The sequence below is a fragment of the Streptomyces sp. NBC_01635 genome (assembly GCF_045209715.1).
Lineage (GTDB): Bacteria > Actinomycetota > Actinomycetes > Streptomycetales > Streptomycetaceae > Streptomyces > Streptomyces hirsutus.
On sequence record NZ_CP109277.1, the window covers coordinates 401,990 to 628,963 of the forward strand.

A 226,974-nucleotide genomic window follows, 5' to 3' on the forward strand; every position below is an offset into this window, starting at 1 on the left:
ATTACACCAGCAGTTCGCCTGCCATATCGCGTCCTGTTTATGGGGATAAGCCCCGAACGGCAGGAGTGAACCGCTCGCGCGGCGCATACCTTCGCCCAGAAACGCACCGTCTCATTTATCAATGCCCCGGCTTGCCCCGAAGCCTCCAGCGGCGGCCCGCACGCCCTCCCACCCCTGGCGAAGGTTTCGTACTCCAAAAATATGCAGCCCAGGCGACGCTACCCCAGCGACCTGTCCGACGCCCGATGGGAACTCATCCGCCCCACCCTCCAATCCTGGCGGAACGCCCGAGCCGGCATCCGCCGCCCCACCCACGACCTGCGCGACCTCATGGAGGCCATCCTCTACGTCGACCGCACCGGCATCCCCTGGCGCTACCTCCCCCACGACTTCCCACCCCACCAGACCGTCTACGGCTACTTCGCCAAATGGGAAGCCGACGGCATCTTCGACCAGCTCACCGGCCTCCTGTGCCGACTCGTCCGGGAACACGAAGGACGCAATGCCCACCCCAGCGCCTGCCTCCTCGACTCACAGTCCGTCAAGACCTCCGCCAACATCCACCTCACCAACCAGGGCTTCGACCCCGCCAAAAAGATCGCCGGCCGCAAACGCCACGTCGTCACCGACACCCTCGGCCTCCTCCTCGCCGTCCTGGTCACCTCCGCCGCCGTCCACGACTCCACCGCCGGCACCCACCTCCTGGACCACATCGCCACCCACCACCCCCGCGTCTCCAAAGCCTGGGCCGACTCCGGCTACAAGAACGCCGTCATCGAACACGCCGCCACCCGCGGCATCGACCTCGAAGTCGTCCACCGCACCCCAGGAAGCCGCACCTTCACCGTCCAGCCCCGCCGCTGGGTCATCGAACGCACCCTCGGCTGGCTCATGCACCACCGCCGCCTCGCCCGCGACTACGAAACCCACCCACACCGATCAGCCGCCATGATCCACATCGCAGCCATCGACCTCATGAGCCGCCGACTCACCCACGAAGCAACCCCCAACTGGCGCGACACCTGACCCGCACCAAACGGACGCCAACGAATCAAACGCTCACTTAGAACTCCTAACACAATGAGCTGTCGGGAATGACTGCCCGTCAGGGAGGCGTGAGGGTGGGGGTGGGGTGTGTGACGGTTCGCGGCCAACCCGACCTGCGACGGTTACTGCGCAGGAGACCTACACGCATGCTGTTCGGTGCCGTTCTCTGATCCCGTTGAGCAGTTCGGGACGGGGACCGGGGAGGTGGACGGGTGCCAAGTGAGAATCCAGCCGGCGGTAAGCACCGCCGCGCCGCCTGCCAGGGCGATTGCACCGCCTGTTCCGATGCCTGCGGCCACAGCGCCCAAGCAAACCGGCCCGATGCCCTGTAGCGTCATGCTGCCGGAGCCGAGCAGACCGAAGGCCTGGCCCTGGCCATCTGGCGGTAGGGCGTCCAGGAACGGCCGTTGCAGGCCGAGACCGTAGGCGAATCCGAAGCCGCAGAGCAGCAGCAGACAGGACGAGACGCCCACTCCGGGCTCGGCAGCGAAGCCGACCAGCGGCAGTCCCATCAGCGCTATCAACGGGACTACCAGTCGCTCCCGGGTGGGTGGTCGTAGGAGTCGGCCCACCAGCAGGTCACCGACAAGCATGCCGACCGGCAGACAGCCCATCAGCACCGCGTACCAGCCGGGCGCGAAGTGGCGTCCTCCGGCGTAGGCGACGATCAGGCCTTCCGCGCCCGCTATGAACGCTGGCGGGAGCCACTGGGCCAGCATCAGTCGTCGCACCATCTGTCCGCGCAGCAGCAGGCCGGCACCGTGCAGGCTTGCCAGGACGGCCCCGCCATCGCCCCCAGCGCTGCCGGGTGTGCCGCCGAACTCTCCCGGCTGCAGTCGGGGTAGCCGGATGCGGATAGCAAGCGCGCAGCCGAGGTAGAGGGCGGCACTGACCGCGAGCGCCCGGCGCGGGCCGAGTGCCGCGACGACCGCACCTCCCAGTGCCAGACCGAACAATTGCGCGCCGGCGCCAGCGATGTTGTTCAGTGACCGGCCCAGTACATAGGCGTCGCCTTCCAGCGACTGCGCGACCAGCCGACTCGACGCGCCGTGAAACACCGGTGTGGCGAGCGCGACCAGCGCCACGACCCCGAGGCTTGCCGCGATCGGCATCCGCACCAGGGCGAGCAGCAGGGCGGCGGCGCACGTCAAGGCGTAGCCGCCGGTGATGAGCGCGCGGGGCGGCAGTCGGTCGGCCAGTGAGCCCAGCAGCAGCGAGCCGAACAGCTGCGGGATGAAGCCGATGCCGAAGGCCAGTGCGCTCAGCAGCGGGGAGCCGGTGGCCGAGAAGACCAGCACCGAGAACGTGGTGATCCGCAGCGCGTCCGCAGTGATCGCGACGGTGCGGGTTGAGAAGAGCAGCCGGAATCGCGGCTCGGCCAGCACCTCCCGGTAGGTGGCACGGTGGTTGCCCTGCGCGGGCTCGGCGGTTGGGGTCATGACGCGCAGCCTCGCCGTGCGCCCACACCACTCACCAATGATTCGTCGCTGGACGAATCGGAACAACGTCCCGCGGTAGCCTCCCAGGGTGCTGCGCTTCGAAGTCTCCGTCGAGGACCTGCTGCGCAGCCGCTTCGCGCTGTCGCCCGCGCTGGACCTCTGCTTGCTGCTGCGCTCGCTCATCGGCCAGGGCCAGCCGCTGCCGCGAGCTTGGGCCGCCCGGCTCCTGCCGGCCTTTGAACGGCTTCGCCGCGAGAGCGAACTGGACGCCGCCCTCGCTCTGCAGGCCCCGCACGGCGGACCGAACTTTGTCGCTCCGCCCCCGCGCGGCCTCAGCCAGACCTGGGCAGACGACCTGGCCATGATCCGGGCCACGCCGCTGGAAGTGGCCCGCCGCGAATTCGCCACCACCGCGATCGGCCCGTCCGCCCGTGATCCCCGCGTATGCGCGGTCCTGGACTCGACGGACGCCGTCTCCAGGATCGCCGAGGCGATGGACCAGGCCTGGCACGAGCTGCTCGCCCCGGACTGGCCGCAACTGCGCGCGATCTGTGAGCGCGACGTCGTGCACCGGGTGGGTGTGATCGGCGAACACGGATGGGCCACGACCATCGAGAGCCTGCACCCGGGCATCGCCTGGCACGCAGGCGGTATCGAGATCGGCTTCTTCCGAGGCGGAACAGTCCGCCTCGCCGGCGACGGGCTCCTGCTGATCCCTTCGGTCTTCGTCGGGCATATCGCAGCCCACCTGGAAGACCCCTGGCCCAGGACCTTGGTCTATCGTGCCCGCGGCACCGCCGCCCTGTGGGGCGAACAGGAGACCGTCCCCCAACCGGACGCCCTGACCGCCCTGGTCGGCCGGTCCCGAGCCCGGCTGCTGTTGGCACTGGACGCCCCGGCCAGTACCAGCCAGCTCGCCCGAAGCCTCGCCATGGCACCCGGCGCGGTAGGAGACCACCTCGCCATCCTGCGAAGCGCGGGACTGCTCGTCCGCGCCCGGTCCGGACGGTCCGTGCTCTACCGCCGCACCCCGCTCGGCGAGGCACTGATCGCCGGTACGGACTGACGGCTCAGATCAGCACTGCCTTCTTGAGGCGCCGCCAGCAGATGATTGCGCAGCCGAGGGTGAGGAAAGCCTCGTGGATGTCGTCCCGTATCTCCCAGCGGATCCGCAGGCGGCGAAACCAGTGCAGGTGGGCGAACGCGCGCTCCACGACCCAGCGCTGGGTTCCGAGGCCAGAGCCGTGCTCGGTGCCGCGGCGGGCAATGACCGGCTTCACGCCGAGGTCCCAGAGGAGCCGGCGGTACTTGTCGTGGTCGTAACCGCGGTCTGCGAGTACGACGTCCGGGCGGCGGCGCGGTCGACCGCGCTTGCCGCGCACGGGTGGTACCGCTTGAAGCAGCGGGATGAGCTGGGTGACGTCGTTGCGGTTGCCGCCGGTCAGGGTGACCGCGAGCGGGATGCCGGTGGCGTCGGTAACCAGGTGGTGCTTGCTGCCGCTTCTGCCCCGGTCAACAGGGCTTCGTCCCGTCTTGGAGCCCCTTTTAACGCGCGGATGTGGGAGCCGTCGACTGCGGCCCGTGAGAAGTCCAGGGCGTCCGCGCTGCGAAGCTTGGCGAGGAGAACCTCGTGGAGTCGTGGCCACACACCGGCCTCGGTCCACTGGGCCAGGCGCCTCCAGCACGTCATCCCCGAACCGAATCCGAGCTCCTGCGGCAGGTGTTCCCAGGCGATCCCGGTATGCAGCACGAACAGGATGCCCTGGAACACCAGCCGGTCCGGATGCCGCTTCCGCCCGGGATGGCGCGCTCGGCGCTCCACCTTCGGCAGCAGCGGCTCGATCACCGTCCACAGCTCGTCGTCGACTTCCCACCGCTTCGGCCGCGCCACTCCGCACCCCCGGATTACTGACTTCGGCGTATTAGGGTCAGTTCGGTCTCTCGAGAGCGAGGCCGGTCCCCGTGAGGAATCCGCCGAGGATGTGGTGCCGGTACTGCAGCGCCTTGAGCCGCCTGTGGAGCAGGATCTCCAGCTCGCTGAGGGCGCGGGCGGCCAGGTTGGCCAGGCTCCGCTTGACATGCGCCCACAGGCCCTCGACCGGGTTGAGGTCGGGCGCATACCCGGGCAGCAGGACCACCGTCAGCCAGCCCCGCTCGGCCACGAGCGCCTGCATCGCCCTGGAGATGTGGGTGCTCAGCCGGTCCCACACCACGATCAGCGGGGCCTTGAGCAGCTGGTGGGCGCCGTCGAGCAGGCGAATGCAGTCCATCTCGCCGAGCGAGCGGCGCTCGCCCGTGCGGCCGGTATGCCGACGCAGCCGGTAGCACAGGCGGGCGGGCAGGCCGGGCCGGTAGCACAGCAGCCCGGCCACCGAGAGCCGTCCCCGGCCCCGGCCGGACACCTTGACCCTGGGGGTGATGCCGCGCCGGCCCTTGGGCGGCCGGCCGGTCACGCCCGCTTCGTCCTCGAAGCAGACGAACGCCCCGGTCGCCGCCCGGAGGGTTTTACCTCCTGCCAGGTCACCTCCCGCCACGTGGCGACGGCCTCCTCGTCGCGCTCGGCGGCGGGTCTGTCCGGCACCTGCACGCTGTAGCCCATCCGGTGCAGCAGCCGGTCACCCCGGAGATGCTGGAGGAGAGGTGGAACTTCCGCCCGATCAGCGTGCGCACCCTCGCAGCGGTCCACACCTGGTCATCCGTCCAGCCGTGCGCGGCCGGCCCCTCCTCCAGCCACGTCGCGAGCCGAGGCGGCAGTCGTAGCCGGAGGGGCCCTTGGAACGCAGCGCCTCGCGTCCGCCCGTCCTCCAGGCGCGGCGCCACTGGTAGACCGACTTCTCACTCACCCGTAACTCCCGGGCGATGCTCGGGACTTCCCCGTCCTCCTCAAAGAGGTCAACGGCCCGCATCCGCACCTCTTCCCGGCGCCTGCGCTGCTCGGCGGTCAGCCCGCCCCCGTCCGGATACCGCATGCCTCCGGCGTACCAGCCCGGACGGACTGCGTCACCGGTCCCGGCACAGATCCAGACCCCAAGACGCCGAAATCAGTAACGAGCGGCGAACCAAGTGCCATGTAGCTCAGCGTGATACTCAGGTCGGATACGGGCGTCGCACGCTGCCATCGGTCCCGCTGTGCTGGACCGGACGCTGAGCGAGGTCGCGGGCCGTTGCGGTGTCCTCCTCCACGACGCTGCAACGGCCCGCACCGCATGAGTTCTCGTACGCGGCCACAGTTGGGAGCCTGGCTGTCGGAAAAAGCTCTCCGGCACACCGAACCTCCCCCAGGCATTGCACATCTTCAGGTGTGTAGGCGCGCACTGACCTCGCGCGCCGATTCGCATTCGAGGGGAACCCGAAACTTCATGAAGAGCAAGCTGACCGCCGTAGCCCTTGCAGCCGTCGTCGTCGCCGGCACTGCCGCTACCGCCATCCCGGCCTCGGCCGCCCCCGCCAAGGCCGAGCCGACCCGCTGCCACACCGCCGACCTGAAGGCCGGCTTCGCCATGGGGGATGACGCGAAGCCGGAGATGGAGCAGACCAAGAAGCAGACCCAGGCGTACATCTGGTTCACCAACCAGAGCAAGCGCACCTGCACCCTGTCCGGCTTCGCCGGTGTCGACATGACCGGTACTCAGAAGACCGACGGCACCTGGTCGCTGGCGCGCTCCTCCAAGAAGCCCGAAAAGATGATCCTGAAGCAGGGGGACACGGTGGACTTCAGCATCAACCTGCTCCCGGTGGCCAAGTCCACCCCGCAGAAGGAGAAGTTCGTTCCGGCAAAGTTCCTGGTCACCCCGCCGAACGAGACGGAGCACTTCACCCTGAAGTGGCCGTTCGGCGGCCAGATCCTCAAGCAGGACGGCGCCACCCGCCCGGCCACCTACCTCAACCCGGTCGGGTTGTAACCAACTGGACAGCCTCTGAGCTTCCCTTCAGCGTCGCTGGTGGCCACCGCAGGACTCCGAAATGAGTTGAAGCCTCCGGGTGGTGCGGTGGCCACGTCTGACACGCGGCACGCCCGGCCCAGCGCAAGGCCCGCCGCGAGTACGAGAACCACGTCAACGCACTCCCGGCTGCCAGCCTGCGTTGAGCTGACCGACCACCACACCCGCCAAGATCAAGAACTGGCGGCTTTTGGGCTTACCTCGGCGCTACCCCGGGTTGGCCTTGTAGTCCTAGCTCGGACACCAGGGAACAAGTAACCCGCTGGTAGCTTTCAGGGCTTCGCGGCGGCGGTCTTCTGTGCAACATCCCGCGAGTTCGCCGTGCCCCTCGGTTCCTCGGCATGGGGCCTGACCAGGCACCTCGTCTCCCTCACCCTGGGCGCCTGCGTAGGGATCATGATGAACCTTCAGGAATCCTGAAGGTTCATCATGATCTATGCTGATCTATCGCTCCCGTCTGCCGGGCTGACCTGCGGCAACGGGAGATGAAAGCCAGGACGAACCCGCGGGATGCTGCATAGACGCCGCCGAGGACGTCGCCGAGGTGCCCGCGCCGCGCTCCGGGCGGGTGCGCCGGCGCGGACCCGGCTGGAAGGGCGTACGCACCACCGGCTGACCCCTGTATGAAGGTCCACCGGCGGAGGGTGGAGGACTCTCGGGGCTCCATGAGTGGCGAGTCCACCACGTCCCGAGCGTCTCCGTGCCGAGTAAGTGCCTGTGCCTGCACCTCCCCTTGGATCTCCGGGTGGGTCTGGGCTGTTGTCTGTTCGGGGTCAACGGGGCTGGTCTCCACCGGCGTCAGACGTCAGTGACCGGTGTCTCGAGCTGAAGCGGCAGTGTCATAGGCGGATGACGACCAGGGCGATGTCGTCGTCGGTGCCGCCGCTGACGCCGAGACGGGCGAGCAGCGTATCGGCGAGCTGGTCGGGGGCGAGGGTGCTGTGCTGGGTGAGGGCGGAGGTCAGGCGGGCCAGGCCGGTGTCGATGTCCTCGTCGTGGCGTTCGATGAGCCCGTCGGTGTAGAGCACCAGGGTGTCGTTGGGTGTGTAGGTGAGGGATGCCTGGGGACGAGGGACGTGGTACGGGCGGGCGCCGAGCGGTGGGTCGGTGGCCTGGTCCAGCAGCTCGCAGGTCCCGTGGACATGGAGCAGGACGGGCGGTGGGTGCCCGGCATTGCTGTAGATGATCAGTCTGGTGCGGGGGTCGATGAGTACCTTGACCGCAGTTGCGGCCGTGGCGCCTTCCAGGGAGCGGGCGTACAGGCCGAGGACTTCCAGCGCCTGGGCGGGATTGGGGGTGGCCCGGATGGCTGCGCTCAGTGCGCTTCGGAGCATGCCCATGACGGCCGCGGCCTGTAGGCCGTGGCCGACGACGTCTCCGACCGCCACGGCGTAACGGTCGGGTGGCAGGTCGGCTATGTCGTACCAGTCGCCGCACACATTGAGTGACTTGGTTGCGGGCAGGTACCGCACCGCTATGCGGTCCGCGAAGCGGCACAGGTCGGGAGTGGCGAGCATGGCCTCCTGAAGGGTGACGACGATCTGCCGTTCGCGGGCGTGGGCCTGACGCAGCTCCTGGTTCAACTGATGCAGCTCGCGGGCCCGCACATAGAGTTCGGCTGCCATGCCTTTTTCCCGCTCGGTGAACTCCTCGGTGAGTTGGCGTGCCCGGCCGGAGTGGACGAAGGCAGTGATGTCCTCGAACCGCTGGACGATCCACCGCACCCTGCCGTCCGGCCCCGGAATCGGGGTGTGGATCGTGGACCACCACCGCTCACCGAACCCACCCGGCTGGTGGGAATCGGGGATGTCGTATCGCTGCAGTACCAGGGTGTCCGGTGTGCCGGTATCCAGGACCTGGCGCAGTGAGGCATTCAGATTCAGCTCTGCGTCGGCGGCCGGGGCGCCAAGGTTTTCCGGCAGGGCATCGAAGAAGTACTTCCCGATCAGGTCTTCGCTGGTCAGACCGGTGGCCTGCTGGTATGCCCGGTTGACGTACTGGACCACCAGGTCCGTGTCCATCACCAGGTATGGGCTCGGGGTGGCGGCGAAGAAGGCCGTGAAATCCATGTCTCTCATCGCGTGCTCTCCGATGTCCGTGAGAGCAATCGCCTGCACTACCAATGTACGAGCATTCCGAGATCCGGGCCCGCCGGCACCTACCGTGCCCGCGCTGGAATCAGTGCCCTGGGGATCAGTGGGCGAGTTCCCATCGACATTGCGGGTTGACTAGTCACGTTCCGTGACCAGTCATGAGTTCGAGCTGATGTAGGGAGCTGTTGCTCTCGTGGGCAGGGGACTTTTGGCTGCCAACGTCCGGGGGCAGCTGACCGGTCCCAGGCGATGTCCTACGCCTACCGGTCGTGGCCCAGCAGTGTTATCACGTGCAGGGTGATCGGAGCTGTTTTCGCCCTTGCGGGGGCGGGGGCCCTTGTCGCCGGGCTCTGAAGGGTTCGAAGGGCACTGTCACGTTGGCTGACCGGGTGGGATGATCTTCGGGTTGATCATGGCGGAGGGGGTTGTCCGTGGGCAGTACGCCGCCGTTGTACAAGGGCCACCGGTACCCGGTCGAGATCATCTCCCACTGCGTGTGGCTGTACTTCCGGTTCCCGCTCAGCTTCCGCGAGGTCGAGGAACTGATGCTCGGGCGCGGTGTCGTCGTGTCCTATGAGACGGTCCGCCGCTGGTGCCTGAAGTTCGGGCAGTCCTACGCCCACGGCCTGCGCCGCCGACGGCCCCGGCCCGGCGACAAGTGGCACCTGGACGAGGTCTTCATCGAGATCAACGGCGAGCAGAAGTACCTGTGGCGGGCCGTCGACGCCGACGGCACCGTGCTCGACATCCTCGTACAGAACCGGCGGGACACCGCTGCGGCCCGGCGGTTCTTCCGCAGACTGCTCAAGAGAACCTGCTCGGTGCCGCGGGTGATCGTCACGGACAAGCTCCGCTCCTACGGCACGGCCCACCGCGAGGTGATGCCCTCGGTCGAGCACCGCTCGCACAAGGGCCTGAACAACCGGGCGGAGAACAGCCATCAGCCGACGAGGCAGCGCGAACGCGCCATGAAAGGCTTCCGCAGTGTGGGCGCCGCGCAGCGGTTCCTGGCCGCGTTCAGCGGCATCTCACCCCACTTCCGGCCCCGCCGCCACCTGATGACCGCCGCCGAATACCGCACCGAGATGACTGTCCGCTTCACCGTCTGGGACCAGATCACGGGCGCCATCGCCCTGCCCACCGCAGCGTGACCCAGGCCCCCGCCCGACCCCTACACGCCCTCAATCGATCAACACCCCACCAACGTGACAATGCCCCGTTGGGCCGACGACCGGTTCCGGGTTGGCGGCCCAGCGAACTGGCCGGAACGCTGGGAAGAGAGCTTCGGCCGGGACGAGTCCGACGATCGATACGAGGAGATCAACCCGTACGACCTACGCGAGCGGTAGATCCCCGCTGGGCCCTGATCGGGCCCCAGCGAAAGGTCACCAGCCGTGAGCCAGCTGCACAGCGGTGACCACGAGGCCGAGCACGGCGACGACCACCCCGGCGATCGTCCACCGGTGCGTCGACCTCTGAGGGCTCGTCGGCGTCACCGCCGGGGCGAGAGCCTGCGGTTCGGCATACCCACCAGCCGGCTCCGCGAGGACCGCCTCCTCCACGAGGCCGAGGCCACCGGCGGCGACCCCCGCCGCATCTGAGACCTGTTCGGCCTGTCCGTCGGCGCGGCCCTGCGCTACACCAGCACCATCGATCAACCCGGCCTCATCGAACACAGCCTCCGCAACACGAGACCCGCACCGAGACCAGAGCCTGGGTAGTCGCCCCCGACGGCAGCAAGTCCTCCGGGATGGGGTCAGAAGAAGGTCGTCAACTCGACGCGCTTGTCCTCCAGCTTGAACCGGAGTCCGATCGTGAAGGTCCGGTACCGCCCCTCCACCTCGATGTCGACCAGTGCCATGTACAGCAGGTCCCCGTACTCGTTGAGGCGCAGGTTGTACAGGTACCCCTGCGCCACCAGCTTGCTGACCGCGACCTCCAATGCGGGCTGACTCAGGTGGAGCAGGCCGGCCTGCTCCATGGAGTCCCGGTGCTTGCCGTCCTGGAGGTACCCGTACCGGCCGGGGGTCATCCAGATGTCGGGTGACTCCAGGTACGCGGCGTCAGGGCTGAGCGTGGTGAGCGCCAAACCGTTGTCCTCGCGGTTCATGCCGGTGAGGTGGCTGTTGATGTGGTAGCCGAGGAACGGCAGGAACTGCGTGTCGATCACTGCCGTGGGCGTGAAGCCGAGTGCTTCAAACGGCAGCCCCGCGCCGTTTGGCTCGGCGCCATTTTCGCTTACACCTTCCAGGATCATGTCGCCCACGCGAAGGCCAGAGTTCATCAGGGATAGACCCAAGTGCTCCTTGAGGGCGCTGCGGTCGGTGCAGTCGGCGTGCCCGATGTAGGCAGGGTGCTCAGCAGCGCTGGCGGTGAGCGTGTTGCCCTGCTCCTCGGACAGGTTCGTGACATATACGACGTACACCTGAGAGGGGTGGATGACTGTGAACGGCCGGTCATAGACGACGCTCACGTCCATGGCCGCCTGCACCTGGTCGGCGGAGTCGTGGAGGATGTCGCCGCGCAGGATCGAGTTGACCGGGACTCCCTTCCGCGGCCGCGGTAGACCGGCTATCCACGCCTCCGCCACGTCTATGCCGTAGAAGCCGCGAGAGCTCAGGGAGGCCACCGCGGAGTCGAAGAGGAGAGCGATCTCCCTGCGGCGGTGATCCGGTACCAGCGCCTTGGCGAGGCTGCTGTAGGCGATGCCCAACTCGCCGAGGTTCCGGGTGAGCCGGAAGTGATCGGCGCGCATCATCCGGTGGAACGCCTCGTCGGTCAGATCCAACGTGTCCCGCATCGCAGCGAGGACGACGCTGTTGTGGGTCGTGACCACGTGGATGTTGAACGGTCCGGCCAGCAGCTCATCCCACGTCGTCGGGCTGTTGGCGGCCATGCCTGCCTCCCTGTATCGAGGTCGCCGCATGATCGGCGGACCACGAGGCTATACGGCCCAGTACGCTCACAGCCCCTGATTTCAGCGGTCCACGGCCAGCCACGCCCCGGCCTGATACCGCCAGCTCGGTCGCGGTTCCGGCAGCGCCGACACCGGTGCCTCAGTTCGGCAAGCTCGGACGAACCCGAGCCCGCTTCGGTACCGTTCTGGACGCACCACCCGTGAGTTCGGCTACGAGCCCCCTTCGGAAAACTCGAACCCACGGCCTTTGGACATCTCGATCAGTACCTGCCGGGCGGCCTCGCAGTCCCCGGCGGCACGGTGGCCGCCACCGAGCCGGAGCCAGCGCCGGACGCCGAGCCAGTCCGCGTACGCCTGCATGAGGCAGTACCAGTTGCCCTTCGGCTCCAGGTGCATCGGCTTCTTCCCGGCCCGCTCCACGTCCTTGAGCACAACGGTGCGGTCGTACTCGGCGCTGTAGGCGCAGATGATCCGGCCCCTGGTCACCTGGCGCAGGCGGGGGAGGATCTTCTCGAACGGGCGGGCGTCGGCGACCATCTCGTCCGTGATGCCGTGCACCCAGCGGGCGCCGTCGCTGATCTTGGCATCGCCGGGGTTGACCAGGGTGTCCAGCAGCTTCTTGCCGGTGGCCGCGTCGAGCACGGCGATCTCGACCGTCCGGCCGAACAGGTCGGTGGTCTCGGTGTCCACGACGGCCGCCCGGCCCGGCTGGAGCAGCTCCCTGGCCTCGCGGGTGATCTCCCCCCACGCGGGGCCCAGCACGATCTCGGCGGCGTAGGAGGCGGCCTGCGGATCGGCGGCCAGCTCCCGGCGCACGGTCTCCTCGGTGGGCACCTCCTCCACACGCTCCCAGTCCAGCTCCCAGCGACCGGAGTACGGGCTGTTCCACGCCCACACCCTCACGCCGTGCCGGTCGGCGAGGCCCTGGGCGAAGGCGCGGACGACGGCGGCCCGGGGCGGGGCGAGCTTGGCGTACTCGCGCAGCGGACTCGGGGCCCCCTTGGGCAGACCGCGGGCGGCCTTCCAGTCGACGCCGGGCATGTCCCGCAGCGCGCGGACGTCGCCGAGCCGGTACAGCGCGACGGTGACCGTGCGGGAGCGGCCGACCCGGCGCTCGTAGGTGTCCGCCGGCGTGACCCATCCGGCCGCCTCCACGTACTTCCAGTCGCTCGGCCGGCAAGCCGACGGGTTCGTGGATTCCTGGAGGGGAAATCCAGGGAACCGGAGGGTGGCTGGGCTCCTGGAGGCAGAGTAGCCCGTGGGTTCCGGGCTTCCGACTGGCCTGGACAACGTGAGCTGGTCCCAGCTATCAGTGGGTTTCGGCCCCACTTAACGATCATTCGGGCATGATCTGTAAGTGTGATTCGGCCCCATCCTCGCGGTTCGGTGTGCGGTGCTGGGGTCTGTCATGCCAAATGGGGGAGACGTCGGCGATGGGGAGATGCGTGTGATCGTCTGGGTGAACGGCGCGTTCGGCAGCGGGAAGAGCACGCTGGTCGATGAACTTCGTTCGCGGTGGCCCGCAGCGCTGGTCTATGACCCGGAGATGGTCGGTTATGTGCTGCGCGAGATCGTGGCTGTCCCGACCGGCGACTTCCAGGATCTGCGGTTGTGGCGGCGGCAGGTTGCGCATCTGGCTGTGGGGCTCGTCGAGGAGTATCAGCGGCCCGTTCTCGTCCCCATGACGTTGGTCAACCCGGAGTATCTCGAGGAGATCTTCGGTGCGCTGAAGGCCGCGGGGATCGTCGTGCATCACTTCTTCCTCAAGGTCTCCGAGGATGTCTTGGTGAAGCGGATCGACGGACGAAGCTTTACTCCAGACGATCCCGAGCAGGATGAGCGGGTCCGACAGTGGTGCAAGGCCAAGATCGAGGCGTGCACGGCCGCAATGGACACGCTGCCCAGCGACACCGTGTTCCTGGACGGCGAGCTGCCCCCCAAGGAGTTGGCCGACAACGTGCTGGCCCACGTCGGCGGGCCCATTGCTGACTGATAAGCGGGGCCGCGAACCAGCCAGCTCGTCATGCCTGGGTGGGGTCCTTGATGAAGCGGTGCGGGTGGGCGGCCTTGACGTACTTCATCGCGGTCTCGGGTGCGATCCCGAAGACGCGCATCAGGTGGACGGGGTCGGCGGTCTCGTGTGCTTCGTCGAAGATCCGGTCGATCCGCAGCTTCTGAGGCTGGAGTCCGAGCTGGGTGAAGATCGGTTGGAGACCGTATTTGGCGACGGGCGGGCCTTCTGGGCCGAGGGCGGTGACCTGCGTGACGAACAGGTGCGGGTTGGTGCTGCGGGGCCAGCGCTCGGCTCGTTCGCGTAGCCACGCGGTGAGGAGGGTCAGAGTCAGCTCGTCGAGGTAGACGGTGTGCCTGTCGCTTCTGCGGTGGGTGATGAGACGGCCGACGGAGCGGTTGAGGTCGGTCAACTGCAGGCGTCGGATCTCCGTCGAGCCCAGCGCGTGAATCGCGACCAGGACGACAGCGGCCTTAGCCATCGCGGTCGGCGCCCTGTCCAGAAGTCCGGCAAGGCGGTCGGACGGGATCCGTCGGGGTGCGTTCTTGACGTAGGTGGCGGAGACGTTGCGGGCCGGGTCCCGGAAGACGACCCGCTCTCGTTTCAGGGCTCGGAACAGCGATCTCAGGGCGCCGTGGACGCCATGGGCCGAGTTGCCGGTGTGTGCGGCGACGGCGTCTTCGACGTCCTTCGGCGTGATCTCGCGCAGGCTCTCGACCCGCTTGCCCCACTTCCGCAGGACGGGGACGTGATAGTGGGCATAGCGGCGGATGGTGGCCCAGTCCATCGCCGGAGAGGGGGCGTTGTCACGTTGTTTGGGTGTGCGGGTGTCTGACGGTGTGTCGAGGTGTGGTGGGGCCGGGTGCCGGCCCTGGGCTCAGGCCGTGGCAGGTCGGCCGGTGACGCCGGTGACCTGCTCCCAGAGGGCGAAGCGGACGGTCATCTCGGCGCGGTAGCCGGGGGCGGTCATCGGGTGGCGGCGGGGCCGGAAGTGGGGTGAGATGCCGCTGAACGCGGCCAGGAACCGCTGCGCGGCGCCCACACTGCGAAAGCCTTTCATCGCCCGTTCGCGCTGCCGGGTGGGCTGGTGGCTGTTCTCGGCCCGGTTGTTCAAGCCCTTGTGGGAACGGTGCTCGACGGAGGGCATGACCTCGCGGTGGGCCGCGCCGTAGGAGCAGAGCTTGTCCGTGACGATCACCCACGGCACCTCGCCCGTCTTCGTCAACAGGCGGCGGAAGAAGCGCTTGGCCGCAGCCGTGTCCCGGCGGCTCTGCATCAGGATGTCCAGCACCATCCCGTCCTGGTCGACGGCCCGCCACAGGTATTTCCGCTCACCGTTGATCCTGATGAAGACCTCGCCCAGATGCCACTTGTCGCCGGGCCGGGGCTGTCGGCGGCGCAGTGCGTTGGCGTACTGCTGACCGAACTTCGCGCACCAGCGGCGGACCGTCTCGTACGAGACGATCATGCCGCGCTCCAGCATCAGCTCCTCGACCTCCCGGAACGACAGCGGGAAGCGGAAGTACAGCCACACGCAGTGGGAGATGATCTCGACCGGATACCGGTGCCCCTTGTACGACGGCGACATGCCCTCCACGGATGACCCCCTCCACCGTGATCAGCCCGAGGATCCTCCCATCCTGTCAGCCAACGTGACAGCGCCGTCCCATCCGCTGGTACTGCCCGCGTTGATGGACATGGCTGAGGGCGACGACGCCGACACGGCGGCCGCGGCCCTCCACCTGGCCGGTGCCCTCCTTGTTCAGGCCGACCAGCGATACGAGACCCGGAAACTACGTGACCAGCACGCCCCCGAAGTCGCACGCTTACTGACCGCTGCGAACCGGTGGCGGCAGGCCACCGCTGACCGGAACGACTACTGCCACCTGCTTGAGACGGTCCTGAACCTGGAGGGCGACATCCACTGGGCAGAGGACCTGACCTGGGGCATCGTCAGCGAGGAGTACGAGCTTGATTGCCCCGATCCAGACGGCTGCACGGCGGTATGGGTGATCGTTGGTGAGCGGGGCTTCTTCAGCACGTCGGAGGACTACGCTCTCTCCGACGACGCCGAAACCCTCCCTCTCCATCCGGCCGCCCCCCGCACCCTCGACGGCCTCGGCCGCCGCCTCTACGAGCTAGCCCTGGCGGACGGTCACGAGGATGTGGCGCACGCCCTGACTTATGCCTTCGGCGAGGCAACCTGCCCACAGTGCGAAAGGCGCTTCTCCGTCGTCGGACAGGTCGTTGCCCGTTCGAGCTGAAGGGTCATTTTGCCGGTTTATATGTCTTTGCTGCGTGATCGTAGAACCGGCTCACCGTGTCCCGTGCGGCTTCGGGCCCGGTGGCCACCAGCAGGTGGATACGGCCGTCGATGTTCAGAGCGCGGTTGAGGACGAATCGTTCTTTACCCTCGGCTTCCCAGGTGAACTGGCCTCGTACGCCCCGGTATCCGCTGACTTTGATCGTGGTCAAGCCGCTGCTTGTGGCCCACGTCGAGTCCCGGTACGGCTGCAGTTCCGGCTCGTAGTCTCGCTGATAAATCATGAGGTCCTTGGCGTAGTTTGCGACGGCGTCACGGCCTGGGACCACGATCAATTCGTACTCTCCCCTGGTGTAGCGGTACTGGGCACTGGCGTTCTTGTCGTGGTGCCGCCATCCTGCGGAGACCTCCAGCTCAAACCCGGGCTGTGAGACGTGTTCGTAGCCCTTGGCGCCAGTCTGCGAGGAGCTCCGTGAGTTCGTGGGCGTGGGGGGTGCTGAGGCTAAGGGGGAGGACGGAGAGTCGTCGAATCGGTCCAGGAGCGGCAGCGTGAGGACCGCCACCGCAGCCGTGCTCAGCAGCGCGGCTGCCCACCGCATCCGCTGTTGGGACCTTGTCACGGCGGGCTTCCTAACCGGTTCGGCGGACCCGGCTGTGGCGCGCAGCGCTTCGATGACCGCCTGAGCCGCCGGGCGGGCGGCGGGATCTGTGACCAGCAGAGCCTTGATCAGAGGCGCCAGCGCGACGGCGCGGTGGAGCGGCGGCGTCTTGCCAGCGAGGACCGCGCCGACCGTGGCTTCCATCGACGCTCGCCGAAATGGGGATGTGGCCTCCACCATTTCGTAAAGGAGGACGCCGAGGGACCACATGTCCGAGGCGGGTCCGGGCCGCTGTCCGCCCATCCGTTCGGGGGCGGTGTAGGCGAGCGAGCCAACAAACTCCCCGGCTTGGGTCAGCGACTCCTCGCCCACGATGTAGGCGATGCCGAAGTCGGTCAGTACGACTCTGCCGCCACTGCCGAGTAGGACGTTGCCGGGCTTCACGTCCCGGTGCAGCACTCCCCGCGCGTGTGCGGCGGCAAGCGCCTCCGTGACCGCCATACCAATCCGGGCAGCTTCGCGTTCGGGCAGGGCTCCGTTGTGGTCAAGGCGGTCTGCGAGCGACTCTCCGTGCACCCGCTCCATGACAATCCACGGGTAACCGTCCTCCACCACTACGTCGTGCACGGTGACCACGGCCGGATGTTCTACGCGCGCCGCCGCCCGAGCTTCCCGCAGGATCCGCGCGGCCAGGGGCCCGGCAGACGCCGTGAGCGCCTGTTTTACGGCAACCTCTCGGTCCACGAGCGTGTCCCAGCCCGCCCAGACCGTGCCCATGCCGCCAGCGCCCAACCGCTCGGTCAGCCGGTAACGCCCGCCGATCAGCCGCTGCTCGGTCGTCGCCGAGCTCTCCGGTTCTTCCCCCGTCGCCATGACGGAATCATCCTGCAGCCCGGCCCTCCCACGGGACTGAAGTGAGATCCTGGTAGCCCGCGCACATCGGGCGCGTCACCGTCCCGGGCAGTTGACGGCCTGGCCGTCAGCCACCCGAACGGGTTATGCGGCCGGCTCATAGGTCAAGGTCTGGTCGAGGCAGTCGGCCGCCACCTCACCCAGGGTTGTCACTTCGGCTTCGTCGGCCGTAAGGCTCCAGTGGGCGCTGTCACGTTGGCTGACAGGGTGGGAGGATCCTCGGGCTGATCACGGTGGAGGGGGTCATCCGTGGAGGGCATGTCGCCGTCGTACAAGGGGCACCGGTATCCGGTCGAGATCATCTCCCACTGCGTGTGGCTGTACTTCCGCTTCCCGCTGTCGTTCCGGGAGGTCGAGGAGCTGATGCTGGAGCGCGGCATGATCGTCTCGTACGAGACGGTCCGCCGCTGGTGCGCGAAGTTCGGTCAGCAGTACGCCAACGGCCTGCGCCGCCGACAGCCCCGGCCCGGCGACAAGTGGCATCTGGGCGAGGTCTTCATCAGGATCAACGGTGAGCGGAAATACCTGTGGCGGGCTGTCGACCAGGACGGGATGGTGCTGGACATCCTGGTGCAGAGCCGCCGGGAAACGGCTGCGGCCGGGCGCTTCTTCCGCCGCCTGTTGAAGAAGACGGGCGAGGTGCCGTGGGTGATCGTCACGGACAATCTCTGCTCCTACGGCGCGGCCCACCGCGAGGTCATGCCCTCCGTCGAGCACCGTTCCCACAAGGGCTTGAACAACCGGGCCGAGAACAGCCACCAGCCCACCCGGCAGCGCGAACGGGCGATGAAAGGCTTTCGCAGTGTGGGCGCCGCGCAGCGGTTCCTGGCCGCGTTCAGCGGCATCTCACCCCACTTCCGGCCCCGCCGCCACCCGAGACCGCCCCCGGCTACCGCGCCGAGATGACCGTCCGCTTCGCCCTCTGGGAGCAGGTCACCGGCGTCACCGGCCGGCCTGCCGCGGCCTGAGCCCAGGGCCGGCACCCGGCCCCACCACACCTCGACACGCCGTCAGACACCCACACACCCAAACAACGTGACAACGCCCACCCGCGCGGTGGCCTTCTAGTCAATCCTGCGCTGCCTGGGCCACGGGCCGGCGCGACGGGCACGCGGCGGGTCGGCCGGCTCGCCGCGTGCGGCGGCGGACCGGCGGTCGGCGTGACCCGCTACTCGTCCTCGGACAGCGTGATGGCGCCCACGGGGCAGGCGCGGGCGGCCTCCCGGACCAGCGGGTCGCCGGCACCGTCCTCTCGGCCGGGCAGCAGGGCGCTGAAGCCGTCGTCGTCCTGGGTGAACACTCCCGGCGCGGTCAGGGCGCACTGTCCGGCGCCGATGCAGCGGTCCTTGTCGATCTCGATGTGCATGACGGCAGCCTCTTACCAGCTGACGGGGAGTTCCAGCATTCCCTGGATGGTGTTGCCGGGTTTGAAGGGGATCTCCTCAGGCGGGGCGGCGAGCCGGAGCCCGGGCAGCCGTTCGAGGAGCGTGCGCAGGGCGATCTCCAGCTCGGTGCGGGCGAGGTTCTGGCCGAGGCACTGGTGGATGCCGAAGCCGAAGGCGACGTGGTGACGGGTCGAGCGGTGGAAGTCGAGCGTGTCGGGCGCCGGATAGACGTCCTCGTCGCGGTTGATGACGGAGGTGGAGAAGACCACGCCGTCCCCGGCCCTGATCGTGGTCCCGGCGATCTCGATGTCCTCGGTGGCCAGCCGCAGCAGCCCGTCCGCGATGGACAGCATCCGCATGAGTTCCTCGATCGCGTCCGGCAGCAGCGAGGGGGCGGCGCGCAGTTCGGCCAGCCGGTCGGGGTGCAGCAAGAGCGTGTAGGTGCCGAGGGAGATCATGTTGGCCGTGGTCTCGTGACCCGCGACCAGGAGGATTATCGCCAGCGCGGTCAGCTCCTCGCGGTCCAGCTCGCCCTCGCGCAGCCGCTGCTGGACGAGTTCGTCCAGCAGGCCCTCGCCGGGCTGCCGCTGCTTGTGGTCGATCAGTTCCTCCAGGTACGCCGCCAGCCGGTCCCGGGCGTCCTGCGTCTCCTCGGCCGTCGGTCCCCGCAGCAGCCGCCTCGACTGCTCCTCGAAGAACTCGTGGTCGGCGTAGGGCACGCCGAGCAGGGCGCAGATCACCATGGACGGAACCGGCAGCGCGAAGGCGCGCACCAGGTCGACGGGCGGCCCCTGCGCGATCATCGCGTCCAGCAGTTCGTCGACGATCTCCTGGATGCGCGGCCTCAGCTCGGTGGCGCGCTTGAGGGTGAAGCTCGGGATCATCATCCGCCGCTGGGTGCGGTGCTTGGGGTCGTCGACGCCCAGGAGTGCCGTCTTGCGGTCGCGGACCGCGGCGAAGCGGGGCGTGGTGGCGGGGAAGCCCGAGCGGGTGCGGTCCGTGGACAGCCGGGGGTCCGCCAGCAGGTCACGGGCGACGGCGTGACCGGTCACGAGCCAGGCCGGGCGGCCGTCGTAGAGCTGGATGCGGGCCAGTGGCCGGGCGGTGCGCAGCGGGTCGTACCCGGTGGGCGGGTGATAGGGGCAGGTCCGGTCCTGGGGGAAGGAGACGGGCTCGGACAGTTCGGTCAGGTCTGTCATGGAAGACCTCGCAGACGAAGGATGCGTCGTGCCGATCTTCATTAGATGCCCGGGGCACCTAGGGCACGACATGAAGTTCGGCCAGATCGGGGACCTGCGGGATCTGGCTGGGAACCACCCATTCCGCATCGTAATTCGGTTGCCGCCCGAACGGCGCGGGATACAGGATCCGGCCATGTCCACGACCGATGTGTTCTCGCCGCTGCCGTCCGCCGCCGACCTCTCCGCGCGGTCCCGGCAGCAGCCCGGCCGTCCCCGGAGGCCCGGTCCGCCGCGGTCGTGAGCGCCGCGTTCGTCGCGGGCCTGCTCGCGGGCTACGGCATCGCCGTGCCCGTCGGCGCCGTCGCGACCTGCCTCTCCGGGAGGTGGCACGTGAGCGTGCACCAACCCGCATCAGCCGTACTGCGACCGGCGCCACCCGGCCCGGGGCGGCGGCGACCTGTGCGGCGGTGACCTGCCGCTGGGCCGGGCCCGTCTACAGGCGCAGCAGTCGCTCCGTGATCTCCCGGTACTGCCGCAGCGCGTGCCGGAACTCCTCCGCCTGCGCCTGGGCGTCCTGGTCCTGCCAGCCCGCACGCAGGACGCGTCGCCGTTCCGCGAGGGCGCTCGCGAGCTCTGCCGTGACCTCGTCGAAGGCGCTCTCGGCCGCCTCCAGCGCCTCATGCGGGGTGTCGGCGAAGTCGAGGAGGGCCTGCCGCAGGAGCTGGGAGACCCGGTCCCGCTCCTGGGCGGGCAGCAGCGGCTCAGGCCCCGGGGCCCGGCGTGCGGCGGCTCCGACACCCTTGTCCGGAGGCTGCTGGGCGCGTGCCTGGTCGTACATCATCGTGTGCCACTTCCCTGTGCGTCGCGCCAGCCGAGTGCCACCCGGCCCTCGTCTGGATCAAGCCGGGCTCGCGGGGCCTGAGCCGAACGAAAGCCCTTGACGCTCATGGCCCGCCTGGTCGGCCTACACCGTCCCGCCAGTCAACGCCCGGCGACGCACCCTGTCAACGAACCTCTAGGACGGGCGAGTTGCGGAGCGGCCACCCGTCCGGGAGACGGACGGAATCCCGACGGCACGACCCGGCCCCCTCCTCGTGGTGACGGACGCCCGGGACGACGGGGAGGGGGCCGGTCCGGGGCGGGGTGCGCCGGTGCCCCGGCCATCGTCGAATGGCAAGGGTTCGTCGGGGCAGAGGGTGGCACTTGTCCCCGAGTGGTGGACACCTCTAAGCCCGGCCATGCGAACCGACAAGCTGGCCATCGCCTACCAGGCCGCGCTCCACCTTGCAGCCATCCTCATCCGGGCCCGGCGATAGCTCGCTGTCTCAGCGATCGACCGCCCAGCACGCGTTGGTGGGCCAGGATCCCGTGCTGACAACGTGCTCCACGATCTTGAAGCCTCACCGATCGGCACGGTGTCTTCGTCCGGGCACTCGTCGTGCTGCCCGTTGGAAAGGGCGAACCCATCGCTCGACCCGTCGGCTCCCGGTTCCACGGCATGCTCGCCAGGGTCACCCTCTCCGGCAAGCAGCATCACCCTTCTACACCGCCCCCGCCGCACCGGAGCCCACGACCACCCCCCAGACCGAGAAGTGCCCCGAAGACACTGGCCGCTGAAGCGCGGAGAGGTCTCCCCGTCCTTGCCTCCCTCTGCCGGCGGCAGGGCCGCTTGGGCCGCCCAGCGGGTCCTCTGCCGCCATCCGAGCACCGACCTCGCCTTGCGCGCCGCACTGTTGTTGGGGCTCCTTGAAAATGGCTCTGCCCGAAGTTCCGTGAACGATCTTGAGCTTGGTGTAATGCCGGGGTGATGCTGAGTGCCGGGAATCGGTGCGGCTCGGTGTGTGGACGGGGACGAGCGGAGAGATGGCGGCAGCAGAGCTTCGGGGTGCCGTGAAGGGACCGGCGCGGTTGGTCTGGGAGCTGATGCCCTGGAAGGCGTCGGACCGTTGTGTTTCGGCATGCGGATCACTGAGGTCGCCGCAGTGCTGCCGGGCATGACCGAGCTGCGTCGGTTCCAGGCCGACCCCTCGTTTCCGGAGACCCTCGGTGTGGAGTTCGGTACGGGGCGTGCGGAGCCTGCGGTGTACGCCTACTTCGTCGACGGCCGGTTGTTCTGCGTCGCGGTCGACGCGGCCCATGGGCCCCAGGTAGCGCTCTGGGGATGGGAGTTGACCGCCTGCGTCCCAGCCGACCTGGAACGGTTCCTCCTGCACGCTCACGGGTGCGGGGTGCTCGATGTGTCCTACGGCCCGCGGGGGAATCCGGGAGTCAACGGGCTCGGTCTGGTGGTGCGGGTGCAGGAGGTCGCCGGCGGCGTGGTGACCCGGCCGGTCATGGTGGGCCGGACCTGGGCCGACCGGTGCACCGACGACTGGGAAGGCGCGATCCCGGAGTGCGAATGGGTGGGCCGCCTGTGGCCCCATCCAGGTTAAACGGGATCCTGGCCCCCGCCCGGCCACAAGACGCACTGGGACGGCTGGCAACCTCCTTTCTGGTAGGACTCCGTTAGATCTGTCTCGGTCTTGGTGTCGTGCGTGTCCTGCTGGGCAAGGGCTGGCGGCAGGTGGTGCAGATGCCGGTCCAGCGCCTCAGGACGTCCTGGAGAGCGTCGAGGATCTGGTGGAGGGTGAGTTGGGTGTGTCGGCTTTTGGGGCCAGCCGCTGTCCGGTGAGGAACGCGTGGGCGACGGTGACCAGGGTGGCGTGGTGGTGCCAGCCGTTCCAGGAGCGGCCTTCGAAACGGTCCAGGCCCAGGCCGTGCTTGAGTTCGCGGTAGTTGTGCTCGATTGTCCGCGCTGGGGATGTCCGAGTCGGTCGACGCAGGCGCAGGCGCGGGCGTGCCGGGCCGGGCCTCCAGGACTGCCCCGGGACGCGGTCGGCCTGGGTCGGCACGCGCAGGAGCTTGGCGAGCTGGAGCACCTTCGTGAAGCGGCCGGTGTGGTAGGTGCCGGTGACGGCGCCGGAGTGTGAGCGGCACGGTGATTCGGGCTGGGCCACGCATCGCGGGCATGGGTGGCGCTCGACATCGTCCGCGTCGTTCGGTTGTGGTCGGGGAGCCGGGGCACGACAACGTGGCCCGGCTCCCCGACCTTGGCGCCCGCGGTGGCGATCGCATGGGGACGAGGCTGGAAGACATGCCTCAAGAGTCAGCCGAGCAGCGCAGTTGCTTCGACTTCTACGAGTACATCCTGCTCGAAGAGGTACTCGACACCGATCAGGGAGGCCGGCGGCATGGGGAGCTGGAGCCCGATCTCGTCGGCGACGGCTTCCACACCGGCCATAAAGTCGCCGATTTTCTCCGGGCTCCAGCGGGTCACGTAGAACGTCAGGCGCAGCACGTCTGCGAACGACGCGCCCGCGCCCGCCAGCCCGACGGAGGTGTTGCGCAGTGCCTGGGCGACCTGCCCGGCCAGGTCGCCGGGTGCGACCGGAGTCCCATCGGCCCGGCGTGCGACCTGCCCGCTGACGTGGATGTGTGTCGCGCCGGTGCCGACGGCCACGTGGTGATATGGAGCCGGTTGCAGCATGCCCTCCGGCGTGAAGTGCTGGACAGTCATCAGTGTTCTCCCTCTGAGCTAGGTATCCGTAAGCTACTTAGTGGAAGAAGGACACTTCAACGAGACCAGGTTTCTCCATGGATACCGAGGAAAAATTCCTCATCGGCCCTCCGCATCGCGAACTGCTCGACCAGGTCCTCGACAAGTGGTCGCTCAGCGTTCTCAGCGAACTGTGCGAACGTCCGTGCCGCTTTAACGAGTTGCGCCGAGCCATCCCGCAGGTCACGCAGAAGTCGCTGACCGCGACACTTCGGCGACTCGAGCGAAACGGCGTGATCGAGCGCGAGGTCGTCTCCACCCGCCCGGTGGCGATCAGGTATCAGATCACGCCACTCGGCAAGACCCTGCGGCCTCCCGTCGACGTGTTGCTGGCGTGGGCCTCGGAGAACATGCCCACTATCACACGCGCCCGTGAAGCCTTCGACATGCGGGAAGAAGCAAGCGGCTGAGTCTTCCCCCGCCCCGGCTGGCTGCGGAGGAACAGAACCCTGCGGCCGCTTCAGTTCGCACGAAGAATTGAGACCTTGCCCGGGCGGTCCCGTCACCTTGCGGCGCCCCGGCCAGGGCGTGTCAGACCGGGTTCCCTGTTCGGACCCAACAGCGGCGGACTCAGCGAAGAGCAGCTCGGGGCGCGTGGGCACCTCACCGAAGGCACTGTAGGTAGCGGCTTGCTCGTCAGTCAGAAATCCCACCGGCACAGCCGGACCGTCTACCGCGAACGCTACGCGGTCGAATGCGGGATCAATCGCCTCAAGCGCCACCGTGCGGTGGCCACCCGCTATGACAAGTTGGCCGTCCGCTACGAGGCCACCGTGCTGGTCGCGGTCCTGAACGAATGGCTATGACCAGCAGCGGAATCGTCCTCGTCGGTCACCTTGTAGCCGGGGACAGAGGGCCAGCGGACCGTCAGAACCACGGACTCTTCCTCCGCGAACCAGGAGTGATCGACGCCCTGGCCCCACACGACGTAGTCCCCCTGCTCGGCCAGGAGAACACTGCGCCCGGGCAGTTCCACTCGGAAGCGCCCGCTGATGAGGACCAGCAGGGCGGTGCGCTCTTCGCCGGTCACCCACCGAGCCCGCTCATCGCCCTGCGGGTGGACGCCCCATTTGATCTCTACGCCCTCGCTATGCCGAGGATCGGAGGCGTCCTTGAAATGTCCCAGCAGCCACCCCCGGTCCAGTGCCGCGTCCCTGCCGGCATTGCCCACATACACGCTGTCGGTCATGGCTCCGGAAGGTAGCAGCCAGCCAGATCAGCACTCGCAGCGGCAACTGCCGTCACTTTCGCAACAGGCTCTAGCTTGATCTTTAACCTCGGAGGTCGAACGACTCCTCGTACTTGATCACTCGGGCTGGTAACTGCCGTATGTGAAGGCGGCCTTCGGCTGAGCATGTGATCCGACCAAGGAACACACAAGCTCAGCGCGAAGGCCGTGGGGATGAGTCTGCTGCATCACGTCGTCCGGCAGGATCCGTTTGCGGAACTGTCATGCTTCCGGGGTGAGTTCTACTCCTGTCTGACCAGGCGAGCGGATGCGTTGTTCGAGCTGGCCGATGCCGTGCTGTGTGCGGATGGCCCGGTCCGGTCGCTGGTGGAACTGTCGCTGGTGGGCGAACACCGGCGCGGGCACGGCGGGCTCTACGACGCCCTGTCCGCAGGCCGGGTCGACGTCGCCCGGCTGCGACGGGCCCTGGCGACGGTGCCGCTGCCGCGGGCGGCGGACGGCCGGCTGGTGCTGGCCGCCGACCTCACCTGCTGGCTGCGGCCCAGCGCGCACACCTCACCGCAGCGGATCCTGTGCCACACCTACGGCCGGGGCAAGGACCAGCACATTCCCGTGCCCGGCTGGCCCTACTCGGTGATCTGCGCGCTGGAGACGGGACGCAGTTCGTGGACCGCGCCGCTGGACGCATTGCGTCTGGCCCCGGGCGACGACGCCGCCACCGTCACGGCCGGACAGATGCGTGAACTGGTCGAGCGGCTGGTCTCGGCCGGGCAGTGGACGGACGGCGACCCGGAGATCCTGATCGTGGTGGACGCCGGATACGACGTGCCCCGCCTGGCCTTCCTGCTCAAAGATCTGCCGGTGCAGGTACTGGGCCGGATGCGCTCGGACCGTGTCCTGCGCCGTGCGGTCCCGCCTCGCGAGCCCGGCGTGCGGGGCCGGCCGCCCCGCCATGGAGGGGAGTTCGTCTTCGGTGACCCGGCCACCTGGGGCACACCCGAAGCGCAGACGGTGACCGCAACCCGTCTCTACGGCACCGCCACCGCCCGGGCATGGGACCGGCTCCACCCGAGACTGACCCACCGCTCTGCCTGGACTTCCCAGCTCGGTGCCCTGCCGGTCATCGAGGGCACCGTGATCCGTCTGCAGGTCGAGCATCTGCCCAGCGGCGCGACACCCAAGCCGGTCTGGCTGTGGTGGTCGGGCACCGACGCCACCACCGCCGACGTCGACCGTCTGTGGCAGGCGTTTTTGCGGCGCTTCGACATCGAGCACACCTTCCGCCTGTTCAAGCAGACCCTGGGCTGGACCTGTCCGAAGATCCGCACCCCCGAAGCCGCCGACCGCTGGACCTGGCTGATCGTCGTCGCCTTCACCCAGCTCCGGCTCGCCCGCCCGCTGGCGGCAGACCTCCGGCGGCCGTGGGAAAAGCCGACCCCGCCCGACAGGCTCACCCCGGCCCGCGTCCGTCGCGACTTTCGGCACCTCCGGCCAAGGCCGCCTGCCCGGCCGGAGCACCGAAATCCTCTCGGCCCGGCCCGGGACGGCCACCCGGCCGCAGGAACAACCAGCCCACCGCACGCTACGACGTGCACACCGTCCGCAAACCCGGCCCCACAAAACGACGCACGAAGAAGTCCACGACTCCACGCCCCCGCCGCACAGGTTAAAGATCAAGCTAAGGGCTGTCCCTCAAAAGGCTGGCTGGCGCCCGCGCCAGGTGCTGAGCGGGATACTCGCGGGACTCCGGCGTGGGGCTGTGACAGCCTGCGGACATGCCAGAGCTGCGTGTTCATGCGGGTCGTCACTACGCCATCCAGTTCCACTACGCCTTGCCGGACGACGCATGGTGTGTGGAGCTGAGCGAGGCCGTCCCGGCGCCGGCCGCGTGGGCTGAGATCCCCAGTGCCGAAACGCATTTGCCTGGAGTGGCCTTCCTGGTGGCGGTGATACCCGACGAGGATCCAGACCTGGAGCCGACCGTCCACATCCACAGCCACGACGAGCACGCCATCCCCTACAAGATCATGCGCTGGTTCATGGAGCACGTGGCCGGGCAGGTTGAACGCTGCCGCATCGGCTTCGAGCAGAGAGAATCCGAAGCAGTGGAATGATCACGCAGTGACTGGTGTGATCACGGCGTCGGAGCCCTCCTGGATAGCCCCGTTCAGCGGGCTCAGCCCGCGGCAGTTCGGCAAGCTGATCACCGCGCTCCGGCGCGAGGGCGCCGCCCCGGTGCGCAGGGGCCGGCCGTGGAGCCTGCCGCTGGAGGACCGGGTCCTGCTGGTCACGGCGTACTGGCGCACCAACCTGACCCTGCGCCAACTGGCGCCGCTGTTTGGGATCTCGAAGTCAGCGGCCGATCGCATCATCGACCGCGCCGGTCCGCTGTTGGCGCTGCAATCCAGGAAGCGGTTCCGCAGGGATACGGTTCTCATCGTCGACGGCACGTTGGTGCCCACCCGCGACCACAAGATCGCGGAGCAGTCGAAGAACTATCGCTACTCCACCAACCACCAAGTGGTCATCGACGCCGACACCCGCCTGGTCGTCGTGGTCGGCCGGCCCTTGCCCGGCAACCGCAACGACTGCCGGGCCTGGAGCGAGTCCGGCGCCAAGACCGCCGTTGGCACCACGACTACCGTCGCCGACGGCGGCTACCGGGGAACAGGGCTGGTCATTCCACATCGCCGCCACGCGAAGGACGAGAAACTGCCCGCCTGGAAGCAGGCGCACAACAAGTCCCACAAGCAGGTCCGGGCCCGTGTTGAGCACGTCTTCGCCCGCATGAAGACGTGGAAGATCCTTCGCGACTGCCGACTGAAAGGCGACGGTGTCCACCACGCGGTGCTCGGCATCGCCCGCCTGCACAACCTCGCACTCACCGGGTGACGGCGACGGTGTTCATCTCACGGACCAGTCTGCGCCGTTAGTCCGGCGGCGTGTGGCGGGGCCATGGTCTGCCCGTGCGGTCGATTGCAGTGGCCCGCAGCAGCTCCAACAGATGGCAGCCCGGGTACGTGCCTAACACGGGGAACTTCCACCGGTAGTAGCAGGACCAGTAGCTCACCACCCGGCGCTCGGTCCGCGCGAAGAACCCCGGATTCCGCGCGATGAAGTCTCCGTATGCCAGCCGCTGAGCAGACCGCTTGGAGGACAGGTCGGAAAGGCCGTGTTGGATGGACTCCAGGATCTCCAAGACGTACTCGCCGGCCAACTGCACCACGAACGGCACCACCCACGGCTCGTCGGAACTGGCGATTTGCTCCAGGTGACGCTGGCGGACCAGTCCGTCGCTGTGCCGTGAGTACAGGCAGTGCAGAATCGCCTGCTGCACCCCCGTCAGCGCGCACCACGTCAACGGGCAGCTCATCCTGATAGATCCGATACGGAATATCGCGGCGAGGCCGGCCGCGCGGAGTCGGCCGACCAGGTCGTCGTGGCGGCAGGCGGTGATCTCCGAGCCGCGCGCGGGTCAGGCGGGGGAGGTCCACAGCAGCCGCCCCTTGACATCGGTCAGGGCGATAACCAGCAGCTCGTGCCGTTTGTGCTTGGCCGACCAGCGGCGTCTCGTCGGGTGGCCGGTGCGGCCGCGGTGAAGCGCGTCAATTCTCGCGGTGAAGCGCGCTATTTCTCAGCTGGGGTAGGGGCTCGGGGAAGGCGTAGCTGGAAGCATGCTCCGAGGGGCCGGGGGGTGAGGATGAGGGTGCCTCGGTGGCGGTGAGCCAGGTCGCGGGCGATGGCGAGGCCCAGGCCGGTGCCGCCGTGGTCGCGGGAGCGGGCGTCGTCGAGCCGGACGAAGCGTTCGAAGATGCGCTCGGCGTCCTCGGTGGGCACGCCCGGTCCGTCGTCGTGCACCGTGAGGACGACCCAGGCGTCCTGGTTTTGGATGGTGATCTGGATGCGGTGTGCGGCGTGGCGGGCGGCGTTGTCGATGAGATTACGCAGCAGCCGCTCGTAATCGTCCCGGTTGCCGTGTACGGGGGCGGGGCCGGTGCTGTCGCAGGTGAGCGCCAACGGCCGCTCGGTGAGCGTGTATTGCCCGGTCAGCCGGGAGGCGAAGGCCGCCAGGTCGATGGTGTCGGGCCGAACCACGGGGGTGCGGGCGTCGAGGCGGGCGAGCAGCAGCAGGTCCTCGGCGAGAGCGTGGAGGCGGCGGGTCTGCCGTGCGGCGGTGGTGGCTGCGGCAGGCCAGTCGGTGCGTTCCGGATAGGCGAGCGCGACTTCCAGGCTGGCCAGCAGTGTGGTGAGGGGGCTGCGCAGTTCGTGGGCGGCGTCCGCGACGAAGCGGCGCTGCTGGGCGGCGGCGTTGTCGAGGCGCTGGAGGGTGGTGTTGATGGTGGTGGCCAGGGCGGTGATCTCGTGTCCCGTGGCGGGGACGGTGACGCGTTCGCGGGGGTCTCTCGCGGTGACCGAGGCGGTGAGGACGCGGATGGCTTCGACCGGCCGCAGCGCGATTCGGACGGCGAAGTAGGCGGCGGTGGCGAGCAGTACGAGGCTGACGAGGCCGGCGCGCAGCAGCAGGCGGTCGGTGGTCTCGGTGATTTCCTCGGCTGTGTGCGGGAGCACCACCACATAGACCCGCAGCTTGGCGTCGGCGGCGATGCCCAGATCGGCGACCTCGTCGCTGCTCAGTTCATCGGCCTCGATGTCGACCGCCAGGACCCGATACATCCCGCCGGCCATGTCGCTTCTGATCCCGGGGTTGTAGTCACGGTTGACAGGCAGGCGGACGTAGTGGGGCGACCCTTCCCCGGTCGGGGCGGGCATCACGTGGTGGGTGCCGGGATCGAAGTCCTCCATGCCTCCGCCGTAGGCGACGGCGGTGCGTCGGCCGGTCGCGACGACTTCGTACGGCACGGTGCTCGCGCGAGCGGGGACCACTCCCTCTCTCAGCTGGTCGCTGAGGGCAAAGAGCTGTGCCACGGCCTGTTCGGTGGCGATCTGCGTGCTCTGGCGGTAGACGTCGCGGTGTACCCACCAGCCTATGGCGGTCAGGATGACGGCGGCGGTCGAGGCAACGGCCAGGGCCGTGCGGGCTCGCACCGACCGTGGCCACCAGCGGCGTCGCGGCTCAGTCGCGTTCACGGTCGTCCACCAGCCGGTATCCGGTACCCCGTACGGTCTGCAGGGACTGCCGGTGGAACGCGGCGTCCACCTTCTTGCGCAGTGCGCTGACGCGCGCCTCCACCAGGTTGGGATCCTCGGCCTCGTCGGGCCACGCGTGATAGAGCAGATCCGCTTTGGAGACTGCCTGGCCCGCCCGGCGGGCCAGCAGCTCCAGCACGGCGAACTCCCGGGGTGTGAGTTCCACCCGGGTCCCGGCCCGGCGGCAGACCCGGCCGGCGACGTCCAACGAGAGGTCGCCCACGGCGAGGACGGGTGGGGCGACCGTGGCGGCTCGTCTGACAAGGGCCCGCAGCCGTGCGACGAGCACCATGTAGGAGAAGGGTTTGGCCAGGTAGTCGTCGGCCCCCGTGTCCAGTGCCTCTGCCTGGTCCCAGTCCCCGTCCTTGGCGGTGAGTACCAGGATGGGGGTCGCGTTGCCCTCCCGGCGCAGCTGGGCGCAGACCTTGTAGCCGTTGAGTCCGGGCAGCATCAAGTCCAGTACGACAAGGGCGTATTCGCCGGTCCGGGCCATCCACAGTCCCTGTCGGCCGTCATGGGCGAGGTCGACGCTGTAGCCCTCGGCGGTCAGACCGGTGTGCAGGGTGTGGGCAAGGTCCACCTCGTCTTCGACCACCAGGATGCGCATGTGGTGCAGCCTTGCACAGCGCCGGCCCGCCTTCCTGATCGGCCGGTCAGGTTGGGTCAGCAACCGGTCAATGAGGGCCGGGCACGCTGGCGGAGTGTCTTCGCCACTGCTGAAAGGCCTTGTCGCCGATGTCCGTTGATGAACGTGGCCCCGCCGTGGCCAGAATGGTTTCCCCTCCCGTACCCGCCCGTCGACCATCACCGAGCCCGGCCAAAGCAGTTGTTTTCATCGCGCCCTTGTCACTGACCATCGCTCTAGGGCTCTGGGGCATCCGCAGGAAGAACAGTATGTGGGGGGACGAGTCCGTCACCTATCAGCTCGCACACCGCGACCTTTCGCAGATATGGCTCACCGCCCAGCATGTTGATCTGGTCCATGCCCTCCACTACACCGTGATGCATGAGATCTTCGGTCTCTTCGGCGGAGGGCTGCTGACGTTGCGGCTGCCGTCTGTGCTGGCGATGTCCGTGGCGGCGAGCGGAGTCGGGCTTCTGGGGCTACGCCTGGCGGGACCCCGTGCCGGGCTGCTGGCCGGGCTGGTGTTTCCGCTCCTTCCCCAGGTCCAGAAGTACGCGCAGGAAGGCCGCTCGTATGCCATGGTCTGTGCCCTGGTCACCTGGGCCACCTATGCGCTCGTGGTCAGCGTCCCGCATCGCGCCCGGTGGCGGTGGGCGGTCTATGGCTCCACCATGCTGCTGGCCTGTCTGCTCCATGAGTTCGCGGTCCTCGCCCTGGTTGCACACGGCGTCACGCTGGCCGTCTCCCGTGTTCCACGACCGGTGCTGAAGGCGTGGAGTGTGACTGCCGCGGGCGTTGTGGCCGGGCTGTTGCCGCTGGCGATCTGTAGTGCGGGGCAGTCGGGGCAGGTGTCCTGGATCGACGGACCGGTGCGGCTTCCTGGTTTCCTGACCGTGGCGGTCGTGGGCGTGGCGTGTGCCCTCGCGCCCCTGGGGGCGAGGGGACCCGTGCGGCTTTCCGTGCTGGCTGTGCCGATTGTCGTGCTTCCGGGCCTTCTGCTGCTGATCGCCTCACTGGTCAAGCCCCTTTTCGTCGACCGGTATGTGCTCTACAGCAGTATCGGAATTGCGTTGCTGCTGGGCGCATGGATGGATTACTTCCACCGGCTGCAGCAGTCTTCCCGCAACGCGTGGATCGCAGCGGTTGCCGTACTGGCCGCGCTCGTCCCGCCGAGCCTCTCGCTGAGGACGCCCCAGAGCCGGAGTAATGACGTCACCGCCATCGGCGCCGCCGTACGCAAGGAAGGCCGTCCCGGCGACGGGCTGCTCTATCTCTCCGGCCAACACCGGATCTTGACCGCGGCCAACCCCGAGGACACCCGTTTTCTGACAGATCTCGCCCTGGCACAGGATCCCGTTTCGTCGAACACACTTGCAGGTGTCGAGCTTCCCGCCCAGGATATTGCGGCACGCATGCTGGAATTCGACCGGATCGTCGCGGTCCGCGCGGCGGGTGCGCACTCGCCGACCAACCCGCAGGAGGAAGCGAAAAAAAGCACCCTGCGGCGCCACTTCCGCAAGTACGGAACAACCCATGTCAACGGGGCGCGAGTCACCGTCTATGTCCGAGACTACGACCCGTCTCCGAAGGCCGGTCCTGGATCCAACAGCCCGGGAGCGAGCGGTGGGGTGATGAGGTGACGGCGGTGGTGCCGGCCCGGCCGGCACCACCGCCGTCACGCTGTCTCGACCCGGAAGCCTTGGACCTTGACTTGCCGGTCGCTGCTGCCGTGGGAGGCTGCGGCTGTTCTGCGCCGCTGCCCAACTCATCGCGACGGCACGCCGGCGGCACCTGCGATTCGCCCGCCACTGGCCATGGACGGAAGAGATCACCGACACGATCAGTCGGCTTGGCGCCTTCCCGGACCCAGGCTGACCGACAACAGCCTGGGGAAGATCAGGGACGTCCGGGATGTCGGCGATGTCGATCTCCTCGAACCCCGAAAAGCAGCAGAGCCACCGACCGGACCGTGGCAACCGGCGCCCACCCGATGCGACGAGCGGGCCGCCTGCGTGCCCGCACACGCACCGCGACGACGAATGGGGTGGCGACCGAAGCTGACGACCGAACACGAAAGGCCGAGGGCAGAGCTGGACGTCATCGCCCATGAACTCAACCATTGTCCGCGCAAGATCCATGACTATCGCACTCCGGCAGAGGTCTACGCTGACCTCCTGAACAGCGGTGATGCGCTGACCGCTTGAGCTCGCCGTCGTTTGGCGACAGACGGTCCGTGCGCCTGGGCAGCCGGGACGGGTCTCAAGGGGTCCGCTTCGGTGCTGCAGCGTTGTCGGGTCGGTCTTCTGGACCGCGGTGAACTGGGCCGTTCTCGGCCGGGCTCGGCTTGGACAGCTTGAGTCCGGCGATGCAGCCGATGATGCCGGCCAGGAACAGCACTTTGAGCGCGCTCGCCGCCTCGCCGCCGGTGGCCATGGCCCAGGCCACGGTGAGCGCGGCGCCGGTGCCGGTCCACACGGCGTAGGCGACGCCGATGGGGATGTGCTTCGCGGCGCGCGACAAACCGATCATGCTCAGGATCATCGCGATGAAGAACACCATGCTCGCGACGGGCTCGGAGAGTCCGTCGCTGGCGCCGAGGGCGGTGGCCCAGACGGCCTCCAGCACGGCACTGATGAAGAGAATCAACCAGGGCATTCAGCTCACCGCTTTCAGTCCGACGACGCAGCCGATCAGGCCGGCCAGCAGGGCCGCGCGGAGGGGCGTCAGCTTCTCCTGGCCCCGCACAGCAGCGATCACGACGGTCAGCACGGCACCGATGCCGACCCACACCGCGTAAGCGGTGCCGGTGGGCAGCGAGGTCATCGCGTAGGCCAGGCCCGCCATGCTCAGCGTCATGGCGACGGCGAAGACGGCGGTCGGCGCGAGCCGCCGGAATCCCTGGGACATCCCCAGGGCGGTGGCCCAGACGGCCTCCAGCACAGCGGAGGCGATCAAGACGATCCACGCCATGCGCACGTTCCTCTCCACGTTTCCGTACGGCTGTACCAAAACGAAGCTAGCACGTAGTCGTACAGTCGTGCGACAATGGTGTCATGCCTCGCGTGATCGACACTGATGAACGCAACCGCCGGGTTGCGGAAGCGGCGTGGAGAGTTCTGGTGCGCGACGGCATCCCGGCGCTGTCGGTGCGCAAGGTTGCTGCCGAGGCAGGACTGCCACCAAGCTCGCTGCGCTACACCTTTCCGACACAGGCCAGCCTGCGGATCAGGGCGTACGACATGGTGGTCGAGCGCCTGGCCGACCGGGTCGCCGCCATTGCGCCGGGTGACGACTGGGCGCGGGCGGTACTGCTGGAACTGCTGCCGCTGGATGAGCCGCGGCGCTTGGAGATGGAGATCACCGTGGTCCTTGGCACGGCCGCGATGACGGACGGCGACCTGCGCGCGACGCACCACAGGGCGCACCGGGCCGTAAGGGGCCTTTGCGAACGGGTGGTACGCGTACTGGGCGTGGCCCCGGAGGAGATCCGGATCGAGACGCAGCGCCTGCACGCGATGGTGGACGGGCTTGCTCTGCACATGATCCGACAGGGTGAGGACGAGGACACCGACTGGGCCGTACGGGTGGTGGACACCCACCTGACGAATCTGAAACAGGCCCCGTCACCTCAGGTGCTGCGACCGGAGCCCAGGTCGCCATCCTCCGCTCGGTCGGCGCCAGGTCGAGAACGATGAGGCCAAAGAGGCAGCAAGTCCGACGTTGTGCGGCTTGTGGCCCCACCGGACAGCGTTGTGCGCTGCCTGGCAGTGGACCGCGACGTCCGCGAAGCGGCTGACGAAAGCAGCGGCGGCGAACTGATCAGTGCCCTGGTTGGCTACTGACACTCACTCCTGCCCGCCGTCGTCGTCCGCGTCCAGCTCCGGCGCGTCCGAGTCGCGCAGCGGGCGCAGGGCGCCGGCGGCCGGGGTCGAGGCGGTGAAGCTGTACCGGCCAAGCACGTTCAGATTGCGGTGCTTGAGCGGGGACAGGCGGGTCACGTCCGCATCGCGGACCTCGTGTCCCTCGGCGCGGAGCTGGGGGACGGCGGCGTCGATGTAGCGGGTCGTCCAGAGCACCACGGCGTTCAGGACCAGGCCGAGCGAGCCGAGTTGGTCTTATCCGAACTAGCCCAGCATGGCCTTGAGCTAGCGGACTCACTCTTCTCCACCACGGAAAGTAGTGGTGGAGAAGTTGGAGAACTGGGTGTCGTCGGGCGTGTCGGCACTACCCTCCCGAAGCAGCCACGACCTACGGATAGCGATGTACCTGAAACACCATCACTGGCACGGTTCGGCTCTTAACCTGACTTGATGGACACAGCTGTCGAGATTGTGGGCGCCCGGACGCGCCAGCTCTTCTGGGCGCTCAGCTCCGGCATCGAAGTAAATCCCCTGCAAGCGTGCCGGGCGGGAGCGGGATTCTCCCCAGTGGAGGTCTCGCAGGTTCGCTCGGGTGGGGCCCGCAAACAGGTCTTCAGCTCCTTCGTCGAGGGTGTCGACTGGACCGACGAGGGGCAGGTGCAGCGGGCTCTGCGCGCGTTCGAGGGCATGCTGGAAGAGTGCACCGGCTCCTACGGCTGGGGCGAGACACTGGCGAAGATCACAGCCGCGCTGGCCCGGGACGGCTACCAGGTCAGCCCGTCCCTTCAGATCCTCCCGGTCTGCGAGTGGCGGCCCGAGGTGGCGCGGCACGACGCCAAGGCGTACGCGGAATCCCTCCGGCTTCTGCGGGGTGCCCGCAACGCGATGGAGCGGTCGAATCTCCTGACCACCAGCATGTCTGAGGAACGGCTGCGAGACGTGCTCCTCGTCGCCCTCAATGCCTACTTTGAAGGGCAGTCCACCGGCGAGACCCTTAACGGCAAGGGCAAGACCGACATCCTGATCCGAATCGGAGACCGCAACGTCTCGATCTCCGAGTGCAAGTTCCACGACGGGCCGAAGTCGGTCACCGAAGCGCTGGACCAGCTGCTCGGGTACACGGACAACGGCGGTCGCCGGACGTCTCTGCTGATCTTCTACCGGGAGAAGGACCCGGACGCCCGGATCGCCGACACCATCGCTGCGATCCGGGCCCACCCGCACTGCGAGTCCTTCGACTCCAGTCGCGCCGACGAAGACCGGCAGTGGGGGTTCGTTGTCCGGGGCAGTGGAGACCCGGGCAGGGCTCCCCGCGCCGAGGTGGCGTTCATCCCCTTCGTCATCGCCTGAACACGCCGGTGGGAGGCGCACAGCGTGTTGCGCGCCTCCCACCGGCCGACCGATTCACGGACAGCTGTCACTCCTCCTTGGCCGGTTCGGGGGTGACTCGGTCGCCGGTCTCCACCAGCCGACCCCACCGAGGAACGGCCAACCTCGACAGATCCCGCCTGGGCGCACGTTCGTCCATCACGACCGCAGACCGTACTGGGCGACAACCTCACCTGTGCCCTGAATTGCACAATTAACCTGCTTCGTTCAGTCAACGGGGCGTGCGCTGCCCGATGCTCTGGCCCGACCCCACCCAACGCGACCGGATGGTCGAGATCCGCGACAACCTCCTCGCCCGCATCGCCGAGGCCGAGCGTGAAGGCTGACTCGGCGAGGTCGAAGGGCTGCGGGTCAGCCTCGCCGGCGCCGAAGACAAACTCGCCCAGATCGACCGGAGAGGCGGCGACCGGACCGTCGTCGACCTCGGGATTCCCACTCCGCCGCGAGCTTCCAGTGCCTCAAGCAGCACCTTGTGAAGGCGAAATGATCGGAGAATATCCCTGGGCGCCGCGAAGCTACACCGCCTACTCTCCACCCCATGCGCAGTGTGTTCGTGTTCCCCACAGGTGAGCGAGCTGACACCGTCGCCTCCCTTGATCGGCACCTCCCCCAGCAGCGCGATCCCTGGACGCTGGACGGCAACCTCTACATCGAGATCGACGATGAGCAGACCGGCGGCCTCTTCTCCGACTGGGATCCCGATGACGTGACGGTCCTCGAAGCGGCCGTCGGACACCACCCCACCTGGGCAGTGCAGATCGACATCTCCGGGCGGATCGACGGCACCGCAGAGGTTCACCAACTGGTCGCGCTGCTGCTTGAGCACGGAGGCGTGGCGACCGACGACTACTCCGCCCACCCCTGGACCTTGCAGGAAATCGAGGCTGGAGCAGTGAACGACGGTTTGTGCTTCTTCGACTTTCGCGCCCACCGCGAACTCAACCGCGAGTAAGAACGTCCTGGCTCAATCACCACTCGAGGGAAAGTTCAGAGAATTCGGCATCGAGAGCTTCTACTGCCGTCCGGGCATCGACGGCGCCCACGAGAAGGACGGCGTCGAGGGACAGGACGGCTACTTCCGCCGCAACCACTTCGTTCCCGTCCCCGAGGTCGCCTCGCTCGCCGAGCTGAACGAGATGGTCGAACAGTGGGACCTGCAGGACGACACACGCCGCATCGGTGCCCGGCCCAAGACCGTCGCCGAGTACTTCGCACTCGAACAGCCGCTACTGATGCCACTGCCCGAGGAGCCGTTCGAGACGGGCCGGCTGTTCACCCCGCGGTTCGACCGCTACGGCCAGATCCCGGTCCGCACCAACCGCTACTCGGTGCCAATCCGGCTGATCGGCAAGCGGGTGCGGGTCGTCCTGCACGCTTCTCACCTAGTGGTTTATGACCAGAACGTGGAAGTGGCCCGGCACGAGAGGCTGATCGCCAAGGGCGCCGTCCGCCTGGAGCTGGATCACTACCTGAAGGTCCTGGTCCGCAAGCCCGGCGCATTTCCCGGCGCTGTCACGTTGTTGGGTATGTGAGTGTCCGATGGCGCGTCGGGGCGTGGTGAGGGCCGGTGTTCAGGCCTCGGCAGGCCGGCCGACGGCGCCGGTGATCTGGTCCCAGAGGGCGAAGCGGATGGTCATCTCGGTGCGGTATTCGGTGGCGGTCATCCGGTGGCGGCGTGGTCGGAAGTGGGGGGGAGATGCCGCTGAACGCGGCCAGGAACCGCTGAGCTCCGCCGACGCTGCGGAAGCCCTTCATGGCGCGTTCGCGCTGCCGGGTGGGCTGGTGGGGGTTCTCGGCCCGGTTGTTCAGGCCCTTGTGGGAGCGGTGCTCGACAGAGGGTATGACCTCGCGGTGGGCCGCGCCGTAGGAGCAGAGCTTGTCGGTGACCACCACCCGCGGCACCGTGCGGGTCTTCTTGAGCAGTTTGCGGAAGAAGCGCCTGCCCGCGGCCTTGTCCCCCTTCGGCCCCGGACCAGGAGGTCGAGCACGGTGCCGTCGGCGTCGACGGTCCGCCACAGGTAGTGCGGCTCTCCGTTGATCTTGATGAAGACCTCGTCCAGGTGTCACGTGCCCCCGGGCCAGAGCCGGCGGTGACGCAGGCCGTTGGCGTAGGTCTGGCCGAACTTGGCGCACCAGCGGCGGATGGTCTCGTGGGAGACGAGCACGCCGCGCTGGAGCATCAGCTCCTCGACCTCTCGGGACGACAGGGGGAAGCGGTGGTACAGCCACACGCAGTGGGAGATGCTCTCGACCGGGTACCGGTGCCCCTGGTACGACGACGGCGGCGCGCTGTCCACGGACGGCTCCTCCCAGCATGACCAACCAGAAGATCATCCCACCCAATCGGCCAACGTGACAGTGCCGCGCGGGCGTCCCCGGCAAGCTCTGATCGAAGCGAGCGGCCGGGCTCAACTGATCGTGGCCGGGACGACTTCGCCGGACTGCTGCTGGGCTCGATCAGCCAGGCCGTTTTCCACCACGTGCACTGCCCGGTCACCGTGGTGCGTTCTGGCCTGTGAAGCGCGCTGACCGTGCCACACGCCCTGCTTCCCAGGCACCGAAATTGCCCTGATCAGCATGGTCGCCGTCTGCTCGTGCCTCCCAAAGGGAAGTGTCCCCGTCGGCGAGGAAGCCGCAGGCGGAGGCCATGGCCGGGAGGTGGAGCACCGTAGGCCATCCCTGTCGTGTGCCGCCGGGAGAGCCAGTCGATATCGTGCGCGGTGACGATCCCGCAGAGGCGTCCGCCGTCCCCGCAAACCGTCTGTGTCAGGCAGCGAACAGGCAGGCGGCTTTCCGATGCAGGCCGAACGGCCTCGGCGGCCTGGGCCTGTGGTCGACAAACCGGTGGCTCGCGGCTCGGAGGGCGACTGATCGGCAGCACGGGTGGCGGTCACGCCGCGTCGCGCTTTCCCGGCGGGTCTCGCGGCAGCGGACAGGCGCGCATCGTGGCCGCGACCTGGGCATCCGGCTCTGCTGCGGCGCAGCGCCATCTCGACCTACACGGGACACGCCGACCGGGCTCCTTCGACGGCGGCGGCCGCATCCGCCCCATACCCTCGGCGCTGTGACGCTGACAGACGGAACGTACCGGCTCGGGCCATCGACCGGCCGCCTCCTGATCAGGACCGGCCGCACCGGGCTGGGCCGCAGGGCGGGGCACGACCTCACGATCGAGGCCACCCGGTGGTCCGGGGAAGCCGTGATGTCCGTCGGTCACCCCGACAGGTCGTCGGTGGCTGTGGCGGTCGAGACGGGCTCACTGGAGGTCCAGGAGGGAACGGGCGGGCTGAAAGCACTCACCGATGCCGACCGGGCCGAAATCAAACGGACTCTCGAGGGCAAGGCTCTGCTGCACACCGCAGAGCACCCCACGATCACCTTCCGTTCCACCGGCATCACGGGCACGCTGCAGTCCTTCGAGATCACCGGGGAGCTCACCATCAGGGGCCGGACCCACCCGGTGACGGTGCACGGGAAAAGCAATGGCGACGGGCTGTTGCGCGGCTGGGCGACCGTCACGCAATCCACCTGGGGAATCAAGCCCTACACCGCGTTCCTGGGTGCGTTGCGGCTGGCCGACGAGGTCCGGGTGGAGTTCGAGGTGGCCAGGCCCGAACTGGTGGACGGGGCTGGATGACCACCCGGCTCAAGGCTTCGGGCGCGGCGACCGCGCGGCCGCCTACTGTAGAGGAATGAGCGAGTTCGGAGGAATGAGCGGGATCGTCGTCGTGTACGAGCTCGACAAGCCGATGGCCCCGCGCATTCCCCCGGGGATACCGGCTTGTGCGGAACGGCCTGTCCGCAGGGTGCACGCAGCGCCCTCCGCCCCGGGAACACCCGCCACCACGGGACCGCGGACCCTCTGCGGCAAGGACACCTTCGCCATGGAGAAGGCCAGCTGGAAGCCCTCCGAGCACCCCGGGGCGCCCTGGTACCCCGCGGGGTACGCATCCGTGGTCTGCCCCGACTGCGATGCCGTGATCGAGACCTGACCGGCATACCGCCAGCCCGATGTCGCTGCTCTGCGGGGAGCATTCCGCCAGGGTCCCCCACCCCCGTCCACACGCTCGTGCGAAAGCGGTCCCGACCCACCGTCGACACGCCACCGCGAGCACGAGTTGCAGCACCCAGCTCGCCGCGCGGCGGCCGCTCCGAGTAGAGGCTGCCGTTCTCCACAGCCTTGCAGCGCCCGCGTTTTGCTACCCTCACCGCCTTTGTTCCACGCACTCCTTGAAATGCTCCAGATCGCTCCGGACGAGCCGCTCGATCGCGTTCGCCTGGGCGAATCCCTTCGGCCCGCCGAGGGCCTCCCTGATCGCGCCCGGGTCGTACTCGAGCCTGGCCTGGACCCGGGTGTGGTTCTCGTCGATCGGCTTCAGCGAGACGGAACCCACCAGCTCGGGGGCGCCCGTGGTGTGCCACTCCATCACGCCTTCCCCCCTGCGGTCCGAGACCTCGGCCTCCAACTCCCGGACCCGGCCGTCGGCCTCGACCTCCAAACGCGCCCGACCCCCCGCCTCCGTACGGACCTCGCGCACTCCTTCCACGAAGCGCGGATAGTCCTCCACCCGGTGGAGGCTGTCCCAGACCGTGTCGATCGGAACTCCGACGTCGATGTGTTCTTCGAGAGTGCTCATGGCCTACCTCCATGTTCGGCCAACGACATGGCCATCTACATCCAGTGTGCGCCCGGTAATAGATCATCGACCGAAATACGAGAGGACTGACCACCATGTGACTCACTCAATGGCCTGGCCTGGCCTGGCCCGGTCGGCTTCCGGGCCCCTTCCGGGCCGAGGCCGCCCGCGATGCCGCACCCCGGGACTGGACTCGCCCGGCGACCCCCTGCGGATCTCGGGCTGGGAACCCCGGAAGGACCGGAAGCTGCGGGCCGACCGGTCCCGGCGCATGCTGGTGCCATGGACGTGTGCCCACCTGTGGTCGTGCATCCGCCGGAGTCGGTCGGCGGTCGGCGGCTGACCATCCACGGCGCGCGCGTGGGCATCGCGTACAGCCTGTTCGACGTGCTGGACTTCCTGCATTGTACGGGCCTGCCCGCCCAGGATCGGGCAGTCGACGACCCCGAGCTGATCGAGTGGCGCGTCGGCGGACCATATGGCTGGAACAGCACGGCGTAGCCACCGTCGCTCCGTCTTTCCCCGACATCGCGTATCGTCCCGTGCCCACTCCGCAGCCCGCTCGTTCATGCGCCGCCGGTCCCGGCGCACCTTGCACGCAGGAACCGGTCACCTCCCATCGGTCCGGGGGCAGCGGGATCCGGCGCTCGAGCCTGGCCGTCCCCTACTCGTCTCCGACGCGTACGACCGCCAGCGTGATGTTCTCGGGCCTGCCCGCCGCGATGGCGGCCTTCCACAGCTCAAAAGCCGCCCGGCCGTCCTCGTACTCCCCTCCCCCATCACCTCGTCGAGCACGTCGGTCGTCAGCAGGTCGGTCAGGCCGTCTGTGAAGATGAGGTAGCGGTCACCGGACGCCACTGGGGTGGCCGTCACGTGAGGACGGATGGGACGGTAGACGGGGGTGCCGCCCAAGCACAGGGTGATGAGGGGCGTGGTGCGCTCCCCGGGATCGAGCAGGGGGGCTGTCGTCGACGCTCATCTGGCGCAGCCCGCCGCGGGAGGCCGCGAAGACCCGGCTGTCACCCACGTTGAGCACCGGCAGCGAGCCGGGCTGGACGACGACGCCGGCGACCGTCGTCCCCGTGGTTGACAGCTCGCTGCCGAGGCCGCCGGCGGCCTCGCACACGGCGCGGTTGCAGGCGTTCAAGGCGTCACGGACAGCGTCCTAGCTGCTCAGGGCGGGACCGATCGATGCGATCCGGCGGACGGCCATGGCGCTGGCCATGTCGCCGCCCGGATGTCCGCCGAGCCCGTCGGTGACGGCGACGACGAGGGGCATCCCGAGCGGGAAGACCTGGGTCTGCGGATTCTCGGTCACGGTGGTGCACAAGGTCCACGGTCCGACGACGAGGCTGTCCTCGTTCCCCTCGCGGAGCAGCCCGGAGTGGCTCAGCACACTCACAGCGACATACGGCATGGAGCCCACCGCCTTCCCGCACCGGGCACATCGACGCAGGCCAGGCTCCCGATCCAAGTCTAGGAGCCGCCCGGTGCGACGGCTCCGGCTCCCACGCCACTAAAAGCGCCGAAGCCGGCGCGGTCGCCAACTCCCATGAGGTCAGCGAATCGTGGGCACTTTCCGTGCGCGAGAGGCCGGTGCCTTCCAGACCTACGTTGTGATTCCTCGGCTCGGCCCGGGGACGGTGTTCGCACCGCTTACGGTTCCGGACGACTCGACAGGAGAGCCGGCTGCCGAAGCTCGCACCGCCAGGCCGCACACTGATCCGGGCGAGCCTCGGCCGGGTGTGGCTTCTGGAGTGGGGCTAGTACGTTGTCCGGGACGTCGTGGACCATCGTGGACGATTCCGGTCGCCACACCTCTTGGCGGGTAGGCAGCGAGACGCGCTCCCTTCAGAGTTCTCCTCGGGTACCGGGAGCGGCTGCCGGCATGGCGTGGACGTGTCGATCTTTGGTGCGGTTCGACTGAGCCATTGAGCCGTGGCCCTGGCCTCCCCGTGGGTCGGTACGGATACGGCAAGGAGGCGGAAGGGAGCGCCGGGCCGGAGTTCGACGCACACGACGGGTCTGCCGGGCCGGATGACCACGAAGTCCATCCCGGCGTGATGGCTGCGCGTGCCGATGCACCGGGCCCCGGGGATCCAGAGGCCGCGCTGCCGGACTCCGCGCAGAGCGCGCCACCAGTTGGCTTCGACCGTCACCCGGCACACCGCCGTCAGCGGCACGCGCACGTTGCCGCGGCGGGCGGCTGCCATTTCCCGCCACGACAGGTGTACGACCAAGTCTTCACCCTCGACGAACATCCGTGCCATCGCTCGCTCCTCCCTGCCATCCCCCGGGCTGCGAGCCAGATGATGACTCGCGCTCTGGCCCGTGGGCACTGGCTGCACTCACACGGCCGGGAGCCAGCGACAGCATCGCCGCTGTCTGCGAGCGAAGAGAGGGATCGTCTCGGCCAGCTGGTCACGCAGGCACACACCCGCATCGACCCCGGCTGCCCGCGGACCATCTGGCCTGCCCTGACCAGTCATCTCTGAGTCTCTCAAGCGAGCCGGTCCGCAACGGCAAGCAGCACAGCAGCGGCAACAATCACCGTTGAGCAGATGACCATCACGGCCCGGCTTCTCCCGCCGTCACGCTGGACGCCGGCGCCCAGGTCATCCCGCTCGGGCCGGGAGCCGGTAAGGCCGAGCGGTGCCGCATACGGCACTGCGTCGTCGAAGCGAGGATTCACGCCTGGGCCAAAGTGTGATGAGGGTTTCCGACACAGCACAATCGCCGTCATCACCCGTTCAGCCCACACGCTGGCCCCACAACGGCGCCGCGCCCGCCCGGGTCCGCGTGCGAGGGTCAGCCGCTTGGGAAAGGGGAATACATTCTCTTTCCCGCCTGTCGCCTTGGCACAACAGGGCAACAGGCGTCCGGGAGTGGTGCGCCCCAGCCGGTCGCGGTCCAGCCTCCGGGCGATCTTGCTCGGTGTCCCTCAGGATGGTTCCCGGTTGCCCGGCCGCCCGAATGGCCCGGCGGCAGCCGTGTCCACCTGCGCGGCCCTCTGGCCGACCGCCTGACCCCCAGGGAGCACACCTCATGGCAGTGATGACGGATGCGGTCGTACCGGCGTTGGAGGATGCCCGCGAGGCGCATGAGGCGGTCGTCGACCGGTTCAGGGCCGATGCGACGGTCACGCCGGCCGGCCCGTACCGGCAGATGCTCGAGCGCGAGGTGGACGACGTCCAAGACAGCCTCCAGCGCATCGAGGACCACGTGCGCGATCTGCGGCCCCCCAGCGGGCTTGTCGGGGACAGCGTCGATATCGTGCGGCTCATCTCACGCAGCGCCGTGCGCACCGCCATGCTGCCGCTGACCATCGGATCCACGCTCGTGACGGACATGCTGCGCGGCCGGCGGCCGAACGACGAGCGGCGGCTGCTGAGGAACGCCGAAGACGAGTACGCGGTCACAGCCCGGGCGCTGGCGGCCTGCCGGGCCGGGGAGAGCATCGCCGAAGAGGTCCGTGACCAGGCCACCGCCGATCTGCTCGCCGCACTGCGCCGCCAGGACGAGGAACTGCTCCAGAGGCTGGAGGACAGCGTCGCCCAGAACGCCCGGGCCGTGGCGGCCGCGGCCAACGGCTTCGTCCAGGAGAACGGCGGCGGCTGGGCCGACGCGGCCGCCCGCGCCGTGCGGACCGCCGCCGACCGGGTGCAAGACGTTGCGCAGACCGGCGGCCGGCGGGCCCGGGGTGCGGCCGGGGGCGCTGTGCGGGAGATGCCCGAGCCGACCCGCATGGCCGAAGAAGAGATCCAGGGTGCGGTGACCCGGGAGGAGGAGTTGCCGATCCTCCGCTTCAGCCAGCTCAGCGTCGACGAAATTCAGCAGCGACTGCGCACACTCTCCCAGTCGGACCTGACGGTCATCGAGGGATACGAACGCACCCACGCCAAGCGGCCCGGAGTCCTGGACTCCATCGAGCAGCTGCGCGGCAGCGAACCCTGGCCCGGCTACGACACCATGAGCCCGGACGAGATCACCGCCCGGTTACAGAACGTCCCCGCCAGCGTCGCCCGCCAGGTCCAGGAGTACGAACGGCGCCACCAGGAGCGCCAGGAGGTCGCCTCCGCCGCCGAAGCGCGCACCGCCCGGTGAACCAAGCGGGTGAGCGTGCTGTCGGCGGCGGGTGAATGCGGACAGCCCCTCACCCTGCAGTCCGCGCACGGGGGCACGATGAGCGGGCTGCGAGCAGCCCCTGGAGCGTGAACCCTTACCCGGGCTCCAGGGTTGCTCGCCAGCCGGGTGTCACTCTCCGGCTTGGATCTCGATACGGCGCGGCTTTACCGCTTCCGCCTTGGGCACCTTGACGCACAGCACGCCCTCGCTCAGCGTCGCCTCGACACCTTCGGCGTCGAACTCACTGGTCGTCGGAGCTGCGCGGTGCTGTCATGGGTAGGAGATACGGCGTGGACGAGCGGGCAGCGCCGCGGAGGCCGGCGCGCCGCGCGTTGTCCGCCCAGGCGGCCCGACCACGGCCGCCCCGTCGCACAGCGGAGGAGGCCGATGCCCATGCTGTACCGCCGCACGGTCGGTGACGTGATGACCGAGGAGGTCGTCACCCTCCGCCCCACCACACCACTCCAGGAGGTCGCCGCCCTGCTGGACGCGAACGACATCGTCGCGGCCCCGGTCGTCGACGAGGACGGCGCTCCCGTCGGCGTCGTGTCCGCGTCCGACGTGCTGCGGCACGAGACCGGCATGCCCGATCCGCAGGGGCAGGACGGGAACGACGAGCGCTCCTGGGGCAAGGCCCGGGCCCGGACCGCGGGCGCGCTCATGAGCAGCCCCGTCTTCACCGCCCGCGCCGACTGGACGATCCCCCGGGCCGCGCGGGAACTCCGCGGGCGGCACGTCAAGCAGCTGCCAGTGGTCGGCGACGACGGGCTCCTCACCGGCATCGTCACCCGCAGCGACCTGCTCGACGCCTTCATCCGCTCCGACGTCGAGATCCGCGGCGAGGTCGAGCAGGACGTCCTGGGGCGCCTCCTCGGCCTGGACGAGGGCTCCGTCGCGGTCGAGGTCCGGGACGGGGTCGTCACCCTGCGGGGTCACGTCCCGGAACCACGGCTCGTTCCGGTGGTCGTGGGCCTCTGCCAGGGCGTCGACGGTGTCGTCGCCGTGGATGCCCACCTCGCCGTCGCCCGGGCGGGCTAAGCGTTCTGCCCCTGGGAGTCCGGCCGCAGCACAGGACGTGAAGGATCCCATGCTGGCGTACTTCCGCCGCCGACTGGTCCGAGGCGTCGCGGGCGACGCCGACTTCGACCACCAGCTCGGCCGGACCAGGGTGACTCCTGAGGTGTTGTTCGTGCCGCACCCGGCGGAGAACGACCAGCCGTTCCATGGACGGTCGGCGCCCGGCCGGAGCGAGTAGGCCGGCGAACCTGCTGCTGGTTGTCCGGGTGAACCACGATCGCCTCCCGCGATCGGCGGCCGCGTCGTTAGCAGCTGCCGACCGCGCGGTGTAGCGTCGTTATCCAGCAGTCGTGGTTCCGAAGTCCCGTTCGCCCGTGATCACGATCATGGGCGTTTTTGCTGTTCAGCACCTCTTCGGACCAGGGCGATCACCTCCCGGGCCCGCAGGGTGCGAGCCCGGTCTTCCTCAAAGGAGCAGCAGGCCATGGCCAAGGGCATCGTGAAGTGGTTCAACGCAGAAAAGGGCTTCGGCTTCATTGAGCAGGAGGGCGGCGGACCTGACGTCTTCGCCCACTACTCCAACATTGCCGCTCAGGGCTTCCGCGAGCTGCAGGAGGGGCAGAAGGTCGAGTTCGACGTCACGCAGGGCCAGAAGGGACCGCAGGCGGAGAACATCCGACCGGCGTGACCACAGCGCCCCGCAGGGCCGGACGGCAGGCCCCCGCTGGGACATGTACCAGGTGATCACCATCTCAACTCGACGCGAAGCGGCTGCCGGGGAGCGAGCAACCTCCACGACGCCAGCATGCTGCGCCTGACGATCCCGGTCGCCGAGCAGGCCAAGCCCCGCAATCGCTGTCAGCGCCGGCGAGCTCAGCCGCGGCGGCCGCGCCGCGGGCAGGTCGGCCCGTCATGCGCACATGCCGCACACCCGATGAGGGAGGCCACCATGGCGATCGCATGGGAACCGTTCATGGCCCACGTCCAAGAACGCGGCGAGTACACCACCACGGGAGAGGCCGAGCGGGTCACCCGGGCGGTGCTGTCCGCCCTGGACGCCCACCTGCTGGGTTCCGAACGCACGGGACTCGCCGACCGGCTTCCGGCGCAATGTCAACCGCTGCTCCTCGAACCCCTGCCGGCGACCAAACCGCTCAGCCCGCACGAGTTCGTCGAAGCCGTCGCCCTGCTGATCAAGAGCGCAACCCCGAGGGATCGGTACGTACATTGTGTTCCCGGCGCTGTCACGTTGTTGGGTGTGTGAGTGTCTGATGGCGCGTCGGGGCGTGGTGGGCGAGGTGGCAGGCGGGTGGCCGGGACGCGCTGCTGTCCCGTCCGCGGGGCCGGCGTGCGGGTGATCATCAGGTCCTGTCCGAGGCCGAGCAGGCGCGCGAGGGAACACCCCTCCGGCTGCGACTCAGGCCAGCTCCCGCACTGCGCCGTCACGGGCGACCGCGTACAGCGTGACCCGCAGCAGCGTCCACACCCGCTCCGATATCCGCAGCGGCTGTTCGACAGCGAACTGCTCACCGACGGTCCGTGGACGTGACCCGATCCGTCGCTGGTCGTCGTCGATGTCCCACCGCTCGACCAGCGCGTTCAGCGCCTCGTCTCGTACCTGGTCAGGACCACACCGCCGGGAAACGTCCGTGTCTCCACCAGGTTCAGGTTCGCCCAGCTGTCCAGCGCGGTGAAGAACGGTGTGCCGCTACCCACCAGGACCGGATGGGTGACGATCGCGTACTCGTCGATCAGCCCGGCCCGCATCGCCGCCCCGGCGAGCGCTGCGCCACCGACCCTCATCGGCCCACCGTCCTCGGCCTTGAGCCGAGTGATCTCCGCGACCGCGTCGCCGGTGACCAGGCGAGTGTTCCAGTCGACCTTGTCGACCGTCGAGGAGAACACCACCTTCGGCGTGTCCCGCCAGTTCCGCGCGAACTCGATCTGCGCCGGGGTGGCGCCCGGCTGCTGGTCGCCGGTCGGCCAGTAGGCGCTCATGGTCTCCCACAGCTTGCGCCCATACAGCAACAGGCTGATCGCCCGCTCCTGGTCGAGCCACCACTGGAACAGCTCCTCGCTCGGCCCGCTCCAGCTGAGGTCGTCGCCGGGCGCGGCGACATAGCCGTCCAGGGACAGGTTCATGCCGTAGAGCAGTCTCCGCATAGCGCCAGCCTTCCGTCAGTCGGTCTCGGAAGTCTAGACGGGCCTTGACCCCGAATCCTGGACACGGGTTATGCGGCTGATGTGAGCGTAGTTGGTCAGAAACTGCTGGGGTTCCCTCGTCGATGACGTAGTCGACGTGCCGACCGCAGAAGTATCCGCGCACGATGTGAGGTTGGTGTTGTCGGCGGTGAAGGAACCGGCGGGTTTCGGAGGCGAGTTCGGTCTGGTTCCTGGCCCGGTGGGTGTGGGGCAGGCTGCGCTTGAGGTCGGCGTTGACGAGCTCGTCCGGGTTCAGCTCGAGTGAGTACGAGGGCAGGAAGTGCAGTTCGACCTGGTCCTTGTGGTTGGCGAGCCAGGCCCGGACGGCCTTCGAACGGTGGGCCGAGTGCCGGTCCACGACCAGATGAACCTTGCGGTCGAAGTGGCCGACGAGCCGGGTGAGGAAGCGGCACATGACCTTCGCGTCGAACGACTCGGTGAAGACCATGAAGTGCATCCGCCCCTTGGTGCTGATCGCGGACATCGCGTTCACCGAGAACCGGTTCCGGCGTTGTCAACTTGGCTGATACGCCGAGTGCCTGGGACGATTCTCAAGTCCTTGGCCGTCGGGAGGGGCGTCGTGTCGCCGTCGTACAAGGGGTACCGGTTCTCGGCGGAGGTCATCGCCCACTGCGTGTGGCTCTACCACCGTTTCCCGCTGAGCTACCGCGAGATCGAGGAGTTGATGCTCGCCCGGGGCGTGACCGTCTCGTACGAGACGATCCGGCAGTGGTGCGTGAAGTTCGGCCCGGTCTATGCACGCGAGCTGCGGCGGCGCCGACCCCGGGCCGGTGACACGTGGCATCCGGACGAGGTCTTCATCGAGGCCAACGGTGAGCGGCAGTACCTGTGGCGGGCGGTCGACCGGGACGGCAACGTCCTGGACATCCTCGTCCAGGGCACCCGGGACGCCAAGGCCGCCAAGCGATTCCTCGCCAAGCTGATGAAGAAGCAGGGCCGGGTACCGCGGGTACTGATCACCGACAAGCTCCGCAGCTACGGCGTCGCCCACCGCGAGCTCATGCGGTCGGTCGAGCACCGAAGGTCGAAGTGCCTGAACAATCGGGCCGAGAACTCCCACCAGCCCACCCGGCAGCGTGAAAGGGCGATGAAGGGCTTCCGCTCCGTCGGCGCCGCACAAAGATTCCTGGCCGCCTTCAGCCGCATCTCACCCCGCTTCCGGCCCCGCCGCCACCTGACGACCGCCACCGAATACCGCACCGAGATGACCATCCGCTTCACCGTCTGGGACCAGATCACCGGCATTGCCGGCCTGCCTGCTGCGGCCTGAGCACGGAGCCGGACCCCGGCCCCATCACACCGTCAGGCACTCACACACTCAACAACGTGACAACGCCCACGTTCCAGATCCGGGCTCCGGGACGGGTCCTGCCGAGACTCCCAGCGGTCACGATCCGTTTCGGCAAGCCGCTGGACTTCTCGCGCTTTGCGGGGATGGCGCACCAGAAGACAGTGCTGCGGGCCGTCACCGACGAGATCACGTACGCAATCTTGCGGCTGTCGGGCCAGGAGAGTACGTGGACCGGTATGCGGCCGACGTGAAGGCCGCACAGGCGAGGGGGCGGCGGGGCTAAGGTCCCGCCGCCCTTGGGTGTGATCCGGTCCGGACGGCCGTCCGTCCCAAGCGAGAGTCATGCGACCTGCCCTTGCCAAAAACTCGTCCGTCCTGGTGGGAGCCGTGTGCGGGGTCTGGGGCATGCCAGCTGTGGCTGATGGCACCGGGGCCCTCGCACGGTTAGCGATCACCGCGGCATGATGATCCGCCATGCTGCTGCCACTGGCCTACCTCAGTGTGACGAACAAGTTCGCGATGTCGCGCTTGCTGTCGATGAGCGACCGGGACAAGGGCGTCGAGATCCTGGCGCTGCGCCACCAGATCACCGTACTGGAGCGCCAACTGGGAAGGGAACGGGCGTGGTTCACGCCGACCGACCGGGCGTTCCTCGCCGCGCTGCTGCACCGGCTGCTGCGAGATGTGCCGCGCAGGCTGCGGCTGCCGGTGCAGCCGGACACGGTGCTTCACCGGCATCGCGACACTGGCCGCGCGTCGGCACGCCGACCAGTCCAGGCCGAAGCGCCCGGGCCGGCCACGGACCGTGCGCTCCATCCGCGCCCTCGTCCTGCGCCTGGCAAGGGAAAATCCCGGCTGGGGATATAGGCGCGTCCATGGGGAGCTGCTGGTCCTCGGCGTGACGGTGGCCGCCTCCACCGTCTGGAAGATCCTCAAGGAGGCCGGGAGCGACCCGGCACCCGAACGGAGCTCGAGTACCTGGGCGGACTTCCTGCGCTCGCAGGCCGAGGCCCTGCTCGCGTGCGACTTCTTCGAAACGGTCACGTTGACCGGGACGCGGCTGTACGTCTTCGCGGTGATCGAGCACGCCAGCCGGTGGATCCGGGTGCTGGGCGCACCCGCGCACCCGCGCACCCGCGCACCCGCGCACCCGCGCACCCGCGGGCCGCCTGGGTGGCACAGGCGGCGAAGAACCTCGGCATGGACCTCGAGGACACCGGCTGCTGGGCGCGGTTCCTGATCCGGGACCGGGACGGCAAGTTCCCCGCCCTGTTCGACGCCGTCCTGGCCGACGCGGGGATCGAGGTCATGCTGACGGGAGTCCGGATGCCGAGAATGAACTCGATCATGGAGAGGTGGGTGCAGACCTGTCGGGGCGAGCTGCTGGACCGCATCTTGATCTGGAACCAGCGGCACCTGCTCCATGCCCTGCGCGCGTTCGAGAAGTTCTACAACTCCCACCCGCCCCACCAGGGCATCGCGAACGCCCGCCCGCTGAACCCCTTGCCGGCGCCGATCGCCGATCCGGACGAGACAGTCCGCCTCGACATACGACGATCCGATCGCCTCGGCGGCGTTCTTCACAAGTACGAGCATGCCGCATGACCTGCGCAGATGGGGTTATCGGCAAGGGCAACGATGAAGCCGGGGCGTCCCGGCGGGCGGGCGACGACGTTGATCGTCAGCTTCAGTGTCTTCTTCGCCCACTCGACCAGCTGGCCGGCGTAGGCGGAGTCGGCCCAGACCACGGTGATCTCGGGGTACATGAGCCTCAGGCGGAAGAGTACCTCCTTGGCCGCGTCGCGGTCGGTCAGGTCAGCGGGGGTGACCATGGCCAGCAGGGGTAAGCCGCGCGTGTCGACCACGAGGTGGCGCTTGCGCCCGTTGATTTTCTTGGCCGCGTCATAGCCGCGGGAGTCCTTCCCGATGGTCTCGGCAGCCTTCACCGACTGGGAGTCGATGATCACCGCCACCGCCTGGGCGTCTTGCCCGCGCTGGTGCGTACCTTGCGGCGAAGCTGGTCGCACAGGACGGCGACAACGCCGGCCGCCGCCCAGCGCGCGAAGAACTTGTAGCCCGTCGACCAGGGCGGAAAGTCCCGAGGGAGTGCCCGCCACTTGCAGCCGGTGTCCCAATGCCGTTGCTTGAAAGAGGCAAGTAGTTCCTCTCCAGCCACGGTGACCGCCGAGGTGCTGGTTCGTTGACCGGACATCCATCCATGGATCGGGTTATCCGATGAGGTCCGATACATCCGCACCGCACGCTCACGCAACTCCAACGGGTACTTTCCTGGGGCAGCCATGGTCGATGTTCCTCTCATGAGACCCATCTGGCCCTCTGCCAGCATCCTCCGCTCACGGGGGAACCTCACTCCGGTGCGCGGCTCATCTCCAGGAGCCGCAGCCAATCGCGCACCGCGACAGTGCAGCTTGCCCTGTGCACCCGGTTCATCGAGGACCCAGGCAATGCAACTACGACGCTTCGGACGCCTTCAGTGGATCAACTCCGGGATGGCGGCGCAAAGAATTCCAGCTGGATGTTGTCAGGGTCACGCAGGGCGAGTCCGGATCCGTAGTGGGCGTCGACGATTTCGCTGTGCTCGATGCCTAGGTCATTCAGGCGCTTCCGCCAGTTCTCCAGTTCGGCTCGGTCGGCGCAGGCGAAGGCGACATGGTCGAGGCCGACTCGGCGCTCATCGAATCGAGCCCAACCCTGATCAGTGCTCGCGGTGTCGGGAGGAAAGGCGTGGAGACCGAGCATCGTGCCGTTCCCGAGGGCGAAGATGATGTGGTGAAAGGGGCCGGTGTCCTCGTCCAGGATCGGCTCGGCGCCGATCAGCCGCTGGTACCAGGCCGCGCTCGTACGCAAGTCGGACACGGTCAGTGCAACATGTGCCAGTGCAGGAAAATTCACCATCGTCACTGCTTCCTTGAGAGTCAGTTCTTGTTCGCCACGTCCGTTCACCGGGTCGGCATGCCCCGTTCGCACCACGGCTGGCAGATCGACTCTCTGGACAACAAGGCCAGTCCCAGACGGGTAGTCGCAAGGAGACGCCGTCAATCTCACAGTCCCAGACCAGCACGAGCGCGTCCAACGCAGAACAGACCCATGCCTGGCCACGGTAGCCCCGCCTGAGTCGGGTGAAACGGCGACTCCACCGAGAAAAAGCCACAGTGACTCCCAAACTCATCGACATTGATCATGAGAGAGGGCCCCGGCGTGACTACCGAATTCTGTCCCCTGTCATCCAATCGAGGCGTTTGACGCACACTGCCAGGGGCGTCCGGGCAGACAAGGGGGTCAGGTGGTGGCCGCGGCGGGGCGAGGTCGATTCGGGGCGGGGGGAGTCGCTGCCGCCGTGCTTGTCGTCGAACTGGCGCTTGGGCGGCTGAATGGCCGGGTCAGGTCTTGCGGTGGGCCGGGACCGTGGTGGTGCGGAGCATCGGGTCGTTGCGCAGGCGTAGGAAGGTGACGAGCAGGGTGAGTGCCTGTATGAGGGCGCAGGCCCTGATGAGGCTGTTCAGGTAGGGCGGCGGGGTGAGGGCGAGCAGGAGGCCCGCGACGGGGAAGGGCAGCAGCAGGAGCAGGATGGTCAGGGAGAGGGTCGTGCCGAAGGCGGCGGGTGGGATGACCTGTGAGCGGAGGGTGCGCAGGACGACGGTGAGTCCTCCGTCGGCGGCCATGAAGAGGGCCACGAGGGCGACGTAGCCGGTGTAGGAGGGGGCCTGGGGCACGGCGAGGCAGGCGGCGGCCGCGACGGTTGCGCTGATGACGCCGACTCCCCACAGGCCGAGCCGGTCCAGGCCGGCCCGGCAGCAGGCGACCGCGATCAGTGTGGCGGCCGCGGCGATGGACCAGAGCGCGCCGGCGGCGGCCGGGGACCGGCCGAAGTGGTCCTCCACGAGGATGGGGGTGGCCGCTTGCAGCAGCCCGAGCATGAGGTTGGAGCAGGCCAGTCCGGTCACCAGCCGGCGCAGGGACGGCAGGGAGCGCAGGGTCTTCCATCCTTCCCGCAGGCCGCCGCCCGGCGCCGGCCCGCCGTGGCGCGTGGCGCGCAGGGGGGTGGGTGGGGTCTGCAGGGCGAGTGCGGCGGACAGGAAGGACAGCACGCTCAGGCACGCCAGCATGCCGGTCGGCCCGTTGAGCAGGAGAACGCCGCCCAGGGCCGGGCCGACGAGGGTGGCCGTCTGGTCGATGCCGATCAGCACCGACTGCACCTTGTGGGCCTGCCCGTCGGTACGGCGGCTGACGGTGGCGCCGACCGCCTCGTTGGCGATGAAGCTGAACTGTGTCAGCGCCCCGGTCACCGCCGCCAGTGCCATGACGGTGACGGTCTCGCCCGTACCCGGCGGCAGCAGGACGAGCGCGACACCACCGCCGGCGACCAGCAGGGCGCGGGCCAGGGAGGCAAGGAAGCACACGATCGCCGCGCCGCTGCGGTCCACCAGAGTGCCGGCGAAGCCGAACACGGCCACCCGGGGTATCCACTCCAGTGCGAAGGCCAGGCCGGTCAGGGAGACGGAGCCGGTGGTGGCCAGCACGAGGAGCGGCATGGCGTAGGTAGCCATGGAGTAGGCGAGGGCGTCGCAGGCGCGTGGTACGTAGACCCGCCGGAACAGGCTGCCGACGGGGACGGCCGCGTGCCGGCCGGCCGGTTGGGCCTTGGAGGGGGAGACGGTCACGAAGTGGGGGCTTTCACTGGGCGGGACACGAACGGACGGCCAAGGCGTTGCCGGCCGCTCACGCGGAGGAGAACGCCACAGCTGTTCAAGTCATGGACATGACATAACGCTACACGTGAACTCCGCTCGAAACACTGCGGGGTGAACAGGGGGGCGGGCCCGTCACGGGGGTAAACGGGCTCGCCCCTGTCTTGGTGCCGCCTGCGTACCTCCCCCAGGAGAGCAGGCGGCGTGACCCCGCCCGGGGTTACTTTGTTCAGCGCGCTCCAGGTCCTGCGTGTCACAGGTGGCGGCCTATCCTCACAAGATCACCAAGCTTGTGAATTTAGATCGGGCGCTGCTTCACAACCGGCATGGACGGCCGGTTACCCGCCCGCGGCCCGGTACCTCCTGCTTCTGGTGCAGAGCTGTCGCCGGTGGCCGTGCGAGACGCAGGCGGCGGGCCGTTGCCGGGAGCGGGGAAGCCGGCCGGCGCGTGGCGGTTGATGCGCTGCTGGGGCGCTGTCACGTTGTTGAGTGTGCGAGTACCTGACGGTGTGCCGGGTGTGGTGGGGCCGGGCGGCAGTTTCGGGTCAGGCCGCGGCAGGCGGGCCGGCGAAGCCGGTGATCTGGTTCCAGACGGCGAAGCACGTGATCATCTCGGCGCGGTAGTGGGCGGCGGTCATCAGGTGGCGGCGTGGCCGGAAGTGGGGTGAGGTGCCGCTGAACGCGGCCAGGAAGCGCTGGGCTCCGCCGATGCTGCGGAAGCCTTTCATGGCGCGTTCGCGCTGCCGGGTGGGCTGGTGGCTGTTCTCCGCCCGGCTGTCGAGGCCCTTGTGGGAGCGGTGCTCGACGGAGGGCATGACCTCGCGGTGAGCCGCCTGGTAGGAGCGGAGCTTGTCGGTGACGATCACCCGTGGCATCGAGCAGGTCTTCTTGAGCAGTGTGCGGAAGAAGCGGCGGGCCGCGGCCTTGTCCCGCCGGTTCTGTACGAGGATGTCGAGCACGTTGCCGTCGGCGTCGACGGCCCGCCACAGGTACTTCAGCCCGCCGTTGATCCTGATGAAGATCTCGTTCAGGTGCCACGTGTCGCCGGGCCGGCGGCGCAGGCCGTTGGCGTAGACCTGCCCGAACTTCGCGCACCAACGCCGGACGGTCTCGTGGGAGACGAGCACGCCGCGCTGCAGCATCAGCTCCTCCACCTCACGGAACGACAGCGGGAAACGGAAGTACAGCCACACGCAGTGCACTATCACCTCGACCGGGTACCGGTGCCCCTTGTACGACGGCGGCGCGGACGACACGAGCGAACCCCTCCCCGGCACGACCAACTCCAAGATCATCTCAGGCCGGTCCGCTAACGTGACAACGCCCGACCAGACCCTCTCCCCCCGATATCTCTCAGGACCTGGCCGACCTGGAGGCCGCAGCCGAAAGCTACGGATACGGTTACCACAGCCAGCAACCCACCCGCGTTCTTACCGACCTGGTGTCGGACTTCGCCGGTCTGTACACGCTGCTGACCGTCCCGCAACCCGCCCCGGTTCGGGCGCGGCTGTGCCGGACGGCTGGGCAGATGGCCGGGATGGCGGCGATTGTCTTACGACCTTGGGGAAAATTGAGGTCGGGTCGTGTTGGACTGGCGGTTCGGCTGGTGGGTGATTCAGCAGGCCGTCGCGCGAACGGGCACGAGTTCGGTGCTCGTGAGGCGACGGGTCGTGCGTCGGGCCGCGCGGTCGGAGACCAGGCCGGCGATGGCGAGGTGGGTCTGCTCATAGTCCTCGCGGCGTCCGGTGTAGCGCTGAAGCGGATGCCACTGCTTGCACTCGGCGTTGGTGTGTTCGACCACGATGCGGGCCGATGACTGCCGCCTGCGTGCCTCGCGCCAGGCACGCTTGTCGCCGTCGGAAGAGTCCTGGGCCGGCTTCTTCGGCGGGGCGCTGACCTGGGACGGGAACTCCTTGGCCAGACCCTGGTAGCCGGAGTCGACCTCGGCGTGCACACCGGGGTGGAGGCGGAACTGTTCGGCGATGCCCTCGGTACGCACAGCGGTCTGGTCGTGCATGCGGCCCGGGCGGACGACGCCGGAGAACAGGGCGCGGCCCTGGTGGTCGCTGAATGTGGTGCTCTTGATCGTGTTCTGCTTCTTCTTGCCCGAGACGAAGGCTTTGCGTCCGGGGCGGCCCGCGCGCGGGCGTCGGACCTGGACTTCCGTGCCGTCGAGCCGGATGTCGACGCCTTCGGCATCTGCGTAGGCGAACAGGTCGTGCAGGGTGCGGATGCGCAGACCGGGGCGGTTGGGGATGGCGAAGCCCCGCGCGGCGAGCAAGGGTCTGACCTCGCGGATCGCGGCGGAGACGGTGGAGCGGTCCACCCCGTACAACTCGGCCAGGGCGGCATGTGGCAGTCCGAGCTGCAGGTGGACCAGGGTGACCGCGAGCCGGTCGGTGAACACCAGGCGCGGCTTGCGCGTCCGGCACCCTCGGCCCGCTTGCGGGGCCCGCCCCTCATCACGTGCAGGGCCGATGCGCGGGCCGCCGCCCAGGGCGGGGCGAGTTCTTCGAGCAACTCCCCGAAATGTGCGCGGGAGACCCCGGACAGGGCAGGATGGGTACAGGCCGTACGGGCCCAGGTCAGCTTCACAACTCGCCCAACCCGTAAAGCCCTTTGCGTGTCACGGCCGACTCACTCCCGTCCTTCCCCCAAGGTCGTTAGGGTCGGGCCCATGGCTTCCATGGATGTCTCCCTGCGTCCCGTGCACCCCAGCGATCTGCCTGTGTTCTTCCGGCACATGAGCGACCCCGAGTCGAATCTGATGGCCGCCTTCACCGCCGAGGACCCGACGGACCGGGCCCACTTCGACGCGCATTGGAAGCGCATCCTCGCCTCGCCCGACGTCGTCACCCGCACCGTGCTCGCGGACGGCGATGTGGTCGGGCACGCGGCCGTGTACGGCGAGCCGGGCGAGCGGGAGGTCACGTATTTCATCGATCGCTACTACTGGGGGCGGGGCATCGCGACCGCGGCGCTGAGGGGGCTGCTCGCCGAGGTCTCCGAACGCCCGCTGCTCGCCCGGGCGGCGGCGGACAACACCGGATCGGTGCGGGTCCTGGAGAAGTGCGGCTTCAAGGTCGTCGGCGAGGACCGGGGTTTCGCGAACGCGCGGGGAGCGGAGATCGACGAGCTGGTGCTGCGGTTGGATGGATAATTTTCCCCACCCCGTTACACGACCTGGGCAGCCGCCGGAAGTCCCGCGCCTGGTTCGCCACTGCCGCCCGGGCAGCTACTGAGTCCGGCGACGACCAGCTACATGCCTGGATTCTCGCCCGCGAGGCCATGGCCCCGCTTGACTACGGCGCCCCGAAGGCGGCGGCCGACCTCGCCGACCAGGCTCGCCACGCCGCTGGCTCCGGGCCCACCGCTGCGGCAGCCTTGGCGGCCGCCGTCGCCGCCCGCGCCTACTCCCTCAATCACCAGCCCGTCAGGCTCTCGCGGCTGCCGACGCCCTCATGGAGAGGCTCCCCGAGGGTGAGCGGTCGGACACCTGGTTGACGTACGGCGAGCAGAAGCACCACGTCCACCTCAGCCACGCCTTCACCCCCTCGGAGACACCGAAGCGCCCGGGAGAACCAGCAGCGTGCCCTGGAGCTGTCCGCGCTGACCAGCACCATGACGCGCACCCTGCTGCACATCGACGCCGCGGCCTGCGCCCATCATGACGGCGACAGCGAACAGGCCTGCCGCCGGACGATCGCCGCCCTGACCGCGCTCCCGGACGGCTACCGCATCGGCCTGGTCCACCAGCGCACCCAGGACCTGTACGAAGCGATACCTGCCCGGCACCACCACGAGCCCGCCGTCCGCGAGTTGCGAGACGTCCTGGCCGTCTGAATCCCCGGCTTCAGCCGCCTGCCGGTGCAGCTCTGCCCGCGGCCGCCGCGGGCCGCGGCAGCCGCGGGGCGGGCCAGGCCGGGTTCCATCGCCAGGCCGTCCACGCGGCGGCGTCGGTGAACGGGCCGGAGCGCTCGGTGAGCATCGCGAGGACCTGGCCGCGGGCGGCATCCACGGCCTGGTGCTCGGTGTCGGTGACGATGCCGAGCCGCCGTACGTGTGCGTACTCGTCTTCGTCCTTCCACTGCCAATCGGTCAGGTCGGGGTCGATGACCAGGTCCACGGTGAGGTCGAAGGTGTCGAACCCGTCGCTGGTCCGGGCGATGGGGCGCTCGAAGTTCACGTACCAGTTCCGCAGGCCGGCGCTCGTGTAGAAGGCGTTGACGCTGAACCAGGCTGCCGGCGGCTTCCACAGCAGCAGCTCGGTCTCCTGCCACACCGCGTCCGCGAGCTCCCATGTGCCGGTCGCCATGGCGTCGAACGCCTCCGTGCGCACCGACCGGTCGCCGTCGGCGCGGGCCTTGGCGTAGAGGGCGGGCCAGCGGGTCTCAGCTCCCGGCAAGCAGGCGGTCACCAGGGCCTCGCTCGTGTCGGCGACGACGCGCAGCGCGTGCTCGCTCCACACGCGGCCCGAGCCGTGTACGTCGCGCCTGACGACCGTCTGCCCGGTCTCGAAGGTGCGCACCCGTTCCTCCTTCGCCGCGGCCGGGTCTCGGCGCGCGGTCTCCAGCCCAGCGCCGAGCAGGCGGCCTGGGCAAGCCCCCGTTGGAGGGAGGCTTGCCCAGGGTTGCCTTCGGCTTGCCCGGGTCAGGCCCGCCGACGGAACAGGTCGCGGCGGGGCTTGCCTGCCTCCTGGCCGTCGTCCTTCGGTTCCGGCGGAGCGGCAGCCTGGCGCCGGGCGGCTTCGGCGGCGGCTTCCTGTCGGGCGATGTCGTCGGCGTGGCAGTTGCCGCACACGGACCGGCCGCCAGCCGTCTTCCAGGGGTCCCGGGTGGTGGTCTCCTCCCACCGTTCGTCGGTGAACTTCGTCCCGCACCTCGAGCACACCGGCCACTGCGCCTCCCGCTCAGCGGCACGGCGCCGCTTGTCCTCCGCGTCGGCACGGGCCGCCTGGCCGCGGTAGAGGGCGTCGGCGTCGGGGCTGTTCAGTACGGCCGTCAGCGTCTGCTCGCCCGCCCGTCCCAGCCGCCGCCACACCGCTGCGCCGGCGCCGTGCTCCGTCAGCTGCTCCAGGGTGGTGACGACGACGGGCACCGCCTGGCCGTAGTCCCGGGCCGTGATCCCCTGGTGGATGGTCCGGTACCGGCGCGGCGCCCAGTAGCGGCGGCCGGCCTCCTCCAGCACGGCGACCGTGTCGGTGACCTTCACGGCCGTGGTGTCCGCGAAAACGAACGCCAGCGGCACCAGGCCCTCCCGGCCGGTCGGCGGGTAGACCCGGCGCCACAACCGCTTCTCGTGGTCGACGTGCTCGATCGGTCCGACCGGGAGCGGGCCAGGTCCACGGCGTGCTTGTCCGCGTCCCGTGGCAGCAGCCGGCCTCACTCCCAGTACCGGCGCAGCTTGTGCACCAGGTCGTGCGCGTCCTCGGTGCGGCGGTCGATCTCCAGCAACAGCACCGGCACCCCGGCCGCAGGCGCCCGCACCACCAGGTCCGCCCGCTGCACGTAGCTGTTGCCAAGCCGGTGACCGATCCCGGTCTGGAATCCGAGCCGGTGCCCGATCCCTGCGCGGTGGAGTTCGGCGGCCGTCGAGGTGACCGCCGCGGCGTGGTCGTCGTAGCCGGTGGCGAGCAGCTCCCCGGTGATCGGGTGGTACTTCGCCTCCCGCAGGACGGAGACCCGTATGCCCTTCGACTCCAGCAACTTCTTCGCCTCGTCGTGTCCTCGCTTGGTGAGCACCCACACCTGCCGCTGGTCGTCCTGGACCGATTTGGTCCTCGGCGATCCACATGCGGCAGGCCGAGACAGACGGCGCCCCGCCCGGCCATCTGCGTCTGGCCTCTCCATACGACCCGGACGCGCGCTGGGCAGCGGAAGGCGAGGACCTGTTCTAGTGCGGGTTCAAGGCCCATCTGACCGAGAGCTGTGCCACTCCCTACGCAACCCCCTGCAGCGCGCGGCGCGGATAGACCTCTACGACAGCCTCGCCGAACCTCTCGGCTTGTGCTGCGCCTCCGGACGGGCGGGCAGAAGGGCTGAAACTCGGCCAACCTGACCTGGACGGCGGGATACTTGTGTCGACTCGGTGTCGGGGCGACCAGGGAGTGGGCCGGTGAACTCTGCCGTAGGGGCGGGCCGTTGGGGTGGGCGGCATGTGGTGGTCGTGGGTGGGAGTCTCGCGGGGCTGCTCGCGGCGCATGTGCTGGCCGGGCGTGCCGACCGGGTGACCGTCGTCGAGCGGGACCGGTTCCCGGGCGGTGCCGAGCCGCGGCCCGGGGTGCCGCAGGGGCGCCATCCCCATGTGCTGCTGCAGGGTGGGCAGGTGGCTATGGAAGCGCTACTGCCGGGCTTCCTCACGGAGTTGCGGGAGGCAGGCGCGCCGTGGGTGGGCATGCCGTCGGACATGGTGCTCTGGCAGGCCGGGCGCTGGTTCCGCCGGGTGTCCGCCTCCACGCACATCTACACCGGGTCCCGCGCGCAACTGGAGGAGCTGGTACGGCGGCGGGTTCTCGCCAACCCACTGATCGACACCGTGGAGGGCACCGATGTCATGGGGCTCCTCGGTGACGCCTCGCGGGTGCGGGGCGTGCTGCTGCGGGAGCGATCCGGGGACACGCGCGCAGAACTCCGGGCGTTGGAAGCCGACCTGGTCATCGATGCCTCCGGCGCCGGTACGAAGGCCCCGCAGTGGCTCGCCGCGATCGGCGCCGCGGCCCCACACGAGGAGACCCTTGACACGGGCCTCGCCTACGCCTCTCGCGTCTACCGCGGTCCGAAGGGGGTTCTCGACGGTGCGACCGTCGGGTACTACGTCTATCCCGGCCCCTCCCATCTGCACGGCGGCGGTGCGCTGCCCCTGGAGGACGGCACCCACCTAGTGATCGTCTCCGGGCTGCGCGGCGACGAACCGCCCACGGACGACGACGAGTTCGTAACGTACGCCAAGCGGCTGGGCCATCCGCTCCTGGACCGCTGGATGGACGAGGCCGAACCGCTCTCCCCGCCATTCGGCTACCGGCGCACCGCCAACGTCCGCCGCCGCTACGACCTGCCCGGCCCGCCGGCGGGGTTCCTCGCCACCGGCGACGCGCTGTGCACCTTCAACCCGATCTACGGCCAGGGCATGGCCGTCGCCGCGATGAGCGCGGTCGCCCTGCGTGACGCGCTCGCTGATCCGCACCGTACGCCTACGACCCGGCGCGCGCAGCGGGCGTTGCTCGCGGCGTCCCGGCAGGCGTGGGACATCTCCGCCGGGGCGGACCGCAAGATGCCGGGTGCCCTTGGCAGCGCCCTCGACGGCGGTCCCGCGGACCGGGTCGCGGACTGGTACCTGCGCCGGGTCCAGGAGAGGGCACCCGGCGACCCGGTCGTGGGCGGCGCCTTCCGTGCCGTACTAACGCTCGCCCAACCCGTCTCCGCGCTGTTCGCTCCGCCGGTGGCCCGCGCCGTCCTCTTCGCTCGGCCAGCGCCGACGCCGACGGAGCCTCCCGCGGCACCGGAGGGCCCCGGGGTCTGAGCGGGCGGGATCCGGACAGGCGAGTGGCACCGGTCTAGGGCCCGTCTTCAAAGGGATCTTGCCCAGAGCAGGAACGATGCCAGGCTGACCACCGCTTCGTAGGAGGCGGTGGTCTTGTCATACCTGGTGGCGATGCCGCGGAAGTGCTTCAGTCGGTTGAAGCACCGCTCCACGGTGTTGCGTCGACTGTAGGTTCCACGGTCGAAGGCGGGTGGCCGACCTCCTTGGCGGCCGCGGTTGTGTCGGTGTCGCTGTTGATCGGACTTCTCAGGGATGGTGTGACCGATCCCGCGTCTGCGCAGGTAGGCGCGGAATCCGCGGGAGCTGTAGGCCTTGTCCGCGATCACGTGATCGGGGCGGCAACGTGGACGGCCAGGACCAAGTCGTGGGACGCGGATGCCGTTCAGCAGCGGTTGCGCGCAGACACCGTCATGGCGTTGGCCGGGGGTGATCAGGAGAGCCAGGGGCCTGCCGCGGCCGTCGCAGGCGAGGTGAATTTTCGTGGTCAGACCTCCGCGGGATCGACCAAGGGCCTGATCGTCCGGTTCGTCCGGCGGACGCATCCCCCTTTTCGGCCGGTGGCGGCGGCATGCTGGTGAGCTCGCACGATGGTGGAGTCGATCTGGACGAGCCAGTCGATGGCGCCGGCTGCATCGGCTTGGGCCTGAATCTGCTGGAGGGCCTGGGTGAAGACACCGCTCAACGCATAGCGGCGGGAGCGGGTGTAGACCGTTTGCCACGACCCGTAGCGGTGTGGCAGGTCACGCCACGGCACGCCCGTGCGGATCTTGTAAAGCATCCCGTTGATGACCCGTCGGTCGTCCACCCTGGGTCGGCCAGTCGCGGCCGAGGGTATGAGCGGAGCGAGTGAACCCCACTCCTGATCGGTGAGTTCATGCCTCTGCATCCAACCATGATCCACTGGTAGGTGATCTTTGATGACAGGGCCGCAGGGGGGACTCCGCACAATGCGGTATGACCAACATCGTCGACGCAGCCTGGCACAAGGTCCTGACCACTTACGGCGAACCTTCCCGGCCGGAACAATCACCGCTTCTGAAGCCGTTTGCCGAGCTGGTACGGGTAGCGCATGCCAAACCGGTGCTCCGTCAACTCTTCCCTTGGACCGGTATGTGGGAGCTGCACTTCAGCAGGTGCACAGAAATGAACTACACCTGGGACATCCCGTACATCGGCACGCTGGGAGACAGCCGGTACTACGTCGAAGGACCAAGCCGGAGCAACCCGCGGATCGCCGAGACTGACAGCGCGCAGGCTGCAGTGGCGATGGTCATCGATCGCCTGCCGCCAGGCTGCGGCCCGGCGTTTGCCGGCAATGCAGGGGAACTGGCTGCTTATGAGAAGGCACGAGACAGCAGGTAGGGCGGGCGCACCGGCTTGGCGGAAGCAGAAATCGGAACCTTAGAAACTTTGAAGACGGGCCCTAAACCTCTTTTGGGTTCTCCGGCCTGATCAAAGTGTGGAGAAAGCGCCTCTGCCGACCGCTGAGGCCGCTGTCCAGGCGATTCGTGAGATCGCGATGGAGTTCGGGGTGAGCATGTCCGTCACGGACGACATCGGCGACGACATCGGCGCGGACCAGACCTCACGACGCACGTCGGCCGAGCTGTTCACCGTGTTGGATCCCGACGGCTCGCTGCCGCACGAGGCGTTCGTGGAGCTGGCGAGGTCGCCCGCCGTGAGCGCCCCGCTGTTCCCCGAGGACGATGCCAGGATCACCGTCGAGGGGGTGGAGTTCCACGACGTGCTACGGGACTCCGTCCCCAGGTTCCTCAGGTCCGTCTACGGCAGGCTCGCCACCACCAAGGGGCGGCTGTTCCCGCCCGGCCAGTGACTCATCGTGCCGCTGCCCGGGGACGAGACGTACAAGGAGCTGATCCTGGACTCCAACCTCACGCCCTGGCTGGCCCGTAGCGCGCGGCGCTAGGTTCCCGGACGTTGCCCTTGCCGAATGCCTCATCCATACCGGTGGGAGCGGGTTTCGGGGTGCTGTCCGTGGCCGATCGAGTCGCCGCTATCGCGCGGCGGTGGGCGCGGCATGACGATCGGTCGTGCTGCTGAGACCGGCGTACCCGGGCGTGACGAACGCGTTCGCGATGCTGCGGCTGCTGTCAACGAGCGACCGTGAGAAGGACATCGAGATCTTGACTCTGCGCCATCAGATCACCCTCATGGACCGGCAGTTGGACGGGCAGCGAGTCCGGATACACGTGAGCGACCGGGCTTTCCCAGCGTCGCTGCTCCACGGTCTGCCAAGGAAAGCGCTGCGCCGGATGCGGCTGCCGGTGCAGCCGGACACGGTACTGCGCCGGCACCGCGATCTCCTCGCCCACCGGCACGCTGCCCGGTCCAGGCCGAAGCGCGCAGGCCGGCCCCGCACCGTGCACTCGATCCGAGCACTCGTACCGCGCCTGGCCAGGGAAAATCCAAGTTGGGGCTACCGGCGCCTGCACGGTGAACTGCTCGTACTCGGAGTGAAGGTGGCAGCATCCACGGTCTGGGAAATCTTGAAGGAGGACGGCATCGAGCGAGCCTCGAGCACCCGGGCGGGCTTCCTGCGCTCCCCGGCCGACGTGCTCCTGGCGTGCGACTTCTTCGAGACGGTCACCCTGTCCGGGGCCTGCTTGTACGTGTTCGCCGCGATCGAGCACGCGAACCGCCGGATCCGGATCCTGGGCGCGATGGATCTCGAGGGCACCGGCTGTCGGGCGCGCTATCTGATCAGGGATCGGGACGGGAAGTTCCCGCGGCTGTTCGACGCCGTCCTCAAGGACGCGGGTATCGAGGTGATGCTCAGCGGCGTCCGGATACCGAGAATGAACTCGTCATGGAGTGATGGGTGCAGACCTGCCGGCGCGAACTGCTGGAACGCACATTGATCTGGAACCAGCGCCATCTCCTGTACGCCCTAAGCGAGTTCGAGACGTTTTACAACGAGCACAGGCCGCACCAGGGCCTCGCGAACGCCCGCCCCTTCCACCCACTGCCCGCTCCGATCGAGGACCCGGACAGGATCGTCCGTCTGGACATACGACGGCGAGCGCGGCTTGGCGGCACCCTCCACGAGTACCAACATGCGGCCTGACCAGCATGGATGGAGTATTCGGCAAGCGCAGCGCGGCAGCAGTTCGTCCGGCCCATGTACTGTATGCCCGGGCCGGACGGTAAGGGCCCGGCTCCTACGCTTTGGCGACCACAGGGGCGCCCGACAGGTCCACGCCGGCCTGCCGGAGTTCTTCGCAGGCCTGCCTGATGGTGCTGGGGCTGACGCCGGCGGTCAGGTCCAGCAGCACCCGAGTGGCGAAGCCAGCCGTGGCCGCGTCCAGGGCAGTGGCCTTCACGCAGTGATCGGTGGCGATACCGACCACGTCCACCACGGTGACCCCGTGCTCCCGCAGCCACGCCGTCATCCCCAACCCGTCCTCGTCGGCGCCTTCGAAACCGCTGTAGGCGGCCTCTTAGGCGCCCTTGTAGAAGACGGCGTCGACCGCTCCGGCTTCCACCGCGGGGGTGAAGTTCGGGTGGAAGCCGGAGCCGGGCGTACCGGCCACGCAGTGCACCGGCCAGGAGGTCTTGAAATCAGGGGTGTCGGAGAAGTGGTCTCCCGGGTCGATGTGACGGTCCCGCGTCGCCACCACATGCGCGTACCTGGCCTCGGCTGCCCGGGAAACCAGGTCGCACACTCATGTGGCGATCTCGGCTCCGCCGGCCACGGCGACGCTGCCGCCCTCACAGAAATCCTTCTGCACGTCCACCACGATCAGCGCACGCTCCATGCTGCTGCCCTCCATTTTCGTTCTCAAGTGCTCGGTCTTTCCGCTCCCGCATGCGGGAGCGCTTCCCTCAGCAGCCCCTTCCTCATTGCGGCCGGCCTCGGTCATCCGGCAGCCCGCGCCCGGCAGGACGGCCCCGGGCAACGGTCAGCGTGCCAGGAGTGCCTCGCCCCCGTGGAGCCGGATCAACCCAGGGGCAGTGTCAGGCATGCGGCCTTGCCGTCGGGGGAGCTGATCGTTGTGGTGCTGCCATCGACGCTGGCGTCCGAGTAGAGCGGGTCCTTGCTGGTGACGACCAGCATCAGCCGATGGTCCCGGGGCAGGTCGTAGCCAGCGGCCTGCAGCTTCCAGGCGGCGCTGTGGTCCTGGCCGGGGGCCAGGTCGATGAGGGTGAGGGGCTCGTGGGTGATGATGCGGGCCATGCTGTCGGGGCCGAGGTCGAAGAGATAGGCCACCAGGGACGTGGAGGGGGCCGTGCTGCGCACGGTCAGCGTGAGTTCGCAGATGCCCCGGATCCGGCGTGCCACGCCCTCGTGGCTGTCCGCCGCGACCGGATCGCTCGTCCAGACCGCGAGGTTCTGCCGGTCGAACTTCTCCGTGATGTAGGTCTTCGGGTTGCCGTTCCACTCGGCCTGGCCGCTCGTGATGACGGCGTCCGCCGCGACGGCCTCGGTCGGCTGCCCGGCGGTGAACTCCCGCTCCCAGCCCATTTCCGGTTCGGTTGCCAGGCCGCCGTCACGGTCGTCCGATGCGGTGGCCGTCAGGTACCACCGTTCGGTGGATGTGGTGACGTCCTCCCAGGACGGGCTGGACTCGCGGAAAGCCGGTGTGACGATCTCGGTGCTTCCGGTCTGCGGATCGGTCCGGGTCTCGTACGTGAACATGATCTGGCTGTTGACCGCGGGCCAGGTGGGTACGGCGTTGTCGATCCCGCGCACGTGGTGGTCCAGCCAGGCGAACGCCTCCTCGACCGGCTCGTTCGGCCCGCTGAACGGGATGGTCAGACCGGCGCCCTCGGGCGCGGCGTGGTCGCCGATCCACAGGTTCAGGCGCTTGGGCACGGTCAGGCCGTCGAAGTGCTCGATGACCTGGTTGACTGCGAACAGCGTCTCGTGCCAGGTGTTGGAGAAGAACGTGGGAACACCGCAGGCGTTGGTCTTGTCGGCGTACGAGGAGGGCGCCCGCTTCTTGCCCCACTCCACTACCGTGTCGAGGTTCCGGCCGGCCTGGAAGTCCGCCAGGAGCTGCTGGGTGGCCGCGTCGAATTTCCGCTCGACCGGACCGCCGGTGAAGTTGATCAGGGCGGTCACCGCCGCCAGGTGCCGGGTGTCGTGCTGGTAGAGACTCGCGGCCAGGTCGCCCCAGGTGCTCAGAGCCACGACCGCGGCCACGCGCCCTTTCGGATCGTGCGCCGCGACCAGTTGGCTGATACCCGAACCGTAGGACTCGCCCATGAAGGCGATCCGGCTGGGACTGAAGTGCTTCTCCGCGTAGTCGATGACGGTCAAGCCATCGGCCCAGTCGAGAGGTCCGGCCACGTCGATCGTGCCCCCGGAGGTGAACGGCCCGTCCACATAGCCCTTGCCAGGCACGGCCATCGTGAGGCCGATCCCACGGGGGGTGTAGGCCAGTACGTGGTAGCCGCGCACCGCCAGCTGAAGGTACGTGTACTCGAACAGGCTCCAGCCCAGGGGCGTCCAACCGGCGGGCATGATCACCACGGGACGGGGCTCGTCGGTCTTGAGCTTGATCGTGTGCGCCGACAGCCGTACGCCACCCTCGGCAGCGATGCGAGGAAAGCCGATGATCGCCTGCTGCTGCACCTGCTCCGTCAGCCTCTGCAGGTCAGGGGGCAGCACCGGCTGCTCAGCCGTGCCGTCCAGGGTGGCGATCAGCGCCTCGGCGACGTGGGCGGCGGCCGGGTCCAGCGACGTGGGCGAGGTGTAGATGCCGTGCCGGGCGATCCGGTTCAACTGTGCTGCGGTACCCACGCCGTCGCTGTTGTGCGGGTGGCTCACGATGCCCATCCTCTCGCTGTCGCCGACCGAGCCTTGCGGCACCGCCGGCACATGCCGTCTGCCGGAGGACCGGCATGTCCCCGATCCTTTCGGTCCACTCCTTCACCGAAGGCAAAAGGCGCAGGGTGTGCAGAAGCGCGGCCACCACTCAGCGCGATCCGAGCACCCCCCTGAGCGCTCCCTGAGCGCCCCTTGAGCACCACGCGCACCCCGCGGGAAGTGGTTACCGCCCACGACACCCTCGCCGGCCCGTGACCGCAGGCCGGGGCGCAGCGGGAGAGCGTTGCGACAGCCCTCATGTGATCTTGGCGGGCACGATGGAGCGCGCCGTACGTCGTTGGGTGCCGTGATGGGGGGCGCCGTCGCTTGTGACCACGCTGGACAGTGGCGCCGTTGCCGTGTCCGCACCGACCTCGACATCCAGCACATCCCGCTGCTCGGCAAAGAACGACCGCGGCTCCCCGCGATGAGCTCGGTCAGGGCGTGGTCGGCTCTGTGGTCTGGCCATGCCGGCAGCGGGCAGTTCCTGGCACGGACCGAGGTAGCAGCGCAGCCTCACCCCAGGCTCCCCCAGGGAACCCTGACCGTGCGGACGGCGGTCGCGGTCGTCCAGCTCACGGCGAGCGCTGCCTGGAAGGCGAGGGCGCTGTCGTCGTCCGCGGCCGCGACGTCGAGCACGACCAGTCCCGGCTCTACGACGTGCGCATCCTGGATCGACGCATCGCAGCCGGTGCGGGTTCACCACCAGATGTGTCTTCACCCGGTCGTGTGCAGGTCACCGGTGTGCCTCTGTTCTGCCGCCCGCACTGCGCACACAGCGCGAACGTACCCGGCCCGCTCCTGGTCCTCTGCGCAGTGCGCAGCCGGTGGCCGTGCCGAGGTATGGCAGCCCCGGATTGCCGGCACGAAAGTGCGGTAAGCCCTCGCAGTCCCGTTGCTGCAGTACGGGGTCCGCAGAGACCCCCCTGGTGAACCCTTTCACTCCGTCTAAGGAGTGATCTTCTCTTTGTCCGAATTCCAGGCGGACACTCAGCGTGCCAAGGTGAATCGTCCGGCTATGCCCGACCCCTCAGAGGAGAACTGATGGCTGTCGACGTGCAGAAGTGGTTCGACGAAGACTTCGGTGCCGGTCTTGTGCGCCACGCGGACGAAGCGCGCAAGGTTGAGACCAAGTTCCAGGTCAGCATCACCGGCGAGGGCGGCGGGGAGTGGTGGATCGACCCGTCGGCCGGGAAGGTCGAGCGAGGAAACCCGGGTGGTGCCGGCCTCACGATGGTGATGGATGCCTCGACCTTCGCCAAGGTCTATGACGCCCCGAAGTCAGGCCTCACGCAGGGCTTCTTCGCCGGTCACGTCAAGATGACCGGCAATACCGCAGCAGCGGAGAAGTTCGCTGACCTGCTCCAGCTCGCCAAACAATAGAGGCAGCACAGAGTTGAGCGACGTCCGGGACGGCAACGGGTCCGCGAGGACTCAGCGCACGCTTCACCACGCATGTTCCTCAACCAGTGGACGGGTGGCCTGGACAACCGGTGCCAGGACTATTCCGGTACCGATGCCTCGCCGGAAACCGCGACGCCGGCCCGGCGGAAGTCGTCCAGAGCGGCAGCCGTCGTGTGCGGGGCCACCCCGACCGAGTAATCCAGGCGTACCCGTGTGCGAAAGCCTGCCGCGACGGCGTCCAGGGCGGTCGCACGCACACAGTGGTCCGTCGCGATGCCCACCACGTCGACGTCCTCGACCCCGCGGGCACGCAGCCAGTCCGCCAGGGACGTTCCCTCCACGTCCGCGCCTTCGAAGCCGCTCTTGGAGGCGCTGTGGGCGCCCTTGAAGAAAACGGCGTGCACCTTGCCGCCCGTGACGACAGGCGCGAAGTGGGGATGGAACTCGCTTCCTTCGCCTCCTGCCACGCAGTGGACGGGGAAGCTGTCCTGGAAGTCCGGGTGTTCGGAGAAATGGCTGCCCGAATCGATGTGATGATCCCGGGTGGCCACCACGTACTGGTAGTCACGCCCCGCACTCCGCTCGACCAGGTCCGCGATCGTCGAGGCGATCCGCGCCCCTCCCGTGACGGGAACGCTGCCCCCTTCGCAGAAGTCGTTCTGCACATCCACCACGATCAAGCCCTGGCTCATCACGACCACCTCATCAGCACGGTGGAACACAGGAAAGAACCACTGCGGAAATCCCTTCCGATGCTGGACGATCACAGCAAGAAGCGCCCGACCGGCTACGCCGAACGGGTGGCCTCATGCCGGGCACCACTGGGCACTGGTCCGGCAACCGGAACGGGGCAACCTGCACCCCATCTCAACGGCGCCCTGTCCCCTGCTCGGTACAGGGATCCCGCGGAGTCCACATCTGCACGACGTGCGGTTCGGAAGGGGCACCGGGCCGCGATGAGTGGGAGGAGCACAGGACGTCCAGGGCTTCTCCGGGGGTACGGCTTCGGTGCTCTGGGCGCGGGCGGTCAGCACCTCGCGCAGGATGCTGTCGGGCGTGCGTGCCATGTGCAGCAGCGCTCACAGGTGCGCCGGCCCGCAGCCCTGCGGGGGCAGGTCTTCCACCGATCGGCCTCAATTCTCCTTCCCTCCTTCCGGATTACTGCCTGGCCGACATGCGCTTTGGGCTGCTTTCCGCTGAGATGGGGAGCGGCACCGCCTACCACCAGGCCGGCGGGCCGGAAGAAGGGAACGGGTTATGACGACTCAAGGAACGAGGCTGCCTGCCGGCGTGGTCATGATCGAGGACAGCGAGTGCCCTCCGGCGACGTTGGGGCTATGGAAGCACTACGGGCGCAAGGGCCCCGCCTACGGCATCGGCGCCGGGTACACGGTGTCCCTCAGTGAACTGCCCGCGGATGGCGGCAGCATGACGAAGAACGTGTCCTCATGGGTCAATAAGACCCAAAGTGACGCGAAGCTGGTCAGCAGCAAGGGCACCCGGATCCTCAAGGCCGGCGAGTCCATGGAAGAGCCCGCCGACCACAACGACACCGTCGAACGGGTCGAGTGGGTCTAAAGGCACCGACCATAACCTCGACCACCGCAGGCCACGCCACCACGCAGACCAGTCCGCAGATGGCGCACCCGTAGACGCAACCCTTGTCGCGTCCCGGCCCCTGAGCGGCGTGCGGCGCCCTGGTAGTGCCTCATGCCGCCCAGGGAGCCACCGAGTGGAGCCCATCGGGTGGCGCGCCCTGGATGTTCTGCATTCGGTGTCGTGCATCGTGCACCGAGTGCAGAACATTGAGCCTCTGCCCACCTGAAGGATCAGGTCAAAGGGCTGGTGTGATCGGTTCTCGGGGCGCTCGCGCTGGTCGTGGGCGGGAGTCCGCGGAGAGGATCATCCGTCAGCGGTTGACTTCGAGATTCGTCAGGACGAGCAGAGCGCGCAGGAGCTGGGTGGCGCGGGCGGGATCGGTGCGGAGCTTGGTGAGGGTCCGCCAGTTCTTGAGGTGGGCGAAGCCGTGCTCGACCGGTGCGCGTCCGACGGCGAGGACGCGGTTGGCGTCCTTCTGGCCCGGAGTGAGCTTGTGGGTGCTGCCGGCGGTGTAGCCGGTGACTATCACGGGGTCGAGGATGTCGTTGTCCAGCCCTCGAAAGCCGAGGTCCGCCAACGCCCCGAGGCCGGCGGCGCGCAGGTGGGCCAGGACGTGGTCGTGGCGGGCGGCGGTGTTGTCGTGGGTGCGGCCGGGCCAGGCGGCGGATATCCAGATCAGGCGGCCGTTTTCGTCGGTGAGGGCGAGGAAGTGCAGGCCATGGCAGCGGTGCTTGCCGGAATAGTTTCGCCGGTCTGCCTTCCCGGTGCGGCGCTGGGTGCGGATGAGGGTGCCGTCGATCAGGACCACCTCCCCGCCCCGCTTGGCGACCTTCCGCAGAGCGCGGTCCAGGCGCGGTGCCTGGGCGGCGAGCAGGGTGATCAGCTCGTCGCGCCAGCGGCGGACGGTGGACTCGGACACGCTGTTTCCATCGGCCATGTCGGCCAGGCGCTGGTCGTGCCGCAGCACGGCAAGGACGATTACCGCGATCCGCCCGGGTGGCGGGATCTGCCACCTGGACCGTATCGCTTTCAGGTGGCGTCGCAGTAGGTCGGCGAGGTGGTTGACGGTGTGCGTGGACAGTGGCAGACGGCACCGGTAGACAAGCGAGCTTGTGTCCGCGGTGCGTTCTTTGGGGCTCGTCACACTGTTCCAACGGCCCCCGAGGACGGTTCGGTTACGCCTGCTTCGCCACCGACCTCGTTGGTCACATACGGGTGGTGAACCGGCCGTCGGGCAGTTTCCGGAGCCAGCCGCGGTCGACGAGTCCGACCAGTCTCCCGCGCAGTGGTTCCAGCTTGGCCCGCATGCTGACGTCCACTCCCAGCGTCTCACCGACCTGCCGGGCCATGACCGGCCCGGCGGCCTGCCGCACGGCGGCGAGGATGCGCTGGTAGTCCGGCGGGAGCATGGTCTCCTCCACATCCGTCGTGCGGTGCGGAATCAGCATCACCGCCCGGCCGCCCACCTGCCCGGGCACCGGTGAGGCCGAAGCGCGTTCTTCGGCAAGCTGCTCACTCACCCGCTCAAGGACCCTTTCGGCGACGGCAAGTTCGTCCCGCTCGGCCCGCACCTGTGCCAGCTGCTGGGCCAGCTGTTCTTCGAGTTCGTCCAGTTCCGCGCGGCGCGCGGTGATCCATTCCAGCAGCTCGGGATCCATCATGCGCAGGATCGTAGAGGTGGGGGCGGTGGCAGAGTCTGCCACCGCCCCCATGGGTTCGTCAGCCGGGCTTGGACGGCTGGATGCTGTTCAAGCCCCTCTGAAACTGGCCCTGGCCCACGCTGATGGTCCGAGGGAGAGTGGGCTGCCTTGCCCCTCTAGTACGACAGGTCCTTCTGCTCCGTGATCAGGCGGCCGGCGATGTGCAGGTTGCCGTCGGAGTCGAGTACCGCGATGACCTTCTTCGTGGAGCCGTGGTGGGTCGTGAAGTAGATCTTGTCCGCCTCCTGCGAGGTGGAGTAGTTCGTGTTCACCGACAGCTCGATGCTCACCGGCGAGCTGATGAGCACGTCCTTCTTGGGTGAGGTCGGGTAGACCTGGTTCTGCCGCAGCTTGACGCGGCCGTGGGTGTCGCCCTCGTCCCAGTCTGTCGCCAGTCCAAGATCGATATCGGGCATGTGGCTTCCCCTCCAGTTCAGGCGGACCGCTACTCCTCTCGCAGGTCTCCAGCCACGTCGCTCCGTGTCAGCAGCCCGGCAAGGACGCGCCCCGCTCCCCCAGTGAAAGAACCTTCCAGCCCGGGCGCGTCGCAACGCCTCCCGAACCAGATCGAGAACCTACACGATCCGTTCACCCGATGGGAGCAAATATCACAGCTAGCCACAAAAAGATCAAAAATATCTTCAGATGTCTGAATAATTGCGTACCGTGTGCCGCTCGAAAAATCATCGGCGCAGGTGGGAGTGGTGCGGTTCGGCCCTGGGATCATGCGCGTGATCGTGTCCCTGCTGTACAGGGCGGCCCGGAGGCTGCTGTCCGTCCCGTCGGTGCTGCTGCGCCGTGACACCGCGAAGGACGCCGAGCTGCTCGTGCTGCGGCATGAGAACGCCGTCCTGCGCCGGCAGCTGGCCGCCCCGGTCCGCTACGAGCCGGCCGACCGGTTCTGGTTCGCCGCCCTGTCCGTGCTGATACCCCGGCGACGCTGGCGCGAGGTCTTCCCGGTCACCCCAGGCACCTTGCTCGCCTGGCATCGCAGGTTCATCGCTGCCAAGTGGGATTACACCACACGCCGACGCACCGGACGCCCGCCCTGAACCGCTCCGGGATCGGTGGAGGCTCTATGCGTTGACTCCAGCCGCCGGTTGAGGCTGGAGTTGAGCGTAGTAGTTGGTCTCGTGCTCGTGGGGCGGGATGTCTCCGATGGCGGTGTGGAGGCGCTGGTTGTTGAACCAGTCGACCCACTCCGCGGTACCGATTTCGACGTCGGCCAGGCCGTGCCAGGGCCTGCGGGGCTTGATCAGCTCCGTTTTGTAGAGGCCGATCTGGGACTCCATGAGGGCGTTGTCCAGGGTGTCGCCGACGGTGCCGATCGAGGCGTCGATGCCGGCCTCGAGCAGGTGGGCGGTGAACGCGAAAGACGTGTACTGCCCGCGTCCGAATGATGAACCAGCCCGGGACCGGCGGGCATGCCGGCCCGGTCGCGATGCCACAGGGCCATGTCAAGGGCGTCGAGGACGAGCTTGGCCCGCTTGCTGGTGGCGGCCGACCAGCCCACGATCGCCCGGGAGAACACGTCCACGACGAAGGCGACGTAGACGATGCCCGACCAGGTCGCGACATAGGTGAAGTCGGCGACCCACCGCTCGTTCGGACAGGACGCGGTGAAGTCGCGTCCGAGCAGGTCAGCAGCCCGCTCATGGCCGTCGTCCCGGATGGTGGTACGGATCTTCCTCCCGCGTCGGGCGCCCTCAAGGCCAAGGTCGCGCATCAGCCGGGCGACCGTGCAGCGGGCCACGGGTATGCCCTCGCGGTGCAGCTGCCGCCAGACCTTCCGAACCCCGTAGACACCGAAGTTGTCGGCGTGGACGCGGCTGATCTGGGCCTTCAGCTCCGCGTCGCGGACCGCCCTGGCACTGGGGGCACGGTTCTTGGCAGCGTAGTAGGTGCTCGTCGCGATCTTCAGTCCGTGGCGGGTCAGGACTTTGCAGATCGGCTCGACTCCGAACACCTGCCGGTGGGCGTCGATGAACGCTACGAGCGCTTCGATGGCCGGTCGAGCTCGGCCGCGAAGAAAGCCGAGGCCGCCTTGAGGATCTCGTTGGCCCGGCGCAGCTCGGCGTTCTCGGCCTTCAGCCGCTTGATCTCCGCGGACTCCTGCGAAGTCACCCCGGGGCGCCGGCCGGTGTCGACCTCGGCCTTGCGGACCCAGGTCCGCACCGTCTCGGCGGAACCGATGCCCAGCTTTGCGGCGACCGCCTTCATCGCGGCCCATTCAGTTGGGTAGTTGGGGCGGACCTCCGCGACCATGCGCACCGCACGCTCACGAAGCTCGACAGGGTAGGGGGACGGACGGGCCATGACTCGATCCTCTCAGGGAATCGAGCCTCCATCAGACCCGGAGCGGTTCAGAGGGCGAACCCCCTGGCCACGGGGTTGAGGACTCAAGGAGGTTCAGGAGAACTCACGGGATGTCGCACATGAATGGACATGCAATGTCTGCCGCCGCACCCCAAGCCTTGCTGATCGGGTCGGCACCCCTGGCCTGATAAACGCGCTGCAGTTCAAGCTATGAGCAGGCGGAGGCCGAGATCTGCCGCGTCGAGGCCAGCGAGGTCGCTGTTGCGCTCGGCCCATTGGCCGGAGTTGAGGTCGTCGCTGAGGCTTCGTACCGCCCGCTGCTCGGCCTCCGGCCCGACCCTCGTCCACACCGACATCGCACGGCGCACGTGATCCTCCAGATACGCCCCCGGGCGGCGCCAGTACGCCTCGAACAGGCCGTCAGCGCAATCCCATGGGATGGGCACCGGCTCAGCGTGAGCGCCGATCGCGTCGACCATCCCAGCAAGCGAGGGAAATTCTGCGAGGACGGCGGCGAACTCGGGCATGTAGTCGCGGGTAAGCCAGAACCGGTCCTGCCATCCAGGCTCGTCGGTGTCGAACGTGAGCACCACCACGCGGCGGGCCACACGCCGCATCTCGCGCAACCCCGCTATCGGGTCACCCCAGTGGTGAACGGTGGAGACGGCCATCGCGACGTCGAAGGAGTGATCCTCGAACGGCAGGCTCTCCGCGGCGGCGGCCACGCACGGCGCCGAGCCGACAGGTCGCTGCCCCCGCATGACTGCCGATGGCTCCACCGCGGTCACGTCGCGATCAGCAGGCTCGTAGGAGCCGGTGCCGGCCCCGACGTTCAGCACCGTCTGCGCGTCCCCGAGCGCGTCCCATATCTGCGCGGCGATCCGCGGCTCGGTACGCCGTGTCGCGGTGTAGGCGCCGCCGATCGCGTCGTACAGCCGTGCACCGAGCATCTCCAGTTGCTCCTCCGGTGTCACCCTGAGTCCCTTCGCCCGCGCCTCAAGTTCCCTGTCGATGGCCGTCACCATGGCGTCAGCGCGATCACGCCGCTCCAGCAGCAGGCCGCGCAGTCGGCGCAGGTGCGCGACCGCGTCGGTGGACGGGTCGCCGACCAGTTCGCCAACCTCCCGCAGCCCGAAGCCCAACCGCCGATAGGCCAGCACCTTCCGCAGCCGCTCCACGTCGCCCTCCGAATAGGCCCGGTACCCGGCCACGGTCCGCGTCGACGGCCGAACGAGCCCGATCTCGTCATAGTGATGCAGCGTGCGGACGCTCACGTCGGCCAGCTCGGCCACGCGTCCCACGGTCCAGTGATCTTCCACGTCACCGACTATGGAGCCTGACGCCACGTGAGGGTCAAGAGCTGGCGTTGACTCCGGGCGGCGGGACACCCTGCGCGTCACCACCACCCCTGTCCACTGCGGGCTCCTCGCCCGCTGCCAGCCCCTCGACGGCACCCCGGGGACTTCGGCGGTCCCGGCACAGCGCAAGGCCCGCCGCGAGTACGAGAACCGCGTCAACGCCCTTGCGCTCCCAACCGGACCATGATCCGGTTCAGCGCCTACCGCTAATTCTCGTTCGGATACTCCCCGAGGGCCGGGTCCAGCCGCACCCCACGCTCGGAGCGAATGCCGTCCACGCCAGGGCGAACCGTGAAAGGCCGGTGCGAACGTCGACCTGCTGTCAGCCGGAGAACAGCCCGACGATTCTCTCAGCCAAAGCCAGCACTGCCGCTGCGCCTACCAGGGTCGCGCCCTGAACGACAGCAATCTTGATCCGCCGACCCGGTGTGGGTTGCGTGTCATCGGTCCGCTCCGGGTCCGCTAGTGCCGCATCAGGCAACGTTCGCCCTGGGCGGTCTGCGACGATGACTCCATGGACGAAGAAGTCATTCCCATTCTTCGCGTCGAGGACGCTGCGGCGGCGGTCGCCTGGTACGAGCGGCTGGGCTTCGCCAAGCAGTGGGAACACCGCTTCGAACCGGGACTTCCCGCGTTTGTCGAGGTCGCCCGGGGCGGGGTGCGGTTGTTCTTGTCGGAGCACAAAGGCGATGCCCGTCCCGACACGTTGGTCTACCTCCGCGTTCGTGATGTCGAGGCCATCGCCTCCGAGTTCGGTGTGCAGGCGAAGGATGCTCAGTGGGCGCGTGAGATTGAGCTGCGCGACCCTGCCGGCAACCGGCTACGGATTGGCACGCCGACGGAATGACCATCGCCGGCAGCGCGCGGCAGGGAAGCTGTGCTGGTGGCTGAGCGAGTACGCGTCCGCGAGATCGATGACGACGAGGGGCAGCGCCTGCTGCGGATCATTCGCCGGGGCAGCGGGTCGGTGGTGACCTGGCGGCGGGCGCAGATGGTGCTGCTGTCCGCGCAGGGCATGCCCGTGGCGAAGATCGCCGAGGTGACGTTCACCAGCGCGGACCGGGTCCGGGATGTGATCCACAACTTCAACGCCGACGGCTTCGACTCCCTCTACCCGAAGTACAAAGGCGGTCGGCCCAGGACGTTCACCCTGCCCGAGCGGCGCGAGATCAAGAAGATCGCCAAGTCCGGGCCGGCCGAGCACGGTCTGCCGTTCTCGACCTGGAGCCTGGCCAAGCTGGCCGACTTCCTGGTCGTCGAGGGGGTGGTCGACGACATCAGCCACGAGGGCCTTCGGGGCCTGTTCCGCGAGGAGGGCGTGTCGTTTCAACGCATAAAGACCTGGAAGACCTCCCGCGACCCTGACTATGCCGCCAAGAAGGCCCGCGTCGAGCACCTCTACGCGATCGCCGACGGCGAGGTCATACCCGAGGACGGCGAGCCCGAAGTCGTCTTATGCCTGGACAAGTTCGGACCGCTCAACCTCCAGCCCCACCCCGGCCGGCAGTGGGCCGAGCGCGGCGGACGGCACAAGGACCCCGACCGGGAGCCCAGGCCCCGACGGCGGGCGACCTACACCCGCCCGCACGGGGTCCGGCACCTGTTCGCCGCCTATGACCTGGCCAAGGACAAGCTCTACGGCCACATCAAGCCGAAGAAGAACCGGACGAGGTTCCTGGAGTTCTGCCGCTACCTGCGCAGCCTCTACCCGTCCAAGATCCGCATCGCGATCGTGCTCGACAACTACTCCCCACACCTGACCACGAAGAAGGACACCCGAGTCGGCGACTGGGCCGCGGCCAACAACGTCGAGCTCGCCTACACGCCCACGAACAGCTCCTGGCTGAACCGCATCGAGGCCCAGTTCACCGCCCTGCGCTACTTCGCTCTGGACGGCACCGACCACGCCGGCCACAGGGAGCAGGGCAGCATGATCCGCCGCTACATCATCTGGCGAAACCGTCACGCCGCCGATCAACGGCTACGAGCCGTGGTCGACAGGGCGAACGTTGCCTGATGCGGCACTAGCTCATCGGCATCCTGCCTTGTCGCGCTCTGTGGTTCGTCTTCGTCTCCAGCCGGAGCAACCGGGTCGGTGCCACCCCGCCGGGTGGCCTCGTACGCACGAAGGACCGCCTCAACATCGCCGCGCAGCTCGGTGATCCTCCCGGCCGAATCGATCACCATCCCGCACTCCGGGCAGGAGGACCATCGACGCCTGACAACATAGCGACGCCCGCACCCGGGACAGCAGGGAGCTTCAGGATTCACCAGCGGTACGGAACAAGCAGGGCAATGTACCTCCTGGTCACCACACGACCAACAGCCCACGCGCACAGTCGCGTCACCGCGGCGCCGGACGGGCCGACCACGTCGGTTTGATTCCTCCACTCACTCAGAGTCCCACAAAGAGCACAGACGAACGCAGAGAAGAAAAACACCTACTCAGCGAGGATCTGCGCGGCGAAGGCAATGACGACGCGGGCGATCTGCTCCGTGAGCGCTACCCCGAACCGGCCGGCCGTTGACGGCTGGGCAAGCCGCCTCAAGCGCAGCTTGCCCAGCCCGCGCCAGCCCCTTCTGTCGCCGCTGTCGGCGGCATCTTGCTGCTGCACCGGATAACGCCCCGCCCACAGCGAGAATCGACGCACATAGCTCTTGTCACAGATGTCAACGGCATCCCCTCCAAGGTGCGGATAACACTTCGTGCCGCTCGCTGAGGTCTACGACTCCGAGCAGACCCCCTGGAGTCCGGCCCGGCGCGAGGCGTACGCGGACGACCAGGACAGCCCCGATACCCTGATCGCCGTCACCGCGGCGTCCAACCGGTCCAAGAGCGACAAGGACCCGGCCGAGTGGCTGCCCTCGGACGCCTCCTACCACTGCGCTTATGCCGCGACCTGGGTCGGCACGAAGCTGCGCTGGGATCTCGCCGTCGATGAGGCCGAGCGCCAGGCCCTCCTCGGACTTGCCGAGGACTGCCCCACGACGATCGTCAGCTACGAGCCCGTTCTGCAGCCGATCGACATAGTCAGCGATTGGTCCCGGGCATGGCGGGCCGCCTTGGGCGGGGCCGAGACCGGTCCCGCCCCGGCCGTGGTCCGTCCTTACGGACGCTGAAAGCGGCTTGGCCGGGCGGCCAGGCTCGCCAAGAATGGCGACGGCTAGCCAGACGGCCCGCGACGCCCATCACGCTTGTTCAGAACGGCGGTGTGTCGTGCCAGGGGCCAGTTGATGGTGCGGGTGGCTGGGGTCGGTGCTGGTGGAGGACGGCTACGGCTTGCTCCACACGACCGAGGTCGATGAGGTACCCAGCAAGGTCATGGCTGTTGGCCGGCGAGTGGAGTTTGAGAGCGGCGACGGCTTCCTCGAGACGTCCGTCGCCAGCCAACAGCCTGGCAACGTGTGATACCGCGTACCGGGTGTCGCCTTCGGGATGAGTCCTGGCCTGCTCAACCGCTTCGTCAACCCGGTCACAGGCGGCCATCAGCGGAAGCCGGATCCAGAAGAGCTCCCACTCCTCCTCGCCACGACGTGTCTTGAGGGCGTCGAGGTAGGCCAGGCCGTCCTGGGGGCGGCCCTGGTCGGTATAGAGGGTGCAGAGCATGTGGACGATCCAGTCCTCGGCACCGCCAGGAGCGTCGGCCAGCGCGCATATCACCTCAATCGCCTCCTCGACCCGGCCGTGGCGCGCCAGGAGTTGTGCGAGATCCACTGCCATGTGTCCCGGGCGGAAGGACCTATCGTCGGCCTGCCGGTACATGGTGATCGCGCCCTCCACGTCGTCACGCTCCTCTAGGAGCTCCGCCAGACGCCGGGCGGCGATTCCGAACGGCTCGGTCGCCGCGTACGCATGCAGTTCTTCGATCCGGTCCTGCCGGGCCAGCAGGTCGGCCAGCTGGTCCCGGTTGTTGAGCGAGGTCTTGTCCCGGGTACGCAGCAGGGCGATGGCGTCGTCGACGCGGCCTTGGCGTTCACGGATCGTGGCGAGCAGTCCGATCGCCATGTCGGGGTCGAGGCCACGGCAGCACCACGGATCGTCGCACCGGTGCTCGTCCGGGATCTGGGCAGCGAGCAGCGCAGCCGCTTCGTCGTCCCGGCCGGCGCTGTCCGCAACGTCGGTCAGGGCAGCGGCGATGGGCCAGTCCTGAACGTGGGGCCGCAGCAGGCTGAATGCCTCGTCGCCCCGGCCGTGGCGGGCGAGCAGTCGCGCGTGGAATTCCAGGGCCTGCGGGTGCCCGGCCTCCATGCGTGATCGGGACAGCGCAATCGCCTTGTCGGCTCGCCCCCAGCTCTCCAGCAATTCCGCCGTGGTCCTGACAGCCGTCCACCAGCCCGTGGCGGCATACGGGGCGAGCACCTCCAGCGCCTGCTCCTCGCGGCCCTGACCGGCCAGCAGCCGCGCCCATTCCTGCGCGCAGAACCACTCCCCACGGCCCGCCCACAACTCCACCTCCTCGGCATGGCCGAGTTCGAGAAGCCGGGAGACCAGATGCGGCGGGATGCAGCCGGACTGCGTCCGGATCCGATAGTCAAGATCACCAATGTCCACGACGACGTACCGTAGCCCCACCCCCTGACAGCGCCGGCAGCTCTCTTGCTGTCCCCTTGGAAAGCGGGCGACCGGACCACACACCGCACACTGCCCGCATCTCCGGCGAGTGTGGCACTGATGCGCTCCCGAGCTCCGACCCCGGGCCTTGTCAGTGGCGGGGGTGATGCTTTCCGTGTGACAACCCAGGATGAGTACCCGTTTTCCGGTGGGACCGGGCGTGGCCCTGTGCCTGACCCGCGCTCCGTGCTCGAGCACACCGACTGGGCCGCGCTGGAGCACGCCTACGGCCCAGCGCGGGACACGCCCTTCCGCCTGGTCCAGCTCCTGGACGAGGACCCGGAGGTGCAAGCGGGAGCGCTGGGCATGCTGGACATGTCCGTACTGCACCAGGAGTCCTTGTACAGTGCGACGGCACCGGCCGCGCTGTACGTGGCAGCGGTGTTGAACGATCCCCGCACCATGACCATCCACGACAACTACTCCGCCTGGGATGAGCGGCCTCGGCCCCTGCGCGCGGCGTTGCTGGAATGGCTCGGCATGATCGCGGATTCGGCCGCCTACGGCGAGACGACCGGCGAGGACGACGGCAACAATCCGCAAGACACCGATGCGGTCCGCGCTGTCCGCGGCCTGATCTGCGACGCCGTCCTCCCACACCTCCGGGCCACCGACCCCACGGTCCGGGAGGCCGCCCTCGGCGCCACCATCGCGCTCCTCCAGTCTCCCGGCCTGGCTGGCCGGATCCCGGGAACCACCCCAATACTGCGGGGGCTGATCCTCGAGAGTTCCGATCGGCGGGAACGCGCTGCCACGGTCTTGACCATCGGCGCCTGGGGAGAGGACAGCACCAGTTGGCTCGCCGACCCAGACCCCGCCATCCGTTCCTGCGCGGCACTGTCACCAGGCTGCAACGGCAATGCCAAGGCGATGCGGATAGTCCTCCAGGCTCTGCTCGACCCGGCGACCGTCGATTCCTGGTTTCTCGAACCCACCCCGGCCGACCCCTGGGCCGGACATCCACTCCCGCACATCGAAGGCCGTCTGCGACACGCCCTTCTGGCCACGGCCATCGATCGCACCAGCGACTTCGAGGAACTCCTGCCGGCCGCCCTGGCCTCCGTACCGTTCTGCAGCAACCTCACTATTGCCGAGGACTGGGGACCGCTGCTCGCCGCGGCATTCCCTTTCGGTCACGATCAGAAGACCCCTCTCACACCTGCCCAGCACCGCTACCTGAACGCTCTCGTCGACCACGACGTGTGCTGGCGCCACACCCACCTCATCACCTCATGGTTCGACGACGTCGGCCTCCCTCCGGCCCGCAACGCCATCAGAGCCCTCCTGACCGAGCCGCGGCCGCGCCGATAGACAGGCCCCGGCCCGAACCTCTCAGCCACCAGGGCAGAGCAGAAATACCGCACGGTTCGAATGACGCTCCCTGCCAGCTGGCGCCTTCGCCTGGACAGCCGAACGGCGCGAGGCCTACGCCAACGACCTCGGACAGGACTCCAGCCTGGTCACCGTCACCGCACGCTCCAACCGCTCCAAGAGCGACCAGGACCCAGCCCAATGGCTCCCGCCCGCCACGAGCGCACTGTGCCGGTACGCCTCCGAGTGGACCGCCACCAAACTCCGCTGGAACCTCGCCACCGACCAGAGCGAACACGACCGGCTCACCCAACTCACGGCCGACTGCGGCGAGACCACCGTCACCTACACCCCGGCCCCATAGCAACAGGCGCGGTTGCGGTTGCTGCCTACCCGGCGCGGGCGGCAACGGCTCCGGTCAGGCCGAGTTCTGGTTGCTGAACGGTGTGCCGTCATCACGGTGCCTCCTTCGTGTCGGGTGGGCCCGGACCGATCGCAGTTGACTGCGAAGCGGAGCCGATAGCGGCCAACTCGAAGTGAGGTCTCGAACACGAGGTCGAGGCGGGACACACTCGCCCAGAAGCAGCTGGACGCCCCGTGGGAGTTGAGCATGGAGTGGGCGTGCGCTGACCGCTGCCAGGGGTTGGCACCCCAGTGCGCACGAAGGCCCCGGGACGGCGCTGTCACGTTGTTGGGTGTGTGAGTGTCCGAGGGCGCGTCGGGGCGTGGTGGGCTTGCGCTTCGGGCCTGAGGTCAGGCCGTGGTGGACCGGCCGGCAGCGCCGGTGGCCTGGTCCCAGAGGGCGAAGCCTGAGTACCGGCCCGAAACCCGACCCCCGCCACGCCCCGGCGCGCCGTCAGAGACCCACGCACCCAACAACGTGACAGCGCCGGCTGGAGGCCGCGGCCCTCCGGGGCGGGGGCGGTGGTGTCCGTGGATGCGCGCATGGGGCCCCGCCTTCTCCGGCTGGTAGTCCGTCGGTACCGTGACCGGTCTCACCGAAGTTTGACGACCGTTCTGTTCGTCTCGTCGGAGTCTGATCACCGCAGGGGCTTATGGATCAAGCCACGTATCCTCGGCTCCGTGCCCCGCCATCCGAAGAAACCTCGTCGGCTGATTGCCGACGGGCGCGCGTATCTGTGGACGCTGCGTCACAGCCACAGCGTGGCGGACAGCGGCAGGTCATGCTGCGAGACTCTCACGCTGTACCCGCAGCCAGCCGGCGCCGGCGGCCCACTGCGCATCGTCTTCACCGAAGGCCCGGGCCGGTATGTCCCGGGCGGAGCTCCCCTGGGCTCTGGAGACGTAGGGTACATCCGTGGTGCCTCCCTGAACCTGCATGAACCCGGCGCCGTCCGAGCCCTGCTCGACGCGGCATCGACCTGCGGGTGGCAGCCGGAGGGGCGGCGGGTGGTGGAGATCGACGGCTGGTCCCTGCTGGAGGCGGCAGCCGCCGCTCGGGCCGGGGCCACCGGCCCCGCGGGCCCGAAAGAGTGACTTCGTTGGTCCTCGGGCCGGCCCCCTCGGGCACCGATCAAACTTCGTTGAGACCGGTCAAATCCGTTGAGACGAGACACGGAAAGGAGACTCCCCCGTCGGCGGACTCTGTCCACAGAGCAGCTCCCCGATCATCAGCTCCGAGGCTGCCGCGGTCAGCGGGGCGGCCCGTACGTGAGGAGTCGACATGCCCGACACCACCGTGCTGCTCACCCCCGATGACGCCCACGCGGCCATCAGCGTCTTCAGCTACCTCCGGGACGTCTAGGCCGACGATGTGGACTTCGCCCGCGAGTTCGCCGGCGCTGAACCTCGGATGCCCGAGCTGCTCGTCGACGTCGCCGAGCGGATCGTCGTTCCCGTCACCGCGCTGCCCGGCTCCAAGGCGGACGAGCCGTGCGAGGCCACCGAGACGGCCCGGGCCCGGTTCGTGCGGATCATCACCGAGCTGGGCAACGGCGAGGCCCTGACGGCACGCGGGCGGGCCGGACTGCTGGTGGAGACCACCGGAGACCGCCTGAAGACCCTGGTGACGAAAGGGGCGCTCATAGAGGATCCGGCGGGCGTTCAGGGCGAGGAAACGCGCGTTGTTCGGCAACTGCTCACAGAACCGGTCCGGAATCGAGCCCATCCGCCACAACACACACCGACGCCGCCCTGGCCCCAGCACACCGACCGACAACCTCCGCGTGCCTACACGCGTCGCCCACGCTGCGCAAAAGCCGCCGCCTCACTCAGCTCATTGCGCAGCACCAATAGCCAGCTCAGCCCACAGCCACCGCTCGCCCACGCCTCCGCACCGCGTGACCCTCCCTCGGGAACAGAAACACCGCCCAGTACAGCTGAGCAACAGCAGGTCACAACCAAGATCAATACGCAAGCGCACCAGCTACGCCACAGCAGCGGCAGGCGCCCTGCCGGTAAATCCGGTTGCGTTCCAGGAGGACCTCCACCCGCGCCCGCACGTCCTCCCGCGAGCTGCCGAGCAGGTCCCGCAGGAGGCAGGGGGTACCGCGGAGCGCGCTGAGGGCGGTGTTGCGGACGCCGGGGTCTGGGTCATCGGCGAACGGCGGGAGCGCGTCGTCGGGCAGGGCGTCGAGCATGCGCAGCGCGGACAGGGCGCGGGCGCGGACCCCGGCGTGCGGGTGACGGAGGAGGGGGTGCAGCAGGGTTGCGTCCTCGGGGTGCCCCTGCTCGGCGAGGCCGAGGACCGCGGTCGGGACGACGGTGGCCGGGTCGGCGCACAGTGCCTGGTAGTGCGCGCGGAGGTCGTACCCCTCCACCCGAAGTTCCCGGCACGCCGTCGCGCGCACGCCTCCGGAGAGGTCCGTCAGGTGCCGGGGCAGTTCGTCGCCGCGGCCGGCGTGGCGCAGTCGTCCCACAGCGGCGGAGCGCACGAAGGTGTCTCGGGCGGAGAGCAAGTGGTCGAGGACCACGTCCCCTTCCGGGTGAGCGAGGACGGCTGCGCAGGCGTGGCGCCGGATCTTCCGGTACCGGTGGGTGGCGGCGAGAGTGGAGAGGTCGTTGACGTGGAGGAAGCCGGTCTCCACGGCGGTGGTGAAGGTGTTGAGGCGGAGACTGTAGGCGCAGTCGTTGTCGAGGTGGGCGAAGAACCGGGCCCTGGCGTCGTCCAGGACCGCCTGCTGCCCGGAAGCGAGCGCGAGACGTATCGCGGTGCGCACGCCCAGCGCACGCACGCCCTCGTCGCGGTCCTGCTCGGCCAGCGCCCAGGCCTGCTCCACGGCCAACACCCCGTACACGGTGGCCACCTCCAGGCCGGCGAGCCGGGACTCCCGGTCGTTCGTCAGGAGGTAGGTGAGCGCCTCGTCGGGCAGTGCGCCGAGGCGCCCCAGGACGGCCTCCCGCGCCCAGGTCCCGTACCGCCTCCGCGTACCCACCAGGACGGCCAGGGAGGCCAGTTGATCCAGCAGTGCCTTGTCGGAGTCGCCGAGCACACGGTCGAGGATGGCGCGGGCGAGGGTCCGCACACGGTCGTCGGTGTCCGCACTCCGGATCAGGACGAGCGGCAGGACGGAGGCGGGCAGTTCCGCCGACTCATCGAGGGCCAGCGCCGCCGCGCGGACGCGGGGATCCCCGTGACAGAGGCACAGAGCGATCTCGGACTCGGTGGGCGGCAGGCTCCAGGACGGGACTCCGGTCCCGCCAAGGCCCTCCTGCCAGTACGGGGCCTGGCGCCAGTCCGCGATCTCCCGTGTGTTCACCGACCGGAAGCCGACACGTATCCAGGAGGTCGACTTCCAGCCGCGGAACACGTTGCTGCAGGTGGCCCAATGGACGCGGCTGTCGAGCCGGATCCAGTCCTCGGCCTCTCCGGCCCCGATCGCGGACCCCACGCCCTTGCCGTGGAGCAGTCGCTCGGAGGGGGCGTAGAGCTTGGTGGGGTCGAGGCCGTACGTTGTCATGCGCGACTGTAGTCCGGTCGCCAGCCCCTCCCGCCAGCGGATTTCCGGCACGGCCAACGGCGCCCTGCTGCTGCCGCTCACCACCCTTTGGCGCATCACCCGCCGCGAGGGCCGCGGCACCGACGGCGGAAGGCGTCACACCGGGCGGCCGTCCGGTGTCGGCGCGGTGGGTGCGGCCAGCAGGCGGTCCATGCGGTCCTGGTAGCGGTGGAGGTCTTCGGCCCAGCCGGGGACGAGGAGGTACTGGACAATCCACCCCTCAGTGGTGCGAATGGAACGCCCTAGAACATACCGGGGGTGATCATTATATGGAAAGGTAGGGGAGAAACTGTGACCACGAGGCTGTTTGGCGCTGCCGTGTGGCCCTTCGGCGCGGGGTGTCCCGCCGCGAGGGGCTCATCAGAGCCTCCGTCAGACCCGGAGCGGTTCATAGCGACGGGGCGAAGCAACTGGGCCCGAATTAACCAGCAGCATCCCCGACGGGGGTGCCGGGTCCGGCCCGCGGTGGTGATCCCTGCCTTCTGTCGGACATGAGGGTGCTACCGAGACTTGGTGGCGCACAGTTGCTCGTCGATCAGGGTGTTGGTGACCTCCATGGTGGTGAGGTCGGGGGCGGAGCCGTCGCCGGTCGCCCCCACGACGATCACGTGGCGGCCGTCCTCGCTGAACCCGTTGCGGGTCATGTAGCCGGGGATGTCCCCGGCATGGCTGTAGTAGCTCCCGCCGCAGGTGAGGTCGACCCGCATCAGACCGAGTCCGTAGCGTGCGCCGGGCCAGACCACGTCCAGTTCCTCGGCCCGTACCGTCGTCTTCATCTCGGTCAGTTCGGCGGGCGCGAGCAGCCTGCCCCGCATCAGTGCCGAGTAGAACCTGGTCAGGTCGGCGGTGGTGCTGATCATGCCGCCGGCGGCACCGGCACCGCTCGGATTGAGGAGCGTGACGTCGATCGGCCGGTCCCCGCCGAAGGCGGAGTATCCCCTCAAGTGGCGGCCCGGGATGGCCGGGTGGGTGACGGGGGCGGAGGTGTCGCGCAGGCCCAGGGGGCGGATGATGCGCCGTGTCACCTCGTGCTGCCAACTGTGCCCGGTCGTCCTCTCGATGATCATTCCGGCGAGGGTGTAGTTGGTGTTGGAGTACTCCCACCGGGTGCCGGGTTCGAAGTTCGGCGCGTGCCGCATGGCGATGGCCACGAGCCGGGAGTCCGTCCAGGTGTCGAAGCGCCCTGCCCGGAAGGCCGCGGCATCGGTGAGCGTGGGGAAGTCGGCGGTGTAGTTGAACAGGCCGCTGGTGTGGTTCAGCAACTGCCGGACGGTGATCCTGCTGCCGTCGTTGCCATTGCCGGTTACCACTCCCGGCAACAGGGCCTCGACGGTGTCGTCGAGGAAGAGGCGCCCCTCCCCGACCAGTTGCAGCACGACCGTGGACACGAAGGTCTTGGTGGCACTGGCGATGCGGAACTTGTCGTGGGGGTGTACGGCGCGCCCCGCCCGCTGGTCGGCGACGCCGGCGGTGACGTAACGGGAACCGTGCGGGTCGGTGGACCGGGCGATCACGCCCACGGTGCCCGTCCGCTGTATCGCGTCCGCCTGCTGCCGCAGGGGGTTCCGGGCCGTCTCGGTGGCGTCGGCCGCCGGTGTCATCAGGCCGAGGCCGGCGAGCACGGTGACCAGGGTGGTGGTCACGACGCGGCGGCCGAGTGGGTTTCGGGGTCGGGTCCTGGTCGTTGCTGCCATGGTTGTCCGGCTCCTCGGAATGGGGCGCACAGGGGCGAATCCCCTGTGCCTGCCAACTTAGGAAGAAGCCCGGGGCGGCACGATGGGGCCAGCACGCCGACTGGCGGTACACCCAGCACCACCATGCCCCGGAGCGGTCCGTCAGTGAGGGAAGCTGCGGGGCGGGCGGATCACCGTCGTTTCGCGGAACTCTGCGATGCGGGAGTGCACTTGGCGCATCAGGTAGGTGTCCTCGATGCGGTCGAGGTACAGGCAGCGGGACGCCAGGCCCGGCAACTCGAACGCGAAGTACAGCGCCATCAGCGGGTTGACGAACAGCTCGCTGCCCCGGGTGCGGTCGGTGAACCGGACGTCGCCAAAGGAACCTTGCACGGCTGCCGCGATGGAACCGTTCACGATGCTGGGGTGGTCGGGGGTGTGCTGCTGGGCGTGCGCCACCGCGTCCAGGTACAGCGCGCCCTCACGGGTCGCGCGCGGCAGGGAGAACGCCCCGAGGTAGGCGCCGTCGCGCTCCAGGGCGGCGATGTTCTCCAGTACCTGCACGTGGTTGACGCCGTGGTAGGCGTCCACGCCGAACCCGACCGACACCACGAGCCGATTCGGTACGTCGTCCAACGCAGCGAGCGCGGCCACGCTGGTGAGGTCCTCCTCCGGTGTGCCGAGGCCGGCTTCGTCACCGCGCAGCAGGATGTCCGTGCCGCCGTCGACCAGCACCACGGCGTCGATGGCGTGCCGTTCGATCAGCGCTCGGTAAGCAGCGCGCAGGGGGCGCACACCGGTCTGAGGAAAGGCGTACACGGTGGGCGGGTAGCCGTGCCGGTGCAGCCACTGGGCAAGGGTCCGTTCGGGGAAGTAGCTCTGGTGCGGAGCGGTGTCGGGAGTGACGACGGCCAGATCGTCCGCGGCCCAATTGTCGGCGGGGAGACCGGCGAGTGCGCTGAAGGACAGGTTCGCGAAGTACACGTCCCTACCCTGGTGCAGGAGGCAGAGAGCCAGCGGCAGTCCGGAGTAGATGTCGAAGCCGCCGCCGGCTCCCGCGACCAGGATCCGGTCGGAGTCGGCGAGCCGGGTGAAGAGCGGGTTGGTGTGGAGACACGGCACGGCGACCATTGTCGTCTGTGAGCGCCGGCCCGGGTGGGGCGGGTTCGGCAGGCGGCCGTCACCGCCGTCGGGCACAGCGGCAGCGGGCACACCCGGGCGTCAGAACGGCAGCTTCCCCCGCGGCCGACGTCCCTTCACATTCCCTGGCACGCGGACCGGATCTCTTAGTACTCCAGCCGGACTTCTGTATTTACCCTGGTCAACGGCCTGGCAGCGGGGAGTGTAGCGGGTGCGCTGTGGTCGTGGGACGGTCTTGCCGGGGCCGTCCCACCAACGTGTGCCCGCGCCGCATGTAATGACAGCGCGACGAGCAGTCCGTTGTCGTGATCCACGACGTACCGACGAACGCCTGGGACCTGGAACTCGAAGAACTCTTCCTGCGGATCGGTGGACGCTTCTCCCGTGTGGAACCACGCCGGCGGATGCGGGACTACGTCCGCGGGCTGCTCGGCCCGGTCGGCCGCAAGAACAGCTGGCAGCTCGCCGAGTACGCCGGCCACGCCACCCCACACGGCCTGCAGCACCTGCTCTCCCACAGCCGGTGGGACGCCGACGGCCTGCGCGACGACCTGCAAACCTACGTCGCCGAACAACTCGGCACGCCAGACGGTGTGTTGATTGTCGACGACACCGGATTCGTGAAGAAGGGCACCACCTCTGCCGGAGTGCAGCGCCAATATTCCGGCACAGCCGGCCGCACCGAAAACTGCCAGATCGGGGTGTTTGCCGCCTATGCCACCACCCGCGGCCACGCCCTGGTCGACCGCGAGCTCTACCTGCCCAAGTCCTGGACCGGTGACCGCGAGCGCTGCCGAGCGGCCCGCGTCCCCGACGACCGCACCTTCGCCACCAAGGGCGACCTCGCCCGCGACATGATCGAGCGCGCCCTGGCCTCTCCGCTCCCTTTCACCTGGGTCACCGCCGATTCCGCCTACGGCCAGGACTCCCACTTCCGTCGTTTCCTGGAAGACCGCGGCCTCTTCTACGTCGTGGCCGTTCCCAAGTCCCAGCAGGTGAACGGCCCGCGCATCGACCATCTCATCGAGCAGGCCCCGCTCGAGGCGTGGCAGCGTCTGTCGGCGGGGCAGGGAGCCAAGGGCGAGCGCTCCTACGACTGGGCCGCCGCCCGTCTGCCCGCCGTGGCCGAGCCCGACGGCGGCGAGCCGACCCGGCAGCGATGGATGCTGGCCCGCCGCAGCATCAGCAAACCCGACGAGATCGCCTACTACCTCGCCTGCGCCCCGCTCGAGGCCACCGCCGCCGACCTGGTCCGCGTCGCCGGTTGCCGCTGGAAGATAGAGGAGTGTTTCCAGAGCGCGAAGAACGAGTGCGGCCTGGACCAGTACGAGGTCCGCCGCTACGTGGGCTGGTACCGGCACATCACGCTCGCCATGCTCGCCCACGCGTTCCTCGCGGCGATGGCCGCCCAGGAACGCGAAAAAGGGGTGCCACGGCCGACACGCCCGACCTCGTGGACCTCACACCGGCTGAAATCCGCCGTCTGCTGGCAACTGAACCCCGCCGCTATCCTGCAGGCCGCGACCACGCGGTGAACTGGTCCCGCTGGAGACGCCGCCACCAAGCACGAGCCCGACGCTGTCATTACATGCGGCGCGGGCACCCGTTGGTGGGACGGCCCCGGCAAGACCGTCCCGCGACCACAGCGCACCCGCTACACTCCCCGCTGCCAGGCCGTTGACCAGGGTAAATACAGAAGTCCGGCTGGAGTATTAGTACTCCAGTTACAGTTCGCTATCCCTGCTGGTCAGAGGCAGATTTTCGAGTCTATTCGGCTGTCGTGCCATCGGGTGCCGGAAGTTCGTTACTTCCCTCGTCGCGGCGACGGCAGTGGCAGCGTCGTGCGGTGGCCTGGTGACGGCGGCGCCACCAGGACCAGCTCAGCGCTTGATCGGCTTTCCAGCGGGGTGTCGGTGGGGGACGGTGAACTGCCAGGAGCCGCCGGACTTCTGCCACAGTGAGGGGCGCGAGGGCACCGGAACCGTTTCTGCGGCCCCCCTTGCCACTGTTGCGGTGGCGGACATGGCTGCGAGGAACGCGTGGGCCAGCATGACGAGGGTGATGTGCCGGTACCAACCCGGACAGCGTCGGACCTCGTACTCGTCCAGGCCGCATTCGTTCTTCGCGGCCTGGAAGCACTCCTCGATCGCCCACCGGCTGCCAGCGATCCGGGCGAGCTCGGGGACCTCGGTGCCAACGGGCGCGTAGGCAAGGTAGTAGGCGATCTCGCCGGGGTCGGACAGGCTGCGCCGGGCCAGCACCCAGCGGTGATGGGTCGGCGGGTCCGGGTCGAAGACGATGTTGGCGGGCAGTTTCGCCGCGGCCCAGTCGTAGACGCGCGGCCCCTTCGCGCCGTCGCCGCAGGAGTGACGTTCCCAGGCTTCGTCCGGCGCTTGGGCAATGACGAGGTCGATGCGGCCCAGCGCGGGGACGGACTGGGATTTCGGGACGGCCAGGACGTAGCCGACACCGGCTTCCTCCAGCATCCGCCGCAGCCGCCATTCCTGGCCGTAGGCCGAGTCCGCGGTCACCCAGGCGATGGGCAGTGGTGAGGCCAGGGCCCTTTGGATCATGGTCTTGGCGAGGTCGCCCTTGGTCGCGAACTCGCGGTTGTCGGGTATCTTCGCCGCCCGGCACCGTTCGCGGTCGGAGGTCCAGGCCTTGGGCAGGTAGAGCTCCCGGTCGACCAGGGCCCGTCCGCGCTGGGAGGAGTAGGCGGCGAAGACCCCGATCTGACAGTTCTCGGTGCGGCCGGCAGTCCCCGAGTACTGCCGCTGGACCCCGGCGGAGACCGTGCCCTTCTTCAGGAAACCGGTGTCGTCGACGATCAGTACACCGTCTGGGACTCCGAGCTTCTCGGAGACGTACTCCTGCAGGTCGTCACGTACTTCGTCGGCGTTCCAGCGTGCACGGTTCAGCAGGTTCTGCAGGGCTGCAGGGCTGCAGGGCTGCAGGGCTGCAGGGCTACGGTGGCCCACGTACTCAGCCAGCTGCCAGCTGTTCTTCCGGCCCACCGGGCCGAGCAGTCCATGGACATAGGCCCGCACCTGCCGCCTCAGGTCCACCCGCCCGAACCGGTGACCGATCCGCACGAGTGCCTCTTCCAGTTCCGCCGACCAGACGTCGGGCCGCACATCCTGCATGACAATCACAACAGATGGTCCCGGGGAAGGTTACGAACTTCCGGCACTCGATGGCACGACAGCCGAATAGACTCGAAAAGCCGCCTTTGACCAGCAGGGATAGCGAACTGCAACTGGAGTACTAGTGTCCTGCGCCAGAGATCCGTCGGCAGAAACGGGCGAGGGATTCGAGGATCTCTTCAGCGGTCTTGGTCCAGACGAACGGCCTGGGGTCCTCGTTCCAGTCCTTGACCCACGCGCGGATGTCGGCCTCGAGGGTCTGCACGTTTTTATGGGCGCCGCGGCGGATCATCTGGTCGGCCAGGAAGCCGAACCACCGCTCGACCTGGTTGATCCATGAGGAGCCGGTCGGGGTGAAGTGCATGTGAAAGCGTGGGTGTTTGGCCAGCCATGCCCTGATCGCGGGCGTCTTGTGGGTGCCGTAGTTGTCCACGATCAGGTGGACCTGGAGGTGTGTGGGTACCTCCTTGTCGATCTTGATGAGGAACTTCTTGAACTCCGCCGCCCGGTGCCGGCGGTGCAGGGCGCTGATGACCTCGCCGGTGGCGACGTCGAAGGCGGCGAACAAGGTGGTCAGGCCGTTGCGGACGTAGTCGTGGGTGCGCCGCTCCGGCATGCCCGGCATCAGCGGCAGCACCGGCTGGGACCGGTCCAGGGCCTGGATCTGCGATTCCTCGTCCACCGACAGCACCACCGCACCCTCGGGCGGGTCGAAGTACAGCCCGACGACGTCGTAGACCTTCTCCACGAACAACGGGTCCGTCGACAGCTTGAAGGTGTCTGTCAGATGCGGCTTGAGCTGGAACTTCCGCCAGATGCGGCCGACGGTGGACTTCGACAGCCCGCTGTGCTCCGCCATCGACTTCCGCGACCAGTGGGTGGCGTTCCTCGGGATCTCCTCCAGCGTCGTGACCACCACCGCCTCCACTTGGTCCACGCTGATGGTGGGTGGCCGGCCCGGCCGGGGCTCGTCCACCAGGCCGTCGAGCCGCTCCGCCAGGAACCGGCGCCGCCACTTGCGGACGGTGTCGGCGGCCACCCGCAACTCGCGGGCGACCGCGACGATCGGCGGTACCTCCGGACCCGCGCACGCCAGCACGATCCGCGCGCGCAGGGCCAGCGCCTGGGCCGAGGACGCCCGCCGCATCCACCGCTCCAACACCGCCCGCTCGTCATCGGACAGCAGCAACGGTTCCAGCTTCGGGCCCCGACGAGGAACTGACGCACCAGCAGCAGAAGTCACGCAACTACTAACGATCAACTACTGGCGCAGGACACTAGTGATCAACGCAGGCCCGCTGTTCGGCGCCCGCCGCATCACCTTCCCCAGCTCCGCCCCCGCCGGTTCCGTCGTCCGCGCCGACGTCGGCGGCCGTCTCATCCACGTGCTGCTCACCGACACTGCGGGTGCCGATAAAGCATCCGTGCTGGTCATGTCGCATATCGGTACTCATGGAGGACTCCGCCGAGTCGATCGTGTCGACGGACGTCGAGGCGAGTGATCAGGCCCTGATCATTGATCGGTGCGGGTAGTGCGCGCGGCGGCGCGGCGTGAGCGAGCGTCCGGTGCGGTCGATGCTCGTTGCAGAAGTCCTCGAACTCGCGCAGAGCGTGGAGGATGGGGACTCTGGTTTCAGATCAAGGTGCGGTCCAACAGCTCGCGTCGGCAGGTTGGTAGCCAGCGCCCCAGGAGGGAGTTCGTCCGGGGCATCCGGAGGCCTGGGGTGATCGCCTTCGGGCCGGCGTCGGCCACCAGGGCGTCGAAGGCGGTCGTGCACTTCGCGTCGCGGTCGCGGATCGGGATGCTGGCCTTGCTGCCGGCGTCCTGAAGGTCCATGAGGAGGTTGCGCCCGGGCTGCACGATCCACTGCGCGGTGGCGCCCGGGACCCGGATGCGCCTGGTGGCGTGCGCGAGGACGGCGAAGACGTACAGCCGCGCCCCGGCCGGGGTGCGGACCTCGAAGAGAGCGCGGGCGGGCGGGGCGTCGGCCCGGCTGCGCGGAAAGTCCGCCCGGGTCGTGCTCTGCCGTTCGGGCCCGGGCGGGATGCCGTGCTTCTTAAGGATCTTTCCGACGGGGCAGGCGGCGGCCTTGATGTCCGGCGCCGCGGGCTCACCGTGGATCCGGCGGTATTCCCGCGGGCTGTCCTCCCGGGCCGGGCGCGGCACCGGGGCGCGCATCGGGCGGACGGCCGGCGGGCGCCCGCGGCGCTTCGGCGCGCAGGGCGCGGCATGGCTCCGGGTGAGCAGGTCGCGGTGTTGGCGCGAGATCGTCTCCGGGCGGGCCGGCGGCGGGAGATGGCGCGGCTTCTTCCTCGGCCGGTGGTGGAGCGGACAGGCCGGGATCACCCGGTCGGTGTCGGTGCACGTCGGCTTGCCAGCCTGGCGTGGCAGGACCGGCAGCGGGTGGTGCAGGGCGGGGTCTCGATGTCCTTGTCCCGGTCGCTGATCGGCGGCAGGCGTGGCAGGGCGAGGGCGCGGGTGGCGGCGAGGTGGGCCGGGCGCAGCGGCACGGGAGATCATGATGCCGTCCGCATGGCCCTTGGGCTCAGCCGACCAGGCGGGAACGGTCGGCTGTGATGTGGGGTGGGCCGAGGTGTTCGAGCAATAGCCCTTCCCGGGTGGACCACGGGCAGATCTCGACGTTCTTGGCCCCGCAGGCTTCCATGAGGGCCTGTGCGATCAGGGCTCCGGCCAGGGACTGTTCGGCGCGGTGCCGGGAGATGCCCGGCAGCTTGGCACGGCGGGACGGTCCCGCGTCGGCCAGCAGGGAGACTGACGTGCGCAGCTGGGGTAGCGCCAGCCGCTGTCCGGCTCGCGGTGTCTTGTCCAGGGCGGCGGCGAGCCGGGCGAGCTGTTCGAAGGTCTTGGAACAGGCCAGCACCCGCCCATCCGGTTCGGCCTGCGGCAGACCGGGGACGGCTTCCAGGGACCGATGAAGGTGCTGCCGGATCTCGGCCAGGCGGCGTTGGGATGGCGCGGTGCCGCCGGGAAGCCAGTCCCGGGTGATCCTGCGAGCACCTAGTGGCAGCGAGTGGACGGCGCGGGGCTGGTCTCCGGTGCCGGAGGCGATCTCTACGGTGCCGCCGCCGATGTCCAGGACCAGCAGCTGCCCGGCCGTCGGGCCTGCCCACTGGCGGGCGGCTACGTAGGCCAGCCGCGCCTCCTCAACGCCGGTCAGCACGCGCAGGCGGGTGCCAGTGGTGCGTGCCACCCGCGCGATGATCTCGTCGCGGTTGGGCGCGTCCCGGATGACGGAGGTCGCGAACGCGAACACTTCCGGTCCGCGCAGACGCGGGTCGGCGGCGACGGCCTCGGCCACTGCCCGCTCGACGCTCTTCATGCCGGCCTTGTCCAGCCGCCCCTTGCGGTCGAGGGTCTCGTGCAGTCTCAACCGCACCTTGCGGGAGAACACCGGCTCCAGCACCGTCCCCGGGCGCCGACGCACCACCGTCAGCAAAGCACTATGGCACCCGACATCGAGTACACCGGCCTGCCGCATCCCATCCCCCCCTGGCCCCACGCTCAAGCGGACCGGCTCCTTCTCCGATCTTCCGGCAGCCCAGACGACGACGCGACGGGGATTCCGGCCCACCGCGTGAGCATATCGTCACCACCCGTGCGCCCTCCGCCCCGGCCCGCAGCGGTAGAGCCGTGGACGATCTCACGCCGAATGCGCACGGAGATCCCGGATCCTCGAACCGTACGGTTTCGCCCACCGTGGTCCTTTCCCACGATGGCCCTGTCAGCGCCGGTTGGGCAGCACCGTCACCCCGGACACTCCGGCGAGTTCAGCCTTGGTCTGTTCCAGTTCGAGGGAGAGCTCAGCAATGATCATGCGCATGGTCTTGTTCTTCGCCTGCTTCTGACGGAGCTCGACCGTCAAATCGTCGCCCTCGGAGCTGAGTTGCCGGTTCTCATCGGCGAATTCCTGCATCGCAGTCGGGGTGGAGTCCTGGGCCTTGGCTCGGGCTTGAAACTCCTGGATGAGATCGGTGCGCCGGTACACGACATCCCGCCGCAGCTCACTCTCGGCGATCAACTCCGACGCGGTCAGCTTTCCGGACTGCGAGTGCAGCGGCGTGCCGACCAGGAGCCGGTCGGCGGCAGCCCGGATCGCGGCCCGGTCGGCTTCCTCGTCACGCGGTCGGCGTCCCATCACGACTCCTTCGTCGTTGGGTTGGGATCGGACGGGCTCGCGTGATGAGCCTCGATGACGGCCCGGCTGCTCTCCTCCAGCGCGGCCGCCCGGTCCCGCAGGGGACGCAGGCTCAGCCGGTCGGCTGCCGCATCCTCCCACCACCGCCGGAGGCGCCGCTGCTCGACGACGCTCCTGTCCGTGTAGGCGAGATTGGTGCAGCTCGACCGGCACTCCCCCTCGTTGGGGCCGTCTTCGGCCGGCAGGCCGGCTTCCAGTCGCGCCTTGCGGCAGGCGGCGGTCTCAAGCCGCCACACACAGGTGGTGGCCTCGCCGTGGTGGATGTTCGGATTCACCTGATCGAGCAGCCGCTCGACGCTCCTGCCGGCGGTGCCGACTCGTCCGGCGAACCGGGCGCGCCTGCGTACGCAGTGGCGGTACTCATCGGCGGCGGGCCCGGAGACGTGTTCGCCGGCGTCCAGCAGGCGCGCGGGCGTTGTCACGTTGGTGAGTGCGTGGGTGTCTGACGGTGCGTTGGGGTGTGATGGGACCGGATTCCGGGTCGGTGCTCAGCCCTGGGTGGGCAGGCCGACGTTCTTGGTGATGTGGTCTCAGAGAGTGAACCGGATGGTCATCTCGAGGCGGTGTTCGGCGGCGGTCATCAGGTGTCGGCGGGGCCGGAAATGGGGTGAGATGCCGCTGAATGCGGCCAGGAACCACTGGGCTGCGCCGACGCTGCGGAAGCCCGTCATGGCCCGTTCGCGCCGCCGGGTGGGCTGGTGGCTGTTCTCGGCCTGGTTGTTCAGGCCTTTGTGGGAGCGGTGCTCGACCGAGGGCATCAGCTCCCAGTGGGCGGTGCCGTAGGAGCGGAGCTTGTCGGTGACCATGACCCTGGACACCCGCTGTTGCTTCTTCATGATCTTGGCCAGGAACCGCTTGGCGGCCTTGGCGTCCCGCCTCGACCGGGCCAGGATGTCCAGGACATTGCCGTCCTGGTCGACGGCCCGCCACAGATACTGCCGCACACCGCTGATCTTGATGAACACTTCGTCGAGATGCCACTTGTCGCCGGGCCGGGGCCGGCGGCGGCGCAGTCCGTCGGCGTAGGCCTGGCCGAACAGGGCTATGTGGGCGGTGAGCTGGTCGTGGCGCAACGGACTGCCGTCGATGAGGTCGTCATGGACGATCGCCGCCGCATGAACCAGGTGCATGGGGGCTGCCGCCCGCATCAAGGCGTCGCTGTCAGGCTGGCCGACCGCGCGCCATCCCCAGTAGCAGAACGCCGCCCGCAACCGCTTGCCGTGTGCGGCTGCCGACTGCAGTTGCTCGGCCACCGGATGCAGAGCGTCGTCGATTACGAGAAGCTGCTCGGCCTCCGCTGCCAAGAAGTCGGCCAGCAAGGTGTCGATGCGATCCTTGAAGTCGGCCGGGCCCCAGCGCTCAGACATCACCACCGGATACTGTCCGCCGGGCAAGAGCATGCTGGGCCAGGACCTCCAGGTCAAAGGGGGAACTTCAGCTGTCGCAACTTCCGCAAGTCACGCGCTGCCCAGACTGCGGATATACCCTCCATGGGCGTCGCACCGGCCCGCAAACCTGCTCGCCCTGCCGGGCACACAGGGAGGGCCGCACGACTGCCCGGTGCCGCGACTGCGGCCAAGACCGCGAGCCCACCGCCACCTGGCAGCACATCAAAGCCATCACCGCCCGGTCACGGCGACCGCGACGCCCACGAAGCCGACCTCCCTGCCCCGCCTCGACCAGCTCATGCCTTCGCTCGACACCATCCCGCCCGTCCGAGGCAGACCCCGGCCGGCCCCGCCGCACCGTCCCATCTCACGTCGGGTGAGTGGTGATGCCGGTGATGTGCAGGCGCCCGGTGTCGTGCTCGCCGAACGCCGGCGCGTATGGCCGCCTGCCGAGCACGGTGTCGGGATGGAAGAAGTCGGTCGCGATGATGTCCTCGGCTCGGGCGGTGAGGAACTCGCGCCAGGTCGGGCCGGAGCGGCGCGGTGCCGGCTCTACGCCTGCGGCGTGGAAGATCTTCCAGACCGTCGAGGCGGCGATGCTGTGCCCGAGCCGGCCGGCTCCCCCTGGATGCATCGATGCCCCACCTGGGGTTCCCCTTGGCCACTCGCAGGACGAGCGTCCTGATCGCCGCTCGGGTGGGCGGCCGTCCGGTGTGTCGGCGTGCGGTGCAGTGCCACGCGGCGGCGATGAACCTGCGGTGTCGACGGGGCGAGGTGGCGGGGTGGCCGGGAAGACCTCGCGCCGGCACCGTCGGGGTATCCGCCCGGAGAGGGCGGCGAACCAGAGCCGGTCGGCCGGCTCGTAGCGGATCGAGCCGTCCAGTTGGCGGCGCAGGGCGGCGTTCTCGTGCCGCAGCACAAGCAGCCCGGCGTCCTTGGAGGTGTCGCGGCGCAGCAGCACCGCCGGGATGGACGGCGGCTTTCGGGTCCCCTGGTACACCAGCGAAACGATCACGCAGAGATGGTGCCGTCCGACGCCGCGTTGCCGCCCTCGCCCGCAGCGATGACTTTCCGATCCCCACAGACGGCGTGTTCCAGGAGGCCGCGCAACTGCGCTGGCTGCCAAGGCGGCTGACGACCTGACACAGGGCGGCGCACGCACGGGCTCTTGACCGTCTCGCCGGGAGGGCCTAGCTTCCAGGCGGAAAGCGCTTGCCGTCCTGTTGCGCCGTCGCCTCCCGGCCTGCGCCCCGGCCGACCGAAGGAGTTCCCCATGGCGAGCAGGGCCGACACGTCCGTCGCGTACGACGGCCTGCCCGGCGGGATCGGCGTCTCCCGGCTGCGGGTGTACGACTGGTTGGCCGCCGACGGCCTGCGCGGCGGCACGCCCCATGTCCATCTGAGCTGTTCGGAGGGGTACGCCGTGACCGGCGGCCGGGGCACGGTGCAGACCCTGACGGCATCCGGGTTCGAGCAGACCGAGCTGACACCGGGCGCGCTGGTGTGGTTCACACCGGGCACGATCCACCGGCTGGTCAACGAGGGAGGCCTGACCATCGTCGTGCTGATGCAGAACTGCGGTCTGCCGGAGGCGGGCGACGCGGTGCTGACGCTGCCGCCGCATCTGCTCGCCGACCTCGTCGCCTACCGTGTGGCCGTCACCTTGCCGGAGGCGGGCTCCGAGGAGGAGGTGGAAGCCGCGGCCCGCCACCGCCGTGATCTGGCCCTTGAGGGTTTCGCGGCACTGCGCAAGGCGACCGAGGCCGGGGATCCGGAGCCGCTGGCGGCGTTCCACCGGGCCGCCGCGGCGCTGGTGCGGCCACTGGTCGGCCGGTGGCGCGGACGCTGGCGGGACGGGGCGGTCGCCGCGGCCGCGGCGACCGGCGCACAGCTCGACCGCCTCGAGCGCGGCGACGCGGAGCATCTTGCGCAGGCGAGACTGCGGACCGAACAGCCGACCGCCCGGGGCCGGTTCGGTATGTGCGGCCGCCTCGACGTGTACGACATCGGCTGAGCGACGGCGCCCCGGTCCCGGCCCGGCCGCCTCACTCCCCCGAGGGCGTCAGGAGCTTCCTGGACTCCAGGGGGTCGCGCGCCACGTCCTCCGGCAGCCGCCGCCAGCTGTCGACCTGCTCGTTGAGCCGTGCCAGGTCGACTGTGGTGAGGACGGTGTTGAGCGCGGCCAGTGCACGGGGGCGCCCTGTCCGCCCGCCTCCAGACGGAACGTGGGCATGCCCCATGCGAGCTTCTCGATCGCTCCGGGCAGACCGGGCGCGGTCCTTCGTGCATCGTCGGCAGTGGCCATGGCGCAACCGTACGACCCGCCACCGACAGGGCCCCAACTGCCGTGCCACACTGCGCGCTTCCGACCCATTGACCCCCCGCAACGCCGGAATCTACGCTGTGCGGCGTACCCGGAAAGCGCTTTCTCAGCCTGCGGCAGGACCTACCAGCACCGGGAGCGCCATGACTGATCATCACCCCAGACGGCATGAACGGTCGAGAGCCCTTCGCACCGCGATCTCCCCCGTCTCCGTCATCACCGCACTGCTGGCGCTGCTCCTCGGCCTCGGAGTGACCCTGTCACCCCGTGCCGAAGCAGCGCCCTACCGCGTACTCGTCTTCTCCAAGGTCACCAACTTCACCCACGACTCGATCCCCGCCGGTATCGAGGCCGTCAAGAAGCTCGGCAGCGAGAACGGCTTCGAGGTCGAGGCCACCGACGACGCCTCGGCGTTCACCGACGTGAACCTCGCCCGCTTCCAGGCGATAGTCTTCAACAACACCAACTCCACCCCGGAGAGCGGCGACCTCCTCGACGCCGCACAGCGGGCCGCACTGCAGAAGTACGTCCGGGGCGGTGGCGGATGGGTCGGCCTGCACGCTGCTTCCGCGAGCGAGCGCGACTGGGACTGGTACGAGGGCCTGGTCGGAGCGATCTTCGACAAGCATCCGGCGGTGCAGACCGGCCGGGTGAAGGTGCTCGACCGCTCGCACCCCTCCACCGAGGGCCTTCCCGAGCTCTGGGAGCGCACGGAGGAGTGGTACAACTGGCGCACCAACCCGACCGGCAAGGTGCACACGCTCGCGCAGGTCAAGGTGCGTGACGGGGTCACCGGCCTCGACGAGGGCGACGACCAGCCGTATTCCTGGTGCCAGAACTACGACGGCGGACGCTCCTGGTTCACCGCCGGCGGCCACGCAGATTCCGCCTTCCAGGAGCCGGACTTCCTGAAGCACCTGCTGGGCGGCATCCAGTGGGCGGCGGGCAACAAGCCCGGTGACTGCACGGCCGGCAAGACCGGCGCCTTCCAGCGCACCCCGCTGGCCACCAGCGACCTCGCCGACCCGTTCGAGCTGGCCGTGGCGCCCGACCGCCGGGTCTTCTTCATCGAGCGCACCGGCAAGGTGAAGGTCATCGACCAGTCGACGCTCAAGGTCGCGACCGCGCTGGACTTCGAGTACACGCCCGAGATGACGAGTCAGTCGGACGGCCTGCTGGGACTCGCCCTCGACCCGGACTTCGGCGAGAACAACTGGCTGTACCTGCTGAACTCCGACAAGACCGAGAAACAGCTCAACGTCTCCCGCTTCACCGTCTCCGGCAGCACCATCGACCCTGCGTCCGAGAAGCGGCTGCTCACCATCCCCACCTTCCGCGGCGAGGGCCGGGCCAACTCCCACATGGCGGGCTCGCTCGCCTTCGACAAGGACGGCAGCCTGTATGTCGCCACCGGCGACAACACCGACCCGTTCGCGTCCGACGGCTTCACACCCATCGACGAGGGTGACGGCCGCCGTGCCTGGGACGCCCAGGCCACCTCGGGCAACACCAACGACCTACGGGGCAAGATCCTTCGCATCACACCCCAGGACGACGGCACGTACGCCGTGCCCGAGGGCAACCTCTTCGCGCCCGGCACCGAGAAGACCCGTGCCGAGATCTACGCCATGGGCATGCGCAACCCGTTCCGGATCACCACCGACCCCGTCAGCGGTGCGCTGCTGGTCGGCGACTACGGCCCCGACGCCCGTGCAGCCCGGCCCGACCGCGGGCCGGAGGGCACCGTCGAGTACATGCGGATCACGAAGGCCGGCAACTTCGGCTGGCCGTACTGCGTCGGCAACAACACCCCGTTCAACGACTACGACTTCCAGACGCAGACGTCGGGACCGAAGTTCGACTGCGCGAACCTCGTCAACGAATCGCCGAACAACACAGGTCTGACGAATCTCCCGCCGGCCCAGCCGGCCACGGTCTGGTACGCCTACTCGGCCTCCGCCGAGTTCCCCGAACTCGGCACCGGTGGCGGCGGCCCCATGGGCGGCCCGGTCTACGACCACGACCCCGCCAACACCTACCAGGGCAAGTTCCCGGCGGCGTTCGAGGGCAAGTGGTTCACCTACGAACTGACCCGCAAGTGGTTCAAGACCTTCTCCATCCAGCAGCAGGACCAGACGTTCACCGACCCACGTTTCGAGCCGGTGAAGGCCGGGGACCTGCACTCCATCAACACCGTCTTCGGTGACATGACGTGGAACCAGCCCTTCGACGCCGAGTTCGGACCGGACGGCGCGATGTACGTCATCGACTTCGGGCTCGGCAGCGGCACCGGCCGGGGCGGCAGCAACGAGGGCTCCGGCATCTACCGCATCGACTACGTGGCCGACAACCGGCTGCCCACGGCCCGGGCGACGGCCACCCCCGACAGCGGTTCCGTCCCGCTGACTGTCCAGTTCTCCAGCGAGGGCTCCGGACTGCCCGACGACAAGCCCGTGACATACGCCTGGGACTTCGACGGAAACGGGACGACCGACTCGACCGAGGCGAACCCGACCCATGTGTACAAGGAGAAGGGCCGCTTCACCGCCCGGCTCACCGCCACCGGACCCGGCGACCTGCCGGGCCTCGCCGTCCAGGACATCACCGTCGGCAACACCCGGCCCGAGGTCACCGTCCAGCAGCCGCCGAACGGCGGGATGTTCAGCTTCGGCGACACCATCCCCTTCACCGTGAAGGTCAAGGACAAGGAGGACGGCAAACGGATCGACTGCTCCCGTGTCGTCGTGCAGTCGCAGCTCGGACACGACTCCCATCTCCATCCGCTGGACAACTACACCGGCTGTACGGGCGAGATCGTGACCGACGCCGGTGACAGCCACGGCCCCGGCCAGAACCTCTACTACGGCATCACCGCCCAGTACGAGGACAAGGCCGCACCTGGCGTACCCGCCCTGACCGGGTCGGCCTCGCTGACGCTGCGCACCAACTTCCGTGAGGCGGAGCACATGACATCGACCGGCGGAGCGCACGCCGGCGCGGTCGTGAGCAGCCGCACCGACGCCTCCGGCGGCAGTCGGCTCAGTGAGATCGAGCACGGCGACTGGATCAGCTTCGACCCGGTCAACCTCAAGGGCATCGACTCCGTGACCGTGGGGGCCGGTTCGGACGGCATCGGCGGGACCGTGGAGTTCCGTGCCGGATCGCCGACCGGCAAGCTGCTCGGCAAGGTGACCGTGCCGGCCACCGGCGGCTGGGGCAACGTCGTCTCCCCGACGACCGCACTGGCCGACCTCGGCGGCACGACCAAGCTGTACGCGGTCTTCACCAACCCGAAGTGGACCGCGGACAAGGCCGACCTGTTCGCCGTGGACTGGTTGCACTTCAACGGGCCCGGCGTGGAGAAGCACCAAGGCGCCAAGGTGACCGTCAAGGCCAGGCCGGCTACCGGGAAGGCACCGCTCGCCGTCCAGCTGTCCGGCGGTGTCCGTCTGCCCGACGGCCGTACCGCCGCCTCGTACCACTGGGACTTCGGCGACAACGCCCGGCCCGCAGGCGAGGAGACCGCGAAGGCCGCCCACACCTATGCCCGCCCGGGCACGTACACCGCCCGGCTCACGGTCACCGACGACAAGGGTGACACAACCACCGACTCCGTCCGAATCAACGTCGGCTGATATGAAGGAGATCCGGATGAACGGCACCAGACGCGCATTCCTCGGCGTCGCCGCCGCGGGCGTGGCACTCACCGTGGCCGGTCCCGTCGCCCACGCCGCCGAGGCGAACGGCACGGCCGCACAGCGCCGCCGCCGCATCCCGCGCTCCGGGATCGGCATGCACCTCTACACCATGCGCTCCGCGCTGGCGGCGGACTTCAAGGGGACCCTCGCGCGGCTCGAGGAGATCGGCTACGCGACGGTCGGCGTGAGCGGCCGGCACGGCAACAGCGCGGCCGCGATCCGCTCCATGCTCGACGAGACACATCTGCGGGCGGTCCTGGAGCACGTCGGTTACGACACCGTACGGAGCAGCGGACTGCCGCAGGCCCTCGACGACATCCGGACCCTGGGCGCCCGGTGGATCGTCGTACCCAGCCTGCCGGCGGCGATGCACACACCGACCGGATTCCGGGAGGCGGCCAGGGAGTTCAACAAGGCGGGGCTCGCGGCCCGCAAGGCGGGGCTCGGTCCGCTGCTGTTCCACAACCACGGCGCCGACCACCAGGTGGTCGACGGCGAGAACCTGTACGACATCCTGCTGCGCGAGACGGACCCCCACCTGGTCGGCTTCGAGCTGGACGTCTACTGGGCGGCCAAGGGCGGCGGCAGCGACCCGCAGGACCTGTTCGTGGAGCACCGCCGCCGCTTCCCGGTACTGCACGTCAAGGACATGGCCGCGGACGGCTCGATCGCCGACGTCGGGTCCGGGGTGCTGGACTTCGCGGCGATGTTCGACACGGCGCACAGCGGTGGTGTGAAGCAGTGGCTGGTGGAGCACGACGCACCGGCCGACCCGTTCGCCACCGCACGGAACAGCTACACGTACCTGGCGAACCTGAGGTACTGACCGGCCCGTACGAAGGAGCCCCGCACCATCCCTGGGATGGTGCGGGGCTCCTTCGCTCCCCGGAAAGCTCAGTCCGCCGCGGAGACCGCGCCGAGCAGGCCGCGGATGTGGGTGGTGGCCTCCCGGAACTCGGGCCGTCCCATCGTCTCCGTGTAGTCGCGTTCCGGGGGCAGGCCCACGTCGATGATCTCGGTGATGGTGCCGGGCCTGGGACTCATCACCACCACCCGGTCGGCGAGGTAGCAGGCCTCGGAGATGGAGTGGGTGACCAGGAGCACGGTGGTGCCGGTCTCCCGCCAGATGCGGTGGAGTTCGGTGTTCATCTGCTCGCGGGTGAGCGCGTCGAGCGCGCCGAACGGCTCGTCCATCAGCAGGACGGGCGGCTCGTGCAGCAGGGCGCGGCACAGGGCGACGCGCTGCTGCATACCGCCGGACAGCTCGTGCGGCAGCGCGTCCTCGAAGCCGCTCAGGCCGGTCATCGCGATGAGTTCGTCGGCGCGCCGGCGCCCCAGCTCCGCCGGCATCTTCCGCATCTCCGCCTGCAGCAGGATGTTGCGGCGCGCCGAACGCCACTCCAGCAGGGCCGCGCGCTGGAAGACGTAGCCGATGTCGTGGCGCGCCCCCTGCACCCGCTCGCCGTTCAGCAGCACATCGCCCGCGGACGGCTTCAGAAGCCCGGCGACCAGCTTGAGCAGCGTCGACTTGCCGCATCCGGACGGGCCGACGATCGCGACGAACTGCCCCATGGGCACCTCGAGATCGATGTCGGTCAACGCGGTCACGTCACGGTTCTTGGTGCGGAAACGGACGGCGACGTCCTTGATGCCGACCGCCGCTGTGCTGCCGGGCCCGCTGCTCTGACCGTCCTTCGTCACTTCCGGCTCCCGCACGGTGGTGTTTCTGGGCATCGTCATCCCTTCATCGCGGTGGCGCTGTCCCAGTACTCGGCCACGGCCTTGGGGCTGCTCACCAGTCCGGCCTCGGCGAAGACGTCGATGGTCCGCTGCCAGTCGGCCTCGATGTTGACGCCCGGCGCCTTGCCCTGCGTCGACTCGGTGTGCAGGAGCGTGAGCGTCGTGGCGAACTGCTCGGACAGGACCTCCTTCGGCGGGAGCTGCTCACTCGCGCCCTCCATCGAGGCGACGGCCGGCTCCGGTGCCTTCTCCGCGGCAGCGAAGGATTCGCTGACCGCCTTCGCCATGCGCTGGGCGAGATCCTTCTTGCCGGCGAGGACCTTCTGGCCGGCGATGAGGCCGTTGGAGTAGAAGTTCAGCCCGTTCTCGGAGAAGCGCAGGTACGAGACCGGCTTCTTGGCCTTGTTCTGCATGGTGGGTCCCTGGTCGCTGGCGTAACCGAGCAGTCCGTCGGTCTTGCCGGAGATCACGGCGGCGATCTTGCCGGCCGGGTCCGTGTTCTGAACCTTCACGTCGGACTCGGCGAGGCCGTTCTTCTTCAGGAAGATGGGGAACGTCTTGGAGAGCGCGTCGCCGGCGGTGCCCGCGATGGTCCTGCCCTTGAGGTCGGCGGGGCTGTTGATGCCCTGCGACTCGAAGAACTGCACCGACGCCGGAGTGGTCTGCAGGAAGACGCCGAGGCTCTTGACCTTGACGCCCGCGTCGACACCGGACAGGACGGCGGGCGTGTCGGCCCAGCCGAAGTCGGTCTGTCCGGCACCGGTGGCCTGCACCGTCTTCTGGGAGCCCTGGCCGGCGCGGATCTCGAGGTCGATGCCGTGATTCTCGAAGATCTTCTGCTGCTTGCCGTGGTAGAACGGCGCGTGTTCGCCGTACGGGTACCAGTTGAGCGTCAGCGTCACCTTGTCCAGTTCCTCACCGGAGGAGCTGGACGATGTGTCCGAGCCTTCCTCCCCGCAGGCCGTGGCGACCAGAAGCAGCGGTACGAGGCCGGTCAGAAGCAGTCTGCGCGCAGTCATGGCTGATCCTTCTCGTGAGCTTGGGGCAGGTGGCCGGTCATCAGGTCAGTACGTGGTGGTGACACCGGTCTCGCGGCGGCTGGCGTGCCACGGGAGCAGCAACTTCTCGGCGATCTCGACGAGGACGAAGAGGGCGACGCCGATCAGGGACATCACCAGCAGGCCGGCGAAGAGCATCGGGGTGTCGAGGTTGCCGTTGGCCTGGAGGATCACATAGCCGAGCCCTTCGTTGGCGCCGACGAACTCGCCGACGACCGCGCCCGTCACGGCGAGTGTCACCGCGACCTTGAGGCCGGAGAACAGGTGTGGCAACGAGGCGGGCATGCGGATCTTGACAAAGGTCTGCCAGGGACTCGCGCCCATGGTCGAGGAGAGCTGGAGCATCTCCGGGTCGACCGCCTTGAGTCCCGTCACCATGGAGATGACGACGGGGAAGAAGGCGATCAGCACCGCGATGAGGATCTTCGGTGCGATGCCGAAGCCCAGCCACACGACGAACAGCGGGGCGATGGCGATCTTCGGCACGACCTGGGCGAACAGCAAAATCGGGTAGAGGGTCTTCTCGACGGTGGCCGAGTAGACCATCACCACGGCGGCGAACACCCCGACGACGACGGCGATCAGGAAGCCGAGGAGCGTCTCGTAGGTGGTCACCCACGTGTGCTGCCAGATGTAGTCGGCCTTCCCGGTCAGCACGTCGAGCGTCGCGCCGGGCGAGGGGACGAGGTAGGGCTCGACCAGTTCGGCGGCGGCGATCACCCACCAGACGGCGAAGCACGCGAGCAGCAGGGCGGCGGGGCGCCAGCTCTGCTCGAGCAGCCGCGACGTCCGCTCCCCCGCGCTCGGGCTGTTCCGCCTGTCGACTCCCGCCACCTGCGCGGGTGGTGCTTTGATGGCACTCTGACTCACGGTCAACTCCTGGGTCTCCGGAGCGGGCGGGAAGAGCCGTCCGGACCGGCCGGGTCCATCGTTCTCTCTGCCTCTGTGAGAAAACGCTTTCAGAAAGCGCTTTCTGATACAGTGCAGCCACGCTAATGAGTGCCAGTCCGCACGGTCAATAGGTCGTCCCGAAGTTTCGGGGGGTCAAGTGAGTGAACGGGAAGCACAGGCTCATGTGACGCTGGACGCCGTCGCCCGCAGAGCGGGCGTGTCCCTCGCAACGGCGTCACGAGCCCTGAACGGCACCACCCGGGTCCGTGAGGACCTGCGCAGCCGGGTACGCGCGGCCGCCGACCAACTGGGCTACATCCCCAACGCCCATGCCCAGGCACTCGCCAGCGCGTCGAACAACACCGTGGGCCTGATCTGCCACGACGTGGGCGACCCCTACTTCGCCGCGATCGCCGCCGGCGTGATGCGCGCAGCCGCGGAGAAGGACCTGCTGGTGATGCTGGCCAGCACCTTCCGCGAACCGGCCCGCGAGATCGCATACGTGTCCACACTGCGCGCCCAGCGGGCCCGCGCCATCCTGCTGATCGGCTCCGGTTTCCAGGACCGGGCCTGGGAGCGGGCGCTCACCGCGGAACTCGAGCCGTACGTGCGCGCGGGCGGACGCGTCGCGGTCGTCAGCCGGCACCGCAGCCTGCGGGTCGACGCCGTGCTGCCGGAGAACCGGGGCGGTGCCTCGGCCCTGGCCCGGGCGCTGCTCGACCTGGGGCACCGGGAGTTCGCGGTACTCACCGGACCGCCCTCGCTGACCACGGTCTCCGACCGGCTCGCCGGCTTCCGGGACGAACTGGCGCGGGCCGGTGTCACCCTGGCGCCCGAGCGGATCGTGCGCGGACCCTTCACCCGCGAAGGCGGGTACACGGCGGCACGAGCGCTGCTCGCCCGCGACGAACGGCCCACCTGCGTCTTCGCGGTGACCGACGTGATGGCCGTGGGCGCGCTCGCCGCCCTCCGGGAACGGGGCGTACGTGTGCCGGAGGACATCTCGCTGGCCGGCTTCGACGACATCCCCCTCGTGAGGGAACTCTCACCGCCGCTCACGACGGTCGCCCTCCCGCTCACCGCCATGGGGCAGGAGGTGATGGCACTCGCCCTGCGCGAGCCGCGCGGGCCCCGGTCACGGGTGCTGAGGATGGGCGGTGAGGTCGTCCTGCGCGCCAGCGTCGCTCCCCCACCGCCACGGCCGGCCAGGGCCGACGGGGGCGCGCACTGACACTGCGGGTGCCGAATCATCATCCGGCCCGTTCAGCGGCATGGTCAGTGAGGAAGCCCCATCGTGATGCGTGCAGGTCACCGGCCCTGGCGTGACGAGTCGTCGGGGTGCTCGCGCAGTGCATCGGCCGACAGCGTGAAGGGTGGCTGCGCGCCACGCACAAGAAGATCGCCGACCAGCTGGGCGTGGAGCGGTCGAACGTGACCCGGGCGCTCGGGCGGCTGGAGGGGTGGCACATGCTTCAGCGCGTCGACACCGGCCTGATCTTCGGGAGCCCTGCGAGGTTCCAAAAGTCCCGCATATGCGCTGACCTGGGCATTCGCCAGCTCTCGTGATCTTCTTCAGGCAGCGTTGCCGTACTCGTGGATGAGCCCGCTGAGGACGTCGTGGCGCTGGATCCGCTGCGCGGGAAAGGCGATGACATCCGCTTCGTCGGCTGGGACGCACAGGTCCAGGGCTCGGTGCGGCCAGCTGGGGTTGCAGTGCTCGGCGTATTCGGCGAGGACGTGTCGCAGGTGCTGCTCCTTGCAGATCAGCAGACGATCCGTGCACTCGGCTCGTGCGGTGCGCCAGAACCGGTCCGCCGACTCGTAGCGGACCGGGCCGTCCAGTCGGCGGGGCAGCACGGCGTTCTCGTGCCGCAGCACCAGCACCTCCGCGTCCCTCGCAGTGTCACGGCGCAGTAGACACACCGGGGACGGACAGCAGCCTGCGGGCCACCTTGTACAGCAGCGAGACAATCACCGGGTGATCCTGCCAGCCGCAGCTGATCACGGCTCCGACGTGCAGCGACGACTTCACGAACCCCCACAGGATCAGGTGCGGGGCCATGATCCGCTGGAGCTGGTCGCCGGTCGCGACCGTCAGCTTCTTTCCTGTGTTCTACGCCGCTTCGGCGTTGTCCCGCTCCAGTGCCTCGCGCAGCCAGTCGTCCGCGGAGCCCGGGGTCGGCTCCGGCGGGCCGCCCGGCGGTGTGAGCACGACAGCCGTCAGTTCCCAGTACCGGTCCAGACGCGGCCCAGTCGCGAGCCGCGCGGCCAGCAGGCGGCGGAACTCCGAGTGCCCCTGCTGGCGTACGCGCTCGCGTACGCCGCCACGTAGGCGTCCAGTGCCTCACGGTGTCAGCGGGCGGCGGCGGATCGGGTTCGAGCAACGGCGGGAGCTGCTCGCGCAGCGGCATCCTCTGCAGGGCCTCGGCGGCAGCGCGCTCCTCCTCCTCCTTGCGCCACCGGTCCTCCTCCATGAGCCTGTCCCGCCCCTCCACACACTAAGACAAATCGGGACGATCGAACATACGATGGGCGGAAGCCGGCGTGGTGCCGCAAAGGCGCACCGGGCCGCCTATCCGACCACCCGGGGTGGCAGACACATGGCACAGGCCGTGGAGCCGACGCGGACCGTCATCATGACCGTGGACGACGACCCGGGGGTTTCCCGCGCCGTCGCCCGGGACCTACGGCGGCGCTACGGCGCCTCGTACCGGATCGTGCGCGCGGAGTCCGGCGAGTCCGCGCTGGACGCGCTGCGCGAGCTGAAACTGCGCGGCGACCTCGTCGCCGTCATCCTGGCCGACTACCGCATGCCGCGGATGAACGGCATCGAGTTCCTCGAACAGGCCCTGGACGTGTACCCGGGCGCGCGGCGGGTCCTGCTGACCGCGTACGCGGACACCAACGCGGCGATCGACGCGATCAACGTCGTCGACCTGGACCACTACCTCCTCAAGCCCTGGGACCCGCCCGAGGAGAAGCTCTATCCGGTCCTGGACGACCTGCTGCAGGCCTGGCGACGCAGTGACTACCGGCCGGTGCCCAGCACCAAGGTGGTCGGGCACCGCTGGTCGGCGCGGTCGTCCCAGGTGCGGGAGTTCCTGGCCCGCAACCAGGTGCCCTACCGCTGGTACTCCTCCGACGAGCCCGAGGGCAGGCGGCTGCTGGCCGCCGCCGGGCAGGACGGGCAGCGGCTGCCGCTGGTGGTCACCCCGGACGGCACGCCCCTGCTGGAGCCGGAGGCACCGGAGCTCGCGGCCCGCGTGGGGCTGGCGACGACACCGGCGGCCGACTTCTACGACCTCGTCGTGGTGGGCGGCGGCCCGGCCGGGCTCGGCGCTGCCGTGTACGGGGCCTCGGAAGGGCTGCGGACGGTGCTCGTGGAGCGCTCGGCGACCGGCGGGCAGGCCGGGCAGAGCTCCCGGATCGAGAACTACCTGGGTTTCCCGGACGGCGTCTCCGGCGCCCAGCTGACCGACCGGGCCCGCCGGCAGGCGGCGAGGTTCGGCGCCGAGATCCTCACCACGCGCGAGGTGACGGGCCTGGAGGTGGGCGGCGCGGCCCGGACCGTACGGTTCTCGGACGGCTCGGCGGTCGCCGCACACAGCGTGATCCTGGCGACCGGGGTGTCCTATCGGCAGCTGTCCGCGGCCGGCGCGCGGGACCTGACCGGCTGCGGAGTGTTCTACGGTTCGGCTCTGACCGAGGCGCCGTCCTGCCAGGGCCAGGACGTCTACATCGTGGGCGGCGCCAACTCGGCGGGGCAGGCGGCGATGTACCTGGCACGGGGCGCCAAGTCGGTGACCCTGCTGGTGCGGGGCTCCTCCCTGTCGGCGTCGATGTCGTACTACCTGGTCCAGCAGATCGAGGAGGCCCCCAACATCTCGGTGCGCACGGGCACCGTGGTGGAGGCCGCGCACGGCTCCGGCCACCTGGAGAAGCTGACCCTGCGCGACACGGCGAGCGGGCAGAGCGAGCTGGTCGACACCCAGTGGATGTTCGTGTTCATCGGCGCGGCCCCGCTGACCGACTGGCTGGACGGCATGGTGCTGCGGGACGGGCGCGGGTTCATCCTGGCCGGGCCCGACCTCACGCCCGACGGACGTCCGCCCCCCGGGTGGGAGCTGGACCGGCCGCCGTACCACCTGGAGACCAATGTGCCCGGCGTGTTCGTCGCGGGTGACGCGCGCGCGGAGTCCGCCAAGCGGGTCGCGTCCGCCGTAGGAGAGGGAGCCATGGCCGTGATGCTCGTCCACCGGTATCTGGAGCAGTCATGAGCGGCCGGCTGATGCCGTGCAGCCCGAAGGAGATCGGCTCACTGTTCCTGTTCGAGAAGCTGTCGGGCGAACAGCTGGGCCGGTTGTGCCGCGAGGGGCGGATGGAGCGGTTCGACCCCGGCCCGGTCTACACCGAGGGCGAGCCGGCCGCCTGCTTCTACGTGATGCTGGAGGGCACGGTGGTGCTCTCCCGCCGGGTCGGTGGCGACGACGTGGAGGTCATCCGGTCCTCGCAGCGCGGGGTGTATTCGGGCGCCATGCAGGCGTACCTCGGGGACCGGCTGCGGCAGGTCTACAACAACTCGATGCGTGTCACGGAGCCGACGCGGTTCTTCGTGCTGCCCGCCGAGACGTTCGCGGACATCATGCGCGAGTGGTTCCCGATGGCGGTGCATCTGCTGGAGGGGCTGTTCTTCGGGGCGAAGAGCACCCAGGCGGCCGTAGGGCAGCGGGAGCGGCTGCTGGCGCTCGGGTCGTTGTCCGCCGGGCTCACCCATGAGCTCAATAACCCGGCGGCGGCCGCCGTCCGGGCCACCGCGACGCTGCGGGAGCGGGTGGCCAGGATGCGGCACAAGCTCGCCCTCATCGCCGAAAGCTCTTTCTCCAGGGAGCAGTTGGCGAATCTCATCGACATCCAGCAACGGACCGCCGAGCGGGTCGCCAAAGCACCGGTGCTCACCCCGCTGGAGGCGGCCGACCGCGAGGACGCCCTCACCGACTGGCTGGAGGACCATGGCATCGAGCAGGGCTGGCAGATCGCGCCGACCTTCGTGCAGGCGGGGCTCGACGTGGACTGGCTGGAGCAGGTCGCGGCGGCCGTCGGGCAGGAGATCCTGCCGGGTGCCGTGGGCTGGCTCAACTACACGGTGGAGACCGAGCTGCTCATGGACGAGATCGCGGACTCCACCACCCGGGTCTCCGCTCTGGTGGACGCCGCCAAGCAGTACTCCCAGCTGGACCGCGCCCCCTACCAGGTCGCCGACGTGCACGAACTCCTCGACAGCACACTGCTGATGCTGTCCGGCAAGATCGGGCCGCGGATCAGGATCCTCAAGGAGTACGACCGTACGCTGCCGCGGATCCCCGCCTACCCGGCGGAACTGAACCAGGTGTGGACCAACTTGATCGACAACGCGGTCTGCGCGATGGACGGCTCGGGCGGCGACGGCACGCTGATCGTGCGCACCGCACTCCATGACGACCAGCTTCTCGTCGAGTTCCGGGACACCGGGCCCGGCGTGCCGCCGGAGATCCGCGACCGCATCTTCGACCCGTTCTTCACCACCAAGCCGGTCGGCCGGGGCACCGGTCTGGGGCTGGACATCTCCCGGCGGATCGTCGTCAACAAGCACCACGGCAGCATCGACGTGGAGTCGGTGCCCGGCGACACCCGTTTCCGGGTACTGCTGCCCCTGGCCGCCGTCGAACCCGACGGAACGGCACTCTCCTCCGCCTCGTCCGACGGGCCGCCGCTCACGTCCGAGGACCGTACGACATCCCAGGAGCCGGCATGACCAGCGACACCGGAATCGACCCCCGCGTCCAGCCCAGCGGCCCCGGCTGCGTCGAGTGCGACGCCGCAGGCGGCTGGTGGTTCCATCTGCGGCGCTGCGCGCAGTGCGGCCACATCGGCTGCTGCGACGACTCTCCCGGCAAGCACGCCACCGCCCACCACCGGGCCACTGGGCACCCGGTGATCCGCAGCTACGAGCCGGGCGAGGGCTGGTTCTGGAACTACGACACGAACGAGCTGTACGAAACCGGCCCCGAACTCGCGCCGCCGGTGAGCCACCCGGCGGACCAGCCGGCGCCCGGCCCGGCGGGCCGCGTCCCCACGAACTGGGCGGACGTGCTGCGCTGAGCCGTCCCGAGCTGCCCGCCGTCGCGCATGCGCGGCATATGGCCATGCTCAGGACGTATAGCATCCACCCCACTCAGCGATCGGCGAGTGACCAACTGTGTGTCATCCGCGGAGATCTGACGCCATGGGAGGTGCTTTCCCTTACCCACGACGTAGGAGGCGTAGGCGAGATAGGCGTCGGGGACGGGGTGGCCGGTGACCGAGGAGGTCCAGTGATCGACGGTAGTCGGGCCGGTACAGCCGCCCACCGCGTCGTTCCCATCCGTCGCCTGCCCGTACCAAGAGATGCCCCGGTGTACCCCGCCTCCCCTCCTGCAGATCACCTCGCGCTGAAGCCGCGCCCCTCGGCAATACGGGGATCCGGCCCAGCCAGCACCGGTCGGATCACCGGGCGGACCAGAGGAAGATGCCCACGATGTGGCGCCCTGCCAGGTGGACCCTCGTGATCTTCTCGTAGCGGGTGGCGACGTGGAGTTCCGGGGTCGTCGAAGGCAACGTAGGTGGGGTGAAAACGTTCAGGCGAGCCATGTGCGGCCCGGGCCTCGTTGGAACTGCTTCGGGCACGGATCCTGCTCGTCGTCGGTGGCGTTCTTGTCGCGCAGGGGCCGCAGCACGCCGGGCAGCTCGGGGAGCTGGAAGGAGTACCGCCCGAGCACGTTGATGTGGTGGCGCACGAACGGCCACAGTCGGGCGACATCCTCGTCGCGGACCTCGAATCCGTCCGCGCGGAGTCGCCCACCTCATGGACCTGGGCGAGGACGCACTCACGGTCAACCTGGCCAAGAAGATCCTCCTCGACGACGCCGAGGGCTCCGTCCCCCACGCCCAGGCAGCCTGAACGGCCGAGGGGCTGCCGGAGACGGGGAGCGTGACGGTGGAACAGCTCGGCGCGGGAGCGACTCGCGGACTGAGCTCACCCGAAGGCGCTGCGGACCGGGAGATCCTGGATCGCGTCGTCGGCCAGGCCGAGGTAACCATCCCCGACGCGCAGGATGTCGATTTTCCCGCTGCGCGGCGTGGCCGCCGAAGATGTGTCCGGCTGCGCGGCGGAGTCGAACACCCCAGGCGCCTGCACGGCAGCTGTCACCGGGGCTGAACGTCGGCGTTCGGCAAGACGCATCGGTGGTACCGCGGAGGCAGGCGAAGCTGCGCCCGCGCAGGCCGGCGACGCTTTTGAACCGGGCTCACGATGGACGGCGCCGTGTTGCGGTGCGGTGCGGACGGTGTGACGGTGATCGAAAGGCCTGCCACGCACCCCGGCAGACCGGGCCGGGCCAGGCCGACGGTCACGGGCGAGCAGTCACTCCCCGGCGGGTCTCCGGCACCGACGCGGTGCCGGAGACCCGCTGGGGAGAGGATCGATGAGGTCGGCCTGACGGCGCAGGTGCGGGGCGAAGGCCTCAAAACGCCGGCCGTTCCCAGTTACGCCACCGCGGAACAAAACACCTCAGCGGGAGCCCACGTGACTCACGAAGACGAACCCAACGCCGAGGCCGAAGGCGGCCCGGAAAACGACCGGACTCTCCCCGACGCCGCAGACGCTCCTGTCCACGCCACGGCCGAGGAGTCCGATGCCCCGCCATGGCCCCAGGACGAGGAGAAGAGACCGACCGCACGGATCCTCGTGGTGCAGATGGGCCATTGTTTCCGTACATCGGGTGCCACCGGCACACCAGGGGAACAGGCATTTGTGAAAGCGGTGGCCGATGCCTGTGCCGAGGAACTCGGAAAGCCCGGCCCGCCGGGCCGGGAGCTTTGGCACCTGCGGGTCATCAAAGCCGACGAGCCCTTGGAGAAGTACGCCGGCGACGCGTTCGTCGCCTTCCACTGCGACGGCTCGACCCATCAGAACGCGCGGGGGGCGAGCGTCGGCTACCGCAACGCCGCAGGGCAGTCTCTCGCTCAGGCATGGAAACATGCCTACGAACAGCGCGGCTGGTCGGGCGGGTTTCGGGACGACAATTACACCGAGAACCTGAAGAAGTACTACGGCACCCGAAAAGCCGTCGAGGCCGGTAACCAGCGAGCGTTCATCGCCGAGTGCGGGTTCCTCACCAACCGGGACGACAAGGCTCTGCTGACCGGCCCGGGCGGCGTCAACCGCGTGGTACACGCCCTGTTCGATGCGCTCGGTATCTGAATCCTGGTGAGCCTCAGCTGGACCGAGGGCGGCCGGTACGACACCAGGGGCGCCGGCACACCGAGTTCGGGCCGCGGTGCTGGCGCCGGCCGCCGGGGTGTTCGGCGCTGCCTTCCGTCTCTGCGCTGGTGGTGGCCACGGCCCGGCGGGCCACCACCAGCGACGGCCCGCGTTCTCCGTGACCGGAGCGCAGCCCTTGGTCGGAGCTCGCATTCAAAATCGATGACAGCAAGAGCGCGCGGAGGCCGGTTGCCTCTGGCGGGCGGCGGGTCCCGCATGGGGACCGTGTCGGTTCGAAGGGCGCCGTCACGTTGGCTGAGCGGGTGGGAGGATCTTCTGGTCGGTCATGCACGGACGACACCAGCAACCCCCGACACGGCACGATCAACCCGAAGACCATCCCACACCGTCAGCCAACGTGACAGTGCCCACGCAGGTGCTCTTCGGGGAACGCCTGTGTGGCGGAGGCGGAGGCGGAGACTGCACCGGCCTGCCCGACGGGTCTCAAGGAGCCTTACGTCCTTCGGGCTTCGCCGGCACGCACAGCCATGCGAGGCCCGCGGCGGTGAGGTAGGCGAGCGCGCCGATGGCCATGCTGGTGCGCAGCCCGATGTCGTAGTTGGCGGCTGTGGCGAGCAGGCTGCCGCCGAGCGCTACGCCGGTGGCGCTGCCGATCTGGCGGGTGGTGTTGAACAGTGCGGAGGCGGCCCCCGAGTACGCCGGGGGTGCGGCACCCATCACGGTGGCGGTCGAACCGGTGAGGGCGAAGGAGGTGCCGAACCCCGCGGCCATCATCGGGGCCACCAACAACGGGTAGGCGGGGTCCGCTCCCGCCAAGGCCCAGCCGGCCAGCCCCGTACCGGCCAGGAGCATGCCGAAGACCACCAGTGGACGATCGCCGGTGCGGCGGGCCAGCCGCCCGGACAGGACGGAGGCGAACATGGTCATCGCTACCGCCGGGAAAAGCGCCAGTCCGGTGCCCAGGGCGCTGAAGCCGCGCTGGTGCTGGAATTCCAAGCTGGCGGTGAACACCATGCCGTAGAAGCCGAAGTTGAACAGAAGGCCGATGACGGCTCCGCCGCTTATCGTGCGAGACCGCAGCAGGCTCAGCGGAAGGGCAGGAGACCGGGCCAGCCGCTCGCGCACCGCGAATGCCGCGGCGGCCAGCGCGGCCAGGCCCACCCCGGCGAGGACAACCGGATCGGACCAGCCCCGCCGTCCGGCCTCGTTGAGCGCCGCGGTCAGCAGCGCCACTGCCGCCACGACCGCGCACTGCGCCGGCCAGTCCAGGGACCGTGCGGCGCGCCGGGGCGAGCGGGCCACATGCCGCAGCGTCAGTACCAGGCAGGCCATGCCGGCGGGCAGGTTGATGAGGAATACCCAGCGCCACCCCACCGTGGAAACGAGAAGCCCGCCCAGCAGCGGCCCGGCGGAGGCCGCGATGCCCGCCATCGACCCCCACAGTCCGAAGGCCCGCGAGCGTGCGGCCGGCGCCGGGTAGGCATGCTGGAGCAGGGCCAGGGAACCGGGCACGATCAACGCCGCACCGAGCCCCTCCACCAGTCGGGCCGCAACCAGGAAGGGGGTGCTCGGCGCGAGCGCGCACGCGGCCGAGGACACAGTGAACACCGCCACGCCCGAGCAGAAGACCCGGCGGTTGCCCAGCCGGTCGCCCAGCGCGCCACCGGTCAGCAGGAACCCGGCGAAGACCAGGGTGTACCCATCGGTGATCCACTGGATGCCGGTGAGCGAGGCCGACAGCTCCCGGCCGATCACCGGCACGGCGACGTTGATGACCGTCACATCCAGAATCACCATGAAATACCCGGTGCACACCGCCAGTAGCGGCGCCCAGGACCGTCGCCCGGGCCCTGGGGCCGACGCGGGAGAGGACGTGGACTCACCGCCATCGGCCGACTCCGCGAACGCCACGGCCCCAACTCCCTCTTGCCCGCGAAGACCCCGCACCAAAAGCCACCATAAGGGATGAATTCGCCACACTGATGGAGCCGGGTCGGCTGCGATGGTGTCCGGGATCGCTCAAGCCGGGCGGTGAGTCGACGCCGAGGCGCCCGGTACGTGTCGGCGATGCCCGGGTTCCAGGAGGTGCGAGGCCCTGGACGACGGAGTATGTCGCCGCGCAGGTTGCGGGCGCCCTGCGGCAGGGTTCTGCTCAACGTCCGCATCCTGCCCGCCGCGCACACCGCCCTTGTTGTGGCTGTTCTGTCTGCGGTACTGCTTACGCCGTCTCCTGTGTGGCCAGTCGGCACTGGTGCTGGACATGGGGAGCGGACGGTGGGGATGGATTGTTCCGGACGGCTTGCGGGAGGTCGCGAGGCCGTCGCTGCCGCCGGCGCGGGTGCGTCCGCAAGGCGGTGGGGTCGCGGACATCGATGATGAGGCGGCCTTGCCGCGATCATCTACGTCTTGGTGTCCGGCTGTGCCTGGCGGGCGTTGCCGCCGCGCTTCGGGCATCGAAGTCGACCGGGCATCGCCGGTTTGCCATCCGGTCCCGCTCCGGGGTCTGGGGACGGCTGCATCAGAAGGTTCTCCAGCTTCTGGACGAGCGGGATCCGGTCGACCTCTCCCGTGCGGTTCTCGACTCCGCGCACGTGAGGGCTAAAAAGGGCGTCTTGAGCTCCACCAGCGCGGCCGACCGGCGGTAGTGCCTGCACGACGGGAGCCGGCCTGCGACGCCCGGGCCTACCGGGTCATCGGCCGGGGTCAGTTCTCCGACGGGATGCGGACAGCGATGGCCTTTGCCAGCCGGTCCGCATCCCGCGACATCGACCCACCCTCCTGCGAAGCGGTCACCAGCAGGCACAACACGTCGTAAGCCTCCTCCGACGTCAGCAGCGCCAGGCGCTCCGCCGTCTCCATCGGCGCGGAGAGGATCTCGTCCAGGTCGATGTGCTCGTAGTCGTCCATGACCGGGCAACATACCCGGGTCCGCCACGGTCACGCGGAGCCGGAGAGACGTCAGCCCCGTCCAGCGGGCGCGGGACGGGGCTGATCGGAAGAGATGCGCTGGTGAAGGGCGGTCGCCTACGCGGCGAAAGGCTTTGCAGGGCTTCAGCCGAACGATCGTCCCTGCAGGCAAACAGGTGAGGCCCGGGGACACTGCCCCCTCCACAACCACGCTCATCCCAACACGGACAGCCGCGTCGGCATTCCCGGCCCGCCCGGCACGGGTGCGGCCCGCTCACGACGGCGTCCAGAAGGGGCAGGCGATCACGCCTGGTCCGGCCACGTCCTCACTACGGCGCCGGTCTCTTCGTCGACGAGGGCCGAACCTGTGAACGAATCAGGTCCGACGCGCCTGCTGTCGCTGCGCTCCTTGGAGTGCGTGCAGCTGCGTGACCTGGAGCGCACCCGGTGGTGGATCGCCGACGAGGAGCGCCGGGAAACCGAACGTCGGCGTGGCATCGACGCCCGACCGGACCCGCCGGACCCGCCGGACCGGCTCCTCGAGCACGGGATCGACGGGCACAGTCCGCCCGTCTACGTGACTGGACGGCCGTCACCCCGCCCGGTACACCCACGGCGGCTTCATCGCTCCTACCCACCGCGCAAGCCCCCTTTCGGATGCGTAATACTCTCTACATGAATCCGAGCATTACGCCCACGCCTGGAGCGAACGCCGTACGACAGGCCGTCGCCCGGGACGCCAAGCGGCTCACGCGGCTCGTGCGCAGCTCACGCGCCTACGAGGGCCCGTACGCGGCGATGGTCGCGGGCTACCGCGTCGGTCCCAACTACATCGAGGCCCACCGGGTCTTCGTGGCCGTCGACACCGATGATCCCGCGGGCGGGGTGCTCGGTTTCTATTCGCTGGTCCTCGCGCCGCCGGAGCTGGACCTGCTCTTCGTCGCCGACGGATCGCAGCGCCGCGGCATCGGGCGGCTGCTCGTCGAACACATGAAGTCCGAGGCGCGCGCGGCGGGGCTGGACCGTGTCCGCGTCGTGTCGCATCCTCCGGCCGAGGAGTTCTACCGCAGCGTGGGCGCGCTGCTCACCGGAACCGTCTCCGCGAACCCGCCCGCGGTGGCGTGGGACCGGCCCGAGCTGGAGTTTTTGATCCCGTAACCGCCGACCGGGCCCACTTGCCGTGGGGCGCGCCCGTTTTCGCCGCCAGTCCGCCGGGGCACAACGGGTTTTCGGGGTTCTTCCGGCCTTGTCTCCGCTGCGGGTGGATCCCGGGGGTAACCGCTCGGCATGACTGTTTACGGATTACACGCCTCGCACGAGCAGATCCCGCCCTCGGACCTGCTCGCCGCCGTGGTGCACGCGGAACAAACGGGATTCACCGCCGCCATGTGCTCGGACCACTTCTCGCCGTGGAGCGTCCGTCAAGGGGAGTCCGGATTCGCCTGGTCGTGGCTCGGCTCCGCCCTCCAGGCCACCGGCCATCTGCCGTTCGGCGTGGTGAACGCCCCCGGCCAGCGTTATCACCCGGCGATCATCGCCCAGGCGGTCGCCGGTGTCGCATCCATGTACCCGGGCCGGTTCTGGGTGGCGCTCGGCAGTGGTGAAGCCTCCAACGAGCACATCACGGGGGCGGGTTGGCCCCGCAAGGAGGTCCGAAATGCGCGGCTGCGCGAGTGCGTCGATGTCATCCGTGCCCTGCTGAGCGGGGAGGAGGTCAGCCACGACGGACTCGTCACCGTGGACCGGGCCAGGCTGTGGACGCTGCCGCCCGCCGTACCGCCGCTGATCGGAGCCGCGTGCAGCACGGCCACGGCGGCCTGGTGCGCGCAGTGGGCGGACGGCCTGATCACGGTCAACGCCCCTCGGGAACGGCTGCGTGAGATCGTCGGTGCCTACCGCGAGGCGGGCGGCCGTGGGCCCGCGCACCTTCAGGTGCACCTGAGCTGGGCGCCCGACGAGGACCAGGCCCTCGCACTGGCGCACGACCAGTGGCGCACCAACGTGCACGCTCCCCCGGCCAGCTGGGACCTGGACTCCGCGGAACTGTTCGACATCGTCAGCGAGCACGTGACGCCCGAGCAGGTGGCGGGCACGGTAAACGTCTCGTCCGATCTCGGCCGGCACACCGCCTGGCTCCAGGAGTACGCGGAACTCGGCTTCGACGTCGTGATGCTGCACCACGTGGGCCGTGAACAGAGCGCGTTCATCGACACATTCGGCGCCGAGGTGCTGCCGCGGCTCGACGTCACCCGCCCGCTGCCCGCCACAGCAAAGGAGTACCGATGCGTCTGACCCGCACGTCCGACCTGTGGTGGAAGAACGCGGTGGTGTACTGCCTGGACGTCGAGACGTACCAGGACGGCAACGGCGACGGGATCGGTGACTTCGCGGGCCTCACGCAGCGCATCGATCATCTGGTGTGCCTCGGCGTGACGTGCGTGTGGCTGATGCCCTTCCACCCGACGCGGGAACGCGACGACGGATACGACATCACGGACTTCTACGGTGTCGACCCCCGCCTGGGGACGCTCGGCGACTTCACCGAGTTCGTCCGCACTGCCCGGGACCGTGGCATCCGCGTGATCGCCGATCTCGTCGTCAACCACACCTCCGAGGACCACCCCTGGTTCCAGGACGCCCGCTCCGGCCGGGACTCCGACCATCGCGACTGGTACGTCTGGAAGGACGAGCCCCCTGAGGACGGGCCCAAGGGGGTGGTCTTCCCCAACACGGAGGACAGCCTGTGGGAGTACGACGAGGGCAGCGGCCAGTACTACCTGCACCGCTTCTACAAGCAGCAGCCCGATCTCAACGTCGCCAACCCCGAGGTGCGCGACGAGATAGCCCGCGTCATGGGCTTCTGGACACAGTGGGGACTGTCCGGGTTCCGGGTCGACGCCGTGCCCTTCCTGCTGGAGACGGACGGGCAGGACGATGCCGACGCGCTGCCCGACCCTCACGAGTACCTCGCCGACCTGCGCGCCTTCCTGGGCCGCCGCAACGGCGAGTCGGTACTGCTCGGCGAGGTCAATCTGCCGTACGACGGCCTCTACCGGTTCTTCGGGGACCCCGACTCGGACCGCGGGGACGAGCTGACCATGTGCTTCGACTTCGTCGGGATGCAGCAGATGTACCTGTCGATGGCGCGCGAGGACGCGGACCCGCTCGCTGCCGCGCTGCGGGAGCGGCCCGCGGCTCCACGAGACGCCCACTGGGCCACGTTCGTGCGCAACCACGACGAGCTCACCCTCGACAAGCTGAGCGACGACGAACGCGCCGAGGTCTTCGCCTCCTTCGGCCCCGACAAGGACATGCAGCTGTACAACCGCGGTCTGCGCCGCAGGCTGCCGCCCATGGTCGACGGCGACCGCCGCCGTATCGAACTCGCCTACAGCCTGCTGTTCACCCTGCCGGGCACCCCCGTGCTCTTCTACGGCGAGGAGATCGGCATGGGCGAGAACCTGGCCGCCGAGGGCCGTCAGGCCGTCCGCACGCCCATGCAGTGGACCCCGGAGGAGGGTGCCGGGTTCTCCACCGGCGCGCCCGACACCTTCCCCAACCCTCTGGCGGACGGCGCGTTCGCACCGCAGAAAGTCAACGTGTACGAGCAGAGCCGCGACCCCGACTCCCTGCTGAGCCGCATGCGGCTGTTCGCCGAGCGCTACCGGGAGGCTCCCGAGCTGGCCTGGGGCGAGTACCGGCTGGTCGAGAGCGGGGAGCGCCCCGTCCTTGCCCACGTCAGCCGTACCACCGACGGGACGGTCCTGGCCCTGCACAACTTCGCCGGCCGGCCGGTCACCGCGCGGCTACGGCTGCCCGAGGCGGGGGCCGGCGGGAGGCTGACGGATCTGCTCGACGAGGGGCACGCCGGACTCACCGTTCCCGACGACGGCCTGCTCGCCGTCGAACTGCCCGCTTACGGATACCGGTGGCTGCGCGTCGGCACCCAGGCCGACGACCCCGAAAGGGTCGCCTCCGATTGACACGGCGCCCACCGGAAAGCCTCTTGGGGTGATCGAGGCCCTCCGGCGCCCGCCGGCCCGGCCCCGCCGTCGGCCCGGACGGACCCCGGCCGTGGGAGGCGTACCTGCGCGAGGCCGGCTGGAATGCCGACAGGGTGATCTGCCCGACGGTACCGCTTCACGGCTCCTATTTCGTCACTTCCCGAAACAACGACGCTTTGAGGGGAAGGGTCCCATGGAGCACCACGCCGACCTCATCGTCATCGGCGTCGGCCAGTCAGGCTTCGGTGTCCGTCCTCGACGACGGGCACCATCGCACGGCTCTCACCGTCCATGGCGTGGAGCGGCGCGAGATGTTCATCCGCTTCACCCCGGACGGTGTCGTGTGGCCCGACGGCGCGAACCCGTCGACACGATCCTCTGGGCCACCGGCTACCGCCGCACCTTCCCCTACCTGAACGGCAGCGACACCCTGGACTCCGACGGCCGGTCCCGGCACCACGGCGGCATCACCACCGTCCCCGGGCTCGGGTTCGTCGGCATCGAGTTCCAGCGCAGCTTCTCCTCCCACGCCCTACGCGGCGTCGGACGCGACGCCGCGTACGCCCTGTCCCTGCTCAGCCGCTCACGCTGACCGCAGCGGCGGCGGTCGCTCGGTCCCTCTACTCGTCGCAGCGGGGGCACAGGCTCGACGCAGTACGCGCCAAACGATCTCGCGCGCCTCTCGTCTCCACTACCGTGGATTCATGACGGCGCCGCTGGACGTGCTGGTAGTGGGAGCGGGGCCGACCGGCCTTGCCCTCGCCGCGCAACTGCACTCGTACGGAGCGCGGTTCAGGATCGTCGATCGTTCCCTCGACCGGGTGCGGGAGTCGCGGGCGCTTGCCATCCAGCCCCGCACCCTGGAGGCGTTGGCGGGCTTCGGGGTGACGGACGAGTTGGTGGCCCGGGGCAACCCGGCGATGCGGCTGCGGCTCCACCTGCCCCGCCGCGTGGTGGCGCTGCGCTTGTTCGACATCGGGCTGACCGACACGGCGTACCCGTTCCTGTTGTTCCTCTCGCAGGCCGAGACGGAGCGTGTCCTCTCCGAATATCTGGCCGCGCGGGACGTGACGATCGAGCGCGGCACCGAACTGGTCCGGCTGGAGGCGGCGGACTCGCTCGTCGACTGCCGGCTGCGCCACGACGACGGCTCGCAGGAGGCTGTGGAGGCGCGCTACGTCGTGGGCTGCGACGGCGCCCACAGCACCGTGCGCGGCCAGAGCGGCATCGGATTCGAGGGATACGCCTACCCGCAGACGTTCCTGCTCGCCGATCTGGAGGTCGACGGGCTGGAGCCGGACTCCGTGCATGCGTACATGAGCGGGGCGGGGATGGTGTTCTTCTTCCCGCTCGGCTCGCCGGCCGGCTGGCGCATGCTCGCGATGCGCCCGCCCGACGCCCCGGAGGCCGAGGTGGACCTGCCGTTGTTGCAGGAGATCACCAACCGCTACACCGGCGAGCGGCTGATGCTGCGGGATCCCGTCTGGATGACCGACTTCCGCCTCCACAACCGTGGCGCCGACCGCTACCGCTCCGGCCCCTGCTTCCTCGCGGGCGATGCGGCCCATATCCACAGCCCGGCCGGCGCGCAGGGCATGAACACCGGCATCCAGGACGCGCTCAACCTCGGCTGGAAGCTCGCCCTCACCTGCCGGGGCGTGGCACCCGAGGAACTGCTGGCAACGTATGAGGCCGAGCGGGCACCCGTCGGCCACAGCGTGCTGCGCTTCACCGACCGCGCCTTCAGCATCGCCACCAGCAACAACCCCGTCATCCGCGTCGGCCGTACCCAGGTCGCCCCGCGTCTGGCGCCGCTGGCGCTCCGCGCGGCCGGGATCCGCGGGCGGCTCTTTCGAACCGTCTCCGAACTGGGCATCCACTACCGGCGCAGCCCCGCCTCCACGGCCGGCTCACGACCGCCCAGGGGCGGGCCGAGAGCCGGGGACCGGCTGCCCGACCTGCCCCGTGGACTGCAGGCACGTACGGCGGCACCGGGCTGGCACCTGCTGCTGTCCGGGCCACCGCCCCTCTGGCCGGACGAACGGCTCTCCTCGGCCCTGGAAGGACGAATCGGCCTGCTCTCCGTCCACCGGCTCGGCGGACAGAGCCCGTGGCCGGGCGTCACGCAGGGACTCGTCCGCCCCGACGGCTACCTGGGCTATGTCGCCCGGGGCGCCGACCTGGACGGCCTGCGGACCTACCTGGACCACTGGCTGCCGGTCGGCCGCCGTTGATTCCACCCGCCGCAATACGGCCGGTGGCCTCTCCGACCGTAGATCCTGCACCTGAGTACCGGTTGCACGTCCGGGTGTGGCCTGCTACGAGCGACCGGCGCTCTCCGTGCACACGAGCAGCACCTCGCCCACCTACTGGCGGCCTCCAAAGGGCAGCCGGTGAAGGTCTCCAATGATCTGACCGCGGACGTGTTTCAACGCGCGCTCGATGCCCTGCTGCCCGCAGGCCCGCCAACGCGGCACGCCGTCCTGGCCGGACCGGGACGGCCCTCCCCCGACGCGGGCGTCGACATCCTCCTCGTACCGGTCCATCCCCAGACGGGTCAGACCTGGCCCCCTGTCGGCCCGGCTGCATCCGCATACCCGGTGCCCCTGCCGCTGGGGGTGTGGCTGTGGCTGGTCTCTCCCCAGCCGTACGTGCCGGTTCCCGCGTCGGGCGGCATACCCCAAGACGTCCTCCGCGACGACCCGCTCCCGCCTCGCCCCTATTACCTGTTCCGGGCCGACCGGGGAACGTTCCAGCACACCTTGGTCCGGCTACCAGCCGTTCGCAGCCCATGGATGCGCACGATCCTCGAGAACCTCACACAGGACAGGTCGGCCGGCCTCTTCTAGCCGTCTGGCAATCGGACAGCACCAGACTCTCGTGCCTCCCAAAGTGGTCAACATCTGCTGTCCATTCTCAGGCTCTGGTCCAACTTCTGTGGAACGGTGACGCTCAGTACCGACGGGGGTGTCGGTAGGACGGTTGATAATGCCGGTCATGGCAGGTCGCAGTCCGGTTCTCCGGATCATCACCTCGGCGGCGCGGGAGTCCCTGACGCCGCTCGGCATGGCCCGGCGTGGGCGGTCGCGGCTGTGGATTGATGATCACGGGTGGTGGCTCGGGGTTGTGGAGTTCACCCCGCCACGCACTGCCGGCAGCGGTCTGTACGTCGGTGCGATGTGGCTGTGGCACGACGTGGACCACCTGGCCTTCCACGTGGACGCAGTCCGAGTCAGCCCCGAGCCGTTCCGCACCGAGGACCAGTTCACGCCGCTGGCACTCGAACTCAGCCGACAGGCGGCTGCGAACGTGACCGCGCTGAGGGAGAGGTTCCCAGCTCTGCCAGACGTCGCCCGATACCTGACGTCCAGGCCGGTGCGGCGGGGATTCCTCTGGGACTGCTTCGACGCCGGGATCGCGGCCGCCTTGGTCGAGGATCCGGACACGGCCCGCGATCACTTCGAGCGAGTCCTTCGAGAGGACCCGCTGGCCCCGTGGATGGTCGAAGCCCAGGAGAAGGCACGTGAGCTTCACGCGATCGCGCCAGATCGCGACGCCGTGACTGCCTGGGTCGCCCGGGCCGTCGACTCATGCCGGAGCAAGCTGGGCCTGGCTCCTGTGCCGCTCGCGATCAGCTGAATGGACCCGCTCGTCGAGCTACAGAGCTGCGGTCAGGCCAGCAGGACTCGCTTCCGTAGCAACCCGAAGCCAGCGCGTCCGTACATCTGGCGCTTGATCATTTTGATCCGGTTGACGTGGCCTTCGACGACGCCGGAGCTCCACGGCAGCGTTAGGCCGGCGGTGACGGCGGCGAGATCGCGTTCGAGGCCGTTGACGAAGGTGTGGAGGCTGGGCAGGTCGTCGGCGCGGACCGCCTTGATCCATTGCGGGAGCTGGTCACCCTGGAGCTGGGTGAGCATCTTCCCGAACGCGCGGACGTGCCCGGTGAGGGCATCCAGTTCGGGGCAGTCGGCGAGGACGGATTTGAGCTTCACTCGCTCGCTCTCCGGCAGGGTGTCGGGGTGAGTCAGGATCCAGCCGGTGACCGTGCGCGGGGACGGCGGACGGGCTGCCGGTGCGGTCGGGGTTGTGCGGAACGGCTGGAGGTAGGCGCGGACGGCTCCGTAGCCGCCGGTGTAGCCGTGAGTCTTAATCTCTTCCCAGAGGGTCCAGGCGTTCGTGCAGCCCTCGGCCCATCGCTCGTGCAGGTAGGGCTTGAAGTCATCGAGCTTGGTCCTGCGGTTCTGCCACTGCCCCTGGAACAGGTCTTCCGGCCTCGCGGCGTCGGCCAGGCGTTGAACGGTGCGGTAGGTCATGCCGAGCTGGCGCTGGATCGAGCGTCGGCTGTGGCCGGCGGCCAGCAGCGCGTGGACGGCGGCGTGCTTGGCGCGGGTGCGGTCGGCGAACCGGTGCCCGGTGGGCCATGGCGACCCGCTCTCGGCCGGTGCCGGAGCCTTCTCCGGCACCGACACGGTGAAGGTCGCGCGAAGGCACGAGCGGTGGCGGGAGACGTACCGCTCGGCCGCTTCGCCAAGGTTGCGCCAGAGGTGGAACCGGTCGGCGACCTGGACCGCGGTGGGTGCCCCGATCCTCGCGCCCTCGGCGAAGAACGGGGCACGGTCACGGCAGACGACCTCGATCCCCGGATGCTCCGCCAGCCAGGCCGCCACAGTGCCTGCCTCGCGATCCGGCAGTAGGTCAACCGGCCTGCGGGTCTCGACGTCGACCAGCACGGTCCCGTAGACACGGCCCTTGCGCATCGCGTACTCGTCGACGCCGACCACACGCGGAACTTGCGGCTGGGGTTCCGGGAGGGAGTCGACCAGCCGCAGGACCGTGTTCCGGCTGACCCTCGACCCGAAGACGTCGGCCAGCCGGGCGCCGGCGCGACCGGCCAGGGCGAGGCCGACCTCGGCCAGCACCGACCGCATTCGTTCGGTCCGTTGGCTGTACCGCCGGGTCAGGCCCGCGACCTGCTCGACGAACGTCCGCCGCCCGCAGGAGACGTCTTCGCATGTGAAGCGCCGGACACGGAGCCGCAGCACCACCCGCCGTCCCGCCACAGGGAGGTCAGCTGGAAACCGCAGATAAGAGCCGTGCACCCGCCCGGACCTGCTTCCGCAGCCCGGGCACCGAGCCCCGGCCGTCCGGGATCTGACACCGACTCGGATCACCTCTCCGTCGTCCTGCACCGACACCACCTTGATCCCCGGATCCGCCAGGAAGAGCAGCTCTTCCAGCCGGAGCAGTACATCGCCCACAGCCCAGAACCATCAGCCCGAACGCGGTCAGCACCGGCAGTTTCCAGACGATCTCGCGAGACCTATCAGCAAGACCAACAGTCACAGGGAGTAGGCACATCACAGAAGTTGGACCAGAACCCATTCTCATGAACAAAGCCACATCGCGGAGATCACCGACTTGGACCTGGGCCCACTTCCGGCCGCCGACCGGCTGCCTCCACGAGTGCGCACCGAGAAGCGGTGGACGCAATGGGAGAGGTTCGAGGACATCATCGTGCAGCCACGACTGATGCCTCGGCGCAGGCAGGCCTCACGCGTCGCCCATGTGACCACAGTGACTCAAGTGGCAAAACGGGAAAAGAGGTCAGGTTATAGAGGAAATTCCCTCCGAGAAGGAGCCTTGTATGACTACGCAAGAAATCCCTACCGACCGAGCCCTCTCTGCGGAGGAAGGTAAGGAGCTCAAGAAGCGCATCGCCGGGAGCAGAGCGACCGGACAGTGGCACTGGATGGGGAACTACGGAAGCCCCTACGACGTGGTCGCCGTCGCGAACTCTGCGCCGAAGTGCGAGGCCGGTGAACTCATCACCGGCTTCCATGAGAACGGACTGATCCCACCGTTCATGTATCGCTAGTGCTGTGACCGGGAAGGTTCACCGGGTTGGTGGTGGGAGCGATTGGATGGGCGGTGACGTCCGTGCCGATCGCTGGAGGTGTGGTGGCCGAGCCTGTGCGGGTGCGCAGACTGACCGATCAGGAAGGGCAGAAGCTGCAGCAGATCGTGCGTCGGGGCAGCACGAATTCGGTGCGCTATCGACGCGCGATGATGCTGCTGGCGTCGGCCGGCGGGAACCGTGTCCCGGTGATCGCCCAGCTGGTGCAGGCCGATGAGGACACGGTGCGGGAGGTGATCCACCGGTTCAACGCGATCGGGCTGGCATGTCTGGACCCTCGGTGGGCGGGAGGCCGTCCCCGCCTGCTCAGCTCTGACGATGAGGACTTCGTCGTCCAGACGGCCACCACCCGCCCCACCAAGCTCGGGCAGCCCTTCACCCGCTGGTCACTGCGCAAGCTGGCCGCCTACCTGCGGAGAGTCCACGGCCGGGTCATCCGCATCGGCCGGGAAGCCCTACGCTGCCTGCTGTTGCGTCGCGGCATCACCTTCCAGCGCACCAAGACGTGGAAGGAATCCCCCGACCCCGAGCGCGAAGCCAAGCTCGACCGCATCGAGGAGGTGCTGGCCCGCTTTCCGGACCGGGTCTTCGCCTTCGACGAGTTCGGCCCCTTGGGGATCCGGCCCACCGCCGGCTCGGGCTGGGCGAAGCGGGGCACGCCCGACCGCCTGCCGGCGACCTACCGCCGCACCCACGGCGTCACCTACTTCCACGGCTGCTACTCCGTCGGCGACGACACCCTCTGGGGCGTCAACCGCCGCCGCAAGGGCACCGCCAACAGCCTGGCCGCGCTGAAGTCGATCCGCGCCGCCCGGCCCGACGGCGCCCCGGTCTACATCATCCTGGACAACCTCTCCGCCCACACCGGCGCGGACATCCGCCGCTGGGCGCAGAAGAACAAGGTCGAGCTGTGCTTCACCCCGACCTACGCCTCCTGGGCCAACCCGATCGAGGCGCACTTCGGCCCGCTGCGGCAGTTCACCCTCGCCAACTCCCACCACCCCAACCACGTGGTCCAGACCCGGGCCCTGCACGCCTATCTGTGCTGGCGCAACGCCAACGCCCGCCACCCCGACCTGCTCGCCGCCCAACGCCGCGAACGCGCCCGCATCCGCAGCGAAAAGGGCATCCGCTGGGGCGGACACCCCCTCGCGCCCGCAGCCTGACACCGCCTGGCGGCCAGTGACTCAAAAGCCTCGGAACACGCCATCGTCGTCGACGGCGCCGACGAACTCCTCGAAGTCCATGTTCGCGCCCGAGAGGTTGTTCTCGATGCTCCACAACTCGGCTGCTACAACGCGGATACAACGCCCACGCTCAGCCCGCAGGTCCACCACGAGAAGAGGCCGTGCAGTCGAGGCGACAGCTACAAAGTCCGCCAGGACCAGAAGTGGATGCTGGTACTCCGGGGGGAGCAGGCCGAGGACCTGGTCAGGTGTCGAGCCCTCGTACCTTCGGTCATCGACGAGTGCGACGTTGGCCAAGAAGCCGTCCTTGCTTGGCGAGAACAACGCCTCCCGCAGCGCGTCCCAAGCACCGTCTGCCGAAAAGTCGGTGCGCACAACGAGGGCTTCCAAAGTGCAGGGGAGCTGATTCATGCGCGGACAGTACCGCCACCCCGGTGAACCAATCCGGCCACAGCACTAGCAGCGCGTACGCCACGAGGAGCGCCCCTTCACCGGGCCGCGGCGCCCTCGCGGAGGGGCGAACTCTCGCCCTCAGCCGGAAGCCAGAAAGGCGATGGTGATCGCCTGGATCGTGGCCGTACACGCGGCCGCGCAGCAGCTATTCTTCATCGCCGTTCATCCGTCCAGCGTTCCGGCCGCCACCGACAACGTGGGCTTTCCCACGGCGCCGGTGGCAGGGCTTGCCCGGGTCAGGTGCGGAAGCGGGAGAGCCGGCCGCCGGCCTTCTGATCCGCCCGCTCGGCCAGCTCGGCTTCCTGCTCTTGGCGGAGGCGCTCCTGCTCCCGGCGCTCGCGTTCGTCGGCTTGGACCTGCTGCTCCGCTGCGACGGCCCGGCTCTGGCAGTCGTCGCACAGGTGCGGGTGCGGCTCCCGAGGCTGGCCCCAGCCCCGCGAGCCCATCGCCGCCCCGATCTCGTTCGCAAGGTCGGGGTCACGGGAGCGAACCTCTGTCCGTGGCATGTGGAAGCAAGGTCGAGCCCCTGCCCGCCGACGCGCGAGGCAGAAGCCCAGCCGTGGCGGGCGGCCGGGGGGATACCGCTACGGGGCCATCTCGTAGGCGCCGGACAGTGCCTCGACGCGCTCCCATACGCGGGCGAAGCGGACCTCGTCGACGACCGGGCGGCGGACGGCGCCGAGAGCCCAGTTCTGCTGCCGCTCCGTGGCGGAGTCCTTGCCGTGGAGCTCGACGGCGTAGCCCGAGAAGTCGCGGACGAGGATGGCGAACAGCTCGTCGAGCACGTCCTCGTCGAGACCGGTGAGCCGGGCTTGTTCGAGGATCAACTGACCATGTACCACAAGGGCGAACAACTGGCCGACAGCGAGCAGGAGGTCCAGGTCGCGGCTCTGCCGTTCGTCGGGGGCGGAGGTGGTGACGAAGTCGCACAGGGCGTCGGCCTGCTCGCGGAACCGGGCCACGTTAGGCACCGTGGCGTACGCGTCAAAGGCGGTGCGCCAGTCGTGGAACCGGATGGAGCCAAGCCCCCGGGCCGGGCCCTGTCGGAAGAGGAAGGCGTCGTCGGCCGCGTCGAGGCGGGTGGGCACCTCGGGGTGGTCGACCGGGTCGAGCAGGTGGTTGCGCATGAACTTGAGGATCAGTGCGAGGTTGACGTGCACCGTGCCCTCGAGTTTCGGCAGACCCCGGATCTCGATCGCGGCCTGGGCGAAGTAGTTGTCCTTCTCAAAGCCCTTGGCCGCGATGACGTCCCACATCAGGTCGATGACCTTCTCGCCTTCGGTGGTGACCTTCATCTTGGTCATCGGGTTGAACAGCAGATAGCGGCGGTCGTCCGGGCCGGCGGAGCGGAAGTAGTCGACGGCGCGGTCGCTGAACAGCTTCATGCCGACGAGGCGCACATAGGCGTCGACCAGTTCGCGCCGCACGTGCGGGAAGTCCGTGACGGGGCGGCCGTACAGGATGCGGTTGTGGGCGTGGGTCACGGCCTCGTACATGGCGTGCTCGCAGATACCGATCGAGGCGGTGCACAGGTTGAACTTGCCGACGTTCACGGTATTGAGGGCAGCGTCGAAGGCGGCGCGACCGGTGTGCAGGACGTCTTCGGGCGCCACCGGGTAGTCCGTGAGACGGAACTCGCTGACGTACTTGGAGGAGTCGACGACGTTCTTGACCAGGTGGTACGCCGGGTGGCGGCTGTCAGCCGCGAAGAAGACGTAGCCGTCGGGACCCTCGATGTCTGTCCGGCGGCCGAACACGGAAACGAGCCCGGCGGCGTTGCCGTTGCCGATGTAGTACTTGGAGCCGGTCGCCCGGAAGCCGCCGCTGCCGTCGGATTCCAGCAGCATGTCCGTGGAGTAGATGTCCGCGCCGTGGCTCTTCTCGGAGAGACCGAACGCGAACACCTCGCCCTGGGAGAGGAGTTCGGCCGTCCGGGCGCGGGCGACGGCGTTGTCGCTCTGCCAGACCGGGCCGAGGCCGAGGATGGTGACCTGCCAGGCGTACCAATAGTCGAGGCCGTAGAACCCGAAGATCTCGTTGAGGGCGGCGATACGGGCGGTGTCCCAGCGCTGGTCCGGCCGGTCGCCGTCGGCGGCTGGGGTGAGGAAGGTGGCGAACAGACCCTCCTTGGCGGCGAAGGCCAGGAAGTCCTCCAGCCAGACGCGCGAGCGGTAGTCCTCGATCAGCCTGCGCTTGCCGCGGGTCTCGAACCAGTCCACCGTGGCCCGCAGCAGCCTGCGGGTCTCGGGGTCGAAGTGCGCCGGGTCGTACGTGTGCGGGTTGAACAGCAGCTGGTCGGCCATGAGGTACGCCTTCCGGAGATCGAGTAGGGGTGCATCGCGGGGTGTGGCTCACTGCGACCCGGGGAGCCGGGTCGGGGGGATGGCGGCCCGCGCCGGGGCGGGCACATGGGGTCAGGTGGTGCCGGCCCGTTCGGCGCGGAGCCGGTGGAGGGTGTCGAGGACGTCGTCGAGCCAAGCGATAGTCATGCGCTCGAAGGCGATGCCTCCGCGCAGGACGACGTGCTGGAGTTCCCGGCCGGTGTCCAGCGGCCGGAGGGCTTCGGGCCCGGTGAAGTCCCGTTGCTCTCCGGTGAGGTAGCGCGTGAGCCGGTCACTGTGCGCCTTGCGGTGCCGCTCGACCTCGGAGATCAGTGCCGCCGGGTCGTCGAAGGCGGCGCCCCGGATCTTCACGGCGAGCTCGTGCCGGATGCTCTCCGGTTCGACGGGCTGGTGCAGCCATGCGGAGAGCGCCGCGCGGCCGGGCGCTGCGACGGAGTACTCCTTCTTGTCCGGCCGGCCCTGCTGCGGCACTTCACGGACGTCCAGGAGGCCGTCGCCCTCCATGCGCCCGAGCACGCGGTAGATCTGCTGGTGGGTCGCGGTCCAGAAGTACCCGATCGATCTTTCGAACCGGCGAGCGAGTTCGTAACCCGAGCCCGGCTTCTCCATCAGCGAGACGAGGATCGCGTGTTCGAGCGCCATACCCCGATCCTCATATGCAATTAGTTGCATATACAAGCCACCGCATCCGGATGAGACACGGGTCACCCCCCGTTCCCCGGCAGCGGCGCTTCCATGGCGAACGCGACCTCGGTGGCTGGAACAGCCACCAGCCCACCCGGCGGCGCGAACGGGCCATGAAGTGCTTCCGCGGTGTTGGCGCGGCCCAGCGGTTCCCGTCCGTGTTCAGCGGCATCTCACCCCATTTCCGGCCCCGCCGACACCTGATGACCGCCACCGAACACCGCCTCGAGATGACCATCCGGTTCACCCTCTGGGGCCACATCATCAAGAACATCGGCCTGCCCACCCAGGGCTGAGCACCGGCCACCGGCCACCGGCCCGGAACCCGGCCCCATCACACCCCAACGCACCATCAGACACCCACGCACTCACCAACGTGACAACGCCATCGCGGGTGATCCGATGCGACTGGAGCACGCGCGCGTGGCGGAGCGTCCGGCACCGGGGACGGCCGCGGGGCGGCCGGATACGGGGCAGGGGGTCCGGCCGAGGACGGCGGCGGAGACCGAACCGAGCGGGTGGCGCGGACACGCTTGGCGGCTCGGCTCGCGCGTAGCGACACCTGGCAGCAGACTATGACTCTGGGTGTGCGTTTGACTACACCCTTGAGTGCGAGGGCGGATGTCGAGCCGTATCCACCCGTGACGGCAAGCGGTTGACCCTTCATCTCCGCGTCGCCCCCAAACCAAATGGTGTATTTGCCATGCATGAACTGGGTGCATCAGTGCGGGGTTTCGACTCGGTTGCCGCCCCCGGCCCGGTCCCTTCCGGACCGGTCTACCGAAGGAGACCCCCCACATGTCCGGACGCCTCAACAGCGCCCAGCCGTACGCTCTCGGCCTCTTCCGCACCGTCGTCGGCCTGCTCTTCGCCTGCCACGGCGCCGCCGCACTGTTCGGTGTGCTCGGTGGCGCGGGCGGCAGCGGCGGCACCGCCGAGCCCGGGGCCTGGCCCCACTGGTACGCGGCCGTGATCGAGCTCGTCGGCGGCGGCCTGGTCCTGCTCGGACTGGGCACCCGGGCCGCCGCGTTCATATCGTCGGGCGCCATGGCCTACGCCTACTTCCGCGTGCACCAGCCGGAGGCCCTGTGGCCGCTCCAGAACAGCGGCGAGGGCGCGGCCATGTACTGCTGGGCCATGTTCCTGCTGGTGTTCACCGGCTCCGGCGCCTTCGGCCTGGACCGGCTGTTCACCCGCCGCAACGGCACGCGGCCCGCGGAACAGCGCACGGCCGAACGGACCCCGGTCGCCGCCTGACGTTCCACCGGCCCACCCCGCGGCGTCCTCCCCCGGTCCTCACCCCTCGGGGGAGGACACCGTCGCGCCTGAGCGGGCGCCACGCGAGAGAGGGTGCGACTCTCCTGCTGCCGGGCTGGAAGGCAGCACCGAGAGCCGAGGCGCGGGCACAGGACTGAACCTCCTCTTCCAGGGGGCAGCTGCCTGGGGCGAGCACCTCCGCAAGCCCCGGGAAGCCGCTACTGCCTAGTACAGCGGGCCATCTGGCCGCGCCGGCCTTCGCACCAGCCACCCCGCCCCTCGGCCTCCCCGGCTCAGGCGCTGCTGGAAAGCCGCGTCCTCAAGCAACTCGGCACGTCTCCGGATCTGTGCGCGCACTCATTGACACTCTCGCAAAGTCGTTCCTCCAGAGCCTGCGGCGGGAACTGGTTCAGGGACGACGCCGGGCCTGGAAGGCACAGGCACGGCTGGAGGTCTTCCGCTGGCTGTCGTACTACAACCGGCGCCGCCGCCATTCCGCGCTCGGCGACCTCACCCCGATCGGGTTCTAGCAGCAGATGATCATGTCACGTACGCTACAACTCGGCGCGTAGAACCCGGTGTCCACTCCCGGGAAGCGACCTCGGTGGCGCGGTGTCCCGGTGGCCTGCTCACTCAGCGGGAACGGCATGGCCGAGCGCAGGAGCGCCTGGCACACGGCCCTCGACGGCGCGCAGCGGGAGCCACGGGTGGGCACTTTGCGCCTACAGGGTGAGCGTGATCGCGGCGGCGATGCCGCCCAGGCCGAGGGCGAAAGCTGCCTCTTTCCAGCCTCCCTTGCCCCAGCGGAACGGTCGGTCGGCAGCCAGCCGGCCCGGACCGATGGCAGCGACGGCCAGCGCGACGACAGCGATACAGACGTTGTATTCCACGCCGCCGTCCGTCTCCCACAGGCCGTGGGCGCCGGTGACCGTGACCATCGCATTGATCATGACGCCGATCAGGGCGGCGGCCGCCAGCGGCGTCAGCAGGCCGAGGGCCAGACCGAGGCCGCCGAGCAACTCGGACATCCCTCCGATCACGGCGAAGAGCTCTCCCGGGCGGTAGCCCAGGGCCGCGAACCCCTTGCCGGTCGCCGTCAGGCCCTGGCCTTCGAAGAGTCCGAAGACTTTCTGAGCCCCGTGTGCGGCCAGCAGCAGGCCGAAGGTCAGCCTGATGAGCAGCAGGCCGAAGTCGGCGGCGGTCGTCGTGGGCGCGGTGGTGCGATGCGCCATCGGTTTCGTGGAAGAGGCAGGAGGGTTCAGGATGCTTTTGATCAACATGGCAATGCTCCGGTTGGAACGCCAGAACGGGCGTTTCCCCCAGCTCGACCGGACGTCGAGCACCGGTGATGGATGAGCCCCGTGTGGTGTCGCGGGCGAGCCCCCTCCTCATCCGACCCTTTCGCTGCGGGCAGCGTCGATCTGGGCGGTGGCCCGCGGGAGCAGGCTGCCGGTGTCGCGTCAGTGGTCCTGGAGTAGCTGGTCATCACGATCGGTGTCGTTCGGGCCCAGTCGCACGCAGCATTCGCCGGGTTCGGGGGCCAGGACGGCCTGGACCCCGTTGACCTGCAGGCCGGTGAGGTAGCCGCTGAGGAAGGCCTGGTTCATGCCGCACACCAGGTCGGGGGCTTTCGCGGCCAGCGGTTGGAACGGGCAGTTGCGCAGCCGGAGCTGGGTTGGGCCTTCTCGGACGGGCTCGTAGCCGTACCTGTCCAGCAGCCACTCACAGGCGGTCAGCCCCCGCTCGGGGCCCAGGCGCCCTGGGCGGATTTCCTCCCGCGCGGCTTCGCCCATCTGCCGGCCGCGCTGTTCGGCGGTCCGCACCGCCGCCTGCGCGGCGTTTTCGTCGGCCTCCTCGGTCAGGACGGCGTCCAGGAGAAGGTCCGCCAGGAGTTCGTGGCGTCGGTCGGGGATGCTCACGGTGATCTGGGCGTCGGTGGGCTCGTACACCTTCGGCCGTCTGCCGACCTTGCGTATCCCGCCGGGCGTCTCGTACCGGGCGCTCAGCAGACCGGCGTCGACGAGCTTGTCGAGGTGGAAGGCCGCGAGCTTGCGGGATATACCGACGCTGGCGGCTGCCTCGTCGCGGGTGACGGCGCGGCCCGCACGGCGGATGAAGGTGAACATGCGCCGCCGTGAGTACTCGCTCAGGACGCTGACGGAGTCTATGGCGCTGCCGACCGCGTCGGGCTGCGCTGTCTGATCGGAAGCCACAAGACCACGGTAACTCTCATCTGCGTGAGCACAAGTGTTCATGGGGCCCTCTGTCCTGCGTGTATGGACGCCCTCCCTCAATAAGTCCAATCTTCATTGGTGAAAGTGGAGGAGGTTGCGATGGCTGATGAGGCACAGTTTCAGGCGAAGCGTCCGGTCAGCGCCTCGCTCGCCGGCCCGTATGACCACCCGTTCCACTCGATCCTGGTCACGGTGCCGATCTCGGTGCCTGGGTGACCAGCCCGGGGTTCGACATCGCTTCCCACCTCGTCAGCCCTCCGGGTTTCCTGACCCAGTCCTTCGGCCAGGACCTCGCTGCCGAGGCCACCCGCGCCGGCAACCGGATGCGCGGCCTGCTCACCCAGTTCCACCCCCGCCTGGAACGCGTCCTCGGGCCGCGTCTGGACCACCCCCGCCGTCACCTGGCTGCTGGAGCACTAAGGTTCCCCGGCCTCACTGCGCAAGGCCGGATGCCGCAGGCTCGTCGAATCCGACCTGCGCGTTCACGGCCGTACGGCGGAATCACCATGCGCTGGTCGTCCCGGCCTCCAGGGTCGACCGTGCTGCCCCGGACAGCGGTGGGCACTGGCACGGCCCGCTCGCCGATGTGAGGGTGTGAGGAAAACACCTCACGTCAGATGGGAACCTCAAGTGATCATCAGCATTGTCGGGGCCGGGAACATGGCCCGGGGCATCGGTACACGGGTGTTGTCGGGCGGTCACTCGCTCCGGTTCCATGATCGCAACCCGGGCAAGGCGGAAGAACTGGCCGCTTCCCTGTCCGAGGCGATGAGCGGGGCAGACGTCCAGGCAAGCGACGCGGAAGGCGCGGCAGCCGCGGATGTCGTGGTGCTCGCCCTCCCCTATCCCGCCGGGCGTGAAGTGGCCGCCTCCCTCGGCGCCGCGCTGTCCGGCAAAGTCGTGGTCGACATTTCCAATCCCGTGGATTTCAGCACCTTCGACTCGCTGGTCGTACCGCCCGGCACCTCGGCAGCGGAGGAGATCGCAGCGGCCGTACCGGACGCACGTGTCGTCAAGGCCTTCAACACCACCTTCGCCGGCCCGCTGGCCTCCGGCGAGGTGGCAGGCCGGCCCCTGGACGTGTTCATCGCAGGTGACGACGATGCAGCCAGGGAGACCGTGGCCGCCGTCGTCACCTCGGCCGGCCTGCGCCCCCTCGATGTCGGACCGCTGCGCCGGGCACGGGAACTCGAAGCGTTCCAGTTCCTTCACATGGCCAGCCAGGAGCGGCTCGGCCTCGGCTGGTCCAGCGGCATCGCCCTCCTCCCCTAGGGTCTGTCCGGCGGATCATGGCGTCGTAGGCTCCAGGTCTGCACAGCACCCCGAAGGACCGGGAGCAACTGCGGGCTGTCGCCCCAATGACCAGGGGTGATCAGCAGGGTCAAGGGGCGGCGGCCACTCTCCCCGGCGAGGTGAATCTTGGAGGTCGGGCCGCTCCGCGAACGGCCAAGCCCTTCATCAGGACGGTGCGGCAGGCCCGCAATCTCGCCGTCGAGTCGGGCGTGCGCCTCGAGTCCCTGCGCTTCTTGGTCCGGGACCGGGACGCGAAGTACACCGTGTCCTTCGAAGCGGTCTTCGCAGCCGAGGAAATCAAGGTCGTCAGGACCGCGCCGCGGGCTCCTCGGATGAACGCCCACCGCGAACGGGGCATCAAAACCCTGCCGCGCGAGGCCCTGGACCATCTGCTGATCCGGAACGAGACTCACGTCCGGCACGTCCTCGACGCCTACGCCCGTCACCACTAACCGGTATCGCCCGCACCAGGCTCGAGGACAGTTTCCTCCCCTTACTCAGGAGCATCCGGCACCCGTGACCGGCCTGACCGCTCACCGGATCCGACGCACCCGAGTACTCGGCGGCGTCATCAACGAGTACCGACATGCAGCATGACCAGCAGCGACGAGTTCCCGAACGGCACAGGCGAAAGAGCAGACTCCGGTGCTGAGATCGACTGCCACGGGCAGGTTCCCTCCGAGCCGCATCATGTCGTTGTCCTTGTCGAGGAATCCCCTGGTGTCCCGGACAGCGATCAGGCGGCCGCCATCGACCACGGTGGCGTCCTCGGCGATACGCACCGCGTGAGATGTCGTCCTCGGGCTCTGCTCCGACAGGAATGTCTTGGCCCTGTCAAGAGCCTCGGTCTCGGCGAGCATCGCGGGCGCCCCCGCAGTTCGGTTGATCTTGGCCACCTGGTGACGGCCAGTTCGGCGGAGCCTCGTTCGCCGCGATGTGTTCCAGCGTCGCGCCGAGGGCCGCGACTTGCCCGGCGGGCCCCGGTTCGGCCGGCACCGTGTCGAGGACGTACGGCAGCAGCCCGGCGCCCAAGCCGTGCGGTCGCTTGGTGAGGGCACCGGCCGGGTACAGGATCTGTCTTTCTAACGTTGCACAAACTCTTCAGCTGTGGACCCGTCTCATGGCACTCTGAGCCGAGAACCTCTGGCAGACAACGCTGTCAGGCACTGTCCGTCAGACGCTCGGGCAGCCCTGTCCACTTGTTCTCGCAGAAGGAGTACTCGCATGGCCCTCGATCGTCGGCGGCTTTTTCGCAGCGGCGCTGCGGCCATGGGCGCGGTAGCCCTGAGCAGTGCGGTGCCTCCCGGCGCGACCGCACGCGTGAGTGCACCGGGCAGCCATCCAGGCGAGGCGCCCGCGGCCGGCAAGCGATCGATCGCGTCTCCGTTGTATCCGGCGGTGGGCCCCGGAACAGCCTTCCTGGACCACCAGTCACTGCTGGGAGACCTGCCGGAAGCCGAGTGGTACGAGGCGAACATCCCCTTCGTCGACCTGCCCGACGCCGCGATCCGGGACACCTACTACTACCGGTGGCGCGTGATCAAGCATGCCCTGAAGTACACCGGGCCCCGGGAGGGGTGGATTCTCTCGGAGTTTCTGGGTCCGGTCGGCTACTCCGCGCCGCACGGCGGGATCAATGCCGCTGCCGCTCACCACATCCGCGAGGCGCGCTGGCTGCGCGACCATCGCTACCTGGACGACTACATCGGCTACTGGCTGCGCGGCAGCGGCTCAGGACCCAAACCGGCCACGGACTTCCTCAACAAGAACACCACCGACTGGGCACACCAGTACTCCTTCTGGATCGCGGACGCCGTCGTGGCCCGGGCGTCGACCGACGGCAGATGGGAACATGCCCTGGGTCTGCTTGACGGGCTGGAGCGTCAGTGGAGGCGATGGGCTCCGCAGTTCGACGACGAAGTCGGTCTCTACTGGCAGACACCGGTGTGGGACGCGATGGAGTACACCGCGAGCTCCTACCAGAGCGACGACCCGTACCACGGTGGTGAGGGATTCCGCCCCACTCTCAATGCCTACCAGTACGGCGACGCCAAGGCGATCGCCGCGCTCCTGCGGTACCGCGGCCACAGAGGCGACGAGGCGAAGGCCGACCGCTACGACGAGCGTGCCCGTGCTCTGCAGGTGCATCAGGAGCGCTGGCTGTGGGACGAGGAAGACCAGTTCTACAAGCACGTCATGCGTGACAGGAATCCCGAGCGGCGCAGGATCGCCGACCGCGAGCAGATCGGCTTCCTGCCGTGGTACTTCCACATGGCGCCGGCGGGCAACGCGGCGGCATGGGCCCAACTACGCGATCCCGAGGGGTTTTCTGCGCCTTTCGGTCCCACCACGGTCGAGCGGCGCAGCCCGTGGTTCATGTATCAGGCACTCGAAGGCTGCTGTCGCTGGAACGGTCCGAGTTGGCCGTTCGCCACCAGCCAGACGCTCACCGCCCTGGCCAACCTCCTCATCGACTACCCCGCCCAGTCCCACGTCGACCGCAGCGACTACTACGCCGTGCTCCGCGCCTACGCCCTGACCCATCGCAAAGACGGCAAGCCGTATGTTGCCGAGGCGCACCACCCCGACGAGGACCACTGGATCTACGACGGCCGCGGGCACAGTGAGGACTACAACCACTCCACCTTCAACGACCTGGTCCTGTCCGGGCTGCTCGGGATCCGTTCCCAGCCCGATGCCACCGTTGCCGTTGCGCCACTGGTACCGCTCGAATGGAATCACTTCGCCGTGGAGAACCTCCCTTACCACGGACACAACCTCAGCGTGTTCTTCGACCGCAGCGGCCGGCACTACGGACACGGAGCCGGCCTGAGCGTCTGGCTGAACGGCCGGCAAATACACCGGCAGGCCGACCTGAAGCCGGTGACGCTCACCATAAGCAAGACCGGGCAGCACACCCTGCCCCGCGAGGTCGACGACCTGGCAAACGTAGAACAGAAGGGCTATCCCCTCGCGCGTGCCTCGTACACGTTCCCCCTCGACAGCCCGGCCAAGGCCATCGACGGACAGGACCTCCACCTCGACACACCGTCATCGCGGTGGACCAACTACGACAGCTCCAATGCCAGCGACTGGCTCGCCGTGGACTTCGGCGTACCCACACCCGTATCGGACCTGCGGATCTCCTTCTACGACGACGACGGCGGAGTCCGCACCCCCGACTCCTACGAACTCCAACGCCTCGGCCAGGACGGCAGATGGCATACCCTGCCCGGCCAACACCGCACCCCGCAAACCCCCCGGCCGGGGACCCTCAACCGGATCCTCCTGGAGAGGGCCATCACCACCACCGCCCTCAGACTCACCGCCATACGCACCTCAGGCGGCGCCGTGGGAGTCGCCGCCTGGCAGTCATGGCGCACAGAAGACCCTCGGCTCACCCTCACCATCGAGACACCACCAAACGGCCTCCTCCCCGTGGAGCCGGGCAGAGCCGTAAAGGTCACCACCACCGTCACAGCAACAACCACCACAGTCGTCGGCCCACAACTACTCGTACCCGACGACTGGAAAGCCCTCCCCCAACATACGATCCACCCCACCACCCTCAAGGCGGGAAAGACGTTGCGCACACGCTGGCTGGTGACAGCTCCCACCGGCCTGACCCACCACCTGCCGCAGCCCTTACGCCTGCTGGTCCGGTCCCGGGGCAAGAAGGCAGAGCAATTCGTCACCAGCGTCGTCGCCCGAGCACAAGCCGACTGACGCAACCACCACAGCACTGTCGCCGTACGGCGCAGGCCCCCCGGGCCGACAGGGAGCGGAAGCCTTGCGTACGCAAGGACGATCCTGGCGAAGGTACCGGTCGACGGCCGCTCGGAAGATCAAGGCATCACCAGCGTTCGAGGGGCCCGCAGCCTTCCGACACTGCACGGGTCAGTGACGACCTGACTGATCGTTTCGGAATGAGGTGCAAAGACGCCGCAAGCAGACGATGCTGCAGGCGAGTTGGAGCAGGCCGAGGTGGAGGTCGGCGCGTATCTCGTCGCGGGTCCGCAGTCGTTCGAACTGGTGGAGCCCGGCGAAGGTGCGCTCGGCGGCCCAGCGGGTCTTGCCCGGGCCGGGGCCGTGGGCGGTGCCCTTGCGGACGCGGGAGGCGGAGGAGCCGGGTGGTGTTCGTAGTCGCGGACCAAGCGCCGGTGCAGTATCAGGACCCCGTACGTCTGCTCGACCCTCCACCGGATGGGCTGCGGGACAAACTCTTGTCCACGCGCCTTGTGGTTGGCGGCTTTCGGCCTGACCACCCGAGTCCGGGAGACATACAATGGCAGGTTCATGCCATAGGAGGCCGCCGTGAGTCCCCTACGTTCCGAAAGACCCCTCCGAACCGTCGTCCGGGTCGTCGTCGTACTGGCACTGCTCCTCGGCTGGTCCGCCGCCATCGGATCGGCCGCCCATGCCGGGGAGCCAGCGGGGCAACAGGCAGCCGTCGCGGTGCGCGGGGGCGACACCCTCTACAGCACCGGCACCCGCTGCACCGTGGGCTTCAACGCCCGCTCCGGCTCCGCGCTGTACGCGCTCGTTTCGGGCCGGTGCGCCCAGGGCGCCAGTACTTGGTACGCCGACGCCGCCCTGACCGTCGGCGTCGGCGTCACCGCAGGGGTGAGTTTCCCGGGCAATGACTACGCGAGCGTCAGGTACACCAATACGGCGGTCGCCTACCCGGGCGAGGTCTCACTGGGGACCGACGCCGGCACCCGCGACATCACCAATGCGGCGAATCCCGTCGTCGGCCAATCGATATGCCACGTCGGGCGGACCACCGGATACCGCTGCGGGATCGTCCAAGCCGTGAACGTCACCATCAACTACGGTGGGGGAACCGTATACGGACTCTTCCGGTCCACCATCTGCTCCGAGCCCGGAGACACCGGCGGTCCGGCTTTCTCGGGCGGCACGGCTATCGGCATCATCGTCGGCAGCAGCGGGAACTGCAGCTCGGGAGGCTTCACCTACTACCAACCGGTGGCCGAGTGGCTGTCGGCGTACGGCCTGAGCGTCTACTGAGGCGGCCGGGCCGACCGGGCGCGCGAAGCTCCGGTCGGGCAGGTCTTCGCCCTTGCGACGGCGGTGGGGCATGAGGGGGCCGGTGTCGAGGGAACTGCCGTCGGCGATCGTGAGGGTCTTGCCGACGGCAGCTCTGGCACCGCATTCCTCCCACGCCTTGCAGTCGTGGCGTTTGCCGGGCAGGGGCCGGCCCACGACGACGACCATGCGGGTATCGGCATCGATGACGACCTGATGGTTGGTCGAGCAACTGTGGCGAGCTCAAGTGGTCAACGCACCCCCATGGATGATCATGTCGTGGGGACCAAGGTGCTATCCGCAATGAGCACGGTGTCCTCACGGAACCGTTGGCGGGACCGGAGCGCGAGAAGTGGCCCGAGGTGGTCGATGATGCGGTCCACGGCCGACTTGGAGACTCGAACAGCGGGGCGAGTTGCCGCAGCGTCAAGCTCGTCCGCCGGCAAGCCACAACCAGAAGCACCCGGCCTTCCAACGGCAGGCCCCACGGCCGGCCCTTGCGCACAGCGTCCGCACCCTCACGCCTCAGTGCGGACACCGGCTTGCCGAACAGACGGGGACTCAGCCCGGTGAACGGGGCCATCCGGAACGGTTCCGACGCCGCGATCACACCAGCCACCACAAGATCGTTCCATGGCGCCTGGCACAACATCGAGAATGTTCCCATGAATGAAGACCTGGTGAGGTTCCTCAAGGCACGACTGGATGAGGAGGCCGACTTGGCCCGGCGCTGCGACGGCGACGGATGCGGGGAATGGTCTGCCCACGGACATACGGTCGACTTCTGCCAGGTCGACCTCTCCGGTTTCCACCCCACGATTGCCCTGCATGTGGCTCTGCACGACCCGGCCCGCGTCCTGCGCGAGATCGAGGCCAAGCGACGCATCCTGGCCCGACACGTCCGTGACCCCTCGCCCAGCGACGACTTGCGTGACCTTGCCTCGCCCTACACCGGCCACCCCGACTTCCCCGCACGGGCCTGAGGCGGCGCAGCGCACAAGGAGCCCTTTCCAACCTGCCGCCGGAGGTCGGAAAGGAGTCACCGCCCGTCACGAACTGCTCACGACCACCGACTTGGGGTGTTGAACTCCTACCAGAAGCTTCGAGCCGACCGCGAGCACGACAGACCCCACCCCGCCCACCCTCACTACCAGGACAGACATGTCGCGATTCCACTGAAGCCCATCCGCTGCCATGCCGCCACTCACCCACACCCAAACATGTTGTCGAAAACAGGACAAGCGGGCGAAAGTGAGGTACTAAGGAATGAAGGCCGCGTCATGAGCAAACCCCGCTCTTGCGTAGAGGGCACAGTGAACACGAGGTGACTACCGGTACGCGACCACCTTCCCCTTCGCGCAGCGTCGTCTGCAGCAAACACCCGGTTTCTCCCATCGCCTCGGTAGTGCAGTCAAATTTCCCCGAAGCCTCGCCACCGGAAGGAGATCGTCATGCGTGCACAGAGGATTGCGGTCTCGCTCGTGAGTCCGCTCGTCTTCGCAACCGCCTTCGCGCTCCCACTCACCACGGTCTCGCAAGCCTCCGCCGCCGTTCCCCAGACCCCGACCGCAGTGGCACCGGAGGCCGGCCAGGCTCTGGCGCCCACCTCAATCGCCGACTATCGGCGCGGCGTCCGCGACGGACTCCGCGACGGGCTCCGCGACGGGCGCAGGGACGGTCGCCACTGCGACTACCGCGACAACTACGACGACCGGACCCGTCAGGGCAACCGTGACTACCGAAGCGGCTACCGCGACGGATACAGGTCCGGGTACGACGCTGCGTACCGCCAGGCGTTCAACCGGTACTGCCGCAGCTAGGTCCGCTTCACGGGCCGCGGCAGAGTCATTCCGCCACAGCCTGCCTCGCCGTTGATGCGCAGACGGTAGTCGAGAAGCACCTCGCCGTGCGTTTCCCGCGTACTTGCCGACAGTCCGGGGCCGGAGAGGACCGGCAGCGCCGGCACACCCCCTCCGGAATGCCCCAGTCGTTCGATGAGTCGGGCATTCTCCGCCACCACCTCAACGTCGCACAAGATCAGGACCCGAATCCGATGGGGGTCCTCACCACTTACCGCCGCGCGTTTGCGGCGTCGCTTCTCGATCCGGGCGATCTCGGTCACCGCACCGGGACCCACAGAACGACGAACGGTATCTCGGGAACCCATTCGGTGAATCCGAGCCGAGCAAAGAAACGACACCACGAGTTCCATCTCAGTAACACGAACCTGCTCTGCATACCCGGCATCGAGGCTGTGGCAACCGAGTTCTCAGGCATCGACGACTCCTCGTGTCGCGCCACCGTGATCGAGTCGAGGAGCCCCGCCGGTGGACAAAAGAGGCCAGAGCGTGATGGTTCCGTGAGTACTCAAGGAGCTTGCATGCTGGAGAAGTCTGCCGAGTCCCTGACGACCGTGCCGGATGAATCTGAAGCAACCGAACACAGAACACACAACCCATCGAAAGAAGAAAGCTCGCCGACAGACACGGAAAGGGATCTCGCCGAGATACTCGCCGGCGTCCTGCGCGTCGAGCAGGTGCCGGTCGACAGTAATTTCTTCGATGACCTCGGCGCTAACTCATTGGTGATGGCGCAATTCTGTGCACGCGTCAGGAAGCGGGCGGATCTTCCGTCGGTGTCGATAAAGGATATCTACCGTTACCGGACGATCCGCAGCCTGGCGGTGGCGCTCACCGACGCCGGAACCGGTATCGCCGCCACACCCGCCCCGGTCAGCCCGCCGGACCCAGCATCCTCGGAAGCAGTGAATCCAGTCAATACGCTGCAGTACATCCTCTGCGGAACGCTACAGTTCCTACTTTTCCTAGGATATTCTTTCCTCGCTGCGATTCTCGCCGCACGTGGTTATGCCTGGATATCCGTCGGCTCAAATGTGGCGGATATTTACCTGCGATCAGTCATCTTCGGCGGTGCCGGCTTCGTCGGCATGTGCACTTTCCCGATCGTGGCCAAATGGACCCTTATCGGTCGGTGGAAAGAACGCTCGTTCCCGGTCTGGGGTCTGACTTATCTGCGCTTCTGGACCGTCAAGGTGCTGCTCCATGCCAACCCGATGGTCCTCTTCGTCGGCAATCCCCTGTATGTGCTCTACCTACGGGCGCTCGGCGCACGCATCGGCACGGGTGTCACGATTCTCTCGCGCAGCGTTCCGGTCTGCACCGACCTGCTCACGATCGGCGCCGGCACAGTGATCCGCAAGGAGTCGTTCTTCCTTTGCTACCGGGCGCACGCCGGCCGTATTCAAACGGGCCCGGTCACCCTTGGCCGGAATGTTTTCATCGGCGAGAAGACCGTGCTCGACATTGCCACGTCGATGGGCGACGGAGCGCAACTCGGTCATGCGTCATCACTGCACAGCAACCAGGCGGTCCCCGGCGACCAACGGTGGCACGGATCTCCGGCTCAGCGCACTGAGCTCGACTACGTGCGGATCCCTCCCGCCAGGTGCGGCACTTTGCGGCGGGTCGGCTTCGGCCTCGCCACAGTGGGCCAGCTGTTCTTTCTCTCCGTGCCGTTGGCCGTCGGGGGCCTGTACATGCTGTTGACAGAAGTCCCGTCGCTGAACGACCGGCTGGGACCGGGCGGGACGGGGCTCGTGTCGTCTGAGCTCTATGTCGACGCGCTGATCTTGTCCTGCATTCTGTTCTTCAGCTTCGTCGTCGTGGGCATCGTCGCTCTGTTCACCGTGCCACGCCTGTTGAATTTGTTCGTCAAGCCGGGCAAGGTATATCCACTGTACGGCTTTCATTACTCAATGCACCGGGCGATCGCACGCATCACCAACGTGAAGTTCTTCACCTGGCTCTTCGGCGACAGCTCCTACATCGTCCACTATCTGCGTGGCCTTGGATACGACCTGTCCCAGGTGGAGCAAACCGGGTCCAACTTCGGCACGGAAGTACAGCACGAGACCCCGTATCTGTGCTCCGTCGGCAGCGGTACGATGATCGCTGACGGCCTGTCGATCGTCAATGCCGACTTTTCGAGCACGTCTTTCCGGGTGTCCCGCGCGTCGATCGGGCGGCACAATTTTCTCGGGAACAACATCGTGTATCCGTCTGGAGCGAAGACGGGCGACAACTGTCTCCTCGCAACGAAGGTGATGGTTCCGCTCGATGGCGAGGTACGCGAGGGGGTGGGTCTGCTCGGCTCGCCGTGCTTCGAGATTCCCCGGTCGGTGGAGCGCGACTTGCGGTTCGACCACATGCGGGCCGGGGCAGAGTTGCACCGCAACCTCGCCGCCAAGAACCGCTTCAACATCCGGTCGATGGTCCTCTTCCTGCTCGTACGGTTCTTCTTCTTCTTCGTCATCACGGTACTCGCCCTCGCGGATGTTGAACTGTACGGCTCCTTCGAATATGTGGCGATCGCGGCATTCCTGGTGGCCACCCTGGCATTCACCCCCCTCTATTTCGTGCTGGTGGAGCGTGCCATCGTGGCTTTCCGCGGGCTGCGACCGCAGGTGTGCTCCATCTACGACCCTTATTTCTGGTGGCACGAGCGTCTGTGGAAGGTTCCTGACGAGTACCTCAACATCTTCAACGGCACCCCCTTCAAGAACATGATCTGGCGGCTCCTGGGGGTCCGGCTGGGCAGCAGGATCTTTGACGACGGCTGCTATCTGACGGAGCGGATGCTCACCACCATCGGGAGCGACTGCACCCTCAATGCGGGAAGCAAGGTCCAATGCCACTCTCAGGAGGACGGCACCTTCAAGTCCGACCGCAGCACGATAGGAAACGGATGCACCATCGGTGTCGGCTCCCACGTCCACTACGGAGTGACGATGGGTGACGGCTCAGTACTTGCACCCGACTCCTTCCTCATGAAGGGCGAGGAAGTCCCGCAGAACGCGCGGTGGGGTGGCAACCCAGCCACGGAGATGAGCGATGCCCCCGGTCAGCCGCCGGCACTGGCGCGGCAGGAGTAGCACAGGACCACCTTGGTCAGGCCGGCTCAACCGGCCGGACAGCCCGGTCTGCCGACAGCGACGACCGCAGAGGAACCGGTCTGATCGGCGGCGACGGACAGGGTGGCCACGGCAAGTGGAGAGGGACTGATCGATGGCAACGCGAGTGGCGGACCAGGAATTCTGGCGCGGTGTGCTCGTCACCGGCGGATCCACCACGATCCCTCGGTGGACGCTCCGTCCGATGACGGGCGTTGACGAGCACGAGGCCACGATCTCGGACGACGTCATGAACGCCTTGCGCCGGTTGGCGAAGGATCTCACGATGCCTCTCGACTCCGTGATGTTGGCCGCGCACGCCAAGGTACTCGCCGCGCTGTCGGGCGAGCACGAGGTCACGACCGGCTACGTCGCAGAGGAGGGCGGCCAACCGTTGCCCTGCCGGCTGACGACCGCACCGACATCATGGCGGGCGCTCCTGGTCGACACCCATCGCGTCGCGTCGGAACTGCTGTCGCACAAGGACTTTCCGGTCGACGAACTCAGGCGCGAGTTGAACCTCACCGAACCGTCGGTCGAGACCGTCCTCGATCCGAATCCGGCCTTCGGCCCCTGCGCGACGGGCGTCGCCGACGCTCTCGCCGGAGACACCGTGCTGTGGATGGCATTCTCGGAGCCCAGGGGCCGGCCCACGCTGCGATTGCGGTACCGGACCGACGTACTCGACGCGGACTACGCCGCCAGGATCACCGGGTACCACCTCACCGCGCTCGCGCTCATCGCAGCGGATCCGGATGCCGAGCACGCGCGGCAGAGCCTGCTCTCCGACGAGGAACTCCGGTTCCAGCTCGAAGGACTGTCCGGACCGCGCCGTACCCTGCCGGACGCCCGGATGCACGAACTGTTCGAACAACGGGTGAGGCTGCACCCGAATGCCGTCGCGGCCGTGCACGGCGACCGGGAGTGGACCTACCAGGAGCTCAACAGTCGTGCCAATCAGCTGGCACGAGCCCTGTTGGCGCGAGGGCTGCGACGCGAAGGTGTCGTCGCGGTAGTGACCGAGAGAAACCTGGACTGGATGGCCTCCGTCCTCGCGGTCTTCAAGGCAGGAGGTGTGTACCTGCCCGCTGAGCCGCGCTTCCCGGCCGATCGCATCGCGGCCGTGCTCTCCCGTGCCGAGTGCGGGCTCGTGCTCACCGAACCCGGAAGCACCGAATCGCTCGACCAGGCCCTGGACTCGCTACCAGGAGTCCGGAAGCTCTTCATCGGCACGGTGTACGACGAGGGCGATCGCGACGACGACCTGGGCATCGCCGTCGCACCGGACCAACTCGCCTACATCTACTTCACCTCCGGCTCCACTGGAGAGCCCAAGGGCGCGATGTGCGAGCACGCGGGCATGCTCAACCACCTCTACGCCAAGATCGAGGACCTGGAGCTCGACGTCGGCGAGAGACAGGTGGTCGCCCAGACCGCCCCGCAGTGCTTCGACATTTCGCTGTGGCAACTGTTGTCCGCCCTCCTGGTGGGTGGGCAGACCCTGCTGGTCGAGCAGGAGGTGGTCCTGGACGTCCAGCGGTTCGTCGACAGGATCGCCCGCGGTCGGGCCACCGTGCTCCAGGTCGTGCCGTCGTACCTCGAAGTCGTCCTGACGTACCTGGAGCAGCACCCGCGCGAGCTGCCCGGCCTGCGGTGCGTGTCTGTCACCGGTGAGGCGTTGAAGAAGGAGCTCACGCAGCGCTGGTTCGCGGCCAAGCCCGGCATCAAGCTGGTCAACGCCTACGGCTTGACCGAGACCTGCGACGACACCAACCACGAGGTCCTGGACCGGGTACCGGACCGCGAACGGGTCCCACTCGGTCCCCCCGTCAGCAATGTGCACGTCTATGTCGTCGACGAGCACCTGTCACCGGTGCCACTCGGCGCCCCCGGCGAGATCGTCTTCTCCGGCGTCTGCGTCGGCCGTGGATACGTCAACGACCCCGACCGCACCAAGCAGGCCTTCATGCCCGATCCCCACCGCGAGGGAGCCCGGCTCTACCGCAGTGGCGACCACGGCCGCTGGCTGCCCGAGGGCAAGCTGGAGTTCCTCGGGCGTCGCGACACCCAGGTCAAGATCCGTGGTTTCAGGATCGAGATCGGCGAGATCGAGAACACCCTGCTGCAGGTCCCCGGCGTCCGCGACGGTGCAGTGGTGGTCGTCGAGCGTCCCGACCGGAGCAAGCACCTTGTGGCCTTCTGCTCCGGCCCGACGTCGCTTCCCGTCGAGGACCTGCGGCACCGGCTGGGTGAGTCGCTGCCGGAGTACATGGTGCCGTCGGCCTTCCACTGGCGGGAAAGACTGCCGCTGACCGCCAACGGCAAGACCGACAAGAGGGCACTGGCAGCGCTCGTGGAAGAACCGGACGTCGTCGAAGACGACGAAAAGGACACCCACGTGCCGGGGACGCCGACCGAGCAGCGGCTGGCGGCCGCTTGGGCGGAGGTGCTCGGCATCCCGCAGGATCAGATCGATGGACGGGCCCATTTCTTCGACCGAGGCGGCACATCGCTGTCAGCTGTACAGCTGGTGATCACCCTGGACCGCGCGGTGTCGCTCAAGGACGTGACCCAGCATCCGGTCCTCGCTGATCTGGCCGCGCTGGTCGACGGCAGGTCCGATCGGCGTTCCGGGCTGCTTCAGTCACTGTGCGAACCGGACGGTGCGCCGACCGGTGCCCTGGTGTGCTTCCCCTACGCCGGCGGCAACGCGGTGAACTTCCAGCCGATGGCCAAGGCGCTGCAGGGCAGTGGGATCGCGGTCTACGCCGTTGAGCTGCCCGGTCATGACGTGGCCGCCGAGAGCGAGCTTTTCGCGTCGATGGCAGATGTGGTTGCTCAGGTCGTCGCCGAGATCACCGAATGTGGCCTGCGTGGAGTCCTGTTGTGGGGGCACTCGTCGGGAGCGGCTTTCGCCGTGGAGACGGCCAGGCAGCTGGAAGATCGCAGGGTGGGAGTCCAACGAGTCTTCATCGGGGCGCAGTTGCTCGGCAATGCCGCTGACCGGCGCGACGCCGTCACTGAGCTGACCGGGTTGAGCGACGCCGAGATCGCCGCGAAGCTGAGCGCGGACAGCGGCTACGCCGAGCTCCATGAGCTGGATGCGCAGCGCGCCGAGCACATCGGTGCGGCCTACCGGCACGACTGCGTGTCCGCACACCGCTATTTCGCAGATCTCCTGGACACTCCCCCGGCGGTGAAGTTGTCCGTGCCGGTCACCGTGGTCGTCGCCACCGACGATCCGATCACAGCTGATCACCCTCGACGCCACCGCGACTGGGAGCTCCTTTCGGTCCACGTCGACCTGCAGGAACTCGCCGAGGGCGGCCACTACTTCCTGCGCAGCCGTCCGTCCGAGACAGCGCAGACCGTGCTGCGCACCGCCGAACTACTGCCTGCTTCCTGAGCGGCACACACAGCTGCACACTGAAAGGAAATCAGGATGTCCTCCATATACCCGGCGTCACTGCTCGACGAGGTCGAAATCCGATCCGGCCGACCTCCGATATTGCGGGCCGAGATCACCAGCGACGCGCCGCGCTGGACAGCCGAGCGCCGAGAGGCGCTGCGCGCCGTCGTCGCCGAGCATGGCTGCGTCCTGATCCGCGGCCTCGGGCTGCACGATGTGGCCGGGACCAGTGCCGTCTTCGAGCAGCTGAGCACCAGACTGATGGCCGAGAGGGAGGCCTTCGCACCCCGGCGGACCTATGCCGACGGTGTGTACTCCTCGGCGCAGTGGCCGCCGAGCCAGCCGATGTGCATGCATCATGAACAGAGCTACGCGCTCGAGGTCCCCGGCCTGATGCTGTTCGCCTGCCTCACTGCGCCCCACCAGGGCGGGGCGACCGGAGTGGCCGACGCGGCAACCGTGCTCGAGGAACTGCCCACCGCGTTGACCGAGCGATTCGAGCGGGAGGGTTGGCTGCTCACCCGAAGCTACAACGACGAGATCGGGTCGTCCCTCATCGAGGCGTTCGGCACCGATGAGCGGGACGCTGTCGAGAGGTACTGCCGCGCCAACGCGATCGAGTTCGCATGGCAACCCGACGGGGCCCTGCGCACCAGGCAGCGCCGCAACGCCGTGATACGTCATCCGGTCAACGGGCTGCGCTGCTGGTTCAATCAGGTCGCTTTCCTCAACGAATGGACACTGGCCCCCGAGGTCCGCGAGTACCTCGTCGAGGTCTACGGCGCCGACGGGCTGCCGTTCAACACCCGTTTCGGAAGCGGCGCCCCGATCGGCGAGGACGTGGTGCAACTGCTCAACAAGATCTACGAGGCCAACACCGCACGCGAGCCGTGGCAGCCCGGCGATCTGATGATCGTCGACAACCTCCGCACCGCGCACAGCCGGGAGCCCTTCGAGGGACCGCGCGACGTGCTCGTCGCGATGGCCGACCCGGTGCGACTGTCCGACTGCTCGCCGACTTTCGAGGTGACCGCCCGATGACCAGCGTCCCCACCACCGTGACGGCGTCCGCAACAAGCGAACCGCACGCTGTGCGACCCTTCGCGGTGATCTCCGGTGCCCAGGTCCAGCAGGTGCTGGAAGGGCGCGAGAAGCAGATCGTCGAGTTGACCGAGTCCACCTACCGGCTGCACGGCGCCGGTGACTCGGTGAACCCACCGTCGTACTTCCTGCGCTTCCCCGACCGCCCGACCTCCCGGATCATCGCGCTGCCGGCCTCGATCGGCGGGCACGTAGGGGTGGACGGCGTAAAGTGGATCTCCAGTTTTCCGGAGAACGTCCAAGCCGGCATCCCGAGGGCGTCCGCCGTGCTGATCCTCAACGACCAGGAGACCGGTTACCCGTTCGCCTGTCTGGAGAGTTCCATCATCAGCGCCACCAGGACGGCCGCGTCCGCGGTGTTGGCCGCGGATCGGCTCAGCCGGGACCGGCCACGGCCCACGCGCGTCGGGTTCTTCGGGACGGGCCTGATCGCCCGCTACATCCACATGTTCCTGGCCGGCAACGGCTGGTCGTTCGACGAGACAGGGGTACACGACCTGTCCGCCGACAGCGCGGCAGGGTTCCGCCGCTACCTCGAGCAGTCGGGCGCCACCGGCCGGATCACGGTGCACCACGGCGCCGAGGAGCTGATCCGTGACAGCGACCTGGTGGTCTTCGCCACCGTCGCCAGTGAGCCGCACGTCAGCGACCCTACGTGGTTCTCGCACAATCCTGTGGTTCTGCACGTGTCCCTGCGCGACCTCGCGCCGGAGATCGTTCTCGCCTCGACCAACATCGTGGATGACGTCGAGCACTGTCTGAAGGCTGACACCTCGCCGCATCTGGCCGAGCAACTCGCGGGCAACCGGGACTTCCTGCAGGGCACGTTGGACGACGTGCTGGCCGGGCGGGTGAAAGTGCCGGCGGACCGACCGGTGGTGTTTTCACCCTTCGGCCTCGGGGTGCTCGACCTCGCGGTCGGCAAGTACGTCTACGACGAAACGGTCCGCTCAGGAAAACTGCACGTCGTCGACGACTTCTTCCACGAACTGCGCCGCTACGGATAACCGTCCGAGAGCGCCCTGCTGCAGATGAGGAGGAAGCCGTCGTGCCCGTCATATCCGTTCCCTACGCCTTCAACGAGTCCCAGCTCTATGTCGACCTCGAGCCCATCTTCGGGCACTCCCTGTTCCTGAAGTGCGAGGGATTCAACTTCGCCGGCTCGATCAAGTTGAAGGCCGCGACCGAGATGGTGGAGACCGCCGAGCGAGACGGAGGCCTCAAGCCGGATTCGATCCTGGTCGAGTCCTCGTCCGGCAACCTCGGCGTAGCGCTGAGCATGATCGCGGCAAGCAAGGGCTACCGGTTCCTGTGCGTGACGGACTCCCGCTGCAACCTGTCGACCAGACTCCTGATGGAGGCACTGGGCAGCCGGGTGCACACCATCGCCAACTCGGACGCCAAAAGCGGCTTCCTGGGCGCACGGATCGACTACATCCGTGCGCTGTGCGATTCCGATGACCGGTACGTGTGGCTCAGTCAGTACACCAATCCGAACAACTGGAAGGCGCACTACCGCAAGACGGCGCCGGAAATCGTCCAGCGCTTCCCGCACCTGGACGTACTGTTCGTCGGCGCCGGCACCACCGGAACTCTGATGGGCTGCGCACGCTACTTCCGCCAATGGCCCCGGCCGGTACGGATCGTCGCGGTGGACAGCGTCGGTTCGGTGACCTTCGGTGGTACGCCGGGCCGCCGCATGGTACCCGGGCTCGGCATGAGCATGCCTCCGCCGCTCCTCGACGAGTCCTACGTGGACGAGGTGATACGCGTCGAGGAGACGGACACCATCCGCACGTGCCATCGCCTGGCCAAACGCGGATTCCTCTTCGGCGGCTCCACCGGCACGGTCGTCAGCGGCGCGATGCGTTGGCTGCACGACCATGACACGCGTGAACTCACCGCGGTGGCCATCGCCCCGGATCTCGGCGAACGCTACCTCGACACCGTTTACCAATCCAATTGGCTGCACGATCTTTACGGCGAGGACCTGCTCGACTCCGATGAAACGGCTGACGGTCCTTGGGCAGCCGGCCCCATGCCCACATTCCAAGGAAGCCTCCCCCCGGACCCGCCCGCAAACCGGCAACGGCGGCGGTAACGAACACCGTCAGCACCAAGACCGAGAAGCGTTGGATGTTCTGCCCGCCCAGAGGCACGGCAACCGCACGGTTCCATGTCACCTGGCCGAGCGGCGCGGGACGGTAAATCGTTCGGTGCAACTCCCGATCACGGAGGATGCGTCGACGGCCAGTGAGAACGTGGTCGATCAGCTGCTCGACGGGCTGGCGGGCCGGGAGCCTGCAGCAGCCCGCCCTGGAGGGCGAGATCACCGATCACCTCGGCTATGACAAGCACGGTCCGGCAGGCAAGGACGGTGACAACTCCCGCAACGGCAAACGCTCCAAGACCGCACTGACGGACGTGGGGCCGGTGGAGACGGCCGTGCCCCGCGACCAGGAGGGCTCCTTCGAACCGGAGATCGTCAAGAAGCGGCAGAAGCGCCTGACCGGTGTCGGCGAGATGGTCACCTCGCCGGCAGCGAAGGGCCTGACCACCGGAGAGGTCTGGGGCCTGTTGCGAAAGTGGCTGTTGGGGCCGGCGGCCGGATCGTGGATCTCCTCGCGGCGCTCGGTGCCGCTCGCGCCCCGGGTCAGGGGTGTGACCGGTGTCGTGTTCGTGCTGGGACCGGTGCGCATGTCCTCCGCCCACAGCGCCATTGCGCGGCGGCGGCGTTCGGTGCGGCCACCGGCATCCGGCAGCCGGATGCCGGTGGCGAGGTTCTCCAGCGCCGCGCAGCAGAGTCCACGGGCTGAAGGGGTCGATCTCCCCGGCCGCGGTCAGGCGGCGGAAGGCATACGGGTGGGCCGGGCCGGCACCCTAGGAGTTGCGGATCAGGCGGGAGGCGGGCCGGCGCTTCAGCGGTGCGTCGTCGGTAGCCAGGCTGTTCGATGCCTTCGGGGCGGGCAGGGGCCGGTAGGCACCGTTTTCGCGCGGCTGCTCCACCCACTCGAACAAAGGGGATCAGATGAGCGCCGGCGAAGCCGTGCGTGCTCATGGCCGGTGAGCGTAAGCGGTTCAAAGACCCATACGGGTGAACGTCACATGCGTGACTCCGCCGGGCGAGGAGGTGGCCTCGGCCTCGTAGTCCTTTTCGAGGCCCTCCAGTCCGTCCCATAGGCGTACGCCTCGGCCGAGCAGGATCGGGACCACCACGATGTGCATGTGGTCGATGAGCCCGGCGGCAAGGAAGTCGCGGATCACGGTGGGTCCTCCGCCGATGCGTACGTCCTGGCCGTCCGCGGCCTCGCGGGCCGTCTCGAGCGCCTTGGCGGGCGAAGCGTCGAGGAAGTGGAATGTCGTGCCGCCCTCCATCTCGATCGACGGGCGCGGGTGATGGGTGAGGATGAAGGTCGGTGTGTGGAAGGGCGGGTTGGGCCCCCACCACCCCTTCCACTCCGGGTCCTCGTGCCATCCGGGGTGGCCGAACTTTCCGGCGCCCATGATCTCGGCGCCGATCCCGGGCGTGAACTGCCGCGCGAAGGCGTCGTCGAGGCCGCCGGTCCCGCCGGGCCGGCCGATCGTCTTGTGCCACCACCGGGTGGCGAACATCCACTCGTGCAGCCTTTCGCCGGCGTGGCCGAACGGCGCGTCACGGCTCTGCCCCTCACCGGTGCCGAAGCCGTCGAGCGAGACGGAGAAGTTGTGGACGCGGGCGAGTGACATGGCTGGCGACTCCTAGGAACCCACAAGGCGGGCGATGGCGTCACGGGCTTCCTTCGGGAGCCCGTCGAAGGTGCCGTCGGCCGCCCAGCGAGCGAAGCGCCCGTGGACCGTCTGCCCCGGCCCGAACCTCTTCGACGGATTCTGCCCCAGAGCACACCGGTCCGGAACTTGAACACGATGTCCTCCGGCATTTGGCAGCGTTCACGCCACCTGCCGCGGGCCCGGCCCACCGGCAACGGCGGCAACGGCGGCAACGGCGGCAACGGCTCAATCACCGCCCATACGGCATCGGATATCCCAGACACACTCCTCACGACCAGTCCAACGTTCGGATGATCGGAAAGAGGCGGCCTAGCGGTTGACGCTTCTCATCCCTGCCTCGTCATACCGCTCACCCTGTGCCTCGGGGAGCTCCGCGTCGATACGGGCCAAGTCGTCCTCGGTCAGCGCGATGCCGACCGCGGCAGCGTTCTGTTCCAGGTAGGTGCGGCGCTTGGTGCCCGGGATCGGTACCAGGTCCTCACCCCGGGCCAGCACCCAGGCGATGGCCAGCTGGGCCGGGGTCACGTCCTTCTCGGCGGCGATCTCCTTCACCTTTTCCGCCAGCCGCAGGTTCGCCTCCAGGTTGGCGTCCTGGAAGCGCGGGTTCTCACGGCGCCAGTCGTTCGCGTCCAGCTCGTCCGGCGAGGTGAACCGCCCGGCGAGGAAACCGCGGCCGAGCGGCGAGTACGGCACAAAGCCGATGCCCAGCTCCCGGCAGGCGGGCAACACCTCGGCCTCCACGTCCCGTGACCACAGCGAGTACTCGCTCTGCACCGCGGTGATCGGGTGCACGGCGTTGGCACGCCGGATGGTCTCCGCGCTCGCCTCGCTCAGGCCGATGTATCGCACCTTGCCCTCGGCGACCAGCTCGCCCAGCGCACCGACCGTCTCCTCGATGGGTACGTTCGGGTCGACCCGGTGCTGGTAGTACAGGTCGATGTGGTCGGTTCCCAGACGCTTCAGGGAACCGTGGACCGAACTCCGGACGTGCTCGGCAGAGCCGTCCTGCGGGCCGACCGTGCTGATGTCGCCGGGTACGGCTTTGTCCATCCGGTAGTTGAACTTCGTCGCGATCACGTACTCGTCGCGATGTCCCCGGACCGCCTCGCCGACGAGCGACTCGTTGGTGAGCGGCCCGTACATCTGCGCGGTGTCGAGAAAGTTCACCCCGAGGCCGAGGGCACGCCGAATGGTCGCGATCCCCTCCTCCTGATCGGCGGATCCGTAGAAGGCGGACATGCCCATGCACCCCAGGCCGATGGCCGATACCTGGAGGTCCCGCAGACTGCGCTTCTGCATGCCGTGTCCCAGCCTTTCCCTGCACACTCGTTCATCGTTCGGGCGGCACGAAGCCCTTCATCCATCTAGCGACACATTCCCCCGCTCGGCATCCCGTGAGAGGCACGAGGCGACACGGGCTTCGTGCGCCGCGGTGTCTGCGACGCTCCGACTGGAGCGCACTCCAACGCAAGTCGACCGTTCAGGCGGACCGGCAACTCGAACAGGTCGTTCCGCAAGACCACCGGCTGGTTGCGCAGCTCCGACGCGGGCACCCCCACTTTCAGGCCTGGAAAAGGTTCGTACAGCGCCGACACCGCGACCCCGGCCTTCAGACGCACCGGATGCCCGCCACTAGAGGATCGCAGCCTGACCCTCGGTGTGCAGGTTTTCGGTGTCGAAGTCGGCCGTGTCGTCGAACGGTCGGTGCAGCAGAGCTACGTCGGCCCGGCCGTCGCGCAGCACCCGTGCTTGCTCGCCCTGCGCGCACAACACGACGTCCACGGCGATGGCACCGGACTCGGCTGCGTAGGCGTCGAGGAGTTTCGCCAGCAGTTCACCAGAGGCTCCCGCTTACGCGGCGAGGACCACGGCGGGGCGGCCGGTCGCGGCAGGGGCTGCCCGGCGGGTGCGCCGCTCGGCGGCCTCGACGGCGTCCAGCGCCACCCGCACCTCCCGCAGCGGTACCGCCCCGGCCTCGGTCAGGGTGACGCCCCGGCTGCCGCGCTCCAGCCGGGGCGGACTCCTTCTCACCACTGCGGCCTGAATCGTCCCGGTGATGCGGTCACAGCGGCAGACAGCCGGGCCGTCGATCACTTGACATGTGCGGCGATGGTCCGTGCGCACTCCATCGCTTCCGCATGCGTGGTGTCCACCTCCAGGTCATAGGTCACGCCCTGGTGGGCCACTTCCGCCTGGGATGCGGCCATTCCGATGGTCCGATCGCCTCGTGCGACCTCACGGCCCGTGGCTACCGCAGCGTCACACCTGACACCGACCCACAGCACCCGCAGTTCGCCCAAGGCTTTCTGCCATCGCTGCTGCGAGTCCGCTCCGCCGAGGAAGACCTCGTCGACGATGACCCGGGCGCCGGCACGGGCCATCGCGGCGACCCCCTCGATCCATGCCGCTTCCAGCGTTCGGAACTCCGGACCGATGGTCACCGCTCCGTCCGGAGCGAACTCGATCCCGCCATCCGACGCCTGCATGGACGCCGGCATCGCCTCGACCAGCGTGTCTGTCCCCAGGGCCAGCCACGGATCCGGCAGTACTGCCTGCAGGCACCGAATGATCCCGGACTTCCCCGAGCTGGAACCGCCGTTGAGAACGATCACCTGAGTCATCACCGCGCCACAGTAGAGGCACCAGGGCAAGGCTCGAAACGAATTTTCGCGAACCCTGCGCCACCAGCCACAACCCGACGAACCTTCCCGGTCGGAGTCCTGGGTTCGTCTTCAAACGGATCTTGTCCGGAGTGGAAACGACGCGAGACTGACCACTGCTTCGTACGAGGGGGAGGTCTTTTCGTATCTGGCGGAGATTCCACGGAAGCCCTTGAGGCGGTTGAAGCAGCACTCAACGATGTTGCGTCGTCGGTGGATCTCCCGGTCGAGTCCTGGTGGTCAACCACCGCGACGGCCGCGGTTGTGCCGGTGACACCGCTGGTCGGCCTTCTCCGGGACGGTGTGTGCGATGCCGCGTTACGCAGGTAGGCGCGGAAGCCTCGGGAGCTGTAGGCCTTGTCCGCGATGACCTGATCAAACCTGCAGTGTGGCCGGCCCGGGCCGGTCCGCAGGAGGCGGATGCGTTCCGGGAGGGGGCGTGCGCAGAGACCGTCGTGGCGTCGGCCCGGTGTCGGCGGGATCGCGAGGGGACGACCGCGGCCATCGCCGGCGAGGTGAATTTTGGTGCTCAGCCCGACGCGGGACCGGCCCAGGGCTTGATCGTCCAATTCGTCCTACCGGTGCCGTCCCATTTTTTCGTCCGGTGATTGATGGACGGTTTCAAGGGCTGTGTCCGCCTCATTTGTAGTGACCGACTCGGGCGTGGTGTTGTCGTCGGCGACGCCATGTCGACCAGTGCAGGATGTGCTCGACCGGGGTGGGACGGCGGTCCGTGAGACGAATGATCAAGCATCTGATCTCGGCGAGACTGAGGTGGATGAGCTGGGAGGATCCGTTTCTGCTTTCTCCGTATCCGGTGCCGCGTCAGACAACGTTCGCCCCGTTGTCGGTTGATGATGCCAGCCCGTGCTGAGCGGCCCGGTCTACTCGGCGTCGAGCTGGTGGTCGGCCCAGACGTAGCTTTCGGGCAGCAAGTCGGTGATGGGGGACGGTTCGGACGCGGTCGCCTTCGCCAACGATGACCTTGAGGGCGGGGAAGTAGTCGAGAAGGACCTGACGGCACCGACCACACGGGGGAACAACTCCCCGGTCGCGGTCGCCCACAGCGACGACCGTGCCCAGGTCGTAGGCGCCCTGGGCGGCTGCCGCACCGATGAGGACCAGCTCCGCGCATGGTCCTCCCGTGAAGTGGTAGGCGTTCACCGCGGTGACAATCCGGCCGTCCCGGGCGCGGGCCGCGGCTGCCACGGTGTGGTTGTCGCCCCGGCAGCGAGTGCGAGCCACGTGCGCCGCGGCTTGGATGAGTTCGTGATCGACGTGGTGGGTCTGCGTGGTCATCTTCTCCGCCTTCGTCAGGTGTCAGGCGACGTTGATCCGGTCGAAGCCGTCGGCGTTGAAGTTGTGGATCACGTCCCGGACCCGGTCGGAGCTGATGAAGGTCACCTCGGCGCGCTTCGCCCCAGGCATGCCCTGCGCGGACGGCAAGACCATCTGGTCCCGTCGTCGCGAGCAATGCTCAGGACTTGTGGATCAGCTCCTCGGGGTCAGACGCGCAGAGCGTACCTTCCCGAGTGAGTGATCAGTAAGTCACCGAGTAGACCCGCGTTCGCAGCGCGGATCGGGAAGGCACGCCCCGTGCTCAGCGTAATGAACGCCGATGGTTCGACCGAGACCGGTTCCCTGATCGACGAGATCGTCCGCGAGGGCGCCCGCCGCATGCTGACCGCTGCGCTCGAGGCCGAAGTAAACCAGTACATAGCCGAGTTGACTGCTGAGACGGATGAGGCCGGGCGCCGCCCGGTCGTCCGCAACAGCCACCACCGGCCCCGCACCGTGACCACCGCCACAGGTCCTGTCGAGGTCACTGCCCCGCGCGTGAACGACAAGCGGGTGGACACGGCCACCGAAGAGCGGATGCGGTTCTCCTCGAGAGTCCTGCCGCCGTGGTGCCGCAAGTCGCCCAAGGTCAGCGAGGTCCTGCCGCTGCTTTACCTGCACGGTCTGTCCTCGGGGGACTTCATGCCCGCGCTGGAGCAGTTCCTCTGCTCAGCGGCCGCCCTGTCCCCGGCCACCGTGACCCGGCTGACGAAGCAGTGGCAGGACGACCACGCCGCCTTCCAGCAGCACGATCTCGCCGACAGCGATTACGTGTACGTGTGGGCGGACGGGGTGCACCCCAAGGTCCGGCTCGGGCAAGCACACTCCTGCGTCCTGGTGCTGACAGCTTGTGGATTGTGCAGGTTGATAGGTTCGGTTCGACTTGAGTGATCACGACTGAGGGAATGGAACGTGACCGGTGCGGCCAACCTGCGTCAGACACTACGGAACATTGAGGTCTTCGCCGGCGAGCTTCCCGGGTTCGACCCATCGATTGCGCCGGACACACCGTTCGAGCTGTTCACCGAGTGGTTGCTCAAGGCGTTGAGCATCGGGGTGCAGGAGCCGCATGCCATGACGCTGGCCACGGCAGACGCCAGCGGTGATCCGACCGCCCGCGTACTCATCCTCAAGGACGTGAGCCCCGAGGGCTGGCAGTTCGCCTCGGACGCGAGCAGCCTCAAGGGCCACGACCTCGCTGCCCGCCCCTATGCGGCGCTGACCTTCTACTGGGCACCGCTCGCCCGCCAGGTTCGAGTGCGTGGACCGGTTGTGCGAGAGACCCCTGAACTGTGCGCTGCGGACTTCCTCGCCCGCAGTGCGGGGGCACGGGCGGAAGCCCTGCTCGGTCGGCAATCGCAACCGCTCGCGGACCTGGCCGAGAGGGATGCGCAGGTGGAGGCATCGCTCACGCGGATCAAGAGCGAGCCGGACCTCGTGGCACCAGGTTGGACGCTGTATTCAGTGCGTCCGGAGTCGGTGGAGTTCTGGCAGGGCGACAAGCAACGTCGCCACACCCGGCTCGTCTACCTGTCTTCACCGGACGGGTGGACCAAACAGATGCTGTGGCCTTGATTCCTGCCTGATCCACAAGTATTGACAATTACTCTCCCGTCGCCAGGTCACCACCGAGCCGGTGCCTCTATGGATAATCCGCAACAGGCGCTGGGGACTCCTGAAGATCGTGCGGTGGCCGCGGGCCACACGGCCGCACTCCCGTCCGCGCGGATACCGTCGCCGGCCGCCTGCCCGCCACAGCCTGGCAACGGCGCAGTGCCGGAAATGGCGCGAAAGGCCCGTGCTACTACGATTGGGCCTGGATCCACATCGGCACGGGCCGTCATCGGCACCTGCTCGTCCGCCGCAACCGGTCCACCGGCGAACTCGCCTTCTACCTGTGCTGGTCACCCACCAACGTGCCCCTGTCCGAACTGGTCCGCGTCGCCGGTGTCCGCTGGAGCGTCGAGGAGTGCTTCCAGGCCGCCAAGGGCCAGGTCGGACTCGACCACTACCAGGTCAGGCACTGGACCTCATGGCACCGGCACATCACGCTCGCCATGCTCGCCCTGGCCTTCCTGACCGCCCTCGCCGCCGACGCGGCACCGCAGTGGCCGGCCGATGCGCACCACCCCGCCCGCAGCCCCGATCCCATCACGCTGACCGTCCCGGAAATCCAGCCACCTACTCGCCGCTTTCAACCCACCGGCCGTGACAGCGCCCAGGCTGCTGCACTGGTCCAACTGGCGCAGACGCCACCAGGCAACAGCCCGACGCAGCCACTACAGACGACGGACCGCCGACGAACCCGCTGGATAGATCACAAGTTCGCACTGGAGTACTAGGGTGCATACGTTCGTGGCCAGTGAGTGACACCTGACAACCCGCTCCCCTTCAACGACCACTGCGGAAGCCCTCCTTGATGTCGATTGACCGCAAGTTATGTTTTTCACCTCGCCACCCGAGGGTCGAAACAACGTTCATGGCAGAAGCCGCCACCCTGCGTCGCGCTGTTCTCGTCTGGCTGCTTCCGGTGCTGTGGACTATTGCCCTCGGCCTGTGGGGGCTGTCGCGGGAGGACAGTGTATGGCGGGACGAGGCCGCGACCTGGCAGGTAGCCCGACGCTCCACGGTTGAGATCTGGCACATGCTGGGCAACGTCGACGTCGTGCACGGGTGCTACTACCTGCTGATGCACATGCTGTTCGACTGCTTCGGGCCCAGCACCACAACCCTGCGGCTGCCCTCAGTGCTAGCCACGGGGATCGCGGCGGCTTGCGTGGCAGTCATCGGTCACAGGCTGGCCGGCGTGTGGGTGGGCTTGGCGGGAGGGATGGCGTTCGGGCTGCTGCCTGCTGTGCAGTTCTACCTCCAAGAGGGTCGGCCCTATGCAGTGGTCGCAGCCGGTGCCGGGATCTCCACATTGCTCCTCGTGACCGCGCTCCAGGGGCGTGTCCGGACGCTGTGCTGGGCTGCATACGGCAGCACTATTCTGCTGATGGGGCTGCTGAACTGGCTCTCGCTCATGATCCTCTTGGCACACTTGGCAACTCTCCTGTGGACACGAGCCGGGCGCGAAGTCTGGACACGCTGGACGACAGCCTCCGCGGCCGCCACGGCCTGTGTGCTGCCGTTGATCCTCTTCAGCCGAGGTCAGTCCGCACAGGTGTCATGGATACCGCCGCTGTCCTGGCGCATGTTGATCGGCCCTGCGGTTCTGCTGGCTATCGGTGGCGTCGGCGCACTACTGGATCGGCCCCGAGCAGGCCGGCTGTCGGTGGCTGCCGTCGGGTTGCCGCTGCTGGCGGTGCCGCAGATAGGCCTCATCGCTCTTTCCCTGCTCCAGCCGTTGTTCCTGGACCGGTACATCCTCTACAGCATGCTGGGGCTGGCACTGCTGATCGGCACTGCCATCGGCTCGGCGATACAGGCAGTCAGGCCCCGGCTCCCGAGAGCGTCGAAGGGGATTCTCCCCGCAGTGGTCGTCGCAGCGATGGTGGCACTGCTGCCGCAGTCACTGGCCAAGCGCTCCCCGGCAAGCAGGGTGGACGACGTCCTGGCGACAGCGTCGGACGTGCGGCGGATGAAAGAGACCGGGAGTGCGGTGCTCTTCATCCCGTCGGCGCGTAGGGACACCAAGTCCGTCTCGCCGAATGCCTTTGCCGGGCTGCGAGACATAGCTCTCGTGGAGAGCCCGGAGAGGTCCGAGACCCTGAAAGGTGTGGAGGCAAGCCCGGATCACATACGTGCTGCGATGCTGGCCCAGCAACGGATACTGCTGGTGACGGACGCAACGCAGGTGGCGAAACCGGTGACGGCCGAGCGGGACAAGACGAAGACCGCCGTGCTGAAGAAGTACTTCACGCCGGTGGCTGACGAGCAGGCCCGTGGTCGCCGGGTGACGGTGTACCAGCGGCTTGCGACAGCTCATTGACCGGCGATGCAAGGCCACCTTCGAGCTCGTAACCGGACAGGGCTGCGCGGACCCGCCACCTGGGCGGCCTTCAGGTGTCAATGATCAGCACCGAGTTCCAGCAGTCCGCACACAGTCCGTAAGGCACCCGATCAAGACCGTCCCACCCCATCGCCAGCAATCACCAAAATGCCACCTTGCGTCAGGGGCGACAGTAGCCGTCTCCATTCCCAGTCACGCCTGACGCGAGATCACGAACCAGACTGGAGCACTAGGAGCACCAGAGGGCCACAACCTGCCTGGGCAGCGGGCGCATCACGCCCGACCCGCGGAAACCCGCACATCAGATATGGAAAAGCGACGGCTCCTCACCCAAGGGAAGGGATTCGGGTTCACGGGGTTGCAACCGCTCCCATCCGCCTGTGCCGAGGCGAGCACCATGGTGCTGCTCGCTTCAACGAACAGAGCCACCGCCTCACCTCAAAGGTGTGAGGCCGGAAAAAGGGGCGACCAATAAGTGGAGCAGACCCACTCGAGGCGAGGAGCGTGCGCGTATGGGAACCGTCGTTCACGTTCCGCAGACTCGGGACATGATCGGGGACGAACTCTCCGGTGACGAGGCGTTCGCCGCGCTGCGGCACTACGGAAGCCTGCGGCTGCTCACCGACTCCTTCGCCCGCTTCCGCTACGCGGACGGGTTCACCAACGCCCGGGCGCTCGCCTTCCAAGTCGTCCTCGGTCTGGTGCCGTGCACCGTGGCGTTGGTGGGTCTGGCGACCTCGGTGCACACCGAGAGTGTGGGCCGGGTCATCGAACTCACCCTCGGCCGGATCGTGCCCGGCGCCAGCGCCGGCCTCGTCCAGGACGCCTTCGACGGGACGCGGCGCAATGCCCACCGCGACCTCGGGGCCACGCTGGCCCTGTGGCTCGGTCTGGGCTTCGCCCTGCTGAACCTCGCCTCGGCCATGGGCCAGATCGAGCGGGGCGCCAACCGCATCTACGGCATCGAGCGCGATCGCCCTTTCCCTCATAAATACGGCAGGGCCATCCTCCTCGCGTTCACGGCCGGTCTGCCGCTGGTGCTCGGTTTCGTCGTGCTCGTCGCCGGCGACGCCGTCGGCGACGCGGTGGCCCGCGTGGCCGGGCAGCCGGGTAGTGACACGGGGTGGTGGGGCGCGCTCGACCTGCCGGTGGGGCTGGCGCTGGCGTGGGCCGCCTCCGCGGTGATCTTCCGTTGGTCGCCCCGACGGGCCCAGCCCGGCTACACGTGGCTGGCTTTCGGTTCAGCCGTTCATCTCCTGCTGTGGGTCGCGGCGACGTGGCTGCTCGCGCTCTACGTCGAGGGGAGCGGCGCGTTCGGCGCCCTGTACGGGCCGCTCACCGCCTTCGTCGCCCTGCTGCTGTGGGCCAACCTCACCGCCGTCGCTCTCTTCCTCGGCATCGCGTTCGCGGCCCAGTTGGAGGCGGCGCGTGCCGGTATCGACACCGCAGTACGGTCGGACCCCGGGCCGGGCCGCTGACCGTCGAGGAGGACACGCCGCGTCGGTACGAGACACGCCGTTGCCGTGTTGTCCGTTCTGCAGCCCTTGCCACGGCGGCCCGCCTACCACCATGTCCCCCACTCAGCCCGCGCGGCCCCTCCCCCATATGACGAACACACCGCTGAGCTTGTTGTTTAACCATGCGCGTCACCCGACCTGCTGAGATTTTCCGTTTCTGGGATCGTGAGACGCGGCCGTTCCTTCGCGCTTCGATGCGTCGAGTCACGGAGCGTGAAGGAACAGTCGTTGAGATGAGTCTCCTTGCCGAGGCCCCGCCGTCGAAACGTTGGGCATCCTGTCCCGCTTTCGGGTTGAATTCTACGACTGTCTGTACTCCCGTTCGGACGCACTCTTCGAACTGACCGACGCGATTCTCTGCGCGGACAGCCCGGTGAAGTCGCTGGTCGAGTTGACGCCGGCGGCCGAGCACCAGCGTGAACAAGGCGCGTGCCCGCGGAGCCGACATTGAGGGAGAGTTCGAGCGGATCGGCCGCGCCGCGGTCGGCCACGGGACCATGGACGACGACTCCGCACACGACAGGGCCATGGGGTTCATCCGGCGGACGGGTGTCACCTGTTTCAGCCCGGATGTGGGCACCCTGCACGGCGACTACACCGAGCCGTCCACGATCCACACTCGGAGAATCGTCCGGCTGGCCTCGGCCTCCGGAGTTCCTCAAGTGCTGCACGGAGCAAGCGGCATCCCTCCGAAAACGCTGCGCGAGGTGCTGGAACTGAGGGTGTCGAAGGTCAACTTCTGGACTGTTCAGCAGTACGCGGCCACCCTGCGTATCTCCGGCGGGCTGGAACGGCTCGACAGCCTGCGGTCCGATCCCACGTTCCGCTCCGTCTTCCCGCTGTCGGCCACACACGACGAGTGGCTGCGAACCATCCGTGCATGGCATCGTCGGAAGACCGAGATCTACATCGAACTGATACACCGCGGCCGACTGACCGTCCGACCGGGTGTGCGCCGCCTGGCGACGGAGGCGGCGGCCGGAGGACGGCAGCTGGCTGTCGCCTCCGCAGGTGCGGAGGAATCCGTACGAGCTGTCCTCGTCTCGGTCATGGGTCGCGTGCTGAGTAGTCGGTTCACGGTGATCCCGGGAAACGGCACGGCCAAGAAGCCCGCACCCGACATCTACACCTGTGCGGTCACGGAGCTCGGCAGGCACCCCAAGGAGTGCGTGGTTGTCGAGGACAACCGCAACGGACTGCTCGCCGCGGAAGGAGCCGGTATCCCCTGCCTGGTCACCCCGACCGCCGTGTCCCGGGACCACTTCTTCGACGAGGCCGAGCTGGTGATGTCGAGCCTCGGAGATCCCGGCGGCGAGCAGGCACGGAGGTAGGGAGGGCGCAGTTCTCTCGCCCCCGAGGGTCATGTGCGGCTCGCCGACCTGGCCCAGTCGATCACACAGTCCACATCACGACGGGAGACGGGACACCATGTCTGACAGGTCGGCCTTCACGACACCCCTCGCTGCCAAGACCCTCCTCGTACTGGGGCTCGGCAACCTTGGCTCGTACGCCCTGGCCATGCTCATCCGGCGTCCCACCGGACCTCGGCTCGTCGTCGCCGGACGCGACGGCGACGCGGTGACGAAACGGGCGAACCTTTCCCGTCTCACGGCCGCCCAGCTCGGCTTCCACCGGACGTTCGGCACCGCGGTGATCGACCTCACCGATGTCACCGCCACCACCACCACCCGGACATTGGCCGATCTGCGCCCGGACATCGTGTTCACCACCGCCAGCAAGCAGGTTTGGTGGGTGGTGAATTCCCTACCGGAACCACTGCGGGAGGAACTCTCCCAGGCCCAGTTCGGACCCTGGCTGCCCATGCATCTCGCGCCTCTGCTCCAGTTGATGCAGGCGGTCAGGATGTCGGGGATCGACACCACGGTGGTCAACGCCGCCTTCCCCGACGCATCGCATCCCGCGCTGGCCGGCGCGGGTCTCGCTCCCCTCGTCGGCATCGGCAACGTTGCCAACCCCCTGCCTGCTCTCCGCCACGCGGCAGCCGACCTGCTGACGGAGCCGGTGGACAACGTGTCCGTGAGGCTGGTCACCGCTCACTACGCCAGCACCCGGCTGCCCCGCCTCGGCCACTCCGGCGGCGCACCCTATGCCCTGTCCGTCATGGTCGGAGACAAGGACGTGACAGCGTCCCTCGACACCGCACAGATTGCCGCCCGCTCTGCGGCAGACCACACGCGCCATGGGGGACCCCTGGGCGGGATGCTGACAGCGGCCTCAGCCGTCACGGTCCTGGACAGCCTGCTGGGCGAGGAGGAACGCCTGGTCCACACACCCGGCCCGCTTGGTCTGCCGGGCGGATACCCGGTGCTGGCCTGCGAGCGGGGGGGCACTCTCGCCCTGCCCGAGGGGATGTCGGAGCAGGCAGCACGCCGGATCAACGAGGAGGGCCTCGCCCACGACGGCATCGCGCGGATCGAGTCCGACGGGACTGTGCGGTTCACGGACCACCACCATCAGGTGATGCGCGAGGTCATAGGATACGACTGCCCCGTGCTACCGCTGTCAGATGTCCTCGACCGCGCCGACGAGCTCGGTCGCCGATTCGCCGAGTTGCGGCGCGGCCTCGGCTGATGGCCGGACAGCGACACGCCTCCAGCGGGGGCGGCAAGCGCATCGTCATCGTCGGCGGCGGGCCCACCGCAGTGGCTGCTCTGACACATCTGGGATCCGTCTCCGGCATCGACGAGGTGACCATCGCCTCCTGGAACGAGATCGGACTCACCCAGCCCTTCTCCCCCGGCGACACCCGGTTCATCTGCAACACCTCACTCGACGTCACCTCGCTGGATCCCGACGGCCCGTCAGACCTCCTGAGGTATCTGGCCGGCCGAGGCTGGCCCGTCCACCGGGACGACTTCATTCCCCGCTACCTGGTGGGCAGCTACGCCCGGGAGCGGTACCTGGCCGCACGGGACTCCATGAGCCGGGCGGGTGTCCGAGTACGGCATCAGCGCGACGAGGTGCGCTCCGTCGTCGGCGAGCTCGGGGCGTACCGGCTCGCCCTTGCCTCGGGCCGGGTGCTGTCGGCGGGCGATGTGCTGTTGTGCACGGGCAGTGGAAGTCCGTTCGTCCCACCGGTCCTGCAGGAGCACGTCGACTCCATCGGGGTCACGGTTCTGCCTGCCTCGCCTGCCGAGCTCCGTGCCGTTCCGGCAGGTGCCCGGGTCCTGTTACTCGGCAGCAAACTCAGTGCAGTGGACACGGCGTTGATTCTCTGTCCCCGGGGCTGTCAGGTCGTCATGGCATCGCCTTCAGGGCAACTCCCGGCAGTCCGAACCCGGTTGACCCGACAACCTGCTCACGGGTTCGCCGTCCAATGGCAGGACAGAGCGGGGTGGGCCACAGAGACGGACATACGCCGGACGGCCCGCGAGCTGCTGCGCGCAGCACGCGCCGGAGCGGACGGCCCGTCCGGACTCATACCCGGGAGACATCTGCACGCCCTGGCACGGCTCCGGACCGAAACGGAGCGGACTGCCGCCGGGAAAGTACCGTGGCAGGACGTGATCGCCGAGGTCATCGATGCGATGAACACCGTGCTGCCCCACTGGCCCGCTCCCGATCGGCAGCGCATCCTCGCCCTGCACCGGAAGGCGGTCTCCCGGTACGTGTCGGCGATCCCCGAGCGCAATGCACGGCTGCTACTGCACTACGCGGACGCCGGCCTGCTTTCCCTGGCCGGGCTGTGTCCGGAACGGATCGATCAGGAACCAGGCGGAGGCTGGCGTGTCAAGTGGCAGGACGGTAGCGCTTCCCGGTTCGATCACGTCGTGTCCGCCGCCGGACACCGCAGGCCGACGCACACCGTCACCGCGTCCGGTGGCTCCGCCTCGACCGGGGGGAGCCACCGGACGAGTCTCCCGTACGGGTCCGCGCCGACCTCCGGCTGGAACGCGGCGCCGACCGTCCACCCGAGCGCATTTGGGCACTTGGTTCCGCGGCCTGTTCTGTGTTCCCCGTCGTTAATTACCTGCGAGCCGCGGCACAACATGCCCATTATGTGGCTCGCCAACTGGCAGAGGAGAACCCAGCGTGATCTCACTCGTCGACCCGGTCTCCACCGGAGTGGAACTCGCCCGGGCGTTTCGCGAGGAAGGAGCCGACTGCGTCCATGTCTACGCCGCCGAGCGGAAGGCAGCATACGACGACGATCCGGCTCCGCACCGGGTCTTGCATCACGATCTGGACGCCACGGAACGGGAACTGCGGAAACTGGGTGTCCGGACGATCATGGCAGCCAGCGAGTTCGGCGTGACGCTGGCGGACGAGCTTGCGGAACGGCTCGGTCTGCCGCACCACGACCCGGCCTTGCGGGCCGCGCGGCGCGACAAGGATCTGATGATGCAGGCGCTGCAGGCCGCGGGTGTGTCCTGCCTTGATTCGGAGTCGGTGTCCACCGCCGCCGCGCTGGCCGGCTTCCTCGACGGCGCCCCGGCATATCCGCTCGTGGTCAAGCCCCGTAACAGCGCGGGCACCGACGGCTGCACAGTATGTCCGGACCGGGCAGCAGCGGAAGCCGCGTTCACCCGGGTCATCGGTGAACGCAACCTGATCGGCGAAGTGAACGAGAGCGTGCTGGTGCAGGAGTTCCTGGCCGGCAACCAGTACGTCGTCAACACGGTGAGCATGGCCGGCCGGCATCTCCTCACCGAGGTCTACGGCGAACGCATCGACCGGATCGACGGCGTCCCGGTCCTGAGGCACATGCTCTCCCTGCGGGCGCTCTGCCCGGGCGAACAGGAAGTGGTGGACTACACCTTCGCCTGCCTCGACGCGCTGGGCATCAAGGAGGGGGCCGCTCATACCGAGGTGATGCTGACGCCCGCCGGACCACGGCTCGTCGAGGTCAACTCCCGCGTGATGGGCCCCTGTCTGGATCCGGATCCGTACCACGCGGCCTTCGGGTACAGCCACCAGCACCTCGTGGTCGAACGCTTCCTGCGACCGGCGGAATTCGAGCACCGCTTCACCCTCGGGTACCAGCCCGCGGCTGCTGTCGCGAAGGTGTACCTCCGGCCTGCGGGAGAGGGAATACTGCGGTCCGTCGGCGGACTGCGGATCCTGCGGCGGATGCCCGGATTTCACAGTGTGGCACGGCTGCCGGAGATCGGACTGCCGGTGCCGGACCGGTACCTGACCACAGGCGCGAGCGGTATCGCGTTCCTCGTCCACGAGGACACTGCGCTCCTGGAGCATGTACTGGAGTCGCTTCACGAATTGGAGGACGCCGGAGAATTCTACCGCCTCGAGGAGCCTGGGCAGCGGTGAACGCCATCCTGATGATCTCCGTCTCGGTGCTGATGCAGGCCGCGACACTTGGCTCACTCACCGGGCGGCTGACCCCGACCGGCAGTCTGGCCCTGTCCTGCATCGGTTTCGCGGCCAGTGCAGTGATCTTCAATGCGGTGCTCATGCTCAGGGGCAGGGGGCTCGGCGGGCGGGACCGGCACCGGGCCCGCCGTCGCTCCGGCACAGCCCGGTTGACCCTGCTCATGAACCTGCTCACAGCCGTAACCTTCCTTTCCTTCTACCTCGCGATCTCCCAGATTCCCTCCGCACTCGCCAGCACGGTGGAGACGGCCATGGGCCCGGTCGCGGTGCTGTTGATCGGGGCGGCAGCGCACCGTCGGCGGCCGACCCAGGGCGCTATGGCCGGCGCGCTCCTGTTGGTGCTTCTGGGACTGGCCCTCGCCTGGCGGCTCGCACCGGTGCGGTCCGGGCCGCCAGGGTCGCTGTGGGCCACGGTGGGCGCGCTGCTGCTCGTCGTGGTAGCGGGCTTCGGCGCGGCCGGCCTCGCACTGGTCTCATCGGCGCTGGGCAGGGCGGGCGTCGGTCCCACGGAGACCACAGCCCGCCGCTTCCACCTGACCTACGCAATCGCAGGACTGCTGCTCCTACGCGACGGGAACTGGGCGGACACCGGCCTCCACCCGGCTCTACTGGCCGGGGCGGCGGTCTGCGCGGTGACGGTGCCACTGTTCCTTCTGCAGATCGGGCTGCAGCGGGCCGACCCACTGGTGTCCATGACCCTGCTGACCGCCTTGCCCGGTACGACGTACCTCGTGGAAGTCGCCTGGGGCGGCCCCTTCGACTGGACGACACTTCTCCTGATCACGTCGATCACGGCCATTGCCGTGGCCCGGACGCTCAGGAAAGCCCGCCGCCCGGCTGAGCCCCGCGGCCTCGATGCAGCCGGCACCGGACAGCCGCGGCCCGTGCGGCCGGATGGAGGCGCTGTCACGTTGGCTGACCGGGTGGAACGATCTTCGGGTTGATCGTGGTGGAGGGGGCAGGCCGTGGGCAGTACGCCGCCGTCGTACCAGGGGCACCGGCACCCGGTCGAGACCCTCTCCCACGGCGTGTGGCTGCACTTGCGCTTCCCGTTGTCGTTCCCTGAGGTGGAGATGCTGATGCCGCACGCGGCGTCAGCATCTCCTACAGGGCCATCCGCCGCCGGTCCGCCAAGTTCGGCCAGACCTACGCGAACGGACTGCGCCGCCACCGGCCCCGGCCCCGGGGACACGTGGCACCTGGACAAGGTCTTCATGAAGATCAATGGGGAGCAGAAGTACCTGTGACGGGCCGTCGGCCAGGACGGCAACGTGCTCGACACCCTCCCGCGGAGCCGCCGGGACAGGGATGCCGCAGGCCGCTTCTTCCGCTGCCCGAAGCGGAAGCCCTGGACGGTGCCCAGGGTGATCGTCACCGACAAGCCCTGTTCCCATGGCACCGTCCCACCTCCAGGTCATGCCCGGGGCCGAGCACCGCTCGCACAAGGGCCTCAACAACCAGGCCGAGAACTGCCACCAGCCCACCCGCCGGCGCGAACGCGCGGGCAAGGGCCTCCGCGGCATTGGTGGAGCACGTCTGTTCCTGGCCGTGTTCAGCGGCATCTCACCCCCCTCTTCCGGCCCCGCCGCCACCCGATGAGACCCCCCGACCACCGAGCCGAGACGACCATCCGCTTCGCCGTCCGGGAGCAGATCACCGGCGCCGCCGACCGGTCCACCACGGCCCGGCCTCAGGCCCGAAGCGCAAGCCCACCACGCCCCGACGTGCCATCAGGCACTCACACGCCCAACAACGTGACAGCGTCTGCTGAGAGGTCGTTTCCCCCGTTGTTTCATCCAGGAATGGCTGTTTGATCCTGTGGTGTCGGGTCGCACCGGGAGAGGGTGGCTTCGCCGGTGAGGCGGCGGGCCATGAGGTCGGTCGTGGCGGGGTGCATCACGGCTTCGGAGCGGGTGGGCAGGGTTTCGTAGTCGCGGGCCGGCGGTGGTGGAACATCAGGCCCCCGTAGGTCCGTTCCACGGTCCAGCGTTTCGGCAGCGGGGTAAATCCCCTGGTCCCCGGAACACACTGGACGATTTCCATGTCGATGCCGAGTCGGGCGGCGTGCTCGACGAGGTGCTGGCGGTAGCCGCCGTCGGCCCAGGTCTTGCGGTCGGTGGGATGCTCCGCGGCGACTCGCTCGATGAGCGTCCGGCCGGCGTCGGAGGCCTGCACGCTCGCGGCGGTGACCAGCACCGCCAGCAGCAGTTTGAGGGTGTCGGTGCGGCGGGCGCGGCACCGCCGAACGTACGGCCTGACGGCTCAGCGGCCGCCGGACCCCGGACCCCCACTCTGCAGCCGGTCCTTGCCGACCGGAAAGAGTGGAGTCCAGGGCAGTGCGGTGCGCCAGCTGTCGCCGCCGCGCATCCAGTCCCCGATGACCTCGGCCACCGGCTCGGGCCCGACGAGGTCCCCCTGCCACGGCACATGCGCCTCGAAGTGCAGGTGGTCGCCGCCCTCGCGGTACTCGACCTGGTAGCTGAAGTCATCGTTCAGGTGGACCTGCATGAAGTGCTGGTCGACCGGTTCCCTGTCGGTCCGCTCGACGATCACGAACGGGTGCGACAGATTCATGTCGGCGAGCAGGTCGTGGACGGCCACCTCCGACGGGTCGTCGATGGACGTCCCGCCGGCTTCGGTGGCCCGGATCAACGGCTTGGTCATGCAGGCAACGGTAAAGGCGCGGTCCGGCAGTCCGTCCGCTCGGTCGGCCAGTTCCAGTGCCAGGGCCTCCTCGGCCGCACCTAGAGCGTGCCTCTTTGATGGGCTGGTCGGTTGATCGGATGCGTCTGTCCGGTTAGTGATCACTGATGCGATGTGGGACAGGATCGAGCCGCTGATGCCGACCGATCCGGTCCGTGGACGGCGGTGGGCCGTCCACCGCCGCACCCTGGAGGCCATCGCCTGGAAGTACCGCACGTGCTCGCCCTGGCGGGACCTCCCTCACGAACTCGGCGCATTCCAGACCGCACGCAAACGGCTGATCGGGTGGGCTGCCGACGGCACCTGGCAACAGATCTTCGCTGCCGTCCAATCCGCCGGCATCCTCGCCGCCGAGGCATCCGGGCCGTCATCCCGCAGCCCTCTGGCCAGATCGGGCACCGCCTGCGGCGAGGCCGGACAGGCGGTCGTCCACCCAGCTTCGACGCGGAGGCATACAAGCAGCGCAATGCCGTTGAGCGGTGCATCAACCGTCTCAAGCAGTGGCGCGGCGGCCTGGGCTTCGACCGGCTGCTCGGTGAGCCCGACGGGCTGGGCGGCTTTGGCGCAGGGGCCGTCGTGCCCAGGCTGCTCGGACGACTCGGCCCGGTGGCGGACGACCGCCGAGACCGGGACGCCGTAGCCGTCAGGAGCCGGATCGTTCACCCCGGCGGCTTCGGCGACCTGCAGGATCCAGGGAACGTGGATGTGCAGATCCATCAGGTCGCGCGCTCCCCGAGCCGTCTGCTGAGCTTCCTCGGCCTCGTCGAAGAGCATGTGGCGTTCGGCCGGGAAGCGGCCGGCCGAGTACACCGCACGCACTCCGGCACGTCCCTGCTTACGTCGCGTCGATGGGCCCCGGCGCAGTTCCCGGCATCGCCGAGCGCCGCCAGTACGCGCTGGCGGCGCTCAGTGACGCCCGTTCCGCTTCAGGCGCTTGCGGTCTTCTCGAGCGCGGCGAGACCATCGGTGTAGATGCCGTGGAAAAGATCCTCGGCTTCGGCGTCGCTGACCCCTACGGGGGTGAACGTGCCGGACCATTCGATGCGCGAGGCGTGAGGGCTGCCGGGGACGGCGTGGACGCGCAGGGTGGAGAGGTAGCCGGTCACCGGGAAGGGCGCCTGTTCGATGGCGTAGGAGTAGCTGCGCGCATCGTGGTCGAAGGCCTGGAGGCGCTCGATGATGACACCGCCGTCCTGGTTGGTCAGGCGGCGCACACGGCCGCCTTCACTCAGTTCGCTCTCAGGGATGTAGGGGAGCCAGTCGGGCAGGGATCCGAAACCGCCGATGAGTCGCCAGACGCGGTCGGGGGCCTGCGGCAGGTCGAGGGATGCGGTGGTGGTGGCCATGGTGGGTGCTTTCTGTGGTGTGCTGCGGAGTGTCAGGCGGTGGGGGCGTGGGCGGCGATGAGCTTCTCGTCGCGCAGGGCGGCCCAGAAGGCGACCGGGACGCTCTCGGAGAGGGCGGCGATGTCCTCGGCGATGCGGCTGGGCCGGGTGGCGCCGGGGATGACGGCGGCCGTGGCGGGGTGGGCCAGTGCGAACTGCAGCGCTGCGGCCTTGACGCTCACACCGTGCTCGGCGGCGAGGATCTTGATCCGCTCGACCCTGGTGACGATCTCCGCCGGGGCCTGCTGGTACTCGAAGTGTCGGCCGCCGGCGAGGACACCGGAGCTGTAGGGGCCTCCGACGACCATGTCGATACCCTGCTCGGTGGCGGTGGGCAGCAGGCGCTGCAGGGCCCGGCTGTGGTCGAGGAGGGTGTAGCGGCCGGCCAGGAGGAACGCGTCGGGCCGGGGTTCGTTCAGGTCGAGGGTGAGCTCGATCGGCTCCACACGGTTGACGCCGAGGCCCCAGGCCTTGATGACGCCTTCTTCACGGAGCCGCTGCAGCACGCGGAAAGCGCCGGTGCGCGCGGTCTCGTAGACGGCCAGCCACTGGTCGCCGTGGAAGTCCTGGGCGACGTCGTGTACCCACACGATGTCGAGGCGGTCCGTCTTCAGGCGCGTGAGGCTGTCCTCGATGGAGCGCAGGGTGGCGTCCGCCGTGTAGTCGTCGATCACCTTGTTCGGGCGGCCGTATGCGAAGAGGCCGCCCTTTTCGCCCAGGTCCCGGGTGGTGGGGTCCTCCAGCTCGTCCAGGATGACGCGGCCCACTTTGGTGCTGAGCACGAACTCGTCGCGCGGTCGGTCGGCGAGAATCTCGCCCAGTCGGATCTCGGACAGGCCGGCGCCGTAGAACGGAGCGGTGTCGAAGTAGCGGATGCCCTGGTTCCAGGCGGCCTCGACGGTGGCCGCGGCCTCCTCGTCCGGGATGCTGCGGAACATGTTGCCCAGCGGTGCGGTACCGAAGCCGAGGGTGCCCGGCAGAAGGGACTTGATGCCCATGGGGAAGATCCTTCTTTTCATTGCGTGACGCAGAGTTCGTGGGGTTTTTCCGCTCTGCGGCTCTTGCTCTGTCGAGGTTAGGATCGACCGGTAAGACTGTCCAAGACTTGCTTGGACAGACTTGAGTCCCGAGAGGTCTTACATGCTTGACCTGCGCCAACTCCGGTATTTCGTGGCCGTCGCCGAAGAGGAACACGTCGGCCGGGCCGCCGAACGCCTGCACATCTCGCAGTCGCCGTTGAGCCGGCAGATCGCTCAGCTGGAGAAGAGCCTGGGCCTCACGCTGTTCGAACGCAGCCAGCAGCGCATCCGGCTCACCTCCGACGGCCGCGTCTTCCTCACCGAGGCCGCGGCCCTGCTGCGGCACGCGGACCGGCTGGAGAACCTGGGCCGACGTCTCGGCCGGGGCGAGGAGGGCGGCCTGTGTGTGGGATACGTGGGCGACGCCATGCACACCGGTCTCCTGCCCCGGGCCCTGCGGGAACTGCACGACGACCGTCCTGGCATCCACGTCGCCCTCTACGACCTGACCGCATCGCAGCAGTTCGAGGGGCTGCGCCAACGCAGCCTGGACATCGCCCTGGTCCCGCAGGCACCGCCCGAGACCGATCCGGACCTGCGTAGCGCACTCCTCCTCGAGGACCCCCTGTTCCTGGCCATGCCGACCAGCCACCCCCTCGCCGACGTGAGAGAGATCCCGCCCGGAGACCTCGACGCCCAGCCATGGGTCGCCCTGGAAGACAGCCAGGACCTCGCCTGGCGGGACGACTTCGTCGCATCCTGCGCCGCCGTCGGCTTCACCCCCGACATCCGGCTCGAGGCGCCAGACCCCCTCACCGCACTCGGCCTCGTCGCATCGGGGCTCGGCATGGCGTTCGTGCAGAAGAGCATGCTGCGCGGCCACATCCCAGGAGTCACGGTCCGCGACCTCCCCTGGTTCCAGAGATCCGTGCGCCTGTGGGCCGCCTGGCACCGGATCGATCTCCGCCCAGTCGTCGCCTCGTTCCGCTCGACCGTCCTGAGTACCGGAAACGAGGAACACGAACTCACCGGCTGAACCCCTGCGTCACGGCATCACGCTGTCACCGCCGTCCCGGCCACGCCTGGAACCACCGGTGCCGTTTCATCGGATGCTCCCGCCGGAGCGCCATCCGGACACTCCTCGGGCGGCGGAGCGAGCCAGTGGACCCACGCACGGCTTCAGGAATTCGCCGACGACCTGACGCACCGCACCCGCTGCTGCTCGCCAGGCCCGACCGTGCGCATTCGGCCGAAGAGGACAGCGCACCTGACGAATGGCGCCTTCCGCCGGAGTCGTACGGGTGCGAGTGCCAACGCCCGGCGCACCGGGACCGTCGCGGTCCGGCCGCCCCCGACAGCAACGCGCCTCCCCCCTCCCTCTCTTTGAGGGTCCTTAGTGGTCTGCGTCGCAAGTCCTTCGGGGGTTGATCAGGCTGCCAGGGCGACGGAGGATTCTTCGTGTCGGTCGGCGGTGTGCCGGTCGAGCCTGGCCAGCAGATCGTCCAGGTCGGAGGTGGTGAACTTCCACTGGAACGGCTGTGCCGTGGCGTTGTAGCGGTCTTCGAAGGATCGGAGCCGGTCTGCGACCTCGCTGAGGTCGGTGAAGTCGTTGGGCGTCACGACCTTGCGCTGCACGACGGAGAAGAAGATTTCCACCTGGTTCAGCCAGGAGGCGTGCACCGGGGTGTGGACCATGACCGCGTTCGGGAACGCGGCGGTCAGCCGGTCGACGGCCCTCTGCCCGCGGTGGGAGGAGCCGTTGTCCACGATCCAGAACACTCGCTTGGCGCTGGCGTAGGGTTCCTGGTTCATGACCTGGGTGACCAGGGCCATGAACGGGTCTATGCCGGTGGTGGGCTCGGTGCGGCCGAAGACCTGTGCGCGGTGGACGTCGTAGGCGGCCAGGTAGGCCACAGCTCCGCCACGGCCGTAGGTGTGGTTCACCCGCATCGAGCGGGCCTGGCCGGGGGCGAGGGTGGGGTGGCAGCGGCAGCGGGCCTGGATGGAGGTCTTCTCGTCTGCGCTGATCACGTACTCGTTGGCGCCGAGCGGTTCGCCTTCCCAGGTGCGGGCGTACAGGTCCAGCACGCGCTCGGCCTTGGGGCGGAAGTCGGGATCGGTGATGAAGATCCAGGACCGGTACTGCCAGGGCTTGAGCACGTCCTCGCGCAGCCAGCGGCGCACCGTGGACGCGGAGATGGTGTCGGTGATCCCGCGTGAGGTCAGCTCGGCGGCCAGCTCCGGGCAGGACCAGCGCGACAGCGGCACACCCGTCTCGGCTGGTAGCTGGCAGGCCAGCGCCTTGGTCCCGGCGATCTGCACGGGGGTGAAGCGGGCCGGGCGCCCTGAGCGTTTACGGTCGGCCAGGGCCGACAGGCCGCCGTGAGCGAACCGGCCGCGCCAAGCACGAACCGTATCCAGATGCAGGCCGGTCTCGTGTGCGATGCGCGCGTTGGAGCGTCCCCGTGCCGCGTGCAGGACGATCTGCGCACGGCACCGTAGCCGGTGCTGGGTCTTGTGGCCATAGGCCATCTTCTTCAGTCGCTCGCGCTCGGCGGCGGTCAGGACGATCGGGCAAGCCAGCGCAACGGGCATGACAGGCAGGCCGATCTGGAGAAGCGGAACACAACGGGTCGCAGCCCTCCGGGCCTGCGCCAATATCCAACAGGACTCAGCCTTCCGCGACCGCTGGCTCGATCAGGGACAGCGTCCGGTTGTCCGCGTCCACGTGTGCGCGGACGCCGATGGGCAACGGCAGGTTCGGCGAGGTGTGACCGAAGTCGACCTGTGCGAGAACCGGGATGTCACGTCGGCCCAGGACATCGAGTACCACGTCGCGTAGATCTGCGCGCTGTCCGCCACCCTCGTGAGGCGTGACCTCGGTCGGGATGCCGACCACCATGCCGGCGATCCGGTCCAGCACACCGGACAGCCGCAAGGTGTGCAGGTCGTTCCAGATCCGCGAGACCGGCCGCTGCAGCTCCTCCCAAAACAACACGGCGCCCTCGAACCGTTCGGCGGCCGGCGCGAACGGTGTCGCCTGCAGTAGGACCAGGCGGTTCAGCAAGCCGCCGAACAGTGGTCCCTGCGCGCTGCCCGGCCGCCAGGTCTCCCAAGCCTCCTTCGCCGGCAGCGCGCCCGGCGCCTCTGCCTTGGTGAGCACCCGGGTGTAGAGGTCGACGAGCTCGGAGCGATGGGCCTCGTCGCCCAGCGTGTACCAATCGCTGCCGAAACCGTGGGTGACGATGTCGGCGTGGAAGCCGACGAGGCCGGTTTGGGCGTACAACGCCATGTGCAGCAGCGAGATATCGCTGTAGCCGATGATCGGTTTCGGGTCGGCCCGGATCGCGTCCAGATCGATCAGATCGAGATAGCCGATGGTCGTCTGTCCACCGGTATGCGCGATGATGGCCCGCACCTCCGGGTCCCGGAGCAGAACATTGAGTTCGTCGGCCTGCTCCGCAGGAGTGCCCGACGCCCACCAGCGATTCTGCGCCGGGTTGACCATCGGGCTGACCCGCACGCGGAAACCCATCCGCTCGAGTATCGCCACACCGCGGGCAAGCAGTGGTTCCTCACCCGGCTCAAGCTGGCCCGAGGGCGCGGTAACGACCACGAGGTCGCCGGAACGTAGCGCGCGGGGCCGAAGGATCGCAGGCATGGGGCCTCCTTCTTGTTGATCAATAATGGCGACCAACAAGGCCCGTGCCGCCGATATTCCGCCTCACCGGCGTGATCACGCCCTGAAACCCCGGCTGGGCCCACCGGCCGCCTCCACGCGGACAACTCAGGAAGGCGGGTGCCGATGACGGGTTCATCGGCACCCCGAGGACTCCTTCGACTGTGCCTGGCAGCCCCACTTCGCCGCCCCAGACCACTAACGGACTGATGTGGAATCGGGTCCCGATGTCAACCCTCGAAGGACTTACGACGCTGACCACTTAGCCTGGTCCGGTGTGGTTCGTGCTCGTACGCACCGCGCATCTGCTGGTAGAGCCCGGCCGTCATGACGGCCGGGCTCTACCAGCAGATGCGCGGTGCGGGTCAGGTCAGGTCAGGTCACCATCGATACCAGCGGCCGCGGCCACCACCGGTGGTGGTGGAGCGCATCACGAAGCCCAGCAGCCACAGCACCAGCACGGCGAGGGCCACCCACCACAGAATCTTGACGGCGAAACCCGCACCGAAAAGGATCACCGCGAGAAGCAGAACAAGAAGCAGGGGAACCATAGTTATCGACCTCCTGCGGCTTCGTCTGCCCTGCCAATGCTCCTCCATTCCTGGATGGCTCCTTGTTTGCGAAGGAGCAGCCGGGGCACAAGCGGATTACCGCGACAGCGGCACCAAAAGATATAGAGGAGGCGTATTCCATGACTGCCGGCGAGAAGGCCCAGGCGAAGACCGAGCAGGCCGAGGGAAAGACCAAGGAGGCCCTGGGAAACGCCCTCGGTAACGACCGCATGGCCGCCGAGGGGCAGGCTCAGAAGAGCAAGGGCGACGCCCGCGAGGCCAAGGAAAAGGCCAAGGACGCCTTCAAGCACTGACGCGTTGCATTGGTCGAGGGTCTTCCCGGAAAGGATTCGGGAAGACCCTCGATTTGCTGCGGCGAGTATCATTCGCCTATCGCGCTCCGGGCGTTTGCCGTCGGCATTCACCGTCCCGGACGCATGGGAGGCCGACGAGCTGTGACCATTCGTCTCGGCGGCACGGTGACCCCGCTCCCGCGGGGCCGGCTTCCCTGGCGTACGGAGGTGACCGCTGCACGCTGCGTGCGGTCCTTGCAGGTCTTTCCCCGCCGTCCCTCTCCCCTGCCCCGGCCGGCTGCGCAGGTCCGGAACGCCGCTGGAGTCAGGACCGAGTGGCGGAGTGGCTGTCAGGGTGGAGAGGAAAGATCTGGTCGAGGCCGACGACGCGCAGCACGCGCAGTGCGCGGGGAGGGACGGCTGCGAGCGCGATGTCCGCCCAGGCGACGTGGGCGTGGTTGCGGGCCGCGATCAGGGCGGTGAGTCCGCTGGAGCCGCGAAATTCCATGGTGGCCAGGTCCAGGATGAGGCGCTGGCCCGGCTGGAGGGTGAGCGTGGTGAGCAGCTCACGGAGTTCGGCTGTCGGCTGTCGGCTGTCGGCTGTCGGCTGTCGGCGGCATGCTCGAAAAGTTCACGATCGCCACAGCACCGGCCCCGCACTGAACAGTAGGAACGATGGGCACCCCATGAACAAGACGGCAGCGGGTAAGTGAATTACGCGATACGAAAACTTGTGATGAAACGATAAGGAACGACCCACGGGAAGAATTATGGTCACCCCGCTTGAAAATCGGGCATCGGAGGAACAGGAACCCGCAGTGCCCCTGCGATACAACGCCGCCTGGAACACGGCAGGTACATCGATCGCCGAAGTCCGAGCGGCCGTACGCACACTGCTGGCCCAGGCGGGCCACGACCCCGACCACCGGCCGAGCCAAGATGCCCAACTCATCGTCAGTGAGCTGGTCACCAATGCGCTGCGTCACGCGCCCGGTCCGGGCGGCCTGGCGCTGGAAGTGGCACCCGACGCCGCCTTGCTGCGCGTCACCGTGAGTGACAGCTCCCCTCGCCCGCCCGAACTGCGAGCACACGACGCCCACCGCGTCGGCGGACACGGCCTGTGCCTGGTCGCCCAGCTGTGCGACCAGTGGCACACCATCGCCCGGGAAACCGGCAAACAGGTCGTCGCTCACTTCCACCTGCGCAAGCCCGCTGACTAGGGCGTGTTGCGAAAGTCGATCTTGATCGTGAATGATCACCTGCCGTGGGGCGTGGTGATCTGACAAACGACCAGTGGGCCCGGCTTGAACCGTTGCTGCCACTGGGCAAAAAGCCGGGCCGTCCGCCGGTGTGGACCCGGCGGCAGTTGATAGACGGCATACGGTGGCGGACCAGGACCGGTGCCCCGTGGCGCGACGTGCCGGAGCGGTACGGACCGTGGGACCGGGCCTACGACCTGTTCCGGCGCTGGCAGCGCGACGGCACCTGGAAGCGGATCTTCGAGCAGCTGCAGGCCGAGGCCGACGCGAAGGGCCTGATCACGTGGGACGTCAGCGTGGACTCCACAACCGCCCGGGCCCACCAGCATGCCGCCGGGGCGCGTAAAAAGGGGCACTGCAGAAGGAGCCTCCCGGCGGCGTCGACACCGAACCCGACGACCATGGCCTCGGACGCTCGCGCGGCGGGTTGACCACCAAACTGCACCTGGCGGTCGAGCAGGGGCAAAAGCCGCTGTCGCTGCTTGTCACCGCCGGCCAGCGACACGACAGTCCGCAGTTCCAGCCGGTCCTGGAGGGCATCCGGGTGCCCCGCATCGGTCGGGGCCGGCCGCGAACCCGGCCGGACAAGGTCCGCGCCGACAAGGCGTACGGCTCCCGCGGGAACCGCGCCTATCTGCGCAGACGTGGCATCGGCTGCACCATCCCGGAGAAGGCTGACCAGGTCCGCAACCGCAAGAAGCTCGGCTCTCGCGGCGGCCGTCCGCCGAAGTTCGACAAGGCCGATTACAAGGAGCGCCACGCGGTGGAGTGCGGGATCAATCGCCTCAAGCGCCACCGAGCCGTGGCCACCCGGTACGAGAAACTCGCCGTCCGCTACGAAGCGACCGTGCTGGTCGCAGCCATCAATGAGTGGCTGTGACCAGCACTTTCGCAACACGCCCTAGTCCGCGTCCGCGGCGGCAGCGCGGGCCCGAAGACCCGGGAGTCGCCGGCCCACCGGCGGGCAGCGGTGTGCCCGCCACGCTCGGGCACCCTCTCAGCGACCGGTGAGCATGCCTTCCCGCAACCGGGCGAGAGTGCGCGACAGCAGCCGGGAGACGTGCATCTGGGAGACGCCCAGGCGTTCGCCGATCTGGGCCTGAGTGAGTTCTTCCACGAACCGCATGTGGATGATCCGCCGGTCCCTCTCCTCGAGTTCCGCGATCAGTGGGGCCAGGGCGTGGAAGTCCTCCACCAGCTCCAGCGCCTGGTCCTGGGCGCCGATGAAGTCCTGCAGCGCCGCTTCGCCGTCCTCGCTACCGCTGATGGTGGCGTCCAGGGAGGAGGAGTTGTAGCCGTTCGCGGCGAGGCGGGCCTCCCGTACCTCTTCCTCAGGCAGGCTCATCAGCTCCGACAGTTCCTTCACCGTCGGGGTGCGGCCCAGGCGGCTGCGGAGTTCCTCGGTGGCGCGCGCGAGCTGGACGCGGGCTTCCTGGAGTCGGCGCGGAACGTGGACGGCCCAGGTGGTGTCGCGGAAGAACCGCTTGATCTCGCCGACAATGTAGGGGATGGCGAAGGAGGTGAACTCCGTCTCCCGGGAGAGGTCGAACCGGTCGATCGCCTTGATCAGGCCGATCATGCCGACCTGGACGATGTCCTCCATCTCCTCCGGCCCGCGGCTGCGGAAGCGTCCGGCCGCGAAGCGGACCAAGGACATGTTCATCTCGATCAGCGTGTTCCGCGCGTAGCTGTACCCCGGCGTGCCCTCCTCAAGTACCGCCAGCTGGTCGAAGAACAGTTTGGACAGCTCGCGGGCATCCTTCGGCGCCACCTGAGAGGGATCTGCGACCTCCGGCAACTCGTGCGCCTGCGTGTCCGTTGCCGTCACATTCGTGAGCGCCATGACATGTCCCTCCCGCCATCGAAGCCAACCGCGCTGCCAGCCGGATGCAGCCGACGCCGCCACGCGAATACCCCTTCGTCTTGCGTCTATGCCTGCGCTCGCACGAACGAAGGAGGAAGCACGCTTGCCGAGCGGCCAGGCACCCCAGGGGGATGCCTCGGCTCTCAGGACGATCCCTGTCAAGCGGGCACGTCGGAGACCGGCGGCGTCCATCGGCTGGTAGGCGGAGGTGCGTAGGACGTCGTCATGCGAGGAGCGCCCGGCAAGGCGGCCGGTCCTCTCCCGGCTGATGCCGCCTGCGAACGTCGAGGTCAGGGGTGGCGCTCGCGCGGCCTGGCCACAGCGGCACAGCAGCGATCCGAGCCGGACGACCGAGTCTCGTTTGGCGGCCCGGGCGATGACTCTGTCAAGGGTGTGGTGGGCGAAGCGGTGTCGTACGGAGGGCCGCTGCGGCTCATCGCTGCGGGCCCGGCCCGGTGCCGGCCGGTCGGCGACGTTTGCCGTGCCAGTCCAGTATCAGGACCGTGGCGTCGTCCTTGAGGTTGCCATGGCAGGCATCAAGCACCGCGGCGGTCAGGCTCCGGACGGCTTCTCTTGGATGCAGCGCGCGGGTGGCGTGAACGACCGAGGCCAGGTCGACGGCTGCGGCACCGCGCTCCTGCATTCCGTCGGTGAGCAGGATCAGGCGGTCCCCGGGCCGCAGGTGCAGTTCCTGTAGGCGGTAGGAAGTGGGTGCCACCACACCGAATGGCAGATTGACGGCGAGTCTGACCTCCTCGACGGTGCCGTCGCGCAGCCGCAGTGGCCAGGGATGGCCGGCGTTGACCAGTTCGCAGAGACCTGTTTCGAGATCCACGCACAGCAGCTGTCCGGTGGCCAGGCCGCGGTTGTGGCTCAGCAGGGCCTGGTGGGCGTGGTGGGCCTGCTTAAGGGCGTCACAGCCGTTGCGGCGTGCCCGCCGCAGTGCGCCGACCAACAGGGTGGCCAGCAGGGCGGAGTTCGTGTCATGGCCCATGGCGTCGGTGATGGACAGGTGCAGGGTGTCGCTGTCGAGCGTGTAGTCGTAGGTGTCGCCACCGATGTCGTCGGCAGGGATCAGCCCGGCGGCAAGGGTGAACTGGGCCGCCTCGCAGCAGGGGGCCGAGGGAAGCAGTTGATGCTGGATCTCCGCGGCCAGGCTGGTCTCGGTGGTACGCCGGCCCAGGTGGTACAGATCGGTGAAGCGGCGGTCCGTGACGATGATGTAGGCCAGTGCGTGGGCCGCCTCGCGCACTTGTCGGAGCACGATGTCGTCGGCGGACTGCAGGGTCACCTCCAGGACGCCGATGCAGTCGCCGCGGTTGGTGACCGGCGTGATGACGCGTCGTCCGCCCTGGCCGTCCGGTTCCACATGCTGGCGCTGGCTCTGCAGAACGCTGTCGTAGACGCTGCCCTGTAGGCCGATCGGCTCAGCATGGCCCGCGGCATCACCGCCGACTGCGGCGAGCCGTACCAGCCGCTGACCGATGAGGTCGACGAATAGAAAGGACACATGTTCCGCACCGAATCGCTTTTGCAGGTCGTGTGCCACCACGTCCACGGACTCACCGGGCGGCGCCGCCTCCGCGGCGGCCAGCAACTCGCCCAGTTCCAGATCTCCGCCCTCCACGGCAACCTCCCATCGACTGCCACAACTTTTTCCCCAAGTTTCCGCAACATCACCCGATGCACCCGCTTTCCCTGGTCAGGGCGGTGAGCCAGGTCGGTGCGGGTAGGCCCCGAGTCCGTCGGGTGGCGTCCGCGGGCGACCGGGCGGCAGTGCGTCGAAGGTCGGGGGGCGGGGTCAGGGGTCAGGGGATACGGAGGAGGCAGCATGTCGACGCACGGTGAGCGGTCCGGAGCGGGCCGGTGCCGCTCGGGGGCGCGGTGGTTGCCGGACCGCCGCCGCCTTCACCTGCCTCAGTCGGCCACGAACTCCGGCTCCCACGGTCGCGGCCCCACACCGTGCTCCCAGCGCAGGAGTTCTTGACCGTCCATGCACACGATGCCGCACTGCTCGGCGTACTCGACCGCGGGAGCGGTGAAGTCGCTGCTGGTGACCACTACGGCGACATCGGCCTCGTGAACGGTGAAACACGTGCCGCCGAACCGCTGCATGTCCTGGGAACCGACTCGGTTGGCGTCGCAGTACCGCTTGCACTGGATGACGACCAGGCGCCCGTCCGGCGTCCTCGCCACGACATCGGCGCCCAGGTCGCCGGCCCCGCCCACGACCTCCACGTCGAGGCAGCCGTCGCGTCGGCACAGCTCGGCTATCGCCTGCTCGAACTCGGCGGGGTCCAGCGCCTCGTAGCCGATCTCTCCGGTGTCCGCGGGCACCTCGTTCACGGGCTCACGGAGGGGGACGGTCCGTTCCCCGTCGAGGCGACTGCCACAGGGATCGGTCCGTGCTGCTGCGGGGCCGGCGGCAGGAGTCGGTGGAGCGGTGTCGAGGGCTTCGACTGCCGTCTCCGTAGCCTCGTCCAGGGCTTCCGCGGCGTGGCGCGCGAGCCTCGCCGCCGATATCCGGCGCCCTCTACGGCAGCCGGCCACGACACCGCCGGCGCCCACGAGGACGAGTGCGACGGCCCAGGCAGGATGGCGTTCGGCGGCGGCCGTCGCGGTACGGAGGGTCGTGCCCACCAGTATCAGGATGACGGCGAGAAGGACGAAGTACAGGGCCGTCGACCGGAGTTCGAACCGACGGGAGCGGCGCCCGGTACGCGAAACATGTGCGGGTGCGGCCATGGTGATGCTTCCCCTCCGAGGACGTCAACGAAGATCAAGAAGCATCTGCCCAGGTACGGGAGGTTCTACCGAGCCGGTGCGATCATCCGTGCCGCCGTGCTTCCCCACCGTCGACGAGGCCCGTGCCGCTGTGTCGACTGCCTCACCGCATGAAGAACCGCTGCCACTTCAACGGCTCCCGCGTGCGCTCGCCGAAGGTCGAGGACGTATGCGCCGCGAGGGTCGCGGGATCCGACCGACCTCACCGCCCAGAGAGCCAGCCTGCCCAGCCGCCACGGCAGCAGCGTTGACCGTCGAAGTACTGGCGTCCTGAGTCTTGAATGTCCGTGGGGTTGCTCCCTGGCACGTCCCGGGACGAGCAGGTCGCCGATCCGTTCGCCCGGACCCTGGAGACGAAGCCGGAGAACGCCACCCATCAGTCGCCCGGCGGGCCTTGCACCTGTATCTCCCCGCAAAAAGCGGGACGTCTTTCCCCGGAGGACCGACACACAGGCGACGGCACCGTCGAAACGGCCCGCATCTTCAAGATCAGATTTGAGCGCGGGCCCGCCGGAGCACACACCAGGACCGATACCCACGCACTCACCCGGCCGGTCGGCCAGCCGGCCGGGCCCTGGCGGCACGGAGATCACCACCGTCGCCGACAGAGCGAGCGCCCTTCACCGAGTCCGCATGTGCGGCCGCCTCACCCGATGGAGACGGCCTGTCGGCGTTTCACGGTCTTCACAGGTGGAAAGGGGTGGCGGAGCGAGCCCGCTCCCACATGCCGGGCAGCTGTTCCTCGGGACGCTGCTGCTCACCGTGCAGGGCGTTGAGGATCACCAGGCATCCGGTCAGGGCCGGCACGGCCCACTGCGCGTAGGCCAGCTGCCGCCGGGCCTTGTCGACGTCGATGGGATGCTGCTCCGCCTTCTCGATGTCCTGCGGGTCCGACGAGGAGGCCAACTCGACCTTCTTGCCCAGGATGCGGGCGTAAGCGGTGGCGGCCAGGGCCCCGGCGGTGACGACGGTCTTGGCCGCTGTGGAGGAGGCCACACCCTTCTGCATGGCGACGCGGTGGGTGTTCACCGCGAGCAGCCCACCGCCACCGAACAGGTGCGCGCCGATCGCGGCGGCGTTGACCGGCGCCCACTTCGCCCAGCCTGATGAAGCGATCCGTGCCGTGGCCTGGTCCGTTGCGCCTTCCTCCTTGGCCGCGCCGTTCAGACCGACCGCGCCCATGAGTGAGCCGCCGAACCAGGCTGCCAGGCCCAGATCGTGCAGGCTGCGGATCCAAGTGTTGCGTTCGGACACGAGAGTGCTCCTTCGAAAGGCGGTGAGCCGACAGGAACATCGAGCCCTCCTCCACCCTCACCGGGCCTTGTTCTCGCCGCCATCACTACTGACCCGAGCGGGTGACTCCCCTTGCGTATGGCAGCTCATCAGGCGGAGCCGTCTCCAGGCGCAGACCCAGACGGTCTCTCCGCTGCCGCAGGGGCGAACACCCCGGGCGAAGACAGTGAACTTTTTCCAACCTGTTCGGTGAACCGCCCAGTCGGGGTGAAGGGCAGGCGAACCCCCTGGTAGACGGATTTTCGGCCAAGAGAACCTTCTCTGCCAGAGGCTTCACATGTTTGCCTGCCCTTCTCCGAGATCTCGGCGCACGGTGGCGCCGCCTGAGCCCGGGCCGGCCGGAGGCGGGCCACACGTACGTCCGGCTCGCAGCCGGGTCCGGCGTCGGAACCACGGCCGTCCACCACTACGTCACCGAGGCCGTCGTGCTTCTCGCCGACCTCGCACCCACCTGGGGACGATCGAGCATTTCCAGGGGGTAGGTGCCCATCCCCGTGCCGTGGAGGGTGCCGCTCGCCGTCGGATTCGTGGCGGTGTGGTTCGGGGTTACGTGTCGTTCGGTTCCAGCTGCCGAATGCGCACGTCGAGTTCGCGCTGGTAGAAGTCGATGAAGCCGTCGGGGTCGGGGCCGGCGTTCTGCATGACCAGCCTGTCGAAGCCCGCGTCGACGAACTTCTGCGCCACCTCGACATACCGGGCGGGGTCTGTGCCGCAGGCGAACTTCTCCAGAATGTCGTTCTCGCGCACGGTCGTGGTCGCGGCGTCGAAGTTGACCGGGTTGGGCAGCTCGCTCATGACCTTCCATCCGGTCAGTGCCCATCGAGACGTTTCCAGGGCCGCCTGCGCCGCGGTGTGCTCGTCGCTCGCCCAAGCCATCGGGACCTCCGCATATCCCGGCCCGGTGCCGCCTGCGTCACGGTACTGCCGGACGATCTCCGGCTTGTCCTCGGTCGCGAACAGGCCGTCGCCCAGTTCCGCGGCGATGCGTGTGGACGCCTGGCCGCTGGCGGCCACCGCGATCAGGGGAAGTTCTTCCGGAAGGTCGAAAACCCGGGCGTCCTCCAGCCGCAGGTGTTTCCCTTCGTAGGAACGGTACCCCCCGCTCCACAGCAATCGGATGATCTCCAGGGCTTCCTTGAGCATTTCGTGTCGTGTGCGCACCGCGTCCGGGAAGCCACGGCCTACGACGTGCTCGTTGAGCCGCTCACCCGAGCCGACGCCGAGGACGAAACGGCCCTCTGACAACAGGGCGAGGGTCGCGGCCGCCTGAGCAATGATCGCCGGGTGGTAGCGCACGGTAGGACACGTCACGCCGGTCGCCAACTCGATCCGTGAGGTCTTGGCCGCGATGCTCCCCAGTACCGTCCAGGCGAACGGTGAATGACCCTGATTGTCGAGCCAGGGGTGGTAGTGGTCGCTGATCTCGACGAAGTCGAACCCGGCCTGCTCCGCGAGAACCGCTTGCCTCACCAGTTCCGCCGGGCCGAACGCCTCTGCGGCCAGCTTGTAACCCACCTTCACGTGTTCCTCTTTCCTCATGTGCCATGGGTATTTCGTCCGCTCAGAGGTACCCGTCGGCGTCGCCGCGTAACGAGTACCTGCCAACTACTGGGACCGGAAACGGCCGGTGCGCCGAGGCCCTGATCGTGGCCTCGTCCTCCCTCTCGGTCAGGTGTGGACGTACCGACACCACCTGCCCCGGTACAGGACCGGACTGCCGGGACGGCGGATCAGGGCATGCTCGAGCACACCACTCGACTGGGCTCGTGGGGAGGGGCTTGCGCTCGCGGCGAGCCTCCGTGGGGCCGCCTCGGGGCTGAGGGCAAACTTCCTGGGGTCACCCGACCCTGTGGACGAAACACCAAGCCGGTAAGCGGCGACGACGTCGCCCTGCTCGCCTTGCGGCTGTGCCCTGCCGACGCGGGCGCTCACGACGACGGCCGATCGACCCCGCAGTCCCGTACAGCTCCGCCGCCGGTCTCGCCCCGGCTCCGGTGCCGCCCCTTGCGGTCATGGCCCGTGGCCAGGCGTGGCGGGGCGGGGCGGGGCGGGGCGGATCGACTGGAACACAACGGCCTGGCATGACACCGCGGCCATGGCCTACCTGCTCGTCCGGTACCCGGCCCTGACCGCCGTAATGTTCGCGGCCGCGGCCCTGGCACTGGTCGCGGGTCGGCGGAGCAGGTACGTCACACTGCTCACCGTCTGGGACCCGGCCCCGTTCCTGCTCACCCTGCTGACGGTTCCCTGACCGCATCTCTTTCTCGACCGCTGTCTGCCTGTTCACCCTTGCGCCCTGGATCCTCCTGGCGGCCGTCGGCATCCATGGAGCGGCCGCCAGGCTCCGGGGGGGGTCGGCCGCTCGCCGCCCGGTAGTCCGTAGTCGCGCCGACCGCCGTTCTCGTCCTGCTCACGCCGTCCGGCCGGGAACGCACCACGCTCCATACACCACGTGAGCCCGGCTACGGCTCCGCCGCTCACGCGAGGGCCGGGGGCCGGGGGGCGCCCTCGGCCCCGTATCGGAACGACGGGTCATCCGCTCAGAACTACTCGTCGTGGTCGATCCGCACCACGTACTTGCCCCGCACCCCTCCGGCTTCCAAGGCCCGGTGCGCCGCCGCCGTCTCCTCCAGCGGGAAAACGGTGTCCACCATGGGGCGCAGCACCCCGTCCGCCACGTGGCGGGCAAGGTCGTCGAAGAGTGCGCGCCGGGGCTTGCCGCTGAAGAACCGCACCCTGCCCCGCCCGTGCACGGCGCTGGCCGCGATGTACGCCAGCGAAGCGACGGGCCGCGCCGGGTCGAAGGAGATCGTCACCATGCGGCCGCCCTCCTTCAGCAGACTTCGGTAGGTCCGCAGCTCCGTGCCCACGGTGTCCACCACCACGTCGAAACGGCCCAGTTCCGCCGGCGGGACGACCCGGTGGTCGACGGCGTGCTGCGCGCCGAGTCCGCGGACGAAGTCAAGGTTCGCGGCCCGCGCCAGACCGGTGACTTCCGCACCCCGTGCCCGTCCGAGCTGCACCGCCACGTAACCGACGCCGCCCGCGGCGCCCCGTACCAGGAGCCGCTCGCCGGGGCGCAACGAGGCCTTGTCACGGAGAGCGGTGACGGCCGTCATGCCGACCGGGAGCGCGGCGGCCTCCACCAGGTCCAGCCCGTCCGGTACCCGCCCCAGCCAGTCGGTCCGGACCGTCACGAATTCGGCTGCGCTACTCAAGGGCGACGAGCCTCCCCGTACGCCCCACACCCGGTCGCCGATCGCCGGGCCGGTCGTGCCGGAGCCCAGCGCGGCGACCTCGCCGGTGAAATCGAGCCCGACACGCTGCGGGAACTTCCGGCCGGTGACGAAGCGGACCCGGCCGGACCGGGCCATCAGTTCACCGCCGTTCACGCTGAAGGCACGTACCCGCACCAGCACCTCGCCGGGTGCCGGCTCGGGTCGTGGCACGCGGCTCACGTACAGCACCTCGGGACCGCCGAAGCGGTCGAACAGTACGGCTTTCATCGTCCGGTCCATCGTCGTCACCTTTGCCATGGCCGTGCGGGGGGGGGAGGGGGAGATATGCCACCGAGCGTAGGCTTCGAACCGGACGGCAGCGTCCACTTCCGGCGGAGGTGAGAGACAGTGGCGGCGAGATCCTCTCGGATACCGGCCTCGGGAACTGGGCAGGCCGCGGGGCGGACGTCGGGGCCCGTGCGCGGTGAGCTCCGTGAAACCGACCCGGAGGCGGACGGGCCTCCGGACACGGACGTCCGTCCCGGGGCGGAGGAGGGTCTGCGGGCGAAGGACGGCCTGCGGGCCGATGCGCGGCGCAATCGTCAGCGCATCCTCAGGGCCGCCCGCGAGGTGTTCGCCGAGCACGGGATCGACGCACCGATGGCCGGCGTGGCCAGGCGGGCAGGGGTCGGCGTGGCGACGCTGTACCGGCGTTTCCCCACTCGTGACGACCTGGTGAGGGCCGCCTTCGCGCATCAGATGCACGCCTGTGCCCGGGTGCTGCACGAGGCCGTGGCCGACCCCGACCCGTGGCGTGGCTTTCAGCGGCTGGTCGAGACGGTGTGTGAGCTCCAAAGCGCGGAACGGGGGTTCCCGGAAGCGTTCGTCGCGGCATTCCCCGACTCGGCCCGCGAGCACGCGAAGATGCGCGAAAAGGCCTCGCAGGAATTGATCCGCCTGATCCGCAGGGCACAGGCCGCTGGAGCCCTGCGACCCGATTTCCATCCCTCCGACCTCGCCGTCGTCCTGTTGGCCCACAGCGGCCTGGTCACCGCGTTGCCCGGCGACCGCGCGGCATCACGACGTCTGGTGGCCTATCTCCTGGAGGCGTTCCGCGCCGAGCCGGCCCGTGGCACGTTGCCTGATCCGAGCTCGCTGCCCCTTGACGGTCTGCCGCTCGTCGCAGGACCGCGTCCCTCACCCGCGTGAGTCCTGCCTCCGGGGTGGATCGGTGCCGGGCCCGACGAACCCGGGCGATGACGCATCGGTGGCCCGCTGCCGTCTCGTCGACCGAATGCCGGCCCGCCTCCCGTACGCCAAGGCGGCCGGCATCCAGCCCCGCACCCTGGAGATCTGGGACCGGATCGCCTGGCGCGCACCGTCATGGAGGCCGCCGCTCCCCTGCGCGGCCGTCCGGGACACGTACTGCTCCTGTACGCGACCGACGTCACCGACCTGGTCTCGGTCGTCGAAGCGAGCGGGGCCGCGGGGGCGCCGCTGACGACGGACGACAGCCCGGGTTCTCCCGGCCACCGCGGTTCCGAGGGCGACCCGGAGATCGCGGCCGTGCTCTCCCGCGAAGCCGCACCGACCGCTGCCGCCGGTCCGGTGATTCCGGCATACCACGACTCCGCCGGCGAGTTCGCCCGCCTCTGCCGTCCCAACGACGCGACCGGTTTCGTCGTCCGCCCGGACGGACAGCTCGGTGCCCGCTTCCCCCTCGCCGGCACGACGGCGGCCCTGGCCGGCTACCTCGCCGCTCTGTCCGTACCGGCCTGAGCCCTGTGGCCGCGATCCGTCGGCCCTGGTCCGGGCCGTCCGGGCCGTCCGGCCCGCAGTCGGCGAAGCGCGGCAGGTGGGTGCGGGCGGCGGCGAGTGGTGCGTGAGGTCCTGCCCCACCGGTTCCGGCCCGCCGTCGAGCGCGGCCTCTGCCCTCGTATCGGCCAGCGGGTCGTCTCCTGGCTCCGGGACACCGGCGGGCTCCCTCGATGATGTCATCCCGTCGCTCGCACGCTTGCTCTCCGCGGTTCACGGGCAGCACCGGGCCGTGCGTGCCCGTAGCCGCCCGCCGCACACCGCTTCGCGGTGTCAACGCGTGGGCGGCGGGCGCAGGGCGAGGACAGCTAGGTCGTCGTGCCCGTCGCTCGGGTGCCGGTCGGCCAGGACCCGGCAGAGCGCGTCGAGCGGCAGCCCGCTGTGGGCCGAGGCGATGACGGCGAGCTCGCCCAGGCATTCGTCCAGGGACCGCTGAGGATGTTCGACCAGGCCATCGGTGAACATCAGGACCGTGTCACCGGCCAGCAGCCGATGGATATGGTCGGGGCGCGGCAGCGCATCGTCCACACCGAGGGGCAGACCCGGTTCGGCATCCAGGTAGCGGGTGCGCCCCTCGGCAGTGACGACCAGGGGCGGGAGGTGACCGGCGGTCGACCAGTACAGGCGCCAGCCGTTCCCCTCGGCTTCGATGCGGGCGAGGCAGGCGGTGGTGACCGGGGCTTCGGTGATGGCGTGCAGGGTGTGGTCGAGGCGGTCCAGGACCAGACTGGGCGGGGTGCGGCGGTCGTAGAGCAGAGCGCGCAGCATGTTGCGGATCTGTGCCATGGCCGCGGCGGCGGCCAGGTCGTGGCCGAGCACGTCGCCGATGATGGCCGCGCAGCTGCCGTCCGGGAGCTGCAGCGCGTCGTACCAGTCGCCTCCCAGATGGTGGCCGGGGGCGGTGGCGGGCCGGTAGACGGCGGCCGCGGCGAAGGGCTCGAGGTCGGGCAGCGTCGGCAGCAGCATCCGTTGGAAGTGCTCCGCGGAAGCGCGGGTCTGATCGAAGAGACGGGCGTTCTCGATGGCGATGCCTGCCGCACCGGCCAACGCCGTCACCACGTCCTCGTCCTGGTCGTCGAACGGCCTGCCGTCACGCCGGTCGCACAGGTAGAGGTTGCCGTAGATCCGGCCGCGCACGCTGATCGCCACCCCGAGCAGGGTACGCATCGGTGGGTGCCCCGCGGGAAAGCCGACGGAGTCCGGGTGGCGCGGCAGGTCCTTCACGCGCAGCGGCTCGGGGTGGTGGATCAGATGCCCCAGCAGGCCCCGGCCGTGCGGGAATTCGGATCCGGCCAGGTCCTCGTACTCCTCGGTGCTCAGGCCGAGAGAGATGAACTCCTCCAGGACCGTGCCGTCGTCGTTCAGCACGCCGAGAGCCCCGTAGCGGGCGTCGACGAGTTCCATCGCGGTACTCACGATCCGCCGCAGTACCACGGGCAGATCGAGTTCCCGGCTGATGGAGAGGACCGCGCTCAGCAGGTTCCGCATGCGCTGCTGCGCCCTGGCCAGGTGATCCCTCTGCTCGGTGACGCGGTCCAGGTGCTTCTCCTCGCCGAGGCGCGGAGACTCCGGGCGCCGCCGGCCGTCGTCCCGGGCCACCGTGTTCCACCTCTCTTCGCACGCTGGTCGCGGTGCCGATGTCACGCATCCGAGAACATCGTGACCCACCCTCCCGTCTTCCGCACGCACACCGCTCTCCTCCCGGTGCGCGGTGACAGCCGCTCCGCAGGCGGGTTTCGTGGGCGCGTAGTCGTCGATCCCGTAGGGGCACCGGTGTGAGGGAGGTGGGGCCCGGTCGACGGGGCGGTGCGGGCGGACCGCGCTGGGTGGAGGGCGGACTTCGGCCCTGTTCCGGAGCGCTCGTGGGGCGGGAAACGGATGCGCGCCGCGGGTGGAGACGTGTGTCTCCGTCGGTGGCCGCCGCGGACGGGACGGCCGCGGACGGGACTCTTGGGGCACACGCCCGCGCACGCCCGGTCACGGGGCCGCGTCGTGAATCACCAGTTTGAACTCGGCGAGTGTCACCAGCCGGGGGGCGGCGTCGTTGTGCGTGACGCGCAACGCCAGGGGTGTGCCGGGCTCGACGAAGATGCCGTGGTTCTTGACGTAGTACTGGCCGCCCGGCGTCGGGGTGCGGTGTTCGGTCGCCGTGGTGTCGTTGGGGTTCGTGGTCAGGCCGAGCGGGTCCCGCACGAACTGGTCGCGCAACTCGGTGTAGCCACCGGAGGAACCGGCCGCCTCCCACTGGATCATGGCGTACAGATGGCCCCAGCCGGCCTTGGACGGCCAGATCAGCCCGCTGCGGTCGTCCGTCGCCCAGTTGCTCACCACGTACCCGTCGGGCTGAACGGCCTGGTGCATGGCGAACCGGTCGGTCGGCTCCGCCGCACCGAACGGAAACCTCATTATTCGGTACGTGCTGCCGGGTTGAATCAGCTGGTGCGTGTCGGTCTTGAGGGAGCACACCTGTACCCCTGGAGCGGGAGTCGCGTCAGCAGACATACAGCGATGCTGCCCGACATCGGACCGGCCGATGTCGGGGCCGGTCGATCCGGTGGACGGCGCTCGACGCACGGCGCAGGACGAAGTGTGCTCGTGCGCCGCCCCGTGCCCCGTCGGGCTACAACCATTGGCCCGCGGTGCGAGTCCTGTCGTTGCCGAGTCCTTCGGGAGCGCGGCCACCTACCCGCCCACAGTCAGGGGTTCGCCTTGTCCTCCCGTGCATTCCACCTGTCCGCCGTTACGGCGGTCGCGGTCGTCGTCACCGTCACGGGGGCGGCACCCGCGGTGTCCCATGCCGCCCCTCCCTCGTCCGGTTCCCTCGCCTCCGGCACCACGGCGGTGTCCCGTGCCGACTTCGACGCCGACGGTTACCCCGACGTGGCCGTCGCCGCTCCGGGAGGCACCATCAACGGCAGGGCGGAGGCCGGGTACATCGCCGTGGTCTACGGAATGGCCGAAGGGCCGAACGGTGTCAAGCATCAGCTGATCAGCCAGAACCGCTATGGCATACCGGGCACGGCGGAGACGGGCGACCGCTTCGGCAGTCATCTCACGGCAGCCGACCTGGACGGCGACGGTTTCACCGACCTGGTGGTCGGAGCCCCCGGCGAGGACGTCGACGGTGCGCGTGACGTCGGGCGGCACACCGTGCTGTGGGGAAGCATGGGCGGGCTCGCCACCGCCACCGCCCTCGGCCGGGGGACGTCGCCGACCCGCGCGGGCGACTTCGACGGAGACGGGCACCCCGACCTGGCCACGGCCCATCACGTCCGCTACGGGCCCTTCAGCCGTACGGGTGAAGCAGCCCGCACCGGCCCGCTCGTCGTCCCCGGCATCCGCGTGGATGCGATGGAAGCGGGCGATGTGGACGGCGACGGCATGACCGACCTGGTCGTCAGCAGTGGCTCCCCGGCCCGGGACGGCCTGACCGTCCCGCTGCAGCGTCTGCGGCTGCTCAGAGGCACGGAGAGGGGTCTGGTGGCAGGACCGTCGATCGCCCCCGCGGACACCGTGTCCGCGGACAGCATCGCGCTGGGCGACGTCGACGGTGACGGTCGGCAGGACGTGGTCTTCGGACGCAGCACGGCGGGCGGCGGCCTGCTGGGTGTGGTGCGGGGCACGGCGGACGGTCTCGAGGCGAGGGCCACGCTCGTCGGCCAGGACTCCCCCGGTGTCCCGGGTACCGACGAGAGCGGTGACCGCTTCGGCACCGACGTGGCGGTCGGTGACGTCACCGGAGACGGCTACGCCGATGTCGTCGCCGGGGCCCCCGGCGAGGACCTGGCCGGACGGAAGGACGCCGGCAGGTTCGTCGTTCTGCGAGGGAGCCCCACCGGTGTCACCGGCGGTTCGGTGCAGGCCTTCAGCCAGAACACGGCCGGCGTGCCCGGATCGGCCGAGGACGGCGACCGCTTCGGAACAGGCACCGCCGTCGTCGGGGGGCACGTCGTCGTCTCGGCGCCGGGTGAGAACAGCAGGTCCGGTGCCGTGTGGGCCTTCGCCGGCACCACGGCGGGGATCACTGCCACCGGATCGGTGAGCTTCGGGCCGGGCACGCTCGCCGCGCCCATGGCCGGCGCTCGCCTCGGCTCGGCCTTCCATCGCTGACGTCGGTGGCGGTGGCGGTGGGACCGGGCACGTCCCCGCGGCGCAGGTGCACGAGCGTGGCCGGGAGCCGGCCGGTGCGAAGGACCGGCCGGTGCTTCGCACCGGCGCCCGCGGCCCACATCCGAGGCATGACATGAGCCCGGTCCGACGCCGCTCATGTCCCACGGGGCGGACTCGGCGACGGGTTCGGCGACCGTCCGGGCCGGCAGGTTCGTGATTCTCCGGTCGCCGCGGGTGTCCTGCCGGCGGGTCCGGTCCGTTGATCGTCGGTCCCGCCCGGACACGGCGCGTCTGGCCCTCATCAAGATCCAGCCCATCTACTCCGGCGACGTGGCCGCCGCCCTCGGCCGCACCGCGGTGGGTACGCCCGTGAACGGTGTGGTGGAGGTCGCCGGCCCCGACACGTTCCGGCTCGACGAGCTCATCCGCAAGGCGCTCGCCGACGAGGACGATCCCCGTACGGTCGTGGCGGACCCGCATGCCCCGTACTTCGGTGCCGAGTTGCAGGAGACCACGCTCCTGCCCGGTGCCGACGCGCACCTCGCAAAGACCCGCTTCGCCGACTGGACCGCGCAGCGGTGATGAGCCGTCGGAAGTGAAGCGTCGGGGTGGCCCTGCGATCAGGGCCACCCCGACGCTTTCGATACATGGATCTCAATGGAATTCAGCGGAACTCCGTCGGCCCGGCCTCGTGGTGCGCTGCGGCAGGGAGGTGGCCGCCGTCATCGGCCTCGACGTCGCCGGCCCTCACGTCGTACAGGTGTGGGTCACCCTCGACCCGGACAAAATCCGGCCCTGGAACCAACAACCCGATTCCCCCACACGCCCTTGATCCGGGGCCGTGGCCAGGACACCTCCTGCTCCTTGGTGTGGCCGAAGCCTGCCGAGTGGCGCAGGCGACGCAGCGTGCCGGTGACTTCGCGGGACACCAGTGGCTGCCCGGTGTGTCCTTGGGGTGCCGCCGATTGCGCGGCGCGATGTCACCGGGCGGTCTCGGAAGCCGGGATCGGGGTGCCCTGGGACCGGTCCCTGCGGCGTGCGCCCACTGGACGTCGGTCCGCTGCGCCGCACCCGGGAGTTGGAGTTCCCGGGTGCCTGCACCTCTCCGTCCAGCAGTCGCTGGGACCGAACCCGCGGAGAGCCGTCAAGATCCTTCCCTGCCGCGCACCGGCGGGGAAGGCGGCAGGTCGGTGCCAGGCCGAACCGGTGGTGACCGGCTCCGCTTCGTCTTCCGGTACGAGAAACAAACGCACCGGACGGGCCGGTCGAGGGCGGGTCCGGGCACCTCTCTCGTCCCCGGGCCGGCTTCCGGATTCCTCCTGTACGCACATGCCCGGTCACGTCACCGCATGCAAAATGGAGCAATGTTGCCTTCCGACGCTTCCGCCACACCTCTGCCCTGGCATGCTTTGCCCCCGACCGACGCAACGGCCCGGCTCGAGGTCGACCCCGGTGCGGGACTTTCGTCGGACGAAGCCGCCCGGCGGCTGGCGGAGCACGGGCCGAACCAGTTGGACGAGGCTCCGCGTGAGCCCCGGTGGCGGGCCTTTCTCCGGCAGTTCCAGGATCTGCTGATCATCATTCTGCTGGTGGCCGCCGTGGTCAGCCTGGTGGTCTCCCAGGAGTGGGAGACCCCGATCGCGATCGCGGTGGTGGTGCTGCTCAACGCGACGATCGGGTTCGTGCAGGAGTCCCGCGCCGAGGCGGCGCTGGACGCCCTGCGGGAGATGACGGTCACTCACGCCACGGTCCGCCGTGACGGCCGTCTGATGCAGCTGGACGCCGGCGAACTGGTCCCCGGGGACGTGGTCACCCTGGCGCCCGGCGACCGGGTGCCCGCGGACGGACGGCTGCTGACGTCGGCTTCCCTGGAGGTGCAGGAGTCCGTCCTGACGGGCGAGGCACAAGCCGTGGCCAAGGACGCGGGTGCCGAGGTCGCGGAGGACGCCCCGCTGGCAGACCGGGCGACGGCGGTGTTCATGAACACCGCCGTCACGCGCGGCCGCGGCGAGGTCACGGTCACCGCCACCGGCATGAGCACCGAGACCGGCCGCATCGCCGACATGCTGCACTCGGCCAAGCCCGGCCCGACGCCGCTGCAGCGTCAGATCGACACGCTCAGCCGCACCCTCGCCCTGATCGCCGGGCTGGTCATCGCCCTGGTGTTCGTCCTGGGCCTGGTGCGCGGGCAGGACTTCGGCGACCTGTTCATCAGTGCCGTGTCGCTGGCGGTGGCGGCCATCCCCGAGGGACTGCCCGCGGTGGTCGCGTTCACCCTCGCGATGGGCACGGGCCGGATGGCCAAGAAGGGGGCGATCGTCAAGAAGCTGGCGTCGGTCGAGACTCTCGGCAGCACCACCCAGATCTGCACGGACAAGACCGGCACGCTGACGTTGAACCAGATGACGGCGCGGGAGATGCTGCTGGCCGGCCGCCGGCTCACCTTCTCCGGCGAGGGTTACTCCTCCGAGGGGCGGATCCGCACCACCGACGGACAGCCTCTGCCGCAGACCCTGGACCACGCACTGACCGCGATGGGGCTGTGCACCGACGCCGTGATCCGCGACGGTGAGGTCGTGGGCGACCCGACGGAGGGCGCCCTGGTGGTCCTGGCCGAGAAGGGCGGCATCGACGTGACCGGGCTGCGGCAGGAACGGCCGCGGCGGCTGGAGGTCCCCTTCGACTCCGACTACAAGTTCATGGCGACCTTCCACGACTGGACGGACGACTCCGGGCGTGCGGTGGTCCGGTGCTTCGTCAAGGGCGCCCCCGACGTCCTCGCGGACCGTGCGGACCGCCTCGTGGGCGAGGAGGGGATCCTGCCGTTCGACGACGCGGCCCGCCGTCGGTTCGACGAGGGCAACGCCTCACTGGCCGAGCAGGGCATGCGGGTGATGGCGCTGGGCATGGAGGATTTCCCCGCCGACGGCTTCCAAGCCCCCCAGGATCCCAAGGACCTCCTCGACCGGATCGTGCTGACGGCCATGGTGGGCATCGTCGACCCGCCCCGCCCGGAGGCGCGCACGGCGATCGCCGAGTGCATCGACGCCGGAATCCGGGTCCGCATGATCACCGGTGACCACGCGGTGACCGCCGGCGCCATCGCCCGCGAGCTCGGTATCCCCGGAGCCGCCGTGACGGGCGCCGAGCTGGACCGTATCGACGACGAAACCGCCCTGGCCGAGCGGCTGGACGAGGTGGGCGTGGTCGCCCGGGTGTCCCCCGAGCACAAGATCCGTATCGTCCGGGCGCTGCAGGACCGCGGTGACGTGGTCGCGATGACGGGTGACGGTGTCAACGACGCGCCCGCGCTGCGCAAGGCCGACATCGGGGTGGCGATGGGTGTCACCGGGACGGAGGTGACCAAGGAGGCCGGCACGATGGTGCTGACCGACGACAACTTCGCCACCATCGTGTCCGCGGTCCGCGAAGGCCGCGGCATCTACGACAACATCGTGAAGTTCACCCGGTTCCAGGTCTCCACCGCCCTGGGTTTCGTGGCCACCTTCCTGATCGCCTCACTGACCGGGCTGGCCGGCGGGGCACCGTTCACCGCCCTGCAGATCCTGTTCGTCAACCTGGTCATGGACGGCCCGCCCGCCATGTCCCTGGGCGTCGACCCGGTCAGCCCGGACGCGATGAAGCGCAAGCCCCGCCCGGCCGGCGAACGGATCCTCAGCAGGCAGCGCCTCACCCGCATCCTGCTGGCGAGCACGGTGATGGCGGCCGGCACGCTGGCGGTGCTGATCTGGGCCCCCGGCCCCGAGCCGGAACTGGGAGAGGCGACCGTCGCGGGCACGATGGCCTTCGTGACCTTCGTGTTCTTCCAGGTCTTCAACCTGCTCAACGTGCGGCACGACACCCGCAGCGTGTTCAGCCGGGAAACACTGCAGAACACTTCCGCTTTCGTCGCCACGGGCGCCGTGATCGCCCTGCTCATCGTCATCGTCGAGACCGACGCGCTGCACGGCTTCTTCACCACCACCGACCTCACTCCCGGTCAGTGGCTGGCGTGCGCTGCCATCGGCTCGGCGATCCTGTGGACCGGCGAGGTGCTCAAGTCCGTGCTGCGTGCCCGCGCGCGCCGCACGCGCGGCACCGGCTCGCAGCAGCCGGCGTCCCGACAGACGGCGTGACGGCGACGCGCAGGACGGACCGGCCCGTGGGGAGGAGCGGGCAGGCGGACCCGGCGGGGAGGCGGGGCGGACGGACCGGGCGGACCCGCACCCGGGCCGCGTTCACGGCCGCCCGGCGTGCGCGCGGGCCGGGGTGTCCGGCAGCCGACGATCGCCGGGGCCTCGTGGACCAGTTCGTCGTCGGTGATCGCCTCCGCCCTGAGCAGCGCGAAGTCGACCCGGCGGGTGATGTCGTCGGCGAGGACCGGGTCACCGACGTGCCGGCTCCACGCCGGCGGCCCTCGGCTCTCGCCCTCCTCCAGGCCGCTCCCGCGTACCACGGTCCAGCGGGTGCGGCCGGCGAAGACGCGGCGGCACGCCTCCGCCCGGTCACGCGGGTCGGCGAAACGCGCCGGCCTCGCCAGGACGCCGAAGACCGCGACGACGGTGATCCGCTCGGCGAACCCGTCCAGCTTCGGCACGTTCTTCTCGCGGCAGACGCCCACGACCGGCGGACGCCCACGACCTCGCAGCCCCGCTCCAGCGCGTGCCTGCGCCGACGAGTTCGCCCCGGTCTCGAGCTCGTCATCGACGGTCTCGAAGGCCTGCTCGCCGGCCGTGGCCGGCCGGAGCACCCGTAACCCGCTTCGCCCTCGCGGGTTCGGACCCCCGGGCCCCGGTTCGCATTCACCCTCAAGTTAGTTTACGGTTCAACTATCTGTTGGATCTGTGCAGAGAGGGATGGTTTGCACCATGAACGTCACCGCCGCCGTAGTCCGGGGCAAGTCGATGCCGTTTGCTGTCGAGGAGCTCGAACTGGATGATCTCCGTCCGGGCGAGGTCCGGGTCCGGATGGTCGCCACCGGCGTCTGCCACACGGACGCGATCGTGAGGGACCAGGTGTATCCGACGCCGCTGCCCGCGGTCCTCGGCCATGAGGGAGCCGGGGTCGTGGAGGCGGTCGGCAGTGCGGTCACCAGCGTGGCGCCCGGGGACCACGTGGTCCTGTCGGCCGCGTCCTGCGGCGTCTGCGCACAGTGTCTGAGCGGCAAGCCGATGTACTGCGAGAACGCCTACGACCAGTGCTTCGGCGGCCGGCGCCCGGACGGCACCACTGCCCTCTCCTCGAACGGGGAGGCCGTGTCCTCCCACTTCTTCGGACAGTCCTCCTTCGCCACTTACGCCAATGTCGTGGAACGAAGCGTGGTGAAGGTTTCCCGGGACGCGCCCCTGGAGAAGCTCGGCCCGCTGGGTTGCGGCCTGCAGACCGGCGCCGGCGCGGTGCTCAACGAGCTGCGGCCCGAGGCGGGCACGTCCCTGGTGGTCTTCGGGGCCGGGGCGGTGGGTTCGGCGGCCGTCATGGCGGCCAAGGTCGCGGGCTGTACCACGGTCGTAGCGGTGGACCTGCACGACTCCCGGCTGGAGCTGGCCCGGCGGATCGGCGCCACCCATACGATCAACTCCGGCAGCACCGACGTCGTGTCCGAGCTGAAGAAGATCACCGGCGGCAAGGGGGTGGACTTCGTCGTGGACACCACCGCCGTACCGGGGCTGCTGACGCAGGCGCTGGACGCCCTCGCCATCCGCGGGACCATCGTCCTGGTCGGCGCCGCCGCGGCGGGCACGACCGTTCCCTTCGAGATAGGCGAGTCCCTGCTGAAGGGCTGGACCTTCAAGACCGTCATCGAGGGCAGCTCGGTCCCGCAGGTCTTCATCCCGCACCTCGTCGAACTGTGGCAGCAGGGCCGCTTCCCCTTCGACGAGCTCGTGAGGACCTACGAGTTCGAAGCGATCAACGAGGCCTTCGCCGACTCGGCCGACGGAACGACGATCAAGCCGGTCGTCGTCTTCTGACGGCCCTGTTCGGCCCCGCGGTCACCGGCGGAGTACACCGGAGGGGCGTACGAGCCTGCGAAAGCAGGATGCGTACGCCCCTCGGGCGTCAGCGGGACTGATGCGGCGCCGGTGTCGGTACCGGCATCTCCTTCGGTACCGGTGTCCCCTTCGGCACCTGCGCCTGTTCCTGTGCCGGGGGCTGCCGCCGGAAGGCCCAGTCCATCTCCGGCTCGAATGCGGCGCGGAAGATCCGCCGCACCGGTGCGGTGCACAGGGCGGTCACGACCACCGCAGCGATCGCGGTGACGGTGATCGCACCGAGCGGGGTGTGGAACCAGTCGTTGTGGGACCAGTGCCAGTGGTTGGCGGCCTGGATGAAGAAGCCGTGCAGCAGGTACCCGTACAGCGTGCCGGCGCCCAGCGCGGTGAACCACGTCCGGCGCCGCGGGACGAGGGCCACGAAGGCGGCGACGAGGACCGTCGAGCAGCCGAACACCGCCAGGGTCATGACCGGCCCGTACCAGGCGGGCACCGCGAGATCCTCGGCACTGGAGTTGTGGAAGAACCAGGCGTAGTTCATCCGCGTCACGGCCCAGTAGGCCACGATCAGCGCGCCCGCGAACACCGGCACGGCCAGGACGCGCACCTCCCGACGGCGCACCATCTCGAAGTGCTCCTTCTTCAGTGAGAGGCCGAGCACGAAGTACGGCAGGAACTGCAGGGTGCGGTGAAGGTCGAGGTCCTTGCCGATGGACGGGGCGAGGGTGGCCAGGGCCGCGATGGCGAGGGCGATGGGCAGCGGCCATCGCAGGGCCCGCCAGATCGGGGTGGTCAGCCGCCAGATGAACAGAGCGGCCAGGAACCACGTCAGATACAAGGGGTCCAGCAGGCTGATCGAGCGGTCCGGTTCGTTGTCGCTCCACCGGGTGAAGAAGGTGTACGCCACCTCGAAGACGATGTACGGCACGGCGACGCCGGTGATCAGACGCTTGATCTTCCCCGGGCTCCAGTCGAAGCTGCGCGAGAAGTAGCCGGAGATGATGATGAACGCCGGCATGTGGAAGGCGTAGACCAGCGTGTAGAGGGCCGTGACGGTGCGGCTCTCGCTGCGCAGTGGTTCCCACGCGTGGCCGACCGCCACCAGCACGATGGCCAGGTACTTGGCGTTGTCGAAGAACGCGTCCCGCGGCTTCGCCGGCCGGGTCTCCCCGCCGGCCCTGCCGCCGGCCGGTGCGGTGCCGGTGCGGTTCTTTTCTCTGTTCGGTCTCGCCGGTGGCCCGTCCGTCTCCCCGGGGCTGCACGAGGGCAGCGTTTCGTTCACGATTCCTTCCTTCGGGAACCCAGACAGAGCAGAACACCTCTTACAGGAGTTGCGGAAGTGACACGAGAGCAATGTCCCGTGAAACCGTAGCCGCGGCCGACGTCCGGGTAAACCCGAACTTGTGGACAGGTGACCCTCGCGATCGCGTGCGGCGGGAATGGGGGAGGCCCCGTTTCCACCGGCGTCGCGGGTGCCCACTTTCGGCCATTCCCGCCGTGTCGGCACCGAGTGCGCGTCTGCCCGGACATCGCCCCTCTATGCTTCTACATGCCTGTAGAAGGCCTGTGCCGTGCGTCCGCGGAGGCGTGCGGCACTGCTCTTACGGAACACTCGCACGTGAAGGAGTGGACGCCGCCATGGTGTTCAAACGACTGCTCGGCTCGCTCGGCGTGGGCGGCCCCACGGTCGACACGGTCCTCGACCCCGGTGCGCCCCGGCCCGGAGCCGCACTGACCGGGCAAGTCCATCTCAAGGGCGGTGACGCCGACTTCGACATCGAGCACATCACGCTGGAGCTGGTGGCCCGGGTCGAGGCCGAGCACGAGGAGGGGGAGAGCGAGGGCGTCGTCCCCTTCGCACGGTTCACCGTGGGCGGCGGCTTCCGGCTCGGCGCCGGCGAACCGCGGAGCGTCCCGTTCACCGTGGCACTGCCCTGGGAGACCCCGGTCACCGAGCTCCACGGCCAGGACCTGGGCATCGCCCTGGGCGTGCGGACCGAGCTCGCCGTGGCGGGCGCCAGGGACAAGGGCGACCTGGACCGGCTGGGTGTCGGACCCCTGCCCGTGCAGGAAGCGGTCCTCGAGGCGTTCGGCGCGCTCGGGTTCGGCTTCCGGTCCGCCGATCTCGAGTACGGCCGCATCGGCGGCACCGGCCAGCAGTTGCCCTTCTACCAGGAGATCGAGCTGACCCCGGGGGCGCAGTACGCCCACCGGATCACCGAGATCGAGGTGACGTTCCTCGCCGGTCCCGGCGGCATGGAGGTCGTGCTGGAGGCGGACAAGCGCGGCGGGCTCCTCTCCTCCGGCCACGACGCGGTGAACCGGTTCACGGTCTCCCACGACGGTGTCGAGCACCAGGACTGGAACGCGATCGTCGACGAGTGGCTGCACCGGCTCGTGGAGCACCGGGCTCCGTACGGCTCGCACGGCGATCACGGGTACGCCGGGCACCACGGGCACCACCACGACGGGCAGCGCTCCGGCCCCGGCATGGGGACGGTCGTCGCGGCGGGTGCGGCCGGACTGGCCGTGGGGGTCGTCGGCGGCATGGTCGCGGCCGAAGTCGTCGACGAGGTCGGGGACTTCTTCGAGGAGGAAGAGGAAGAGGCGGAGGACGAGGGCTGACCGCACGGGGGCGGGCCGGGCACGTCGTGTGCTCGGCCCGCCCCGTTCGTCCCGCCGGTGACCATGGGCACCGGCGGGCGCCTGCCGGGACTTCTCGTCGTACGACAACCACACCCCACAACTTCTACAGAATTGTAGAGGTTAGGCTTGCCCCGCACGGACGCCCGCTGTGCCGCACCATCGGCACGGCAGGCGCGGCACGGCGACACGACTAGGAGGGGCGTCATGGGCGTCATCGCATGGCTGGTGCTGGGACTGCTCGCAGGGGCGGTGGCCAAGGCCATTCTGCCCGGGCGCGACCCGGGCGGGCTCATCGGCACGACGGTCATCGGCGTCGCGGGGGCCTTCCTGGGCGGCTGGCTGTCGTCGCAGTTCCTGGACCGGCCGGTGCAACGGGAGTTCTTCGACGCCGCCACCTGGGGCTCGGCGATCGCGGGCGCGCTCGTCCTGCTGATCGCCTACCGCATCCTCTTCGGCAACCCGCGCAACTGAACACCCGGCCCGGAACGTCCTGAGCGTCGCAAACGTTCAACAACCACCGAGAACGACCGAAGAAGGAGTACGAAGTGGGAGTTTCCCTTTCCAAGGGCGGCAATGTCTCTCTCAGCAAGGAGGCCCCGGGCCTGACCGCGGTCGTGATCGGCCTCGGCTGGGACGTACGCACCACCACCGGCACCGACTACGACCTCGACGCCTCCGCGCTGCTGCTCAACACCTCCGGCAGGGTGCCGTCCGACCAGCACTTCGTCTTCTACAACAACCTGAAGAGCCCGGACGGTTCGGTGGAGCACACCGGGGACAACCTCACCGGTGAGGGCGAGGGCGACGACGAGTCCGTCAAGGTGAACCTCGCCGGTGTGCCCGCCGACGTCGACAAGATCGTCTTCCCGGTCTCGATCCATGACGCGGAGAACCGCGGCCAGAGCTTCGGCCAGGTCCGCAACGCCTTCATCCGGGTGGTCAACCAGGCGAACAACCAGGAGATCGCCCGCTACGACCTCTCCGAGGACGCCTCCACCGAGACGGCGATGGTCTTCGGCGAGCTCTACCGCAACGGCGCCGAGTGGAAGTTCCGTGCCGTCGGCCAGGGGTACGCCTCCGGACTCGCCGGAATCGCCGCCGACTTCGGCGTCGGGGTCTGACACCGGCCGGACCGGTGCCGGGCCGGCCCTCCGTGGCCGCCCGGCGCCGGTCCGCCCGCTCGCACTCCCAGGCGTCGAAACCGCCGCGCTCGACGGGCCGGCCGGCGATCACGTTGCGCCGGATCTCGTTGGCTCCCTCCCCCACGATCGGCGAATTCCAGGGGCGTCGCGGAAATGGCGTTCGACGCCGAACCGGGTCGAGCAACCGTGACCACCGTGGACACGCACGGCGTTGAGGACGATCGCCATGGCGGTCTCGGAGGCGAACGGCTTGGCTGTGACGGCCATGTACCGCCAGTCCAGCACGCCCTGGCCCTCGTGGTCGTCCCGGCCGCTTCCCGCCGTATCTCTGCGAACGAGGGACCGCAGGCGAACGAGACCGCCGCCGTTCGGCGACGGCTCCAGCCGTTCCACCATGATGTCGCCGCGCGGGACTATCTCGCGGTCGCGGTCCCGGTCGCGGTCGAGGGCCCGGCCGGGTACACGGGCACGGGCCGCATGCGGTAGACCGAGACGTGGGAGCGCGACTCGGCCGTGAAGGGGGCGCCGGCCCAGTCCGCGTGCCTGGTCTCCAGGTCGAAGCCGGCCAGCTGAGCCATGAGGTCGAGTTCGGCCGGCCAGATGTAGCGGTGCGGGGTGCGGTCCAGCCGCGCCGTCCGGGTCCCGTCGAACCGGAAGTGGTGCGACACCACCCGCTGGTGCAGCACGTCGTACGTGTCCAGGAGGATGTAGCCGGGTTCGGACCGCATGACCGTGGCCGCCTGGCCCGGTGGGAGCCTGCGCAGCTCCGGCACCCAGAGTTCGATCACGAACCGGCCGCCGGGGACGAGGTGGCGGGCCGCGTTGCGGAAGCACTCGACCTGCTCGGCCTGGGTGATCAGGTTGGCGATCGTGTTGTAGACGAGGTAGACGAGGTGGTACTCCCCCGGCGCGACGGTGGTCGCCATGTCACCGATGACCACCGGGACCGTCGCCTCGTCCACCTTGGTGCGCAGTCGCTCCAGCATCGGGCTCGACAGTTCGATGCCGGTGACGGGAACACCTCGCTCGGCGAGGGGCACCGCCACCCTGCCGGTCCCGACGGCGAACTCGAGCGCCGCTCCGCCCTCGGCGAGCCGGGCGAGCCGGTCCACGGCCGGCCCCAGGGTCTCGGGCGCGAACATGCCGGTCCCGGGCGTGTCGTAGCGTTGCGCGGCGTCGGCGTCCCAGATGTCTCGCTGCTCCATGCCGTCAACGTTCACCGAATGCCGGTGGGTTGTCCAACGGATTTCGGGGGGTGGCGGGTCCGCCGTGCGGTGCGGGGGTCGCGGGGGCGGCAGTCGCGGCAGCGGTTGTGTATCGGCGGCCCAAGTGGGCGAAAGCCGCCTTGAGTTCGGGCGGGCCGATGACCTCGATGTCGGCGTCGAACAGGCCGACGGTAGCGGCGAGGCCTGCCCATGACCACGCGCCCAGGGTGAGCCGGCAACGGTCGGAGCCGATTTCCTCGACGACTCCGTCGCGGGCGTAGCGGGACACCTCGGCGGCGGGCAGACCGAGGATCACCTGACCGCGACAGGCCCACTCCCCCGACCCGTCGGAGCCCCGGAACCTGGCGGCGACGAAGCGGGACACCTCGCCTCCGGGCAGTTCCCGCGGGGTGAAGCGGGGGCCCGTGGGGGTCCGTGGGGTGATCCGGTCCGCCCGGAAGGTGCGCCAGTCCTCGCGGTCCAGGTCCCAGGCGACGAGGTACCAGCGTCCGCCCCGAGTGACGAGGTGGTGCGGCTCCACCCGGCGGGGCGGAGGTCCCGCCGGGTCCTGTGCGACGGTGTGGGGCGGGAAGGCGGGGGTGTAGTCGAAGCGCAGGACCTCGCGGGCGTGGACCGCTTCGCTGAGCGTCATGAGCACACCGCTGTCGACCTGGGGGTCCGGGCGGGCTCCCGGCCGTTCGACGGCGGTGACCTGGAGGGTGTCGACGCGGTGGCGCAGCCGGGCCGGCATCACTTGGCGGACGGTGTTCAGCGCGCGTACCGCGGCCTCCTCGATGCCGGCGCCGGTGGTGGTGGCGATCCGGAGCGCGACCGCGAGGGCGACGGCCTGCTCGTCGTCGAACAGCAGCGGCGGGAGGTCCGTGCCGGCGCCGAGCCGGTAGCCGCCGTCGGGGCCCTTGACGGCCACGATGGGGTAGCCGAGCTCGCGCAGCCGGTCGACGTCGCGGCGCACGGTGCGAGGGCTGACGTTCAGCCGCTCGGCCAGCAGCGCCCCCGGCCAGTCCCGGCGCGCCTGGAGCAGGGAGAGCAGTGCCAGCAGTCGCGCTGATGTCTTCGGCATGGCGTCCATGGTGCCTCGGGTAGAGGACACATCCTGACCTCTACGGCTGTCACGGTGGTCGCGTACCGCAGGACGACGAGCACACCCCGGAAGGCTTCTTCACCATGACCACCACCACGACGGGCAGCACCACCACGGCCGGTACCGACATCGCAGCCGCGAGCGCTTCCCGGTCCGCCGCCGACGAGGAGCGGGCCGACCTGCTCGCCTCGCTCGCGTCCGCCCGCTCCGCCCTGACCGCCACGACGCGAGGGCTGAGCGACGAGCAGGCGGGTGAGCGGCCCACGGTCAGCGCACTGTGCCTGGGCGGGCTGGTCAAACACGTCGCGTCCATCGAGGAGGGGTGGATGCGTTTCGTTCTCGAGGGGCCCTCGGCGATGCGCCACGACCTGCCCGACGGTGTCACCTGGGCCGACCTCGCGGCCGGTACCGCACGTGAGATCCCGCAGTGGGCGATCGACCACCACAACGCTTTCCGGATGCTGCCCGGCGAGACCCTGGCCGGGATCCTCGCGCGCTACGAGCGGGTCGCCGCCCGGAGCGAGGAGGTCGTCGCCTCCGTGCCCGATCTGTCGGCGGCGCACCCGCTTCCCGAGGCGCCGTGGAACGAGCCGGGAGCGGTGCGCAGCGTGCGCCGGGTGCTGACGCACCTCGTCGCGGAGACGTCCCAGCACGCCGGGCACGCGGACATCCTGCGCGAGACGCTGGACGGGCGGACGTCGAGCTGACGGGCGGGCGGGGTCGGCCTCTCCTCGGGCCCGGCCCCGCCCTTTGCGCGGCCTGCCTCTCGTGCGGCCTGCCTCTTGCACGGAACCGAAGGAAGCCGAAAGGAGCGGTGTCATCGTGACGCATCAGGTGCCGGCGTGCTGCGGGGTCGTCCAGTGACCGTGCTGGACGTCCGGGCACTCAACCGTGCGACGCTCGCCCGGCAGTTGTTGCTCGACCGCGCCGACCTGCCGGCGCTCGACGCCGTGGCCCATCTCGGGGGTCTGCAGGCGCAGGAACCGCAGGAGCCGTTCGTCGGGCTCTGGTCGCGGCTGCGGGGGTTCGAGGCGTCGGAGCTGTCGGGGCTGCTGACGGGACGGCGGGTGGTGCGGGCCCATCTGATGCGCCGGACGGTACATCTCGTCACGGCCGATGACCTGCTGGCCTGGCGGGCCCGGCACGACGCCATGCTGCGCCAGCGGGTCCTCGGCGTCTACCGCCGCGAGCTGGCCGGGATCGATCTCGGTGAGCTCAAGGCGGCGGGTGAGGAGTTGATGTCCGACGGAGAGCCGCGTTCGATGGGCTCCCTGGCGCGGGAGCTCGCCGGGCGCTGGCCGGAGCCGGGGTCGCGCGCGCTGGGAGAGATGCTGCTCGCCGCTCTGATCCCGGTGGTGCAGTCGCCGCCGCGCGGGTTGTGGCGGACGAAGGGCGGGGTGCGCAACGCCCTGGTCACCTCGTGGCTGGGCCGTGACGTCGACCCGCTCCCCGCGGACGGCTCGGACCCGGTGGGCCGGACGCTGGTACGGCGCTATCTGACGGCGTACGGCCCCGCGGCCACGGCCGATCTGCGCGCATGGTCCGGCCTGGCCGGGCTGCCGGCCGCGGTCGCCGCGATGCGCGGGGAACTGGTGTCGTTTCGCGACGAGCGGGGCCGGGAACTGCTGGACCTGCCCGGCCTGCCGCGCCCCGACGCCGCGACGCCGGCGCCGGTGCGGTTTCTGCCCGCGTTCGACAACGCGGTCCTCGGCTACCACGACCGGGGGCGCATCGTCGACGACGCGCACCGCGGTCTGTCGGTCACCGGCGCCCGGGTGGTGCTGGTCGACGGGCGGGCCGCCGCGACCTGGGAGTTCGAGGACAGTGCCGTGGCGGTCACCCCACTGCGCCGCTTCTCCCGGGCCGACCGGGCCGCCGTCGCCGAGGAGGGGAGCGCCCTTGCGTCGTTCCTCTCCGACCGGGACAGTGACCGCGTACGGTTCGACGCGTTCTGATCGCTACCCCCTGACGACCCTTCGGCGGGGTGGAACCGCGGGCGGAACCGGGAGGGTGTCAACCCGGTTCCGCCCGCGGTTCCACCCGGAGTTCCGCCAGGGTTCCCTGCTGGTTTCGGCCCGGTTTCCTCCGGATCCGGCAGCGCTCGTTCCGTGCCGGTGACCTGCGGAAGGCACGCGTGTGAGGGTCTGGTGAGGGTCACTGAGTGACGCATGCTGCATACGTTTTGCGCATATGTAACTGATAAGATCATCGGACTTTCAGCAGACTGACGGCGCGTCATGAACGCGTACGGGGGACAGTCTCTAAGGCCCCATCGCCAAGGAGTGAGGTGTGGTCCACCTGTGGACCCGAGCCGTTCGACGGCCGGGTCGCCCCGTACGGATCGGTGGACCTTCCGCACTCCCGGCGCGATGCGACTTGAAGAGAGTCTCATGACGTCATTGATCCGGGATCCACTGTTGTGGATCTTGCTGGTAGTGCTCATCGCTGCGGTGTTCGCAGTGGTGAGGGCGCGGAGAACCAATCTGGCTCTCCGCAGAACGAGGAAGGACCTGGAAGCAAGCCTGGGGCAGACCCAGGGACAGCTCGCCCAGCAGCAGGGGCACATCGCCGCGCTGAACGCGCGGCACCAGGGCGACCTCGCCGACGTCCGCGCGGATGCCGAGTCGTCGACCAAGGCCGTGCTGAAGTCGGCGATGGGAACGCTGCAGTCCCTCGCCGAGGAGCAGCAACTGCTGCTCGACGAGCTGCTGAAGAAGTACGGCAACGACACCGAGGTCCTCGCCGACCTGATGTCGGTGGACCACACCGGCAGCCAGTTCAGCCGCCGGGCCAAGGGCATCTCCGTACTGTGCGGCGGATGGCTGGGCCGGCGTGACGGCGCGGCGACCGTGTACGACGTGGCGCGCAGCGCCCAGGGGCGGATCAAGGACTTCAACCGGGTCGGCATCCACGCCCAGGTCAGCGTCTCCGTCTCCACCAAGGCCGTCGAACCGGTGGCCGTCGTGCTGGCCGAGCTGCTGGACAACGCGACCACCTACAGCGCTCCGGGCACGCCGGTCGAGGTCAACATCCAGGCCGTTCCGACGGGTGTGTGCTTCATCGTCGACGATGCCGGGCTGGGCATGGACCAGGAGACCAAGGACCGGGCGGCGGCGCTGCTGTCCCCCGAAGGCGCGGTCGACATCACGAGCCTGGGCGATCCGCCCCGGTTCGGGTTCGCGGTGTGCGGCATGCTCGCGACGCGGTACGGCTTCGCCGTCTCCGTGGGCTCGGTGTCCCCCTACGGCGGAGTGCGTGCAGTGATCCGTGTACCGGAAAGTCTCCTTGCCGCCGAGGCGCCCGCACCCGCCGAGCCCGTCCAGGAATCCTCCGAGGAGGCCGCCCCGCAGCGGCTCGCTCCCGTGCCGGTGGGCCCCTCCCATGTGGTGGGCAGGACCAACGGCGGACTTCCCAAGCGCCGCCGGCGGCAGGGCCCCATCTCGGTGGTGCCCTCGCCGGACGCCACGGCCCCTGCCGACGAGCCCACGCCCGAGCAGGCCAGCGAGGTGACCGCGTCGCGCCTCGGCGCGTTCGCCCGCGGCACCCAGCTCGGCCGGATCACGAACACCATGGAAGGACCTGATCAGCGGTGAACACCGACCTGTCGTGGGTGCTGAACGACGTGCTCGAGGTGCGCGGTGCCCGTCACGCCGTCCTCGTCTCGGGCGACGGCCTGCTGCTGCAGCGTTCGGACGACATCTCGCGCGACGACGCGGAGACGAACGCCGCGGCCATGAGTTCCATGCAGTCCCTCAGCCGCGCGGTCTCCGGTTTCGTCGGCTCGGGCAACGGCGTCTGGAAGCAGACGCTGATGGAGTACGACGGCGGCTGGATCTTCCTGAGCGCCGCCGGCCAGGGCGCCTACCTGGCCGTCTCGGCGGCTCCCGACGTCGACATGGAAGCCGTGTCCTTCCGGATGCAGAAGACGGTGGTGGCGCTCAGCAAGGCGATGAGCGTCGCACCACGCTCGGCCACCGGTGGCGGCTCATGACGGCTCCCGGCGAGGAGGAATCCGTCTCCAGCGACTTCGTCCGCTCCTACGTCATCACCGGTGGCCGGAGCCTGCCGTCCTCGGACGATCTTGCATTGCACACCCTCGTCACGCTGGCTCCCGAGCGGACTCCTCCGCTCGGGGCCGGGCCCGAAGTGACGGCGATCTGGGACCTGTGCGCGGGGGGCTACCTGTCGGTGGCCGAGGTGGCCGGCCACCTCGGGCTGCCGGTCGGGGTGGCCCGCCTGCTGCTGACCGACCTGTCCGAACAGGGGCACCTGCTCCACCGCGCCGAGCCGCCCCGGGCCCAGAACGTTGACAGAGCGACCCTCGAGAAGGTTCTGCATGGACTCCAATCCCTCATCAGCTGAGACGGCCCAGGGCTCCATCTACGTCTCCAGCGCGGTGACCAACGCCGCCAAGATCCTCGTCGTCGGGCATTTCGCCGTGGGCAAGACGACACTCATCGGGTCGCTGTCGGAGATCACTCCGCTGCGTACCGAGGAGAAGATGACCCAGGCCTCGGTGCACGTCGACGACCTGCGGGGCGTGACGGGCAAGACCACCACCACGGTCGCCCTGGACTTCGGTCGTCTCACCCTGAGCGAAGACCTGGTGCTGTACCTCTTCGGCACGCCGGGGCAGCAGCGCTTCATGCAGCTGTGGGAGGACATGGCCCGCGGCGCGCTGGGAGCACTGCTGCTGGTCGATCCCGCGCGGCTGGAGGAGACGTTCCCGGTCATCGACCTCGTCGAGGGGTATGGCCTGGAGTACGCCATCGCCGTCAACACCTTCGACCCGTCCGCCACCTACAGCGAGGCGGAGGTGCGTGAGGCGCTCGACCTGCTCCCGGACACCCCCGTCGTCTACTGCGACGCCCGCGACCAGCGGTCCTCCGCCAAGGCGCTGATCGCACTGGTCCGGCATCTGCTCGAGCGCGCGGCCTGACCGCCCCGCGCCCACCCCGTCCGGGAGCTGACGCTCCCGGTTCATCAAGGAAGACTTCATGGATCTTCAGCAGACATCTGCGCCCGCGGGCAGTAGATGCCCCATGCACGACGCCTCGTTCGCCGCCGATCCGCAGGCGCTCTACGACCGGTTGCGGGCCCACGCTCCGGCCGGCCCGGTCGAGCTCGCCCCGGGCGCGGACGCCACACTGGTCGTGGGGCACGAAATGGCGCTGCGCGTCCTGCAGAACACCGAGCTCTTCGCCCGCGACTCCCGCCGCTGGAAGGACCTGAACGAGGGGCGCATCGGGATGGACAACCCAGTGCTGCCGATGATGGCGTACCGGCCGAACTGCCTGTTCACCGACGGTGCGGTGCACCTGCGGCTGCGCAAGGCGGTCACCGACAGCCTGGCCAGGCTCAACATCACCCGGGTCCGCCGCGACGTGGAGCCGATCGCCGACTACCTGCTCGACCAGTTCAGCGAGCGGGGCCGGGCCGACCTGCTCAACGACTACGCCAAGCTGCTGCCGCTGCTGCTGTTCAACAAGCTGTTCGGCTGCCCCGCGGACATCGGTGACACCCTCACCACCTCGATGTCGGCGATCTTCGACGGCAAGGACGCCCTGCGCGCCAACGAGGACCTCACCGCCTGCCTCATGGAGCTGATCGCCCTCAAGCGGCGCCAGCCGGGCGACGACGTCACCTCGTGGCTGATCCAGCACCCGGCCGGGCTGACCGACGAGGAGCTCAAGGACCAGCTGGTGATGCTGATGGGCGCCGGGGTGGAACCCGAGCGCAACCTCATCGGCAACGCCCTGCTGCTGATGCTGTCCGGCGCGGGCGGCCGGCAGAGCGGCATGATGATCGAGGAGGCCCTCGACCACGTGCTGTGGAACGAGACCCCGATCGCCAACTACGCGACCCACTACCCGGTCCAGGACGTCGACCTGGGCGGCCATGTCGTGGAGGCGAACACCCCGGTGGTCATCTCCTTCGCGGGTGCCAACAGCGACCCCGCGCTCGTCGAGGCCCGCCGCGCCCACAGCAAGGGCGCGCATCTGGCGTGGGGGGCGGGACCGCACGCCTGCCCCGCCAAGGACCCGGCGACCGTGATCGCGACCACCGCGATCGAGCGGCTGCTCAACGCGCTGCCCGACCTGACGCTGGCCGTGCCCCGGGAGGAACTGCAGTGGCGGCCGGGGCCGTTCCACCGGGCCCTGGTGACGCTGCCCGCGACCTTCAGCCCGTCACCGGCCACGCGCATGGCGGCGGCTCTGCAGAGCCGTGCCTCGGTGCCCGATGCGGAGCAGCCCATGGCCGTGGCGCCGTCCGTCCCGATGCGGCGGGAACCAGGACGGAAGAGGGGATTCTGGAGCAGTTTCCTCGATGTCTTCCGTGTCTGATGCACCGCATGTGACAGGAGCAACACTCTGAGGCGCATGACGGAGGAGGGTGGAAGGGTAGGTTCCGGCTGAACCCGGAAGCACCCAGCCAAAGGAGCCTCGCGTGACCGCCGTTGGCGACATAGGTGGGATCAGCACGATTCCCGGCACCTCGTCCACCGACCGCCGAGCCGTCATCTCCCTCCTCCGTCGACTGCGTTCCGACGAAGGCCAGACCAACCCCCTTCCCGTCTGGGAGGAACTGCGCTCCATGGGGGACGTGGTGCGCGCCCCCTGGGGCGGCTATTTCGTCACCGGATTCAAAGCCTGCAGCCAGGTCCTGCGCGGCAGGAACTGGCTCGTCCCCGACTTCGCCTGGCAGGAGCGCCGGCCCGACCAGGAGCGCTGGGAGGCCCCGGCCACCCGCGAGATGACCAGAACACTCATCCGGCTCAACGCCCCCGCCCACACCTGCCAGCGGCGATCCCTGGGCAATCCCTTCGACCGCTCGTCGATCGAGGACATGCGCCCGGGGGTCGCCGCTCTCGTCTCCGGTCTCCTCGACGGACTCGAGGACCGGCTGCGGGCCGACGGCGAGGCCGACTTCGTCTCCCTCGTCGCCGAGCAGTTGCCCATCCACACCGTCGGCCGGTGGATCGGCATCGACCCCGAGGACCATGCGCGGATCCTCGACTTCACCCACCGGCAGGTCTACGCACAGGAGTTGCTGCCCGCCAAGAGCGAGCTCGCGATATCCGCACAGGCCACCCTGGAGATGCGGGCCTATTTCACCGGGCTGATCCGGCACCGGCGCGCGAACCCCGGCCACGACGCCCTCACCGGATTGATCCACTACTGGGACTCCCAGTATCCGGACGACCGGGCCGCCGCGGACCGCGTCATCTACGACCTGACGATGTTCATCACCATCGCCTCCCTGGAAACCACCTCGGTCCTGCTGGCCAACATCGCCTGGCTGCTGACCCGGGACCCCTCGCGCGCCGATTGGCTGCGCCGGCATCCGGAGCACATCGACGACGCGATCGAGGAAACACTCCGCTACGACCCGCCCATTTTCGTCAACTCCCGTATCGCCGCCGACGACACCGTCCTCGCGGGGGTGCCCATGGCGAAGGACACCACCGTCCACGTCCTGTACGGTGCCGCCGCCCATGACCCCCGCCGCAATCCGAGCCCCGGTGTCTTCGACATCCGGCGCGGCGGCGGACACCTCGCCTTCGGCGGCGGCGCGCACTACTGCCTGGGAGCGGGCCTCGCCCGGCTCGAGGCACGTGAACTCCTCGCCCAACTGCTGGAACGGTTCCCCACCTTGCGACCCTCCGCTCCCCCTTCGTACGACACCTCCCGTGTCGTCTTCCGCCGCATCACCTCCCTGAAAGTGACCGTATGAAGACCCCGCTCCTGTCCGGCGACCCCGACGATCCCGACGACCGGATACTGAAGACCCTGCGCACCCGCCGGCAGGGCCCTGTGCTCACCATCGAGTTGAACGTTCCCGAGCAGGGCAACGTCGTCAGCGAGGCCATGCTGGACGACCTGCTCTCCGTGCTCGACGACCAGGACCCCTCGGTACGCGTCCTGGTGCTGACCGGCGCCGGCCAGGACTTCTGCCTCGGCGGGGACCGCGAGGAGTTCGCCGAGCACCTCGCCCAGGACGCCACAGGCAAGGGCATCCGCGTTTCCGGCGTCAAGGGCCGGCGGGTGTGCGACGCATTGACGTCCCACCCCGCCGTCACCATCGCACGCGTCCAGGGCAGGGCCATCGGGGCCGGCTTCGCCCTCGCCCTCGCCTGCGACCTGCGGGTGGGCGCCGACACCGCGACCTTCCGACTGCCCGAACTCGCCCTCGGTCTGCCCACGGCGTGGGGCGGCCTGCTGCCGCGGCTGGTCAGTGAGGTCGGTGCCGCGTCCGTGCGCGAAATCATCCTCACCGGGCGCCCTCTCGCCGCCCAGGAGGCCCTCGGCCTGTCGGTCCTGCAGCGGGTCGTGCCCGAGGAATCGCTCGACGCCGCGGTCGACGAGTGGGCCAGACCGCTCCTGCGGCGCTCGTTGCCCGCGGTGCGGGTCACCAAGACGCTGCTGAACTCCCTGACCGCCTCGACCCGGCTCGCCGACGCGTCGGTCCTGGATCCCGAACTGATGGCGGCGGTCGCCAGCGAAGTGCACCATATGCGCACGAACCGCTGATCACGCTCTCCCCGGTGTCACCGGCCCCTGGACCGCGCCGGCTTCCGGGGGCCGTCACTGTTCCCGTCGTCCTGGGCCTCGTCCGAAGACCGTGACGGCCTCAGTCGAGCACCGCGACGGCCTCGATCTCGACCAGGTGGTCGGGGATGCCCAGGGCCTGTACGCCCACCAGCGTGGCCGGAGCCGCCGGAACGGTCCCCGGCTTCCGAGCCGCACGGGTGGCGCCCTCCATGAACTGCGCCATCTTGTCGGGGGTCCGGTCGACGACGCAGGCCGTCGGTTTCGCGGCGTCGGCGAAGGTGGCGCCCGCCGCGGCCGGGCCGGTGGCGACGTCGAGGCAGCACTGCTCGACCTGGGCGGCGAGGTCGCCCGCGCCGACCGTGACGCCGGCGGCGTCCCATGCGACCTGCCCGGCGATGAAGACCATCCGGGAACCGGACGCGATCGCCACCTGCCGGCAGGCGTCGATCTCCGGAAGTCCCTCGGGGTCGACCAGGGTGATGGCCCTACTGCCTGCCTCCTTGTGCGGTGAGCCCGCGGGCTCGCCGACGCCGGACCGGTGACGGCCCGGGCGGTCGTGGTCACCTGTGGTTACTCGGAAACCGTAAGAGAGTGGCCGCTGACCTGGAAGAACGCACTTTCTGGTGACTGGGGAACCTGAAGGCGACCCAGGTACGGAAACCGCGTCACGCGGGAGCGCGTCCTGGAGAGAGGGATCATGTGGGCGGGGCGGCGGGACGGCGGGACGGCGGGGAGGAACGGGTGGGCGGTGGACGGTGGGGCGCGCGCGGTGGGTCGCTCCGGACCCGGGGGCGGGTGATCGCGGCGGCCGCGGCGCTGACGGCGGGGCTGCTGGTGTTCCACCGTGCGGTGCCCAACTCCGTGGGCCGGGCGGGCAGTCTGCTGGAGTCGTTCCTGCCCTGGCTGGGACTGGTGGTCGTCGTGCTGTTCGCGGCGGCGCTGCTGCGGCGTTCGGCGACCGCGCTGCTGGCCCTGCTGCTGCCGGTGACCGCCTGGACGTATCTCTTCGGCGGGCTGTTCCTGCCCGAACCGCGGGCCGAGGCGCGGGATCTGGTGGTGGTGCAGCACAACGTCAGTGACGAGAACACCGACCCGGCGGGTACCGCCCGCACCCTGGCCGACGCCGGCCCCGACCTCATCGCGCTGGAGGAACTGGTGCCGGCGGCGCTACCGGTCTACCGGCGGACACTCGCCCCGCGCTACCCGTACCACGAGGTCCGGGGCACCGTCGGTCTCTGGTCGAGGCATCCGCTCACCGATGCCCGGCTGCTGGACATCAAGCCCCGGGGGATCACGGAGCCGTGGAGCCGCGGGCTGCGGGCCGTGGTCAGCAGCCCGCACGGGGACATCGCGGTGTACGTCGCGCACCTGCCCTCGATCCGGGTCGGGCCGGGTGGCCTCGCCTCGGCCCACCGGGACGAGAGCGCCCGGCTGCTGGGGCGGGCCCTCTCCGCCGAGGAACTGGAGACGGTGATCCTGCTGGGCGACCTCAACGGCACCGTCGACGACCGCGGCCTGGCCCCGCTGACCTCCCGGATGAACGTGGCGGAACGCGGCTTCGCCCTCAGTTTCCCCGCCGGGCTCCCCCTGACCCGCATCGACCAGGTGATGGCCCGCTCGGCCGCCGTCCGCCACATCCGCACCCTGTCCGCCACCGGCAGCGACCATCTGCCGGTCGCCGCGCGGATCACCCTCGACCGAAGCGCCCTGCCGGAACGGCGGGCCTGACGGCGGGCCCGCCGCGCGGCGGGCGGATGAGCGTACACGCGACGGCGGGGGCCGTGGGGCAGACTGAATCCATGGGCGAACTCGATGCCCCCGGGGCGCCGTCACGGCGGTTCCCTCCGGAGCCGAAGAGCGTGGCGGAGGCTCGGCGGTTCGTGCGGGCCACGCTCGACGAGGCCGCACCGGAGACGCTGGACACCGCTCAGCTCCTGGTCAGCGAGCTGGTGACGAATGCGGTGCTGCACGCACGCACCGAGATCGAGGTGACGGCCCGGGCCGGTGACGGGGGGGTCCTGGTGCGGGTGAGCGATCGGCGGCCGGAGCGCGGGCTCGTGCCGTACGGGAGTTCCGCATACACCGGAACGGGGCAGGGGCTGGCGCTGGTCGAGCGGCTGGCGTCCCGGTACGGCGTCGACACGGGCGACGCCGTCAAGACGGTGTGGTTCGAGCTGTGGCCCGAGGCATCGCCGGCGCCGCCTCCGTCGGACGGGTGGGCGACCGCCGCCCCCCGTTTCGGACCGGGCGAGACCGTGACACTCCTCGATGTACCGGAAGCGCTCTGCCTGGCCTGCACCCAGCACCGGCACACGCTGCTGAACGAGGCCGTCCTGGCCCTGGCCTCCGGGGACGTCCCCGGCGTGACGGCGGAGGACCTCGCGGTCGCCCTGGACATGAACGACGTGATCAGCGCGAGTGTGACGGCCGCGCTGCGCCGACAGCACGCCGAGGCGGAGTTCAGGTCCCTGCCCCTGTGGGTGCCGTCGGGCGCCGGACCTCCGATGGAGACCTTGCGCACGGTTCTCGACGTGGCCGAGGAGGCTGCCCGTGACGAACGTCTTCTGACGCTACCGGCGCTTCCGCGCGGCCACGGCTTCCAGGAGTGGCTGTTCGACCAGATCGGCGACCAGCTCGCCGGGGAACGCCCCACGGCGTGGACGGTGATGCCCCGGGAACCGGGGGCCGGTGCCTCGGAGCCGGTGCTGTGGGACGCCGGGCAGGTGCAGGCCAACAGGGTCGCGACGATCGCCGCCGACGAGTCGAACCGGATCATCGCGGTCAACGGACCGGCGGCGGACCTGCTCGGCTGGCCCGCGGACGAGCTCGTCGGGCAGCCGCTCACCGCGCTCATCCCGGAGCATCTCCGCAGGCGCCACACTGTGGCGTTCACGTCCCTGCTGCTCAGCGGGCGGCCCCGGATCCTGGGCCGGTCGCTGCCGCTCCCCGCGTTGCACCGCGACGGTGGGCTGGTCCCCGTCCGGCTGTTCGTCGAGAGCCAGGAGACCGCCGACGGCCGTACCGTGTTCGTGGCCCAGTTGTCCCCGAGGGGATCCGCGCCGCCGCCCTCGCCCCGTCCGTCCGGTCAGGCCCGGCCAGGGACCACGCGGGAGGCGGGAGGCGCCCCCTGGCCCGCCTTCCCCGGACGGGACCGGAGAACGGGTGTGGGCCGGGCCGGCGGTACGTCCGAGCTGGAACGGCTTTCCCTGCTGGCCGACACGGGGGCCGCGCTGAGCACCCTTCCGGACCTGAACGAGGGCCTGCGGCGGGTGGGCCGGATCCTGACCCGATGGCTGGCCGACTGGTGCCTGGTGGACCTGTTCACGACGCAGGACGAGGTGGAGCGGGTCTGTGTCATGCACCGTGCGCCCCAGGGGCCGTGGCCCGAGGAGTACGAGGGCCGGCTTCCGCCGCTGTCCGAGACCGCCCGGGGGCCGCTCGCCCGCGTGCTGCGCGGGGCGGGGCCCCTGTTGTTGCGCGGGTCCTTGCCGCAGGGCCGGGCCGCGAGCCCGCTGGACGCCCACTACGGGGAGCTGTTCCGGAAACTGGGTGCGAACAGCGCGGTGGTCGCCCCGCTCCGGTCGCCCCGGGAGGTCATCGGCGCGCTCACGATCGCCCGGAAGGGGCGGGGAAGGCCGTTCACCGAGGAGGACCTGCCGCTGGTCGACGAGCTGGTGCGCGCGATCGCCCTTCGGGTGGACAACGCCCGCCTCCACCAGGAGACGCGGACGATCGCCGAACGCCTCCAGCGCTCGCTCCTGCCGGCGCTGCCCGAGATCCCGGGTCTCCAGCTGGCCGCCCGCTACGCGGCCTCCTCCGCCACGGCCGAGGTCGGCGGCGACTGGTACGACTGCTTCGTCCTGCCCAACGGGGACACGGCGCTGGTCATCGGTGACGTCGCCGGGCACGACCTCGACGCGGCCATCGCCATGAGCCAGCTGCGCAGCATGCTGCGCGGGATCGCCGTGGACCGTCAGGAGCCGCCGGGGGAGGTTCTGCGCCGCCTGGACATCGCGAACCACACCCTGCACGAGGAGGCCACCGCGACCTGCGTCTACGGCCTGGTCAAAGAACTCGGGAACGGTCTTTGGGAGCTCGCCCACTCCGCCGCGGGCCATCTGCCGCCGCTGCTCGTCAGTCCGGACGGCCGCACCCGCTACCTGGAGGACGGGGCGGGGCTGTTGCTCGGCGTGGCCCCCGACCTGGTCCGCCCCCAGGCCTGCGACGCGATCCCGGCCGACTCGACCGTGCTGCTGTACACCGACGGCCTCATCGAGCGCCGGGGCGAGTCCCTGGACCATGCCATGGACCGGCTCCGCAGGCACGCCGCCGGGATGGCCCGCGAACCCCTCGGGGTGTTCTGCGACGAGCTGCTCATCGGCCTGGCCGCCGGCAGCGACGACGACATCGCGGTCCTCACCGTTCGTCCCGGGCCGCCCACCTGACGGCGGACGCGGCGAGGCCGTTCAGTCCGCCAGTGCGGCCAGCACCTTGTCCGGCGTCAGCGGGAGGTCACGGAAGCGGATGCCGGTGGCGTGGTGCACGGCGTTGCCGATGGCCGCCGCGGTGCCGACGATGCCGATCTCGCCGATCCCCTTGCTCCCCATGGGGTTGAGGTGGGCGTCCTCCTCGTCGATCCAGTGCGCCTCGATGCGGGGCACGTCGGCGTGCACGGGCACGTGGTAGGCCGCCAGGTCCGACTCGGTGAAGTCGCCGAAGGCGGTGTCCATCGTGCTGCTCTCGGTCAGCGCCATGCCCAGGCCCATGGTCATGCCGCCGATGAACTGGGACCGCGCGGTGCGGGCGTTGAGGATCCGTCCCGCGGCATAGACACTCAGCAGCCGGCGCACCCGGACCTCGCCGGTGACGCGGTCCACGGAGGTCTCCGCGAAGTGCGCGCCGAAGGCGTGGCGCGCGTAGGGGCTGTCGGCGTCGGCCTGGCCCGTGGTGTCCGCGTGGACGGTGATCCCCTCGTCGGGCAGCGGACCCGTGCGAGCGGCGAGGGCTCCCGCCAGCCGGGTGCACGCCTCGTGGACGGACCAGCCCCAGGAGGCGGTTCCGGAGGAGCCGCCGGCCAGCGGCGCGGAGGGCAGGTCGCTGTCGCCGACCTCGGTCCGCACCCGGTCGAGGGGTGTGCTGAGGGCGTCCGCCGCCACCTGGGTGAGCACCGTGCGGGCTCCCGTGCCGATGTCGGTGGCGTTGATCCGTACGACGAACGTTCCGTCCGGCAGTGCGCGTGCCTCGGCGGTGGACGGTGCCACGAGAACGGGGTAGGTGGCTGCCGCGACGCCCGTGCCGACGAGCAGGGGGCCCTCGGCGTGCGAACGGGGGCGCGGGTCGCGCCCGGCCCAGCCGAACCGCCGCGCGCCGTCCCGCAGGCACTCCGTGAGGTGCCTGCTGCTGAACGGCTTGCCGCTGTCCGGTTCGCGGTCCGGTTCGTTGACGAGGCGCAGCTGTATCGGGTCCATGCCCAGTTCGCCCGCCAGCTCGTCCATCGCGGACTCCAGGGCGTACATCCCCGGCGCCTCGCCGGGGGCGCGCATCCACGAGGGGGTGGGCACGTCGAGCCGCACCAGCCGGTGGAGCGTACGGGAGTGGGGTACGGCGTACATCACGCGGGCGGGAACCGCCGCCTGCTCCACGAACTCCTTGATGCGGGAACTGTGGGTGACGACGTCGTGGGTCAGGCCGGTCAGCCGGCCGTCTGTCCCGGCGCCCAGGCGGATCCGGTGCAGGGTGGGCGCCCGGTGGCCGACGGAGGCGGGCAGGTGACGGCGGGGCAGGGCGACGGTCACGGGCCGGCCCGTCCGGCGGGCGGCCATGACGGCGAGCACGACGTCGGGACGGGGGGTGCCCTTGGAGCCGAAGCCGCCTCCGACGTGGCCCGCGGTGACGGTGATCCGGTCCTCGGGCATCCCGAAGAGTGCGGCGAGGGTGGCGCGCACCGTGGTGGTCCCCTGGCTGGAGGTGTGGACGACGAGGCGGTCCTGGTCCCCCTGCCAGTGCGCGGTGCTCGTGTGGGGTTCCATGGGGTGGTTGTGCAGGGGCGGTACCCGGTAGGCGGCGTCGACCCGGACGGGCGCGGAGGCGAAGGCGCCCTCGGGATCGCCGTGCTCCCTGCGGGCCGGATTGCCGCCGTTGGCGGTCTCCGGCTCGTACACGTCGGGGTGGTCCGCCCTCAGGGCCACGTCGTGCTCCTCCACGGCGTACTCGACACGGACCGCCCCGGCGGCCGCACGGGCCTCCTCCGGGGAGCGCGCCACGACGAGTGCGACGCACCAGCCCCGGTGCGGCACCCGGGGATCCTGCAGCACGGCCAGCGTCGGGTCGTCGGGGTCGGCGATCCGGGGCGCGTCCTCGTGGGTGAGCACGGTCAGGACTCCGGGCAGGTCCAGGGCCGCCGCCGTGTCGACGGCCGTCACCCGGCCGCGGGCGATCGTGGCGGGCACGGGCCAGGCGTGGGCACGGCCCGGCAGCGGGTGTTCGGCGGCGTAGCGGGCGCTGCCGGTGACCTTCTGGCGCCCTTCGCGGCGCTCGGCCGGAGCACCCAGGGGGGAACCGGTGCCGGTCATGGTGTCCTCCTCGACATGCCGGTTCAGGTCCTGACGGGCGTGGCGAGCCGGGTCAGGACGTCCAGGGCGAGACCGCGGGCGAGACCCACCTTGTAGCCGTTGTCCCGCAAGGGCCGGGCCGCCCGGAGTTCCAGGTCGACTGCGTGGGCGAACGCCTCCGGGGTCGCTGGCCCGCCCCGCAGCGCCTCTTCGGCGCGGGTCGCCCGCCACGGCCGGTGGGCCAGCGCGCCGAAGGCGAGGCCCACCTGTGCGACGGTGCCGTCGTCCGACAGGTGCAGGACGGCGGCGACGGACGCCAGGGCGAAGGCGTACGAGGCCCGGTCGCGGGCCTTCCGGTAGGCCGAGGGCAGCGAGGCCGTGGCGGCGGGGAGCACCACACCGGTGATGAGTTCACCGGGGCGGATCACCGTGTCCAGCTCCGGACGGTCGCCGGGCAGCCGGTGGAATTCCGCGGCCGGGACGCTCCGGGCTCCCTCGGTGCCGTACAGCTCCACGCGGGCGTCCAGGGCGGCGAGCGCGACGGCCATGTCCGAAGGGTGGGTGGCGATGCAGTGGTCGGAGTGGCCGAGCACCGCGTGATCGCGGTGCATGCCGTCGCGGGCGCCGCAGCCGCTGCCCGGGACCCGCTTGTTGCAGGGTTTGGAGACGTCCTGGAAGTAGGGGCAGCGGGTCCGCTGCAGCAGGTTGCCGCCGGTGGTCGCGGCGTTGCGCAGCTGGCCGGAGGCGCCCGCGAGGAGCGCCTGGGACAGTGCGGGGTACCGGTCGCGGACCAGGGGGTGGGCCGCGAGGTCGCTGTTGCGGACGGTCGCGCCGACGCGCAGGGATCCGTCCGCCAGTTCCGCGACCGTGTCCAGCGGCAGGCGGTTCACCTCGACGAGGAAGCCGGGCCGCTCCACACCCAGTTTCATCAGGTCGACGAGGTTGGTGCCGCCGCCGAGACAGCGGGCGCCCGGGTGCGCGGCGAGCGCTTGGGCGGCTTCCTGAACGGTCGTGGCCCGCAGGTATCCGAAGGGCTTCACGGGGCCACGTCCTGCACGGCCTCGACGATGTGCGGATAGGCGCCGCAGCGGCACAGATTGCCGCTGAGCCGCTCGCGGATCTCGGCGGCGTCCAGGGGCACCGGCCGCCCCGGCGGCGTGGCGGGGCCGGTGGCGTGAGAAGGGTGGCCGGCCGCGGCCTCGGCCAGGACACCGACGGCCGAGCAGATCTGTCCCGGCGTGCAGTACCCGCACTGGAAGGCGTCCCGGTCGAGGAACGCCCGTTGCAGAGGATGCAGCTGGTCGCCCTCGGTGAGCCCCTCCACCGTCAGCACGTCGCAGCCGTCCAGCGAGACGGCCAGTTGCAGGCAGCTGTTGATCCGGCGGCCGTCGACCAGGACGGTGCAGGCGCCGCACTGGCCGTGGTCGCAGCCCTTCTTGGCCCCGGTGAGGTCCAGGTCCTCCCGCAGAAGGTCCAGCAGGACGCGCCGGTGGTCGATCAGGAGGGTGTGCGGCTTTCCGTTGACGCTCAGTGTCACTTCGGAGCGGTACGCGGCCGGTGGGGCGCTGTCCGCGCCGTCGTCACCGTGGTCGTGCGGGGAGCTGTCCATGGCGTCGGGGAACCTTCCGGGCGGCCGTGGTGCGGTAGTGGTGGTGCAGGCCGGTGATGCCGGCCGGTGATGCCGTACCCACCGCGTATCCAGGTCGTGGCGCCTGACACGCGCCGTCTTCCCTCCGGGGAGGGGGCCGGGGGTTCCCGGAACGACCTTGCCCTGCGGTGCGGGCCTGGCGCACGCTGGTGCCATGAGCACGGGCCCCACGCTCATCACCTCCGTGCAGCGAGCCTTCCGCCTGTGGGAGGCGGTGAGCGCGCACGCGGCCGGTGAGGCCCCCGGCCTCCAGGTGCTGCCCTTCGGCGACGGGGACCAGTTGCTGCTCTCCACCGACGGGGTCACCGGGGCACGCGACGCCGACCGCGAGTTCTGCCCGCTCGCCGAGGGGTTCGCCCGGCATCCGTACGACGATCCGACGCGCACCGTCGCGGCCCTGTACGAGGAGCTGCTGACGCATGTGGGCGGCAGGCTGCACGACAACGCGGCACTCCTCCTCCTGCTGCGCAAACCCGCCGTCGCCTCCGCAGCGCCCGAGCCGAAGGCCGGCGAGGCCGGGCCCGCCGCCCCCGCGGCGGAGCCGGGCAGCGGCGGGCCCGACGGCGTCGGCGAACGGAGGCACGCCGCCTGACGGCCAGCCCGCACACCCCCGTACCCGCCGCACCTGCCGCACCTGCCGCACCTGCCGCACCTGCCGCACCTGCCGCACCTGCCGCACCTGCCGCACCTGCCGGAGCGTCTCATCTGCGGCGCCACTCCTGAGCCAGCAACTCGTACGACCGGACACGGTCACGATGGTCGTGCGTGATCGTGGTGATCAGCAGTTCGTCGGCGCCGGTGGCCTCCCGTAGCTGCTCCAGCCGGTCGGCCACGCTGCCCGGTGACCCCACGAACTGTGTGTCGACGCGGTCCCGGACCAGCGCCCGGTCCTCCTCGGTCCAGTCGAGCGCCCCGGCTTCCTCGGGGGTGGGGAACGCGATGGCGCCCTCCGCCTTGCGGATGCTGCGGACCCAGGGGGCGTAGCCGGTGGCGAGCTCACGGGCACGGCGGTCGTCCTCGGCGACGACGACGTCCGCCGAGACGCTCACGTACGGCGCGTCGAGGATCTTCGAGGGCTGGAACGACGCCCGGTAGCCCGCCACGGCCTCCAGCACGGTACCGGGGCTGACGTGGTAGTTCGCGGCGAACCGCAGGCCGCGCCCGCCCGCGGCCTCGGCGCTCTCGCCGCCGCTGCTGCCCAGGATCCACACCTCGAGGTTCGCTCCCTCGCCGGGCACGACGTGCGCCTCGACGCCCTCGGGCGAGCGGTAGGTTCCGGCGAGCAGGGCGAGGATGTCGTCGATCTGGGCGGCGTACTCCTGCGACGTGGCGCCCGGCAGCATGAGCAGCTCGCGTTGAAGGGCGATCCGGGGTGAACCGATCAGCCGTTCGAAAGAGAAGCGGGGCGGGATGAGCAGCCCGTTCGGGGCGCGGCCGTCGACCACCGGGGAGTGGGCCGGCGGCGCGGACGACGGCCCGCCGGACGGACCGTCCTCACCGGTTCGGCGGCTCCCACCGGGCGGACGGCCGCCGGAGCGGCCGAGGCCGAGGTCGAGGCGGCCGGGGTGCAGCGCGTCGATCAGGCCGAACTCCTCGACCGTGGACAGCGCCGTACGGTGGCCGAGGAGAACGGCCCCGGAGCCCAGACGGATGGTGGAGGTGGCGGCGGCCGTCAGGGCCAGGACGACCGCGGGCGAGGTGCCCGCCACCCCGGGGTTGAGGTGGTGTTCGGCGTACCAGTAACGGGCGTAGCCGAGGCGCTCGGCCACCCGGGCGAGATCGATGGAGTTGCGCAGGGCCTGGGGTGCCGTGGAGCCGGAGGAGACCGGCACCAGGTCGAGCACGCCGAGGGGGACGTCCACGGACATGGCGGTGCTCCTCAGTGGTCGGTGGGAACGGGGTCGGTGTCCTGCCGTACGGCCACCGGACGCCACTGCGCCGGCGGGTCCGCCCGCACCGCGCGCGGGGCGCCCGGGTGGGT

General features: G+C 69.1%; 201 protein-coding genes and 41 pseudogenes (1 of these 242 running past the window's edge). 124 read left to right on the top strand and 118 right to left on the bottom strand.

All coding sequences use genetic code 11. The annotated features are described in order from the left end of the window. The first annotated feature begins 201 nt into the window (after positions 1–201). Positions 202–1,026 carry an IS5 family transposase gene (locus OHB56_RS01975; RefSeq protein ID WP_406351271.1) on the top strand — a complete coding sequence of 275 codons (825 nt, stop codon included), beginning with the start codon at positions 202–204 and terminating at the stop codon, positions 1,024–1,026. A 143-nt stretch (positions 1,027–1,169) separates the two neighbouring features. On the opposite strand, the gene OHB56_RS01980 is transcribed toward OHB56_RS01975, so the two are convergent. Then, the gene (locus OHB56_RS01980; protein WP_406351273.1) at positions 1,170–2,486 is read right to left on the bottom strand and encodes an MFS transporter; all 1,317 of its coding nucleotides are present in this window, start codon (positions 2,484–2,486) and stop codon (positions 1,170–1,172) included. Between the two features lie 88 nt (positions 2,487–2,574). Between OHB56_RS01980 and OHB56_RS01985 the strand changes: the two genes are divergently transcribed. Further along, positions 2,575–3,552, top strand: a complete 978-nt coding sequence (locus OHB56_RS01985; RefSeq protein WP_326756781.1) for a winged helix-turn-helix domain-containing protein — start codon at positions 2,575–2,577, stop codon at positions 3,550–3,552. Between the two features lie 4 nt (positions 3,553–3,556). On the opposite strand, the gene OHB56_RS01990 is transcribed toward OHB56_RS01985, so the two are convergent. The 4 genes from OHB56_RS01990 to OHB56_RS02005 all read right to left on the bottom strand — a co-directional run bounded on the left by OHB56_RS01990 (position 3,557) and on the right by OHB56_RS02005 (position 5,455). Then, positions 3,557–4,377, bottom strand: a protein-coding gene (locus OHB56_RS01990) for an IS5 family transposase (protein ID WP_406351275.1) whose coding sequence is annotated in 2 segments (ribosomal slippage) — positions 3,557–4,035 and positions 4,035–4,377 — 822 coding nt in all. Because the reading frame shifts where the segments join, the coding sequence is not laid out codon by codon here. A 37-nt stretch (positions 4,378–4,414) separates the two neighbouring features. Then, entirely contained in the window at positions 4,415–4,939 is a 525-nt protein-coding gene (locus tag OHB56_RS01995) for a transposase (protein ID WP_406351277.1), read from the bottom strand. Beyond that, on the bottom strand, positions 4,936–5,085 hold the full coding sequence (locus OHB56_RS02000; RefSeq protein ID WP_406351278.1) for a winged helix-turn-helix domain-containing protein: 150 nt from the start codon (positions 5,083–5,085) through the stop codon (positions 4,936–4,938). The genes OHB56_RS01995 and OHB56_RS02000 overlap by 4 nt, the downstream gene beginning before the upstream one ends. Positions 5,086–5,143: 58 nt before the next feature. After that, positions 5,144–5,455, bottom strand: coding sequence for a helix-turn-helix domain-containing protein (locus OHB56_RS02005; protein WP_326756784.1), 312 nt, complete (start codon positions 5,453–5,455; stop codon positions 5,144–5,146). 390 nt (positions 5,456–5,845) lie between these two features. Here OHB56_RS02005 and OHB56_RS02010 point away from each other — a divergent pair, with 390 nt between their 5' ends. Next, positions 5,846–6,388 carry a DUF4232 domain-containing protein gene (locus OHB56_RS02010; RefSeq protein ID WP_326756785.1) on the top strand — a complete coding sequence of 181 codons (543 nt, stop codon included), beginning with the start codon at positions 5,846–5,848 and terminating at the stop codon, positions 6,386–6,388. Between the two features lie 878 nt (positions 6,389–7,266). Here OHB56_RS02010 and OHB56_RS02015 read toward each other — a convergent pair. After that, a complete protein-coding gene (locus OHB56_RS02015) occupies positions 7,267–8,505 on the bottom strand; it encodes a SpoIIE family protein phosphatase (protein WP_326756786.1) in 1,239 nt (412 codons plus the stop codon). Positions 8,506–8,951: 446 nt separating this feature from the next. Between OHB56_RS02015 and OHB56_RS02020 the strand changes: the two genes are divergently transcribed. The 3 genes from OHB56_RS02020 to OHB56_RS02030 are packed head-to-tail and all read left to right on the top strand — an operon-like array spanning position 8,952 to position 10,121. Next, entirely contained in the window at positions 8,952–9,671 is a 720-nt protein-coding gene (locus OHB56_RS02020) for an IS6 family transposase (RefSeq protein ID WP_406351281.1), read from the top strand. A gap of 60 nt (positions 9,672–9,731) precedes the next feature. Continuing rightward, positions 9,732–9,869 carry a hypothetical protein gene (locus OHB56_RS02025; RefSeq protein ID WP_406351282.1) on the top strand — a complete coding sequence of 46 codons (138 nt, stop codon included), beginning with the start codon at positions 9,732–9,734 and terminating at the stop codon, positions 9,867–9,869. Positions 9,870–9,914: 45 nt separating this feature from the next. After that, the gene (locus OHB56_RS02030) at positions 9,915–10,121 is read left to right on the top strand and encodes a hypothetical protein (RefSeq protein ID WP_406351283.1); all 207 of its coding nucleotides are present in this window, start codon (positions 9,915–9,917) and stop codon (positions 10,119–10,121) included. 155 nt (positions 10,122–10,276) lie between these two features. Here OHB56_RS02030 and OHB56_RS02035 read toward each other — a convergent pair whose 3' ends face one another. Together OHB56_RS02035 and OHB56_RS02040 are read right to left on the bottom strand one after the other, a co-directional pair. Next, the gene (locus OHB56_RS02035) at positions 10,277–11,416 is read right to left on the bottom strand and encodes a hypothetical protein (protein ID WP_326756790.1); all 1,140 of its coding nucleotides are present in this window, start codon (positions 11,414–11,416) and stop codon (positions 10,277–10,279) included. A 231-nt stretch (positions 11,417–11,647) separates the two neighbouring features. Next, positions 11,648–12,592 (bottom strand): 3'-5' exonuclease, encoded by a 945-nt coding sequence (locus OHB56_RS02040; protein ID WP_406351285.1) that lies wholly within the window; start codon positions 12,590–12,592, stop codon positions 11,648–11,650. A 292-nt stretch (positions 12,593–12,884) separates the two neighbouring features. On the opposite strand from OHB56_RS02040, the gene OHB56_RS02045 reads away from it, so the two are divergent. Beyond that, positions 12,885–13,430 carry an AAA family ATPase gene (locus OHB56_RS02045; protein ID WP_326756792.1) on the top strand — a complete coding sequence of 182 codons (546 nt, stop codon included), beginning with the start codon at positions 12,885–12,887 and terminating at the stop codon, positions 13,428–13,430. A gap of 28 nt (positions 13,431–13,458) precedes the next feature. On the opposite strand, the gene OHB56_RS02050 is transcribed toward OHB56_RS02045, so the two are convergent. Both OHB56_RS02050 and OHB56_RS02055 read right to left on the bottom strand, forming a co-directional pair. Next, entirely contained in the window at positions 13,459–14,235 is a 777-nt protein-coding gene (locus OHB56_RS02050) for a hypothetical protein (protein WP_326756793.1), read from the bottom strand. Between the two features lie 90 nt (positions 14,236–14,325). Next, positions 14,326–15,036, bottom strand: coding sequence for an IS6 family transposase (locus OHB56_RS02055; RefSeq protein ID WP_406351287.1), 711 nt, complete (start codon positions 15,034–15,036; stop codon positions 14,326–14,328). Between OHB56_RS02055 and OHB56_RS02060 the strand changes: the two genes are divergently transcribed. Next, entirely contained in the window at positions 15,020–15,712 is a 693-nt protein-coding gene (locus OHB56_RS02060) for a hypothetical protein (RefSeq protein WP_326756795.1), read from the top strand. The genes OHB56_RS02055 and OHB56_RS02060 overlap by 17 nt on opposite strands. A 4-nt stretch (positions 15,713–15,716) precedes the next feature. Here OHB56_RS02060 and OHB56_RS02065 read toward each other — a convergent pair whose 3' ends face one another. Next, the gene (locus OHB56_RS02065; protein ID WP_406351289.1) at positions 15,717–17,183 is read right to left on the bottom strand and encodes a serine/threonine-protein kinase; all 1,467 of its coding nucleotides are present in this window, start codon (positions 17,181–17,183) and stop codon (positions 15,717–15,719) included. A gap of 297 nt (positions 17,184–17,480) precedes the next feature. Between OHB56_RS02065 and OHB56_RS02070 the strand changes: the two are divergent. Continuing rightward, positions 17,481–18,190 (top strand): annotated as a pseudogene (locus OHB56_RS02070) (IS6 family transposase). 200 nt (positions 18,191–18,390) lie between these two features. Here the strand turns inward: OHB56_RS02070 and OHB56_RS02075 are convergent. From OHB56_RS02075 to OHB56_RS02085, 3 genes are all read right to left on the bottom strand, one after another. Beyond that, entirely contained in the window at positions 18,391–18,588 is a 198-nt protein-coding gene (locus OHB56_RS02075; RefSeq protein WP_055571498.1) for a ferredoxin, read from the bottom strand. Between the two features lie 12 nt (positions 18,589–18,600). Then, positions 18,601–19,806, bottom strand: coding sequence for a cytochrome P450 (locus tag OHB56_RS02080; RefSeq protein WP_406351290.1), 1,206 nt, complete (start codon positions 19,804–19,806; stop codon positions 18,601–18,603). A 475-nt stretch (positions 19,807–20,281) separates the two neighbouring features. Beyond that, a complete protein-coding gene (locus OHB56_RS02085; RefSeq protein ID WP_326756798.1) occupies positions 20,282–20,629 on the bottom strand; it encodes a hypothetical protein in 348 nt (115 codons plus the stop codon). 1,117 nt (positions 20,630–21,746) lie between these two features. Here OHB56_RS02085 and OHB56_RS02090 point away from each other — a divergent pair. Further along, on the top strand, positions 21,747–22,220 hold the full coding sequence (locus OHB56_RS02090; protein WP_406351292.1) for a hypothetical protein: 474 nt from the start codon (positions 21,747–21,749) through the stop codon (positions 22,218–22,220). Positions 22,221–22,376: 156 nt separating this feature from the next. Here OHB56_RS02090 and OHB56_RS02095 read toward each other — a convergent pair. Both OHB56_RS02095 and OHB56_RS02100 read right to left on the bottom strand, forming a co-directional pair. Then, a pseudogene (locus OHB56_RS02095) lies at positions 22,377–22,574 on the bottom strand (IS701 family transposase); the annotation flags it as partial. A 359-nt stretch (positions 22,575–22,933) separates the two neighbouring features. Next, the gene (locus tag OHB56_RS02100; protein ID WP_326756801.1) at positions 22,934–23,344 is read right to left on the bottom strand and encodes a RidA family protein; all 411 of its coding nucleotides are present in this window, start codon (positions 23,342–23,344) and stop codon (positions 22,934–22,936) included. Positions 23,345–23,421: 77 nt separating this feature from the next. Here OHB56_RS02100 and OHB56_RS02105 point away from each other — a divergent pair, with 77 nt between their 5' ends. Beyond that, positions 23,422–23,793: a winged helix-turn-helix transcriptional regulator gene (locus tag OHB56_RS02105; protein ID WP_406351294.1), complete on the top strand. Its 372-nt coding sequence runs from the start codon at positions 23,422–23,424 to the stop codon at positions 23,791–23,793. Positions 23,794–24,143: 350 nt separating this feature from the next. Here OHB56_RS02105 and OHB56_RS02110 read toward each other — a convergent pair whose 3' ends face one another. Beyond that, entirely contained in the window at positions 24,144–24,572 is a 429-nt protein-coding gene (locus OHB56_RS02110; RefSeq protein WP_406351296.1) for a signal peptidase I, read from the bottom strand. 213 nt (positions 24,573–24,785) lie between these two features. Here OHB56_RS02110 and OHB56_RS02115 point away from each other — a divergent pair. The 3 genes and pseudogenes from OHB56_RS02115 (at position 24,786) to OHB56_RS02125 (ending at position 27,464) form a co-directional block, all read left to right on the top strand. Then, positions 24,786–26,242 (top strand): annotated as a pseudogene (locus tag OHB56_RS02115) (NF041680 family putative transposase). Between the two features lie 105 nt (positions 26,243–26,347). Then, positions 26,348–26,686 carry a hypothetical protein gene (locus OHB56_RS02120; protein ID WP_406351298.1) on the top strand — a complete coding sequence of 113 codons (339 nt, stop codon included), beginning with the start codon at positions 26,348–26,350 and terminating at the stop codon, positions 26,684–26,686. Positions 26,687–26,693: 7 nt separating this feature from the next. Then, positions 26,694–27,464, top strand: a complete 771-nt coding sequence (locus tag OHB56_RS02125) for a transposase (protein ID WP_406351300.1) — start codon at positions 26,694–26,696, stop codon at positions 27,462–27,464. 37 nt (positions 27,465–27,501) lie between these two features. Here OHB56_RS02125 and OHB56_RS02130 read toward each other — a convergent pair whose 3' ends face one another. From OHB56_RS02130 to OHB56_RS02140, 3 genes are all read right to left on the bottom strand, one after another. Next, a complete protein-coding gene (locus tag OHB56_RS02130; RefSeq protein ID WP_326756769.1) occupies positions 27,502–27,909 on the bottom strand; it encodes a hypothetical protein in 408 nt (135 codons plus the stop codon). A gap of 290 nt (positions 27,910–28,199) precedes the next feature. Continuing rightward, complete coding sequence (locus OHB56_RS02135) at positions 28,200–29,660, bottom strand: sensor histidine kinase (protein ID WP_406351302.1); 1,461 nt, start codon at positions 29,658–29,660, stop codon at positions 28,200–28,202. Further along, positions 29,647–30,327, bottom strand: coding sequence for a response regulator transcription factor (locus OHB56_RS02140; protein WP_326756767.1), 681 nt, complete (start codon positions 30,325–30,327; stop codon positions 29,647–29,649). The genes OHB56_RS02135 and OHB56_RS02140 overlap by 14 nt, the downstream gene beginning before the upstream one ends. Positions 30,328–30,455: 128 nt before the next feature. On the opposite strand from OHB56_RS02140, the gene OHB56_RS02145 reads away from it, so the two are divergent. Then, a complete protein-coding gene (locus OHB56_RS02145; protein WP_406351304.1) occupies positions 30,456–31,985 on the top strand; it encodes a hypothetical protein in 1,530 nt (509 codons plus the stop codon). Between the two features lie 619 nt (positions 31,986–32,604). Here the strand turns inward: OHB56_RS02145 and OHB56_RS02150 are convergent. Then, complete coding sequence (locus tag OHB56_RS02150) at positions 32,605–33,000, bottom strand: DMT family transporter (protein ID WP_406351305.1); 396 nt, start codon at positions 32,998–33,000, stop codon at positions 32,605–32,607. Continuing rightward, positions 33,001–33,315 (bottom strand): multidrug efflux SMR transporter, encoded by a 315-nt coding sequence (locus OHB56_RS02155; protein WP_326756763.1) that lies wholly within the window; start codon positions 33,313–33,315, stop codon positions 33,001–33,003. Between the two features lie 83 nt (positions 33,316–33,398). On the opposite strand from OHB56_RS02155, the gene OHB56_RS02160 reads away from it, so the two are divergent. Next, positions 33,399–34,040: a TetR family transcriptional regulator C-terminal domain-containing protein gene (locus OHB56_RS02160; RefSeq protein WP_326756762.1), complete on the top strand. Its 642-nt coding sequence runs from the start codon at positions 33,399–33,401 to the stop codon at positions 34,038–34,040. Positions 34,041–34,190: 150 nt separating this feature from the next. Here the strand turns inward: OHB56_RS02160 and OHB56_RS02165 are convergent. Then, a pseudogene (locus OHB56_RS02165) lies at positions 34,191–34,460 on the bottom strand (Tn3 family transposase); the annotation flags it as partial. 195 nt (positions 34,461–34,655) lie between these two features. On the opposite strand from OHB56_RS02165, the gene OHB56_RS02170 reads away from it, so the two are divergent. The 3 genes from OHB56_RS02170 (at position 34,656) to OHB56_RS02180 (ending at position 37,126) form a co-directional block, all read left to right on the top strand. Next, complete coding sequence (locus tag OHB56_RS02170; RefSeq protein WP_406351307.1) at positions 34,656–35,555, top strand: hypothetical protein; 900 nt, start codon at positions 34,656–34,658, stop codon at positions 35,553–35,555. A gap of 577 nt (positions 35,556–36,132) precedes the next feature. Further along, positions 36,133–36,546, top strand: a complete 414-nt coding sequence (locus tag OHB56_RS02175; RefSeq protein ID WP_406351309.1) for a hypothetical protein — start codon at positions 36,133–36,135, stop codon at positions 36,544–36,546. Between the two features lie 184 nt (positions 36,547–36,730). Then, on the top strand, positions 36,731–37,126 hold the full coding sequence (locus OHB56_RS02180; RefSeq protein WP_326756759.1) for a Mu transposase domain-containing protein: 396 nt from the start codon (positions 36,731–36,733) through the stop codon (positions 37,124–37,126). Between the two features lie 39 nt (positions 37,127–37,165). Here the strand turns inward: OHB56_RS02180 and OHB56_RS02185 are convergent. Continuing rightward, a pseudogene (locus tag OHB56_RS02185) lies at positions 37,166–37,891 on the bottom strand (IS6 family transposase). A gap of 76 nt (positions 37,892–37,967) precedes the next feature. On the opposite strand from OHB56_RS02185, the pseudogene OHB56_RS02190 reads away from it, so the two are divergent. The 3 genes and pseudogenes from OHB56_RS02190 to OHB56_RS02200 all read left to right on the top strand — a co-directional run. Beyond that, positions 37,968–38,113: pseudogene (locus OHB56_RS02190) on the top strand (universal stress protein); the annotation flags it as partial. 545 nt (positions 38,114–38,658) lie between these two features. Continuing rightward, entirely contained in the window at positions 38,659–39,231 is a 573-nt protein-coding gene (locus tag OHB56_RS02195; protein ID WP_406351311.1) for a YceI family protein, read from the top strand. Positions 39,232–39,286: 55 nt separating this feature from the next. Continuing rightward, positions 39,287–39,586, top strand: coding sequence for a hypothetical protein (locus OHB56_RS02200; protein ID WP_326756757.1), 300 nt, complete (start codon positions 39,287–39,289; stop codon positions 39,584–39,586). Between the two features lie 213 nt (positions 39,587–39,799). Here OHB56_RS02200 and OHB56_RS02205 read toward each other — a convergent pair whose 3' ends face one another. After that, on the bottom strand, positions 39,800–40,231 hold the full coding sequence (locus tag OHB56_RS02205; protein ID WP_326756756.1) for an SRPBCC family protein: 432 nt from the start codon (positions 40,229–40,231) through the stop codon (positions 39,800–39,802). 282 nt (positions 40,232–40,513) lie between these two features. Between OHB56_RS02205 and OHB56_RS02210 the strand changes: the two genes are divergently transcribed. Next, on the top strand, positions 40,514–40,732 hold the full coding sequence (locus tag OHB56_RS02210; protein ID WP_406351312.1) for a hypothetical protein: 219 nt from the start codon (positions 40,514–40,516) through the stop codon (positions 40,730–40,732). 664 nt (positions 40,733–41,396) lie between these two features. Here OHB56_RS02210 and OHB56_RS02215 read toward each other — a convergent pair. Beyond that, positions 41,397–41,648, bottom strand: coding sequence for a hypothetical protein (locus OHB56_RS02215; protein ID WP_406351314.1), 252 nt, complete (start codon positions 41,646–41,648; stop codon positions 41,397–41,399). A gap of 1,628 nt (positions 41,649–43,276) precedes the next feature. Between OHB56_RS02215 and OHB56_RS02220 the strand changes: the two genes are divergently transcribed. Next, a complete protein-coding gene (locus tag OHB56_RS02220; protein WP_406351316.1) occupies positions 43,277–44,335 on the top strand; it encodes a hypothetical protein in 1,059 nt (352 codons plus the stop codon). A 150-nt stretch (positions 44,336–44,485) separates the two neighbouring features. On the opposite strand, the pseudogene OHB56_RS02225 reads toward OHB56_RS02220, so the two are convergent. Beyond that, positions 44,486–44,587: pseudogene (locus tag OHB56_RS02225) on the bottom strand (Hsp20 family protein); the annotation flags it as partial. 156 nt (positions 44,588–44,743) lie between these two features. Between OHB56_RS02225 and OHB56_RS02230 the strand changes: the two are divergent. The 4 genes from OHB56_RS02230 to OHB56_RS02245 all read left to right on the top strand — a co-directional run bounded on the left by OHB56_RS02230 (position 44,744) and on the right by OHB56_RS02245 (position 46,637). After that, positions 44,744–45,394: a CBS domain-containing protein gene (locus OHB56_RS02230; RefSeq protein ID WP_326756752.1), complete on the top strand. Its 651-nt coding sequence runs from the start codon at positions 44,744–44,746 to the stop codon at positions 45,392–45,394. Positions 45,395–45,443: 49 nt separating this feature from the next. Further along, positions 45,444–45,611, top strand: a complete 168-nt coding sequence (locus tag OHB56_RS02235; RefSeq protein ID WP_406351318.1) for a hypothetical protein — start codon at positions 45,444–45,446, stop codon at positions 45,609–45,611. A 246-nt stretch (positions 45,612–45,857) separates the two neighbouring features. Further along, a complete protein-coding gene (locus OHB56_RS02240; RefSeq protein WP_055592011.1) occupies positions 45,858–46,061 on the top strand; it encodes a cold-shock protein in 204 nt (67 codons plus the stop codon). A 261-nt stretch (positions 46,062–46,322) separates the two neighbouring features. Further along, entirely contained in the window at positions 46,323–46,637 is a 315-nt protein-coding gene (locus tag OHB56_RS02245) for a DUF2267 domain-containing protein (RefSeq protein WP_406351320.1), read from the top strand. Positions 46,638–46,972: 335 nt separating this feature from the next. Here the strand turns inward: OHB56_RS02245 and OHB56_RS02250 are convergent, their stop codons facing one another. Continuing rightward, a complete protein-coding gene (locus OHB56_RS02250; protein WP_350848221.1) occupies positions 46,973–47,536 on the bottom strand; it encodes a dihydrofolate reductase family protein in 564 nt (187 codons plus the stop codon). A 95-nt stretch (positions 47,537–47,631) separates the two neighbouring features. Continuing rightward, a pseudogene (locus OHB56_RS02255) lies at positions 47,632–48,080 on the bottom strand (transposase); the annotation flags it as partial. Positions 48,081–48,134: 54 nt separating this feature from the next. Between OHB56_RS02255 and OHB56_RS02260 the strand changes: the two are divergent. The 4 genes and pseudogenes from OHB56_RS02260 (at position 48,135) to OHB56_RS02275 (ending at position 50,492) form a co-directional block, all read left to right on the top strand. Next, on the top strand, positions 48,135–48,866 hold the full coding sequence (locus OHB56_RS02260) for an IS6 family transposase (protein WP_406351322.1): 732 nt from the start codon (positions 48,135–48,137) through the stop codon (positions 48,864–48,866). A 68-nt stretch (positions 48,867–48,934) separates the two neighbouring features. Continuing rightward, a pseudogene (locus OHB56_RS02265) lies at positions 48,935–49,170 on the top strand (1-acyl-sn-glycerol-3-phosphate acyltransferase); the annotation flags it as partial. A gap of 191 nt (positions 49,171–49,361) precedes the next feature. Then, positions 49,362–49,754, top strand: coding sequence for a hypothetical protein (locus OHB56_RS02270; RefSeq protein ID WP_406351324.1), 393 nt, complete (start codon positions 49,362–49,364; stop codon positions 49,752–49,754). A gap of 228 nt (positions 49,755–49,982) precedes the next feature. Continuing rightward, positions 49,983–50,492: an integrase core domain-containing protein gene (locus tag OHB56_RS02275; RefSeq protein WP_406351326.1), complete on the top strand. Its 510-nt coding sequence runs from the start codon at positions 49,983–49,985 to the stop codon at positions 50,490–50,492. Between the two features lie 29 nt (positions 50,493–50,521). On the opposite strand, the pseudogene OHB56_RS02280 reads toward OHB56_RS02275, so the two are convergent. The 5 genes and pseudogenes from OHB56_RS02280 to OHB56_RS02300 form a co-directional block, all read right to left on the bottom strand. Then, positions 50,522–51,018: pseudogene (locus tag OHB56_RS02280) on the bottom strand (IS5 family transposase); the annotation flags it as partial. Positions 51,019–51,386: 368 nt separating this feature from the next. Further along, positions 51,387–51,803, bottom strand: a complete 417-nt coding sequence (locus OHB56_RS02285) for a VOC family protein (protein ID WP_326757288.1) — start codon at positions 51,801–51,803, stop codon at positions 51,387–51,389. A gap of 485 nt (positions 51,804–52,288) precedes the next feature. Continuing rightward, positions 52,289–53,569 (bottom strand): MFS transporter, encoded by a 1,281-nt coding sequence (locus OHB56_RS02290; protein ID WP_406351328.1) that lies wholly within the window; start codon positions 53,567–53,569, stop codon positions 52,289–52,291. A 572-nt stretch (positions 53,570–54,141) separates the two neighbouring features. After that, positions 54,142–54,891: an IS6 family transposase gene (locus OHB56_RS02295; RefSeq protein WP_406351329.1), complete on the bottom strand. Its 750-nt coding sequence runs from the start codon at positions 54,889–54,891 to the stop codon at positions 54,142–54,144. A 320-nt stretch (positions 54,892–55,211) separates the two neighbouring features. Further along, positions 55,212–56,003, bottom strand: a complete 792-nt coding sequence (locus OHB56_RS02300; protein ID WP_406351331.1) for a transposase family protein — start codon at positions 56,001–56,003, stop codon at positions 55,212–55,214. Positions 56,004–56,282: 279 nt separating this feature from the next. On the opposite strand from OHB56_RS02300, the gene OHB56_RS02305 reads away from it, so the two are divergent. Continuing rightward, on the top strand, positions 56,283–56,756 hold the full coding sequence (locus OHB56_RS02305) for a GNAT family N-acetyltransferase (RefSeq protein WP_406358880.1): 474 nt from the start codon (positions 56,283–56,285) through the stop codon (positions 56,754–56,756). Between the two features lie 461 nt (positions 56,757–57,217). Continuing rightward, a complete protein-coding gene (locus OHB56_RS02310) occupies positions 57,218–57,439 on the top strand; it encodes a hypothetical protein (RefSeq protein ID WP_381023982.1) in 222 nt (73 codons plus the stop codon). Between the two features lie 10 nt (positions 57,440–57,449). Here OHB56_RS02310 and OHB56_RS02315 read toward each other — a convergent pair whose 3' ends face one another. The 3 genes from OHB56_RS02315 to OHB56_RS02325 all read right to left on the bottom strand — a co-directional run bounded on the left by OHB56_RS02315 (position 57,450) and on the right by OHB56_RS02325 (position 59,337). Then, the gene (locus OHB56_RS02315) at positions 57,450–58,124 is read right to left on the bottom strand and encodes a DUF402 domain-containing protein (protein WP_406351333.1); all 675 of its coding nucleotides are present in this window, start codon (positions 58,122–58,124) and stop codon (positions 57,450–57,452) included. A 122-nt stretch (positions 58,125–58,246) separates the two neighbouring features. Continuing rightward, positions 58,247–58,843, bottom strand: a complete 597-nt coding sequence (locus tag OHB56_RS02320; RefSeq protein WP_406351335.1) for a hypothetical protein — start codon at positions 58,841–58,843, stop codon at positions 58,247–58,249. Between the two features lie 134 nt (positions 58,844–58,977). After that, complete coding sequence (locus OHB56_RS02325; protein WP_326756742.1) at positions 58,978–59,337, bottom strand: hypothetical protein; 360 nt, start codon at positions 59,335–59,337, stop codon at positions 58,978–58,980. 424 nt (positions 59,338–59,761) lie between these two features. On the opposite strand from OHB56_RS02325, the gene OHB56_RS02330 reads away from it, so the two are divergent. After that, on the top strand, positions 59,762–61,114 hold the full coding sequence (locus tag OHB56_RS02330) for an FAD-dependent oxidoreductase (RefSeq protein WP_406358882.1): 1,353 nt from the start codon (positions 59,762–59,764) through the stop codon (positions 61,112–61,114). A gap of 47 nt (positions 61,115–61,161) precedes the next feature. Here the strand turns inward: OHB56_RS02330 and OHB56_RS02335 are convergent. Next, positions 61,162–62,021 (bottom strand): IS5 family transposase gene (locus OHB56_RS02335; RefSeq protein WP_406351337.1). Its coding sequence is split into 2 segments (ribosomal slippage): positions 61,162–61,674 and positions 61,677–62,021, totalling 858 coding nucleotides; the frame shifts between segments, so codons are not numbered across the junction. A gap of 68 nt (positions 62,022–62,089) precedes the next feature. Here OHB56_RS02335 and OHB56_RS02340 point away from each other — a divergent pair. The 3 genes and pseudogenes from OHB56_RS02340 to OHB56_RS02350 all read left to right on the top strand — a co-directional run bounded on the left by OHB56_RS02340 (position 62,090) and on the right by OHB56_RS02350 (position 64,220). Then, complete coding sequence (locus OHB56_RS02340; RefSeq protein WP_406351339.1) at positions 62,090–62,497, top strand: DUF6193 family natural product biosynthesis protein; 408 nt, start codon at positions 62,090–62,092, stop codon at positions 62,495–62,497. A gap of 157 nt (positions 62,498–62,654) precedes the next feature. Next, positions 62,655–63,062 (top strand): annotated as a pseudogene (locus tag OHB56_RS02345) (hypothetical protein). A 124-nt stretch (positions 63,063–63,186) separates the two neighbouring features. After that, positions 63,187–64,220: pseudogene (locus OHB56_RS02350) on the top strand (integrase). A 94-nt stretch (positions 64,221–64,314) separates the two neighbouring features. On the opposite strand, the pseudogene OHB56_RS02355 reads toward OHB56_RS02350, so the two are convergent. The 3 genes and pseudogenes from OHB56_RS02355 to OHB56_RS02365 form a co-directional block, all read right to left on the bottom strand. Then, positions 64,315–64,911, bottom strand: a pseudogene (locus OHB56_RS02355) (isochorismatase family protein). 182 nt (positions 64,912–65,093) lie between these two features. Beyond that, positions 65,094–66,926 (bottom strand): CocE/NonD family hydrolase, encoded by a 1,833-nt coding sequence (locus OHB56_RS02360; RefSeq protein WP_406351340.1) that lies wholly within the window; start codon positions 66,924–66,926, stop codon positions 65,094–65,096. Positions 66,927–67,481: 555 nt separating this feature from the next. Beyond that, a complete protein-coding gene (locus OHB56_RS02365; RefSeq protein ID WP_326756738.1) occupies positions 67,482–67,604 on the bottom strand; it encodes a DUF6207 family protein in 123 nt (40 codons plus the stop codon). A gap of 405 nt (positions 67,605–68,009) precedes the next feature. On the opposite strand from OHB56_RS02365, the gene OHB56_RS02370 reads away from it, so the two are divergent. Beyond that, positions 68,010–68,348, top strand: a complete 339-nt coding sequence (locus OHB56_RS02370; RefSeq protein WP_326756737.1) for an SCP2 sterol-binding domain-containing protein — start codon at positions 68,010–68,012, stop codon at positions 68,346–68,348. A 119-nt stretch (positions 68,349–68,467) separates the two neighbouring features. Here OHB56_RS02370 and OHB56_RS02375 read toward each other — a convergent pair whose 3' ends face one another. Further along, entirely contained in the window at positions 68,468–69,061 is a 594-nt protein-coding gene (locus tag OHB56_RS02375; RefSeq protein WP_406351342.1) for an isochorismatase family protein, read from the bottom strand. Between the two features lie 565 nt (positions 69,062–69,626). Between OHB56_RS02375 and OHB56_RS02380 the strand changes: the two genes are divergently transcribed. Next, positions 69,627–69,947: a peptidase inhibitor family I36 protein gene (locus OHB56_RS02380; protein ID WP_326756735.1), complete on the top strand. Its 321-nt coding sequence runs from the start codon at positions 69,627–69,629 to the stop codon at positions 69,945–69,947. Between the two features lie 331 nt (positions 69,948–70,278). Here the strand turns inward: OHB56_RS02380 and OHB56_RS02385 are convergent, their stop codons facing one another. The 3 genes from OHB56_RS02385 to OHB56_RS02395 all read right to left on the bottom strand — a co-directional run bounded on the left by OHB56_RS02385 (position 70,279) and on the right by OHB56_RS02395 (position 72,084). Then, positions 70,279–70,935, bottom strand: coding sequence for a transposase family protein (locus OHB56_RS02385; RefSeq protein ID WP_406351343.1), 657 nt, complete (start codon positions 70,933–70,935; stop codon positions 70,279–70,281). A gap of 238 nt (positions 70,936–71,173) precedes the next feature. Further along, positions 71,174–71,629, bottom strand: a complete 456-nt coding sequence (locus OHB56_RS02390; RefSeq protein WP_326756733.1) for a hypothetical protein — start codon at positions 71,627–71,629, stop codon at positions 71,174–71,176. 155 nt (positions 71,630–71,784) lie between these two features. Beyond that, positions 71,785–72,084 carry a DUF6342 family protein gene (locus tag OHB56_RS02395; protein ID WP_406351345.1) on the bottom strand — a complete coding sequence of 100 codons (300 nt, stop codon included), beginning with the start codon at positions 72,082–72,084 and terminating at the stop codon, positions 71,785–71,787. A 315-nt stretch (positions 72,085–72,399) separates the two neighbouring features. Between OHB56_RS02395 and OHB56_RS02400 the strand changes: the two are divergent. Then, positions 72,400–72,717: pseudogene (locus tag OHB56_RS02400) on the top strand (integrase); the annotation flags it as partial. 27 nt (positions 72,718–72,744) lie between these two features. Here the strand turns inward: OHB56_RS02400 and OHB56_RS02405 are convergent. Together OHB56_RS02405 and OHB56_RS02410 are read right to left on the bottom strand one after the other, a co-directional pair. Then, positions 72,745–73,984, bottom strand: a pseudogene (locus OHB56_RS02405) (IS3 family transposase). A 203-nt stretch (positions 73,985–74,187) separates the two neighbouring features. Continuing rightward, positions 74,188–75,285 carry a MerR family DNA-binding transcriptional regulator gene (locus tag OHB56_RS02410; protein ID WP_406358883.1) on the bottom strand — a complete coding sequence of 366 codons (1,098 nt, stop codon included), beginning with the start codon at positions 75,283–75,285 and terminating at the stop codon, positions 74,188–74,190. 571 nt (positions 75,286–75,856) lie between these two features. On the opposite strand from OHB56_RS02410, the gene OHB56_RS02415 reads away from it, so the two are divergent. After that, entirely contained in the window at positions 75,857–76,189 is a 333-nt protein-coding gene (locus OHB56_RS02415) for a glyoxalase superfamily protein (protein WP_406351347.1), read from the top strand. A 36-nt stretch (positions 76,190–76,225) separates the two neighbouring features. Beyond that, on the top strand, positions 76,226–77,359 hold the full coding sequence (locus OHB56_RS02420; protein WP_406351348.1) for an IS630 family transposase: 1,134 nt from the start codon (positions 76,226–76,228) through the stop codon (positions 77,357–77,359). Between the two features lie 424 nt (positions 77,360–77,783). On the opposite strand, the gene OHB56_RS02425 is transcribed toward OHB56_RS02420, so the two are convergent. After that, complete coding sequence (locus OHB56_RS02425; RefSeq protein ID WP_326756730.1) at positions 77,784–77,957, bottom strand: hypothetical protein; 174 nt, start codon at positions 77,955–77,957, stop codon at positions 77,784–77,786. Between the two features lie 91 nt (positions 77,958–78,048). On the opposite strand from OHB56_RS02425, the gene OHB56_RS02430 reads away from it, so the two are divergent. Next, complete coding sequence (locus tag OHB56_RS02430) at positions 78,049–78,462, top strand: DUF1524 domain-containing protein (protein WP_326756729.1); 414 nt, start codon at positions 78,049–78,051, stop codon at positions 78,460–78,462. A 79-nt stretch (positions 78,463–78,541) separates the two neighbouring features. Here the strand turns inward: OHB56_RS02430 and OHB56_RS02435 are convergent, their stop codons facing one another. Then, positions 78,542–79,894 (bottom strand): tetratricopeptide repeat protein, encoded by a 1,353-nt coding sequence (locus OHB56_RS02435; protein WP_406351350.1) that lies wholly within the window; start codon positions 79,892–79,894, stop codon positions 78,542–78,544. Positions 79,895–80,140: 246 nt separating this feature from the next. Here OHB56_RS02435 and OHB56_RS02440 point away from each other — a divergent pair, with 246 nt between their 5' ends. The 3 genes and pseudogenes from OHB56_RS02440 to OHB56_RS02450 all read left to right on the top strand — a co-directional run bounded on the left by OHB56_RS02440 (position 80,141) and on the right by OHB56_RS02450 (position 82,762). Further along, on the top strand, positions 80,141–81,265 hold the full coding sequence (locus OHB56_RS02440; RefSeq protein WP_406351352.1) for a HEAT repeat domain-containing protein: 1,125 nt from the start codon (positions 80,141–80,143) through the stop codon (positions 81,263–81,265). 76 nt (positions 81,266–81,341) lie between these two features. Then, a pseudogene (locus tag OHB56_RS02445) lies at positions 81,342–81,629 on the top strand (HNH endonuclease); the annotation flags it as partial. A gap of 719 nt (positions 81,630–82,348) precedes the next feature. Next, a complete protein-coding gene (locus OHB56_RS02450; protein WP_326756726.1) occupies positions 82,349–82,762 on the top strand; it encodes a hypothetical protein in 414 nt (137 codons plus the stop codon). Between the two features lie 37 nt (positions 82,763–82,799). On the opposite strand, the gene OHB56_RS02455 is transcribed toward OHB56_RS02450, so the two are convergent. Together OHB56_RS02455 and OHB56_RS02460 are read right to left on the bottom strand one after the other, a co-directional pair. Continuing rightward, entirely contained in the window at positions 82,800–83,393 is a 594-nt protein-coding gene (locus OHB56_RS02455; protein WP_406351354.1) for a hypothetical protein, read from the bottom strand. A 238-nt stretch (positions 83,394–83,631) separates the two neighbouring features. Beyond that, positions 83,632–85,185, bottom strand: coding sequence for a hypothetical protein (locus tag OHB56_RS02460; protein ID WP_406351356.1), 1,554 nt, complete (start codon positions 85,183–85,185; stop codon positions 83,632–83,634). Between OHB56_RS02460 and OHB56_RS02465 the strand changes: the two genes are divergently transcribed. Next, a complete protein-coding gene (locus OHB56_RS02465; RefSeq protein WP_406351358.1) occupies positions 85,184–85,390 on the top strand; it encodes a hypothetical protein in 207 nt (68 codons plus the stop codon). The two genes, OHB56_RS02460 and OHB56_RS02465, sit on opposite strands and share 2 nt — an antisense overlap. A 334-nt stretch (positions 85,391–85,724) precedes the next feature. On the opposite strand, the gene OHB56_RS02470 is transcribed toward OHB56_RS02465, so the two are convergent. Both OHB56_RS02470 and OHB56_RS02475 read right to left on the bottom strand, forming a co-directional pair. Further along, complete coding sequence (locus tag OHB56_RS02470) at positions 85,725–86,918, bottom strand: serine hydrolase domain-containing protein (protein ID WP_406351360.1); 1,194 nt, start codon at positions 86,916–86,918, stop codon at positions 85,725–85,727. Between the two features lie 141 nt (positions 86,919–87,059). Continuing rightward, a complete protein-coding gene (locus OHB56_RS02475; RefSeq protein WP_406351362.1) occupies positions 87,060–88,028 on the bottom strand; it encodes a DUF1152 domain-containing protein in 969 nt (322 codons plus the stop codon). A gap of 317 nt (positions 88,029–88,345) precedes the next feature. On the opposite strand from OHB56_RS02475, the gene OHB56_RS02480 reads away from it, so the two are divergent. After that, positions 88,346–89,572, top strand: coding sequence for an IS701 family transposase (locus OHB56_RS02480; protein ID WP_406358885.1), 1,227 nt, complete (start codon positions 88,346–88,348; stop codon positions 89,570–89,572). A gap of 345 nt (positions 89,573–89,917) precedes the next feature. Here the strand turns inward: OHB56_RS02480 and OHB56_RS02485 are convergent, their stop codons facing one another. The 9 genes from OHB56_RS02485 to OHB56_RS02525 all read right to left on the bottom strand — a co-directional run bounded on the left by OHB56_RS02485 (position 89,918) and on the right by OHB56_RS02525 (position 97,800). After that, a complete protein-coding gene (locus tag OHB56_RS02485) occupies positions 89,918–91,180 on the bottom strand; it encodes an IS701 family transposase (RefSeq protein WP_406351364.1) in 1,263 nt (420 codons plus the stop codon). Between the two features lie 121 nt (positions 91,181–91,301). Then, positions 91,302–92,327, bottom strand: a complete 1,026-nt coding sequence (locus OHB56_RS02490; RefSeq protein ID WP_406358887.1) for an IS630 family transposase — start codon at positions 92,325–92,327, stop codon at positions 91,302–91,304. A gap of 486 nt (positions 92,328–92,813) precedes the next feature. Further along, complete coding sequence (locus OHB56_RS02495) at positions 92,814–93,359, bottom strand: IS481 family transposase (protein WP_406351366.1); 546 nt, start codon at positions 93,357–93,359, stop codon at positions 92,814–92,816. A gap of 164 nt (positions 93,360–93,523) precedes the next feature. Continuing rightward, a complete protein-coding gene (locus OHB56_RS02500) occupies positions 93,524–93,691 on the bottom strand; it encodes a hypothetical protein (RefSeq protein ID WP_326756716.1) in 168 nt (55 codons plus the stop codon). A 35-nt stretch (positions 93,692–93,726) separates the two neighbouring features. Next, a complete protein-coding gene (locus OHB56_RS02505) occupies positions 93,727–94,629 on the bottom strand; it encodes a Ppx/GppA phosphatase family protein (protein WP_406358889.1) in 903 nt (300 codons plus the stop codon). 294 nt (positions 94,630–94,923) lie between these two features. Next, positions 94,924–95,337: a hypothetical protein gene (locus tag OHB56_RS02510; RefSeq protein WP_406351368.1), complete on the bottom strand. Its 414-nt coding sequence runs from the start codon at positions 95,335–95,337 to the stop codon at positions 94,924–94,926. Next, a complete protein-coding gene (locus OHB56_RS02515; protein ID WP_406351370.1) occupies positions 95,337–95,819 on the bottom strand; it encodes a hypothetical protein in 483 nt (160 codons plus the stop codon). The genes OHB56_RS02510 and OHB56_RS02515 overlap by 1 nt, the downstream gene beginning before the upstream one ends. A 108-nt stretch (positions 95,820–95,927) precedes the next feature. Next, positions 95,928–96,764 (bottom strand): IS6 family transposase, encoded by an 837-nt coding sequence (locus tag OHB56_RS02520; RefSeq protein ID WP_406351372.1) that lies wholly within the window; start codon positions 96,762–96,764, stop codon positions 95,928–95,930. A gap of 388 nt (positions 96,765–97,152) precedes the next feature. After that, positions 97,153–97,800 (bottom strand): hypothetical protein, encoded by a 648-nt coding sequence (locus tag OHB56_RS02525; protein ID WP_406351373.1) that lies wholly within the window; start codon positions 97,798–97,800, stop codon positions 97,153–97,155. 258 nt (positions 97,801–98,058) lie between these two features. On the opposite strand from OHB56_RS02525, the gene OHB56_RS02530 reads away from it, so the two are divergent. Further along, a complete protein-coding gene (locus OHB56_RS02530) occupies positions 98,059–98,799 on the top strand; it encodes a cupin (protein WP_406351375.1) in 741 nt (246 codons plus the stop codon). Between the two features lie 31 nt (positions 98,800–98,830). On the opposite strand, the pseudogene OHB56_RS02535 reads toward OHB56_RS02530, so the two are convergent. Then, positions 98,831–98,995: pseudogene (locus OHB56_RS02535) on the bottom strand (ABC transporter substrate-binding protein); the annotation flags it as partial. 256 nt (positions 98,996–99,251) lie between these two features. Between OHB56_RS02535 and OHB56_RS02540 the strand changes: the two are divergent. Both OHB56_RS02540 and OHB56_RS02545 read left to right on the top strand, forming a co-directional pair. Beyond that, the gene (locus tag OHB56_RS02540; protein WP_406351377.1) at positions 99,252–102,743 is read left to right on the top strand and encodes a ThuA domain-containing protein; all 3,492 of its coding nucleotides are present in this window, start codon (positions 99,252–99,254) and stop codon (positions 102,741–102,743) included. Positions 102,744–102,759: 16 nt separating this feature from the next. After that, the gene (locus OHB56_RS02545) at positions 102,760–103,632 is read left to right on the top strand and encodes a sugar phosphate isomerase/epimerase (RefSeq protein WP_326756710.1); all 873 of its coding nucleotides are present in this window, start codon (positions 102,760–102,762) and stop codon (positions 103,630–103,632) included. Positions 103,633–103,700: 68 nt separating this feature from the next. On the opposite strand, the gene OHB56_RS02550 is transcribed toward OHB56_RS02545, so the two are convergent. Genes OHB56_RS02550 through OHB56_RS02560 form a run of 3 tightly spaced genes read right to left on the bottom strand, consistent with a single transcriptional unit; the run spans position 103,701 to position 106,474 of the window. After that, positions 103,701–104,546 (bottom strand): ABC transporter ATP-binding protein, encoded by an 846-nt coding sequence (locus OHB56_RS02550; RefSeq protein WP_406351379.1) that lies wholly within the window; start codon positions 104,544–104,546, stop codon positions 103,701–103,703. Beyond that, the gene (locus tag OHB56_RS02555) at positions 104,543–105,565 is read right to left on the bottom strand and encodes an ABC transporter substrate-binding protein (protein ID WP_406351381.1); all 1,023 of its coding nucleotides are present in this window, start codon (positions 105,563–105,565) and stop codon (positions 104,543–104,545) included. Before OHB56_RS02555 ends, OHB56_RS02550 begins: the two co-directional genes overlap by 4 nt. Positions 105,566–105,610: 45 nt before the next feature. Next, entirely contained in the window at positions 105,611–106,474 is an 864-nt protein-coding gene (locus OHB56_RS02560; protein WP_326756707.1) for an ABC transporter permease, read from the bottom strand. 205 nt (positions 106,475–106,679) lie between these two features. Between OHB56_RS02560 and OHB56_RS02565 the strand changes: the two genes are divergently transcribed. Together OHB56_RS02565 and OHB56_RS02570 are read left to right on the top strand one after the other, a co-directional pair. Then, positions 106,680–107,726: a LacI family DNA-binding transcriptional regulator gene (locus tag OHB56_RS02565; protein ID WP_406358891.1), complete on the top strand. Its 1,047-nt coding sequence runs from the start codon at positions 106,680–106,682 to the stop codon at positions 107,724–107,726. 107 nt (positions 107,727–107,833) lie between these two features. After that, positions 107,834–108,061 carry a hypothetical protein gene (locus OHB56_RS02570; protein ID WP_406351383.1) on the top strand — a complete coding sequence of 76 codons (228 nt, stop codon included), beginning with the start codon at positions 107,834–107,836 and terminating at the stop codon, positions 108,059–108,061. Between the two features lie 6 nt (positions 108,062–108,067). Here the strand turns inward: OHB56_RS02570 and OHB56_RS02575 are convergent, their stop codons facing one another. Beyond that, the gene (locus tag OHB56_RS02575; RefSeq protein ID WP_406351385.1) at positions 108,068–108,379 is read right to left on the bottom strand and encodes a transposase; all 312 of its coding nucleotides are present in this window, start codon (positions 108,377–108,379) and stop codon (positions 108,068–108,070) included. 19 nt (positions 108,380–108,398) lie between these two features. Continuing rightward, the gene (locus OHB56_RS02580) at positions 108,399–108,557 is read right to left on the bottom strand and encodes a hypothetical protein (RefSeq protein ID WP_406351387.1); all 159 of its coding nucleotides are present in this window, start codon (positions 108,555–108,557) and stop codon (positions 108,399–108,401) included. Between the two features lie 538 nt (positions 108,558–109,095). On the opposite strand from OHB56_RS02580, the gene OHB56_RS02585 reads away from it, so the two are divergent. From OHB56_RS02585 to OHB56_RS02595, 3 genes are read left to right on the top strand one after another with little or no spacing between them, the layout of a single operon-like run. Further along, positions 109,096–110,772, top strand: coding sequence for an FAD-dependent oxidoreductase (locus OHB56_RS02585; protein ID WP_406351389.1), 1,677 nt, complete (start codon positions 109,096–109,098; stop codon positions 110,770–110,772). Next, positions 110,769–112,286, top strand: coding sequence for an ATP-binding protein (locus OHB56_RS02590; protein ID WP_406351391.1), 1,518 nt, complete (start codon positions 110,769–110,771; stop codon positions 112,284–112,286). The genes OHB56_RS02585 and OHB56_RS02590 overlap by 4 nt, the downstream gene beginning before the upstream one ends. Beyond that, complete coding sequence (locus OHB56_RS02595) at positions 112,283–112,633, top strand: UBP-type zinc finger domain-containing protein (RefSeq protein WP_326756702.1); 351 nt, start codon at positions 112,283–112,285, stop codon at positions 112,631–112,633. The genes OHB56_RS02590 and OHB56_RS02595 overlap by 4 nt, the downstream gene beginning before the upstream one ends. Positions 112,634–113,148: 515 nt before the next feature. Here OHB56_RS02595 and OHB56_RS02600 read toward each other — a convergent pair. Next, positions 113,149–113,367: pseudogene (locus tag OHB56_RS02600) on the bottom strand (hypothetical protein); the annotation flags it as partial. A 179-nt stretch (positions 113,368–113,546) separates the two neighbouring features. Continuing rightward, entirely contained in the window at positions 113,547–113,720 is a 174-nt protein-coding gene (locus tag OHB56_RS02605; RefSeq protein WP_326756700.1) for a hypothetical protein, read from the bottom strand. A gap of 375 nt (positions 113,721–114,095) precedes the next feature. Between OHB56_RS02605 and OHB56_RS02610 the strand changes: the two genes are divergently transcribed. Continuing rightward, on the top strand, positions 114,096–114,773 hold the full coding sequence (locus OHB56_RS02610) for an N-acetylmuramoyl-L-alanine amidase (protein ID WP_406351393.1): 678 nt from the start codon (positions 114,096–114,098) through the stop codon (positions 114,771–114,773). Between the two features lie 504 nt (positions 114,774–115,277). On the opposite strand, the gene OHB56_RS02615 is transcribed toward OHB56_RS02610, so the two are convergent. Further along, positions 115,278–116,705 carry an MFS transporter gene (locus OHB56_RS02615; RefSeq protein WP_406351394.1) on the bottom strand — a complete coding sequence of 476 codons (1,428 nt, stop codon included), beginning with the start codon at positions 116,703–116,705 and terminating at the stop codon, positions 115,278–115,280. Positions 116,706–117,054: 349 nt separating this feature from the next. Here OHB56_RS02615 and OHB56_RS02620 point away from each other — a divergent pair. After that, positions 117,055–117,403, top strand: a pseudogene (locus tag OHB56_RS02620) (transposase); the annotation flags it as partial. 94 nt (positions 117,404–117,497) lie between these two features. On the opposite strand, the gene OHB56_RS02625 reads toward OHB56_RS02620, so the two are convergent. Next, entirely contained in the window at positions 117,498–117,701 is a 204-nt protein-coding gene (locus tag OHB56_RS02625; RefSeq protein ID WP_326756697.1) for a DUF6417 family protein, read from the bottom strand. A gap of 675 nt (positions 117,702–118,376) precedes the next feature. Here OHB56_RS02625 and OHB56_RS02630 point away from each other — a divergent pair. The 7 genes and pseudogenes from OHB56_RS02630 (at position 118,377) to OHB56_RS02660 (ending at position 125,344) form a co-directional block, all read left to right on the top strand. Next, positions 118,377–118,859, top strand: a complete 483-nt coding sequence (locus tag OHB56_RS02630) for a GNAT family N-acetyltransferase (RefSeq protein ID WP_406351396.1) — start codon at positions 118,377–118,379, stop codon at positions 118,857–118,859. A gap of 129 nt (positions 118,860–118,988) precedes the next feature. Next, positions 118,989–119,993 carry a TIGR03885 family FMN-dependent LLM class oxidoreductase gene (locus OHB56_RS02635; RefSeq protein ID WP_406351398.1) on the top strand — a complete coding sequence of 335 codons (1,005 nt, stop codon included), beginning with the start codon at positions 118,989–118,991 and terminating at the stop codon, positions 119,991–119,993. Continuing rightward, positions 119,984–121,684: an alpha-amylase family protein gene (locus OHB56_RS02640; protein WP_406351399.1), complete on the top strand. Its 1,701-nt coding sequence runs from the start codon at positions 119,984–119,986 to the stop codon at positions 121,682–121,684. Before OHB56_RS02635 ends, OHB56_RS02640 begins: the two co-directional genes overlap by 10 nt. Positions 121,685–122,048: 364 nt before the next feature. Beyond that, positions 122,049–122,297, top strand: coding sequence for a hypothetical protein (locus OHB56_RS02645; RefSeq protein WP_406351401.1), 249 nt, complete (start codon positions 122,049–122,051; stop codon positions 122,295–122,297). 112 nt (positions 122,298–122,409) lie between these two features. Beyond that, positions 122,410–123,939, top strand: coding sequence for an FAD-dependent monooxygenase (locus tag OHB56_RS02650; protein WP_406351403.1), 1,530 nt, complete (start codon positions 122,410–122,412; stop codon positions 123,937–123,939). A 123-nt stretch (positions 123,940–124,062) separates the two neighbouring features. Then, positions 124,063–124,554, top strand: a pseudogene (locus OHB56_RS02655) (hypothetical protein); the annotation flags it as partial. 148 nt (positions 124,555–124,702) lie between these two features. Further along, positions 124,703–125,344 carry a hypothetical protein gene (locus OHB56_RS02660; protein ID WP_406351405.1) on the top strand — a complete coding sequence of 214 codons (642 nt, stop codon included), beginning with the start codon at positions 124,703–124,705 and terminating at the stop codon, positions 125,342–125,344. A gap of 32 nt (positions 125,345–125,376) precedes the next feature. Here OHB56_RS02660 and OHB56_RS02665 read toward each other — a convergent pair whose 3' ends face one another. Next, positions 125,377–126,966, bottom strand: a complete 1,590-nt coding sequence (locus OHB56_RS02665) for an ISL3 family transposase (protein ID WP_406351406.1) — start codon at positions 126,964–126,966, stop codon at positions 125,377–125,379. Positions 126,967–127,352: 386 nt separating this feature from the next. Between OHB56_RS02665 and OHB56_RS02670 the strand changes: the two genes are divergently transcribed. Together OHB56_RS02670 and OHB56_RS02675 are read left to right on the top strand one after the other, a co-directional pair. Further along, positions 127,353–127,583, top strand: a complete 231-nt coding sequence (locus tag OHB56_RS02670; RefSeq protein ID WP_406351408.1) for a hypothetical protein — start codon at positions 127,353–127,355, stop codon at positions 127,581–127,583. Between the two features lie 83 nt (positions 127,584–127,666). Next, on the top strand, positions 127,667–128,788 hold the full coding sequence (locus OHB56_RS02675; protein WP_406351410.1) for an IS630 family transposase: 1,122 nt from the start codon (positions 127,667–127,669) through the stop codon (positions 128,786–128,788). A gap of 21 nt (positions 128,789–128,809) precedes the next feature. On the opposite strand, the gene OHB56_RS02680 is transcribed toward OHB56_RS02675, so the two are convergent. From OHB56_RS02680 to OHB56_RS02695, 4 genes are all read right to left on the bottom strand, one after another. Further along, complete coding sequence (locus tag OHB56_RS02680) at positions 128,810–129,220, bottom strand: DUF6924 domain-containing protein (protein WP_406351412.1); 411 nt, start codon at positions 129,218–129,220, stop codon at positions 128,810–128,812. Between the two features lie 278 nt (positions 129,221–129,498). Next, entirely contained in the window at positions 129,499–129,768 is a 270-nt protein-coding gene (locus tag OHB56_RS02685) for a hypothetical protein (protein WP_406351414.1), read from the bottom strand. A gap of 78 nt (positions 129,769–129,846) precedes the next feature. Next, positions 129,847–131,565, bottom strand: a complete 1,719-nt coding sequence (locus OHB56_RS02690; protein ID WP_406351416.1) for an acyl-CoA dehydrogenase family protein — start codon at positions 131,563–131,565, stop codon at positions 129,847–129,849. A gap of 111 nt (positions 131,566–131,676) precedes the next feature. Beyond that, on the bottom strand, positions 131,677–132,246 hold the full coding sequence (locus tag OHB56_RS02695) for a PadR family transcriptional regulator (protein ID WP_406351418.1): 570 nt from the start codon (positions 132,244–132,246) through the stop codon (positions 131,677–131,679). A gap of 119 nt (positions 132,247–132,365) precedes the next feature. On the opposite strand from OHB56_RS02695, the pseudogene OHB56_RS02700 reads away from it, so the two are divergent. The 3 genes and pseudogenes from OHB56_RS02700 to OHB56_RS02710 form a co-directional block, all read left to right on the top strand. Continuing rightward, positions 132,366–132,584: pseudogene (locus OHB56_RS02700) on the top strand (IS6 family transposase); the annotation flags it as partial. Between the two features lie 502 nt (positions 132,585–133,086). After that, positions 133,087–133,545: a DoxX family protein gene (locus OHB56_RS02705; protein WP_406351420.1), complete on the top strand. Its 459-nt coding sequence runs from the start codon at positions 133,087–133,089 to the stop codon at positions 133,543–133,545. Between the two features lie 347 nt (positions 133,546–133,892). Beyond that, positions 133,893–134,075: an integrase core domain-containing protein gene (locus OHB56_RS02710; RefSeq protein ID WP_406351421.1), complete on the top strand. Its 183-nt coding sequence runs from the start codon at positions 133,893–133,895 to the stop codon at positions 134,073–134,075. A 192-nt stretch (positions 134,076–134,267) separates the two neighbouring features. Here OHB56_RS02710 and OHB56_RS02715 read toward each other — a convergent pair whose 3' ends face one another. Further along, positions 134,268–134,777: a DoxX family protein gene (locus tag OHB56_RS02715; RefSeq protein WP_406358893.1), complete on the bottom strand. Its 510-nt coding sequence runs from the start codon at positions 134,775–134,777 to the stop codon at positions 134,268–134,270. Between the two features lie 228 nt (positions 134,778–135,005). Next, a complete protein-coding gene (locus tag OHB56_RS02720) occupies positions 135,006–135,758 on the bottom strand; it encodes a helix-turn-helix transcriptional regulator (RefSeq protein WP_406351423.1) in 753 nt (250 codons plus the stop codon). 299 nt (positions 135,759–136,057) lie between these two features. On the opposite strand from OHB56_RS02720, the pseudogene OHB56_RS02725 reads away from it, so the two are divergent. Together OHB56_RS02725 and OHB56_RS02730 are read left to right on the top strand one after the other, a co-directional pair. After that, a pseudogene (locus tag OHB56_RS02725) lies at positions 136,058–136,196 on the top strand (IS110 family transposase); the annotation flags it as partial. 213 nt (positions 136,197–136,409) lie between these two features. Then, entirely contained in the window at positions 136,410–137,051 is a 642-nt protein-coding gene (locus tag OHB56_RS02730) for an NADPH-dependent F420 reductase (protein ID WP_406351424.1), read from the top strand. Between the two features lie 53 nt (positions 137,052–137,104). Here the strand turns inward: OHB56_RS02730 and OHB56_RS02735 are convergent. Beyond that, a pseudogene (locus tag OHB56_RS02735) lies at positions 137,105–137,248 on the bottom strand (IS5/IS1182 family transposase); the annotation flags it as partial. Here OHB56_RS02735 and OHB56_RS02740 point away from each other — a divergent pair. Next, positions 137,192–137,524, top strand: a complete 333-nt coding sequence (locus OHB56_RS02740) for a hypothetical protein (RefSeq protein WP_406359319.1) — start codon at positions 137,192–137,194, stop codon at positions 137,522–137,524. The pseudogene OHB56_RS02735 and the gene OHB56_RS02740 sit on opposite strands and share 57 nt — an antisense overlap. A gap of 81 nt (positions 137,525–137,605) precedes the next feature. Here the strand turns inward: OHB56_RS02740 and OHB56_RS02745 are convergent, their stop codons facing one another. Next, positions 137,606–137,968 carry a hypothetical protein gene (locus OHB56_RS02745; protein WP_406351426.1) on the bottom strand — a complete coding sequence of 121 codons (363 nt, stop codon included), beginning with the start codon at positions 137,966–137,968 and terminating at the stop codon, positions 137,606–137,608. A 328-nt stretch (positions 137,969–138,296) separates the two neighbouring features. On the opposite strand from OHB56_RS02745, the gene OHB56_RS02750 reads away from it, so the two are divergent. Next, the gene (locus tag OHB56_RS02750; RefSeq protein WP_406351428.1) at positions 138,297–140,798 is read left to right on the top strand and encodes an MGH1-like glycoside hydrolase domain-containing protein; all 2,502 of its coding nucleotides are present in this window, start codon (positions 138,297–138,299) and stop codon (positions 140,796–140,798) included. A 171-nt stretch (positions 140,799–140,969) separates the two neighbouring features. Here OHB56_RS02750 and OHB56_RS02755 read toward each other — a convergent pair. Together OHB56_RS02755 and OHB56_RS02760 are read right to left on the bottom strand one after the other, a co-directional pair. Next, positions 140,970–141,179, bottom strand: a pseudogene (locus OHB56_RS02755) (IS5/IS1182 family transposase); the annotation flags it as partial. Positions 141,180–141,196: 17 nt separating this feature from the next. Continuing rightward, a pseudogene (locus OHB56_RS02760) lies at positions 141,197–141,301 on the bottom strand (IS5/IS1182 family transposase); the annotation flags it as partial. An 85-nt stretch (positions 141,302–141,386) separates the two neighbouring features. Here OHB56_RS02760 and OHB56_RS02765 point away from each other — a divergent pair. Continuing rightward, positions 141,387–142,100 carry a S1 family peptidase gene (locus tag OHB56_RS02765; protein ID WP_326756677.1) on the top strand — a complete coding sequence of 238 codons (714 nt, stop codon included), beginning with the start codon at positions 141,387–141,389 and terminating at the stop codon, positions 142,098–142,100. 33 nt (positions 142,101–142,133) lie between these two features. Here OHB56_RS02765 and OHB56_RS02770 read toward each other — a convergent pair. Then, a pseudogene (locus OHB56_RS02770) lies at positions 142,134–142,737 on the bottom strand (transposase family protein); the annotation flags it as partial. Between the two features lie 46 nt (positions 142,738–142,783). Here OHB56_RS02770 and OHB56_RS02775 point away from each other — a divergent pair. After that, on the top strand, positions 142,784–143,101 hold the full coding sequence (locus tag OHB56_RS02775) for a DUF6221 family protein (RefSeq protein WP_326756676.1): 318 nt from the start codon (positions 142,784–142,786) through the stop codon (positions 143,099–143,101). A 468-nt stretch (positions 143,102–143,569) separates the two neighbouring features. Next, positions 143,570–143,938 carry a hypothetical protein gene (locus tag OHB56_RS02780; RefSeq protein WP_388446451.1) on the top strand — a complete coding sequence of 123 codons (369 nt, stop codon included), beginning with the start codon at positions 143,570–143,572 and terminating at the stop codon, positions 143,936–143,938. On the opposite strand, the gene OHB56_RS02785 is transcribed toward OHB56_RS02780, so the two are convergent. Continuing rightward, positions 143,935–144,240 carry a hypothetical protein gene (locus OHB56_RS02785; RefSeq protein ID WP_406351431.1) on the bottom strand — a complete coding sequence of 102 codons (306 nt, stop codon included), beginning with the start codon at positions 144,238–144,240 and terminating at the stop codon, positions 143,935–143,937. The genes OHB56_RS02780 and OHB56_RS02785 overlap by 4 nt on opposite strands. A gap of 258 nt (positions 144,241–144,498) precedes the next feature. Between OHB56_RS02785 and OHB56_RS02790 the strand changes: the two genes are divergently transcribed. The 6 genes and pseudogenes from OHB56_RS02790 to OHB56_RS02815 all read left to right on the top strand — a co-directional run. Next, a complete protein-coding gene (locus tag OHB56_RS02790; protein ID WP_406351433.1) occupies positions 144,499–147,069 on the top strand; it encodes a Pls/PosA family non-ribosomal peptide synthetase in 2,571 nt (856 codons plus the stop codon). A 133-nt stretch (positions 147,070–147,202) separates the two neighbouring features. Further along, the gene (locus OHB56_RS02795) at positions 147,203–150,493 is read left to right on the top strand and encodes a non-ribosomal peptide synthetase (RefSeq protein WP_406351435.1); all 3,291 of its coding nucleotides are present in this window, start codon (positions 147,203–147,205) and stop codon (positions 150,491–150,493) included. A 36-nt stretch (positions 150,494–150,529) separates the two neighbouring features. Continuing rightward, the gene (locus OHB56_RS02800) at positions 150,530–151,537 is read left to right on the top strand and encodes a TauD/TfdA family dioxygenase (protein WP_406351437.1); all 1,008 of its coding nucleotides are present in this window, start codon (positions 150,530–150,532) and stop codon (positions 151,535–151,537) included. Then, the gene (sbnB, locus tag OHB56_RS02805) at positions 151,534–152,604 is read left to right on the top strand and encodes a 2,3-diaminopropionate biosynthesis protein SbnB (RefSeq protein ID WP_406351439.1); all 1,071 of its coding nucleotides are present in this window, start codon (positions 151,534–151,536) and stop codon (positions 152,602–152,604) included. The genes OHB56_RS02800 and sbnB overlap by 4 nt, the downstream gene beginning before the upstream one ends. A gap of 41 nt (positions 152,605–152,645) precedes the next feature. Continuing rightward, positions 152,646–153,698 (top strand): 2,3-diaminopropionate biosynthesis protein SbnA, encoded by a 1,053-nt coding sequence (gene sbnA / locus OHB56_RS02810; RefSeq protein ID WP_406351441.1) that lies wholly within the window; start codon positions 152,646–152,648, stop codon positions 153,696–153,698. Positions 153,699–153,904: 206 nt separating this feature from the next. Further along, positions 153,905–154,777: pseudogene (locus OHB56_RS02815) on the top strand (transposase); the annotation flags it as partial. On the opposite strand, the gene OHB56_RS02820 reads toward OHB56_RS02815, so the two are convergent. The 6 genes and pseudogenes from OHB56_RS02820 to OHB56_RS02845 form a co-directional block, all read right to left on the bottom strand. Then, on the bottom strand, positions 154,676–155,323 hold the full coding sequence (locus OHB56_RS02820) for a dihydrofolate reductase family protein (protein WP_406351443.1): 648 nt from the start codon (positions 155,321–155,323) through the stop codon (positions 154,676–154,678). The pseudogene OHB56_RS02815 and the gene OHB56_RS02820 sit on opposite strands and share 102 nt — an antisense overlap. Before the next feature lie 351 nt (positions 155,324–155,674). After that, positions 155,675–156,664, bottom strand: a complete 990-nt coding sequence (locus tag OHB56_RS02825; RefSeq protein ID WP_326756667.1) for an aldo/keto reductase — start codon at positions 156,662–156,664, stop codon at positions 155,675–155,677. Positions 156,665–157,000: 336 nt separating this feature from the next. Next, a pseudogene (locus OHB56_RS02830) lies at positions 157,001–157,375 on the bottom strand (LysR family transcriptional regulator); the annotation flags it as partial. Positions 157,376–157,455: 80 nt separating this feature from the next. Then, complete coding sequence (gene cpt, locus OHB56_RS02835; RefSeq protein ID WP_326757281.1) at positions 157,456–157,986, bottom strand: chloramphenicol phosphotransferase CPT; 531 nt, start codon at positions 157,984–157,986, stop codon at positions 157,456–157,458. A 923-nt stretch (positions 157,987–158,909) separates the two neighbouring features. After that, a pseudogene (locus OHB56_RS02840) lies at positions 158,910–159,324 on the bottom strand (cytidine deaminase family protein). Between the two features lie 33 nt (positions 159,325–159,357). Then, positions 159,358–159,477: pseudogene (locus tag OHB56_RS02845) on the bottom strand (IS630 family transposase); the annotation flags it as partial. A 144-nt stretch (positions 159,478–159,621) separates the two neighbouring features. Here OHB56_RS02845 and OHB56_RS02850 point away from each other — a divergent pair. The 12 genes and pseudogenes from OHB56_RS02850 to OHB56_RS02905 all read left to right on the top strand — a co-directional run. Then, positions 159,622–160,206 (top strand): annotated as a pseudogene (locus OHB56_RS02850) (transposase); the annotation flags it as partial. 69 nt (positions 160,207–160,275) lie between these two features. Beyond that, the gene (locus OHB56_RS02855) at positions 160,276–160,938 is read left to right on the top strand and encodes a pyridoxal 5'-phosphate synthase (RefSeq protein WP_326756665.1); all 663 of its coding nucleotides are present in this window, start codon (positions 160,276–160,278) and stop codon (positions 160,936–160,938) included. Positions 160,939–161,279: 341 nt separating this feature from the next. Beyond that, positions 161,280–161,705 (top strand): hypothetical protein, encoded by a 426-nt coding sequence (locus OHB56_RS02860; RefSeq protein ID WP_326756664.1) that lies wholly within the window; start codon positions 161,280–161,282, stop codon positions 161,703–161,705. 137 nt (positions 161,706–161,842) lie between these two features. Next, positions 161,843–163,294 carry a hypothetical protein gene (locus OHB56_RS02865; protein ID WP_326756663.1) on the top strand — a complete coding sequence of 484 codons (1,452 nt, stop codon included), beginning with the start codon at positions 161,843–161,845 and terminating at the stop codon, positions 163,292–163,294. Between the two features lie 533 nt (positions 163,295–163,827). Further along, positions 163,828–164,793, top strand: a complete 966-nt coding sequence (locus tag OHB56_RS02870; protein WP_326756662.1) for a YihY/virulence factor BrkB family protein — start codon at positions 163,828–163,830, stop codon at positions 164,791–164,793. Positions 164,794–165,100: 307 nt separating this feature from the next. Then, a pseudogene (locus tag OHB56_RS02875) lies at positions 165,101–165,259 on the top strand (transposase); the annotation flags it as partial. Continuing rightward, positions 165,249–166,163, top strand: a complete 915-nt coding sequence (locus OHB56_RS02880) for an HAD-IA family hydrolase (protein ID WP_406351447.1) — start codon at positions 165,249–165,251, stop codon at positions 166,161–166,163. The pseudogene OHB56_RS02875 and the gene OHB56_RS02880, both read left to right, overlap by 11 nt. Before the next feature lie 97 nt (positions 166,164–166,260). Then, a complete protein-coding gene (locus tag OHB56_RS02885) occupies positions 166,261–167,424 on the top strand; it encodes a hypothetical protein (RefSeq protein WP_406351448.1) in 1,164 nt (387 codons plus the stop codon). Beyond that, positions 167,424–167,897: pseudogene (locus OHB56_RS02890) on the top strand (FAD/NAD(P)-binding protein); the annotation flags it as partial. The gene OHB56_RS02885 and the pseudogene OHB56_RS02890, both read left to right, overlap by 1 nt. A gap of 988 nt (positions 167,898–168,885) precedes the next feature. Further along, a complete protein-coding gene (locus tag OHB56_RS02895) occupies positions 168,886–170,121 on the top strand; it encodes an ATP-grasp domain-containing protein (RefSeq protein WP_406351450.1) in 1,236 nt (411 codons plus the stop codon). Continuing rightward, entirely contained in the window at positions 170,118–171,128 is a 1,011-nt protein-coding gene (locus tag OHB56_RS02900; protein ID WP_406351452.1) for a hypothetical protein, read from the top strand. The genes OHB56_RS02895 and OHB56_RS02900 overlap by 4 nt, the downstream gene beginning before the upstream one ends. 21 nt (positions 171,129–171,149) lie before the next feature. Beyond that, positions 171,150–171,869 (top strand): annotated as a pseudogene (locus tag OHB56_RS02905) (IS6 family transposase); the annotation flags it as partial. Positions 171,870–171,976: 107 nt separating this feature from the next. Here OHB56_RS02905 and OHB56_RS02910 read toward each other — a convergent pair. Both OHB56_RS02910 and OHB56_RS02915 read right to left on the bottom strand, forming a co-directional pair. Beyond that, positions 171,977–172,446 (bottom strand): annotated as a pseudogene (locus OHB56_RS02910) (transposase); the annotation flags it as partial. Continuing rightward, positions 172,447–172,848, bottom strand: coding sequence for a hypothetical protein (locus tag OHB56_RS02915; RefSeq protein ID WP_406351454.1), 402 nt, complete (start codon positions 172,846–172,848; stop codon positions 172,447–172,449). It abuts the pseudogene before it with no gap. 151 nt (positions 172,849–172,999) lie between these two features. On the opposite strand from OHB56_RS02915, the pseudogene OHB56_RS02920 reads away from it, so the two are divergent. Further along, positions 173,000–173,397: pseudogene (locus OHB56_RS02920) on the top strand (transposase); the annotation flags it as partial. 42 nt (positions 173,398–173,439) lie between these two features. Here the strand turns inward: OHB56_RS02920 and OHB56_RS02925 are convergent. The 3 genes and pseudogenes from OHB56_RS02925 to OHB56_RS02935 all read right to left on the bottom strand — a co-directional run. Further along, a pseudogene (locus OHB56_RS02925) lies at positions 173,440–173,604 on the bottom strand (fic family toxin-antitoxin system, toxin component); the annotation flags it as partial. Positions 173,605–173,813: 209 nt separating this feature from the next. Next, the gene (locus OHB56_RS02930) at positions 173,814–174,233 is read right to left on the bottom strand and encodes an SRPBCC family protein (RefSeq protein ID WP_406351456.1); all 420 of its coding nucleotides are present in this window, start codon (positions 174,231–174,233) and stop codon (positions 173,814–173,816) included. A gap of 32 nt (positions 174,234–174,265) precedes the next feature. Beyond that, positions 174,266–175,270, bottom strand: coding sequence for an aldo/keto reductase (locus OHB56_RS02935; protein WP_406351457.1), 1,005 nt, complete (start codon positions 175,268–175,270; stop codon positions 174,266–174,268). 142 nt (positions 175,271–175,412) lie between these two features. Between OHB56_RS02935 and OHB56_RS02940 the strand changes: the two genes are divergently transcribed. Beyond that, positions 175,413–176,327, top strand: a complete 915-nt coding sequence (locus OHB56_RS02940) for a LysR substrate-binding domain-containing protein (RefSeq protein ID WP_406351459.1) — start codon at positions 175,413–175,415, stop codon at positions 176,325–176,327. Positions 176,328–176,719: 392 nt separating this feature from the next. Here the strand turns inward: OHB56_RS02940 and OHB56_RS02945 are convergent, their stop codons facing one another. The 3 genes from OHB56_RS02945 to OHB56_RS02955 all read right to left on the bottom strand — a co-directional run bounded on the left by OHB56_RS02945 (position 176,720) and on the right by OHB56_RS02955 (position 179,521). Continuing rightward, a complete protein-coding gene (locus tag OHB56_RS02945) occupies positions 176,720–177,886 on the bottom strand; it encodes an IS630 family transposase (RefSeq protein ID WP_326756838.1) in 1,167 nt (388 codons plus the stop codon). A gap of 76 nt (positions 177,887–177,962) precedes the next feature. Further along, positions 177,963–178,952 carry a S66 peptidase family protein gene (locus OHB56_RS02950; RefSeq protein ID WP_326756837.1) on the bottom strand — a complete coding sequence of 330 codons (990 nt, stop codon included), beginning with the start codon at positions 178,950–178,952 and terminating at the stop codon, positions 177,963–177,965. Between the two features lie 398 nt (positions 178,953–179,350). Then, positions 179,351–179,521, bottom strand: a complete 171-nt coding sequence (locus tag OHB56_RS02955) for a hydrophobic protein (RefSeq protein WP_069783483.1) — start codon at positions 179,519–179,521, stop codon at positions 179,351–179,353. A 140-nt stretch (positions 179,522–179,661) separates the two neighbouring features. Here OHB56_RS02955 and OHB56_RS02960 point away from each other — a divergent pair, with 140 nt between their 5' ends. Continuing rightward, positions 179,662–179,835, top strand: a complete 174-nt coding sequence (locus OHB56_RS02960; RefSeq protein WP_406351462.1) for a CsbD family protein — start codon at positions 179,662–179,664, stop codon at positions 179,833–179,835. 304 nt (positions 179,836–180,139) lie between these two features. Here OHB56_RS02960 and OHB56_RS02965 read toward each other — a convergent pair. After that, positions 180,140–180,391 (bottom strand): annotated as a pseudogene (locus OHB56_RS02965) (STAS domain-containing protein); the annotation flags it as partial. Between the two features lie 241 nt (positions 180,392–180,632). Here OHB56_RS02965 and OHB56_RS02970 point away from each other — a divergent pair. Both OHB56_RS02970 and OHB56_RS02975 read left to right on the top strand, forming a co-directional pair. Beyond that, positions 180,633–181,034 carry an ATP-binding protein gene (locus tag OHB56_RS02970; protein ID WP_406351464.1) on the top strand — a complete coding sequence of 134 codons (402 nt, stop codon included), beginning with the start codon at positions 180,633–180,635 and terminating at the stop codon, positions 181,032–181,034. A gap of 44 nt (positions 181,035–181,078) precedes the next feature. Beyond that, positions 181,079–181,953, top strand: a protein-coding gene (locus OHB56_RS02975; protein ID WP_406350980.1) for an IS5 family transposase whose coding sequence is annotated in 2 segments (ribosomal slippage) — positions 181,079–181,423 and positions 181,426–181,953 — 873 coding nt in all. Because the reading frame shifts where the segments join, the coding sequence is not laid out codon by codon here. A gap of 117 nt (positions 181,954–182,070) precedes the next feature. Here OHB56_RS02975 and OHB56_RS02980 read toward each other — a convergent pair. From OHB56_RS02980 to OHB56_RS02995, 4 genes are all read right to left on the bottom strand, one after another. Continuing rightward, complete coding sequence (locus OHB56_RS02980) at positions 182,071–182,916, bottom strand: RNA polymerase sigma factor SigF (RefSeq protein ID WP_406351466.1); 846 nt, start codon at positions 182,914–182,916, stop codon at positions 182,071–182,073. 454 nt (positions 182,917–183,370) lie between these two features. Continuing rightward, positions 183,371–184,564: a PP2C family protein-serine/threonine phosphatase gene (locus OHB56_RS02985; protein ID WP_406351468.1), complete on the bottom strand. Its 1,194-nt coding sequence runs from the start codon at positions 184,562–184,564 to the stop codon at positions 183,371–183,373. A 290-nt stretch (positions 184,565–184,854) separates the two neighbouring features. Next, on the bottom strand, positions 184,855–185,682 hold the full coding sequence (locus OHB56_RS02990; protein ID WP_406351470.1) for a restriction endonuclease: 828 nt from the start codon (positions 185,680–185,682) through the stop codon (positions 184,855–184,857). Positions 185,683–186,405: 723 nt separating this feature from the next. Continuing rightward, positions 186,406–186,975: a hypothetical protein gene (locus tag OHB56_RS02995; RefSeq protein WP_406351472.1), complete on the bottom strand. Its 570-nt coding sequence runs from the start codon at positions 186,973–186,975 to the stop codon at positions 186,406–186,408. Positions 186,976–187,241: 266 nt separating this feature from the next. Here OHB56_RS02995 and OHB56_RS03000 point away from each other — a divergent pair. Beyond that, a pseudogene (locus tag OHB56_RS03000) lies at positions 187,242–187,466 on the top strand (hypothetical protein); the annotation flags it as partial. 94 nt (positions 187,467–187,560) lie between these two features. Here the strand turns inward: OHB56_RS03000 and OHB56_RS03005 are convergent. Further along, positions 187,561–188,535, bottom strand: a complete 975-nt coding sequence (locus OHB56_RS03005) for a TIGR03557 family F420-dependent LLM class oxidoreductase (protein ID WP_406358895.1) — start codon at positions 188,533–188,535, stop codon at positions 187,561–187,563. A gap of 574 nt (positions 188,536–189,109) precedes the next feature. Here OHB56_RS03005 and OHB56_RS03010 point away from each other — a divergent pair. Then, a complete protein-coding gene (locus OHB56_RS03010; RefSeq protein ID WP_406351474.1) occupies positions 189,110–189,265 on the top strand; it encodes a hypothetical protein in 156 nt (51 codons plus the stop codon). 295 nt (positions 189,266–189,560) lie between these two features. On the opposite strand, the gene OHB56_RS03015 is transcribed toward OHB56_RS03010, so the two are convergent. Beyond that, positions 189,561–190,520, bottom strand: coding sequence for a zinc-binding alcohol dehydrogenase family protein (locus tag OHB56_RS03015; protein WP_406351475.1), 960 nt, complete (start codon positions 190,518–190,520; stop codon positions 189,561–189,563). 288 nt (positions 190,521–190,808) lie between these two features. On the opposite strand from OHB56_RS03015, the gene OHB56_RS03020 reads away from it, so the two are divergent. Both OHB56_RS03020 and OHB56_RS03025 read left to right on the top strand, forming a co-directional pair. Next, the gene (locus OHB56_RS03020; protein ID WP_326757279.1) at positions 190,809–191,441 is read left to right on the top strand and encodes a helix-turn-helix domain-containing protein; all 633 of its coding nucleotides are present in this window, start codon (positions 190,809–190,811) and stop codon (positions 191,439–191,441) included. A gap of 174 nt (positions 191,442–191,615) precedes the next feature. Further along, the gene (locus OHB56_RS03025) at positions 191,616–192,011 is read left to right on the top strand and encodes a hypothetical protein (RefSeq protein WP_326757310.1); all 396 of its coding nucleotides are present in this window, start codon (positions 191,616–191,618) and stop codon (positions 192,009–192,011) included. 309 nt (positions 192,012–192,320) lie between these two features. Here the strand turns inward: OHB56_RS03025 and OHB56_RS03030 are convergent, their stop codons facing one another. Together OHB56_RS03030 and OHB56_RS03035 are read right to left on the bottom strand one after the other, a co-directional pair. Next, the gene (locus OHB56_RS03030; RefSeq protein ID WP_406351476.1) at positions 192,321–193,646 is read right to left on the bottom strand and encodes a PP2C family protein-serine/threonine phosphatase; all 1,326 of its coding nucleotides are present in this window, start codon (positions 193,644–193,646) and stop codon (positions 192,321–192,323) included. A gap of 378 nt (positions 193,647–194,024) precedes the next feature. Then, positions 194,025–194,549: a hypothetical protein gene (locus tag OHB56_RS03035; RefSeq protein ID WP_055596820.1), complete on the bottom strand. Its 525-nt coding sequence runs from the start codon at positions 194,547–194,549 to the stop codon at positions 194,025–194,027. A gap of 207 nt (positions 194,550–194,756) precedes the next feature. On the opposite strand from OHB56_RS03035, the gene OHB56_RS03040 reads away from it, so the two are divergent. The 4 genes and pseudogenes from OHB56_RS03040 (at position 194,757) to OHB56_RS03055 (ending at position 202,126) form a co-directional block, all read left to right on the top strand. Beyond that, positions 194,757–196,157, top strand: a complete 1,401-nt coding sequence (locus tag OHB56_RS03040) for an FG-GAP-like repeat-containing protein (RefSeq protein ID WP_406351477.1) — start codon at positions 194,757–194,759, stop codon at positions 196,155–196,157. A 279-nt stretch (positions 196,158–196,436) separates the two neighbouring features. Continuing rightward, positions 196,437–196,739 (top strand): annotated as a pseudogene (locus tag OHB56_RS03045) (NmrA family transcriptional regulator); the annotation flags it as partial. An 827-nt stretch (positions 196,740–197,566) separates the two neighbouring features. After that, a complete protein-coding gene (locus tag OHB56_RS03050) occupies positions 197,567–200,293 on the top strand; it encodes a cation-translocating P-type ATPase (RefSeq protein WP_406351478.1) in 2,727 nt (908 codons plus the stop codon). A gap of 732 nt (positions 200,294–201,025) precedes the next feature. Beyond that, entirely contained in the window at positions 201,026–202,126 is a 1,101-nt protein-coding gene (locus OHB56_RS03055) for an NAD(P)-dependent alcohol dehydrogenase (RefSeq protein ID WP_406351480.1), read from the top strand. Positions 202,127–202,214: 88 nt separating this feature from the next. On the opposite strand, the gene OHB56_RS03060 is transcribed toward OHB56_RS03055, so the two are convergent. Continuing rightward, positions 202,215–203,429 carry an acyltransferase family protein gene (locus OHB56_RS03060; protein ID WP_406351482.1) on the bottom strand — a complete coding sequence of 405 codons (1,215 nt, stop codon included), beginning with the start codon at positions 203,427–203,429 and terminating at the stop codon, positions 202,215–202,217. A gap of 356 nt (positions 203,430–203,785) precedes the next feature. On the opposite strand from OHB56_RS03060, the gene OHB56_RS03065 reads away from it, so the two are divergent. The 3 genes from OHB56_RS03065 (at position 203,786) to OHB56_RS03075 (ending at position 205,914) form a co-directional block, all read left to right on the top strand. Then, a complete protein-coding gene (locus OHB56_RS03065; RefSeq protein WP_406351484.1) occupies positions 203,786–204,772 on the top strand; it encodes a sporulation protein in 987 nt (328 codons plus the stop codon). Positions 204,773–204,997: 225 nt separating this feature from the next. Then, positions 204,998–205,264 (top strand): GlsB/YeaQ/YmgE family stress response membrane protein, encoded by a 267-nt coding sequence (locus OHB56_RS03070; protein WP_406351485.1) that lies wholly within the window; start codon positions 204,998–205,000, stop codon positions 205,262–205,264. A gap of 74 nt (positions 205,265–205,338) precedes the next feature. After that, entirely contained in the window at positions 205,339–205,914 is a 576-nt protein-coding gene (locus tag OHB56_RS03075; RefSeq protein WP_055596828.1) for a TerD family protein, read from the top strand. 108 nt (positions 205,915–206,022) lie between these two features. On the opposite strand, the gene OHB56_RS03080 is transcribed toward OHB56_RS03075, so the two are convergent. Genes OHB56_RS03080 through OHB56_RS03090 form a run of 3 tightly spaced genes read right to left on the bottom strand, consistent with a single transcriptional unit; the run spans position 206,023 to position 208,221 of the window. Then, on the bottom strand, positions 206,023–206,331 hold the full coding sequence (locus tag OHB56_RS03080; protein WP_406351486.1) for an acyl-CoA dehydrogenase family protein: 309 nt from the start codon (positions 206,329–206,331) through the stop codon (positions 206,023–206,025). Between the two features lie 17 nt (positions 206,332–206,348). Then, entirely contained in the window at positions 206,349–207,140 is a 792-nt protein-coding gene (locus OHB56_RS03085; RefSeq protein WP_406351488.1) for a class I SAM-dependent methyltransferase, read from the bottom strand. A 4-nt stretch (positions 207,141–207,144) separates the two neighbouring features. Beyond that, positions 207,145–208,221, bottom strand: coding sequence for a helix-turn-helix transcriptional regulator (locus OHB56_RS03090; protein ID WP_406351489.1), 1,077 nt, complete (start codon positions 208,219–208,221; stop codon positions 207,145–207,147). Between the two features lie 104 nt (positions 208,222–208,325). On the opposite strand from OHB56_RS03090, the gene OHB56_RS03095 reads away from it, so the two are divergent. The 9 genes from OHB56_RS03095 (at position 208,326) to OHB56_RS03135 (ending at position 216,773) form a co-directional block, all read left to right on the top strand. Continuing rightward, positions 208,326–208,949, top strand: a complete 624-nt coding sequence (locus tag OHB56_RS03095) for a DinB family protein (RefSeq protein WP_406351491.1) — start codon at positions 208,326–208,328, stop codon at positions 208,947–208,949. A 153-nt stretch (positions 208,950–209,102) separates the two neighbouring features. Then, the gene (locus OHB56_RS03100) at positions 209,103–210,197 is read left to right on the top strand and encodes a winged helix DNA-binding domain-containing protein (RefSeq protein ID WP_406351492.1); all 1,095 of its coding nucleotides are present in this window, start codon (positions 209,103–209,105) and stop codon (positions 210,195–210,197) included. A gap of 435 nt (positions 210,198–210,632) precedes the next feature. Beyond that, positions 210,633–211,835, top strand: coding sequence for an ATP-binding protein (locus OHB56_RS03105; RefSeq protein WP_406351493.1), 1,203 nt, complete (start codon positions 210,633–210,635; stop codon positions 211,833–211,835). Further along, positions 211,832–212,233 carry a roadblock/LC7 domain-containing protein gene (locus OHB56_RS03110; RefSeq protein ID WP_055593230.1) on the top strand — a complete coding sequence of 134 codons (402 nt, stop codon included), beginning with the start codon at positions 211,832–211,834 and terminating at the stop codon, positions 212,231–212,233. The genes OHB56_RS03105 and OHB56_RS03110 overlap by 4 nt, the downstream gene beginning before the upstream one ends. After that, positions 212,230–212,604, top strand: coding sequence for a DUF742 domain-containing protein (locus OHB56_RS03115; RefSeq protein ID WP_326756636.1), 375 nt, complete (start codon positions 212,230–212,232; stop codon positions 212,602–212,604). Before OHB56_RS03110 ends, OHB56_RS03115 begins: the two co-directional genes overlap by 4 nt. Further along, entirely contained in the window at positions 212,579–213,181 is a 603-nt protein-coding gene (locus OHB56_RS03120) for an ATP/GTP-binding protein (protein ID WP_326756635.1), read from the top strand. Before OHB56_RS03115 ends, OHB56_RS03120 begins: the two co-directional genes overlap by 26 nt. A gap of 103 nt (positions 213,182–213,284) precedes the next feature. Then, positions 213,285–214,586, top strand: coding sequence for a cytochrome P450 (locus OHB56_RS03125; protein WP_406351495.1), 1,302 nt, complete (start codon positions 213,285–213,287; stop codon positions 214,584–214,586). 103 nt (positions 214,587–214,689) lie between these two features. Further along, positions 214,690–215,976 (top strand): cytochrome P450, encoded by a 1,287-nt coding sequence (locus tag OHB56_RS03130; RefSeq protein WP_326756633.1) that lies wholly within the window; start codon positions 214,690–214,692, stop codon positions 215,974–215,976. After that, positions 215,973–216,773 (top strand): enoyl-CoA hydratase/isomerase family protein, encoded by an 801-nt coding sequence (locus tag OHB56_RS03135; protein WP_406351496.1) that lies wholly within the window; start codon positions 215,973–215,975, stop codon positions 216,771–216,773. The genes OHB56_RS03130 and OHB56_RS03135 overlap by 4 nt, the downstream gene beginning before the upstream one ends. Positions 216,774–216,873: 100 nt before the next feature. Here the strand turns inward: OHB56_RS03135 and OHB56_RS03140 are convergent, their stop codons facing one another. Further along, the gene (locus OHB56_RS03140; protein ID WP_406358898.1) at positions 216,874–217,275 is read right to left on the bottom strand and encodes a RidA family protein; all 402 of its coding nucleotides are present in this window, start codon (positions 217,273–217,275) and stop codon (positions 216,874–216,876) included. A gap of 260 nt (positions 217,276–217,535) precedes the next feature. On the opposite strand from OHB56_RS03140, the gene OHB56_RS03145 reads away from it, so the two are divergent. Then, the gene (locus tag OHB56_RS03145; RefSeq protein WP_406351498.1) at positions 217,536–218,522 is read left to right on the top strand and encodes an endonuclease/exonuclease/phosphatase family protein; all 987 of its coding nucleotides are present in this window, start codon (positions 217,536–217,538) and stop codon (positions 218,520–218,522) included. A 71-nt stretch (positions 218,523–218,593) separates the two neighbouring features. After that, entirely contained in the window at positions 218,594–221,239 is a 2,646-nt protein-coding gene (locus OHB56_RS03150) for a SpoIIE family protein phosphatase (protein ID WP_406351500.1), read from the top strand. Between the two features lie 21 nt (positions 221,240–221,260). Here OHB56_RS03150 and OHB56_RS03155 read toward each other — a convergent pair whose 3' ends face one another. Genes OHB56_RS03155 through OHB56_RS03165 form a run of 3 tightly spaced genes read right to left on the bottom strand, consistent with a single transcriptional unit; the run spans position 221,261 to position 224,954 of the window. Then, on the bottom strand, positions 221,261–223,366 hold the full coding sequence (locus tag OHB56_RS03155) for a xanthine dehydrogenase family protein molybdopterin-binding subunit (protein ID WP_406351501.1): 2,106 nt from the start codon (positions 223,364–223,366) through the stop codon (positions 221,261–221,263). A gap of 23 nt (positions 223,367–223,389) precedes the next feature. Continuing rightward, a complete protein-coding gene (locus tag OHB56_RS03160; protein WP_406351503.1) occupies positions 223,390–224,385 on the bottom strand; it encodes an FAD binding domain-containing protein in 996 nt (331 codons plus the stop codon). Beyond that, positions 224,382–224,954, bottom strand: a complete 573-nt coding sequence (locus OHB56_RS03165; RefSeq protein ID WP_326756627.1) for a 2Fe-2S iron-sulfur cluster-binding protein — start codon at positions 224,952–224,954, stop codon at positions 224,382–224,384. The genes OHB56_RS03160 and OHB56_RS03165 overlap by 4 nt, the downstream gene beginning before the upstream one ends. A 271-nt stretch (positions 224,955–225,225) precedes the next feature. Between OHB56_RS03165 and OHB56_RS03170 the strand changes: the two are divergent. Continuing rightward, positions 225,226–225,585: pseudogene (locus tag OHB56_RS03170) on the top strand (SpoIIE family protein phosphatase); the annotation flags it as partial. A 109-nt stretch (positions 225,586–225,694) separates the two neighbouring features. Here OHB56_RS03170 and OHB56_RS03175 read toward each other — a convergent pair. Further along, positions 225,695–226,861, bottom strand: coding sequence for an LLM class flavin-dependent oxidoreductase (locus OHB56_RS03175; RefSeq protein ID WP_406351505.1), 1,167 nt, complete (start codon positions 226,859–226,861; stop codon positions 225,695–225,697). Positions 226,862–226,872: 11 nt separating this feature from the next. After that, positions 226,873–226,974, bottom strand: the final stretch of a protein-coding gene (locus tag OHB56_RS03180) for an NtaA/DmoA family FMN-dependent monooxygenase (RefSeq protein WP_406351507.1). 1,332 nt of this gene lie beyond the right edge of the window; only the last 102 of its 1,434 coding nucleotides appear in the window; the start codon falls outside the window, past its right edge; it ends in the stop codon at positions 226,873–226,875.

Coding starts and splice junctions, on each gene's coding strand:
- OHB56_RS01975 (WP_406351271.1), top strand. CDS start 202: ATGCAGCCCAGGCGACGCTACCCCAGCGACCTGTCCGACGCCCGATGG.
- OHB56_RS01980 (WP_406351273.1), bottom strand. CDS start 2,486: ATGACCCCAACCGCCGAGCCCGCGCAGGGCAACCACCGTGCCACCTAC.
- OHB56_RS02000 (WP_406351278.1), bottom strand. CDS start 5,085: ATGGGCTACAGCGTGCAGGTGCCGGACAGACCCGCCGCCGAGCGCGAC.
- OHB56_RS02005 (WP_326756784.1), bottom strand. CDS start 5,455: ATGCGGTATCCGGACGGGGGCGGGCTGACCGCCGAGCAGCGCAGGCGC.
- OHB56_RS02010 (WP_326756785.1), top strand. CDS start 5,846: ATGAAGAGCAAGCTGACCGCCGTAGCCCTTGCAGCCGTCGTCGTCGCC.
- OHB56_RS02015 (WP_326756786.1), bottom strand. CDS start 8,505: ATGAGAGACATGGATTTCACGGCCTTCTTCGCCGCCACCCCGAGCCCA.
- OHB56_RS02025 (WP_406351282.1), top strand. CDS start 9,732: ATGCCCCGTTGGGCCGACGACCGGTTCCGGGTTGGCGGCCCAGCGAAC.
- OHB56_RS02035 (WP_326756790.1), bottom strand. CDS start 11,416: ATGGCCGCCAACAGCCCGACGACGTGGGATGAGCTGCTGGCCGGACCG.
- OHB56_RS02050 (WP_326756793.1), bottom strand. CDS start 14,235: ATGGACTGGGCCACCATCCGCCGCTATGCCCACTATCACGTCCCCGTC.
- OHB56_RS02055 (WP_406351287.1), bottom strand. CDS start 15,036: ATGTCGCCGTCGTACAAGGGGCACCGGTATCCGGTCGAGATCATCTCC.
- OHB56_RS02065 (WP_406351289.1), bottom strand. CDS start 17,183: ATGGCGACGGGGGAAGAACCGGAGAGCTCGGCGACGACCGAGCAGCGG.
- OHB56_RS02075 (WP_055571498.1), bottom strand. CDS start 18,588: ATGCACATCGAGATCGACAAGGACCGCTGCATCGGCGCCGGACAGTGC.
- OHB56_RS02080 (WP_406351290.1), bottom strand. CDS start 19,806: ATGACAGACCTGACCGAACTGTCCGAGCCCGTCTCCTTCCCCCAGGAC.
- OHB56_RS02085 (WP_326756798.1), bottom strand. CDS start 20,629: ATGATGTACGACCAGGCACGCGCCCAGCAGCCTCCGGACAAGGGTGTC.
- OHB56_RS02090 (WP_406351292.1), top strand. CDS start 21,747: ATGCGGATCACTGAGGTCGCCGCAGTGCTGCCGGGCATGACCGAGCTG.
- OHB56_RS02100 (WP_326756801.1), bottom strand. CDS start 23,344: ATGACTGTCCAGCACTTCACGCCGGAGGGCATGCTGCAACCGGCTCCA.
- OHB56_RS02105 (WP_406351294.1), top strand. CDS start 23,422: ATGGATACCGAGGAAAAATTCCTCATCGGCCCTCCGCATCGCGAACTG.
- OHB56_RS02110 (WP_406351296.1), bottom strand. CDS start 24,572: ATGACCGACAGCGTGTATGTGGGCAATGCCGGCAGGGACGCGGCACTG.
- OHB56_RS02120 (WP_406351298.1), top strand. CDS start 26,348: ATGCCAGAGCTGCGTGTTCATGCGGGTCGTCACTACGCCATCCAGTTC.
- OHB56_RS02140 (WP_326756767.1), bottom strand. CDS start 30,327: ATGCGCATCCTGGTGGTCGAAGACGAGGTGGACCTTGCCCACACCCTG.
- OHB56_RS02145 (WP_406351304.1), top strand. CDS start 30,456: ATGTCCGTTGATGAACGTGGCCCCGCCGTGGCCAGAATGGTTTCCCCT.
- OHB56_RS02150 (WP_406351305.1), bottom strand. CDS start 33,000: ATGCCCTGGTTGATTCTCTTCATCAGTGCCGTGCTGGAGGCCGTCTGG.
- OHB56_RS02155 (WP_326756763.1), bottom strand. CDS start 33,315: ATGGCGTGGATCGTCTTGATCGCCTCCGCTGTGCTGGAGGCCGTCTGG.
- OHB56_RS02160 (WP_326756762.1), top strand. CDS start 33,399: ATGCCTCGCGTGATCGACACTGATGAACGCAACCGCCGGGTTGCGGAA.
- OHB56_RS02170 (WP_406351307.1), top strand. CDS start 34,656: ATGGACACAGCTGTCGAGATTGTGGGCGCCCGGACGCGCCAGCTCTTC.
- OHB56_RS02175 (WP_406351309.1), top strand. CDS start 36,133: ATGCGCAGTGTGTTCGTGTTCCCCACAGGTGAGCGAGCTGACACCGTC.
- OHB56_RS02180 (WP_326756759.1), top strand. CDS start 36,731: ATGGTCGAACAGTGGGACCTGCAGGACGACACACGCCGCATCGGTGCC.
- OHB56_RS02200 (WP_326756757.1), top strand. CDS start 39,287: ATGAGCGAGTTCGGAGGAATGAGCGGGATCGTCGTCGTGTACGAGCTC.
- OHB56_RS02205 (WP_326756756.1), bottom strand. CDS start 40,231: ATGAGCACTCTCGAAGAACACATCGACGTCGGAGTTCCGATCGACACG.
- OHB56_RS02210 (WP_406351312.1), top strand. CDS start 40,514: ATGGACGTGTGCCCACCTGTGGTCGTGCATCCGCCGGAGTCGGTCGGC.
- OHB56_RS02215 (WP_406351314.1), bottom strand. CDS start 41,648: ATGCCGTATGTCGCTGTGAGTGTGCTGAGCCACTCCGGGCTGCTCCGC.
- OHB56_RS02220 (WP_406351316.1), top strand. CDS start 43,277: ATGGCAGTGATGACGGATGCGGTCGTACCGGCGTTGGAGGATGCCCGC.
- OHB56_RS02230 (WP_326756752.1), top strand. CDS start 44,744: ATGCCCATGCTGTACCGCCGCACGGTCGGTGACGTGATGACCGAGGAG.
- OHB56_RS02235 (WP_406351318.1), top strand. CDS start 45,444: ATGCTGGCGTACTTCCGCCGCCGACTGGTCCGAGGCGTCGCGGGCGAC.
- OHB56_RS02240 (WP_055592011.1), top strand. CDS start 45,858: ATGGCCAAGGGCATCGTGAAGTGGTTCAACGCAGAAAAGGGCTTCGGC.
- OHB56_RS02245 (WP_406351320.1), top strand. CDS start 46,323: ATGGCGATCGCATGGGAACCGTTCATGGCCCACGTCCAAGAACGCGGC.
- OHB56_RS02250 (WP_350848221.1), bottom strand. CDS start 47,536: ATGCGGAGACTGCTCTACGGCATGAACCTGTCCCTGGACGGCTATGTC.
- OHB56_RS02270 (WP_406351324.1), top strand. CDS start 49,362: ATGCTGCTGCCACTGGCCTACCTCAGTGTGACGAACAAGTTCGCGATG.
- OHB56_RS02285 (WP_326757288.1), bottom strand. CDS start 51,803: ATGGTGAATTTTCCTGCACTGGCACATGTTGCACTGACCGTGTCCGAC.
- OHB56_RS02295 (WP_406351329.1), bottom strand. CDS start 54,891: ATGATCTTGGAGTTGGTCGTGCCGGGGAGGGGTTCGCTCGTGTCGTCC.
- OHB56_RS02305 (WP_406358880.1), top strand. CDS start 56,283: ATGGATGTCTCCCTGCGTCCCGTGCACCCCAGCGATCTGCCTGTGTTC.
- OHB56_RS02310 (WP_381023982.1), top strand. CDS start 57,218: ATGACGCGCACCCTGCTGCACATCGACGCCGCGGCCTGCGCCCATCAT.
- OHB56_RS02340 (WP_406351339.1), top strand. CDS start 62,090: ATGACCAACATCGTCGACGCAGCCTGGCACAAGGTCCTGACCACTTAC.
- OHB56_RS02370 (WP_326756737.1), top strand. CDS start 68,010: ATGGCTGTCGACGTGCAGAAGTGGTTCGACGAAGACTTCGGTGCCGGT.
- OHB56_RS02375 (WP_406351342.1), bottom strand. CDS start 69,061: ATGAGCCAGGGCTTGATCGTGGTGGATGTGCAGAACGACTTCTGCGAA.
- OHB56_RS02380 (WP_326756735.1), top strand. CDS start 69,627: ATGACGACTCAAGGAACGAGGCTGCCTGCCGGCGTGGTCATGATCGAG.
- OHB56_RS02390 (WP_326756733.1), bottom strand. CDS start 71,629: ATGATGGATCCCGAGCTGCTGGAATGGATCACCGCGCGCCGCGCGGAA.
- OHB56_RS02395 (WP_406351345.1), bottom strand. CDS start 72,084: ATGCCCGATATCGATCTTGGACTGGCGACAGACTGGGACGAGGGCGAC.
- OHB56_RS02415 (WP_406351347.1), top strand. CDS start 75,857: ATGGACGAAGAAGTCATTCCCATTCTTCGCGTCGAGGACGCTGCGGCG.
- OHB56_RS02455 (WP_406351354.1), bottom strand. CDS start 83,393: ATGGGCTCGATTCCGGACCGGTTCTGTGAGCAGTTGCCGAACAACGCG.
- OHB56_RS02465 (WP_406351358.1), top strand. CDS start 85,184: ATGCGCGACTGTAGTCCGGTCGCCAGCCCCTCCCGCCAGCGGATTTCC.
- OHB56_RS02460 (WP_406351356.1), bottom strand. CDS start 85,185: ATGACAACGTACGGCCTCGACCCCACCAAGCTCTACGCCCCCTCCGAG.
- OHB56_RS02470 (WP_406351360.1), bottom strand. CDS start 86,918: ATGGCAGCAACGACCAGGACCCGACCCCGAAACCCACTCGGCCGCCGC.
- OHB56_RS02475 (WP_406351362.1), bottom strand. CDS start 88,028: ATGGTCGCCGTGCCGTGTCTCCACACCAACCCGCTCTTCACCCGGCTC.
- OHB56_RS02485 (WP_406351364.1), bottom strand. CDS start 91,180: ATGCAGGATGTGCGGCCCGACGTCTGGTCGGCGGAACTGGAAGAGGCA.
- OHB56_RS02490 (WP_406358887.1), bottom strand. CDS start 92,327: ATGCGGCGGGCGTCCTCGGCCCAGGCGCTGGCCCTGCGCGCGCGGATC.
- OHB56_RS02495 (WP_406351366.1), bottom strand. CDS start 93,359: ATGCGCGCCCCGGTGCCGCGCCCGGCCCGGGAGGACAGCCCGCGGGAA.
- OHB56_RS02510 (WP_406351368.1), bottom strand. CDS start 95,337: ATGGGACGCCGACCGCGTGACGAGGAAGCCGACCGGGCCGCGATCCGG.
- OHB56_RS02520 (WP_406351372.1), bottom strand. CDS start 96,764: ATGTCTGAGCGCTGGGGCCCGGCCGACTTCAAGGATCGCATCGACACC.
- OHB56_RS02530 (WP_406351375.1), top strand. CDS start 98,059: ATGGCGAGCAGGGCCGACACGTCCGTCGCGTACGACGGCCTGCCCGGC.
- OHB56_RS02540 (WP_406351377.1), top strand. CDS start 99,252: ATGACTGATCATCACCCCAGACGGCATGAACGGTCGAGAGCCCTTCGC.
- OHB56_RS02545 (WP_326756710.1), top strand. CDS start 102,760: ATGAACGGCACCAGACGCGCATTCCTCGGCGTCGCCGCCGCGGGCGTG.
- OHB56_RS02550 (WP_406351379.1), bottom strand. CDS start 104,546: ATGACGATGCCCAGAAACACCACCGTGCGGGAGCCGGAAGTGACGAAG.
- OHB56_RS02555 (WP_406351381.1), bottom strand. CDS start 105,565: ATGACTGCGCGCAGACTGCTTCTGACCGGCCTCGTACCGCTGCTTCTG.
- OHB56_RS02580 (WP_406351387.1), bottom strand. CDS start 108,557: ATGGCCCCGCACCTGATCCTGTGGGGGTTCGTGAAGTCGTCGCTGCAC.
- OHB56_RS02585 (WP_406351389.1), top strand. CDS start 109,096: ATGGCACAGGCCGTGGAGCCGACGCGGACCGTCATCATGACCGTGGAC.
- OHB56_RS02590 (WP_406351391.1), top strand. CDS start 110,769: ATGAGCGGCCGGCTGATGCCGTGCAGCCCGAAGGAGATCGGCTCACTG.
- OHB56_RS02595 (WP_326756702.1), top strand. CDS start 112,283: ATGACCAGCGACACCGGAATCGACCCCCGCGTCCAGCCCAGCGGCCCC.
- OHB56_RS02625 (WP_326756697.1), bottom strand. CDS start 117,701: ATGGACGACTACGAGCACATCGACCTGGACGAGATCCTCTCCGCGCCG.
- OHB56_RS02630 (WP_406351396.1), top strand. CDS start 118,377: ATGAATCCGAGCATTACGCCCACGCCTGGAGCGAACGCCGTACGACAG.
- OHB56_RS02635 (WP_406351398.1), top strand. CDS start 118,989: ATGACTGTTTACGGATTACACGCCTCGCACGAGCAGATCCCGCCCTCG.
- OHB56_RS02640 (WP_406351399.1), top strand. CDS start 119,984: ATGCGTCTGACCCGCACGTCCGACCTGTGGTGGAAGAACGCGGTGGTG.
- OHB56_RS02650 (WP_406351403.1), top strand. CDS start 122,410: ATGACGGCGCCGCTGGACGTGCTGGTAGTGGGAGCGGGGCCGACCGGC.
- OHB56_RS02660 (WP_406351405.1), top strand. CDS start 124,703: ATGGCAGGTCGCAGTCCGGTTCTCCGGATCATCACCTCGGCGGCGCGG.
- OHB56_RS02670 (WP_406351408.1), top strand. CDS start 127,353: ATGACTACGCAAGAAATCCCTACCGACCGAGCCCTCTCTGCGGAGGAA.
- OHB56_RS02680 (WP_406351412.1), bottom strand. CDS start 129,220: ATGAATCAGCTCCCCTGCACTTTGGAAGCCCTCGTTGTGCGCACCGAC.
- OHB56_RS02685 (WP_406351414.1), bottom strand. CDS start 129,768: ATGCCACGGACAGAGGTTCGCTCCCGTGACCCCGACCTTGCGAACGAG.
- OHB56_RS02690 (WP_406351416.1), bottom strand. CDS start 131,565: ATGGCCGACCAGCTGCTGTTCAACCCGCACACGTACGACCCGGCGCAC.
- OHB56_RS02695 (WP_406351418.1), bottom strand. CDS start 132,246: ATGGCGCTCGAACACGCGATCCTCGTCTCGCTGATGGAGAAGCCGGGC.
- OHB56_RS02705 (WP_406351420.1), top strand. CDS start 133,087: ATGTCCGGACGCCTCAACAGCGCCCAGCCGTACGCTCTCGGCCTCTTC.
- OHB56_RS02715 (WP_406358893.1), bottom strand. CDS start 134,777: ATGGCGCATCGCACCACCGCGCCCACGACGACCGCCGCCGACTTCGGC.
- OHB56_RS02750 (WP_406351428.1), top strand. CDS start 138,297: ATGGCCCTCGATCGTCGGCGGCTTTTTCGCAGCGGCGCTGCGGCCATG.
- OHB56_RS02775 (WP_326756676.1), top strand. CDS start 142,784: ATGAATGAAGACCTGGTGAGGTTCCTCAAGGCACGACTGGATGAGGAG.
- OHB56_RS02780 (WP_388446451.1), top strand. CDS start 143,570: ATGCGTGCACAGAGGATTGCGGTCTCGCTCGTGAGTCCGCTCGTCTTC.
- OHB56_RS02790 (WP_406351433.1), top strand. CDS start 144,499: ATGCTGGAGAAGTCTGCCGAGTCCCTGACGACCGTGCCGGATGAATCT.
- OHB56_RS02795 (WP_406351435.1), top strand. CDS start 147,203: ATGGCAACGCGAGTGGCGGACCAGGAATTCTGGCGCGGTGTGCTCGTC.
- OHB56_RS02800 (WP_406351437.1), top strand. CDS start 150,530: ATGTCCTCCATATACCCGGCGTCACTGCTCGACGAGGTCGAAATCCGA.
- sbnB (WP_406351439.1), top strand. CDS start 151,534: ATGACCAGCGTCCCCACCACCGTGACGGCGTCCGCAACAAGCGAACCG.
- OHB56_RS02820 (WP_406351443.1), bottom strand. CDS start 155,323: ATGTCACTCGCCCGCGTCCACAACTTCTCCGTCTCGCTCGACGGCTTC.
- OHB56_RS02825 (WP_326756667.1), bottom strand. CDS start 156,664: ATGCAGAAGCGCAGTCTGCGGGACCTCCAGGTATCGGCCATCGGCCTG.
- cpt (WP_326757281.1), bottom strand. CDS start 157,986: ATGACTCAGGTGATCGTTCTCAACGGCGGTTCCAGCTCGGGGAAGTCC.
- OHB56_RS02865 (WP_326756663.1), top strand. CDS start 161,843: ATGGCAGAAGCCGCCACCCTGCGTCGCGCTGTTCTCGTCTGGCTGCTT.
- OHB56_RS02870 (WP_326756662.1), top strand. CDS start 163,828: ATGGGAACCGTCGTTCACGTTCCGCAGACTCGGGACATGATCGGGGAC.
- OHB56_RS02885 (WP_406351448.1), top strand. CDS start 166,261: ATGTCTGACAGGTCGGCCTTCACGACACCCCTCGCTGCCAAGACCCTC.
- OHB56_RS02915 (WP_406351454.1), bottom strand. CDS start 172,848: ATGACCAAGCCGTTGATCCGGGCCACCGAAGCCGGCGGGACGTCCATC.
- OHB56_RS02930 (WP_406351456.1), bottom strand. CDS start 174,233: ATGGCCACCACCACCGCATCCCTCGACCTGCCGCAGGCCCCCGACCGC.
- OHB56_RS02935 (WP_406351457.1), bottom strand. CDS start 175,270: ATGGGCATCAAGTCCCTTCTGCCGGGCACCCTCGGCTTCGGTACCGCA.
- OHB56_RS02940 (WP_406351459.1), top strand. CDS start 175,413: ATGCTTGACCTGCGCCAACTCCGGTATTTCGTGGCCGTCGCCGAAGAG.
- OHB56_RS02945 (WP_326756838.1), bottom strand. CDS start 177,886: ATGCCCGTTGCGCTGGCTTGCCCGATCGTCCTGACCGCCGCCGAGCGC.
- OHB56_RS02950 (WP_326756837.1), bottom strand. CDS start 178,952: ATGCCTGCGATCCTTCGGCCCCGCGCGCTACGTTCCGGCGACCTCGTG.
- OHB56_RS02955 (WP_069783483.1), bottom strand. CDS start 179,521: ATGGTTCCCCTGCTTCTTGTTCTGCTTCTCGCGGTGATCCTTTTCGGT.
- OHB56_RS02960 (WP_406351462.1), top strand. CDS start 179,662: ATGACTGCCGGCGAGAAGGCCCAGGCGAAGACCGAGCAGGCCGAGGGA.
- OHB56_RS02980 (WP_406351466.1), bottom strand. CDS start 182,916: ATGGCGCTCACGAATGTGACGGCAACGGACACGCAGGCGCACGAGTTG.
- OHB56_RS02990 (WP_406351470.1), bottom strand. CDS start 185,682: ATGGCCGCACCCGCACATGTTTCGCGTACCGGGCGCCGCTCCCGTCGG.
- OHB56_RS03010 (WP_406351474.1), top strand. CDS start 189,110: ATGGCCTACCTGCTCGTCCGGTACCCGGCCCTGACCGCCGTAATGTTC.
- OHB56_RS03015 (WP_406351475.1), bottom strand. CDS start 190,520: ATGAAAGCCGTACTGTTCGACCGCTTCGGCGGTCCCGAGGTGCTGTAC.
- OHB56_RS03025 (WP_326757310.1), top strand. CDS start 191,616: ATGGAGGCCGCCGCTCCCCTGCGCGGCCGTCCGGGACACGTACTGCTC.
- OHB56_RS03035 (WP_055596820.1), bottom strand. CDS start 194,549: ATGTCTGCTGACGCGACTCCCGCTCCAGGGGTACAGGTGTGCTCCCTC.
- OHB56_RS03055 (WP_406351480.1), top strand. CDS start 201,026: ATGAACGTCACCGCCGCCGTAGTCCGGGGCAAGTCGATGCCGTTTGCT.
- OHB56_RS03065 (WP_406351484.1), top strand. CDS start 203,786: ATGGTGTTCAAACGACTGCTCGGCTCGCTCGGCGTGGGCGGCCCCACG.
- OHB56_RS03070 (WP_406351485.1), top strand. CDS start 204,998: ATGGGCGTCATCGCATGGCTGGTGCTGGGACTGCTCGCAGGGGCGGTG.
- OHB56_RS03080 (WP_406351486.1), bottom strand. CDS start 206,331: ATGGTGGAACGGCTGGAGCCGTCGCCGAACGGCGGCGGTCTCGTTCGC.
- OHB56_RS03085 (WP_406351488.1), bottom strand. CDS start 207,140: ATGGAGCAGCGAGACATCTGGGACGCCGACGCCGCGCAACGCTACGAC.
- OHB56_RS03090 (WP_406351489.1), bottom strand. CDS start 208,221: ATGCCGAAGACATCAGCGCGACTGCTGGCACTGCTCTCCCTGCTCCAG.
- OHB56_RS03095 (WP_406351491.1), top strand. CDS start 208,326: ATGACCACCACCACGACGGGCAGCACCACCACGGCCGGTACCGACATC.
- OHB56_RS03105 (WP_406351493.1), top strand. CDS start 210,633: ATGACGTCATTGATCCGGGATCCACTGTTGTGGATCTTGCTGGTAGTG.
- OHB56_RS03115 (WP_326756636.1), top strand. CDS start 212,230: ATGACGGCTCCCGGCGAGGAGGAATCCGTCTCCAGCGACTTCGTCCGC.
- OHB56_RS03120 (WP_326756635.1), top strand. CDS start 212,579: ATGGACTCCAATCCCTCATCAGCTGAGACGGCCCAGGGCTCCATCTAC.
- OHB56_RS03125 (WP_406351495.1), top strand. CDS start 213,285: ATGCACGACGCCTCGTTCGCCGCCGATCCGCAGGCGCTCTACGACCGG.
- OHB56_RS03135 (WP_406351496.1), top strand. CDS start 215,973: ATGAAGACCCCGCTCCTGTCCGGCGACCCCGACGATCCCGACGACCGG.
- OHB56_RS03150 (WP_406351500.1), top strand. CDS start 218,594: ATGGGCGAACTCGATGCCCCCGGGGCGCCGTCACGGCGGTTCCCTCCG.
- OHB56_RS03155 (WP_406351501.1), bottom strand. CDS start 223,366: ATGACCGGCACCGGTTCCCCCCTGGGTGCTCCGGCCGAGCGCCGCGAA.
- OHB56_RS03165 (WP_326756627.1), bottom strand. CDS start 224,954: ATGGACAGCTCCCCGCACGACCACGGTGACGACGGCGCGGACAGCGCC.
- OHB56_RS03175 (WP_406351505.1), bottom strand. CDS start 226,861: ATGTCCGTGGACGTCCCCCTCGGCGTGCTCGACCTGGTGCCGGTCTCC.